Annotated in this window: 216 protein-coding genes, 2 tRNA genes, 1 other RNA gene, 3 pseudogenes and 1 riboswitch (2 of these 223 only partly in view); of the genes and pseudogenes, 118 read left to right on the top strand and 104 right to left on the bottom strand. The window is 56.5% G+C overall.

The window, feature by feature from the left end; all coding sequences use genetic code 11:
• The 7 genes from BFV65_RS17515 to BFV65_RS17545 form a co-directional block, all read right to left on the bottom strand.
• Positions 1–15, bottom strand: the 5' portion of a protein-coding gene (locus BFV65_RS17515) for an NAD(P)/FAD-dependent oxidoreductase (RefSeq protein WP_069596939.1). 1,173 nt of this gene lie to the left of the window's left edge; only the first 15 of its 1,188 coding nucleotides appear in the window; it begins with the start codon at positions 13–15; its stop codon lies off the left edge, out of view.
• Positions 12–938, bottom strand: coding sequence for a VOC family protein (locus BFV65_RS17520; RefSeq protein ID WP_038416706.1), 927 nt, complete (start codon positions 936–938; stop codon positions 12–14). Before BFV65_RS17520 ends, BFV65_RS17515 begins: the two co-directional genes overlap by 4 nt.
• A gap of 78 nt (positions 939–1,016) precedes the next feature.
• Complete coding sequence (locus tag BFV65_RS17525; protein ID WP_032671673.1) at positions 1,017–1,805, bottom strand: IclR family transcriptional regulator; 789 nt, start codon at positions 1,803–1,805, stop codon at positions 1,017–1,019.
• Between the two features lie 12 nt (positions 1,806–1,817).
• Positions 1,818–2,567 carry an SDR family oxidoreductase gene (locus BFV65_RS17530; RefSeq protein ID WP_069596940.1) on the bottom strand — a complete coding sequence of 250 codons (750 nt, stop codon included), beginning with the start codon at positions 2,565–2,567 and terminating at the stop codon, positions 1,818–1,820.
• Positions 2,567–3,589 carry a Rieske 2Fe-2S domain-containing protein gene (locus BFV65_RS17535; RefSeq protein WP_003860047.1) on the bottom strand — a complete coding sequence of 341 codons (1,023 nt, stop codon included), beginning with the start codon at positions 3,587–3,589 and terminating at the stop codon, positions 2,567–2,569. Before BFV65_RS17535 ends, BFV65_RS17530 begins: the two co-directional genes overlap by 1 nt.
• Before the next feature lie 10 nt (positions 3,590–3,599).
• On the bottom strand, positions 3,600–3,908 hold the full coding sequence (locus BFV65_RS17540; RefSeq protein WP_022649346.1) for a recombinase-like helix-turn-helix domain-containing protein: 309 nt from the start codon (positions 3,906–3,908) through the stop codon (positions 3,600–3,602).
• Entirely contained in the window at positions 3,905–4,228 is a 324-nt protein-coding gene (locus BFV65_RS17545; protein ID WP_003860044.1) for a Rieske (2Fe-2S) protein, read from the bottom strand. Before BFV65_RS17545 ends, BFV65_RS17540 begins: the two co-directional genes overlap by 4 nt.
• Positions 4,229–4,643: 415 nt before the next feature.
• Between BFV65_RS17545 and BFV65_RS22635 the strand changes: the two are divergent.
• Positions 4,644–4,975, top strand: a pseudogene (locus BFV65_RS22635) (MFS transporter); the annotation flags it as partial.
• Positions 4,976–5,051: 76 nt separating this feature from the next.
• Here BFV65_RS22635 and speB read toward each other — a convergent pair.
• From speB to BFV65_RS23600, 4 genes are all read right to left on the bottom strand, one after another.
• Complete coding sequence (speB, locus tag BFV65_RS17555) at positions 5,052–5,972, bottom strand: agmatinase (protein ID WP_017382921.1); 921 nt, start codon at positions 5,970–5,972, stop codon at positions 5,052–5,054.
• Between the two features lie 210 nt (positions 5,973–6,182).
• Positions 6,183–8,159: a biosynthetic arginine decarboxylase gene (gene speA / locus BFV65_RS17560; RefSeq protein ID WP_022649348.1), complete on the bottom strand. Its 1,977-nt coding sequence runs from the start codon at positions 8,157–8,159 to the stop codon at positions 6,183–6,185.
• An 8-nt stretch (positions 8,160–8,167) separates the two neighbouring features.
• Positions 8,168–8,299: an acid stress response protein YqgB gene (gene yqgB / locus BFV65_RS22645; RefSeq protein WP_157886695.1), complete on the bottom strand. Its 132-nt coding sequence runs from the start codon at positions 8,297–8,299 to the stop codon at positions 8,168–8,170.
• Positions 8,300–8,393: 94 nt separating this feature from the next.
• Positions 8,394–8,534: a small protein YqgG gene (locus BFV65_RS23600; RefSeq protein ID WP_418251239.1), complete on the bottom strand. Its 141-nt coding sequence runs from the start codon at positions 8,532–8,534 to the stop codon at positions 8,394–8,396.
• A 425-nt stretch (positions 8,535–8,959) separates the two neighbouring features.
• Here BFV65_RS23600 and metK point away from each other — a divergent pair, with 425 nt between their 5' ends.
• The 8 genes from metK to ruvX all read left to right on the top strand — a co-directional run bounded on the left by metK (position 8,960) and on the right by ruvX (position 16,096).
• On the top strand, positions 8,960–10,114 hold the full coding sequence (metK, locus tag BFV65_RS17570) for a methionine adenosyltransferase (protein ID WP_003860037.1): 1,155 nt from the start codon (positions 8,960–8,962) through the stop codon (positions 10,112–10,114).
• A gap of 416 nt (positions 10,115–10,530) precedes the next feature.
• The gene (gene galP / locus BFV65_RS17575; protein WP_023306911.1) at positions 10,531–11,928 is read left to right on the top strand and encodes a galactose/proton symporter; all 1,398 of its coding nucleotides are present in this window, start codon (positions 10,531–10,533) and stop codon (positions 11,926–11,928) included.
• A gap of 59 nt (positions 11,929–11,987) precedes the next feature.
• On the top strand, positions 11,988–12,485 hold the full coding sequence (locus BFV65_RS17580) for a SprT family zinc-dependent metalloprotease (RefSeq protein ID WP_032626162.1): 498 nt from the start codon (positions 11,988–11,990) through the stop codon (positions 12,483–12,485).
• Positions 12,486–12,579: 94 nt separating this feature from the next.
• The gene (gene endA, locus BFV65_RS17585; protein WP_022649352.1) at positions 12,580–13,287 is read left to right on the top strand and encodes a deoxyribonuclease I; all 708 of its coding nucleotides are present in this window, start codon (positions 12,580–12,582) and stop codon (positions 13,285–13,287) included.
• 51 nt (positions 13,288–13,338) lie between these two features.
• The gene (gene rsmE / locus BFV65_RS17590; protein ID WP_069596942.1) at positions 13,339–14,070 is read left to right on the top strand and encodes a 16S rRNA (uracil(1498)-N(3))-methyltransferase; all 732 of its coding nucleotides are present in this window, start codon (positions 13,339–13,341) and stop codon (positions 14,068–14,070) included.
• 27 nt (positions 14,071–14,097) lie between these two features.
• Entirely contained in the window at positions 14,098–15,045 is a 948-nt protein-coding gene (gshB, locus tag BFV65_RS17595; protein WP_003860032.1) for a glutathione synthase, read from the top strand.
• Positions 15,046–15,119: 74 nt separating this feature from the next.
• Positions 15,120–15,680: a YqgE/AlgH family protein gene (locus tag BFV65_RS17600; RefSeq protein WP_022649353.1), complete on the top strand. Its 561-nt coding sequence runs from the start codon at positions 15,120–15,122 to the stop codon at positions 15,678–15,680.
• Entirely contained in the window at positions 15,680–16,096 is a 417-nt protein-coding gene (ruvX, locus tag BFV65_RS17605) for a Holliday junction resolvase RuvX (RefSeq protein WP_006811925.1), read from the top strand. The genes BFV65_RS17600 and ruvX overlap by 1 nt, the downstream gene beginning before the upstream one ends.
• Before the next feature lie 10 nt (positions 16,097–16,106).
• On the opposite strand, the gene BFV65_RS17610 is transcribed toward ruvX, so the two are convergent.
• Positions 16,107–17,087, bottom strand: a complete 981-nt coding sequence (locus BFV65_RS17610) for a type IV pilus twitching motility protein PilT (RefSeq protein ID WP_022649354.1) — start codon at positions 17,085–17,087, stop codon at positions 16,107–16,109.
• Between the two features lie 17 nt (positions 17,088–17,104).
• Here BFV65_RS17610 and BFV65_RS17615 point away from each other — a divergent pair, with 17 nt between their 5' ends.
• The 6 genes from BFV65_RS17615 to BFV65_RS17640 are packed head-to-tail and all read left to right on the top strand — an operon-like array spanning position 17,105 to position 20,844.
• Positions 17,105–17,806, top strand: coding sequence for a YggS family pyridoxal phosphate-dependent enzyme (locus tag BFV65_RS17615; RefSeq protein WP_069596943.1), 702 nt, complete (start codon positions 17,105–17,107; stop codon positions 17,804–17,806).
• 21 nt (positions 17,807–17,827) lie between these two features.
• Entirely contained in the window at positions 17,828–18,394 is a 567-nt protein-coding gene (locus tag BFV65_RS17620) for a YggT family protein (protein WP_003860024.1), read from the top strand.
• A complete protein-coding gene (gene yggU / locus BFV65_RS17625) occupies positions 18,391–18,687 on the top strand; it encodes a DUF167 family protein YggU (RefSeq protein WP_022649356.1) in 297 nt (98 codons plus the stop codon). Before BFV65_RS17620 ends, yggU begins: the two co-directional genes overlap by 4 nt.
• Positions 18,688–18,690: 3 nt before the next feature.
• Positions 18,691–19,284: an XTP/dITP diphosphatase gene (locus tag BFV65_RS17630; RefSeq protein ID WP_022649357.1), complete on the top strand. Its 594-nt coding sequence runs from the start codon at positions 18,691–18,693 to the stop codon at positions 19,282–19,284.
• Positions 19,277–20,425 carry a radical SAM family heme chaperone HemW gene (gene hemW, locus BFV65_RS17635; protein WP_038416710.1) on the top strand — a complete coding sequence of 383 codons (1,149 nt, stop codon included), beginning with the start codon at positions 19,277–19,279 and terminating at the stop codon, positions 20,423–20,425. Before BFV65_RS17630 ends, hemW begins: the two co-directional genes overlap by 8 nt.
• Positions 20,426–20,481: 56 nt before the next feature.
• Positions 20,482–20,844: an endonuclease domain-containing protein gene (locus tag BFV65_RS17640; RefSeq protein WP_023306916.1), complete on the top strand. Its 363-nt coding sequence runs from the start codon at positions 20,482–20,484 to the stop codon at positions 20,842–20,844.
• A 67-nt stretch (positions 20,845–20,911) separates the two neighbouring features.
• On the opposite strand, the gene BFV65_RS17645 is transcribed toward BFV65_RS17640, so the two are convergent.
• From BFV65_RS17645 to trmB, 3 genes are read right to left on the bottom strand one after another with little or no spacing between them, the layout of a single operon-like run.
• A complete protein-coding gene (locus tag BFV65_RS17645) occupies positions 20,912–21,628 on the bottom strand; it encodes a YggN family protein (RefSeq protein ID WP_022649360.1) in 717 nt (238 codons plus the stop codon).
• 57 nt (positions 21,629–21,685) lie between these two features.
• Positions 21,686–22,012, bottom strand: a complete 327-nt coding sequence (locus BFV65_RS17650; RefSeq protein ID WP_003862421.1) for a YggL family protein — start codon at positions 22,010–22,012, stop codon at positions 21,686–21,688.
• Positions 22,012–22,731 carry a tRNA (guanosine(46)-N7)-methyltransferase TrmB gene (trmB, locus tag BFV65_RS17655; RefSeq protein ID WP_022649361.1) on the bottom strand — a complete coding sequence of 240 codons (720 nt, stop codon included), beginning with the start codon at positions 22,729–22,731 and terminating at the stop codon, positions 22,012–22,014. The genes BFV65_RS17650 and trmB overlap by 1 nt, the downstream gene beginning before the upstream one ends.
• Before the next feature lie 144 nt (positions 22,732–22,875).
• Between trmB and mutY the strand changes: the two genes are divergently transcribed.
• The 4 genes from mutY (at position 22,876) to BFV65_RS17675 (ending at position 26,977) form a co-directional block, all read left to right on the top strand.
• Positions 22,876–23,928 carry an A/G-specific adenine glycosylase gene (gene mutY, locus BFV65_RS17660; RefSeq protein WP_023306917.1) on the top strand — a complete coding sequence of 351 codons (1,053 nt, stop codon included), beginning with the start codon at positions 22,876–22,878 and terminating at the stop codon, positions 23,926–23,928.
• Positions 23,929–23,954: 26 nt separating this feature from the next.
• Positions 23,955–24,227 carry an oxidative damage protection protein gene (locus tag BFV65_RS17665; RefSeq protein WP_003862425.1) on the top strand — a complete coding sequence of 91 codons (273 nt, stop codon included), beginning with the start codon at positions 23,955–23,957 and terminating at the stop codon, positions 24,225–24,227.
• Positions 24,228–24,351: 124 nt separating this feature from the next.
• Complete coding sequence (mltC, locus tag BFV65_RS17670) at positions 24,352–25,428, top strand: membrane-bound lytic murein transglycosylase MltC (protein WP_032621902.1); 1,077 nt, start codon at positions 24,352–24,354, stop codon at positions 25,426–25,428.
• Positions 25,429–25,720: 292 nt separating this feature from the next.
• Entirely contained in the window at positions 25,721–26,977 is a 1,257-nt protein-coding gene (locus BFV65_RS17675) for a nucleoside permease (protein ID WP_069596944.1), read from the top strand.
• An 81-nt stretch (positions 26,978–27,058) separates the two neighbouring features.
• Here the strand turns inward: BFV65_RS17675 and citG are convergent, their stop codons facing one another.
• The 8 genes from citG to BFV65_RS17715 are packed head-to-tail and all read right to left on the bottom strand — an operon-like array spanning position 27,059 to position 34,370.
• Positions 27,059–27,862, bottom strand: a complete 804-nt coding sequence (citG, locus tag BFV65_RS17680; protein ID WP_069596945.1) for a triphosphoribosyl-dephospho-CoA synthase CitG — start codon at positions 27,860–27,862, stop codon at positions 27,059–27,061.
• Positions 27,840–28,379, bottom strand: a complete 540-nt coding sequence (gene citX, locus BFV65_RS17685) for a citrate lyase holo-[acyl-carrier protein] synthase (protein ID WP_022649366.1) — start codon at positions 28,377–28,379, stop codon at positions 27,840–27,842. The genes citG and citX overlap by 23 nt, the downstream gene beginning before the upstream one ends.
• A 2-nt stretch (positions 28,380–28,381) precedes the next feature.
• Complete coding sequence (gene citF, locus BFV65_RS17690; protein WP_045308348.1) at positions 28,382–29,899, bottom strand: citrate lyase subunit alpha; 1,518 nt, start codon at positions 29,897–29,899, stop codon at positions 28,382–28,384.
• Positions 29,900–29,909: 10 nt separating this feature from the next.
• Complete coding sequence (gene citE, locus BFV65_RS17695) at positions 29,910–30,785, bottom strand: citrate (pro-3S)-lyase subunit beta (protein WP_032626185.1); 876 nt, start codon at positions 30,783–30,785, stop codon at positions 29,910–29,912.
• Entirely contained in the window at positions 30,782–31,075 is a 294-nt protein-coding gene (gene citD, locus BFV65_RS17700; RefSeq protein WP_017382935.1) for a citrate lyase acyl carrier protein, read from the bottom strand. The genes citE and citD overlap by 4 nt, the downstream gene beginning before the upstream one ends.
• Before the next feature lie 16 nt (positions 31,076–31,091).
• Positions 31,092–32,114: a [citrate (pro-3S)-lyase] ligase gene (gene citC / locus BFV65_RS17705; protein ID WP_069596946.1), complete on the bottom strand. Its 1,023-nt coding sequence runs from the start codon at positions 32,112–32,114 to the stop codon at positions 31,092–31,094.
• Between the two features lie 13 nt (positions 32,115–32,127).
• Entirely contained in the window at positions 32,128–32,991 is an 864-nt protein-coding gene (locus BFV65_RS17710) for a fumarylacetoacetate hydrolase family protein (RefSeq protein ID WP_069596947.1), read from the bottom strand.
• 17 nt (positions 32,992–33,008) lie between these two features.
• The gene (locus BFV65_RS17715; protein WP_022649371.1) at positions 33,009–34,370 is read right to left on the bottom strand and encodes a 2-hydroxycarboxylate transporter family protein; all 1,362 of its coding nucleotides are present in this window, start codon (positions 34,368–34,370) and stop codon (positions 33,009–33,011) included.
• A 345-nt stretch (positions 34,371–34,715) separates the two neighbouring features.
• On the opposite strand from BFV65_RS17715, the gene BFV65_RS17720 reads away from it, so the two are divergent.
• Both BFV65_RS17720 and BFV65_RS17725 read left to right on the top strand, forming a co-directional pair.
• Positions 34,716–36,353, top strand: coding sequence for an ATP-binding protein (locus tag BFV65_RS17720; protein WP_022649372.1), 1,638 nt, complete (start codon positions 34,716–34,718; stop codon positions 36,351–36,353).
• Entirely contained in the window at positions 36,343–37,035 is a 693-nt protein-coding gene (locus tag BFV65_RS17725) for a response regulator (protein ID WP_022649373.1), read from the top strand. The genes BFV65_RS17720 and BFV65_RS17725 overlap by 11 nt, the downstream gene beginning before the upstream one ends.
• Positions 37,036–37,134: 99 nt before the next feature.
• Here BFV65_RS17725 and BFV65_RS17730 read toward each other — a convergent pair whose 3' ends face one another.
• On the bottom strand, positions 37,135–39,270 hold the full coding sequence (locus BFV65_RS17730) for an ornithine decarboxylase (protein WP_058677023.1): 2,136 nt from the start codon (positions 39,268–39,270) through the stop codon (positions 37,135–37,137).
• Between the two features lie 181 nt (positions 39,271–39,451).
• Here BFV65_RS17730 and BFV65_RS17735 point away from each other — a divergent pair, with 181 nt between their 5' ends.
• From BFV65_RS17735 to BFV65_RS17750, 3 genes and pseudogenes are all read left to right on the top strand, one after another.
• Positions 39,452–40,165 carry a DUF554 domain-containing protein gene (locus tag BFV65_RS17735; RefSeq protein ID WP_063959394.1) on the top strand — a complete coding sequence of 238 codons (714 nt, stop codon included), beginning with the start codon at positions 39,452–39,454 and terminating at the stop codon, positions 40,163–40,165.
• A 95-nt stretch (positions 40,166–40,260) separates the two neighbouring features.
• Positions 40,261–40,336 (top strand) — tRNA-Phe (locus tag BFV65_RS17740).
• 521 nt (positions 40,337–40,857) lie between these two features.
• Positions 40,858–41,676, top strand: a pseudogene (locus tag BFV65_RS17750) (DUF4225 domain-containing protein).
• On the opposite strand, the gene BFV65_RS17755 reads toward BFV65_RS17750, so the two are convergent.
• The 3 genes from BFV65_RS17755 to BFV65_RS17765 all read right to left on the bottom strand — a co-directional run bounded on the left by BFV65_RS17755 (position 41,654) and on the right by BFV65_RS17765 (position 44,798).
• Positions 41,654–41,980 (bottom strand): hypothetical protein, encoded by a 327-nt coding sequence (locus BFV65_RS17755; RefSeq protein ID WP_069596948.1) that lies wholly within the window; start codon positions 41,978–41,980, stop codon positions 41,654–41,656. The pseudogene BFV65_RS17750 and the gene BFV65_RS17755 sit on opposite strands and share 23 nt — an antisense overlap.
• A 401-nt stretch (positions 41,981–42,381) precedes the next feature.
• Positions 42,382–44,169: a hybrid sensor histidine kinase/response regulator gene (locus BFV65_RS17760; protein WP_069596949.1), complete on the bottom strand. Its 1,788-nt coding sequence runs from the start codon at positions 44,167–44,169 to the stop codon at positions 42,382–42,384.
• A complete protein-coding gene (locus BFV65_RS17765) occupies positions 44,166–44,798 on the bottom strand; it encodes a response regulator transcription factor (protein ID WP_003862456.1) in 633 nt (210 codons plus the stop codon). Before BFV65_RS17765 ends, BFV65_RS17760 begins: the two co-directional genes overlap by 4 nt.
• Positions 44,799–44,973: 175 nt before the next feature.
• On the opposite strand from BFV65_RS17765, the gene BFV65_RS17770 reads away from it, so the two are divergent.
• Positions 44,974–45,288 (top strand): lipoprotein, encoded by a 315-nt coding sequence (locus BFV65_RS17770; RefSeq protein WP_003862457.1) that lies wholly within the window; start codon positions 44,974–44,976, stop codon positions 45,286–45,288.
• Between the two features lie 114 nt (positions 45,289–45,402).
• On the top strand, positions 45,403–48,480 hold the full coding sequence (locus tag BFV65_RS17775; protein WP_069596950.1) for an autotransporter outer membrane beta-barrel domain-containing protein: 3,078 nt from the start codon (positions 45,403–45,405) through the stop codon (positions 48,478–48,480).
• Between the two features lie 61 nt (positions 48,481–48,541).
• Here BFV65_RS17775 and BFV65_RS17780 read toward each other — a convergent pair whose 3' ends face one another.
• Entirely contained in the window at positions 48,542–49,069 is a 528-nt protein-coding gene (locus BFV65_RS17780) for a helix-turn-helix transcriptional regulator (protein ID WP_045308383.1), read from the bottom strand.
• A gap of 668 nt (positions 49,070–49,737) precedes the next feature.
• Here BFV65_RS17780 and pgaA point away from each other — a divergent pair.
• The 4 genes from pgaA to pgaD are packed head-to-tail and all read left to right on the top strand — an operon-like array spanning position 49,738 to position 55,877.
• Positions 49,738–52,176 carry a poly-beta-1,6 N-acetyl-D-glucosamine export porin PgaA gene (gene pgaA, locus BFV65_RS17785; protein WP_069596951.1) on the top strand — a complete coding sequence of 813 codons (2,439 nt, stop codon included), beginning with the start codon at positions 49,738–49,740 and terminating at the stop codon, positions 52,174–52,176.
• Positions 52,177–52,184: 8 nt separating this feature from the next.
• Entirely contained in the window at positions 52,185–54,122 is a 1,938-nt protein-coding gene (pgaB, locus tag BFV65_RS17790; RefSeq protein ID WP_069596952.1) for a poly-beta-1,6-N-acetyl-D-glucosamine N-deacetylase PgaB, read from the top strand.
• Positions 54,115–55,446 carry a poly-beta-1,6-N-acetyl-D-glucosamine synthase gene (pgaC, locus tag BFV65_RS17795; protein WP_023298589.1) on the top strand — a complete coding sequence of 444 codons (1,332 nt, stop codon included), beginning with the start codon at positions 54,115–54,117 and terminating at the stop codon, positions 55,444–55,446. The genes pgaB and pgaC overlap by 8 nt, the downstream gene beginning before the upstream one ends.
• Complete coding sequence (gene pgaD, locus BFV65_RS17800; protein WP_063163591.1) at positions 55,443–55,877, top strand: poly-beta-1,6-N-acetyl-D-glucosamine biosynthesis protein PgaD; 435 nt, start codon at positions 55,443–55,445, stop codon at positions 55,875–55,877. The genes pgaC and pgaD overlap by 4 nt, the downstream gene beginning before the upstream one ends.
• 52 nt (positions 55,878–55,929) lie before the next feature.
• Here the strand turns inward: pgaD and gss are convergent, their stop codons facing one another.
• Positions 55,930–57,792, bottom strand: a complete 1,863-nt coding sequence (gene gss / locus BFV65_RS17805; protein ID WP_038416724.1) for a bifunctional glutathionylspermidine amidase/synthase — start codon at positions 57,790–57,792, stop codon at positions 55,930–55,932.
• A 183-nt stretch (positions 57,793–57,975) separates the two neighbouring features.
• Between gss and yghU the strand changes: the two genes are divergently transcribed.
• Together yghU and fucR are read left to right on the top strand one after the other, a co-directional pair.
• The gene (gene yghU / locus BFV65_RS17810) at positions 57,976–58,842 is read left to right on the top strand and encodes a glutathione-dependent disulfide-bond oxidoreductase (protein ID WP_023298592.1); all 867 of its coding nucleotides are present in this window, start codon (positions 57,976–57,978) and stop codon (positions 58,840–58,842) included.
• A 76-nt stretch (positions 58,843–58,918) separates the two neighbouring features.
• Positions 58,919–59,668 carry an L-fucose operon activator gene (fucR, locus tag BFV65_RS17815; protein WP_023298593.1) on the top strand — a complete coding sequence of 250 codons (750 nt, stop codon included), beginning with the start codon at positions 58,919–58,921 and terminating at the stop codon, positions 59,666–59,668.
• Between the two features lie 2 nt (positions 59,669–59,670).
• On the opposite strand, the gene BFV65_RS17820 is transcribed toward fucR, so the two are convergent.
• Complete coding sequence (locus BFV65_RS17820) at positions 59,671–61,218, bottom strand: methyl-accepting chemotaxis protein (RefSeq protein ID WP_069596953.1); 1,548 nt, start codon at positions 61,216–61,218, stop codon at positions 59,671–59,673.
• Positions 61,219–61,328: 110 nt separating this feature from the next.
• On the bottom strand, positions 61,329–62,219 hold the full coding sequence (yghX, locus tag BFV65_RS17825) for a YghX family hydrolase (protein WP_069596954.1): 891 nt from the start codon (positions 62,217–62,219) through the stop codon (positions 61,329–61,331).
• Between the two features lie 82 nt (positions 62,220–62,301).
• Here yghX and BFV65_RS17830 point away from each other — a divergent pair, with 82 nt between their 5' ends.
• Positions 62,302–63,342 carry an aldo/keto reductase gene (locus BFV65_RS17830; RefSeq protein ID WP_063147393.1) on the top strand — a complete coding sequence of 347 codons (1,041 nt, stop codon included), beginning with the start codon at positions 62,302–62,304 and terminating at the stop codon, positions 63,340–63,342.
• A gap of 109 nt (positions 63,343–63,451) precedes the next feature.
• Here BFV65_RS17830 and BFV65_RS17835 read toward each other — a convergent pair whose 3' ends face one another.
• Positions 63,452–63,940, bottom strand: a complete 489-nt coding sequence (locus BFV65_RS17835) for a TIGR00645 family protein (RefSeq protein ID WP_006811956.1) — start codon at positions 63,938–63,940, stop codon at positions 63,452–63,454.
• Between the two features lie 43 nt (positions 63,941–63,983).
• Positions 63,984–64,487 (bottom strand): ESA_00282 family adhesion-associated protein, encoded by a 504-nt coding sequence (locus BFV65_RS17840; protein ID WP_023298598.1) that lies wholly within the window; start codon positions 64,485–64,487, stop codon positions 63,984–63,986.
• 102 nt (positions 64,488–64,589) lie between these two features.
• Between BFV65_RS17840 and BFV65_RS17845 the strand changes: the two genes are divergently transcribed.
• The gene (locus BFV65_RS17845; protein ID WP_023330187.1) at positions 64,590–64,994 is read left to right on the top strand and encodes a hypothetical protein; all 405 of its coding nucleotides are present in this window, start codon (positions 64,590–64,592) and stop codon (positions 64,992–64,994) included.
• A complete protein-coding gene (locus tag BFV65_RS17850) occupies positions 64,987–65,424 on the top strand; it encodes a hypothetical protein (protein WP_023298600.1) in 438 nt (145 codons plus the stop codon). The genes BFV65_RS17845 and BFV65_RS17850 overlap by 8 nt, the downstream gene beginning before the upstream one ends.
• 91 nt (positions 65,425–65,515) lie before the next feature.
• Here the strand turns inward: BFV65_RS17850 and exbD are convergent, their stop codons facing one another.
• Together exbD and exbB are read right to left on the bottom strand one after the other, a co-directional pair.
• The gene (gene exbD, locus BFV65_RS17855) at positions 65,516–65,941 is read right to left on the bottom strand and encodes a TonB system transport protein ExbD (RefSeq protein WP_023298601.1); all 426 of its coding nucleotides are present in this window, start codon (positions 65,939–65,941) and stop codon (positions 65,516–65,518) included.
• 4 nt (positions 65,942–65,945) lie between these two features.
• Positions 65,946–66,677, bottom strand: a complete 732-nt coding sequence (gene exbB, locus BFV65_RS17860; RefSeq protein ID WP_023298602.1) for a tol-pal system-associated acyl-CoA thioesterase — start codon at positions 66,675–66,677, stop codon at positions 65,946–65,948.
• Positions 66,678–66,928: 251 nt separating this feature from the next.
• Here exbB and metC point away from each other — a divergent pair, with 251 nt between their 5' ends.
• Together metC and yghB are read left to right on the top strand one after the other, a co-directional pair.
• Complete coding sequence (gene metC, locus BFV65_RS17865; RefSeq protein ID WP_023330189.1) at positions 66,929–68,116, top strand: cystathionine beta-lyase; 1,188 nt, start codon at positions 66,929–66,931, stop codon at positions 68,114–68,116.
• A 142-nt stretch (positions 68,117–68,258) separates the two neighbouring features.
• Complete coding sequence (gene yghB / locus BFV65_RS17870; RefSeq protein ID WP_015571869.1) at positions 68,259–68,918, top strand: DedA family general envelope maintenance protein YghB; 660 nt, start codon at positions 68,259–68,261, stop codon at positions 68,916–68,918.
• Between the two features lie 45 nt (positions 68,919–68,963).
• Here the strand turns inward: yghB and BFV65_RS17875 are convergent, their stop codons facing one another.
• Positions 68,964–69,863, bottom strand: coding sequence for an AraC family transcriptional regulator (locus BFV65_RS17875; RefSeq protein ID WP_017382749.1), 900 nt, complete (start codon positions 69,861–69,863; stop codon positions 68,964–68,966).
• A 195-nt stretch (positions 69,864–70,058) separates the two neighbouring features.
• Between BFV65_RS17875 and yqhD the strand changes: the two genes are divergently transcribed.
• Together yqhD and dkgA are read left to right on the top strand one after the other, a co-directional pair.
• Positions 70,059–71,222, top strand: coding sequence for an alcohol dehydrogenase (gene yqhD, locus BFV65_RS17880; RefSeq protein ID WP_023298604.1), 1,164 nt, complete (start codon positions 70,059–70,061; stop codon positions 71,220–71,222).
• A 105-nt stretch (positions 71,223–71,327) separates the two neighbouring features.
• Positions 71,328–72,155: a 2,5-didehydrogluconate reductase DkgA gene (gene dkgA, locus BFV65_RS17885; RefSeq protein ID WP_023306942.1), complete on the top strand. Its 828-nt coding sequence runs from the start codon at positions 71,328–71,330 to the stop codon at positions 72,153–72,155.
• Between the two features lie 89 nt (positions 72,156–72,244).
• Here dkgA and BFV65_RS17890 read toward each other — a convergent pair whose 3' ends face one another.
• From BFV65_RS17890 to BFV65_RS17910, 5 genes are all read right to left on the bottom strand, one after another.
• Positions 72,245–74,422, bottom strand: a complete 2,178-nt coding sequence (locus BFV65_RS17890) for a YgiQ family radical SAM protein (RefSeq protein ID WP_069596955.1) — start codon at positions 74,420–74,422, stop codon at positions 72,245–72,247.
• Between the two features lie 151 nt (positions 74,423–74,573).
• A complete protein-coding gene (gene ftsP, locus BFV65_RS17895) occupies positions 74,574–75,986 on the bottom strand; it encodes a cell division protein FtsP (protein WP_023298607.1) in 1,413 nt (470 codons plus the stop codon).
• Positions 75,987–76,047: 61 nt separating this feature from the next.
• Positions 76,048–76,785, bottom strand: a complete 738-nt coding sequence (gene plsC, locus BFV65_RS17900) for a 1-acylglycerol-3-phosphate O-acyltransferase (RefSeq protein ID WP_022649406.1) — start codon at positions 76,783–76,785, stop codon at positions 76,048–76,050.
• A gap of 163 nt (positions 76,786–76,948) precedes the next feature.
• Positions 76,949–79,207, bottom strand: coding sequence for a DNA topoisomerase IV subunit A (gene parC, locus BFV65_RS17905; protein ID WP_045622728.1), 2,259 nt, complete (start codon positions 79,205–79,207; stop codon positions 76,949–76,951).
• Between the two features lie 118 nt (positions 79,208–79,325).
• Complete coding sequence (locus BFV65_RS17910) at positions 79,326–79,727, bottom strand: YgiW/YdeI family stress tolerance OB fold protein (protein WP_022649408.1); 402 nt, start codon at positions 79,725–79,727, stop codon at positions 79,326–79,328.
• Positions 79,728–79,866: 139 nt separating this feature from the next.
• On the opposite strand from BFV65_RS17910, the gene qseB reads away from it, so the two are divergent.
• The 6 genes from qseB (at position 79,867) to BFV65_RS17940 (ending at position 84,062) form a co-directional block, all read left to right on the top strand.
• Positions 79,867–80,526 carry a quorum sensing response regulator transcription factor QseB gene (gene qseB, locus BFV65_RS17915; RefSeq protein WP_022649409.1) on the top strand — a complete coding sequence of 220 codons (660 nt, stop codon included), beginning with the start codon at positions 79,867–79,869 and terminating at the stop codon, positions 80,524–80,526.
• The gene (gene qseC, locus BFV65_RS17920; RefSeq protein WP_069596956.1) at positions 80,523–81,872 is read left to right on the top strand and encodes a quorum sensing histidine kinase QseC; all 1,350 of its coding nucleotides are present in this window, start codon (positions 80,523–80,525) and stop codon (positions 81,870–81,872) included. The genes qseB and qseC overlap by 4 nt, the downstream gene beginning before the upstream one ends.
• A 104-nt stretch (positions 81,873–81,976) precedes the next feature.
• A complete protein-coding gene (locus BFV65_RS17925) occupies positions 81,977–82,558 on the top strand; it encodes an NAD(P)H-dependent oxidoreductase (RefSeq protein ID WP_022649411.1) in 582 nt (193 codons plus the stop codon).
• A gap of 30 nt (positions 82,559–82,588) precedes the next feature.
• Entirely contained in the window at positions 82,589–82,903 is a 315-nt protein-coding gene (locus tag BFV65_RS17930) for a putative quinol monooxygenase (protein WP_003862506.1), read from the top strand.
• 151 nt (positions 82,904–83,054) lie between these two features.
• Positions 83,055–83,495 carry a peptidoglycan-binding protein LysM gene (gene lysM, locus BFV65_RS17935; RefSeq protein ID WP_069596957.1) on the top strand — a complete coding sequence of 147 codons (441 nt, stop codon included), beginning with the start codon at positions 83,055–83,057 and terminating at the stop codon, positions 83,493–83,495.
• A 39-nt stretch (positions 83,496–83,534) separates the two neighbouring features.
• Positions 83,535–84,062 carry a hypothetical protein gene (locus BFV65_RS17940; protein WP_069596958.1) on the top strand — a complete coding sequence of 176 codons (528 nt, stop codon included), beginning with the start codon at positions 83,535–83,537 and terminating at the stop codon, positions 84,060–84,062.
• Positions 84,063–84,074: 12 nt separating this feature from the next.
• Here the strand turns inward: BFV65_RS17940 and BFV65_RS17945 are convergent, their stop codons facing one another.
• Genes BFV65_RS17945 through BFV65_RS17955 form a run of 3 tightly spaced genes read right to left on the bottom strand, consistent with a single transcriptional unit; the run spans position 84,075 to position 88,402 of the window.
• On the bottom strand, positions 84,075–85,262 hold the full coding sequence (locus BFV65_RS17945; protein ID WP_069596959.1) for a glycoside hydrolase family 88 protein: 1,188 nt from the start codon (positions 85,260–85,262) through the stop codon (positions 84,075–84,077).
• A 28-nt stretch (positions 85,263–85,290) separates the two neighbouring features.
• Positions 85,291–86,556, bottom strand: a complete 1,266-nt coding sequence (locus BFV65_RS17950; RefSeq protein ID WP_022649415.1) for an oligosaccharide MFS transporter — start codon at positions 86,554–86,556, stop codon at positions 85,291–85,293.
• Between the two features lie 31 nt (positions 86,557–86,587).
• Positions 86,588–88,402 (bottom strand): DUF2264 domain-containing protein, encoded by a 1,815-nt coding sequence (locus BFV65_RS17955; RefSeq protein ID WP_069596960.1) that lies wholly within the window; start codon positions 88,400–88,402, stop codon positions 86,588–86,590.
• A gap of 166 nt (positions 88,403–88,568) precedes the next feature.
• Between BFV65_RS17955 and BFV65_RS17960 the strand changes: the two genes are divergently transcribed.
• Entirely contained in the window at positions 88,569–89,408 is an 840-nt protein-coding gene (locus BFV65_RS17960) for an AraC family transcriptional regulator (RefSeq protein ID WP_069596961.1), read from the top strand.
• A gap of 467 nt (positions 89,409–89,875) precedes the next feature.
• Here BFV65_RS17960 and BFV65_RS17965 read toward each other — a convergent pair whose 3' ends face one another.
• The 5 genes from BFV65_RS17965 to BFV65_RS17985 are packed head-to-tail and all read right to left on the bottom strand — an operon-like array spanning position 89,876 to position 94,537.
• Positions 89,876–90,751, bottom strand: a complete 876-nt coding sequence (locus BFV65_RS17965; RefSeq protein WP_015571883.1) for a MurR/RpiR family transcriptional regulator — start codon at positions 90,749–90,751, stop codon at positions 89,876–89,878.
• On the bottom strand, positions 90,748–91,698 hold the full coding sequence (locus BFV65_RS17970) for an iron-siderophore ABC transporter substrate-binding protein (RefSeq protein WP_023306962.1): 951 nt from the start codon (positions 91,696–91,698) through the stop codon (positions 90,748–90,750). Before BFV65_RS17970 ends, BFV65_RS17965 begins: the two co-directional genes overlap by 4 nt.
• 9 nt (positions 91,699–91,707) lie before the next feature.
• Positions 91,708–92,748, bottom strand: a complete 1,041-nt coding sequence (locus tag BFV65_RS17975) for a FecCD family ABC transporter permease (protein WP_069596962.1) — start codon at positions 92,746–92,748, stop codon at positions 91,708–91,710.
• On the bottom strand, positions 92,745–93,728 hold the full coding sequence (locus tag BFV65_RS17980) for a FecCD family ABC transporter permease (RefSeq protein ID WP_022649420.1): 984 nt from the start codon (positions 93,726–93,728) through the stop codon (positions 92,745–92,747). Before BFV65_RS17980 ends, BFV65_RS17975 begins: the two co-directional genes overlap by 4 nt.
• A complete protein-coding gene (locus BFV65_RS17985) occupies positions 93,725–94,537 on the bottom strand; it encodes an ABC transporter ATP-binding protein (RefSeq protein WP_023306964.1) in 813 nt (270 codons plus the stop codon). Before BFV65_RS17985 ends, BFV65_RS17980 begins: the two co-directional genes overlap by 4 nt.
• A 384-nt stretch (positions 94,538–94,921) precedes the next feature.
• Here BFV65_RS17985 and BFV65_RS17990 point away from each other — a divergent pair, with 384 nt between their 5' ends.
• A complete protein-coding gene (locus BFV65_RS17990) occupies positions 94,922–97,051 on the top strand; it encodes a TonB-dependent siderophore receptor (protein ID WP_069596963.1) in 2,130 nt (709 codons plus the stop codon).
• A 126-nt stretch (positions 97,052–97,177) separates the two neighbouring features.
• On the opposite strand, the gene parE is transcribed toward BFV65_RS17990, so the two are convergent.
• The 5 genes from parE to nudF are packed head-to-tail and all read right to left on the bottom strand — an operon-like array spanning position 97,178 to position 101,586.
• Complete coding sequence (gene parE, locus BFV65_RS17995) at positions 97,178–99,070, bottom strand: DNA topoisomerase IV subunit B (RefSeq protein ID WP_023306966.1); 1,893 nt, start codon at positions 99,068–99,070, stop codon at positions 97,178–97,180.
• A 28-nt stretch (positions 99,071–99,098) separates the two neighbouring features.
• Positions 99,099–99,680 carry an esterase YqiA gene (gene yqiA, locus BFV65_RS18000; protein ID WP_069596964.1) on the bottom strand — a complete coding sequence of 194 codons (582 nt, stop codon included), beginning with the start codon at positions 99,678–99,680 and terminating at the stop codon, positions 99,099–99,101.
• The gene (gene cpdA / locus BFV65_RS18005) at positions 99,680–100,507 is read right to left on the bottom strand and encodes a 3',5'-cyclic-AMP phosphodiesterase (protein WP_023298619.1); all 828 of its coding nucleotides are present in this window, start codon (positions 100,505–100,507) and stop codon (positions 99,680–99,682) included. The genes yqiA and cpdA overlap by 1 nt, the downstream gene beginning before the upstream one ends.
• A 27-nt stretch (positions 100,508–100,534) precedes the next feature.
• Complete coding sequence (locus BFV65_RS18010; RefSeq protein ID WP_003862516.1) at positions 100,535–100,957, bottom strand: DUF1249 family protein; 423 nt, start codon at positions 100,955–100,957, stop codon at positions 100,535–100,537.
• The gene (gene nudF / locus BFV65_RS18015; protein ID WP_069596965.1) at positions 100,954–101,586 is read right to left on the bottom strand and encodes an ADP-ribose diphosphatase; all 633 of its coding nucleotides are present in this window, start codon (positions 101,584–101,586) and stop codon (positions 100,954–100,956) included. The genes BFV65_RS18010 and nudF overlap by 4 nt, the downstream gene beginning before the upstream one ends.
• 203 nt (positions 101,587–101,789) lie before the next feature.
• Here nudF and tolC point away from each other — a divergent pair, with 203 nt between their 5' ends.
• From tolC to BFV65_RS18030, 3 genes are all read left to right on the top strand, one after another.
• A complete protein-coding gene (tolC, locus tag BFV65_RS18020; RefSeq protein WP_023306968.1) occupies positions 101,790–103,268 on the top strand; it encodes an outer membrane channel protein TolC in 1,479 nt (492 codons plus the stop codon).
• 626 nt (positions 103,269–103,894) lie between these two features.
• Positions 103,895–104,560: a DUF1190 family protein gene (locus BFV65_RS18025; protein WP_006811983.1), complete on the top strand. Its 666-nt coding sequence runs from the start codon at positions 103,895–103,897 to the stop codon at positions 104,558–104,560.
• 2 nt (positions 104,561–104,562) lie between these two features.
• Positions 104,563–105,723 (top strand): glutathionylspermidine synthase family protein, encoded by a 1,161-nt coding sequence (locus BFV65_RS18030; RefSeq protein ID WP_022649428.1) that lies wholly within the window; start codon positions 104,563–104,565, stop codon positions 105,721–105,723.
• Between the two features lie 81 nt (positions 105,724–105,804).
• Here the strand turns inward: BFV65_RS18030 and ygiD are convergent, their stop codons facing one another.
• Entirely contained in the window at positions 105,805–106,593 is a 789-nt protein-coding gene (gene ygiD, locus BFV65_RS18035) for a 4,5-DOPA-extradiol-dioxygenase (protein ID WP_069596966.1), read from the bottom strand.
• A 130-nt stretch (positions 106,594–106,723) separates the two neighbouring features.
• Here ygiD and zupT point away from each other — a divergent pair, with 130 nt between their 5' ends.
• The 5 genes from zupT to BFV65_RS18060 all read left to right on the top strand — a co-directional run bounded on the left by zupT (position 106,724) and on the right by BFV65_RS18060 (position 112,661).
• Positions 106,724–107,497, top strand: coding sequence for a zinc transporter ZupT (gene zupT / locus BFV65_RS18040; protein WP_022649430.1), 774 nt, complete (start codon positions 106,724–106,726; stop codon positions 107,495–107,497).
• A 266-nt stretch (positions 107,498–107,763) separates the two neighbouring features.
• Positions 107,764–108,324, top strand: a complete 561-nt coding sequence (locus BFV65_RS18045; RefSeq protein WP_022649431.1) for a fimbrial protein — start codon at positions 107,764–107,766, stop codon at positions 108,322–108,324.
• A 76-nt stretch (positions 108,325–108,400) separates the two neighbouring features.
• Complete coding sequence (locus BFV65_RS18050) at positions 108,401–110,845, top strand: fimbria/pilus outer membrane usher protein (RefSeq protein ID WP_069596967.1); 2,445 nt, start codon at positions 108,401–108,403, stop codon at positions 110,843–110,845.
• 9 nt (positions 110,846–110,854) lie between these two features.
• The gene (locus BFV65_RS18055) at positions 110,855–111,616 is read left to right on the top strand and encodes a fimbrial biogenesis chaperone (RefSeq protein ID WP_022649433.1); all 762 of its coding nucleotides are present in this window, start codon (positions 110,855–110,857) and stop codon (positions 111,614–111,616) included.
• The gene (locus BFV65_RS18060; protein WP_058646834.1) at positions 111,600–112,661 is read left to right on the top strand and encodes a type 1 fimbrial protein; all 1,062 of its coding nucleotides are present in this window, start codon (positions 111,600–111,602) and stop codon (positions 112,659–112,661) included. The genes BFV65_RS18055 and BFV65_RS18060 overlap by 17 nt, the downstream gene beginning before the upstream one ends.
• Before the next feature lie 44 nt (positions 112,662–112,705).
• Here the strand turns inward: BFV65_RS18060 and ribB are convergent, their stop codons facing one another.
• Complete coding sequence (ribB, locus tag BFV65_RS18065) at positions 112,706–113,359, bottom strand: 3,4-dihydroxy-2-butanone-4-phosphate synthase (RefSeq protein WP_003862538.1); 654 nt, start codon at positions 113,357–113,359, stop codon at positions 112,706–112,708.
• 105 nt (positions 113,360–113,464) lie between these two features.
• Positions 113,465–113,615, bottom strand: a riboswitch (FMN riboswitch).
• 120 nt (positions 113,616–113,735) lie between these two features.
• Between ribB and ubiK the strand changes: the two genes are divergently transcribed.
• Positions 113,736–114,032 carry a ubiquinone biosynthesis accessory factor UbiK gene (ubiK, locus tag BFV65_RS18070; RefSeq protein ID WP_000566823.1) on the top strand — a complete coding sequence of 99 codons (297 nt, stop codon included), beginning with the start codon at positions 113,736–113,738 and terminating at the stop codon, positions 114,030–114,032.
• Positions 114,033–114,146: 114 nt separating this feature from the next.
• Here ubiK and hldE read toward each other — a convergent pair whose 3' ends face one another.
• The 3 genes from hldE to BFV65_RS18085 are packed head-to-tail and all read right to left on the bottom strand — an operon-like array spanning position 114,147 to position 119,796.
• Positions 114,147–115,577: a bifunctional D-glycero-beta-D-manno-heptose-7-phosphate kinase/D-glycero-beta-D-manno-heptose 1-phosphate adenylyltransferase HldE gene (gene hldE, locus BFV65_RS18075; RefSeq protein ID WP_015571898.1), complete on the bottom strand. Its 1,431-nt coding sequence runs from the start codon at positions 115,575–115,577 to the stop codon at positions 114,147–114,149.
• Positions 115,578–115,617: 40 nt separating this feature from the next.
• Positions 115,618–118,473: a bifunctional [glutamate--ammonia ligase]-adenylyl-L-tyrosine phosphorylase/[glutamate--ammonia-ligase] adenylyltransferase gene (gene glnE, locus BFV65_RS18080; protein ID WP_069596968.1), complete on the bottom strand. Its 2,856-nt coding sequence runs from the start codon at positions 118,471–118,473 to the stop codon at positions 115,618–115,620.
• Between the two features lie 21 nt (positions 118,474–118,494).
• On the bottom strand, positions 118,495–119,796 hold the full coding sequence (locus BFV65_RS18085) for a CYTH domain-containing protein (protein ID WP_048965605.1): 1,302 nt from the start codon (positions 119,794–119,796) through the stop codon (positions 118,495–118,497).
• 237 nt (positions 119,797–120,033) lie between these two features.
• On the opposite strand from BFV65_RS18085, the gene BFV65_RS18090 reads away from it, so the two are divergent.
• Positions 120,034–120,654 (top strand): TIGR04211 family SH3 domain-containing protein, encoded by a 621-nt coding sequence (locus tag BFV65_RS18090; RefSeq protein WP_001303390.1) that lies wholly within the window; start codon positions 120,034–120,036, stop codon positions 120,652–120,654.
• Positions 120,655–120,714: 60 nt separating this feature from the next.
• Positions 120,715–121,956 carry a multifunctional CCA addition/repair protein gene (locus BFV65_RS18095; protein WP_069596969.1) on the top strand — a complete coding sequence of 414 codons (1,242 nt, stop codon included), beginning with the start codon at positions 120,715–120,717 and terminating at the stop codon, positions 121,954–121,956.
• Positions 121,957–121,969: 13 nt separating this feature from the next.
• Here BFV65_RS18095 and bacA read toward each other — a convergent pair whose 3' ends face one another.
• Together bacA and folB are read right to left on the bottom strand one after the other, a co-directional pair.
• Complete coding sequence (gene bacA, locus BFV65_RS18100) at positions 121,970–122,791, bottom strand: undecaprenyl-diphosphate phosphatase (protein ID WP_003862545.1); 822 nt, start codon at positions 122,789–122,791, stop codon at positions 121,970–121,972.
• A 106-nt stretch (positions 122,792–122,897) separates the two neighbouring features.
• Complete coding sequence (gene folB, locus BFV65_RS18105) at positions 122,898–123,266, bottom strand: bifunctional dihydroneopterin aldolase/7,8-dihydroneopterin epimerase (protein ID WP_063149085.1); 369 nt, start codon at positions 123,264–123,266, stop codon at positions 122,898–122,900.
• A gap of 107 nt (positions 123,267–123,373) precedes the next feature.
• On the opposite strand from folB, the gene plsY reads away from it, so the two are divergent.
• From plsY to BFV65_RS18160, 11 genes are all read left to right on the top strand, one after another.
• Entirely contained in the window at positions 123,374–123,988 is a 615-nt protein-coding gene (gene plsY, locus BFV65_RS18110; protein ID WP_022649440.1) for a glycerol-3-phosphate 1-O-acyltransferase PlsY, read from the top strand.
• 91 nt (positions 123,989–124,079) lie between these two features.
• A complete protein-coding gene (locus tag BFV65_RS18115; protein ID WP_023306976.1) occupies positions 124,080–125,546 on the top strand; it encodes an MFS transporter in 1,467 nt (488 codons plus the stop codon).
• A 155-nt stretch (positions 125,547–125,701) separates the two neighbouring features.
• Positions 125,702–126,529, top strand: a complete 828-nt coding sequence (locus BFV65_RS18120) for an urease accessory protein UreD (RefSeq protein WP_063149084.1) — start codon at positions 125,702–125,704, stop codon at positions 126,527–126,529.
• A gap of 10 nt (positions 126,530–126,539) precedes the next feature.
• Positions 126,540–126,842: an urease subunit gamma gene (locus BFV65_RS18125; RefSeq protein ID WP_003862556.1), complete on the top strand. Its 303-nt coding sequence runs from the start codon at positions 126,540–126,542 to the stop codon at positions 126,840–126,842.
• Positions 126,843–126,852: 10 nt separating this feature from the next.
• The gene (locus BFV65_RS18130) at positions 126,853–127,167 is read left to right on the top strand and encodes an urease subunit beta (RefSeq protein WP_015571906.1); all 315 of its coding nucleotides are present in this window, start codon (positions 126,853–126,855) and stop codon (positions 127,165–127,167) included.
• Positions 127,160–128,863 (top strand): urease subunit alpha, encoded by a 1,704-nt coding sequence (gene ureC, locus BFV65_RS18135; protein WP_058646839.1) that lies wholly within the window; start codon positions 127,160–127,162, stop codon positions 128,861–128,863. Before BFV65_RS18130 ends, ureC begins: the two co-directional genes overlap by 8 nt.
• A gap of 9 nt (positions 128,864–128,872) precedes the next feature.
• Positions 128,873–129,337 carry an urease accessory protein UreE gene (gene ureE / locus BFV65_RS18140; protein WP_023298632.1) on the top strand — a complete coding sequence of 155 codons (465 nt, stop codon included), beginning with the start codon at positions 128,873–128,875 and terminating at the stop codon, positions 129,335–129,337.
• Positions 129,338–129,346: 9 nt separating this feature from the next.
• Entirely contained in the window at positions 129,347–129,886 is a 540-nt protein-coding gene (locus tag BFV65_RS18145; RefSeq protein ID WP_023298633.1) for a HupE/UreJ family protein, read from the top strand.
• Positions 129,886–130,560 (top strand): urease accessory protein UreF, encoded by a 675-nt coding sequence (locus tag BFV65_RS18150; RefSeq protein ID WP_023298634.1) that lies wholly within the window; start codon positions 129,886–129,888, stop codon positions 130,558–130,560. Before BFV65_RS18145 ends, BFV65_RS18150 begins: the two co-directional genes overlap by 1 nt.
• 9 nt (positions 130,561–130,569) lie before the next feature.
• On the top strand, positions 130,570–131,187 hold the full coding sequence (gene ureG, locus BFV65_RS18155; RefSeq protein ID WP_023298635.1) for an urease accessory protein UreG: 618 nt from the start codon (positions 130,570–130,572) through the stop codon (positions 131,185–131,187).
• Positions 131,188–131,338: 151 nt separating this feature from the next.
• The gene (locus tag BFV65_RS18160) at positions 131,339–132,496 is read left to right on the top strand and encodes a DDE-type integrase/transposase/recombinase (protein WP_069596970.1); all 1,158 of its coding nucleotides are present in this window, start codon (positions 131,339–131,341) and stop codon (positions 132,494–132,496) included.
• 76 nt (positions 132,497–132,572) lie between these two features.
• On the opposite strand, the gene tsaD is transcribed toward BFV65_RS18160, so the two are convergent.
• Positions 132,573–133,586, bottom strand: a complete 1,014-nt coding sequence (gene tsaD, locus BFV65_RS18165; protein ID WP_048966111.1) for a tRNA (adenosine(37)-N6)-threonylcarbamoyltransferase complex transferase subunit TsaD — start codon at positions 133,584–133,586, stop codon at positions 132,573–132,575.
• Positions 133,587–133,822: 236 nt separating this feature from the next.
• On the opposite strand from tsaD, the gene rpsU reads away from it, so the two are divergent.
• The 3 genes from rpsU to rpoD all read left to right on the top strand — a co-directional run bounded on the left by rpsU (position 133,823) and on the right by rpoD (position 137,897).
• A complete protein-coding gene (gene rpsU, locus BFV65_RS18170; protein ID WP_001144069.1) occupies positions 133,823–134,038 on the top strand; it encodes a 30S ribosomal protein S21 in 216 nt (71 codons plus the stop codon).
• A 115-nt stretch (positions 134,039–134,153) separates the two neighbouring features.
• Entirely contained in the window at positions 134,154–135,899 is a 1,746-nt protein-coding gene (gene dnaG / locus BFV65_RS18175; RefSeq protein ID WP_003862574.1) for a DNA primase, read from the top strand.
• Between the two features lie 153 nt (positions 135,900–136,052).
• Positions 136,053–137,897, top strand: coding sequence for an RNA polymerase sigma factor RpoD (gene rpoD, locus BFV65_RS18180; protein WP_069596971.1), 1,845 nt, complete (start codon positions 136,053–136,055; stop codon positions 137,895–137,897).
• Between the two features lie 106 nt (positions 137,898–138,003).
• Here rpoD and mug read toward each other — a convergent pair whose 3' ends face one another.
• Entirely contained in the window at positions 138,004–138,510 is a 507-nt protein-coding gene (gene mug / locus BFV65_RS18185) for a G/U mismatch-specific DNA glycosylase (RefSeq protein ID WP_023298636.1), read from the bottom strand.
• A gap of 124 nt (positions 138,511–138,634) precedes the next feature.
• Between mug and BFV65_RS18190 the strand changes: the two genes are divergently transcribed.
• Positions 138,635–138,710, top strand: a tRNA-Ile gene (locus tag BFV65_RS18190).
• 448 nt (positions 138,711–139,158) lie between these two features.
• On the opposite strand, the gene BFV65_RS18195 is transcribed toward BFV65_RS18190, so the two are convergent.
• Positions 139,159–139,623, bottom strand: coding sequence for a hypothetical protein (locus tag BFV65_RS18195; protein ID WP_023307019.1), 465 nt, complete (start codon positions 139,621–139,623; stop codon positions 139,159–139,161).
• On the bottom strand, positions 139,601–139,993 hold the full coding sequence (locus tag BFV65_RS18200) for a polymorphic toxin type 44 domain-containing protein (protein WP_017692645.1): 393 nt from the start codon (positions 139,991–139,993) through the stop codon (positions 139,601–139,603). The genes BFV65_RS18195 and BFV65_RS18200 overlap by 23 nt, the downstream gene beginning before the upstream one ends.
• 205 nt (positions 139,994–140,198) lie before the next feature.
• Here BFV65_RS18200 and BFV65_RS18205 point away from each other — a divergent pair, with 205 nt between their 5' ends.
• Both BFV65_RS18205 and BFV65_RS18210 read left to right on the top strand, forming a co-directional pair.
• On the top strand, positions 140,199–140,690 hold the full coding sequence (locus BFV65_RS18205) for an Hcp family type VI secretion system effector (protein WP_045327447.1): 492 nt from the start codon (positions 140,199–140,201) through the stop codon (positions 140,688–140,690).
• A gap of 455 nt (positions 140,691–141,145) precedes the next feature.
• Positions 141,146–142,315, top strand: coding sequence for a coiled-coil domain-containing protein (locus BFV65_RS18210; protein WP_022649453.1), 1,170 nt, complete (start codon positions 141,146–141,148; stop codon positions 142,313–142,315).
• Here BFV65_RS18210 and BFV65_RS18215 read toward each other — a convergent pair whose 3' ends face one another.
• Positions 142,316–143,080, bottom strand: a complete 765-nt coding sequence (locus BFV65_RS18215) for a siderophore-interacting protein (RefSeq protein ID WP_032626343.1) — start codon at positions 143,078–143,080, stop codon at positions 142,316–142,318.
• Between the two features lie 145 nt (positions 143,081–143,225).
• On the opposite strand from BFV65_RS18215, the gene BFV65_RS18220 reads away from it, so the two are divergent.
• Positions 143,226–143,720 (top strand): PadR family transcriptional regulator, encoded by a 495-nt coding sequence (locus tag BFV65_RS18220; RefSeq protein ID WP_017382401.1) that lies wholly within the window; start codon positions 143,226–143,228, stop codon positions 143,718–143,720.
• Here BFV65_RS18220 and BFV65_RS18225 read toward each other — a convergent pair.
• Positions 143,717–145,276 (bottom strand): methyl-accepting chemotaxis protein, encoded by a 1,560-nt coding sequence (locus BFV65_RS18225; protein ID WP_069596972.1) that lies wholly within the window; start codon positions 145,274–145,276, stop codon positions 143,717–143,719. The genes BFV65_RS18220 and BFV65_RS18225 overlap by 4 nt on opposite strands.
• A gap of 239 nt (positions 145,277–145,515) precedes the next feature.
• Positions 145,516–147,036 carry a methyl-accepting chemotaxis protein gene (locus BFV65_RS18230; protein ID WP_022649456.1) on the bottom strand — a complete coding sequence of 507 codons (1,521 nt, stop codon included), beginning with the start codon at positions 147,034–147,036 and terminating at the stop codon, positions 145,516–145,518.
• A 422-nt stretch (positions 147,037–147,458) separates the two neighbouring features.
• Between BFV65_RS18230 and ygjG the strand changes: the two genes are divergently transcribed.
• Positions 147,459–148,838: a putrescine aminotransferase gene (gene ygjG / locus BFV65_RS18235; protein WP_022649457.1), complete on the top strand. Its 1,380-nt coding sequence runs from the start codon at positions 147,459–147,461 to the stop codon at positions 148,836–148,838.
• 85 nt (positions 148,839–148,923) lie between these two features.
• On the opposite strand, the gene BFV65_RS18240 is transcribed toward ygjG, so the two are convergent.
• Positions 148,924–149,526: a helix-turn-helix domain-containing protein gene (locus BFV65_RS18240; RefSeq protein WP_063841066.1), complete on the bottom strand. Its 603-nt coding sequence runs from the start codon at positions 149,524–149,526 to the stop codon at positions 148,924–148,926.
• Positions 149,527–149,568: 42 nt separating this feature from the next.
• Between BFV65_RS18240 and BFV65_RS18245 the strand changes: the two genes are divergently transcribed.
• A complete protein-coding gene (locus BFV65_RS18245; RefSeq protein ID WP_063150231.1) occupies positions 149,569–150,258 on the top strand; it encodes a B3/B4 domain-containing protein in 690 nt (229 codons plus the stop codon).
• Positions 150,259–150,401: 143 nt separating this feature from the next.
• Here the strand turns inward: BFV65_RS18245 and lsrG are convergent, their stop codons facing one another.
• From lsrG to lsrA, 6 genes are read right to left on the bottom strand one after another with little or no spacing between them, the layout of a single operon-like run.
• Positions 150,402–150,695 (bottom strand): (4S)-4-hydroxy-5-phosphonooxypentane-2,3-dione isomerase, encoded by a 294-nt coding sequence (gene lsrG / locus BFV65_RS18250; protein WP_063841064.1) that lies wholly within the window; start codon positions 150,693–150,695, stop codon positions 150,402–150,404.
• On the bottom strand, positions 150,692–151,579 hold the full coding sequence (lsrF, locus tag BFV65_RS18255; RefSeq protein WP_022649459.1) for a 3-hydroxy-5-phosphonooxypentane-2,4-dione thiolase: 888 nt from the start codon (positions 151,577–151,579) through the stop codon (positions 150,692–150,694). Before lsrF ends, lsrG begins: the two co-directional genes overlap by 4 nt.
• 11 nt (positions 151,580–151,590) lie before the next feature.
• The gene (gene lsrB / locus BFV65_RS18260; RefSeq protein ID WP_063146539.1) at positions 151,591–152,592 is read right to left on the bottom strand and encodes an autoinducer 2 ABC transporter substrate-binding protein LsrB; all 1,002 of its coding nucleotides are present in this window, start codon (positions 152,590–152,592) and stop codon (positions 151,591–151,593) included.
• Between the two features lies 1 nt (position 152,593).
• Entirely contained in the window at positions 152,594–153,571 is a 978-nt protein-coding gene (lsrD, locus tag BFV65_RS18265; protein WP_023298683.1) for an autoinducer 2 ABC transporter permease LsrD, read from the bottom strand.
• A complete protein-coding gene (lsrC, locus tag BFV65_RS18270) occupies positions 153,572–154,603 on the bottom strand; it encodes an autoinducer 2 ABC transporter permease LsrC (protein WP_069596973.1) in 1,032 nt (343 codons plus the stop codon).
• The gene (gene lsrA, locus BFV65_RS18275; protein ID WP_069596974.1) at positions 154,600–156,087 is read right to left on the bottom strand and encodes an autoinducer 2 ABC transporter ATP-binding protein LsrA; all 1,488 of its coding nucleotides are present in this window, start codon (positions 156,085–156,087) and stop codon (positions 154,600–154,602) included. The genes lsrC and lsrA overlap by 4 nt, the downstream gene beginning before the upstream one ends.
• Positions 156,088–156,302: 215 nt before the next feature.
• On the opposite strand from lsrA, the pseudogene lsrR reads away from it, so the two are divergent.
• The 3 genes and pseudogenes from lsrR to BFV65_RS18290 all read left to right on the top strand — a co-directional run bounded on the left by lsrR (position 156,303) and on the right by BFV65_RS18290 (position 161,157).
• Positions 156,303–157,273: pseudogene (gene lsrR, locus BFV65_RS18280) on the top strand (transcriptional regulator LsrR).
• 33 nt (positions 157,274–157,306) lie between these two features.
• The gene (lsrK, locus tag BFV65_RS18285) at positions 157,307–158,893 is read left to right on the top strand and encodes an autoinducer-2 kinase (RefSeq protein ID WP_069596975.1); all 1,587 of its coding nucleotides are present in this window, start codon (positions 157,307–157,309) and stop codon (positions 158,891–158,893) included.
• A 242-nt stretch (positions 158,894–159,135) separates the two neighbouring features.
• Positions 159,136–161,157 carry an NADPH-dependent 2,4-dienoyl-CoA reductase gene (locus BFV65_RS18290; protein ID WP_069596976.1) on the top strand — a complete coding sequence of 674 codons (2,022 nt, stop codon included), beginning with the start codon at positions 159,136–159,138 and terminating at the stop codon, positions 161,155–161,157.
• 76 nt (positions 161,158–161,233) lie between these two features.
• On the opposite strand, the gene BFV65_RS18295 is transcribed toward BFV65_RS18290, so the two are convergent.
• A complete protein-coding gene (locus BFV65_RS18295; RefSeq protein ID WP_069596970.1) occupies positions 161,234–162,391 on the bottom strand; it encodes a DDE-type integrase/transposase/recombinase in 1,158 nt (385 codons plus the stop codon).
• A 196-nt stretch (positions 162,392–162,587) separates the two neighbouring features.
• On the bottom strand, positions 162,588–163,724 hold the full coding sequence (gene rlmG, locus BFV65_RS18300) for a 23S rRNA (guanine(1835)-N(2))-methyltransferase RlmG (RefSeq protein ID WP_023298689.1): 1,137 nt from the start codon (positions 163,722–163,724) through the stop codon (positions 162,588–162,590).
• 83 nt (positions 163,725–163,807) lie between these two features.
• Here rlmG and BFV65_RS18305 point away from each other — a divergent pair, with 83 nt between their 5' ends.
• The 4 genes from BFV65_RS18305 to sstT all read left to right on the top strand — a co-directional run bounded on the left by BFV65_RS18305 (position 163,808) and on the right by sstT (position 168,115).
• Positions 163,808–164,311 (top strand): M48 metallopeptidase family protein, encoded by a 504-nt coding sequence (locus tag BFV65_RS18305; RefSeq protein WP_063147861.1) that lies wholly within the window; start codon positions 163,808–163,810, stop codon positions 164,309–164,311.
• 70 nt (positions 164,312–164,381) lie between these two features.
• Positions 164,382–165,380, top strand: coding sequence for a Gfo/Idh/MocA family protein (locus BFV65_RS18310; RefSeq protein WP_022649469.1), 999 nt, complete (start codon positions 164,382–164,384; stop codon positions 165,378–165,380).
• A gap of 252 nt (positions 165,381–165,632) precedes the next feature.
• Positions 165,633–166,598 carry a TerC family protein gene (locus BFV65_RS18315; protein WP_022649470.1) on the top strand — a complete coding sequence of 322 codons (966 nt, stop codon included), beginning with the start codon at positions 165,633–165,635 and terminating at the stop codon, positions 166,596–166,598.
• A 275-nt stretch (positions 166,599–166,873) separates the two neighbouring features.
• Positions 166,874–168,115, top strand: a complete 1,242-nt coding sequence (gene sstT / locus BFV65_RS18320; RefSeq protein ID WP_023298692.1) for a serine/threonine transporter SstT — start codon at positions 166,874–166,876, stop codon at positions 168,113–168,115.
• Positions 168,116–168,254: 139 nt separating this feature from the next.
• Here the strand turns inward: sstT and BFV65_RS18325 are convergent, their stop codons facing one another.
• Entirely contained in the window at positions 168,255–169,742 is a 1,488-nt protein-coding gene (locus BFV65_RS18325) for a UxaA family hydrolase (protein ID WP_023307033.1), read from the bottom strand.
• 17 nt (positions 169,743–169,759) lie between these two features.
• The gene (gene uxaC / locus BFV65_RS18330; protein ID WP_063137981.1) at positions 169,760–171,172 is read right to left on the bottom strand and encodes a glucuronate isomerase; all 1,413 of its coding nucleotides are present in this window, start codon (positions 171,170–171,172) and stop codon (positions 169,760–169,762) included.
• Positions 171,173–171,647: 475 nt separating this feature from the next.
• Between uxaC and BFV65_RS18335 the strand changes: the two genes are divergently transcribed.
• From BFV65_RS18335 to BFV65_RS18385, 11 genes are all read left to right on the top strand, one after another.
• A complete protein-coding gene (locus tag BFV65_RS18335) occupies positions 171,648–172,946 on the top strand; it encodes an MFS transporter (RefSeq protein ID WP_022649474.1) in 1,299 nt (432 codons plus the stop codon).
• Between the two features lie 196 nt (positions 172,947–173,142).
• Positions 173,143–173,919: a transcriptional regulator ExuR gene (gene exuR, locus BFV65_RS18340; protein ID WP_023298695.1), complete on the top strand. Its 777-nt coding sequence runs from the start codon at positions 173,143–173,145 to the stop codon at positions 173,917–173,919.
• A gap of 341 nt (positions 173,920–174,260) precedes the next feature.
• Positions 174,261–174,923, top strand: a complete 663-nt coding sequence (gene yqjA, locus BFV65_RS18345) for a DedA family general envelope maintenance protein YqjA (protein ID WP_022649475.1) — start codon at positions 174,261–174,263, stop codon at positions 174,921–174,923.
• Between the two features lie 2 nt (positions 174,924–174,925).
• Positions 174,926–175,309 (top strand): EnvZ/OmpR regulon moderator MzrA, encoded by a 384-nt coding sequence (gene mzrA / locus BFV65_RS18350; protein ID WP_022649476.1) that lies wholly within the window; start codon positions 174,926–174,928, stop codon positions 175,307–175,309.
• Between the two features lie 143 nt (positions 175,310–175,452).
• Positions 175,453–175,821 (top strand): DUF1090 domain-containing protein, encoded by a 369-nt coding sequence (locus BFV65_RS18355; protein ID WP_017382428.1) that lies wholly within the window; start codon positions 175,453–175,455, stop codon positions 175,819–175,821.
• 29 nt (positions 175,822–175,850) lie between these two features.
• Complete coding sequence (locus tag BFV65_RS18360; RefSeq protein ID WP_008503141.1) at positions 175,851–176,156, top strand: ElaB/YgaM/YqjD family protein; 306 nt, start codon at positions 175,851–175,853, stop codon at positions 176,154–176,156.
• Positions 176,157–176,158: 2 nt separating this feature from the next.
• Positions 176,159–176,557 (top strand): phage holin family protein, encoded by a 399-nt coding sequence (locus BFV65_RS18365; protein WP_003862647.1) that lies wholly within the window; start codon positions 176,159–176,161, stop codon positions 176,555–176,557.
• Positions 176,554–176,850 carry a YqjK-like family protein gene (locus BFV65_RS18370; protein WP_022649477.1) on the top strand — a complete coding sequence of 99 codons (297 nt, stop codon included), beginning with the start codon at positions 176,554–176,556 and terminating at the stop codon, positions 176,848–176,850. Before BFV65_RS18365 ends, BFV65_RS18370 begins: the two co-directional genes overlap by 4 nt.
• A gap of 254 nt (positions 176,851–177,104) precedes the next feature.
• Positions 177,105–177,497 (top strand): DoxX family protein, encoded by a 393-nt coding sequence (locus BFV65_RS18375; protein ID WP_032626373.1) that lies wholly within the window; start codon positions 177,105–177,107, stop codon positions 177,495–177,497.
• Positions 177,498–177,569: 72 nt separating this feature from the next.
• On the top strand, positions 177,570–178,556 hold the full coding sequence (locus BFV65_RS18380; RefSeq protein ID WP_023298697.1) for a glutathione S-transferase family protein: 987 nt from the start codon (positions 177,570–177,572) through the stop codon (positions 178,554–178,556).
• A gap of 106 nt (positions 178,557–178,662) precedes the next feature.
• Positions 178,663–179,028, top strand: coding sequence for a DUF805 domain-containing protein (locus BFV65_RS18385; protein WP_022649479.1), 366 nt, complete (start codon positions 178,663–178,665; stop codon positions 179,026–179,028).
• Between the two features lie 47 nt (positions 179,029–179,075).
• Here BFV65_RS18385 and yhaJ read toward each other — a convergent pair whose 3' ends face one another.
• Positions 179,076–179,978 (bottom strand): DNA-binding transcriptional regulator YhaJ, encoded by a 903-nt coding sequence (yhaJ, locus tag BFV65_RS18390; protein ID WP_022649480.1) that lies wholly within the window; start codon positions 179,976–179,978, stop codon positions 179,076–179,078.
• 104 nt (positions 179,979–180,082) lie between these two features.
• On the opposite strand from yhaJ, the gene BFV65_RS18395 reads away from it, so the two are divergent.
• A complete protein-coding gene (locus BFV65_RS18395; protein ID WP_022649481.1) occupies positions 180,083–180,784 on the top strand; it encodes a pirin family protein in 702 nt (233 codons plus the stop codon).
• A 94-nt stretch (positions 180,785–180,878) separates the two neighbouring features.
• Here BFV65_RS18395 and BFV65_RS18400 read toward each other — a convergent pair whose 3' ends face one another.
• The 11 genes from BFV65_RS18400 to garL all read right to left on the bottom strand — a co-directional run bounded on the left by BFV65_RS18400 (position 180,879) and on the right by garL (position 194,670).
• Entirely contained in the window at positions 180,879–182,180 is a 1,302-nt protein-coding gene (locus tag BFV65_RS18400; protein WP_069596977.1) for an L-cysteine desulfidase family protein, read from the bottom strand.
• A gap of 20 nt (positions 182,181–182,200) precedes the next feature.
• Positions 182,201–183,532 (bottom strand): SLC5/6 family protein, encoded by a 1,332-nt coding sequence (locus tag BFV65_RS18405; protein WP_022649483.1) that lies wholly within the window; start codon positions 183,530–183,532, stop codon positions 182,201–182,203.
• A gap of 274 nt (positions 183,533–183,806) precedes the next feature.
• Positions 183,807–186,101 carry a formate C-acetyltransferase gene (pflB, locus tag BFV65_RS18410; RefSeq protein WP_032626378.1) on the bottom strand — a complete coding sequence of 765 codons (2,295 nt, stop codon included), beginning with the start codon at positions 186,099–186,101 and terminating at the stop codon, positions 183,807–183,809.
• A 15-nt stretch (positions 186,102–186,116) separates the two neighbouring features.
• Positions 186,117–187,325 (bottom strand): propionate kinase, encoded by a 1,209-nt coding sequence (gene tdcD / locus BFV65_RS18415; RefSeq protein WP_069596978.1) that lies wholly within the window; start codon positions 187,323–187,325, stop codon positions 186,117–186,119.
• Between the two features lie 30 nt (positions 187,326–187,355).
• Entirely contained in the window at positions 187,356–188,687 is a 1,332-nt protein-coding gene (tdcC, locus tag BFV65_RS18420; protein WP_023307044.1) for a threonine/serine transporter TdcC, read from the bottom strand.
• 10 nt (positions 188,688–188,697) lie between these two features.
• Positions 188,698–189,687, bottom strand: a complete 990-nt coding sequence (tdcB, locus tag BFV65_RS18425; protein ID WP_063146547.1) for a bifunctional threonine ammonia-lyase/L-serine ammonia-lyase TdcB — start codon at positions 189,685–189,687, stop codon at positions 188,698–188,700.
• A 96-nt stretch (positions 189,688–189,783) separates the two neighbouring features.
• Positions 189,784–190,704 carry a transcriptional regulator TdcA gene (tdcA, locus tag BFV65_RS18430; protein ID WP_023298702.1) on the bottom strand — a complete coding sequence of 307 codons (921 nt, stop codon included), beginning with the start codon at positions 190,702–190,704 and terminating at the stop codon, positions 189,784–189,786.
• Between the two features lie 672 nt (positions 190,705–191,376).
• Positions 191,377–191,753: RNase P RNA component class A (gene rnpB / locus BFV65_RS18435), an RNA gene on the bottom strand.
• 32 nt (positions 191,754–191,785) lie between these two features.
• Positions 191,786–192,931 (bottom strand): glycerate 2-kinase, encoded by a 1,146-nt coding sequence (gene garK, locus BFV65_RS18440; protein ID WP_069596979.1) that lies wholly within the window; start codon positions 192,929–192,931, stop codon positions 191,786–191,788.
• Between the two features lie 56 nt (positions 192,932–192,987).
• Positions 192,988–193,878, bottom strand: a complete 891-nt coding sequence (gene garR / locus BFV65_RS18445; RefSeq protein WP_069596980.1) for a 2-hydroxy-3-oxopropionate reductase — start codon at positions 193,876–193,878, stop codon at positions 192,988–192,990.
• A gap of 21 nt (positions 193,879–193,899) precedes the next feature.
• Complete coding sequence (gene garL / locus BFV65_RS18450; RefSeq protein WP_003862676.1) at positions 193,900–194,670, bottom strand: 2-dehydro-3-deoxyglucarate aldolase; 771 nt, start codon at positions 194,668–194,670, stop codon at positions 193,900–193,902.
• A gap of 366 nt (positions 194,671–195,036) precedes the next feature.
• On the opposite strand from garL, the gene garD reads away from it, so the two are divergent.
• Positions 195,037–196,608 (top strand): galactarate dehydratase, encoded by a 1,572-nt coding sequence (gene garD, locus BFV65_RS18455; protein ID WP_023307046.1) that lies wholly within the window; start codon positions 195,037–195,039, stop codon positions 196,606–196,608.
• 107 nt (positions 196,609–196,715) lie between these two features.
• On the opposite strand, the gene BFV65_RS18460 is transcribed toward garD, so the two are convergent.
• Entirely contained in the window at positions 196,716–197,519 is an 804-nt protein-coding gene (locus BFV65_RS18460; RefSeq protein WP_015571958.1) for a DeoR family transcriptional regulator, read from the bottom strand.
• Between the two features lie 239 nt (positions 197,520–197,758).
• Here BFV65_RS18460 and kbaZ point away from each other — a divergent pair, with 239 nt between their 5' ends.
• The 11 genes from kbaZ (at position 197,759) to BFV65_RS18515 (ending at position 209,854) form a co-directional block, all read left to right on the top strand.
• Positions 197,759–199,066, top strand: a complete 1,308-nt coding sequence (gene kbaZ / locus BFV65_RS18465; RefSeq protein WP_069596981.1) for a tagatose-bisphosphate aldolase subunit KbaZ — start codon at positions 197,759–197,761, stop codon at positions 199,064–199,066.
• A gap of 19 nt (positions 199,067–199,085) precedes the next feature.
• The gene (gene agaV, locus BFV65_RS18470) at positions 199,086–199,559 is read left to right on the top strand and encodes a PTS N-acetylgalactosamine transporter subunit IIB (RefSeq protein ID WP_003861728.1); all 474 of its coding nucleotides are present in this window, start codon (positions 199,086–199,088) and stop codon (positions 199,557–199,559) included.
• A gap of 10 nt (positions 199,560–199,569) precedes the next feature.
• Positions 199,570–200,349, top strand: coding sequence for a PTS N-acetylgalactosamine transporter subunit IIC (gene agaW, locus BFV65_RS18475; protein ID WP_003861730.1), 780 nt, complete (start codon positions 199,570–199,572; stop codon positions 200,347–200,349).
• A complete protein-coding gene (gene agaE / locus BFV65_RS18480; RefSeq protein WP_022649494.1) occupies positions 200,339–201,217 on the top strand; it encodes a PTS N-acetylgalactosamine transporter subunit IID in 879 nt (292 codons plus the stop codon). The genes agaW and agaE overlap by 11 nt, the downstream gene beginning before the upstream one ends.
• A 16-nt stretch (positions 201,218–201,233) precedes the next feature.
• A complete protein-coding gene (gene agaF, locus BFV65_RS18485) occupies positions 201,234–201,668 on the top strand; it encodes a PTS galactosamine/N-acetylgalactosamine transporter subunit IIA (protein WP_022649495.1) in 435 nt (144 codons plus the stop codon).
• Positions 201,665–202,798, top strand: a complete 1,134-nt coding sequence (gene nagA, locus BFV65_RS18490; RefSeq protein WP_069596982.1) for an N-acetylglucosamine-6-phosphate deacetylase — start codon at positions 201,665–201,667, stop codon at positions 202,796–202,798. The genes agaF and nagA overlap by 4 nt, the downstream gene beginning before the upstream one ends.
• Before the next feature lie 246 nt (positions 202,799–203,044).
• Entirely contained in the window at positions 203,045–204,190 is a 1,146-nt protein-coding gene (locus BFV65_RS18495; protein WP_069596983.1) for an SIS domain-containing protein, read from the top strand.
• A gap of 12 nt (positions 204,191–204,202) precedes the next feature.
• Positions 204,203–205,075: a tagatose-bisphosphate aldolase subunit KbaY gene (gene kbaY / locus BFV65_RS18500; RefSeq protein ID WP_003861740.1), complete on the top strand. Its 873-nt coding sequence runs from the start codon at positions 204,203–204,205 to the stop codon at positions 205,073–205,075.
• 116 nt (positions 205,076–205,191) lie between these two features.
• Positions 205,192–206,763: a maltose/glucose-specific PTS transporter subunit IIBC gene (gene malX / locus BFV65_RS18505; protein WP_022649499.1), complete on the top strand. Its 1,572-nt coding sequence runs from the start codon at positions 205,192–205,194 to the stop codon at positions 206,761–206,763.
• Positions 206,764–206,775: 12 nt separating this feature from the next.
• Positions 206,776–207,948, top strand: coding sequence for a MalY/PatB family protein (locus BFV65_RS18510; RefSeq protein WP_069596984.1), 1,173 nt, complete (start codon positions 206,776–206,778; stop codon positions 207,946–207,948).
• 16 nt (positions 207,949–207,964) lie between these two features.
• Positions 207,965–209,854 (top strand): alpha-galactosidase, encoded by a 1,890-nt coding sequence (locus tag BFV65_RS18515; protein ID WP_069596985.1) that lies wholly within the window; start codon positions 207,965–207,967, stop codon positions 209,852–209,854.
• Between the two features lie 67 nt (positions 209,855–209,921).
• Here the strand turns inward: BFV65_RS18515 and rsmI are convergent, their stop codons facing one another.
• A complete protein-coding gene (gene rsmI, locus BFV65_RS18520) occupies positions 209,922–210,785 on the bottom strand; it encodes a 16S rRNA (cytidine(1402)-2'-O)-methyltransferase (protein ID WP_069596986.1) in 864 nt (287 codons plus the stop codon).
• 61 nt (positions 210,786–210,846) lie between these two features.
• On the opposite strand from rsmI, the gene BFV65_RS18525 reads away from it, so the two are divergent.
• Genes BFV65_RS18525 through dolP form a run of 4 tightly spaced genes read left to right on the top strand, consistent with a single transcriptional unit; the run spans position 210,847 to position 214,535 of the window.
• Positions 210,847–212,985 (top strand): penicillin-binding protein activator, encoded by a 2,139-nt coding sequence (locus tag BFV65_RS18525; RefSeq protein ID WP_069596987.1) that lies wholly within the window; start codon positions 210,847–210,849, stop codon positions 212,983–212,985.
• The gene (locus BFV65_RS18530; protein WP_003861751.1) at positions 212,943–213,338 is read left to right on the top strand and encodes a YraN family protein; all 396 of its coding nucleotides are present in this window, start codon (positions 212,943–212,945) and stop codon (positions 213,336–213,338) included. Before BFV65_RS18525 ends, BFV65_RS18530 begins: the two co-directional genes overlap by 43 nt.
• A 21-nt stretch (positions 213,339–213,359) precedes the next feature.
• On the top strand, positions 213,360–213,950 hold the full coding sequence (diaA, locus tag BFV65_RS18535; RefSeq protein WP_003861754.1) for a DnaA initiator-associating protein DiaA: 591 nt from the start codon (positions 213,360–213,362) through the stop codon (positions 213,948–213,950).
• 9 nt (positions 213,951–213,959) lie between these two features.
• Complete coding sequence (gene dolP / locus BFV65_RS18540; RefSeq protein ID WP_022649505.1) at positions 213,960–214,535, top strand: division/outer membrane stress-associated lipid-binding lipoprotein; 576 nt, start codon at positions 213,960–213,962, stop codon at positions 214,533–214,535.
• Positions 214,536–214,585: 50 nt separating this feature from the next.
• On the opposite strand, the gene BFV65_RS18545 is transcribed toward dolP, so the two are convergent.
• Both BFV65_RS18545 and BFV65_RS18550 read right to left on the bottom strand, forming a co-directional pair.
• Complete coding sequence (locus BFV65_RS18545; protein ID WP_022649506.1) at positions 214,586–215,623, bottom strand: permease; 1,038 nt, start codon at positions 215,621–215,623, stop codon at positions 214,586–214,588.
• Positions 215,624–215,663: 40 nt separating this feature from the next.
• The gene (locus tag BFV65_RS18550) at positions 215,664–216,308 is read right to left on the bottom strand and encodes an NAD(P)H-binding protein (protein WP_022649507.1); all 645 of its coding nucleotides are present in this window, start codon (positions 216,306–216,308) and stop codon (positions 215,664–215,666) included.
• Positions 216,309–216,436: 128 nt separating this feature from the next.
• Here BFV65_RS18550 and BFV65_RS18555 point away from each other — a divergent pair, with 128 nt between their 5' ends.
• Positions 216,437–216,955: a type 1 glutamine amidotransferase domain-containing protein gene (locus BFV65_RS18555; RefSeq protein ID WP_015571965.1), complete on the top strand. Its 519-nt coding sequence runs from the start codon at positions 216,437–216,439 to the stop codon at positions 216,953–216,955.
• Here BFV65_RS18555 and BFV65_RS18560 read toward each other — a convergent pair.
• Positions 216,935–217,369 carry a YhbP family protein gene (locus tag BFV65_RS18560; protein WP_022649508.1) on the bottom strand — a complete coding sequence of 145 codons (435 nt, stop codon included), beginning with the start codon at positions 217,367–217,369 and terminating at the stop codon, positions 216,935–216,937. The genes BFV65_RS18555 and BFV65_RS18560 overlap by 21 nt on opposite strands.
• A gap of 14 nt (positions 217,370–217,383) precedes the next feature.
• Between BFV65_RS18560 and BFV65_RS18565 the strand changes: the two genes are divergently transcribed.
• Positions 217,384–217,713: a GIY-YIG nuclease family protein gene (locus tag BFV65_RS18565; protein WP_003861768.1), complete on the top strand. Its 330-nt coding sequence runs from the start codon at positions 217,384–217,386 to the stop codon at positions 217,711–217,713.
• Here BFV65_RS18565 and BFV65_RS18570 read toward each other — a convergent pair.
• Both BFV65_RS18570 and ubiT read right to left on the bottom strand, forming a co-directional pair.
• Positions 217,700–218,203 (bottom strand): GNAT family N-acetyltransferase, encoded by a 504-nt coding sequence (locus BFV65_RS18570; RefSeq protein WP_069596988.1) that lies wholly within the window; start codon positions 218,201–218,203, stop codon positions 217,700–217,702. The genes BFV65_RS18565 and BFV65_RS18570 overlap by 14 nt on opposite strands.
• Positions 218,197–218,721, bottom strand: a complete 525-nt coding sequence (ubiT, locus tag BFV65_RS18575; RefSeq protein WP_003861771.1) for a ubiquinone anaerobic biosynthesis accessory factor UbiT — start codon at positions 218,719–218,721, stop codon at positions 218,197–218,199. The genes BFV65_RS18570 and ubiT overlap by 7 nt, the downstream gene beginning before the upstream one ends.
• Positions 218,722–218,942: 221 nt before the next feature.
• Between ubiT and ubiU the strand changes: the two genes are divergently transcribed.
• The 3 genes from ubiU (at position 218,943) to BFV65_RS18590 (ending at position 221,909) form a co-directional block, all read left to right on the top strand.
• Positions 218,943–219,938 carry a ubiquinone anaerobic biosynthesis protein UbiU gene (gene ubiU / locus BFV65_RS18580; RefSeq protein ID WP_022649510.1) on the top strand — a complete coding sequence of 332 codons (996 nt, stop codon included), beginning with the start codon at positions 218,943–218,945 and terminating at the stop codon, positions 219,936–219,938.
• Positions 219,939–219,945: 7 nt separating this feature from the next.
• Positions 219,946–220,824 carry a U32 family peptidase gene (locus BFV65_RS18585; protein WP_069596989.1) on the top strand — a complete coding sequence of 293 codons (879 nt, stop codon included), beginning with the start codon at positions 219,946–219,948 and terminating at the stop codon, positions 220,822–220,824.
• Positions 220,825–220,901: 77 nt separating this feature from the next.
• A complete protein-coding gene (locus tag BFV65_RS18590; RefSeq protein WP_022649512.1) occupies positions 220,902–221,909 on the top strand; it encodes a luciferase-like monooxygenase in 1,008 nt (335 codons plus the stop codon).
• 84 nt (positions 221,910–221,993) lie between these two features.
• Here BFV65_RS18590 and mtr read toward each other — a convergent pair whose 3' ends face one another.
• The 6 genes from mtr to rpsO all read right to left on the bottom strand — a co-directional run.
• Entirely contained in the window at positions 221,994–223,238 is a 1,245-nt protein-coding gene (mtr, locus tag BFV65_RS18595) for a tryptophan permease (protein ID WP_046620869.1), read from the bottom strand.
• A gap of 142 nt (positions 223,239–223,380) precedes the next feature.
• The gene (locus tag BFV65_RS18600) at positions 223,381–225,276 is read right to left on the bottom strand and encodes a DEAD/DEAH family ATP-dependent RNA helicase (RefSeq protein WP_022649514.1); all 1,896 of its coding nucleotides are present in this window, start codon (positions 225,274–225,276) and stop codon (positions 223,381–223,383) included.
• Positions 225,269–225,349 carry a protein YrbN gene (gene yrbN, locus BFV65_RS23225; protein ID WP_097397692.1) on the bottom strand — a complete coding sequence of 27 codons (81 nt, stop codon included), beginning with the start codon at positions 225,347–225,349 and terminating at the stop codon, positions 225,269–225,271. The genes BFV65_RS18600 and yrbN overlap by 8 nt, the downstream gene beginning before the upstream one ends.
• 107 nt (positions 225,350–225,456) lie before the next feature.
• Complete coding sequence (gene nlpI, locus BFV65_RS18605; RefSeq protein ID WP_003861782.1) at positions 225,457–226,341, bottom strand: lipoprotein NlpI; 885 nt, start codon at positions 226,339–226,341, stop codon at positions 225,457–225,459.
• A 110-nt stretch (positions 226,342–226,451) separates the two neighbouring features.
• Positions 226,452–228,590, bottom strand: coding sequence for a polyribonucleotide nucleotidyltransferase (gene pnp / locus BFV65_RS18610; RefSeq protein ID WP_022649515.1), 2,139 nt, complete (start codon positions 228,588–228,590; stop codon positions 226,452–226,454).
• A 242-nt stretch (positions 228,591–228,832) separates the two neighbouring features.
• Positions 228,833–229,041 carry the 3' portion of a 30S ribosomal protein S15 gene (gene rpsO / locus BFV65_RS18615; RefSeq protein ID WP_003861789.1) on the bottom strand. Its footprint extends 61 nt past the window's final position, so only the last 209 of its 270 coding nucleotides appear in the window; its start codon lies beyond the right edge, outside the window; its stop codon occupies positions 228,833–228,835.

Raw genomic sequence — 229,041 nt, forward strand, 5'->3', positions numbered from 1 at the left:
AATGCGCGATGTCATACCGCCTCCGGCTTTTTCTGCTGACGGCGCGTGTCGTGGTCAATCCCGCCCTCCACCGCCCATTCGGTAAAGGAGACCAGGGAGTGCTCCAGCTCACGCGGCTGCCAGTTTTCGGTCAGGTAGTCGTCGTTGGTGTAATACTCAAACGCGCCGCCGGTCGGGCTGTTGACGTACCAGAAGTACGCCGACGACACCGGATGACGGCCCGGCCCGATAAAAGTGCTCCAGTCATGTTTATTCATCGCGATACCGCCGCCGATCACCTCGTGGATGTCGCGCACGGTGAAGGCCACATGGTTGAGGCCGCGCTTGCGGTTCGGCAGTTGCAGCAAGAACAGGTTGTGATGGCCGCCACGCGCCCCGCAGCGCAGGAACACGGCGCGGTTGATATAGCGATCCGAGACCTGGAAGCCGAGCACCTCGCGGTAGAATTTCTCCACTGCCGCCAGCTCTTCCACGAAGAACACCACATGCCCCACGTTGATCGGCTGGGCGCGATCGTAAACCGGGCTGGGCGTGTCGATACGGCGGGCGTCGCCCCACTGGTTTATTGGCTCGACGTTAAGCTCCACGTCGGTCTGCTGGGTCACCTGCACGCGCAGCGTCATGCCGTTCGGATCCAGGCATTCCAGCGCGTCGCCCACTTCACGAAAACCTGGCTGTTGCGCCAGCTTCGGGCGCAGCGCATCCAGCTCAGACTGGCTGGCAACCGCCCAGGTCATGCGGCGCAGAGTGTTGCCCGCTTCAAACGCGGGCGGCAGGTCGGGGCTGTCGATCGGGTTAAGCTCCACGCGCGCGCCGCTCAGGGTGGTGAAACGCTGGCCGCTGGCATCGCCCGTCAGGCCAAAATCACGCATAAATTTGGCGCAGTGCGTCAGGTCTTCCACACCAAATTCCAGCTTTTCAATTCCGGTTATACTCATCGTTCGTTGCCTCATCTGGCCCAGATTGGGCGTAAAACATGCCCGACGCAGTCAAGCGCCTGACGTTAACTCACTGATTTAACTGGCCTGTGACAGATACCCTAAGAAGCCAGAAATTTTATCCGCCGCGAGGCGAACCTCGTTTTGCAGGCGCTCGCGGTCGCTCAGTGGGATCTCCTCCGACGGCACCAGAATGCTGACCACCGCCGCCACGCGGCCGCTTCGGTCATACACCGGGTAGACGATGGAAGAGATGCCGTGGCGGAAGAAGGATTCGCCGATGACATACCCGCGGGCTTTGTCCTGCTGCACCATCTGCCACAGGGCTTCACGGTCGTGAAGCTGCCCCGGCGTGTTGCCCGGCAGGCGCTCATGCGGGAACAGCTGTTCGAAATCAGCGCGGGAAATATCGGTCAACAGCATGCGGCCCAGCGAGGTGCAGTGCACCGGCAGACGGGTACCAATGCTGACCTGGTTGATACGCGACCCGGCGGCGCTGACGCGGGCGATATAGATAATGTCGCGCCCGTCGCGGATCGCCAGATGGCTGCTGCACTGGCTCACGTCGCGCAATTGCTCGATCACCGGCTGGCCGACCTGCGCCACGTCCAGCGAGGCGATGTACTCAAAGCCAAGACGCAGCACGTTCATGCCCAGCGAAAAGGTATTGGTGCGCGTGTTGCGCTCCAGAAATCCCATGTACTCCAGCGTCTGTACCACGCGATAGGCGGTGGCCTTCGGCATATCCACCAGCCGATGCAGTTCGGCAAAGGTCAGATCGCGATGCTGCTCGCCAAAGGCCAACAGCAGCTGTAAACCGCGCTCCAGCCCCGGCACCAGATACTTCACTTCCTGATCGTTTGCCATCATCGCCCTACCTTAGTTAAAGACAAAACCGCCGTTGACCGGGATCAGCTGTCCGGTGATGAACCGCGACAGATCGCTTAACAGCCAGACCACGCTGCCGGTGACGTCTTCCGGCTGCTGCGCGCCCGTTAACGCGCGGCCGTTTTCGTAGAGCTGATGCCGTTCGGCGGGGACATATTCCGTCGCCTCGACGCGGGTTAGCCCCGGCGCGATGGCGTTAATGCGTATACGCTTTTCACCCAGTTCGCGCGCCATTGACCGGGTCATGGCAATCACGGCGCCCTTGCTGGCGACGTAGGCCATCAGGCGCGGCGCGCCCCACAGCGCGGTGTCGGACGCGACGTTCACGATGCCCGCCCCCTCGCGTAGCAGCGGTACGGCGGCGCGCGTTACCAGCCAGGTGCCTTTGACGTTGACGCTCATCACCCGATCCCAGAGATCCGGATCGTAATCGAGCATATTTTTGCCGCCGACGCCCGTCGCCATCGCCGCGTTGTTCACCAGACCGTCAATCTGCCCCTGCTCGCCAATCGCGCTGAACACCTGCTCAATGGACTGCGGATCGGCCAGATCGATAACGTGCGATTCGATCGCATAGCCTTGCTCACACAGCCGGTGGGCGCTCTCGGCCAGCTCGCCTTTGAGGATGTCGCACATCACCACCGCCGCGCCCTGCTCCGCGCAGGTCTGGGAAAAGTGAAAGCCCAGCCCGCGCGCGGCGCCGGTTATGACGATGCGCTTACCGCTCAGCAGCCCGTTCATCAGGCGGCCCCCTGCTGTGCTTCACGCATCGCCAGCTGCTCTTTGGCGGCCTTTTGCATCATGCGACGCAGGCGCGAGAGGCCAACGTCGTGCTGATACAGGTATTCATGATCGCGGGCGTTTGGCGCCAGGCTCTCCAGCACCACGCGGTCCTGCTCCAGCACTTCCCAGTGCAGTTTTTCCAGCCGGTTGCGGTACATGAAGCGCCACATATCGCGCTGCCAGCCCTGCACGCGGCGGATGCGCCAGAAGAAGACGCGGCAGTTGTCGTTATCTTCCGGCACCACCATGCCGACGATAAAGAAGTGGCCGCCCGGCCCGAAACGCTTCTTGTACGGAATGGAGAGACGCATCCAGCAGGTGCCGCTGTTGCCCAGCTCCACCCAGTCGAAGTTGACGCCGCTCTGCCCTTTCTTCTCAAAGATAAAGCCGGTTTTGGTCGGCTGGAGCACCATGTCGGCCTTGCGATCCCCTTCCGCCATCGAGTGCGAGGAGGAGTGCAGATAGGTGCCGTGCATCGGGTCCATCACGTTTTCCAGCGCGTACTGGTAATTGCATTTCCACGCGGCGGTGCAGAGGAAGTTGCTGAAGCTGTCCGTGTCGGCGAGTTCATCCGGGAAGGTCAGTTCGTCCGGCTGCTGATCCGCGGTGACGCCAAACCAGAGGAAGATGGCGCCGTGCGCCTCCTGCACGTTATAGCTGCGCACGCACTGCTGGCCGACCAGCGGACATTTATCCACAGCGGGCACGTCTTTCACCTCGCCGTTGCCCGCCACCTCTACGCCGTGATACCAGCAGGCGATGCGGTCGCCGAGGTTCCAGCCCATCGACAGGCGCGCGCCGCGGTGCGGACAGCGGTCCTCCAGCGCCTGCACCTGGCCGTCTTTGTTGCGCCAGACCACAATCTGCTCGCCCAGGCGGGTGATGCCCACCGGCGCAGACTGCACTTCCCAGCTCGCCAGCACCGGATACCAGAGGCCGCGCAGGCCTTTATCCAGATAGTGTTGTACGGTCGTCGTCATCGCGTTGCCCTCAGTAGCCGTTAACCTGTAAGAATGCCTGGAAGCTGGCGTCGCTCCACGGCTCACCCTGCTGGTCGTGCATGCGCACCGCGTTCAGCCCGTTTACCAGCTCCGGTAAGGTTTCAACGCCCTGTTCGAAGAGCTCTTCCAGCGTCGCAATCAGCTTCACCTCCCAGCTTTCCGGCTCACGGCTGCGGGTCTGCCAGATCAGGTTCTGGTACTCGCCCGGCTTGTGAATGGCGCCATTACCGCCCTCTGCCGGCGGGGTAAACTGGCGGCTTTCCGGCAGCGCCGGGTTGTAGTTCAGCGTGTCGCTCATGCCACGGTCTCCTCAACAAAGGTAATCTGAATCTGATTTTCAAAGACCCGAACCGGGTAACGGTTGAGGTTGCGTCCTCCGGGGCCGTGCAGACACTGGCCGGTTTTGACGTCGAACACCGCCTCGTGCAGCGGGCATTCCACCTTGCCGTCTTCTACGAAGCCCTGACTCAGCAGGGCATAGGCGTGGGGGCATACGTCTTCCAGCGCGTAATATTCACCGTCGATCAGGTAAACGCCGATCTCTTTCCCGTCGACGTTGCCGCTAAAAGGGAAATCTTCCTGTACTTGTTCTGCGTCACATACGCCTATCCAGCTCATCACGATCCTCCAGGCTTTTGTTTCATATATGAAACTCTGTTTCTTATTTAATACGGTCAATATAAAAGCGATGAATGTTTCGTCAAGCGACAATGTGACGAATTTGTTAATCGATCGGCAATTAATTAACTAAGTGTGCAAGGGATCACGAAAAAATGCAGCGATATGAAATTTTCATTATTACAGCGTGAGAAATACGTTTTTTTAATGGCCTCTTATTTTGAATAAAAGATATTGACTTCCTTTCTTTTTACTCTTTAAAAATAAATTAACGTCACCTCTTTCGCGTTTCACCGGTGAAACTGATTTTTAATTTATCTTTAATAAACAATGAGTTTCACAGGTGAATCATTTTAGCTCCGTGACAATCACATTGATGAAAAATATAAGTCACAAAAAACGTAAGGCGGACATGATGACGGCAAGATGGCAAGGCACGATTGCGCTTTTATTACTCATTATTATTTCGTACGTCGATCGGGTAAATATCTCGGTAATGATTTTAAACCCGGAATTTGCCGAACATTTTCAGTTAAATGAAAAAAGAATGTTACAGGACCTACTCATGACTGTTTTCTTCTGGGTTATGGTTTTTCCGCTCTATTATTAACGCCGGTTATTGAAAGCAAACTTCATTATCGGCAGGGATTATTAAGCAGCATTGCGATTTGGGCCGCGGTCTGCGCGGTTTCGCCTTTGTTAGGCTCGCTGACGGGAATGGTCATCGCCCGCGAAATAACCGGGATTTGTCCACACCTTCACGCTGGCCTGGGGAATGTTGCTGCTGCGCATGCGGCGCGCAGCAGCAATCAGCGCGTAAGGCTTATTCGCCTTTTTTCGCTGCCTGGATGTAGAGCATTTCCAGCGCCAGGGTCGCCGCGGCCAGCGCGGTGATCTCGGACTGGTCATAGGCCGGAGCCACTTCCACCACGTCCATCCCGACAATGTTCAGATCCTTCAGGCCGCGCACCAGCTTGATGGCGCGATCTGACGTCAGGCCGCCGATCACCGGCGTACCGGTACCCGGTGCGAATGCCGGATCCAGGCAGTCGATGTCGAAGGTCAGGTAGACAGGCATATCGCCGACGATCTGCTTAACCTGAGCCAGAATATCGTCCACGCCGCGATCGTTCACCTGGCCCGCGTCGAGTACGGTGAAGCCGTTGTCTTTGTCGAACTCGGTGCGGATGCCGATCTGCACGGAGTGGTTCGGATCGATCAGGCCTTCTTTCGGCGCGGTGTAGAACATGGTGCCGTGGTCGAATTCGCAGCCGTTCGCGTAGGTGTCGGTATGCGCGTCAAAGTGCACCAGCGCCATTTTACCGAAGTGCTTCGCGTGGGCGCGCAGCAGCGGCAGGGTCACGAAGTGGTCACCGCCGAAGGAGAGCATGCGTTTACCGGCCGCCAGCAGCTTCTCGGCGTGCGCCTGCAATTTTTCGCTCATTTCGCGCGCGTCACCGAAGGCGTACACCAGATCACCGCAGTCCACCACGTTCAGGCGCTCGCGCATGTCGAAGTTCCACGGGAAGCGGTTGTGCTCCCAGGCCAGGTTGGTGGAAACCTGACGGATTGCCGCCGGGCCATGACGTCCACCCGCACGACCGGACGTTGCCATATCGAACGGTACGCCGGTGATCACCCAGTCAGCATCGCTGTCGTAAGGCTGGAAGTTCATCGGAAGGCGTAAAAAACCAAACGCGTTAGATACCAGAGAATTATCGTACTGATGACCTAAAGTGCTCATGTCCTGACCTCTTATAAAGTCGATACATTAAAAACAGATGAAAAAAAATCCCCTCCGCGTCGTTAAACCCGACGAGGAAGGGATTGATTCGTAAATCGCATAGTGGGGCGAATTATCGCCGTTAATTCATACGGGTTCAAGTGAGTATAGGGCATCGTGCGGTCTGATGCCCTCACCCCAACCCTCTCCCACCGGGAGAGGGAGGTTTTACTACTCGTCTTCCAGATACGTATACCCGTACAGACCCGCTTCAAACTCTTCCAGGAACTGCTGCTGCAAGGCATCGTCCAGACCGGTGTTTTTGACCTGATCGCGGAACTGGGTGAGCAGTTTTTTCGGATCCAGCTGAACGTATTCGAGCATATCCGCCACGGTGTCCCCTTCGTCGGACAGCTCAACCTCCACGCTGCCGTCAGGGAAGACAAACACGTCAACCGCTTCGGTATCACCGAACAGGTTGTGCATGTTGCCGAGGATCTCCTGATACGCACCCACCATAAAGAAGCCCAGCATTGGCGGGTTCTCCGGATCGTACTCCGGCATTGGCATGGTCGTTGCGATACCGTCACCGTCGACGTAGTGGTCAATCGCGCCGTCTGAGTCACAGGTAATGTCCAGCAGCACCGCGCGGCGTTCAGGCGCATGATTCAACCCTTCCAGCGGCAGAACCGGGAACAGCTGGTCGATACCCCAGGCATCCGGCATCGACTGGAACAGGGAGAAGTTGACGTACATTTTGTCCGCCATACGTTCCTGCAACTCGTCGATAATCGGACGGTGCGCGCGGTTGCTCGGATCGAGCTGCTTCTGCACTTCATGGCACATGTTCAGATAGAGCTGCTCCGCCCACGCGCGTTCCTGCAGGCTAAAGGTGCCTGAAGAATAACCGACGTGAATGTCGTGCAGATCCATCTGGCTGTCGTGCAGCCATTCGCGCAGAGAACGACGCGTGCCCGGCTCGTGCATCTCCTGCCAGGTTTCCCACATGCTTTGCAGGGAACGTGGGGCATCGTCTGCCGGAGGCGTGGCTTCAGTGATTTCGCTGCGCTCAACGCCGATGATGTTAGAGACCAGCACCGTATGGTGCGCAGTGACCGCGCGGCCGGATTCGGTGATCACCGTCGGGTGCGGCAGGCCGTGCTCTTCGCAGGCATCGCCAATCGCCCAGATAATGTTGTTGGCGTATTCGTTCAGGCCGTAGTTGACCGAGCAGTCAGACTGCGAGCGTGTCCCTTCGTAATCCACGCCCAGGCCACCGCCCACGTCAAAGCACTGAATATTTACGCCAAGCTTGTGCAGCTCAACGTAGAAACGTGCCGATTCACGCACGCCGGTGGCGATGTCGCGAATGTTGGCCATCTGCGAGCCAAGGTGGAAGTGCAGCAGCTGAATGCTGTCCAGACGACCGCGCTCGCGCAGTATTTCCACCAGCTGAAGCACCTGGTTCGCCGCGAGGCCGAACTTGGATTTTTCACCGCCGGAAGACTGCCATTTACCGGAACCCTGCGACGCCAGTCGCGCACGCACGCCAAGGCGTGGGATCACGTTCAGACGCTCGGCCTCTTCCAGCACGATCGCGATTTCGGTCATCTTCTCGATCACCAGATAGACCTTGTGGCCCATCTTCTCGCCAATCAGCGCCAGACGAATGTATTCGCGGTCTTTATAGCCGTTACAGACGATCACCGACCGGGTCATGCCCGCGTGCGCCAGAACCGCCATCAGCTCCGCTTTGGAGCCAGCTTCCAGGCCCAGCGGTTCGCCGGAGTGGATCAGGGACTCAATCACGCGACGGTGCTGGTTTACCTTGATCGGGTAAACGAGGAAATAGTCGCCGTTATAACCATACGATTCCCGCGCGCGTTTGAACGCGGCGTTAATAGAACGCAGGCGATGTTGCAGGATCTGCGGGAAGCAGAACAGTGCAGGCAAGCGCTGACCCTGGGCTTCACGGGCTTTCACCAGCTTAGCGAGATCCACGCGCGCTTCCGGGACGTCCGGATCCGGGCAGACACTGATGTGGCCCAGCTCGTTAACGTCGTAGTAGTTATTGCCCCACCAGGCAATATTGTAAGTGCGCAGCATCTTGCTGGCTTCCTGGGAGCTCATCGCAACCTCCTGCATAGAACGTAGTACACCCTGTTCGCCTGCTGACGAAGGCGAAAGCGAAGACATGTCGTCAGACATAGCGAACCTCAACTCTTTGTATTAAGTGTAAAACAGTTGACTACTATCGCAGCGTTATACGGCGATAACAACCCATTAACGGCTCCATTTCTCAGCAGAGTATGCTGAAATCCAGACCGTGCGACCGGTTTCTTATTCATATCATTGTAAAACACGTATCCGAACTCTGTATGACAAGGTTCGGCGAAACCACGAGAAAACTCCTGTATTAACAAGAGCGCCCTTGTTCAGTTTTCACAAAGCGTGACCGGCTCTGGAATCCTGAGAAGCACCGAGATGGGTATAACATCGGCAGGTGTTTAGACCAGAAGTGCGGGTGGGAATCAAATGCGCGCCAGAACGGCTGCGCTGAATGAGCGGAAAACAATGGTTCATTATCTCGTATCACCTCCACGGCCGCCTCTGCTGAAACGGACCACAAGCCAAAGCTAAAAGTTCACTGCTTAACCCGGCTGGAAGTGGCGACACGATGTGTTCATCGAGCGCTTATTTTATATGAGCCGCGCGCCGCGTTTTATACCGAGAAGGTCGCTAAAAAGCAAAACAAAAATGCGCAGGTTGCCAGCGCCGTCAGGAAAAATTTCCAGCCGTGTTTTCAACGCAGTGAGAGGTGAGTCAAAAAAAACTGGAAATCGGGTGAAGAAGTGACCTAAAATAGACGTCCAGATGTTAATCCATCCATACCGATTAACACTCAGACTGCCAGTGTCAAAATCCTGCAGGCCTTGGTAGAATTATCTCCTTTGGCTATTCCACACAGCAGTTCGAGCTAACCAAATTCCTTTTAGGTGAAATAAAACATGGCAAAACACCTGTTTACGTCCGAGTCCGTATCAGAAGGACATCCTGATAAAATTGCTGACCAAATCTCCGATGCGGTGCTGGATGCGATCCTCGCGCAGGATCCAAAGGCGCGCGTAGCGTGTGAAACCTATGTCAAAACCGGCATGGTTCTGGTTGGCGGTGAGATCACCACCAGCGCATGGGTTGATATCGAAGAGATCACCCGTAACACGGTGCGTGAGATCGGTTATGTACATTCTGATATGGGCTTTGATGCCAACTCCTGCGCCGTACTGAGCGCTATCGGCAAACAGTCCCCGGACATCAACCAGGGCGTTGACCGTGCCGATCCGCTGGAACAGGGCGCGGGCGACCAGGGCCTGATGTTCGGCTACGCGACCAACGAAACCGACGTGCTGATGCCAGCGCCGGTGACTTACGCACACCGTCTGGTGCAGCGTCAGGCTGAAGTGCGTAAAAACGGCACCCTGCCGTGGCTGCGTCCGGATGCGAAAAGCCAGGTGACCTTCCAGTATGACGACGGGAAAATCGTCGGCATTGATGCCGTGGTTCTTTCCACGCAGCATGCTGAAGAGATTGACCAGAAATCCCTGCAGGAAGCGGTGATGGAAGAGATCATCAAGCCGGTTCTGCCAACTGAATGGCTGAGCTCTGCGACCAAATTCTTCATCAACCCAACCGGACGCTTCGTTATCGGCGGCCCAATGGGTGACTGCGGTCTGACCGGTCGTAAAATCATCGTAGATACCTACGGCGGCATGGCGCGCCACGGTGGCGGCGCGTTCTCCGGTAAAGACCCGTCTAAAGTGGACCGTTCTGCGGCGTACGCTGCACGTTATGTGGCGAAAAACATCGTTGCTGCGGGCCTGGCTGACCGCTGTGAAATTCAGGTTTCCTACGCCATCGGCGTGGCTGAGCCAACCTCCATCATGGTGGAAACCTTCGGTACTGAAAAAGTGCCTTCTGAACAGCTGACCCTGCTGGTGCGTGAGTTCTTCGACCTGCGTCCATACGGTCTGATTCAGATGCTGGATCTGCTGCACCCAATCTACCAGGAAACCGCAGCGTACGGTCACTTTGGTCGCGAACATTTCCCTTGGGAAAAAACCGACAAAGCCGCCCTGCTGCGTGATGCTGCCGGTCTGAAATAATCGACTGCCAGCAGCTTAAACAGGCCAACCTTTGTGCTGGCCTTTTTTATGTCGGGTGGCGGCTATGCCTTACCTGACCTACGGGTAGTGAATTTTTGTAGGCCGGGTAAGGCGCAGCCGCCACCCGGCAATGTTTGGAACCGTTTACACCTCACTCTCTATACCCCGCTTTCAGAATATTCTCTTTGCATGATCGCATTTCTTCTGCTGTTACATTCCCTTTCAGTTAAGTCTGAAATTTGTGCAAACGCGATGCATATCAATTAATTTACCTCTATATTTTCAAAGCTTTAATTATTTTTACGGTTACAAACTAGTGTAACCGATTACACCGTTGTGATTTGACTCACATATTTTTATGAGCCGCTCACCTACTCTTAATATCGTAAAAACTGATAACCCAACTGGAGGGCATAATGCCTGACAATAATAAACAGGGGCGTACGTCCAATAAGGCAATGACGTTCTTCGTCTGCTTCCTCGCCGCTCTGGCAGGATTACTCTTTGGCCTGGATATTGGCGTAATTGCCGGTGCATTACCTTTCATCACCGATGAGTTCCAGATTAGCGCACACACTCAGGAATGGGTGGTCAGCTCCATGATGTTCGGTGCCGCCGTCGGCGCGGTCGGCAGCGGCTGGCTCTCCTTTAAGCTCGGGCGTAAAAAGAGCCTGATGATCGGCGCGATCCTGTTCGTTGCCGGCTCACTGTTCTCTGCCGCTGCGCCTAACGTTGAAGTGCTGATCCTCTCCCGCGTGCTGCTCGGTCTGGCAGTGGGCGTGGCGTCTTATACTGCCCCGCTGTACCTGTCTGAAATCGCACCGGAAAAAATCCGCGGCAGCATGATTTCCATGTACCAGCTGATGATCACCATCGGTATTCTGGGGGCTTATCTTTCCGATACCGCCTTCAGCTACAGCGGCGCATGGCGCTGGATGCTGGGCGTCATCATCATTCCGGCCATTCTGCTGCTGATTGGTGTCTTCTTCCTGCCGGACAGCCCGCGCTGGTTCGCCGCCAAACGCCGCTTCCACGATGCCGAACGCGTGCTCTTACGCCTGCGTGATACCAGCGCCGAAGCCAAAAACGAGCTGGAAGAGATCCGCGAAAGCCTGAAGGTCAAACAGTCCGGCTGGGCGCTGTTCAAAGAGAACAGCAACTTCCGCCGCGCGGTGTTCCTCGGTGTGCTGTTACAGATCATGCAACAGTTCACCGGGATGAACGTCATCATGTATTACGCGCCGAAAATCTTCGAACTGGCGGGCTACACCAACACCACCGAACAGATGTGGGGCACCGTGATCGTCGGCCTGACCAACGTGCTGGCGACCTTTATCGCTATCGGTCTGGTGGACCGCTGGGGGCGTAAACCAACCCTGACGCTGGGCTTCCTGGTGATGGCCATCGGGATGGGCGTGCTGGGTACCATGATGCACATGGGCATTCACTCCCCAACGGCACAGTACTTCGCCGTGGCGATGCTGCTGATGTTTATCATTGGGTTTGCGATGAGCGCCGGTCCGCTGATTTGGGTACTGTGTTCTGAGATCCAGCCGCTGAAAGGGCGTGATTTTGGTATCACCTGCTCTACCGCAACCAACTGGATTGCCAACATGATCGTCGGCGCAACGTTCCTGACCATGCTCAATACCCTGGGTAATGCCAATACCTTCTGGGTCTACGCCGGTCTGAACCTGTTCTTTATTGTTCTCACGATCTGGCTGGTTCCTGAAACCAAACATGTTTCACTGGAACACATTGAACGTAACCTGATGAAAGGTCGTCCTCTGCGCGAAATCGGCGCACACGACTGATCCTCCTGCGGGGAGGCGCCTCTTGCGCCTCCCCGCTTCCCGCTTTATGCTCTGCCCCTATGAAATCTCCCCGTCTCCCCATCGCCATTCAGCAAGCCGTTATGCGCAGCCTGCGGGAAAAACTCGCCCAGGCCAACCTGAAGCTCGGCCGCAATTATCCTGAACCGAAGCTGGTCTATCAGCAGCGTGGCACCGCGGCGGGCACCGCCTGGCTGGAATCGTATGAGATCCGCCTGAATCCGGTGTTGATGATGGAAAATCAGCAGGCGTTTATCGAAGAAGTGGTGCCGCACGAGCTGGCCCACCTTCTGGTGTGGAAACACTTTGGCCGCGTCGCGCCGCACGGCAAAGAGTGGAAATGGATGATGGAGGCGGTGCTCGGCGTTCCGGCTCGCCGCACCCACCAGTTCGAGCTGGAATCGGTACGCCGCAATACGTTTCCCTACCGCTGCCAGTGCCAGCAGCACCAGCTTACCGTCCGCCGTCACAACCGCGTGGTGCGCGGCGAGGCTACCTATCGCTGCGTAAAGTGCGGCGAACCACTGGTGGCGGAATAATCGCTCGAACTTTCAGGAACTTTCCTGATCTGACTGATTGCATACGGGAACAACATTCGTTACGTTGCGGGCTCGTTTTGACACGGAGTGTAAGATGTCCCGTAATGTTTCTCTCGCAGTCGCTTTTCTGGCGACGGCGCTCTCCGGCCATGCTCTGGCCGACGGTATTCACAGTTTCTCACAGGCAAAAACCGCAGGCGTAAAGATTAACGCCGACGTACCGGGTGATTTCTACTGCGGCTGTAAAATTAACTGGCAGGGTAAGAAAGGGGTCGTGGATCTGGGATCCTGCGGCTATAAGGTGCGCAAGAACGAGAACCGCGCCAGCCGAATCGAATGGGAACACGTTGTTCCGGCCTGGCAGTTTGGCCACCAGCGCCAGTGCTGGCAGGACGGTGGACGTAAAAATTGCGCAAAAGATCCGGTCTACCGCCAGATGGAAAGCGATATGCACAACCTGCAACCCGCAGTGGGTGAAGTCAATGGCGACCGCGGAAACTTCATGTACAGCCAGTGGAACGGTGGCGAAGGCCAGTACGGTCAGTGCGCCATGAAGGTCGATTTCAAAGAGAAACTCGCCGAACCGCCTGCCCGCGCGCGCGGCAGCATCGCCCGCACTTACTTCTATATGCGTGACCGCTACGATCTCAACCTTTCCCGCCAGCAGACGCAACTCTTCAATGCCTGGGACAAGCTCTACCCGGTGACGGACTGGGAATGCCAGCGCGACGAACGTATCGCCAAAGTCCAGGGGAATCACAACCCTTACGTCCAGCGGGCTTGCCAGGCGCAAAAGAGCTAACCTACACTACGGCAATTCGCTTATATCGCATGACACATGGAATTTCTGACTATGCGCATCCCTCGCATCTATCACCCTGAACTGATTACCCTAGGCGGCGAAATCGCCCTGTCTGATGATGCCGCAAACCACGTAGGCCGCGTGCTGCGCATGGGCGCAGGCCAGGCGATTCAGCTCTTTGACGGCTCTAATCAGATTTTTGACGCTGAAATTACGCGCGCCGATAAAAAAAGCGTGCACGTGAAGGTGCTGCGTGGCGACGTGGACGACCGGGAATCCCCGCTGCACATTCACCTTGGCCAGGTGATGTCGCGCGGGGAAAAGATGGAGTTCACCATTCAGAAATCCATTGAACTGGGTGTAAGCCTCATTACGCCACTTTTTTCTGAGCGCTGCGGCGTTAAACTGGATGCGGAACGTCTGAACAAAAAGATCCAGCAGTGGCAGAAAATTGCCATTGCAGCCTGTGAACAGAGTGGCCGCAACCGCATCCCGGAGATCCGCCCGGCGATGGATCTGGAGGACTGGTGTGCAGAAGAGGAAAGCGGGCTTAAGCTTAATCTTCATCCGCGCGCCAGCGCCAGCATCAATACGCTGCCGCTGCCCGTTGAGCGCGTACGCCTGCTGATTGGCCCGGAAGGCGGCCTGTCGGCTGACGAAATTGCCATGACGGCGCGTTACCAGTTTACTGATATTCTGTTGGGACCTCGCGTTCTGCGCACTGAGACAACGGCACTCACCGCCATTACCGCGCTACAGGTGCGATTTGGCGATCTGGGTTGAAGCAAAGACCCATAACCGGAGAAGAAGATGATTAAGCTCGGCATCGTGATGGACCCCATCGCAAACATTAACATTAAGAAAGATTCCAGCTTCGCTATGCTGCTGGAAGCGCAGCGTCGCGGCTATGAACTCCACTATATGGAGATGAACGATCTGTACCTGATCAACGGTGAAGCCCGCGCACGTACCCGCATCGTTAACGTCGAGCAGAACTACGAAAAATGGTACGAATTCGGCACCGAGCAGGATATTGCCCTGGCCGACCTTAACGTCATCCTGATGCGTAAAGATCCGCCGTTCGACACCGAATACATTTACTCCACCTATATCCTTGAACGTGCCGAAGAGAAAGGCACGCTGATCGTCAACAAGCCGCAGAGCCTGCGCGACTGCAACGAGAAGCTCTATACCGCATGGTTCTCTGACCTGACGCCGGAAACGCTGGTCACCCGCAGCAAAACGCAGCTGAAAGAATTCTGGCAGAAGCACGGCGACATCATCATGAAGCCGCTGGACGGCATGGGCGGCGCATCGATCTTCCGCGTGAAAGAGGGCGACCCGAACATTGGCGTGATTGCCGAAACGCTGACCGAGCTGGGGACCCGCTACTGCATGGCGCAAAACTATCTGCCGGCCATTAAAGACGGCGACAAGCGTGTGCTGGTTGTAGACGGCGAGCCGGTGCCTTACTGCCTGGCGCGTATCCCGCAGGGTGGTGAAACCCGTGGCAACCTGGCGGCCGGAGGTCGTGGCGAACCGCGTCCGTTAAGCGAAAGCGACTGGGAAATTGCCCGCCGCGTCGGCCCTACGCTGAAAGCCAAAGGCCTGATCTTCGTTGGCCTCGATATCATCGGCGATCGTCTGACCGAAGTGAACGTCACCAGCCCGACCTGCATTCGTGAGATCGAAGCGGAATTCCCGATCTCGATCACCGGAATGCTGATGGACGCTATCGAAAAACGTTTACAGAAATAACCTGTGACAGCGCCTGTGTTTATCCCCATACTGGGCGCTGTCGCTTTTTAAACCAGGAAACAGTACCTCTGACAATGAATTTACAGCATCACTTTCTTATTGCCATGCCTGCTCTCCAGGATCCGATTTTCCGCCGCGCCGTGGTCTATATTTGCGAATACAACGAAGACGGCGCAATGGGGATTATCATCAATAAGCCGCTGGAAAACCTTCAGGTCGAAGGCATTCTGGACAAGCTGAAAATCCCTGCTGAAGCGCGGCTGCCGGAAATCCGTCTTGATAAACCGGTGATGCTCGGCGGACCGCTTGCAGAAGATCGTGGCTTTATCCTGCATACCCCGCCGGTTTTCTCGTCCAGCATTCGTATCTCCGATAACACCGTCGTCACCACCTCTCGCGATGTGCTCGAAACACTGGGCACGGCAAATCAGCCTTCTGAGGTGCTGGTTGCGCTCGGCTACGCTTCCTGGGAAAAAGGGCAGCTGGAACAAGAAATTCTGGACAACGCCTGGCTGACGGCCCCTGCGGATATGAATATCCTGTTTAAAACCCCTATCGCCGATCGCTGGCGTGACGCGGCAAAACTGATTGGCATTGATATTCTGACCATGCCTGGCGTTGCGGGGCACGCGTAATGAGCGGCACCCTTCTCGCCTTTGACTTCGGCACCAAAAGCATCGGCGTCGCTGTGGGTCAACGGATCACCGGCACCGCCCGCCCGCTCACAGCGCTGAAAGCTAACGACGGCACGCCGGACTGGAACCTTATTGAGCGCTTGCTCAAAGAGTGGCAGCCGGACGACGTGATTGTCGGTCTGCCGCTGAACATGGACGGCACCGAGCAGCCGCTTACCGCCCGCGCACGCAAGTTCGCGAACAAAATCCATGGCCGCTTTGGCGTCTCCGTTAAGCTGCACGATGAACGTTTGAGCACCGTCGAGGCACGCGCTGGCCTGTTCGAGCACGGTGGCTTCCGGGCGTTGAACAAAGGCAGCGTGGATTCAGCTTCAGCCGTCATTATCCTCGAAAGCTATTTCGAACAGGGTTACTGAGCGCCGGGGCCTACAGCCGCCCCTGCGCCCGTCGCTCCGCCAGACTCTGCTCAAAGTTCTGCATCCCCGCCTGCTGCCCCGTTTGAATAATGCCCGGCAGTTGCCAGGTTTTGCCTTCGCGGATCAGGTTTGCCGCCGCCGACGTATTCACCAGTAGCTCATACAGCGCCACGCGCCCGCCCTGGACATCCTGACGCAGCTTCTGCGCCAGTACCGCACGCAGGCTTCCCGCCAGCTGATTACGAACCGGATCTTTCTCCTGCGCCGGGAAGGTATCGACCAGGCGCTCGATCGCCTGCGCCGCGCCGCGCGTGTGCAGCGTGGCCAACACCAGATGGCCAGTCTCAGCCGCCGTCAGCGCCAGGCGTATCGTCTCGCTGTCGCGCAGCTCACCAAGCAGAATCACATCCGGATCTTCACGCAGCGCACTGCGCAGGGCCTCGGCAAAGGACGGGCTATGCTGGCCTATCTCCCGCTGCCGGATGAGGCAACGTTCACTCTGGTACATAAACTCCACCGGATCTTCCAGGGTCAGAATGTGCCCGTCCGTATGGTGATTGAGAAAATCGACCATCGCGGCCAGGGTGGTCGATTTCCCGCTGCCGGTGGCGCCGGTGACCAGAATCAGGCCATTGTCATTGGACAAAAGCTCCGGGATCGCGCGCGGCACGCCTAGCGCAGAGAGCTGCGGACACGTCAGCGGCAACAGGCGTAGCGCGATCGAAACGCCGTGCATATGCTTAAACGCACTGCCGCGCAGCCGCTGACCGCCTGTGAGGGTAACGGCAAAATCTACCTGCCCGTTTGCCCACCAGGCACCCTGCTGCTCGTCGTTGAGCCACGCTTTTAATAACGCCTCCACATCGGGGGGCGGAAACGGCGCAGGTTCAAGACGGCCTGACCTGCGCCAGCGCGGTGGTGAATCACTGCACAGGTGTAGATCGGAGACGTTATGCTTTACACTAAGGGCCACAATTTCTTCCACATCCATAGACAACTCCTCGGAAAATGAACGACATTGCGCATAACCTGGCACAGGTCCGGGACAAAATCTCAGCCGCGGCAACGCGTTGCGGCCGTGCTTCAGAAGAAATTACGTTGCTTGCAGTCAGCAAAACCAAGCCTGCGAGCGCCATCGCAGAAGCGATAGCCGCCGGTCATCGTGCCTTTGGTGAAAACTATGTGCAGGAAGGCGTAGATAAGATTCGCGCTTTCCGGGAGCGGGAAAATACAGACCTGCAGTGGCACTTTATCGGTCCGCTACAGTCGAACAAAAGCCGTCTGGTAGCAGAGCACTTCGACTGGTGTCACACCATCGATCGTCTGCGTATCGCTACCCGTTTGAGCGACCAGCGCCCTATGGAGATGCCAGCGCTTAACGTGCTGATTCAAATCAACATCAGTGATGAAAACAGCAAGTCCGGCATTACGCTGAGCGAACTGGATGCGCTGGCGACGGACGTGGCGGCGCTGCCGCGCTTAACCCTGCGCGGACTGATGGCCATTCCGGCACCAGAGTCAAGTTATGAAAGGCAGTTTGCCGTAGCACAGCAAATGGCTGTAGCATTTGAGGCGCTTAAAGCGCGCTATGACACGGTAGACACGCTTTCTCTGGGCATGTCGGACGATATGGAAGCCGCCATCGCGGCAGGCAGCACCATGGTGCGCATCGGCACAGCAATTTTCGGTGCGCGCGATTACACCCAATAATAAGGAAACCTGAGGAACGCCATGAAGACGTTGACTTTCCTGCTTTCAACGGTCATTGAACTGTATACGATGGCGCTGCTACTGCGCGTCTGGATGCAGTGGGCCCGTTGTGATTTTTACAATCCATTCTCACAATTTATCGTGAAAATCACGCAGCCCATTGTGGGGCCGCTTCGCCGCATCATTCCGGCAATGGGGCCGATTGACAGTTCATCTCTGCTGATGGCGTTTATTCTGAGCGTTATCAAAGCGATCGTGCTGTTTATGGTCATCACTTTCCAGCCGATTATCTGGATTTCAGCCGTTCTGATCCTGGTTAAAACCGTCGGCTCGCTGATCTTCTGGGTCCTGCTGGTGATGGCGATTATGAGCTGGGTAAGCCGGGGCCGTAGCCCGGTGGAGTACGCGTTGATTCAGCTGACTGAACCATTGCTGCGTCCGATCCGTAGCCTGCTGCCTGCGATGGGCGGAATCGACTTCTCCCCGATGCTTCTCGTTTTGCTGCTGTACGTGCTGAATATGGGTATCGCGGAACTGTTACAGGCGACGGGTAATATGCTGCTGCCGGGGCTGTGGATGGCGTTATGAGTGCAGTTAGCCCCTGCGCCGACGGGCTGGTTTTACGGCTGTACATTCAGCCGAAAGCCAGCCGCGACAGCATTGTTGGGCTGCATGGCGACGAGCTAAAAGTCGCCATCACTGCCCCGCCCGTTGACGGCCAGGCGAATGCGCATCTGACTAAATATCTGGCAAAACAGTTTCGCGTCGCTAAAAGCCAGGTCATCATTGAGAAAGGTGAACTTGGCCGGCATAAACAGGTAAAAATCCTTAACCCGCAATCTATCCCGACGGAAGTCGCGGCTCTGACAAAACAGGACTAAACCATGCAGAAAGTTGTTCTCGCCACCGGTAACGCCGGTAAAGTGCGCGAGCTGGCCTCGCTATTACATGATTTTGGGCTGGACGTGGTGGCTCAGACCGAGCTGGGCGTGGACTCCGCCGAAGAAACCGGCCTGACGTTTATCGAAAACGCCATTCTGAAAGCGCGCCATGCGGCGCAGATCACCGGGCTGCCCGCGATTGCCGATGACTCCGGTCTGGCCGTGGATTTTCTGGGCGGTGCGCCGGGGATTTACTCCGCCCGCTATTCCGGGGTGGACGCCACCGACCAGCAGAACCTGGAAAAGCTGCTTGTGGCCCTGAACGACGTCCCTGACGAACAGCGTACCGCGCAGTTCCACTGCGTGCTGGTCTACATGCGTCACGCGGAAGATCCCACGCCGATTGTCTGTCACGGCAGCTGGCCGGGCGTGATCACCCGTGAAGCGGCGGGCAACGGCGGCTTTGGTTACGACCCGATTTTCTTTGTCCCGACCGAGGGCAAAACCGCTGCGGAACTCACCCGCGAAGAGAAAAGCGCGATCTCCCACCGTGGACGCGCCCTGAAACTGTTACTGGAAGCACTGCGTAATGGCTAATTTGCCACCTCTGAGTCTTTATATTCACATCCCATGGTGCGTGCAGAAATGCCCGTACTGCGATTTCAACTCGCACGCGCTGAAGGGCGAAGTGCCGCACGATGATTACGTCGCGCATCTGCTGGCCGATCTGGATGCCGATGTACCGTACGCACAGGGACGTGAAGTGAAGACCATTTTTATTGGTGGCGGTACGCCGAGCCTGCTTTCAGGCCCGGCGATGCAGACGCTGCTGGACGGTGTGCGCGCACGCCTGAACCTGGCAGCGGATGCTGAAATTACGATGGAAGCCAACCCGGGCACCGTTGAGGCCGACCGTTTTGTCGAGTATCAGCGCGCGGGCGTGAACCGTATCTCCATCGGCGTGCAGAGCTTTAGCGAGCCAAAGCTGAAGCGTCTGGGGCGCATTCACGGCCCGGAAGAGGCAAAGCGCGCGGCAAACCTGGCAACGGGGCTTGGGCTGCGCAGTTTTAACCTTGATTTGATGCACGGCCTGCCGGATCAGTCCCTCGAAGAAGCGCTGGACGATTTGCGTCAGGCAATTGAACTGAACCCGCCGCATCTGTCGTGGTATCAGTTGACCATTGAACCGAACACCCTGTTTGGTTCCCGTCCTCCGGTGCTGCCGGACGATGACGCGCTGTGGGATATCTTCGAGCAGGGCCACCAGCTTTTGACCGCGGCGGGGTATCAGCAATACGAAACCTCGGCGTATGCGAAGCCGGGCTATCAGTGTCAGCACAACCTGAACTACTGGCGCTTTGGTGATTATCTGGGGATTGGCTGCGGGGCACACGGCAAAGTGACCTTCCCGGACGGGCGCATTCTGCGCACTGCAAAAACGCGTCATCCGCGCGGGTTTATGGAAGGCCGCTACCTGGAGCGTCAGCATGACGTCGAGGCGGTGGATAAGCCGTTTGAGTTCTTTATGAACCGCTTCCGTCTGCTGGAAGCCGCACCGCGCGCGGAGTTTGCGCTCTACACCGGGTTGTCAGAGTCGGTGATTCGTCCGCAGATTGACGAGGCGTTGGCGCAGGGGTATCTGACCGAGTGTAATGAGTACTGGCAGATCACCGAGCACGGTAAGCTGTTCCTAAACTCCCTTCTTGAGCTGTTCCTCGCTGAAAATCCTGAAGGCTGATTCAGGATTTTACATCCCGTTCTGCTGGTTGAGGGAAAGGCTGGCAGAGTGTGGGGATGGAAATTACTCGTTCTTATGCAAAACAGCTCAGACGTGAGCTGACAAAAGAAGAAAGGCGGCTTTGGTATCTACTGCGCAGCCGCCGTTTCGAAAATTATAAATTTCGTCGACAGCATCCGGTAGGTAATTACATTCTGGATTTCGCCTGCTGCGCGGCTCGTCTGGCTGTTGAGCTGGATGGCGGGCAACATGATGAGAATCAGGAATACGATCGTCAAAGGACGCTCTGGCTAAATCGAAAGGGCTGGTACGTCATTCGTTTCTGGAACAACGAACTCTGGGATAACGAAGAGGTGGTGTTAGAAAAGATCCTTGAAACACTGCAAATGCTGCAACCCTCACCCCGGCCCTCTCCCTGAAAGGGAGAGGGAGCAAACCATCCCCTCGCCCCTTTGGGGAGAGGGTTAGGGTGAGGGGTGAAGTAAATTACTTCAGCGTCCCCACCAGCGCCTTCCGGCTGTCTTCCAGGGACACCACGCGTTTACACACGTCTTTGCCGAACTGCTGGAAATCGGCTTCCTGATTCTTCCACTCGTTCTGAATCGAGGTTTGCAGTCCGCCCAGGCTACCCAGTACACCCTGCAACGGATTACCGCCGCCTTTCAGCACCGCTTTGGCGCCCATCTCGTTGATACTGTCCTGGAGAATGCCGCCCATCGCCTGGTTCACCAGCTGCTGACCGTCGGCTCGCACCTGATCGATCGCCTTATAGTGGAACGTCAGGCCATCAGAGCGCGTCTCAATAATGCGGTTCATCTGTTCTTTCAGCTGTTTATCCAGCTTCGTCAGGCGGGTGCGCATATTGCTGCTCTCCCCCACCTCTTTGGTGATGATTTTATCCAGCGCCACGCGGCCCTTCTCAACGCGGGTCAGCGCGCCATCGTTTATCCATGGCAGCGCGGTACGCAACTCGGCCTGGTAGTCCATCGCCTGCTCGCGCTGGGCGGCCGTCAGGTTTTGCTGTTTGCCGTTAAACGTCACGTTGCCATCCGGCGTGATCACCAGATTGCCATTCTCGCCCTTAACCTGCACGGTTTGCGGGCTTAATACCACGTCGTCACGCGGGGTGACGCTACATTTATACTCCGCATGGGCGGTGGTTCCGATTGCCAGTAAAGCAACCGCCAGCAACGTTTTACGCATCTTCAACACTCCCTCAGACAAAATGGGCCAGCTAATGCTGGCCCCGTTCTTGCTTTATTAGTCCCACCAAACGTCGAAAAGTTCGCTGACGCGGACATCTTCCAGTTTGTGGTCTTCAAGCCATTTGCGTACCAGCGCCTGATGTTCTTCGGTGCATTTCCCCACTTCCTGGGTGCAAATCAGACCTTCCCACGCCAGATAGCCGCTACCGTCGAAGGCCAGCTTGTTGGGTTCGATCACCTCGTTGATGAACGCATCAACGTCCTGATCGATCTGCTCAACGCTGGTGCCTTCCGGGAAACGCCAGGCAACGGAGAAACCCACTTCCTGGAATTCTTCGATGTGCATCTTTTTACGCAGACGACGGCTACGATTCTTTGCCATTATTTCACCCTCTCGAACATTAAGTCCCATACGCCGTGACCAAGACGATGGCCACGCTGTTCAAATTTTGTCACCGGACGTGAATCCGGACGCGGTACGTAGTCGTTGCTTTCAGACTGGTTTTTATACCCGTCCAGCGACGACATCACTTCCAGCATGTGTTCCGCATAAGGTTCCCAGTCGGTCGCCATGTGGAAGACGCCGCCCAGCTTAAGCTTACTTTTCACCAGCTCGGCAAACGGCGCCTGAACGATACGGCGTTTATTATGACGCGCTTTGTGCCACGGGTCAGGGAAAAAGAGCTGAACCATGTTCAAAGAATTGTCAGGAATCATTTTATGCAGCACTTCCACCGCGTCGTGACACATAACGCGCAGGTTCTCAACGCCCTCTTCATGGGCCGTTGCCAGACACGCACCGACGCCTGGCGAGTGCACTTCAATACCGAGGAAGTTCTGCTCCGGTCGCGCTTTCGCCATAGTGACCAGCGAGGTGCCCATGCCAAAACCGATCTCCAGCGTCACTGGCGCATCGCGACCAAACAGCTCGGTAAAGTCGAGCGGCTGCTCGCTGAACTCAACGCCCATCACCGGCCAGTAGTTGTCCAGCGCGTGTTGCTGCCCTTTTGTCAGGCGGCCCTGACGGCGGACAAAGCTGCGAATACGGCGCAGCGGGCGACCGTTTTCATCAAATTCCGGTGAAATGACGTCGTTTTTCATAAAAGAGTTGTCTGCTTGTGAGAGTGTACGGGAAACGGGCATTATCCAAAGTTAAGGCTTCTATGCAAGCATGGGAAAGATCCGGTTTACAGCAGATTGACGCTGTGCTGCAATCTGCCTCCCTGATTAAGCGAATCGATGACCATGCAAGCCTCTCAATTTTCAGCCCAGGTGCTGGACTGGTACGACAAATACGGGCGAAAAACCCTGCCCTGGCAAATTGAAAAAACGCCTTACAAAGTATGGCTCTCCGAGGTGATGTTGCAACAAACGCAGGTCGCGACGGTCATTCCTTACTTCGAGCGTTTTATGGCGCGCTTCCCGACAATCACCGATCTGGCCAACGCGCCGTTAGACGAGGTACTGCACCTGTGGACAGGCCTCGGCTATTACGCCCGCGCGCGCAACCTGCACAAAGCCGCACAGCAGGTCGCCACCCGCCACAACGGTAAATTCCCGGAGACCTTTGACGAGGTGGCGGATTTGCCCGGCGTCGGGCGTTCAACCGCAGGCGCAATCCTTTCCCTGTCTTTAGGCAAGCATTTCCCTATTCTCGACGGCAACGTCAAGCGCGTGCTGGCACGCTGCTACGCCGTAGAAGGCTGGCCGGGCAAGAAAGAGGTTGAGAAGCGCCTGTGGGAGATCAGTGAAGCGGTCACTCCGGCGAAAGGGGTGGAGCGTTTTAACCAGGCGATGATGGATCTGGGCGCGATGGTCTGCACCCGTTCAAAACCGAAGTGCGAACTCTGCCCGGTAAATAACCTCTGCGTGGCCTATGCGAACCACTCCTGGGCGCAGTATCCGGGGAAAAAACCGAAGCAGACGCTGCCTGAACGCACCGGGTACATGCTGCTGATGCAGCATGGCGACGAGGTGTTTCTCGCCCAGCGCCCGCCGAGTGGCCTGTGGGGTGGTCTATACTGCTTCCCACAGTTTGAGGATGAAGCTTCGCTTCGGGCATGGCTTGAACAGCGCGGCATTGCGGCCGATACCCTGACGCAACTCAACGCGTTCCGTCATACCTTCAGCCATTTCCATCTGGATATTGTGCCTATGTGGCTTCCCGTGTCCTCATTCACCTCCTGCATGGATGAAGGCACCGCTCTCTGGTATAACTTAGCGCAACCGCCATCAGTCGGGCTGGCGGCTCCCGTGGAGCGCCTGTTACAGCAATTACGTGTCGGTGCAATGGTTTAGTATCGGCAAGACAAAGAGGAATGAGTATGGCCAGAACCATTTTTTGTACTTTCCTGCAGCGCGACGCTGAAGGCCAGGATTTCCAGCTCTACCCGGGCGACCTGGGTAAACGCATTTACAACGAGATCTCCAAAGAAGCCTGGGGACAGTGGCAGAAAAAACAGACCATGCTGATCAACGAGAAAAAGCTCAGCATGATGAACCCGGAACACCGCAAGCTGCTGGAGCAGGAGATGGTGAACTTCCTGTTCGAGGGTAAAGACGTCCACATCGAAGGCTATACGCCACCGGAAAAATAATACTCTGCGGCTGCTGCCCGGCGGCGCTGCGCTTGCACGGGCCTACGGTTATGTAGGCCGGGTAAGCGCAGCGCCACCCGGCAACAGCAACCTCAAAGCAAACACAACACGCACTCCCGGAATGATGAAAAAACTATTAGCGCTAGCACTTGTTGCGCCGTTGCTTGTGTCTTGTTCTTCCAAAAAGGGCGATAGCTATAACGAAGCCTGGGTTAAGGACACCAACGGTTTTGACATTTTGATGGGGCAGTTTGCCCATAACATCGAGAACATATGGGGATTTAACGAAGTTCTTATTGCCGGACCGAAGGACTACGTTAAGTATACCGACGCCTATCAGACCCGTAGCCACATCAACTTCGATGACGGTACGATTACGATTGAAACCATCGCGGGGACTGAACCTGCGGCGCATTTACGTCAGGCCATCATCAAAACCCTGCTGATGGGCGACGATCCGGGATCTATCGATCTCTACTCTGATGCCGATGACATCACTATCTCCAAAGAGCCATTCCTGTATGGGCAGGTCGTTGACCAGACCGGTCAGCCGATTCGCTGGGAAGGTCGCGCGACGAACTTCGCAGACTATTTGCTGCAAACGCGCCTGAAAAGCCGCACCAATGGCCTGAAGGTGATCTATAGCGTTACGATAAACCTGGTGCCGAACCACCTCGACAAGCGTGCGCATAAGTATCTGGGCATGGTGCGTCAGGCGTCGCGTAAGTATGGCGTGGATGAGTCGCTGATCCTGGCGATTATGCAGACCGAATCCTCGTTCAACCCGTATGCGGTGAGCCGTTCCGACGCGCTGGGGCTGATGCAGGTTGTGCAGCACAGCGCCGGTAAAGACGTGTTCCGCGCGCAGGGGAAATCCGGTACGCCGAGCCGCAGCTACCTGTTTGACCCGCAAAGCAACATTGATACCGGTACCGCATATCTGGCGATGCTGAACAATGTTTATCTCGGCGGGATTGATAACCCGACTTCACGTCGCTATGCGGTGATCACCGCCTACAACGGCGGCGCGGGCAGCGTCCTGCGCGTCTTCTCGAACGATAAAGTTCAGGCCGCGAACATCATCAACAGCATGGCGCCGGGGGATGTCTACTCAACCCTCACCACTCGCCACCCGTCTGCGGAATCCCGCCGCTATCTGTATAAGGTGAATACGGCGCAGAAGAACTATCGTCGTCGCTAGAAACCACCCCCCCCCCTCACCCTGCCCTCTCCCCAAAGGGGAGAGGGTGTTCAAGTTCCCTCTCCCCTTTGGGGAGAGGGTTAGGGTGAGGGGGCATCAGACCGCACCCATCTCATCCCACCCATACAAAAATGCTATTTGCATCACAATCCAAACTGCAAATTAATGTGGATTGCATTTTTTTGCGGGAGGTAACAAAACATATCGTTGCCAACTGATAGAATTGCATCAAATAACAACCCTGAATGTTCCTATAACAACATATCTCCCGCTCACTTGTGAGGAAAGTAACATGAACCTTAAGCTGCAGCTTAAAATCTTGTCGTTTCTGCAGTTCTGCCTGTGGGGTAGCTGGCTGACTACACTCGGCTCCTATATGTTTGTGACGCTCAAGTTCGATGGTGCGTCAATCGGTGCCGTCTACAGCTCGCTGGGTATTGCGGCTGTTTTCATGCCAACGCTGCTCGGTATCGTGGCGGATAAATGGTTAAGTGCGAAATGGCTGTATATGCTTTGCCATCTGGTGGGTGCGGGGACGCTGTTTATGGCGGCCGAAGTGACCACGCCGGGGGCGATGTTTATGGTGATCCTGCTTAACTCGCTGGCGTATATGCCAACGCTTGGCCTGATCAACACCATCTCCTACTACCGCCTGAAATCTGCCGGTCTGGATATCGTCACCGACTTCCCGCCAATCCGTATCTGGGGCACCATCGGCTTTATCATGGCAATGTGGGGCGTGAGCTTCGCGGGCTTCGAGCTGAGCCACATGCAGCTGTATATTGGTGCCGCGCTCTCCGTGCTGCTGGCGCTGTTCACCCTGACGCTGCCCACCATTCCGGTTTCTAACCAGCAGAAAAACCAGAGCTGGAGCACCATGCTTGGCCTGGACGCCTTCGCCCTGTTCAAAAACAAGCGCATGGCGATCTTCTTTATTTTCTCCATGCTGCTGGGTGCGGAACTGCAAATCACCAACATGTTCGGTAATACCTTCCTGCACAGCTTCGATAAAGATCCGCTGTTTGCCGGGAGCTTTATCGTTGAACACGCGTCGGTGATGATGTCCATCTCGCAGATCTCTGAGACGCTGTTCATCCTGACCATCCCGTTCTTCCTGAGCCGCTACGGCATCAAGAACGTCATGCTGATCAGTATCGCTGCCTGGATGTTGCGCTTCGGTCTGTTCGCCTACGGCGACCCAAGCGCGTTCGGTACCGTGCTGCTGGTTCTGTCGATGATTGTTTACGGCTGCGCCTTCGACTTCTTCAACATCTCCGGCTCGGTGTTTGTAGAAAAAGAGGTGAAACCTGAAATTCGCGCCAGCGCGCAGGGCATGTTCCTGATGATGACCAACGGCTTCGGCTGTATTCTGGGCGGCGTGGTGAGCGGTAAAGTGGTTGAGATGTATACCACCAACGGCATCACCAACTGGCAGCCAGTGTGGCTGATCTTCGCCGGGTACTCATTGGTGCTGTTCTTCGCGTTCATCGTGCTGTTCAAGTACAAGCACGTACGCGAACCACACGGTGCGCAGCCGATCGCGCATTGATTGTTGTGCCCGGTGGCGGCTTCGCCTTACCGGGCCTACAAACCGCAAACCGTAGGCCGGGTAAGCGTTAGCGCCACCCGGCTATTTTATTCCAGACAGCACCCACCCCACCGACAGCAAATCCGCGCTGCCGCCCGGACTCAGGTTTCGTTCAATCAACGCGTTATCCATCCTAAGTAACGCATCCTGATCCCAGCCGTTCGCCAGCAGCTCCTGTGCATAATCCTGGACGTAGCGCAGCCCTTCAGTGCCGCCGCGCGAAACGAGATTACTGTCCTGGTTGATGGCCATCAGGCGCAATAACAGGTCATGAAGGGTGTTTCCCTTCCACTGAGCCAGCGCCTTACGCACCGTGCTGAAGCCGCTTTCTGCCTCACCGCGCGCGCCGGTTAAACCGTACTGCTGAAACTGTCGCTCTCCCGCCGTTGCCTGCCCGCTGCGCCCGCCCAGTTCCCGCGCCACCAGCCCACGACAGATGTTACTTACCTCACAACAGAGGCTATCCGCAGAGATATTTTTTACACGTCCGGCGGCGAAGCAGAGCAAACCAAGGGCAAAAATCCCGCCCTTGTGCGTGTTCACCCCGCCCGTGGCGGCGTACATTGCCTGCTCACAGGCCATTCCCATCGGGCGGATAATCCGCAACTGCTGATCGGCAGGTTTGGCCGCATGTGCTTCACCCAGTTCCGCAAAACGGGCAAACCACGGCGTAATCGCCGCAATGCTGCGGAGGAATAAGGTATGGTCCATATCGCGATGGGAGCCGTTATTGAGCCTGTCCACCAGCCCCGGTTTGGGGGTCAGCTCCAGCTCCTGCCACAGCGCCTCTGCGGCAAGCGCAGGAACATCAACCGGGCGCGGTTTAGTCGCGAGCAAACCAGTCATCTATCATCTTCTCCACGCGGGAAACCACCTGCTCAACGGGATGGTGCCGAGAACGGGAACAGGCGTGGGCAGGCTCGTCGCAAATCAGACAGCGCCTGAGGTGTGAACCCAACGACTGACGGCCAACGTGGCCATTTTCAGGGCAGATCACATCCAGATCCCACAGTCTGCCGAGCGGGTGCGTCTGCTCCAGTTCAGCACAGTGCGCTTTAATTTCCGCCGCCGGATGCGCGACGCACCACAGCGCTTCAGGTCCGGTGGGTAGCCAGAGCACCTGGCGGTCCAGCACCTGCCAGCGGTTTTCCCACAGCAGCTGGTCACACATCTGTAACGCCACGCCCATGGTGTTGCGATAGCGCAGGCTGTCTTTAATTTGCCCGGGCGTGACCAGCGTTAGGGAGATCACCGGTTGTTGATGGTGCGTAAGCCAGTCAGCCTGACGGGCTGCGCGGCGCTCTTTCGCCGCCAGCAGCGCGTCCAGGCTGACACCCGTCCGCACAGGTGTCGCAATAGTCATATTCACTCCTTTACCTGTCGAACGGTGTCGATCACGCTGCCGTCGCGGTAGCGGATCACCCCGACAATTTTGTCGGTGAACTCAATCGGTTTCGGTACGCCGGTCAGGGAAATCGCCCGCTCATAGAGCGCGTTGATATCTACAACCTTCAGGCCTGCTTCCATGAGTCGTTCGCGGATCTCCGGGCGCGCCGGGTTGACCGCAATACCGTGGTCGGTGACCAGCACGTCAATGCTCTCCCCCGGCGTGAGGCGCGTGGTAACGCGCTTCACAACGGTCGGGATGCGGCTTCGCAGCAGCGGCGCGACCACAATGGTCAGGTTGGCTGCCGACGCCACGTCGCAGTGCCCGCCGGATGCGCCGCGCATCACGCCGTCGGATCCGGTGATGACGTTGACGTTAAAATCGACGTCGATTTCCAGCGCACTGAGGATCACCACGTCGAGCTGGTCGCAGCTTGCCGCCTTGCTGCCGGGGTTGGCGTAGACGTTGGTGGAGATCTCCACGTGGTTCGGGTTGCGCGCCAGCGAGGCCGCCGCCTGGCCGTCAAAGCACTGGGTGTCGAGCAGCTTTTCGATGAGCCCCTTCTCGTGCAAATCCACCAGGCTGCCGGTGATACCGCCAAGGGCGAAGCGCGCCTTCACGCCGCTGCGCTCCATCTTCTCTTCCATAAAGCGGGTGCAGGCGGTCGCCGCCGCGCCGGAGCCGGTCTGCATCGAGAAGCCCGGTTTAAAGTAACCAGAGTGTTCAATCACGTCCGCCGCATAGCGGGCAATCATCAGCTCGCGCGGGTTGCTGGTGACGCGCGCCGCACCGACGCTGATTTTCGCCGGGTCGCCCACGCTCTCCACCTGCACGATGTAGTCCACCTGATCCTGCACCAGGCTGGCGGGCATATTCGGGAACGGCACCAGTTCTTCGGTCAGCAGCACCACCTTACGGGCAAAGTGTGCGTCCACCATGGCGTAGCCCAGCGAACCGCAACACGATTTGCCCTGCGTGCCGTTGGCGTTGCCAAACTCATCGCTGCACGGCACGCCAAGAAATGCCACGTCGATATTCAGCTCGCCATCCTGGAGCAGCTTCACGCGCCCGCCGTGGGAGTGAATTTGTACCGGCTCGTCCATCAGCCCGTGGGAGATGGCCTCCGCCAGCCTGCCGCGCATACCGGAGGTGTAAATTCGGGCGATCACGCCGCTTTGAATATGCTCGATCAGCGCGTCGTTGCAGGTCATCAGCGAGCTGGAGGCCAGGGTCAAATTTTTAAAACCCATCCGCGCCAGCAGCGCCACAACGGTGTTGATCACCCGGTCGCCTTCGCGAAAGGCATGGTGGAAAGAGATGGTCATCCCGTCCTGCAAGCCGCTGCGCATGACGGCTTCTTCGAGGGAGGCGCAAAGCTTACGGTTGTGTTTCGCCTCGCTGTCCGCCAGCCACGGCGTCGCGCTGTGGGCGGTATCAAAGGGCTTCAGATCCCGCAGATGGGGGAAATTCACATGGAGAAGTTCTGTCTGATTCATTATGTCATCCTTACCGACGCACGCCGGAGGCCGCCGCGCGCTCCAGCACCACCTGCGCGTGGTTAATAATCGGTGCATCCACCATTTTGCCGTTGAGCGAGACCACGCCCAGGCCGTTACGCTCGCCCTCTTCTGCCGCCTCAATCACCCGTTTGGCGTGCTCCACCTCTTCCCGTGTCGGGGCGTAGGCGTTGTGCAGCAGGTCAATCTGGCGCGGGTTAATCAGCGATTTGCCGTTAAAGCCCATCTTGCGGATCAGATCGACCTCGCGCAGGAACCCGGCTTCGTCGTTAACGTCTGACCACACCACGTCGAAGGCGTCGATGCCTGCCGCGCGGGCGGCGTGCAGCACGGCGCAGCGGGCGTAGAACAGCTCGGTGCCGTCGCCGCGCTCGGTCTGCATGTCCATTACGTAGTCAAAGGCGGCCAGCGCGATGCCGATAAGTCGCGGGGAGCTGCGGGCAATCGCCACGGCGTTGATGACGCCAATGGCCGATTCAATCGCCGCCATCACGCGGGTGGAACCCACTTCACGCCCGCACTCCTGCTCAATGCGCTCGAGGTGGCCTTCCAGCTCGTAGATATCGTCCGGGGTGTCGGTTTTTGGCAGGCGAATCACGTCTACGCCCGCGCGCACGGCGGCCTCCAGATCCAGCAGGCCAAACGGCGTGCTCAGCGGGTTAATACGCACCACGGTTTCGATATCCTGATACATCGGGTGCTGCAACGCGTGGAACACCAGCATGCGTGCGGTGTCTTTCTCGCGCAGGGCCACGGCGTCCTCAAGGTCAAACATGATGGAGTCGGGGCGGTAGATAAAGGCGGTGGAGAGCATGGCGGCATTGGCGCCCGGCAGGAACAGCATACTGCGGCGGAGTTTGCTCATTTCAGCGCCCCCCAGTTGATGGCCTGTTCATCGGCGGCACGCAGAAGCGCGCTTTGCAGGCGGGCGCGGATCACACAGTCCAGCGCCCCTTTGTCTTCAATAATGATTAATCCCTGGTGCACGTTCATGGCGCGCAATGTGTCGTTGACCACCTGGCGTATTTGCTCGCCAAACTGCTTAATCACTTCACTGTGGATGACAATCTCCAGCTCACCGTGAGCGGGGGCGATTTTCACCATCAGGTCGCTGGACTCCTGCGTTCCGGCCAGCGCCTCCCTTACAATATTCATGATAAATTCCTGATAGTTATGCGACTTCCGCACTCGCACGATAATGTGCTTCGAGGTGCGCGAAGGTGGAGTCCGGGACAATCTCCCGGATCCGGGAAAACTGCTGTGTCTTGAGTAAACGGCGCACTTCCGAGGCCGAAATGGCGTTGCCGGTGGCTTTGATGCGCGGCATTTCCACCACGTCGATGTGCGAGGCCAGCAGATCGTGCAGCGTCTGGTTGTACTGGCGGGTGATATCGCAGAACGGTTCCGAACCAATAAAACGGTGCGTGATGCCCAGCGCCGGGGCGATAAAGTCCCGGAAGATCAGCACGTCGATCTCGCTCCACGCCTGCTGCACTTTGCCGGTCTCCTTCAGGAAGTAGGCCGGAAACGTGGCGCGGGAGATGATGTACTGCGAGCCTTCATGCACCACCACGTTCGACAGATGCGCCACGCCCGCGCGCACCATCTCAATGCGCGCGCTGAACGGGAAGAACGAGGCGTCTTCACGCACCACGAACAGATGCAGAGCATCGCACTGCGCCGCCGCCTGCTCCACCAGATGACGGTGACCGAGGGTGAATGGGTTGGCGTTCATCACGATGGCACCAATCTTCTCCCCACACTTGCGGCTAGCGCGCAGGGATCGGCAGTAGCGCACGATCCCTTGCGGAGTGTTCTCCATTAGCACCGCGTTGTTCCCGCTCTGGGCAACCGGCCAGAAACCGCTGCGGCCAAAGCGTTCCTTATTGCAAGGACGGGTGCAGAGGAAGAGGTGAAAATGGCCGCGCTCCAGCGCCGCATTTTCCACCTCTGCCAGCAGACGCGCGCTGAAGTTTTCCCCACGAAGCTGCTCGTTGACCGCCACGCACTTGATGACGTTGGCAGCAAGTCCGGCGCAACCCACCAGCTGCGCGCCGGACCAGGCTTCAACAAACAGCGTGATGTCGTTGTCCAGGCCAAGGCCGCTGTCTGCCAGCAGGTATCGGATCTGGCTTAAGCGTTCCGGGTGTTTCGCCACAACGGTGTGGCGAAAATCAATGGGTTGCGATTGCATGCTGCCGCCTTACTCAGTGCGCTGCCGCGAGCCCGACGGCTGGCGCTTCCACGATCACGTTGCTCAGATGACCGATATGTTCGATCTCCACCTCAATGCGATCCCCCTCCTTCATAAACAGTGGCGGGTTGCGCTTTTTACCCACCCCGCCAGGCGAGCCGGTGATGATCACGTCGCCCGGGCTGAGACGGGTGAAGGTGCTGATGTACTCGATCAGCTCCGCCACCTTGTGGATCATGCTGCTGGTGTTGTCCTCCTGCACCATGCGGCCGTTCAGCCAGGTGCGGATCGCCAGGCTGTGCGGGTCCGGGATCTCATCCGCCGTCGCCATCCACGGGCCGAACGCCCCGGTCTGCCGCCAGTTTTTCCCGGCGGTGAACCAGGTGTGCTGCCAGTCGCGGGCGGAGCCGTCCATGTAGCAGCTGTAGCCCGCCACATGACGCAGGGCGTCGTCGCGGCTGATGTTCTCCCCGCCTTTGCCGATGATCACCGCCAGCTCGCCTTCGTAGTCGAACTCGCTGGAGTGGCGCGGCTTCAGCACCGGCTCGTTGTGGCCGGTCTGTGAATCCGGGAAGCGGACAAACAGGGTCGGGGCCGGGTTATGCTGATCAAACTCCTTGCGCTTGTCGGCATAGTTCATGCCCACGCAGAGAATTTTTTCCGGCTGGACAATCACCGGTAAGAAGGTGATGGCGTTCAGCGGTACATCCACCGCGTCGTTCAGAAAAAGGGTGGCCTGCGCCAGCCCGTTCCCCTGCAACAGCGCTTTAAGGTCGCCATAGCGGTCGCCCAGGCGGCGGCCTAAATCAATCACGCCCTCGGCCTGAACGATGCCGTAGCTGCGTTTACCCTGGTATAAAAAGCTTGCGAGTTTCATTGTTCTTTCCTGAAAACTTAAACGAGGAAGTTGCCCAGAATCAGCAGTGAGACAGAGACGTTAATCGCCCCGCCGATACGGGTAGCAATCTGGGCGAATGGCATCAGGCTCATGCGGTTGCCTGCGGTCAGGATCGCCACGTCACCGGTACCACCCTGCCCGCTCTGACAGCAGGAGACGATGGCGACATCAATCGGGTGCATACCAATCTTTTTGCCAACGAAGAATCCGGTTGCCACCAGCGCGGAAACGGTGCTGATAATCACCAGCAGGTTGCTGACGGTGAACGCCGCCACCAGTTCATGCCATGGGGTAATCGCCACGCCAACGGCGAATAGAATCGGGTAGGTCACGGAGGTCTGGAAGAATTTGTACACCACCTGAGAACCCTCCAGCAGACGCGGAGAGGCGCCATTGCAGAGCTTCACCAGCACCGCCATAAACAGCATACCGACCGGCGCTGGCAGACCAATCAGCTTGTGGCCGAGCATGCCCAGCATGTACAGCAGCACCGCCAGCAGCGCGCCGGAGGCGATGGTGGTCACATCCGCTTTGCCGGAGAACGCGGGTTGAGAGACGGTGGCATCGGCGTTGGCGCGGTTAGGCATCAGCTGGCCTTCACCGGTCAGGTGCGGGTAGCGTTTCCCGAGCTGGTTGAGGCAACCGGAGATGATGATCGCCGTCAGGCCGCCGAGCATTACCATCGGCAGCACGCGGCCGAGCGCCACGCCCTGATCCATGTGCAGCAGGGTGGCATAGCCGATAGAGAGCGGGATCGCCCCTTCCCCGACGCCGCCCGCCATGATCGGCAGAATGATAAAGAAGAAGATCTGGAACGGCTCGAGGCCCAGCGCCAGCCCAACGCCCATGCCGACAATCATGCCGACGATTTCACCGCACAGCATCGGGAAGAAGATGCGCAGGAAGCCCTGGATCAGCACGGTGCGGTTCATGCTCATGATGCTGCCGACAATAATGCAGCAGATATAGAGGTAGAGAATGTTGGTGGATTTATAGAATTTGGTCGTGGACTCGACCACCACGTCCGGCAGCAGGCCGTAATAGACCAACGCGGAAGGGATAAAGGTGGCGCAAATTGCCGCCGCGCCGAGCTTGCCGACAATCGGCAGGCGTTTGCCGAACTCGCCGCAGGCAAAGCCGAAGAAGGCCAGCGTGGCCACCATGACCACGATGTCGCTCGGCAGTTTTCCGCCCAGGCAATCTATCGCAATCAGCGCGCCCGCCAGAACGAACAGTGGCAGAGGAATAATGCCGATTTTCCAGGTATCCATAATATGCCACCAGCGCTCTTTGAGCGATGGCCGCTGAATATCAATCGGGTCGTGGGTAACAGAGAATGAATCGTCAGTTGTGCTCATAATAAGCCCCTTAGTTATTTTGTGCGTTCAGCTTAGAGTCACAAAGGCTTACTTTATGTGAGGAATGGCATATTAAAAGCGAAGTTTTAATGGCCGCTATGGTTTTAATGGTTTCTTTTATTTAATGTGATTTATGCCTTATTTATTGCCGTGGTTTTTATGGTTTCTTTTCTAAACTGAACAAAGAAATAACATTTATTCATTTAACCTTAAGAGGATGAGACTTTCGGAAAAATCTTTTACAGGCTGCGCTGTGCAAGGGATCACAAGTTTTCGGCAAAGCGGGCATCCTGGCCTTAAAAGATGATATATTCAGCCGACCTGTTGATATCTCGCGTGATAGTTATGAAAGTATCGTTTCAGATCAAGCTGTTTATTTCGCTGGTCGCCTTTTTCTCAGTGCTGTTCGCATTACTGGGCGGATATTATTATGTCGATGTCGGCAGGCAGCTTTATCAGGAAATGAGCGCGCGCGCAAAAATACAGGCAGAAGAAATTGCGCTTATTCCTTCTTTGCGAAAAGAAGTCGAACAAAAGGATATCCAGGGCATCCATGACTTTATGCAGAAAATAGCCGCCCGCAGCGACGCCAGTTTTATTGTGATTGGTGACAATAAAGGGCTGCATCTTTTCCATTCCGTGTTTGCCGACCGGGTAGGCAAAACGCTGGTTGGCGGAGACAACGACGAGGTATTACACGGCAAAAGCACCATCACCATCCGCAAGGGCGGGTTAGGCATTTCGCTGCGCAGCAAAGCGCCCATTTTTAATGATGCCGGGCAGGTGGTGGGGATTGTTTCGGTAGGCTATCTCACAAGCTATCTGGACACCATCACCGTCAGCAAGGTGGTTAATATCCTGATTGCCGCCGTGCTGCTGCTTATCGCCCTGTTTATTTTCTCCTGGTTCTTCACCCGCAGCATCAAGAAGCAGATATTCTCTCTGGAGCCGCGCGAAATCGGCCTGCTGGTGCGTCAGCAAAAGGCGATGATGGAATCCATTTATGAAGGGGTGATTGCCATCGACGACGATCTCCGCATTGAGGTGATTAACCAGGCGGCGCGTAAATTATTAGGCTTACGCCAGCCCGCCCGCGAACTGCGGGGTCAACTCATCAGCCAGGTGATCGCGCCCGTCCCGTTCTTTAACGCGCAAACCATGCTTGCGAAAGACACCCACGATGAGATCTGTCGCTTTAACGATCTCACGGTCATTGCCAGCCGGGTGCGGATCATGCTGGAAGATGCGTTGCAGGGTTGGGTGATCACCTTTCGCGATCGCAACGAGATCGACTCGCTCAGCGCCCAGCTCAGCCAGGTGAAGCGCTATGTTGATAACCTGCGCATCATGCGCCATGAACAGCTGAACCGCATGACCACGCTGTCCGGCCTGCTGCATATGGGCCGTTATGACGAGGCGATCCGCTACATACAGGCGCAGTCGGAACACGCTCAGGAGCTGCTGGACTTTATCTCGTCCCGCTTTAGCTCCCCGACGCTGTGCGGTTTGCTGCTTGGAAAGGCCGCCCGCGCGCGTGAAAAAGGCGTTGAGCTGAGCTTCGATCCGGCCTGCCGGGTGGACAAACCCTTCCTGCCGCTGCTCGAATCGGAACTAGTCTCGATCATCGGGAACTTGCTGGATAACGCCATCGAAGCGACCCAGCGCGCCCCGCTCCCGCATGCCCCGGTAGACGTCCTAATAAAGTTGAACGAGCAGGAACTGATTATTGAAGTCGCCGACCAGGGCGTCGGCATCACACCGGAGATCCGCGACCGGATCTTTGAGCGCGGCATCACTACCAAAACGCGCGGCGATCACGGTATTGGCCTGTATCTGATTGAAAGCTACGTCACGCAGGCTGGCGGTGCAATTGAAGTTGCCGATAACACCCCACGCGGTGCCATTTTCTCACTGTTTATTCCCGCCACGGGAACGGTCCGGCACCCCGTACAGGAACTGGAAGATACCGACTATGCAACATGAACTTATCGACGTACTGATTGTTGAAGACGAGAACGAACTGGCGCAACTGCACGCGGAGCTTATCGGTAAACATCCGCGCCTGAGGCTGGTGGGGATTGCCGCGTCACTGGCCGACGCGCAGGTACAACTGGAGAGCAAACAGCCGAAGCTGATGCTGCTGGATAACTATCTGCCGGACGGCAAAGGCATCACCCTTATCAGCAACCCGATGCTCACCCGCGCCAACTGCTCGGTGATTTTCATCACCGCCGCCAGCGATATGGACACCTGTAGCCAGGCCATTCGTAACGGCGCGTTCGACTACATCCTCAAGCCAGTTTCCTGGAAACGCCTGAGCCAGTCGCTGGAACGTTTTGTGCAGTTTGCCGAACAGCAGCGCGTCTGGAAGATTGTCGACCAGCAGAACGTGGATTCACTCTATCAGCTACAGGCGAAAAATTATCGACTGGACAACGGCAGCAAAGGGATAGAGGAGAACACGCTGGCGCGGGTGCAAACGCTGTTTAACAACAAGGCGGCGCACTGCTTTACGGTGGATGAGGTGGTGAGCGAGACGGGACTGAGTAAAACCACCACCCGGCGCTATCTGGAACACTGCGTGGAGGTGGGTTTTCTGACGGTGGAGATGCTGTACGGGAAGATTGGGCATCCGAGAAGGATGTACCGGCGTAGTGCGACTTAACTCCCCTCACCCCGGCCCTCTCCCCAAAGGGGCGAGGGTGAAAAGACGGCTCCGTGCAATCCCCTCTCCCCTTTGGGGAGAGGGTTAGGGTGAGGGGCCCTACTTTAACACGTACCCATACAGTCGCTTGATCCCGTCGGCATCCTTCTCGCTGTAAACGCCCTGCAACTCTGGCGAGAAACCCGGCAGCATATTAATGCCCTCTTCCAGCGCCAGGAAGTAGCGCTGTACTGCTCCACCCCAGACTTCCCCCGGTACCACGCACAGCACGCCCGGCGGGTATGGCAGCGCACCTTCGGCGGCAATGCGTCCTTCGGCGTCACGAATACGCACCAGTTCGACATTCCCGCGAATGTACTCCTGGTTGGCATCCTGCGGGTTCATCACCACGGCAGGCAGGCTCTCCTGGCGGAACATCGCCTTCTGTAAATCCTTCACGTTAAAGCTGACGTAGAGATCGTGCATCTCCTGGCACAGCTGACGGATCGTATAGTCGCGGTAACGCACCGGGTATTTCTGATAGATGGTCGGCAGCACATCCACGAGCGGCGTATCGTCTTCAATATGCTGTTCAAACTGCCCCAGCATCGCCACCAGCTGCATTAGCTTCTCCGCGCTCTCGGCTGGCGTCAGCAGGAACAGGATGGAGTTGAGATCGCACTTCTCCGGCACAATGCCGTTTTCGCGGAGGTAGTGGGCGAGAATGGTCGCCGGAATGCCGAAATCGGTATAGTGCCCTGTTTCCGCATCAATGCCCGGCGTGGTCAGCAGCAGCTTGCACGGATCGACGAAATACTGTTCACGGGCATAGCCTTCAAAACCGTGCCATTTTGCACCCGGTTCAAAACTAAAGAAGCGACGCTCGCTGGCGATGGCATGCGTGGGGTGATCCTGCCATGGCCGCCCCGCCACCACCGGTGGGATAAAGGGTTTGATCATATGGCAGTTGGCGATGATGGCCTTGCGCGCTTCAATGCCCAGCTCGACGCATTCAGCCCACAACCTGCGTCCGCTCTCACCCTCGTGGATCTTGGCGTTCACGTCCAGCGCCGCAAACAGCGGGTAAAACGGGCTGGTGGAGGCATGCAGCATGAACGCATTGTTCAGCCGCTTGTGCGGGCAGAAGCGCGACTGACCGCGAATATGGTTATCCTTTTTATGGATCTGTGAGGTTTGCGAGAACCCGGCCTGCTGTTTGTGGACCGACTGGGTCACGAAAATTCCCGGATCGTTCTCGTTCAGTTCCAGCAGAAGCGGAGACGTTTCCGCCATCATCGGGATAAATTGCTCGTAGCCGACCCAGGCGGAGTCAAAGAGGATGTAGTCGCAAAGGTGACCGATCTTGTCGATCACCTGACGGGCGTTGTAGATCGTGCCGTCGTAGGTGCCGAGCTGAATGATCGCCAGACGGAACGGGCGCGCCTCGGCGGCTTTCTGCGGCGCGACGTCACGGATCAGTTCCCGCAGCCAGGCCTCATCAAAGCAGTGTTCATCGATCCCGCCGATAAAACCAAACGGATTACGGGCTGCCTCAAGATAGACAGGCGTTGCCCCGGCCTGGATCAGCGCCCCATGATGGTTGGACTTATGGTTGTTACGATCGAACAGCACCAGATCGCCACGGGTCAGCAGCGCATTGGTCACCACTTTATTGGCCGCCGACGTGCCGTTCAGCACGAAGTAGGTTTTATCCGCGTTGAACACTTTCGCCGCGAACTTTTGCGCGTGCTTGGCAGAACCTTCGTGGATCAGCAAATCACCGAGCTTCACGTCGGCATTGCACATATCGGCACGAAACACGTTTTCACCGAAGAAGTCGTAAAACTGCCGCCCGGCGGGATGTTTTTTAAAAAAGGCGCCGTGCTGGTGACCCGGACAGGCAAAGGTGCTGTTTCCCATCGCCACATACTGGCTCAGGGTGTCAAAAAAGGGTGGCAGCAGGTTCTCTTCATACCGGCAGGCGGCAGATTCCAGTTCCAGCAATTCTTGTGCTTTACCCGAGATGATCGCCGTGACACCCTCTGGCACCTCTCCTGGCTCTGTTGAGAACATAAATACCGGTAACTGAAAGCCCGTACGCTTCAGCAACGCAAGAATGCCGCTGTAGCTTTCAACAACCGTAATGACGACTGCCGCCACATCGGTGAAATCGGTGTTATCCAGCATAACCTTTTCGCGATGCGTAGAAACTTTGGATACCAGCTCACGGCTGACGGCAATTTTCATGGTTTTCATAAGCGCAAATACCCTCACCGAACGGTGAGACAGGAAGGAGAAAATTCGCGCAATCATGTCACCTTTTATTTTCAGGTGCAAGAAGGAATCAGTATGCGTTACGCCTCCCAAAGCTAAGCATAATCAGGGACGGACGTGCCATAATCATGCAATGCCAGTGCTTAAATAACAGGAGTTAAACGTGGTGATTGGACCCTTTATCAATGCGGGAGCCGTATTGCTGGGCGGTGTACTTGGGGCAGTATTAAGTCAGCGGTTGCCGGAGCGTATTCGCGTCTCCATGCCCTCCATTTTTGGCCTGGCGTCGTTAGGGATTGGTATCCTTTTAGTGGTGAAATGCGCCAACCTGCCGGTGATGGTACTGGCGACACTGCTCGGCGCGCTGATCGGCGAGTTTTGCTATCTGGAAAAAGGCATTAATCACGCGGTAGGCAAAGCCAAAAATCTGATTGCCCGACAGGGCAAGGCAAAGCACGGCACGCACGAGTCGTTTATTCAGAACTACGTTGCGATCATTATTCTGTTCTGCGCCAGCGGCACGGGGATATTCGGTTCGATGCAGGAAGGGATGACCGGCGATCCCAGCATATTGATTGCGAAAGCGTTTCTGGATTTCTTTACTGCCACCATCTTTGCCACCACCCTCGGCATCGCCGTGGCGGCGATTTGTGTACCGATGCTGCTTATTCAGCTGGCGCTGGCCACCTGCGCCACGCTGATCCTGCCGCTGACGACGCCTGCGATGATGGCGGACTTTACCGCCGTCGGCGGCCTGCTGCTGCTGGCGACAGGGCTGCGCATCTGTGGCATCAAGATGTTTGCAGTGGTGAACATGCTCCCTGCCCTGCTGCTCGCGATGCCGCTTTCCGCGCTCTGGACGCACTTTTTCGCTTAAGTTTGCGACGAAATGGTGAGAGAGTGTGCAGTCTGCAACGAAAACAACAAATTTCGTTGACGTCGGAGGGCGGATCGGGTTTAATGCGCCCCGTTGCCCGGATAGCTCAGTCGGTAGAGCAGGGGATTGAAAATCCCCGTGTCCTTGGTTCGATTCCGAGTCCGGGCACCACTTATTTATAACCCTCGCTTCGGCGGGGGTTTTTGCTTTCTGAGTCAGCAACTCGTTGTTTGAACAGTAATTACCGCCCTTATCTCTCCTCCGGCCCCGCTTCCCGGTGGTACAACTGGCGTTGTTTACCGCCTTTACCGCCACACAGAAGCAGAAAAACCTGACCTTCACCGATCTATTTGAGCATTACAAATGCACATATCAATTGGACAGAGCCCGACAGAGCGGCATCACGTATCCGTGATTACCCCCCATCGGCTAACTGTTTTATTAGATTCATCGGTGGTAAATCCATCCGGGACATCCTGAAAAGTGACCTTTCGGCGTTCCGTACACTGCTGGAACAGGCCCTGGCTAACCGCAGTAAAGTAGGCCGAGGAACGAAGCTGTAAAAAGCGACTTCTACTTCAGACACCGTAACCACATTGCTACTATATTGTGTGTGCGTTGGCACGCATGGCTGTCATGGGGGCGTTTATCAGTCTAAGCAGAGGCCGGTAAAGCAATTGAGAGGAACTACAATGGATGCAGCATTACTTAACATGATGCGCTCAGATGGAAGAAATAAAGCCTGGGCGGAAACTATGGTGAATATGGAAGCCAGGAAACTGGTAAATACAGCCAACACTCTGTCGGCTTTTCATCTCAGCGATAGTTTGACTCGAATGAAGTTTGTTCAGGAAATTCGGGACCTCATAGAACATCAGTTTACGTTAGCTCGTCGGGCTAAATCAGATGAAGAATGCATGTAATGCGTTAAAATTCTCAGAGAAGAAAACAGTAACCTGCTGGAACAAGCGCGTTTATTAAGAACGAAGGCAGCGAAGCTTTACGCTAAAGTCGAGTTTATCCGAGAGAATAACAAAATTGTTGGGTATGTGATCTCGGCTGTTAGTGTTGTCCTGGCCGGTGCTGAAATAGCCGCAGGATTTACCCTCATAGGCACTATGACCCCTCTCGGGGTTCTTGCTGGTGCGATTCTGGTTACTGACGGGACAAACAGCATCAGTAAAGAAGTGGCTCGCTACGCAACTAACAACACTACCAGTGAAGGGCTGGTCGCGAATGCCGCGATGTCTACAGCTGAGTTTATGGGCTTTAGTCGTGAGAATGGGTTAGGTGTCTACAAATCAATTTCACTGGCCGCTAATGCGTACACCATTTTTGGCTTGTTACGGCGACCTGGTACCTGGCGACTGTTTCGTTATCTCCCTGCTGACTATTACCGAAAGGTGAGCACACTGAGCCGCCCGCAGCTTACAATGAAAATAGCGGGTTATGGCGTGAAAGCTAAGATTATTTTTGATCTGTTGTCCGTCAGCGACCCGTCCCAGAATTAGTCAGCATTTTACGATAACGCCAGGATTTGTAGCCAAGTTTTGCTGGCGTTATATACCAGATGAAAGGTAGTACAATCAATAATGTGAGCGCAAGTGTCAGGCTTATATCCTTGGATGCAAGTAAAAGAGTTAAAGCCAGTATGATGAAGGCAATAATAGTTATCCACTTCATAGCCTTAAAACGATTGGCCAGATCATGAGTTACGCTATCAAACGAACCACCGTAATTTTCAATATTGTTTTTTAACTTTTGAAGATCTCGTTTGCTAAAACCTGATTTTAAAAGTGCCTCTTCGCTGGTCATTCTGTTATCCGTCCCATAACTCACTGAAACCTGTGACGAAGTTTAACTTAATTTGGCGGATAAATCGCTACCTGACGATATTCGTCAAATTTATATATATCAACGAGTTGAAGATATCTTAGAGTATACGCTCGAAAACTGACATTATTGCCCACTGCGGAACTTCGCTGGTAGCAACTCTAATGACTCCTTCGGGGCCGTTTCCAACATCTCCCGCCCTGCCCGGTAGAAGCAACATGCAGATCACCACAGGAGGCTGAATCATGCACGATGAAATCATTAATCAGGCCCGCGAAATCCTCCCTCAGCGGCTCAACCATACCGACACATTGGCGTCACAGCAGGACACCGCGTACTATCTGGCCCTACAGTGAAGCGCAATGCTGCTATTATCTATTCCCCTATCCACGACACCCCGACCACTGCGTCAGCAGCGCATGCAGTTTAGCCGGCTCCAGAGGCTTGCGAAGCACCAGGTACCCCTCCTGCTCCGCCTCCAGCAGAACCGGTGAATTAAATTCGCCGCTGACTATCGCGCCGCTCATATCCGGCAGACGGTCAAAAAGCGCTTTCAGGATATCGAAGCCGCTTTCGCCGGATCGCAGGCGCTGGTCGCACAGCACGGCGAACGGCGTAAAGCCGTCGTCGATGATGGCAAACGCTTCTTCAGCGGAGGCCGCACAGCGTACATCGATTCCCCAGACGCTCATCAGGCTCTCCCAGGCAGACGTCACCAGCGGGTCATCATCGACGACCAGGCAGGAACCGTGCAGCGGTGCATAGCGTACCGGCGTGGCGGTGTTATCAGCGGCGGGCGGGGTGTCCAGCGCGCTATCTTCGCCAGCATATTGGGTAAAGCGCATCCAGAAGCGGGAGCCTTTCCCTTCAATGGATTGCATCCCGTATTTCACCTTCATCAGCTTGGCACAGCGGGCGACTACGGCCAGTCCCAGCACGTGTCCGGCGCTGTCGATCTTCCATGCCAGCTCGGGGCGGTAGTAAGGTGAGAAGATTTTGCCCTTCTCTTCATCGGCGATACCGACTCCCGTGTCCCACACCTCCACCATACACTCGTCACCGCGCGGTCGGATGGCGACCAGCACCCCGCCCTGGAGCGTGTAACGAAGGGCGTTTTGAATCAGGTTAATCAGGGACTGTCGTACCAGCAGCGAATCGCCCATCACGTAGATACGGCGTTTAGGCCGCCGGATGCACAGCCTAAGCGCGCGGCTGTTGGCCTCTTCGCGAAACAGCGTGATGACCGAGTCGAGCAGAGCACCGATATCCACTTTGGTCGGGACAGAGAGGACATTCCCGGATTCTATTTTGCTCAGATCGAGCAGAGAATTGAGCATTAAATGCACCGAGCGCACGCTCTGCTGAAGGTCAAGGAGTTGCGGCGTCAGGCTGTCGTCCCGGTTTCGGTGGAGGATGGCTTCGATCAGAAAGCCCATTGCGTGTACGGGCTGGCGCAGATCGTGGCTGGCGGTTGTCAGAAACTGATTTTTATCCAGCAGTGCCTGCTCCGCGTCCTCTTTGGCCTGACGAAACTGTTCCGCCAGGCGTGAGCTTTTTTCCTCAAGCAGTGCCTGCTGAATAAAGAACGCATGGGAAGTTAACGCATGGCGGTAAATTGCGAAGCCGTAAAGCAGATTCAGCATGAGCACGATGAACATCAACTCATCCAGCCGCCAGATAATACCGAGGTTCAGCACCCCCCAGGAGGCGAAGAAAAAGCGCGTAAAGGTGCTGATGACCGGCGTCAGATGCGTCGCATTGGCGGCGACGATAGCGGCGATGCTGATATTAAGTAACAGGAAAAAGTCAAAATTCTGCGTCTGTGGCGTAATTAAATAGAGTGAAGAAATGCCCAGCCCGTGAATAAAGGCGATATTATTAATACGCGGAAGCCAGCGTTGCAGGACGTCCCTCTCACCGTTTTCTTTCGCTTCACGCTGATAGCGTCGGTGCAATAGTCGTATCGCCACGGCACATAGCAGATAAATAATTATCCAGATAATCGTTGGGCCGAGGTCGTCCCCAAGCATATAAATCCAGATGGCGAAAGGAATACCCACAAAGGGCACAGCACTAAAGCTAAATACCAGCCGCAGAAAGGTGTTGTTTAGCAAACGGATCTGCGCCGGAGCAGAGATACCTTCGTTTTGTAAGCTCTGGAAAAACCTCATTCCGACGGTTCCTGCTTGCCGTGCAGAAGCGTGATGGCTTCGACCCGGCTGTTAACACCTATCTTTTTCAATATATTGCTGATGTGTTCTTTGACCGTGGGCTCAGAAATTGAAAGCTGCGCGGCGATTCGTTTATTTGGCAGGCCGCGCATAATCATATTTAATACGTCTATTTGTCGCGGCGTTAAGTTAAATTTACTTAACTTCTCATTATTTGCCTTAACGGAAATTTCGTTTCCCTCAGGAAACCAGGTCTGATTATCAGTGAGTGCGAAAACGGCCCGCGAGAACATCTCAGGTGGCTCGCTTTTCAATACAAAACCGTGTCCCCCGGCGGCATTAACTTTGCGCCAGATGTCATTATTGTCATCCCCGCTGACCACCAGGAGTCGTACCTGTGGGTAAAGTTGTTTTACTTCTTTGAGTAATTTCAGGGCCGTTCCGGAAGAGAGCCAAAAATCGATTACCAGCAAACGTGGCGGGCCATGATCCCTAATTTGGCGGTAGCAATCATCCTCATTCGTCACCACACACGCCTGTTTAAACTGGCAATGTGTAATCAGAAAATTGGCGATGCCGCTTGCTACCAATGGATGGTCATCAACGACTAACGCATAATTCTGTCCCAAAGGAGCCTCCTTTTACCTTCGCATATCTTAGAGTACAGATGAATTATTATCTACCCACCCTACTTTAGGAGGGTTTTTTCGATTAGGAAAGAGAAATATATTATTCGCTGATTTGGGTAAAAGAAAACATAAATACAATCAGTGAAATTAACTGGTTGGATATCAAGGATAATTTATGAAAAAACCACTAATCGTTTTAACCGTTACGTTGATGCTAGCCGGTTGTTCCACGTTGAAAACCGATCAGGCTATTCCACTCCTGCAAGCGGAGACCGCTAAAATGCTGGGACTGGGCTCATCGGATGAAATAACCGTGACCAACGTTAATGGCGCCCAGCCGGACGCACTGGGAGGACAAAAACTGTCTTATCGCGCCACGACAGAAAAAGGGCGTATTTTCGATTGTTCATCAATGATGATGCCGGGGATTTTAGGATCCGCACCGACGCTAAGCGCGCCAACCTGTACACCTGTTGTCACACATAAATAATTAACGCCGCATCAAAAGGCGTACATAAATAACGCCTTTTACATTTTCTGACGTATCTGAGTTTTCATAAAAACGATTTTCCAGACATCACGCTAATGAGTACGGAGATAGCCCGTGAATAACTCTACATCGCATGCTTTAGCGGTTAAGACGCCGCTTTCCAGACTTTACCTCGCTCTATTTTCCGCGCCGCTGTTACTGTTTTTACCTGCCGATATCGCGCGTGCAGCCGATGCCTTTTTTGATGGCGACTCGCGTATTACCGAAACGCTGGGTTACACCGGAGATGTTTATGTTGGACGTAATCAACGCGGAAACCTGCTGATCGATAATGGCAAAATCACCGCCTATAACATCAATATCGGTCGGCTGTTCGATGGCAAAATTTATGAAAGCGTGGTCACGGTCCGTGGGCCAGACGCTGAGCTTAACGCGGTGAACGATCGGTACGTCCTGCGCGGCGACCTGAATCTTGGCCTCGGCACCCTGCGAGTCGAAGAGGGCGCGCTGGCGAGCGCAAAGGAGATCGTTGTCGGCACCACCCGGGGCTACGACAGCCACCTTATCGCCACGGGTGCCGGCTCTCGTGTGACCAGTAATTTTCTCAGCGTAGGCACCGATCTGGGCGCACGCTCCACGCTGGCAATTGAGGACGGCGCGGCGCTCAATACCGCCTACGATGCGCGCATCGGGAATGGTACCGGACCGGGTGAAACCGACACGCTGAGCCCGAAAGCCACCGTCACCGGGAGCGGCTCACAGTGGAACGTTGGCCGTACGTTAACGCTTAATGGCGACCTGGACGTACTGGACGGCGGAGCGGTTAACGTTGGCGGCGTGCAGGTGGCGGGCGTCTCCGGCGCAGGGAAAACCGCCGAATTGGTTATTGCGGGCAAGGACTCGCGCTTTACCAGCGGCAGCAGCGTGAGCGTGGGCGATTACGGCAATGGCGTGCTGTCTGTGATTGACGGCGGTTCATTTTCCGCTGGCAGCAATGCGCTGATCGTGGGGACATCGGGTTCCGGCTCGAACCGGGGTGCGCTCATCATCGGCAGCCGCGGCAATATGGACACCGGCACGGGTTTAACTGAGCCAACGCCTGGCACGGCGGGCGGCGCAGGTACCCTCGATGCGAAGACGGCAATCAGCCTGCGTGGCGGACTGTTCGGCAGCTATGTCTACTTCAACCATACCGACGGAAATTACATCTTCAGCAACACGATGAGCGGTGAAGGTGATGTGATCAACACCTCCGGGCAAACGACGCTGAACGGCGATCTTTCCGCACTCAAGGCGAACGTAACCGCGCGGGGCGGTAAAGTCATCATTGCCAGCAATATTAATACCCAGCCAGAAGATGATATTTTTGATGTTCAGACCCTTAGCGCCGAGAACGGCGGTACGCTGATCCTCAACGCGACGGCGGGTTCAGACGTCAGCGACGGGGTCGGTTACAGCAGCGCCGCGTCAATCAAGTCCGGCGGCACGCTGGGCGGCAACGGCACGCTGGGCCAGACCGAGATCCTGTCTGGCGGGCATATCTCGCCTGGCGACGGCAATATCGGTACGTTGACGCTAAAACGCTATCTGAACTTTATCGGCGAATCCTTCTATGACGTGGATATCGCGGGCGATGGCAGCAGCGACCAGCTACTGGTATCGGGCAAAACCACCATCAGCGATCGGGCTAAGGTACAGGTCACCGCGCTGGATCCGCAAACCAGCTATAAAACGGGCCAAAGCTACCGCATTTTGACCTCCGACGGGGGAATTGACGGTGAGTTCGCCGGAGCGATTTCCAAATCCGCCTTCCTGGACGTGGCGCTTGAGCAAAGCACCAACGCCGTCGATCTGACCATCGCGCAGAAAGAGACCGGAGGTGAAAATCCTGGGGGCGAGAACCCGGGCGGTGAAAATCCCGGAGGCGAGAACCCGGGCGGTGAAAACCCCGGAGGTGAAAACCCGGGCGGTGAAAACCCCGGAGGTGAAAACCCGGGCGGTGAAAACCCCGGAGGTGAAAACCCGGGCGGTGAGAATCCTGGCGGCGAAAACCCGGGCAGCGGCAAGCCGGGCATTTTCCAGACCGTGGCCCAAAGCAGCAACCAGTGGAATACCGCTGGCGCGCTCTCCACGCTGACGCAAAGCGGCCCGTCGCTGGCGCTGTATAACTCGCTGCTGGTGCTGAGCGCGCCGGAAGCGCGCGAGGCGTTCAACCAGCTGTCTGGCGAAGTTTATCCATCAATGCAGTCCAACCTGATCGCTGGCAGCACGCAGGTGTTTAACGTGTTAAACCAGCGTATGCAGCGCGCGTTTGATAACGACAGCCTGCCGATCCCACCGTTAGCCATGTCGCTGGTGCAACAGCCGGAGCCGCAAAACAATGGCGTCTGGGGCCAGACCTTCAGCTCCTGGAGCCGAAACAGCGGCGACGGTAACGTGGGCAAGCTGGACGGCAACACCACCGGCTTCCTGCTGGGGGCAGATCGCAAGCTGGCGGACCATAACGTGCGTGTCGGCGGCTACTTCGGCTACAGCCGGGGTGATTACGACGTCGACAGCCGTCGCTCCTCAACGGATACCGACAACTATCACCTTGGCCTGTATGCGGCGGGTCAACAGGATGCGTTCTCCCTTCGCGGCGCGCTGGGTTACACCTGGCACAAGATCGAGGGCGAGCGCAATGTTGATTTCAGCGGCTTCTCGGATCGGCTGAAGTCAGATTACGACGCTAACTCGCTGCTGGCGTTTACCGAAGCGGGCTACCGTTTCGGCCAGCCAGACAGGAATATTGAGCCGTTCGTCAATTTATCGTACATCCGGCTGCATACCGACAGCTTCAGGGAAGACGGCGGTGCCGCTGCGCTGAGCGTCCGTAACGAAACGATGAACACCTTCTATTCCACACTCGGGGTGCGCGGTGTGACCGAGCTGCCGAAGAACGTTAACCTCTACGGTTCGCTGGGATGGCAGCACGCTTATGGCGATAAGAATACCTCTTCGCGCATGGCGTTTGCGGGCAGCGACGCGTTCATTACTCAGGGGCAAGCCGTGGATGAGGACGTAATGGTGGGTGATATCGGCGTGAGCGTACAGCTGTCGCGTGCTGCGACGCTGGATGTGGGTTATCAGGGACAATATGGTGCGGATACCCGCGTCAACTCTGTTAACGCCAATCTGCGCTGGTCGTTCTGAATTATTTCCATTAAAAGAACCCGCCCTCGTGGCGGGTTTGTGCTTTTGGCTTCTGACGAAGCTAGGGATCGTTCCCAGCCGCGTCCAGCAGTTTGTTTTTGAAGATAAACAAACACGCCTCGTTGAAGTTCCCTGCCCCTAACCGCTCCGATAGCGCCGTTCGCTTGCGATAGAGGCTTTTAACCGACATATTCAGCTTATCTGCAATCTCTTCCATTGACCTCCCTGCCTTCAGCAACCGGAGCATTATCGCTTCATGTCTACTCAGCCGTAAGTTAAGCAGCCATTTGGTTGTCAGACGCCAGCCTTTCATATCAAGCACCAGATTGAATAACGACGCCATATCCGGAGGCGTAAGCGACGTGTTCATAAACAGCTTCATACTGTGCAGATCCTCCTCTCGAGGGCGCATATCCAGCATAACGCAGCAGATGGTTTTTCTCGTTCTGGCCGGATGGCGTATCAGGTAATCATATAAACGGAGCGGCGTACGGCTATCAATCAGTACAGTATATTCATTTGCGTCGGTATCAAATATGTTTCTGTCTATCGAACAGAGGCAAATTATATCCGGGAAAAATAGCCGCATCCCCCTGACAAGGAAACAATCCTGAGTCACTAACACTATTGAAGTCGCCACTAATCATCCCTTTTAGATTAAAGCAAGCCCGCCTCTTAAGAAACAAGGACGCTTTCGTTTATAGCGCTTTACATTAACGGCAAATGTTTTCTGGCTTTGATCATCCCTCAATATGACATTGGTGAGCTAGACTTTTTGTAGACTATCACTCAATGCCTGGCGTTAATTATAAATAAAAAAGAATTTCAGAAAAGTCACTTCTCTGAACATTAAGAATTTTTGTCATGAAACTTCCCAAACATGCACCGGAAAGTACTTTAATTAACTCAGCAGAACTTCATTTCAAATATAAAAAAACCGCAAACAGCAAAAGAAAAAACATTTAATATCAATCATTTAAAAAGAACAATCCTGCACTGAATTATCTAAAAAACTTACTTCTTCCAGAATTATCTCAAAACCTCCCAGCCGCTTTTCAACTTATTTATCCCCCAACACATCGGGTGTACATTAAGCCCAATCAGACCACTGAGATGAGGGCGCATAATTACCTTTAAGTAAGTACCCCATAACGTAGCATCATTCAGATTTAATGTTCTCCTTTATGCCCTTTAACGCAGAGTTAAAAGGCGGCCGTGTTATGCAATGGATTCACGATAAACAAATGGCAAATAGATATGGAAAGATCGCTTAGCTTCACTACGTTATTCTTTTATCGCACCACAATATTATTGCTCCTGCTTTTACTCTTTCCTGTTCTGGTTCAGGCTGATGAATCCGTTTATGAGCATCAGATACAACAGGCACGTAACGGTAATTATGCTCTGTTTCTTGATTACCTACAGCGCTATGAGCAACAGCATGCTTTAACACCTGGACAGGTTGCGGACTGGTTACAGGTAGCCTCCTGGGCAGGACGCGATGATGAGGTTATTCGAGTCTGGCAGCGTTATGGTATTTATATGCCGCTTCCCGCTCGCGCCATCGCTGCTGTCGCCCAGTCCAGAAGAAACCAAAAAGCCTGGCCATCCGCCTTATCGCTGTGGAAAGAGGCGCTCAGCCTTGCGCCGGATAACGACGATTACCGCATCGGCTATGTTAAGACCCTGGCCGATGCCCGCAGAGATCGCCTCGCGCTTTCGAAAGCCCGGCAGTTGGTTAAGGACGATCCTTCTCCCGCGCACCTTGAGACGCTCTCCTATGTCTGGATGCGCCAGGGAAAAAACGCGGACCGGCTGCTGGCGGACATGCGCGCGCTAAACGCCGCACCAGGGAATAACGCCCTTCTTCGCGAGACGATCGATGCGTTAACGGATAACCGGGTAAGCACGCCCGCACTCTGGCTGTCGCAAAGCGCAGCAATGTCTCCCGCGGAGCGTCGCCGCCTTGAGCGTAACGCCGCGGCTGAAAAGGTACGCCTGGCGGATGTGCCTGGCAGAACGGAGAAAGAGCGGCTGCGGCTGGCACAAAACGCATTAGATCGCTATCACGTCCTGCTTTCCCGCTGGCAAAACGAACCGCAGGCGGCTGAAGACGTCATCCTTGCCCGTATCGATCGGCTTGGCGCGCTGTATGCGCAGGGTGATTACCGGCAGGTTATTAGCGAATATGAGGCGCTGACGACCGCACAGCATCCGGTGCCGGACTGGGCCATCGGCTGGGTGATCTCTGCATATTTGCAGGAGAAAAACACCGTCGCCGCCTTCTCGCTTGTACAACGCTATCCACACTACGCCTCCGATCCGCAGGATGAGGAGCATGCGCTTTTCTACGCCTGGCTGGATACGGGGCAGTATCAAACCGCCCGCCGCTACGTTGAGCGCGAGACCCGCAGCGTTCCCTGGACCCGCTACGATTTCGGATCCCCGACCGCTCAGCCGAACGATAGGTGGCTCACCGGACAGTCACTCAAACTTAACTATTTGCTGGCGACCAACGCCCTGCCCGAGGCCGAAAAGCTGTCGTATCGTCTGGCGTCAACGGCGCCGGGAAATCAGGGATTACAAATTGATTATGCCGCCCTGCTTCAGGCCAGGGGCCTGCCGCGCGCGGCCGAGCAAAAGCTTAAACGAGCAGAGGCGCTCGAACCCACGAATCTGGAGCTTGAAAAACAGCAGGCTTACGTCGCAATGGACCTTCAGGAGTGGCGCCAGATGGATTTACTGGCTGATGACGTAATTGCTCGCGCCCCCGCCGATCGCAGCGCCCGTCGCCTGGACAGGCTCAGAGCGGTCCACCATATGTCAGAGCTGCGTCTGAACGCGGGTAAAGGATTGCATTCAGATAACCCCGTCAGCGGTAGCCACGACATGAGCTGGGACGCCACGCTCTATGGCCCACCCGTGGCGGATAACTGGCGGCTATTTGCTGGCGCCCGCTATGCACAGGGGAATTTCGACGAAGGTAAAGGCATCAGCCGCCACCTGTTGGGCGGCGTTGAGTGGCGCCCACGTGACCTCACGCTCGAAGCCGAGCTCTCCAGCAACCGCTATCACGGCACAAACAGGCCGGGTGCACGGCTCTCAACAACCTACAGCCTGAGTGATAACTGGCAGGTCAGCGGTAGCCTCGAGCGCTTATCACGCGCGACACCCTTACGGGCATTACGCAATGGGATCAGCGCCAACCGGGGTGAAGGTGGGGTGCGCTGGTATCAAAACGAGCGACGTGAATACCAGTTCAACGCCGCCGTCAGCCGCTTCTCAGACCACAACCGCCGTCAGGAATACACCCTCTCTGGGAAAGAGCGTCTCTGGCAGACCCCGACCCTGACGCTGGATCTCGAACCGGGGATCGCCGCCAGTAAAAACAGCCTGCGGAATACGCTCTATTACAACCCGGCACGGGATCTGTCCGTGACGGCAGCCCTGTCCGTTGACCATGAGATGTACCGCCACTACGACACCCTCTGGAACCAGCAGTTCGTGGCAGGCGGCGGCAGCTACTGGCAGAAAAATCAGTCGCCTGGCGCCATTACCCTGCTGGGTTACGGGCAACGCATTCAGTGGAACAACGTTGTCGATACTGGCGTGATGCTGAACTGGGATAAACGCCCTTACGACGGCAAACGCGAGAGTAATCTCTCCGTCACGTTAGATGCGACTTTACGCTTTTAAGGATGAATATGCTGAATACACGTTTTTCTGTAAGCCTGATCGTCATCGGCTGGCTCTGCCTCAGCGCGAGTCTCTGCGCGCAGCCGCTCTCCTTTATGGCTCCTGAAGAGAGGCCGCAGCTGGAGGCCAGCAAACCCTGGCCGGAGAATCAGTTTCTGGTCCTGGCCTACCACGACGTCGAAGATGATGCTGCCGATCAGCGCTACCTCTCCGTTCGCACCAGCGCGTTAAACGAGCAGATAAGCTGGCTTTTGCACAACGGCTATCACGCCATCAGCGTGCAGGACATTCTGGATGCGCATGAAGGAAAAAAAACGCTGCCGCCGAAAGCCGTTTTGCTCAGCTTCGACGACGGCTACAGCAGCTTTTACACCCGCGTTTGGCCCCTGCTTCAGGCCTGGAACGTTCCTGCGCTGTGGGCGCCGGTGGGCAGCTGGGTGGATACGCCGGCAAATCAAAAAGTTAACTTCGGCGGTCTGATGACGCCCCGCGATCGGTTCGCGACATGGGACATGGTGCGCGAGTTAAGCCGCTCCCCGCTGGTTGAAATTGGCTCGCATACCTGGGCCTCGCATTACGGCATCCCGGCCAACCCGCAGGGAAGCCGTGAACCCGCTATCGCCAACCGTTTTTTCGATAACGCGACGGGGCATTACGAAACCGATGAACACTTCAACCAGCGGATCGCCGCAGACGTACGGAAAGTCACCGAAAAAATCACCCAGGTGACGGGAAAAGCGCCGCGTGCCTGGGTGTGGCCCTATGGGGCTGCCAACGGTACATCGCTCGCTATCGCCCAGAAACAGGGCTATCAGCTGGCCTTTACCCTGGAGGACGGGCTGGCAAACGTGCGCGACCTCGGCAACATCCCGCGCCTGCTGATTGCCGGAAATCCGTCGATAAAAACCTTTGCCAACACGGTTAGCCGCGTTCAGGAGTTTGACCCGGTGCGCGTCATGCATGTTGATCTCGATTATGTCTACGATCCCGATCCGGCCCAGCAGACGAAAAACATCAACAAACTCGTCCAGCGGGTCTACGACATGAAAATCAGCCATGTGTTTCTCCAGGCGTTTTCGGATCCGCGGGGCGACGGCAGGATCGGCGCGCTCTATTTCCCCAACCGCCGGCTTCCGGTCCGGGCCGATCTTTTTAATTTTGTCGCCTGGCAGCTACAAACCCGCGCGGGAGTGAAAGTCTTTGCGTGGATGCCGGTCCTCTCTTTCGATCTCAGTCCAGCCTTGCCGCGCGTGCAGCGCCGGGATCGTCAAACGGGAGCGTTGACCGTGGCCGCCGAGCCCTATATCAGGCTCTCCCCCTGGAGTCCACAGGTTCGCCAACAGGTGACGGAGATCTATGAAGATCTGGCCCGCTATGCCAGCTTCAACGGGATCTTGTTCCATGACGACGCGGTGCTGACGGACGTTGACGATGCCGGGCAGGAGACGACGCGCCAGAAAAGCCAGCAGCTTATCGGGTTTACCCAGGCCCTTAGCCAGACGGTGAAGGACATCCGTGGCCCGCAGATCAAGACCGCGCGCAATATGTTCGCCCTCCCCATTCTGCAGCCCGAAAGCGAAGCGTGGTTTGCGCAAAATCTGGATGATTTTCTATCGGCCTACGACTGGACGGTGCCGATGGCAATGCCACTGATGGAGTCCGTCCCGGCAGAAGAGAGCAATGCCTGGCTGACGCGTTTAGTCAACGCCGTCGCCGCACGCCCCGGCGCGCTGAATAAAACGATTTTTGAGCTACAGGCCAGGGACTGGGCGCAGAAACCGCAGCGTGCCGTAGCCGATGAACGTCTGGTGGAGTGGATGCAGGTGCTCCAGCTGAACGGCATCAAAAATTACGGTTATTACCCCGACGACTTCCTCAACAACCAACCTGATATTTCGCGTATCAGGCCTGAATTTTCTTCGTACTGGTATCCTGACAATGACTGATCGCATTATCGCCTTCTCTATTTTGTGTCTGGTATTCGGGTTGCCGTTAGGCGTAGCCGCGCTGTTTACCGGCGAACTGATTCTGGACTTTGTCTTTTTCTGGCCGCTGTTTATGTCCGTGCTCTGGGTAACCGGCGGCCTCTATTTCTGGTTTCAGCTTGAACGGCACTGGTCGTGGGATAACGCAACACCCGCGCCTGCCTTAGCCGGTGAACCGTTAATCTCGATTCTTATTCCCTGCTTTAATGAGGAACGCAACGCACGGGAGACCATTAGCGCCGCGCTGGGTCAGCGGTACTGGAATGTTGAGGTTATCGCCATCAACGACGGCTCTTCGGACAATACCGCGCAGGTGCTGCATCAACTGGCGCAGGAGCAGCCGCGCCTGCGGGTGATTAATCTCGCGGAGAATCAGGGGAAAGCCGTGGCGCTCAAGGCTGGTGCGGCGGCGGCCCGGGGCGATCTGCTGGTCTGCATTGACGGCGACGCCCTGCTCGATCGCGATACGGCCGCGTATCTGGTGGCCCCGCTGATTCAGTATCCCCACGTTGGGGCCGTCACCGGAAATCCGCGTATTCGCACGCGCTCAACGCTGATTGGTCGTATTCAGGTGGGCGAGTTTTCTTCCATTATTGGTCTTATCAAGCGAACGCAGCGGATCTATGGCCGGGTCTTTACGGTCTCCGGCGTCATCGCCGCCTTTCGCCGACAGGCGCTGGCGGATGTCGGGTACTGGAGCCCGGATATGATCACAGAGGACATTGACATAAGCTGGAAGCTTCAGCTGCGCCACTGGGATATCTTTTTCGAGCCGCGGGCGCTGTGCTGGATCCTGATGCCGGAGACGCTCAAGGGGCTGTGGAAACAGCGTCTGCGCTGGGCTCAGGGCGGTGCAGAGGTGTTTCTGGTTAACCTGCGCAAAATGGCCCGCTGGGAGCATCATCGGATGTGGCCCCTGTTTCTCGAGTACGCGCTATCAACGCTGTGGGCGTTTGCCTATGGAGCGACCGTGGTGATGTTCATTCTTAGCCATATTATCCCTCTTCCCGCGAACCTGGCCGTTGCGAGTCTGTTTCCCCCGGCGTTTACCGGGCTGCTGCTGGGGGTGATGTGCCTGCTGCAATTCCTCGTCAGTTTGTATATCGAGCGGCGCTACGAGCGGAAAGTGGCAGGCTCGCTGTTCTGGGTGATTTGGTTCCCGATGGTGTACTGGATGATTGGCCTGTTTACCACCCTCGTGGCATTTCCGAAAGTCATGCTTAAACGTAAACGCGCCCGCGCGCGCTGGATCAGTCCGGACCGGGGAAAAGGGAGCATTCAATGAACGAGAATACGTTAATTTTGACTGAACATCGGCTGGCACCGCGTCTTTTCGATGCCGCATTAACGCTGATAGCCTGGGGAGGATTCCTGTTTTTCCTGTATGCCAGGCTGTGGATGCAGTTAACCGAGGAGAGCGATCACCGCTGGAGCGTGATTATCGCCTCTTTTAATACAGTGCTGGTTTATCTGCTGATTGCCGCGTTCAACGGCTGGCTGCTGATCCTGTGGTATCAGTACAATCGCCGCCGCGCGCATGTGAGGCGGCGTCATCCGCAAATGTTGCGCCATGACGAGCTTGCCCAAAGTTTTAACGTCACGCCGCAAATTATGTCCGAGATGAGCCAGTACAACCTGCTGACGGTCTATCATGACCAGATCGGCCGGATCATTGATCTGAAGATCAGCGAGCAGCAGGTCGAGGAAGAAGAGTAATAAAAAGCCCCCGCAGCATACCCTGCGGGGGCTTTTTTATAACAGGGAGACGTTATTTATCCTTCACCACAATCAGCGGTTCAATATCGCTCTCTTTCTTCACCACCAGCGAGTCATCCCCACGCAGACAGGTTCCGCCATAGTTTCCGCCCACGGTAAAGGTGCAGACCTGTATGTATCTGCCGTCAACCTTTGGCAGGCACCATAGCTGCTGGTAGATATTTTTGCGGTCAACAAACTTGCCGCTGGACTGGTCCAGCAGTTGATCCTGGGCGCCGATCAGATCGATATTGCTCCCGCAGCGTCCGGCTATCGGTTTAACGGCATAGCCTGTCCGTTTCAGCAGCGCATTCACCTCAAAATCGGTATCCAGCAGGTAACGGTGGTTCGGGAACAGCTGCCACAGCACCGGCAGGATCGCCTTGTTACCTGGGATCACCGTCCACAGCGGTTCAAAGACCAGCACTTCCGGGCGCAGCAGGACGTCAATCAGGCGCACTTCACCTTGCGGGTGACCGGTACGGATGGGCACGGCGGCGTACTCGGTTTCGCTCACCTCGCGGATCTGCTCGATCGCCGTTTCCCACGCCCAGGTTTTCCATACGCAGTTGACGTGACGGCCTTCATCATCAATCAGTTGCCCGGCGGCATCCCAGCTCAGCGCGCCCAGTCCATGCAGGATTTTGGTTTCAAACCCGGCCTGGATCAGCGAGCGCTGAATAAAGAGCGCGTGGTAATCCTCTTCGATATCGTTGTCCTGCATGATATGGACGAACGGCCGCGCGTGGCTGTGCTTCCAGGCGCCGGTCAGCTCTTCCAGCAGCCCTTCCGCCGGATTGTGGCCGGTGCCGCGATAGCCGTTTTTCACCCACTCTTCAAGAATCAGCCCGCCCTCGGTATGGCAGGAGGCGGAATCCGCGTTGTACTCGTAAACCTTAATGCCGCGCTCATCCATGCAGAAATCCATACGACCGGTGATCATATGGTGACGACGCCACTGCCAGGAGAGGCGCAGACGCGGCCAGAGAATTTTCGGGATGTCGAAAAGCGCGAGTAAGCTGTCGTCTTTCAGCACCTTGTCGGTGGCATGAAGGTACATCAGGTGCAGTTCGTTGGTGGCTTTGATAAGCTCCTGCTCGGCACTTTCGGTAATGGTGAAGTACTGGCAGGGATCGTTGTTAATAACGTGGCCGTTCGCGCGAACGTACGCCTGTTGCAGGGCGTCGTTTTCATTGAGCCATTTTCCGTCGAACTGACGGTTGTTCTTCAACCGCGCGCCGCTGATTTTCAGCAGCTCACCGTCGATCTCCGGCTGAGGAATACTGTGTTCCGTCTCCTCCGTCTGGATCATCCAGCCGAGGATCTCGGTATCGCTGAACGTATCATGAAGCGTATAGCAACCGTTCTCAACGCTCAGACGCAACTCGCGCGTCCACTGCTGCCCCATCGGCAGCGGAGAGTGAATAACGTTCTGCTCGGCAATGCGCACTCTGTCGTCCAGCAACTGGGTGATGACGGCGACGTGGCCGGTCTCTTGAAACTCACCGCCCTTTTGCCAGATGAGCAGCGCACCGGCCTGCGGCGCGCGTTTTGAGCCATTAGCAAAGGCCTGTAGCGGCAGGATGTTGTCATTCACCACCTGGCGTAAAAAACGCAGGGAGAAGATCTCCCACGCCATCCCGACGTCGGTAAAGACAAACCCGTGGTTGAGAAACAGGAAACGGCGCGCAAACTCAACGCACTGCCATTTATGGCCCATGTATTCGTTGCCAATATAGCTGCGGAATTCCGCGTCTTCCGGGTAGTGCCGCGGATCGAGACTGCCGTAATTTGAAGAGTAAATCGCCACGCCACCCGGCGCATAACCTAATAACGTCCCGAAGGGTGCGTCACTGCTTAACGTTCCTTTACGCATGTGTCCAACCTAAAACAGGCAGGCGGCAATTTTTTTGTGGGGTTGTCGTCGTCTGCACGTTGTAATTAACTGACAGAGGTGGCGTTATCATACACCCGCCCTGCCCATTACGCTCGCATCGTTAAACGGTTCCCCTATCTCCTGCTACACTGCCTCAACACAACACCAAAAAGGCAGGCCAACATGTCAGATAACACCTATCAGCCACCGAAAGTGTGGGAATGGAAACAGAATAACGGCGGCGCGTTCGCCAATATCAACCGTCCCGTCTCGGGCGCTACGCACGAGAAAGAGCTGCCTGTGGGCGAGCACCCGCTCCAGCTGTACTCTCTGGGTACGCCGAATGGACAGAAAGTTACCATCATGCTGGAAGAGCTGCTGGCGCTGGGCGTGACGGGCGCGGAATACGACGCATGGTTAATCCGCATCGGTGAGGGCGATCAGTTCTCCAGCGGTTTTGTCGACGTGAACCCGAACTCGAAGATCCCGGCACTGCGTGACCACTCTACCACCCCGCCGACGCGCGTCTTTGAATCCGGCAATATCCTGCTCTATCTGGCCGAGAAATTTGGTCACTTCCTGCCAAAAGATCCGGCTGGACGTACGGAAACCCTGAACTGGCTGTTCTGGTTACAGGGCGCGGCCCCGTTCCTCGGCGGCGGTTTTGGCCACTTCTATAACTACGCGCCGGTGAAGATTGAGTACGCTATCGATCGCTTCACCATGGAAGCTAAACGCCTGTTCGACGTGCTGGACAAGCAGCTGGGGCGCGGTCGTTATGTAGCGGGTGAGGAATATACCATCGCCGATATGGCGATCTGGCCGTGGTTTGGCTGCGTGGCGCTGGGCAGCGTCTACAACGCCGCCGAATTCCTCGACGCCGGGAAGTACACCAACGTGCAGCGCTGGGCAAAAGATGTGGCGAATCGCCCGGCCGTTAAACGCGGGCGCATTGTTAACCGCACCAACGGCGAGCTGAACGAGCAGCTGCATGAGCGCCATTCAGCGAGCGACTTCGATACCCAGACGGAAGATAAACGTCAGGATTGACCCATGACCGGGCGGTTCGCCGCCCCTCTTCTGCGATGAGAAAAATGAGTCAGCACGCGTGAGCAAGGATCCTCGAATGTCAGACCAGACGCTAAAAGCGACCCGACAGCAGAGCATCATCACCCTGCTGAGTAAAAGTGACTGGCTGACCACCGATGCCCTGGCTGAAAAGCTCTCCGTCAGCAAAGAGACGATCCGCCGGGATCTGAAGTCGTTACAGCAGCAGGGGAAACTTCTGCGCCAGCACGGGCGTGCGCGTCTGATTCACCCGGACAGCCGCGACAGCGGTGAACCCTTTGGCGCACGCCTGAAAAGCCATTATGCCGACAAAGCCGATATTGCCCGACACGCGCTGGGCTGGATCAGCGAAGGGATGACCATCGCCCTCGACGCAAGCTCGACCTGCTTTCATCTGGCACGCCAGCTTCCGGATATCGAACTCACCGTGTTTACCAATAGCCTGCCTGTCTGCCACGAGATGGCGAAGCGCGAGCGGATCACGCTTATCTGCTCCGGCGGAACGCTTGAGCGTAAGTATCGCTGCTATGTTAATCCGGCGCTGGTGACGCAGCTTAAAGGGCTGGAGATCGATCTGTTTATCTTCTCGTGTGAAGGGGTTGATGAGCATGGCGTCCTTTGGGATCCGTCCGAGCACAACGCGGGCTTTAAGGCGCTGCTGTTAAACCGGGCCAGCCAGTCGCTGCTGCTGATCGACAAAAGTAAATTTATGCGGGCAAGCGAAGTGAAAATCGGTCAGCTGTCGCAGGTGACACAGATTATTCAGAGCGATAAATGTCAGGCCGCCAGAGACGGCCTGACGCGATGATGTTACGCGGAGAGACGGAACTTCTGCACTGAGCGCTGGAGTTCTTCGGTCTGCCGTTCCAGTGCAGCCGCAGCGGCGGAAACCTGCTCCACCAGCGAGGCATTCTGCTGGGTCACGCCGTCCATCTGCGTGATGGCTACGCCGACCTGAGAAATACCTTTGCTCTGCTCCTCTGACGCGGTGGCGATCTGCTTCATAATGACGGTCACCTCCGTCACGTCGCGCAGGATAGCTTCCATCGTCGTGCCGGTATCGTTCACCAGCTGCGCCCCCTGCTCCACGCGGGCAACGGAATCCGCAATCAGCCCTTCGATCTCTTTTGCCGCATTCGCGCTGCGGCTGGCCAGATTACGCACCTCACCCGCCACGACCGCAAAGCCGCGCCCCTGCTCCCCGGCCCGAGCCGCTTCCACCGCGGCGTTCAGCGCCAGAATATTGGTCTGGAAGGCGATGCTGTTGATAACGGTAGTGATTTCAGCAATTTTCTTCGAGCTGTCCGAAATGCCGCTCATGGTCGTGACCACATCGTCTACCAGCGACCCGCCGCGGCTGGCCGTACTGGAGGCGACATCCGCAAGCTGGCTGGCCTGGCGCGCGCTTTCGGCGTTCAGCTTCACCGTTGCGGTAAGCTGCTCCATGCTGGCCGCGGTCTCTTCCAGCGCAGCGGCCTGCTCTTCGGTACGCGAAGAGAGATCGTTATTCCCGCTGGAGATCTCCGTTGCCCCGCGCCAGATATTCTCGCTGCCGGAACGAATCGTGCTGACCGCCTCCCGCAGGCTGTCCTGCATGGCGCTCAGCAGCGGAACCAGTTGCCCCACGCAGTTGCGGCCAATGGGCTCAATCGGCTGGCTGAGATCGCCCTGCGCAATCTGGCGGAACTGCTGACGGATACGCTCCAGCGGTTTTACCAGCAGCGCCACCAGGTAGCGGTCGGTGAACAGCAGGATCAGCAGACCCACGATCGTGGCGGTGATAATCACCGTCCGGGTCATGCTGGTCAGGCTGTCGACCACAACGCGCGTACTGTCGAGCGCCTTCACCGCAGAATTGTTAAAGTTCTCAACCGCGGCGCCAAACGCGCGGCTTAGCGGCGGCGTAACGTTGTTGGCATGCTGACGATAGCCTTCGAGCATCGCCTGCTTTGCCTGCACCATCTGAGGCGTAACGCCCCGATCGAGCAGCGCCTGCCAGGTGGAAATCACCTGCGCAGAGACCTTTTCATCCATCGGGCCCGGGGAGATAGCTTTCATCTCTGCCAGCTTTTTACTCATGTTATCCAGCGCCTGCTGAGCAGGAGCCAGGTCCGGCGTGCCGCCCGCTGCTTTAGCTTCCATCGCCCGGCTCAGGCGGGTGACGAAACGGAAATACTGATCGTTGCCCTGGCTCAGCACCGTCATTTGCCTGACCAGCTGGCGGTCAACGTCATTACCATCAGAAACACGAGACAGAGACCAGGTGCTGTAAAGCCCCACGCCTGCCCACATGACACAAAAGATCCCCAGTACCGTCAGCATGACGAAACGGATGGTGAAATTACGAAGCATCTTCATTGAGTATTCCTTGCCGTGAGGGTGAATTCGCCCAGAGGCGAGTACTACCCTCGTTATCGGCAGGGACAGGGGAAAAGATAACCCTTTGTGATGATTTATTTAAGCAGGGCTTATAATTCCAGATATTTTTTAAACCAGCTTAACGTTCTCGACCAGGCCAGCTCGGCTGCGGGCTGGTCATAGCGTGGGGTAGAATCGTTGTGAAATCCATGGTTTACGCCGGGGTAGATATACGCTTCATAAACCTTATTATTTGATTTCAGCGCGGCCTCATAGGCAGGCCAGCCCTCGTTAGTATTTTTGTCCAGCTCGGCATAATGAAGCAGGAGCGGCGCGCTAATTGTTGGCACATCCTCCACCCGCGGCTGACGACCATAGAAGGGCACGGCGCAGTCGAGTTCCGGATACGCTACGGCGGCGGCATTCGATACGCCGCCGCCGTAGCAAAAACCGGTAATCCCCACCTTCCCGGTGGCTTCCGGATGATTTTTCATAAACTCTATGGCGGCAAAAAAATCGTTCATCAGCCTTGTCGGGTCGACCTTCTGCTGCAAAACCTTTCCTTCGTCGTCGTTGCCGGGGTATCCCCCCACCGAGCTCAGGCCGTCGGGAGCCAGCGCGATATACCCCGCTTTCGCCACGCGTCGTGCCACGTCTTCAATATACGGATTCAGCCCCCGGTTCTCATGCACGACCACTACCGCGGGCGTTTTCGCGGTAGCTTTGGCCGGCTTCACCAGGTAACCGCGCACTTCGCCGTGACCATTGGGCGAGGGATAAGTGATGTATTCCGGAAGAATATCGGGATCGGTGAATTTAACCTGCTCCGCGAGGGCGTAGTTGGGTTTAAGCATATTAAACAGCATCAGCGCCGTTACGCCGCCTGCGGCATAGCGCGCCGCGAGATTCAGAAATTCGCGTTTGCTGATTTTACCGTGGGCGTAATAGTCATAGTAATCAAGCAGCTCTTGCGGAAAATCTTTGGCAGTCAGGCGCGTCATCGCTTATCTCCATGATTTATGATTTGATAAGCTTAGAATAAAAACGCTGTTTCGAAAATTCACCGATAAGAAAGGAGACATCATGTCCTGGCACCCTTACACCGGCCGATACGAAAACATGCAGTACCGATACTGCGGCAAAAGCGGCCTGCGCTTACCGGCGCTGTCGCTGGGTCTGTGGCACAGCTTTGGCCACGTTCAGGCGCTCGATTCCCAGCGCGCGCTGCTGCGTAAGGCCTTCGATCTCGGCATTACCCATTTTGACCTTGCCAACAACTACGGCCCCCCTCCAGGCAGCGCTGAAGAAAATTTTGGCCGCCTGCTGCGAGAAGATTTTGCCGGGTATCGCGACGAGCTGATCATCTCCACCAAAGCGGGCTACGACATGTGGCCAGGACCGTATGGTTCGGGTGGTTCACGTAAGTATCTGCTCGCCAGCCTCGACCAGAGCCTGAAACGCATGGGCGTGGAGTATGTGGATATTTTCTATTCTCACCGCGTAGACGAAAACACGCCGATGGAAGAGACCGCCGCCGCGTTGGCACACGCGGTGCAGAGCGGAAAAGCGCTGTACGTCGGCATTTCGTCCTACTCCACGGAACGCACGACGGTGATGGCCGAATTGCTGCGCGAGTGGAAGATCCCGCTTTTGATCCACCAGCCCTCTTACAACCTGCTTAACCGCTGGGTCGACAAGACTGGTCTGCTGGACGCGCTGGAGAAAAACGGAACGGGCTGTATCGCCTTTACCCCGCTGGCGCAGGGCCTGCTGACCGGGAAATACCTGAACGGTATTCCGGACGGTTCACGTATGCAGCGCGAAGGGAAAAAAGTACGCGGCCTGACGGAGAAAATGCTGACCGAAGCCAACCTGAGCAGCCTTCGTCTGCTGAACGAGATGGCGCACGCGCGCGGGCAGACGATGGCGCAGATGGCGCTAAGCTGGCTGTTGAAAGATACACGTGTAACGTCAGTGCTCATCGGCGCGAGCCGCCCGGAGCAACTGGAAGAGAACGTTCAGGCGCTGAATAACCTGTGCTTTACCGAAGATGAACTGACGCGGATTGACCAGCACGTGGCGGATGGTGAGCTGAATTTGTGGCAGGCGTCGTCGGATAAATAGTGCGGTCCGATGCTTTCGCCCCTCACCCTAACCCTCTCCCCAGAGGGGAGAGGGAACTTGAACACCCTCTCCCCTCTGGGGAGAGGGCAGGGTGAGGGGCGCTGTAAAATTATTTCTTACTGATCTTATCCAGATATCCCATCACAAACGCCGACAGTACAAACGTCAGGTGGATAATCACATACCACATCAGCTTATTATCCGGGACGTTTTTAGCATCCATAAAGACACGTAACAGGTGAATAGACGAAATCGCCACAATCGACGCCGCGACTTTATTTTTCAGCGATGAGGCGTCCATTTTCCCCAGCCAGTTGAGCTTTTCTTTGTGCTCGGCGATATCAAGCTGAGAGACGAAATTCTCATAACCGGAGAACATCACCATCACCAGTAATCCTCCTACCAGCGTCATATCCACCAGCGACAGCAGAACCAGAATCAAATCGGCTTCTGCCACGGAGAAAATGTTTGGCAGGACGTGGAATATCTCCTGGAAGAACTTGATCGTCAGGGCGACCAGTGCCAGAGAGAGACCAAAATAGACGGGTGCGAGCAGCCAGCGAGAGGCATACATTGCGTTTTCAAAGAAGCGTTCCATAAAATCCTGTCTGCAAACGAAACCAGCGCTCAGTATATCTCAACTATACCTCGTTGGGATCCACATCCGGACGCGCATACTCCGGCCAGACCAGCGCGACCAGTTCCGGGTAGGCTTCCAGGCTAAACTCGCGAAAACACTGGCGCAGATTTAATACGTCTAAATCGGAATACGACACCTTCTCGCCATTCAGACAGCGCTTTTTGATATTGTCGTAATATTTATAGACCGCCGAATTAAGGTCGCTACAGCGGCGCTGCGCGTCGAACAGGCCGGGCGTATCATTAATTTCGGCCATTTTCATTCGCTTAATTGTCGCATGGAGAAAATCGATATATTCGTGATTCACCCGCCAGTACCAGACTGGCGTCACGGCGTTCATCAAGACGGAGAAATGATCTTCCCCCTCCTCTTTGGACATCAATTCAGGCTGCGGTGGTTCACTGGCGTCATTTGACACTTTCGTTTTATTGAACTCTTGCATCAATAAAAGCACGCCAGCGGTCAGTAATAGTAACGTTACGACCGTGAAGAAAATGCTGTTCATGGGTAGGCTCCATTTTTTTTGATTTTAAAATTGCCTCATGATATTGTCAACGAATCTCACCCTTTTTCCAACCCCACCCTTTTGAAATTAAAGGAAATTAAAATGCTGCCCGACAATCTTGTCCCGGCAAAGTACCACATTACGCCTGTGGAACAGCCTTCGACGGAAGCAGATAAAGAGGCGAATTTCACTCAAGGAAAAAGAAAACTCTCCGACTATGAAGCCGATATATTAATTGGTGTTTCACGCACCGGCAAATCCCGTAATATGGTGCTGGAAGAGCACGATCGCCATTTAAAAGAACGGTTATTTCGTGCCATCAAGATTGAAGCCTTAGTTCATCTGCTAAATGATTTACAGGCCGAAGGGGAAATAGATGCCCAGGCTCTAAGTCAAATAATGGCCGAGAAAACACAGCAAATAAATGAAGCTGGCAATGAAATTTGGCTTAACTTAATTACGCGTGAAAAAAGCAATCCCATTTTTTATAACCTGGGGGATGATTAACGTGAATGATGATAGCGGTAATAACGTTTATTTGACTTTAGATGATAAGAAAAGCGATGAATTTATCTTAAAGCAGAATCTCGACGCCCTGAAAAAGATAAAAAATGACGAGATGACGCGAATAACGCAGGACTTGGTTTCGATTCCGGCCACGCTGGTGCGCCTGAAATGGCAGAACCGTCGGGAAATTTATGCCTTGCAGGCCAAAGAGGAGATTTACGGCGCGGTGATGAACGCCATTATTGAGCTGCGCCCTGAGCTTAAAGAGAAGATCCTTGGGCGACTGGAGACGAACTATCAGTACCTGCTGGCACGCGAGACAGCCACCCTGCGCCTGACCCGTAAACTCTCGGAGGGCAACTATCGCACATCAAACGTCACCTGCGTGGCGCTCGATGAAGAGGCGTCAACAACATCTTCTAACTGCTGACAACGTGGTTCGCCCGGCGGCGCTAGCCTGAGATTGTAGGCCGGGTAAGGCGAAGCCGCCACCCGGCACGGAAGGCGGCTTCGCCTTCGTTTTACTTCGCGGCCGCTTTCTCTTCGCCGACCAGACCAATCTTCAGGTATCCCGCCTGATGCAGCGTGTCCATTACCTTCATCATGGTTTCATAATCGACGGTTTTATCCGCGCGGAAGAAGACGGTGGTGTCTTTCTTGCCGCCGGTCAGCTGGTCCAGCGCCGGAATAACCGAGGCATCCGTCACCGGATCGTTGCCCAGGAACATGGACTTATCGGCCTTCACGGACAGGTAGACAGGCTTTTCCGGACGCGGCTGCGGCTGGCTGGAGGACGCTGGCAGATTCACCTTCACGTCCACCGTCGCCAGCGGCGCGGCAACCATAAAGATAATCAGCAGAACCAGCATGACGTCGATAAACGGCGTCACGTTGATCTCATGCATTTCACCGTTATCGTCCAGATTTTCATTAAGACGCATTGCCATACAATCAACCTACGCGCAGTTTGGACGCCGCATGCACCGGTTTAACGGCGCTGGCGTTCAGGTCCAGATCGCGGCTTTGCAGCAGCAGAACCTGCGCGGCAACGTCACCCAGTGTGGCTTTGTAACTGCCAATCATGCGCGCGAAGATGTTATAGATAACTACCGCAGGGATAGCGGCAACCAGACCGATAGCCGTTGCCAGCAGCGCTTCTGCGATACCCGGCGCGACGACCGCAAGGTTAGTGGTCTGCGTCTGGGCGATACCGATAAAGCTGTTCATGATGCCCCAGACGGTACCGAACAGGCCGACGAACGGGGAGATAGCGCCGATAGTCGCCAGGTAGCCGTTACCGCGGCCCATATGACGACCCACGGCCGCAACGCGACGCTCCAGACGGAAGCCGGTACGCTCTTTAATGCCTTCGTTATCTTCACTGCCTGCGGAGAGTTCCAGCTCGTTCTGCGCTTCGTTCACTAACAGGGTAGTCAGGCTTTTCGCATGGAAGGATGAGGTGATATCAGAAGCCTGATCCAGAGAGCGGGCTTCCGCCAGCTGCTTCTGCTCACGCTTGAGGCGGCGTTTTTGTGAAAGAAGTTCGGCGCTCTTGCTGAAGAAGATAGCCCAGGTGATCACGGACGCCAGAATCAGGCCGATCATCACAACCTTAACGACGATGTCAGCATGTTGATACATGCCCCAAACGGAGAGATCCGTCTGCATCAAATTATTACCCACTCTGTATCTCCAGGACGCAAATCACACAATCTGAACGTAATAATATCAAAACGTCGTCGAATTGATAGTAGTTCTCATTAGTATTTACATAGTGCCGTAATTTTCGCTCACTTTCCTTGCGCTTACGCAGTAAAAATTTCTTGTGCGAATATTTGATAATATTTTCTGCTTATTCGATAAGCATCCGGATGCACATTCTGACAATCGTGGTAGTCTGGACGTCCAGACGTATAAAAATAGGGTTAGCGAACATGACTAAAAAGCAGCTTGAGACCACGCTGGTGCAGGCAGGACGCAGTAAAAAATACACCCAGGGCTCGGTCAACAGCGTGATCCAGCGTGCCTCCTCGCTGGTGTTTGATACCGTCGAAGATAAAAAAATCGCCACGCGTAATCGCGCGAAGGGCGGGCTGTTTTACGGTCGCCGTGGCACGTTAACCCATTTCTCGTTGCAGGAAGCCATGTGCGAACTGGAGGGCGGCGCGGGCTGCGCGCTGTTCCCGTGCGGTGCGGCGGCGGTCGCCAATACCATTCTGGCGTTTGTTGAACAGGGTGACCACATCCTGATGACCAATACCGCCTACGAGCCAAGCCAGGACTTCTGCACCAAAATACTCAGCAAGCTCGGCGTCACCACCAGCTGGTTCGATCCGCTGATTGGGGCCGGTATTGCCGGGCTTATTCAGCCCAACACGCGCGTTGTGTTCCTGGAATCTCCCGGCTCCATCACCATGGAAGTGCATGATGTCCCGGCCATCGTGAAGGCGGTGCGCAGCATAGCGCCGGAAGCGATCATCATGATCGACAACACCTGGGCGGCAGGTGTGCTGTTTAAAGCCCTGGAATTTGACATCGATATCTCCATTCAGGCGGCGACCAAATACCTGATTGGCCACTCAGACGGCATGATCGGTACGGCGGTATCTAATGCCCGCTGCTGGGAGCAATTGCGTGAAAACGCCTACCTGATGGGCCAGATGGTGGATGCCGATACCGCCTACATGACCAGCCGGGGCATCCGTACGCTCGGCGTGCGTCTGCGTCAGCATCACGAAAGCAGCATGCAAATTGCACAGTGGCTGGCGCTGCATCCACAGGTGGAGCGCGTTAACCATCCGGCGCTGCCGGGCAGCAAGGGCCACGAATACTGGCAACGTGACTTTACGGGCAGCAGCGGGTTGTTCTCATTTGTTCTTAAGAAGCGCCTGAATGACGCCGAGCTGGCAAGCTATCTGGATAACTTTACCCTCTTCAGCATGGCCTATTCATGGGGTGGGTTTGAATCGTTGATCCTGCCCAATCAGCCGGAGCAGATTGCGGCCCTGCGCCCGGGCGGCGAGGTGGACTTCGAGGGGACCTTAATCCGCCTGCATATCGGGCTGGAAAATGTGGACGATTTAATTGCGGATTTATCGGCAGGATTTGAGCGCATCGTGTAAAGTGCTGGCTGACATGTACTCCCTGGACGCTATTCTGAACACCGCAAGCAGAAAAGTCTGTATGAGATGCGCCTGCGATCAACCCCGACAGGCAAAATTGGGAGTACAATAGCGTTATATCTGCTGTTCCACAGGAAAGTCCATGGCTGTTATTCAAAATATCATCACGGCGCTCTGGCAACACGATTTTGCCGCGCTGGCGGACCCACATGTCGTCGGGATTGTCTATTTCGTGATGTTCGCGACGCTGTTTCTGGAAAATGGATTACTGCCAGCCTCATTTTTACCCGGTGACAGCCTGCTCCTGCTCGCAGGGGCGTTAATCGGCAAGGGCGTGATGGACTTCGCACCAACAATGGTGATCCTCACCTCTGCGGCCAGTCTCGGCTGCTGGCTGAGCTACCTGCAAGGGCGCTGGCTTGGAAACACCCGCGTGGTGAAAGGCTGGCTGGCGCAGCTGCCGCATAAATATCATCAGCGCGCGACCTGCATGTTTGACCGTCACGGCCTGCTGGCGTTGCTTGCCGGGCGTTTTCTGGCGTTCGTTCGCACCCTGTTGCCTACCATGGCGGGTATTTCAGGCCTCTCTAACCGCCGCTTCCAGTTCTTCAACTGGCTGAGCGCTCTGCTCTGGGTGGGCGTGGTCACCACGCTCGGCTACGCGCTGAATATGATCCCCTTTGTTAAGCGCCATGAAGACCAGGTGATGACCTTCCTGATGATCCTGCCGATTTTCCTGCTGGTTGCAGGGCTGGTGGGTACCATTGCGGTGGTGATCAAGAAAAAGTATTGCAGCGCATAAATAAAAGCCGGGTGGCGCTACCGCTTACCCGGCCTCCGTTTCCCCTCACGCTCCCTGCATGGTTCTGATACGTGACGCATCTTCCCCCGGCGTGACGCCGAAGTAACGCTTAAATTCCCGACTAAACTGCGAAGCGCTTTCATACCCGACCCGCATCGCCGCGGCGCTGGCCTTCATGCCATCGTGGATCATCAGCATCCGCGCCTTATGCAGACGGTAAGTTTTGAGGTACTGCAACGGCGACGTGCTGGTGACGGATTTAAAGTTATGGTGAAACGCCGAGACGCTCATATTGGCTTCCGCCGCCAGCTGATCAACGCTGAGGTTTTCCGTGTACTGGCTCTCGATGCGCTTCAGCACGCGGCTAATCAGGCTGAAGTGCGTTTGCCGGCTTACCAGCGCCAGCAGCGCCCCGCCGCCCGGTCCCAGCAGCACATGGTAAAGAATTTCGCGGATAATCTGCTTTCCGAGAATACGCGCGTCCAGAGGCCTTTCCATCACGTCTAACAGGCGTTCAATCGCGCAGAGAATTTCCTCCGATAAGGTCGCGGAGTTGATACCGCTTGCCGCCATCGACGGCCGGAAAAGTTCGTCCTCCCCAATCTCCATCAGCAACTCCTGCAACTGGAGAATGTCGACGTTGACGCGGATCCCGGCCAGCGGTACCTCCTCTGTCGCGAAAGTTTCACATTCGAAGGGTAAAGGTACAGTCAGAAGCAGATATTCATTGGTGTCGTAACGGAACACGCGCTCATTGATATAGCCAATCTTATGGCCAGAAAAGAGAAACACGATGCCGGGCTGATACATCACCGGGGTGCGCGTTCCGGGCTGGGTACCGTAGAGCAATCGGATATCCGGCAACAGCTCAGCCGAATCATTTCCGTTATCTATCAGTCTTTTAATCTGCGACGTTAGCTGGCGGCAGATGGCATCACGGTTCATTTTCAATTACTCCGGGTACGGTTTCCGACGCTGACAGTGTGCGCATTTTCTTACCGTTTCTCCAGCGTGCTGTAGAAATGGGCAAGACATCGGCAGGAATGTGCATTGAGAGGATAGCGCCTGCCCGCCACAATGTGCAGCATCAGGTTGCCTTCTGCGCCACCACGATTTTTTACCCACTACAGGGAACAAGCCATGAACAACTTTAATCTTCACACCCCAACCCGCATTCTGTTTGGTAAAGACGCTATCGCTGACCTGCGCGCGCAAATCCCGACGGACGCCCGCGTCCTGATTACCTACGGCGGCGGCAGCGTGAAAAAAACCGGCGTACTGGATCAGGTTTACAGCGCTCTGGAAGGGCTGGACGTACGCGAGTTCGGCGGTATCGAGCCTAACCCGTCTTATGAAACGCTGATGAACGCGGTAAAAATCGCCCGTGACGAGCAGATCACTTTCCTGCTGGCGGTGGGCGGCGGTTCCGTGCTGGACGGCACCAAATTCATCGCGGCGGCAGCGCATTACGCTGACGGCATCGACCCGTGGCATATTCTGGAAACGGGCGGCAGCGACATCAGCAGTGCGATCCCGATGGGCTCCGTGCTGACGCTGCCGGCCACCGGCTCTGAGTCCAACAAAGGCGCGGTCATCTCCCGTAAAACCACCGGTGACAAGCAGGCCTTTATGAACGAACACGTTCAGCCCGTGTTCGCGATCCTCGATCCGGTTTACACCTATACCCTGCCTGCGCGTCAGGTGGCGAACGGCGTGGTCGACGCCTTTGTTCACACCGTTGAGCAGTACGTCACTTACCCGGTGAACGCCAAAATTCAGGATCGTTTCGCGGAAGGCATTCTGTTGACGCTGATTGAAGAAGGTCCGAAAGCGCTGAAAGAGCCTGAAAACTATGACGTGCGTGCTAACGTGATGTGGGCTGCAACACAGGCACTGAATGGCCTTATCGGTGCAGGCGTGCCACAGGACTGGGCTACCCATATGCTCGGCCACGAGCTGACGGCGATGCACGGCCTGGATCACGCCCAGACGCTGGCGGTGGTTCTGCCTGCGCTGTGGAATGAAAAACGTGACGCTAAACGCGCCAAACTGCTCCAGTACGCCGAACGCGTCTGGAACATCACCGAGGGTTCCGACGATGCGCGTATCGATGCCGCGATTGAAGCCACCCGTCACTTCTTTGAAAGCCTGGGCGTGCCAACGCGTCTCTCTGACTACGGCCTGGACGGCAGCTCCATCCCTGCCCTGCTGGCGAAGCTGGAAGCACACGGTATGACGCAGATCGGCGAGCACGGCGACATCACCCTGGACGTCAGCCGTCGTATTTACGAAGCGGCACGCTAAGCGTTTTTAGGATCCTGACTTTCGTTTTTTGACATTTCGTCCAGACTTAATGCACATCACATCGTCGGAGGTTCCCTCCGGCGATGAGCACCTGAAGGAGGAAAAATGGCAAACCAAACCGTAATCAAGCTACAGGACGGCAACGTGATGCCCCAGCTGGGGCTAGGTGTATGGAAAGCCGGTAACGACGAGGTCGTCTCCGCCATTCATAAAGCCCTGGAAGTCGGCTATCGGTCCATTGATACCGCCGCCGCCTATAAAAACGAGGATGGCGTGGGGACCGCGCTTGCCAGCGCTGGCATTCCCCGCGATGAGTTATTCATCACCACCAAGCTGTGGAACGACGATCAAAAGCGTCCCCGCGAAGCGTTGCAGGAGAGCCTGGAGAAACTCCAGCTCGATTTCGTCGATCTTTATCTCATGCACTGGCCGGTACCGGCTATCGACCATTACGTTGATGCCTGGAAAGGGATGATTGAGCTGCAAAAAGAGGGGCTGATTAAAAGCATCGGCGTCTGTAATTTCCAGGTTCATCACCTGCAACGCCTGATTGATGAAACGGGCGTCGCGCCGGTGATTAACCAGATTGAGCTACACCCGCTGATGCAGCAGCGCCAGCTTCATTCGTGGAACGCCACGCACAAGATCCAGACCGAATCCTGGAGCCCGCTGGCTCAGGGCGGCGAAGGGGTGTTTGACCAGAAAATTATCCGCGAGCTGGCGGATAAGTACGGCAAAACGCCGGCGCAGATCGTCATTCGCTGGCATCTGGATAGCGGTCTGGTGGTGATCCCGAAATCGGTCACGCCATCGCGTATCGCCGAGAACTTCGACGTCTGGGATTTCCGCCTGGATAAAGACGAGCTGGGTGAGATTGCGAAGCTAGATCAGGGCAAGCGGCTTGGGCCGGACCCGGATCAGTTTGGCGGGTAGTTTCCCCTCACCCTAACCCTCTCCCACAGGGAGAGGGAATGCTTTCCACCCTCTCCCTGTGGGAGAGGGCCGAGGTGAGGGCATCATCGTTATCCGATCTTACGTTTTCCCGTTTTTTTCGTCCCCGAAGCCCCACCGTTCGAACGCTGATGCACAATTGGCGTGTGCTTGGTCAGCGCCGGGCGCGTATTGCGGTTCTGGCGGCGCGCTTCGCGCATCTCTTCCAGCGTTGGCGCAGGCACCAGGCAATCACGACGCGAGCCGATCAGGTGCTTTTTCCCCATCTCTTCCAGCGCCTGACGGATCAGCGGCCAGTTTTTCGGGTCGTGATAGCGCAGCAGCGCTTTGTGCAGACGGCGCTGTTTATCCCCTTTCGGCACCACCACGTCTTCACTCTTATAGCCAATCTTACTTAGCGGGTTTTTGCCGGTGTAATACATGGTCGTCGAGTTAGCGAGCGGCGACGGGTAGAAGTTCTGCACCTGATCCAGACGGAATCGACGCTGCTTCAGCCACAGCGCCAGGTTCACCATGTCTTCATCTCGGGTGCCGGGGTGCGCGGAGATGAAGTATGGGATCAGATACTGCTCTTTCCCCGCCTGTTTTGAAAAGGTATCAAACAGCTGTTTAAAGCGGTCATAGCTGCCCATGCCCGGCTTCATCATTTTGGACAGCGGGCCCTCTTCGGTGTGCTCCGGGGCGATCTTCAGATAACCGCCCACGTGGTGCGTCGCCAGCTCTTTGATGTAGCGCGGATCTTCCACCGCAATGTCGTAACGCACGCCGGAGGCGATCAGGATCTTCTTGATGCCTTTCAGGTCACGGGCGCGACGGTAAAGGTTGATCGTCGGCTCGTGGTTGGTGTCCATATGCTCGCAAATGCTCGGATAGACGCAGGAGAGACGACGACAGGTCTGCTCAGCGCGCGGCGATTTGCAGCGCAGCATGTACATGTTAGCCGTTGGACCACCCAGATCGGAGATTACGCCGGTAAAGCCCGGGACCGTGTCGCGAATCGCTTCGATCTCGTTAACAATCGACTCTTCGGAACGGCTCTGAATAATACGACCTTCGTGTTCGGTGATCGAACAGAAGGAGCACCCGCCGAAGCAGCCGCGCATGATGTTGACCGAGAAGCGGATCATCTCGTACGCCGGAATACGGCTGTTGCCATATGACGGATGCGGCACACGCTTGTACGGCAGGGCAAAAACGCTGTCCATCTCTTCGGTAGAGAGCGGGATCGCCGGCGGGTTAACCCAGATATAACGCTCGCCGTGCTTTTGCATCAACGCGCGGGCACAGCCCGGGTTGGTTTCATGGTGCAGAATACGGGAGGCGTGTGCGTAGAGCACCTTGTCAGCTTTGACCTTCTCATATGACGGCAGCAGCACATAGGTCTTTTCCCACGGCTTCGGACGCGGCGGCTGCACCACCACGGCCTTTGCATCCGCTTTCTTCGGCTCAACTGGTTTGTTATCCGCGCACGGCAGATCGTCACCGTACGGGTGCGGGATAGGGTCGATTTTGCCCGGCATATCGATAATGCGGGAATCCACCCCGCTCCAGCCCGGCAGCGCCTCTTTCACCATGATCGCGGTGTTGCGCACGTCGCGGATCTCGCTGACCGCTTCACCCTGCGCCAGGCGATGCGCCACTTCCACCAGCGGACGCTCGCCGTTGCCGAAGATCAGCATGTCGGCTTTCGAATCCACCAGCACCGAACGGCGCACGGTGTCAGACCAGTAGTCGTAGTGCGCGGTGCGGCGCAGGCTCGCCTCGATGCCGCCCAGGATCACCGGCACGTCTTTCCATGCTTCTTTGCATCGCTGGGTGTAGACGAGGGTCGCGCGATCGGGACGTTTACCCGCCACGTTATCTGCCGTATAAGCGTCGTCATGACGCAGCTTACGGTCCGCGGTATAGCGGTTGATCATCGAGTCCATGTTGCCCGCGGTCACGCCAAAGAACAGGTTAGGTTTACCCAGACGCATAAAGTCGTCTTTGCTGTTCCAGTCAGGCTGAGAAATAATCCCCACGCGGAAACCCTGAGCTTCCAGCATACGGCCGCAGATCGCCATGCCAAAGCTCGGGTGATCGACATACGCATCACCCGTCACCAGAATGATATCGCAGCTGTCCCAGCCCAGTTGATCCATCTCTTCCCGGGACATCGGCAGGAACGGCGCCGGTCCAAAGCAGGCTGCCCAGTACTGGGGCCAGGAGAAGAGGTCGCGATCCGGCTGGATCAGGGAAATTGCGCTCATAATGCTTCCGAAGAAAAAATAGACAAAAGGAGCGGGATTATACGCTGGTTTATCGGGGGAAATGAAGGGGTATTTATTGCCCGGTGACGCTACGCTTACCGGGCCTACGGGCCTGTAGGTCGGGTAAGGCGAAGCCGCCACCCGACTCGTTTTACGGTGCCGGATTCACCAGCATCTGCCCTACCGACCCCCTGTCCATCATCTCCAGCGTCTGGCTGTGGAACAGGAACGGGAAGTGCGGCCATGACGGCTGTCCATAGTAGACGAGCAGTTCTACCTGCCCATCCACCCAAACGGTATCTTTCCAGCCCCTGTCTTCCGGGAACGGCATCGCCCCGTTGACGTTGCGGATCAGGAATGACACCCCTTCAATATGGAACGACTGCGGCATCTCCGAGCGGACGGTCCAGCGCTCCCAGGTTCCCTGCTGGGCGGTGATATCAATACGGTTTACGTCCCACAGCGCGCCGTTGATGCCCGGATCGTCGCCAAGGCTGATATCGCGACTGCGTACTGCAGGGCCGGTCACAATTTCCTGCGGCAGCAGGCGCATCGGCAGACTGTCGGTCACCAGCGGCAACAGGCCGGTCGGGCGCAGCGTCAGCACCAGCGTGGAGACCAGAACGCTCGACGGTTCAAAGAAGCCGCGTATGCGGTCAACAATGCTTGCCGCTTCGCCGCAGGTCACGGACACTTCATCCCCGTTGGTCATATCCACGAGGATTTCACGACGTTCGCCCGGCGCAAGCGCCAGCTGTTTCACCGACACCGGCGCAGGTAATAACCCCTGATCGCCTGAAATCACATGCAGGGCACGGCCGTCGCTCATTTGCAGCAGGTAGCGGCGCGAGTTAGAGGCATTCAACAGACGCAGGCGCACCCAGCCACGAGACACTTCGACATACGGGCTTTGCGCGCCGTTAACCAGCAGCGTATCGCCCACAAAGCCACCGCTGCCCGGCTCGCTGTACTCCGGCGTACCGAAGTTATCCAGACGCTTGTCCTGAATAATGATCGGGAAATCATCAACACCGTAGTGATTCGGGATCGGCAGCGTTTTACTGACCTCATCTTCAATCAGCCACATCCCGGCCAGGCCGTTATAGACCTGCTGGGCGGTGCGGTTCGGGGTGTTGGCGTGATACCACAATGTCGCCGCGCTCTGACGAATCGGGAGGACGGGCGCCCAGTCGGCATTCGGCGACATCATGCGCGCCGCGCCGCCCATCAGCGGCCCCGGCACCTGCAACCCACTGACGGTCATTGCGACATTTTCCGTCGTCCGGTTACTGTAGATGAGCTTGACGTCATCCCCATTCCACACGCGAATGGTCGGCCCGAGGTAGCGTCCGTTAATGCCCCATACCTGCGCGCGCGTTCCCTGGGTAAAGGACCAGTGGCTACGCTGAAGCGTGAGGAATAGCGGCTGTCCGCGACGGGATTCAATCAACGGCGGAATAGGCAGCGGCTGTTGCTGCCCGGCGGCGCTGGCTGTCCGCGGCATCGCACCCGCACAAAGGGCGATACCCGAAGCCTGAATAAACTGACGCCGACTGAGTGACATATAAGCTCCATCTGAAACGACTAACAACGCGGGAATTCGTTTTCCCTTGAACGAAACCGGGTTAAATCTTACCGGCGGCTTCTCGCTCTGCAACTTCTTTATCGAGCTGTGCAATGTGCTGAGCCATCAGCTCGCGGCAGTGCGTGGCCAGCTCGCGCACCTGGTCTTTACCGTATTTGGAGGTATCCACCGGCGGTAGCATTTCGACAATGACCAGTCCGTTTTTCAGACGGTTAAGATTAATCTTATTCGATGTATTGGAAACGCACACGGGAATAATTGGAACGCCTGCCGCAATTGCAGCATGAAACGCGCCGGTCTTGAACGGCAGCAGGCCGCGACCGCGGCTGCGCGTCCCTTCCGGGAACATCCAGATTGAGATCCGGCGCTTTTTAAACTGATCCACCACTTCCGCAATGGTGCCATGCGCTTTCGCACGGTTGTTGCGGTCAATCAGCAAGTTACCGGTGAGCCAGTACAGTTGGCCGAAAAGCGGGATCCACAGCAGGCTCTTTTTCCCGACGGTTACGGTCGGCGGAATAACAATATTTGAGGCCGTCACCATATCGTAGTTGTTCTGATGGTTAGCGATATAGATGGCGTTACCGAAATTCTCCGCCCCTTCAGGCAGACGCTTTTCAACCTTCAGGCCGAACAATGGCGCAAGGCGACCAAACATGTGCCCGAACGTCGCGACATGTTTTGGGTTACGCGGGCTGAACAGGCAATAAATCGATCCGAAAATACAGACCAGAATGCAGTAAATAACGGTAAGAATAAGACGAACAATGTATAGCATAGCGACCTCTGAAGCCCTGACAGCTGACAATTATACTTCACCTGTGGCCAGGTAAGGACTTTATTACGAGCGCGTATTGTTAATCGCAACGCACGAATTAACAACGTTTTTACGGGAAATTTTATGGTAATCCCCCTCCGGAAAGAGGGGGGGATGAAACAGGTTACTCTTCGCTGTCGTCCGCTTTGCTGCGCGCCGGCGAGTCGATCTCCACGCGGTCGATGCGCTGCAGGCCACGCATCAGTGAGCCGCGACGTCCGCGCTCGCCAACCACCTTCTGCAACTCTTCCGGACGCAGTTTGATCTTACGTTTGCCGACATGAATGGTCAGCGTGCTCTGCGGCGGCAGCAGGAAGAGATGCGCCAGGCTATCTTCGCCTTTTGCCGCTTCCGCTGACGGGATACTGATGATCTTGTTGCCCTTCCCTTTCGACAGCTCCGGCAGATCGCTGACCGGGAACATCAGCATGCGTCCGGCAGCGGTGATCGCCAGCAGCATATCGCTTTCGTTCTCGATGATCAGCGGCGGCATGACGTGGGCGTTATCCGGCAGGCTGATCAGCGCTTTACCGGCGCGGTTACGCGATACCAGATCGTTAAAGGTGCAGATAAAGCCGTAGCCAGCATCAGACGCCATCAGCAGTTTTTGATTGTCGGCTTCCATCAGCATATGGTCAACCGTGGCGCCCGGCGGCAGCGTCAGCTTGCCGGTCAGCGGTTCGCCCTGCCCGCGCGCGGATGGCAGCGTGATCGGATCAATGGCGTAGCTGCGGCCCGTGGAGTCGATAAACGCCACCGGCTGGTTGCTCTTGCCCTTCACCGCCGCCTTGAAGCTGTCACCGGATTTGTAGCTCAGACCCGGCGCGTCGATATCGTGGCCTTTGGCGCTACGCACCCAGCCGCTCTGGGAAAGCACGATGGTCACCGGCTCGGACGGCAGCATGTCGTGCTCGTTCATCGCCTTCGCTTCTTCGCGCTCATGCAGCGGAGAACGACGGTCGTCGCCAAAGGCGTCGGCATCGGCCTGCAACTCTTTCTTCAGCAGGGTGTTCATCTTGCGCTCGGACGCCAGAATCGCCTGAAGTTGATCGCGCTCTTTTTCCAGCTCGTTCTGCTCGCCGCGGATCTTCATCTCTTCCAGCTTAGCGAGATGGCGCAGCTTCAGTTCGAGGATCGCTTCAGCCTGGGTTTCGCTGATGCCAAAGCGCGACATCAGGGCAGGCTTAGGTTCGTCCTCGGTACGAATGATCTCAATCACTTCGTCAATGTTGAGGAACGCCACCAGCAAACCTTCGAGGATATGCAGGCGCTTAAGCACTTTCTCCAGGCGATGGTTCAGACGGCGGCGCACCGTATCGCGGCGGAAGGCCAGCCATTCGGTGAGGATCTCCAGCAGGTTTTTCACCGCCGGGCGACCGTCCAGACCAATCATGTTCAGGTTGATGCGGTAGCTTTTTTCCAGATCGGTAGTGGCGAACAGGTGGTTCATCACCTGCTCCATATCCACGCGGTTAGAACGCGGCACAATCACCAGACGGGTCGGGTTTTCGTGGTCCGATTCGTCACGCAGGTCGTCCACCATCGGCAGCTTTTTATTGCGCATCTGGGAGGCAATCTGCTCCAGCACCTTCGCGCCGGAGACCTGGTGCGGCAGCGCGGTGATCACCACGGCGCCATCCTCTTTGGTCCATACCGCACGCATGCGCACGGAGCCGCGGCCGTTCTGGTAGATTTTACGGATTTCCGCACGCGAGGTGATGATCTCGGCTTCGGTCGGATAGTCCGGCCCCTGCACGATATCCAGCAGATCGTCCAGCGAGGTTTTTGGCTGCTCAATCAGGGTGATGGCGGCTTTCGCCACTTCACGCAGGTTGTGCGGCGGAATGTCCGTCGCCATTCCCACGGCGATACCGGTCGTGCCGTTCAGCAGGATGTTCGGCAGACGCGCAGGCAGCATTTTCGGCTCCTGCATCGTACCGTCGAAGTTTGGCACCCAGTCGACCGTACCCTGCCCCAGCTCGCCCAACAGCACTTCGGCATATTTAGACAGGCGGGATTCGGTATAACGCATCGCCGCGAAGGATTTCGGATCGTCCGGCGCCCCCCAGTTCCCCTGGCCATCCACCAGCGGATAGCGGTAAGAGAACGGCTGGGCCATCAGCACCATCGCTTCATAGCAGGCGCTGTCACCGTGCGGATGGTATTTCCCCAGCACGTCACCGACGGTACGGGCGGATTTCTTGAACTTGGCGGTCGCATTCAGCCCCAGTTCGGACATCGCATAGACGATGCGGCGCTGAACGGGCTTCAGGCCATCCCCGATAAACGGCAACGCCCTGTCCATGATGACGTACATGGAGTAGTTCAGGTAGGCGTTTTCCGTGAATTCATGTAGCGCGAGGCGCTCTGCCATATCGCTCATTACGTGTGATTCCTCAACTCAGAAACCGATGGGTTTCAGGCAATATTGCCGCAGATACTACCTCATCTGGCGAGTTGAGTCACAAAGAAAAAGGGCCGCATAAGCGGCCCTTTCCGGGTTATTTGTTCAGCTTGATAACCTGCTTCACGTCGATTTCAAACTCGTTCCAGTCTTTATCGATTTTACCCTGGAGTTCGACTTTATCCTGTGGCGTCACCGTCACGCCGTTCCAGCGCTTGTGGTCGATCTCCACCACCACCGTGCCGCTTTCATCGCGGAAGGTGTAACGGTCATCGGACAGGCGCTCGGTAATATTACCGCGCAGCTTCACCCAGCTGTCGTCCTTCATATCTTTGACTTTAGCCGCGGTAGTGAGGTTGGCGTTATTATCGACAAAGCCACCCTGCTGGGTTTGCGTCTGGGTCTGTGTCGCAGATGGGCCAGAGAAGCCACCCTGTGCAGCAAAAACAGGGGCAGTGGTCATCATCATGATGGCAGCAATTGCAGCGTATTTTTTCATCTTAATCTCTCCCTTTAATGTCGTTTCACAATCCATTAAACAGGGTAAACCTTAACAACTTCTTAAGGGGAAAATTTATTTATTTTTACTGTACAGCAGGCGCTTGCAGAAGGTTTACTGACGGCATCAAGGAGGAAATATGCGCATTTTACTGGTAGAAGACGACAAGCTCATCGGCGATGGCATCAAAGCGGGCTTAAGCAAAATGGGCTTTAACGTGGACTGGTTTACCGACGGTAAAACCGGGCAGGCGGCCCTGTACACCGCGCCGTACGATGCCGTGGTGCTGGACCTGACGCTGCCGGAAATCGACGGGCTTGAGATCCTGCGCGCCTGGCGCGAAAGCGGTAAGAGCGAACCGGTGCTGATCCTCACCGCGCGGGATGCGCTGAATCAGCGCGTCGAAGGGTTACGCCTGGGGGCGGATGATTACCTGTGTAAGCCGTTCGCGCTGATTGAAGTGGCAGCCCGCCTCGAAGCGCTGGTGCGCCGCAGCCACGGGCAGGCGCGCAGCGAGCTGCGTCACGGCAAGGTCACGCTCGATCCGGCAAGTCTCGTCGCCACGCTGGAGGGCGAAACGCTGGTGCTCAAACCCAAAGAGTTCGCCCTGCTGGAACTGCTGATGCGCAACGCGGGCCGCGTGCTACCGCGCAAGGCCATCGAAGAGAAACTCTACAACTGGGATGATGACGTCTCCAGCAACGCCGTCGAAGTCCACGTTCATCATTTACGCCGCAAGCTCGGCAGCGAATTTATCCGCACCGTGCACGGCATCGGTTATACCCTGGGTGACGCATGAAACTGACCCAACGCCTGAGCCTGAAGCTGCGCCTGACGCTCCTCTTTTTGCTGCTGTCCCTGGCGGCCTGGTTTGCCGCAAGCGTGGTGGCCTGGCACCAGACGACCGACAAGCTCGATAAGCTGTTCGATACCCAGCAGATGCTGTTTGCCAAACGGCTGCTGACGATGGACGTGGACGAACTCCGCGCCCCGGAACGCATGCGCGAGGTGCCGAAAAAAGCCAAACACGGCCATCTTGACGACGATGCGCTGGCTTTCGCAATCTTCACCGCAGACGGCAGCATGGTGCTTAACGACGGTGAGAACGGGCGCGACATACCTTATCACTACCGCCGGGACGGATTTGATGACGGTCGGTTGCAGGATGACAACGACGAATGGCGTTTCCTGTGGCTGACCTCCCCGGACGGGAAATACCGCGTGGTGGTTGGCCAGGAGTGGGAGTACCGACAGGATATGGCGCTGGATGTGGTCAGCTCACAGCTGACGCCGTGGCTGGTGGCGCTGCCCGTAATGCTGCTGTTGCTGATTGTCCTGCTGAGCCGGGAACTGAAACCACTGAAAAACCTGGCGCAGACCCTGCGTTCACGCTCGCCGGATGCGACCGATACGCTGCCCACCCACGGCGTGCCGACGGAGGTTCGCCCGCTGCTTGATGCGCTTAACCATCTTTTCGCCCGTACGCAGGAGATGATGGCCCGCGAGCGCCGCTTCACCTCGGATGCCGCTCATGAGTTGCGCAGCCCGCTTGCCGCGCTGAAGGTGCAAACCGACGTGGCGCAGCTTTCACTTGACGATCCCGGGGCGCAGTCTAAAGCGCTGGGGCAATTGCATGCGGGCATCGACCGCGCCTCCCGGCTGGTGGATCAGCTTCTCACCCTGTCGCGCCTGGATTCACTGGATAATCTTGATAACGTCGAACCCGTGATGATGGCCGATTTGCTGCAATCCGCGGTGCTGGATATCTGGCATCCGGCGCAGCAGGCGGGCATTGATATTCGGCTCAACGTCAACGCGCCCGAGGTGATGCGTCACGGACAGCCGCTATTGCTGAGCCTGCTGGCGCGTAACCTGCTGGACAACGCCGTTCGTTACAGCCCGCGCGGCAGCGTGGTGGACGTGACGCTGAACACCCAAAGCTTTACCGTGCGCGACAACGGCCCGGGCATTTCAACCGATGCGCTGGCGCGTCTCGGCGAGCGCTTTTATCGTCCACCGGGCCAGGACGCCACCGGCAGCGGTCTGGGGTTGTCTATCGTGAAGCGCATCGCGGCGTTACACGGGATGCGCGTCTCGCTGGGCAATGCGCCTGAAGGGGGCTTTGAGGTGACCGTCAGCTGGTAGCCATTATTGCGCTGAGCGCAAAAGACTTTGCACATTTTGCTTATTTTTCCGCTCCGTCCTCGCGCGTAGAATACCTGGCATACTCTCAGCATCGAGGACAAATAATGAGCAACATTCTGATTATCAACGGCGCGAAAGAATTTGCGCACTCTAAAGGCCAGCTCAATGACACCCTGACCGAGGTCGCGGATGGTTTCCTGCGCGACGCCGGACATGATGTTAAGGTCGTGCGCGCGGACAGCGATTACGACGTGAAGGCCGAAGTGCAGAACTTCCTGTGGGCCGACGTGGTTATCTGGCAGATGCCGGGCTGGTGGATGGGCGCACCGTGGACCGTGAAAAAATACATGGACGATGTGTTTACCGAAGGTCACGGTTCGCTGTATGCCAGCGACGGCCGCACCCGCTCAGACGCGTCTAAAAAATACGGTTCCGGCGGCCTGTTGCAGGGCAAGAAATACATGCTCTCCCTGACCTGGAATGCCCCGCTTGAAGCGTTCACCGAGCAAGATCAGTTCTTTGAAGGCGTAGGCGTAGACGGCGCGTATCTGCCATTCCACAAGGCGAATCAGTTCCTGGCTATGGAGCCGCTGCCGACCTTTATCGTCAATGACGTAATTAAAATGCCGGACGTCCCACGCTATATCGCAGAATATCGCAAGCATCTCGCGGAAATTTTTGCTTAACTGGTAGCCTGGAATTAGAAGGAGTTAATTATGCTTACCGTTATTGCTGAAATCCGTACGCGTCCTGGCCAACATCACCGCCAGGCGGTGCTGGATGAGTTCGCAAAGATCATCCCGACCGTACTGAAAGAAGAAGGCTGCCACGGCTACGCGCCAATGGTGGACGCCGCCACCAGCGCAAGCTTCCAGGCGACCGCGCCAGACTCGATCATCATGGTTGAGCAGTGGGAAACCGTCGCGCACCTTGAAGCGCATTTGCAGACCGCGCATATGAAAGCGTGGAGCGACGCGGTGAAAGGGGACGTTCTGGAAACCCATATTCGTATTCTGGAGCAAGGGGTTTAAGTTCTGTGAAATTTACCGGGTGGCACTGCGTTTACCCGGCCTACAACTTCCCTCCCAGGCCCGGTAAGCGTTAACGCCACCGGGCTTTTTTTATCACCTTAACACTCAACTGCTATGCTTATTCTGACTTCATGTTAAACAGGAGGATGGAATGGGTCTTTTTAATTTCGTGAAAGAAGCAGGCGAAAAGCTGTGGGACAATCTGACCGATCATAAGGGTCAGAGCGACAAAATCACCGAGCACCTCAAGAAACTCAACATTCCCGGTTCCGATAAGGTTCAGGTTGACGTCACCGACGGCAAAGCCAGCGTGACGGGCGACGGGCTGACGCAGGAGCAGAAAGAAAAAATCCAGGTCGCCGTCGGCAACATCGCAGGCGTCAGCGAGGTGGAGAACAACATCACCGCGACAGATGCCAAAGATGAAGCTACTTACTATACGGTGAAATCCGGCGATACCCTGAGAGCGATCTCTAAAACCGTGTACGGCGATGCTAACCAGTACAACAAGATTTTTGAGGCTAACCGCCCTATGCTCTCCAGCCCCGATAAAATCTATCCCGGCCAGACGCTGCGTATTCCTAAAGCATAACGTCTAAAACAGTCGGTTCACGTCGCGCAGAGGAACAGAATGAAAATAGCTTGTCTTGGCTGGGGTTCGTTAATCTGGAAAAGCGGCGCGTTACCGGTAGCCGGTGAGTGGCAGACCGACGGGCCTTCTTTGCCCGTCGAGTTCTGTCGGGTCAGCGATGGCGGTGAACTGGCGACCGCCATCTGTATGAATGCCCCTGCCGTGCCGGTGCTTTGGGCATGGCTGGAGGCCACAACGTTGAGCGTGGCCTGCCGCGCTTTGCGTGAGCGCGAAGCCATTCCCGAGGATCGCTGCGATGGTATTGACTCGCTGCTAATCACCGGACGCGACACGGGTATCCTGACAACATGGGCCAGGGAGAAAGGTATTGAAGCGATCATCTGGACCGGGCTCCCGCCGAGAAGCGCGTCACAGGAAGGCAGGGTTCCTGCCGTGGACGAAGCCATCGCTTATCTCGACGGCCTCAGCGGAGAGACCCGTAGCCATGCGCAGGACTATATTTGCCGCGTGCCTGCCCAGCTTGATACGCCCTACCGGCGCGTCATTAAAGACGTGCTTGGATGGTAATCCCCCGGCCAGTTACCAGTACAGTTTCCAGCTCCGGGTGAAACGCACCAGCGCCTCAACGTAGAAGTAATCTCCCCAGCTTGCGCACTCATCCACGCCTTTGTTGCTCCCGAGGTGGTAAACCGAGTGTTTAAGCAGCCCGTTGCCCTTTTCTTCTCTCCCCATCAGATAGTGTTTCGTCAGTGACGACATAATGCCTTTAGCCCACTCCATATAGCGCTCGCGATCCGGATCCGTGACCGGCAGGTGTTTCACCAGCTCCAGCAGCCCACATACCGCAATCGCCGCCGAGGAAGAGTCACGCAGCGCGTCGGTGCCCACCAGCGCCAGATCCCAGTGGCAGACGTAGTCTTCGGGCAGGCGATTGAGGAAGTAGTTCGCCAGCCGTTTTGACAGGGCGATCATCGTCTCGTCGCCGGTATAGATATAGCTCAGCAGGAAGCCGTAAATTCCCCACGCCTGCCCGCGTGACCAGCAGGAGTCGTCGGCGTAGCCCTGCTGGGTGTTGCCGTAGCGCGGTGCGCCGGTTGTCACATCCATATAGTAGGTGTGGAATGTGGAGGCATCGTCACGAATGAGGTACGTCGCCGCCTGCATGACGTGCGCTTTTGCGGCGTCGGCAAAGCGCGGATCGCCCGTCTGCTCCGTTGCCCAGTAGAGCAGCGGCAGGTTCATGTTGCAGTCGATGATCATCCGCCCGGCCTGGTCCGGATCGGAGAGATCGCCCCACGCCTGGATGATCTTCGCCTTCTCGTGGAAGCGTTCCAGCAGAGCTTCCGCCGCCAGCAGCGAGAAGCCGCGCGCCTCGCGGTTTCCGGTCAGCCGCCACGCGGCTACGCAGGAGAGCGTGTAGAGGAAGCCTAAATCGTGGGTGTTGGTGTCGTTGCGCCCGGCGATGCGCAGGCCAAACGAGCGCACGTGTTTTTCCGCCATCGCGCGGAATTTTTTCTCGCCGCTCATCTCCCATGCCAGCCATAGCTGCCCGGTCCAGAAGCTGGTGGTCCACTCCACGTTGTCAGTCAGCGGATAAAAACCGTTCTGGCAGGTTTCCGCCGGGAATTTGTCGCCGAACTCCGTTAAATGACGGCTAATCAGGTCCAGAACGTGGCTGCGCGCCGAATTCAGTTCATCGCTGAATGCGCGGGAGTCAACGGGCGCAGCGATAACAGGCAGACGTTCTTCTTTGATACGACTTAACATATTTCGGTTCCTTCTTTGACGGCGTAATTTATCGTGTTGACGTTTCTGCTACGTTCAGCGCACGAGCCCCGCGCCATTTGCTCTGACAGGCGGATAACGTAAAAGCAGAAATAAGGGTAAAGGTCAGCGCCGTTGCGCCCATGATGATATAGGTGTGCTCAAAGCCAATACGGTCATACATATAGCCGGCAGGGGAAGAGACCACCACGTTGCCAACGTAGAGCATTGCCTGATAGCCGAGTAAATACATGGTGGCATTGACGCGCTTGTCGAAATGCTCGGCGATATATTTAAATACCGACACCAGCAGGAGACAAATTTCCAGACCGTACAGCGGCTTAAGCACTGAAATTAACAGGTGAGAATCACACATGCCGGAAATAATCAGACGCGCCCCGACCACCAGCCCGACAATTAATAGCCCGCGTTTGGCGCCAATAAAGTTCACAAACAGCGGGACCACCATATACATGACAAATTCCATGCCCGACTGCACGGTCCCGAGATAACCGAATACCGCGTTGCCCTCATGAATATCATCGAAGAAGGTGACGAAATAGCGCGAGAACTGCTGCTCGGCGATAAACATCATCCACGCCACGCCCGCCACGTACAGACAGAAGGCCCAGAATTTGCGGTTTCGCAGCAGGGCGTAAACGTCTGACGGGGCGATTTTCTCTTTCGTCAGCACCTCGCCCGCGTGAATGGAGTTAGTGTTCACTTTCAGGCTCAGCAGGACGATCAGCATCACCACCGATGCCACGCTGCCGAGAATAAAGTTATACGCCGGTGAGAGGTTAAAAAGCAGGCCGGAGAAGGACGATGCCACCGCCCAGCCGAGCGAACCCCACATGCGAATTTGCCCGAACTCCATGCCGTTTAAGCGGCTAAAGCGGTCGGAATACGATTCGCACGCCGCCACACCCGCGTACCAGGCAAAGCTTAAATAGAGCGCGCCGATAATAATCCCCAGCAGGGTATTAGACATTAACAGCGGCTGGTATACGTAAATAAAGAACGGCGCCATCAGGGCCGACATGATCACCACAAAATAGAGCAGGTATTTGCTCATGCCGATCTTATCGAGAATATAGCCGTAGATCGGTTTAAGAATAACGGAGAATATCCCGTTCACCGCAAAAACGGTTCCAATCACCGAGCCGCTGAGATTGGCTTTCTGGCCAAGCCAGATCGCCAGCAGTCCAATACTGGCAGACCAGGTAAAGAAATAGAGAAAGATAAAGCTACTGATTTTGTAATATTCAGTTCTGTTAGTTGTCGATGTGCTTTTCATATCATCCTCGCCGACGTGTAGGGCCAGATTTTTATAATGTGAACGACAGCTTACGTTCGCTTCCGGGTTCGCTAATGACGACCCGGCTATGGGTTATATTCAGCTGCGGCGTCGCCGCAACGGGCTGTTTTCCGCCAGCCAGAACGGCGCAACAGAGCCAGCTTTCCCCTTGCGGGAGGTCGGCCTTTAACAACGGAATGGAAGCGCACTCCGCAAACATAATGCTGCTGTTCGGCGGCGTGACGATGCTGTCTGGCTGGCGGTGAATGACCGGCGAAAGATCGACAATGACGCTGCTGCCGTTTTCAGCCATCAGATAACAACCGCGATCGCGCACCCGGTGGGCGGTTTTCATCACCGCAAAGCCGCCCTCGACGGTTTGCAGAGTGCGCGCGCTGTTGATGCGGTGCAGGCGCAGGTGCCACTCCCCGAACGGGATCTGCCAGGTCGCAATCTGCACGTCGCGCCACGGCGACCAGCGCGAGAAAATGTTATGTTCATCCACCCGAACCTCTTCGCACTCGCGACGACCACGGAAATAGTCATCTCCATCCGCCAGCAGCAGCATGGAATCGCAGGCGGCATGCTTCAGGCCAAATCGTCCACGCTCAATGGTGAATCCGAAGCGGCTGGAGTAGGCAAATTTGGTGTATTTCGCTTCGGTGTTGACGTAGTTATTCAGCTCCAGCTGACCAGCGGTGAGCATGACGACGTGCTGCGAAGCTTTCGAATGCATCAGGATCTGCTGCGCATGCGGGATCACATGTTTTTCAGCAAGCGCGGGCAGCGGCTGCTCGTCGGCCTGCCAGAACGGATGCGCCTCCGGCAGCGCCAGGATCAGGTAGGTTTTCAGCGCCCAGTACGGTGAACCGGGGGAGTTGTAATCCTCGCACATCGCCAGGTTCGGATACGCAAACCCCAGGGTAAGAATACCGTCGCGATCGACAATCGACTGCTGCTGCCACCAGCGCAGATGCCGCAGCACAATGCCCTTCACGATACCCGGGGTGAAGACGTCCAGCTGAGAAAAAGCCACCGCGCTCCAGAAGGCAACCATGGCAAAGCGGTAGGTCAGGCTGCGGCCAAACGGCACCGAGGCACCATCGGCGGCGGACCAGTAGATAAAGTCTTCCGCGAACAGACGCGAGCGCTCGCGCAGCACCTTTGCCCTCGCCTCGTCGTCACTCAGGGTGGCGTAAATCAGGCCGTAAAAATGGAAAGCCATGGAGATGTAATAGTCTTTCGGGCGGCCGGGACCGTCGGAGTACCAGCCGTCGCCGAGATAGTAGGCGTCCATCAGCGCAAAGCGGTGGTCTATGGCGGCCTGATCGTACGGCAGGCCGGCGCGCTTAAAGCCGAGCTGGACCATAATGGCAAAATAGTTCCAGTTGCTGTCCGGCATCTGCGCGTCGGTGATTTGGTTGAGCCACGCGTGCAGGTTCATCACCTCGCGCCCGGTAAAGTGCGCGGTGAGTTTATCTCCCAGCAGAGCGAGCCCCAGACCGTAGGCCGCCATCTCCACCAGACGCTGATCGTACGGGCCGGTTTCACCCCAGTAGCCGGTGCTTTGCGGGTCGGTACCAAGCTTAATGGCAGTAAGGTACTTCTCGCTGAACGGCGTGCTTTCGCCGGATGCCATCAGCGGAAACAGCCCCCACAGCGCGCGGGAAAGTCCCTCCATCTGCGCAATATCCGCTGTGTAATGGGCGCAGGTATCACCCAGCGAGAATCGTGAACGGTTCGCCGGAAATTGCGTGTCCAGCGCCTGTAAAAGTGCATTCAACGACGCCACTACATCCTGGCGTGAAGACAACGGATTTGATTTTTCTTTGTTTGCCGCCCACATCGGTTCGCCCTCGTAATCAACTGCGGCAAAGCATAGTGAATCCGCAAGGGGCAGAAATGTTAGCCGTGTCACAGGCATGAACGATGAATAAACCTCCAGTTGAGAAAATTTAAAAAGGTGGTTTATAAAGACGGTCAGACGGGAAAAAGTTGAGTTTTATTGCACTATGCGCGACACGCCGACATCCGATCTTCTGGAACTGATCGCCCTGAACGATACCGTGGCCTCGTTCAGCCGCCTGTTTGCCAATACCGTGCGCTACCATCACTGGCACCAGTGTCTGGAGATCCTCTATGTGGAAGAGGGCTTTGGGGTGGCGATTGTCGATAATCGTCACTACACCATGCGCCCCGGACGGCTGTTTTTCTTCCCGCCTTTTACGCTGCACAAGGTCATGGTGGACGAACAGGCGGAGGCAATTTACCGCCGCACCATTATTCATCTCGACCAGCACGCGGTGCTGAAGATCCTGCGGAATTTTCCCCAGACCCGGCAGCGTCTGGAGCGGCTGTCACGCCGTGGCGGCGAAGCGTGGGTCGCCGATTTAGCTCACTTCCATCACCATATCGACCATCTGTTTAGCTGCTATAAACCGCCGATGAACAGCGAGAGCATCGCCAGCCTGCTGATAGGCCTGTTCGCGATGCTGCCCGACGATCGCGACGGCGAGCCGGGAAACAGCCAGGGGATCGCCAGCCAGGTGATGTTTTGGCTCGACGAGCATTATCAGGAGAAATTTCGTCTGGATGCGCTGGCCAATGAGCTGGGAAAATCCCGCAGCTACGTATCGCGAAAATTCCATGCGGAAACGGGCGAAAAAATTCACGACTACCTGAATACGCTAAGGTTGCGTAAGGCGTGTGAGTGTTTACTCCACACTGATTCGAGCGTGCGTGACATTGCCGCACAGACGGGTTTTTCCGACGTGACGTGGTTTATCAGCGCGTTTAAAAAAGGGATTGGCGAGACGCCGCTGCAGTACAGGAAGAACCATCGTGCGGTTTGACGCCCTCACCCACGGGGCTGAGGGTTCCCCACAAATTAATGCGAGCACTGAGCAATCCCCTCGCCCCTCCGGGGAGAGGGTTAGGGTGAGGGGAACATACGGCGGTGGTGGTCATTCCGTTCACTTTATGTTCCTTGCTACTCTGTAACGACATGACCGGTGAACGTGCCAGGGTGGCTCAGTCGCCACCACCCTGGCGACCCGGGCTCACGGCGGTAAATCGCCGCTTCGCGGTGCCCTCGGCTCATTCCTTCCGGCTTATCGGGTACGGGCGGAGGCAACGTCCCTGTAAAGCCGCCCTCTCGGCGCATCCCTGCGCCTCGCCCCGGCCGGAAGGCAAACGCCTCAGCGATTTACAGCCGGACCAGGGCATCGCTGACAGCCCTCAGTCATTTAGAAAGCAACTTTATTGCTTCTGCATAAAAAAATTACTGGGGATCCCTCAGCCCACGGGGAGAGGGGGAAAATCAACCGCTCTTCTTGCCCGGCTTTAATCCGCGGTGTAACTCGTTGATGCGCTTCATCGACTTGATGGTGCGCTGCGGCTCGGTGGAGGCGACGGACAGAATAATCATCTCCAGGCACAGCAGCACCGTGCCGTGCAGCGGGATTTTGCCCTTCTCGCCGCCGCGCGGGACGTGGATCACTACGCTTGCCTCTTTGCTAAAGCGCGAGTCCGTGGCGTTGGTCAGCAAAATGGTGGGAATACCCAGGCGCTTCGCTTCGCGCAGCGTGGTCTGTCCCTCCCGGTGCGCGGATTTTTGCGCCATCATTACCAGCACGTCACCGCGCTGTAGGGCAATCAGCTGTTCGGCGAGGCCAATACCGGTGCGGTTGAGCGGGATCGCAGGCAGGCCTATACGGCTAAACAGTCGCGAGGTGTACTCAGCCAGAATGCCGGATGCGCCAATGCCAAAAATAGCGACCTGTCTCGCCTGCGCCAGCAGCGACACCGCCTGCGCCATCGCGTAGCGGTTGCCCGGTTCGGACAACACCGCGCAGGTGTGTTGATGGCCTTCCAGCACAAAATCGATGCTCGCGTCGACGTCGCTGGTAAGCGTGTTTACCGTCGTGGACATCTTCTCGCTGGAGGTGACCACCGGGCCAAACCACTGCTCCAGGGTCTGCTTGAGATCCCGCAGCCCGCCAAACCCAAGCGCCTGAATGGCACGCACCACGGTGGCGTCCGAGGTGTGTAGCACAGCGGCAATCTCCATTGCCGTCTGCTCCATAACCGCTTCACGATTTTCATTGATATAGCTCGCCACCTGCAGCAGGCGCGGCGTCAGCTGGTGCGCCCGCGAGCGGAGGCGGTCGCCGTAGACATCAATTTTTCGGATCATCGTGCGGCCTCCGGCAGCGGACGGCCCGCTATCTGCGACTGCACCTGCGCGGCCATCAGCCCCAGCGAGGCAAATGAATTTGAGATCGCTTCCTCGCGGGAGATGAGCACGTAATGCCCGGTTCGGCAGGCGTTGAGAAACTGACACCAGCCCGGCATTACCGCATCCATCGCCGCCAGCTCGTCCTGCGGTTTTCCGCCGGTGTCCCCGCGCCAGGTTGCAAAGACAAAATCAGCATCCAGCTCCGGCAGACGCTCGGCGCTGACGTCGATGCGCCCGCCCTCCGGGATGCTCTCAATCAGCGGCGGGAACCTGAACCCTGCGTCGCGCAGCACGCGCCCAAGCGAGTGGTAGCTGTGCATGGCGTTGATTTTGCCCTGATTGGCCTGAATCACCGAGACGGTCAGTTTGCTCGTATCGATGGTCGCCTTTAGCGCCTCGATCTGCTCCTGATAGCGACGCTCCAGAATCTTCAGCCGCGCCTCTGTCCCGGTAAGCTGCGCCAGCTTGCGGTAGATCTCCGGCGCGCCGCCGTCGAGGTGATCGATACTCACCGTCGGGGCAATTTTTTCCAGCTGTTCGACCGGCGTGTTGCGGGTCGGCTCGGTGATGATAAGATCCGGCTTCGCCGCGGCGATGGCTTCAATATCGATATCGGCGGTGCCGATGAATGTGATGTCGGAATTATCAAAATCGATGCCCGTCAGCATGCCGCTGGAGCGCAGAAAATGGCTGCCGTCCGGTCGGGTACGGCCATGGCTGGCAACCGGCGGTACGCCAAGCTCGATCAGCGGAATGGTGATATCCAGGTCGTGCAGGGACACAATCCGCTTCGGGTTAACCGGCACCACCACTTTGCGGTTCAGGTCGTCAGTAAACGTCTGCGTTGGCTCTGCGGCTCCTGCAGCAAAACCCACCAGCACCAGCATTGCAAAAAATACGCGCATTTCTATCCCCTAAAATCGATCCCGACGCTGCCAGAGCAGCAGCAGGAAAAACGGTCCGCCAATCAGTGAAATGACAATTCCCGCCGGCAGCTGCAACGGGAGAAATGCCAGCCGCCCGACGTTATCCGCCAGCAGCACCAGCAGCGCGCCCAGTACGGCACTTCCCGTCAGCAGTGCCGTTTGCCCTCCGCGCAGCAGCAGGCGCGCCATGTGCGGGGCAATCAGCCCGACAAAGCCGATACTCCCCACGCAGGAGACGCAGGCCGCGGTGAGCACCACGGGGGGAAACACGCGCAGCAGCGCGAGGTGTGAAGTCCGCACGCCCAGCCCCGTCGCAGTGTGGTTGCCGAGCAAGGCTACGTCTGCGGCGCGCGCGGTAAAGAGCAGCAGCGCAAACGCCGGCACTGTCCAGGCAGCAGCGATGCTGACCAGCGTCCAGCTTGCCGCATGCAGACTCCCCGCCAGCCACAGCATCGCCGTCTGGACGTCGCGCACGTCGGCGGTCGTCATAAAGACCCCCATCGCGGCGGCAAACGCCCATGACACGCCGATGCCGATCAGGATGAATCGCGGGCGCGAGATATCACGCGCCAGCGCCACTACCAGCAGTGCGGTCAGCAGCCCACCGGCCATGCCGATAAGTGGACGCCAGTACGGCCCCAATCCCGGAAACTGAAAAATCAGCAGCAGCACCGCCGCGCTACAGCCCTCTTTCACGCCGATAAGTCCGGGGTCAGCAAGGCCGTTGCGGGTAATGGACTGCATGGCCGCCCCCGCCATGCCGAGCATCGCGCCGCACAGCACCGCCATCAGCAGGCGCGGCAGGCGGATATCCATCACAATGTAATGCGCATCCGCCGTCAGACGTTCAGGATAAAACAGCGCACGTCCGATGGCGGAAGCAGGAATGGGCAGCAAGCCGTGCGTCAGGCCAAAACTTAGCAGCAGTAAAACGGCAAGGGTTAAAACGGTCAGATACAGCAGCGCCCTCGGGCGAACCAGCGCCGAGAAGGAGGAAAATCGTACTGCCCTCAATCCAGCCCGGTTCATTTGAACATCCTTGACGCCATAAGGATAAAGACCGGCGCGCCGACCAGCGCAGTCATCACGCCGGTTGCCAGCTCATACGGCGTAAACAGCGTGCGGGCGGCGATATCCGCCATCAGCAGAACCAGCGCCCCGCAGAGGGCTGAGAGCGGCACCATCACGCGCAGGTCCACCGATACCAGACGGCGAATCAGCTGCGGCACAACGAGTCCGATAAACCCGATCGGTCCGGCAACTGAAACCGCCGCGCCGCACAGCAGGGCGATGGCCAGCAGCGCGAGCAGGCGCGTTTTCAGCAGCGACACGCCAAGCCCCTGCGCCATTCTGTCCCCCAGCGCCAGCATGTTCAGCGACGGCGACAGCCAGAGCGCCAGCGCAAAACCCACGGCAGCGGCCCCCGCGGCGCTAGCGGTCGTCTCGCCGATGACTCCCGCCACATCCCCCGCAAGCCAGGTCCGCATGGCCAGCAGCGTCTGTTCATCCAGAATCAACACCGTGGCGGTTATCGATGAGGCAAATGCCGACATCGCCACGCCGCACAGCGTGACTTTCATCGGCGTGAGACCGGTACGCCCGGATGAGGAGAACGTTAGCACCAGCAAAAAGAGCGCGGCGGCGCCGGCTGCGGCTATCAGAGGGCGGCCAAACGGCAGCGACAGCCCGAGGGCACTCGTCAGCACCACCGCCAGCGCCGCCCCTGCATTTAGCCCCAGGATATGCGGCTCGCCGAGCGGGTTGCGGATCACTGACTGCAGCAGCACGCCCGCGACGCCGAGCGCCGCGCCCGTCACCAGGGCAGCGCACAGTCGCATCAAGCGCAGCCTGACGATCACGCTATGCTCAAAATTGCGCGGGTCGAAGTGGAAAAATGCGTCTACTACCGTCCGGGGGGCGATAACGCGCGCCCCGATGCTCAGGTGCGCAATCGCGCCTGCCAGAAGCAGCAGCGTAAAGAGAATAAAGGCCACAGACGTGCGCATCATGGTTTGTCGACAGCCTGACGGAACGGCATAAAGAACGGCTTGCCGGTCAACGGGTTAACCGACATATGCACGTCGACATCAAACACCGCTTTGATCAGCTCCGGCGTGCAGGCGTCGCCCTCATGCAGTACCCCCTCAACCTTTCCCTGACGTAAAAAGACCAGCGAATCACCGTAGTTCACGGCGAAGTTGAGATCGTGCAGAACCACCACCACGGTGCGCCCGTGCCGGCGCGTCAGCGTGTGCAGCAGTTCGAGGATCTCTACCTGGTAGCGAAGATCGAGGTACGTCGTGGGTTCATCCAGCAGGATGTAGGGCGTTTGCTGCGCCAGCACCATGGCGATCCAGCAGCGCTGGCGCTGGCCGCCGGACAGGCTTTCAACCAGATGATGGGCAAACTCTGCCGTTCCGGTCAGGCGTAACGCCTCCTCCACGGCCCGCTCGTCTTCTTCGCTCCACTGGCGCATCACGTTCTGCCAGGGGAAACGTCCGCGCGAGACCAGCTCAAATACGGTTAACCCTTCTGGAAGCAGCGGAGACTGCGGGAGGATCCCGAGCTGGCGGGCGACCGCTTTGGTTGGCTGCGAGTGGATGGCTTTGCCGTCCAGCACCGCGCTGCCGCCGAGCGGCTGAAGCAGCCGCGCGAGGGTACTTAACAGCGTCGATTTTCCGCAGCCGTTTGCGCCCACCAGAACAGTCATTTTCTGCTGGGGGATCGCAAGGGAGATATCATCAACGATGATTTTTTTCTGGTAACCCGCGGAGAGGTTCTCAAGAACCAGTCCCGGCTTTTTGATGTAGTGAGCCACGTGAACGCCAACGTAAGAAAAAAAACCAACAAATAAAAATAAAACTCATTCTCTTTTGTGAGTTTGCCGCCGCGCCATGTAGTAGTCAAGCGAAGATACACCCTGTAAACCCCAGGGATAACTGAGCATCGCTGCACAAATTAAAATTCATTTTTATCAACTATTTTCAATGCCTTAAACAAGAAACCAACGCGTATTAGCCAGAGAGAAACCTCTGTAGCGAAATTTTTATTTATTCCATTTACTACTACATCCCCTCATGCTTGAATGATTCTCAATTACAAGTCCGATGCCGTAGAGGCTAACGGACAGACCGTAAGGGCAATGACTCACACATTCTTCCGCGAGCATTTCATCGCAGGATATTTTGGGAAAACAGATGTAATGGCTAAGTTCACACCTTCATTCGCCGGGGTAAAAGGGCGCGCGCTCTTTTCACTCCTGTTCATGGCGCCTCTGGTGCACGCAGCAGCAAAAGACGGTGAGACGCTTACCGTCACTGCCGACCCTTACGCTTCCACCGACGCCACCAGCGGCTATCAGCCCCTGAACACCTCCACCGCCACGCTGACCAACATGCCGATGCTGGACATCCCGCAGGTGGTCAATACCGTCAGCGATAAAGTGCTGGAAGACCAAAACGCGACCACACTCGACGAGGCGCTGTATAACGTCAGCAACGTGGTGCAGACCAACACCCTGGGCGGCACGCAGGATGCCTTCGTGCGCCGTGGCTTCGGCGCAAACCGCGATGGCTCGATCATGACCAACGGCCTGCGCACCGTGCTGCCGCGCAGCTTCAATGCCGCAACCGAGCGCGTGGAGGTGCTAAAAGGCCCGGCCTCGACCCTTTACGGTATTCTCGACCCCGGCGGCCTGATTAACGTGGTGACCAAACGCCCGGAGAAAACCTTCGGCGGCTCGATTTCTGCCACATCAACCAGCTTTGGCGGCGGTACCGGACAGTTTGACGTCACCGGTCCGATTGAAGGTACGCGTCTGGCCTATCGCCTGACGGGGGAGTATCAGGACGAGGATTACTGGCGTAATTTCGGCACCGAACGCAGCACCTTTATCGCCCCGTCTTTGACCTGGTTCGGCGATGATGCCACCGTGACCGTGCTCTATTCGCATCGCGACTATAAAACGCCGTTCGATCGCGGAACGATCTTCGATCTCAACACCAAAAAGGCCGTCAACGTCGATCGCAAAACCCGCTTTGATGAGCCATTTAACGTGACCGACGGTCAGTCCGACCTCGCTCAGCTTAACGCGGAGTATCGCCTTAACAGCCAGTGGACCGCGAAGTTCGACTACAGCTACAGCCAGGATAAGTACAGCGATAACCAGGCTCGCGTGATGGCCTACGATTCAAAAACCGGCAACCTGACCCGCCGCGTGGATGCGACCCAGGGTTCGACCCAGCGTATGCACACAACGCGGGCAGATTTGCAGGGGAACGTGGACATCGCGGGCTTTTACAATGAGATCCTGACCGGCGTGTCGTATGAGAATTACGATCTGCTGCGTACGGACATGATCCGTTGTAAGAACGTTAAGGATTTCAATATTTACAACCCGAGCTACGGCAGCCTCGGCAAGTGCACCACCGTCTCGGCATCCGACAGCGATCAAACCATCAAGCAGGAGAGCTACTCCGCCTACGCGCAGGACGCGCTGTACCTGACCGATAAATGGATCGCCGTTGCCGGACTGCGCTACCAGTATTACACCCAGTACGCGGGCAAAGGCCGTCCGTTTAACGTCAACACCGACAGCCGCGACGACCAGTGGACGCCGAAGCTGGGCCTGGTATACAAGCTCACGCCGGCAGTCTCCCTGTTTGCTAACTATTCCCAGACGTTTATGCCGCAGTCGTCCATTGCGAGCTACATCGGCGACCTGCCGCCGGAAACGTCGAACGCGTATGAAATAGGCGCTAAATTCGACCTGTTCGACGGCATTACTGCCAACATCGCGCTGTTTGATATCCACAAGCGCAACGTGCTGTACACCGAGAGCATCGGTGATGAAACCGTCGCCAAAACCGCGGGCCGCGTGCGCTCGCAGGGTGTCGAAGTGGATCTCGCCGGATCGCTGACCGAGAACACCAACATTATCGCCAGCTACGGCTATACCGATGCGAAGGTGCTGGAAGACCCGGACTACGCGGGCAAACCGCTGCCAAACGTGCCGCGCCATACCGGCTCCCTGTTCCTGACGTACGATATTCACAATGCGTTTGCCGGGAATACGCTGACAATTGGCGGCGGCGGGCACGGCGTGAGCCGTCGTTCAGCGACTAACGGTGCGGATTATTATCTGCCGGGCTATTTCGTGGCGGATGCATTTGCGGCGTACAAAATGAAGCTGCAATATCCGGTGACGCTACAGGTGAACGTGAAGAATTTGTTTGATAAGACCTACTACACGTCGTCGATTGCGACCAATAACCTGGCCAACCAGATTGGCGACCCGCGTGAAGTGCAGTTTACGGTGAAGATGGAGTTTTGACGTCAGTGCGAGGCGTTCCCCTCACCCTAACCCTCTCCCCAGAGGGGCGAGGGGAGCGATCGTAGGCCCGGTAAGCGCAGCGCCACCGGGCAAAAAAAAGCCCTGCATCGCAGGGCTTTTTCAGCATCAGGCCTCTATATCCGCCATATCGCCTTTCTCCTGCAGCCAGTTACGTCGGTCTTCCGAACGTTTCTTGGCAAGGAGCATATCCATCATGGCGTTGGTTTGCTGTTCGTCTTCGTCGCTGATCGTCAGCTGCACCAGACGGCGCGTGTTCGGATCCAACGTCGTTTCGCGAAGCTGCATCGGGTTCATCTCGCCCAGCCCTTTAAAGCGCTGCACGTTCGGTTTGCCCTTCTTGCGCTTCAGCTGTTCCAGCACGCCCGCTTTCTCTTCTTCCGTCAGCGCATAGTAGACTTCTTTGCCAAGGTCGATACGGTACAGCGGCGGCAGCGCCACGTGGACGTGACCGTTTTTCACCAGCGTGCGGAAGTGCTTCACGAACAGCGCGCACAGCAGCGTGGCGATGTGCAGACCATCGGAGTCCGCATCCGCGAGAATGCAGATCTTGCCGTAGCGCAGCTGGCTCAGATCGTCGCTGTCCGGATCGATGCCGATCGCCACGGAGATGTCGTGTACTTCCTGCGAGGCCAGCACTTCATCAGACGAGACTTCCCAGGTGTTGAGGATCTTACCCTTGAGCGGCATGATCGCCTGATATTCACGATCGCGCGCCTGCTTGGCCGATCCGCCCGCCGAGTCCCCTTCCACCAGGAAAAGCTCGGTGCGGTTGAGATCCTGCGCGGTACAGTCCGCCAGCTTGCCCGGCAGCGCGGGGCCGCTGGTCAGCTTTTTACGCACCACTTTCTTCGCCGCGCGCAGACGACGCTGGGCGCTGGAGATCGCCATTTCAGCCAGCATTTCTGCGGCCTGAACGTTCTGGTTCAGCCACAGGGTAAACGCATCTTTCACCACGCCGGAAACAAACGCCGCACACTGGCGTGACGACAGGCGCTCTTTAGTCTGACCGGCAAACTGCGGATCCTGCATTTTCACGGAAAGCACGTAGGCGCAGCGGTCCCAGATATCTTCTGCGGAAAGCTTCACTCCGCGCGGCAGAATGTTGCGGTATTCGCAGAACTCGCGCATCGCATCCAGCAGACCCTGACGCAGGCCGTTGACGTGCGTCCCACCGAGCAGCGTTGGGATCAGGTTGACGTAGCTTTCCGTCAGCAGCTCACCGCCTTCAGGTAGCCACAGCAGCGCCCAGTCCACCGCCTCGGTATCACCTTCGAAATTCCCGACGAACGGTTTTTCCGGCAGGGTCGGCAGGCCGTTAACCGCTTCGCACAGGTAGTCGTTCAGACCCTTTTCGTAGCGCCAGCTCTGTTCGGTGTTGTTAACGTGATCTTTAAAGGTGATTTCTACGCCTGGGCACAGCACCGCTTTGGCTTTCAGCAGGTGCGTCAGGCGGGAAACAGAAAAGCGTGGGCTGTCGAAGAAGCTTTCGTCAGGCCAGAAATGGACGCTGGTGCCGGTGTTGCGTTTACCGCACGTCCCGACGACCTGCAAATCCTGCACTTTTTCGCCGTTTTCAAACGCGATGTTATACACCTGGCCGTCGCGACGGACGTTCACTTCCACGCGCTTTGACAGGGCGTTAACCACAGAGATCCCCACGCCGTGCAAGCCGCCAGAGAACTGGTAGTTTTTGTTGGAGAACTTACCGCCCGCATGCAGACGGCAGAGGATCAGCTCAACGGCAGGAACCCCCTCTTCCGGGTGAATATCCACCGGCATGCCGCGGCCATCGTCGATGACTTCCAGCGACTGATCGGCGTGCAGGATAACGTCCACGCGTTTGGCATGACCTGCCAGCGCTTCGTCCACACTGTTATCAATTACTTCCTGGCCCAGGTGGTTTGGGCGCGTCGTATCGGTGTACATCCCCGGGCGGCGGCGAACCGGCTCAAGCCCGGTGAGTACCTCAATGGCATCAGCGTTATAGGTTTGCGTCATGATTTAAGCTAGCAATTCGCATTGATTGTCAGTGGCTGTGCAGTCCAAGAAAATCGACAATCTGGGTGAAATGATCTTCAAAGCCCGTGAAAGCATGGTTTCCGCCCTCTTCTACAGTCTGGCGGCAGGATGCGTAATACGCCACTGCCTGGCGGTAATCCAGCACTTCATCTCCCGTCTGTTGCAGCAGCCAGATAAGATCGGGCGCTTCAAGCGGGTCGACCTGCATAACTTTGAGATCGTAAATATGGCATGACTCTAGCACATATTGTTGGCCGGTGTAGGGGTTCTCGTTTTCGCCAAGAAAGTCCCTTAACAGCTCAAATGGCCGGACCGCCGGGTTAACGACGACAGCGGGCAACATAAAGCATTGCGACAGCCAGGTGGCGTAGTAGCCGCCGAGGGACGAGCCGACAACGCCAAACGATTCGCCGCCGTGTTCAAGCACAATCGATTCCAGCATTTCTGCCGCGTCCGCCGGATAAGGGGGCAGCTGCGGAATAATCATCTCCACGTGCGGATGATGTTCGCTCAGCCACTGGCGAAACTGCGTCGCCTTTGCGGAACGCGGAGAACTGTTGAACCCGTGCAGATAGAGGAGCGTCGACATCAATAGCCTTCTGAAGCGGTATCCGGGCGGAACTGCGCGCCAGCCAGACGGCACACTTCGGTGGTCAGCGAGCCGTCGGCATGCAGGTCCAGCCAGCGCCAGCCCGGTGCGATGGTGTCCAGCGTGAAGTTAGCGCAATGGGGCTTGAACTGCACGCAGGTGGACGGCGTCGCGAGCAGGCGGCGACCGTTCCAGTCGAGATCCTGTTCCTGGTGAATGTGCCCACACAGCAAATTTTTCACGCGCGGGAATTTCGCCAGCACGCTATCCAGCGCCGCAGAGTTGCGTAAGCTGTGCTGATCAAGCCAGCTACAGCCCGCCGGCAGCGGATGATGATGCAGTAACAGCAGCGTATTACGATTCGGTTCGGCGGCCAGTTTTGTCTCCAGCCAGTCAAGCTGATAGTCGCTCAACTCACCGTGCGGAACGCCAAACACCTGACTGTCGAGGAGCAGAATTTGCCACTGGTCCCCCGTAAAGACACATTTTGCCGGCGAAATCCCCGCCTCCTGAAGCGAACTGTACATGGCGGGCTGAAAATCGTGATTGCCCGGTAGCCAGACGCAAGGCACACTAAAGCTCGCAATTCCTTCGGCGAAATGCTGATAGGCTGCGGAGGATTGATCCTGCGCCAGATCGCCTGTCGCGACGATCAGATCGCATGGCCGCTTTTCAGCATGGATCGCGTCAAGAACCGCCTGATAACTCTCCCAGGTGTTCACGCCCAGAAGCGTCTCATGCTTTTCGGCAAAAAGGTGGGTGTCGGTGATTTGTAATATCCTGACTGGCGCCCCACCAGCAACAGTCAGGTTCAACAGGCTTTCCAAATGGTGTCCTTAGGTAGGTTTATGACGCTAACAAACCGGAATCGCCATTGCTCCATGTGCTAAACAATATCTTAGCCAGTCGGCTAAAAACTGGTTAATTTGATGCTTTTCGTCGCGTTGATGCAACTTTTTATTCGGATAATCATACCGCGCTTTGAAGCGAAAGATCTGCTGGCTTGAACACACTTCAGCGACCATCGCATCATGATAAAGACGTACCGTCATTGACGGCAGGCTCCAGTAGCTGATGCTCGGCGCCGTTTGCTCAATCTCCACCAGCGTAGTGTAGCGCGTTGATTCTGTTATCGTTAACCGATACTGCGCGTTGCTCACCTGATAGCTTACCGTTTCGCCGGGCGCGTCGTTTCGCGGCAGCAGGCGGCGCAGCTGGGCGAAATTGGTTTCGCACAGGCGCATCATTTCTGGGAAGTCAGGTGTATAGCGCTTCATTTTTTCCACTCGTTTCGTAAATTCTGATGATGCAGTTGCAGCCATTGCAAGGCGATGACAGACGCTGCGTTGTCGATTAAACCCTCTTCTACCCATTGGTAAGCCTGCTCCCGACTCACCACATGAACCCGAATATCTTCGTTTTCATCTGCCAGACCGTGGATCCCTTTCGCTGTCGTGGCGTCCACTTCGCCCACCATAATAGATGAGCGTTCCGTTGTTCCCCCCGGACTTGCCAGATAGCTCAACACCGGTTTCGTCCGACCGATCGCCAGGCCTGCCTCTTCCAGCGCCTCGCGGCGAGCGACGTCTTCGACCGACTCACCCTCCTCGATCATCCCGGCCACCATCTCCAGCAACCACGGCGTTTCGCTGGTATCATACGCCGCAATACGGACCTGCTCGACCAGCACGACTTCATCACGCACTGGGTCAAAGGGTAGCAAGACTGCCGCATGCCCGCGCTCAAAAATTTCGCGTTTGATTTCACTGCTCATTTCACCGTTAAACAGGCGATGCCTGAAACGGTAAAGTTCCATTGAAAAAAAACCGCTATAAAGCGTTTCTCGTGCAATAATTTCTACATCGTTTTTGGCGAAGGTGACAGGCACGTTTTCTGGTTTTTGCATCGGTCGAGTCCTGGTAGCAATGGTGATGAAATTGTGAATTTCAAGGCTGTTTGGCTGCCGTTTGTATGGCTATATGGTAGATTGGAGCAAATTACCGCCAGATGGCACGTTACGCCAACCTTTTGGTGTGGATGATTCTGTTAGAATCGGCAATTATTTTTAATTAGATCAGCGCTAATACTGCTTCACAACAAGGAATGCAAATGAAGAAATTGCTCCCCATCCTTATCGGCCTGAGCCTGACGGGCTTCAGTGCAATGAGCCAGGCAGAGAACCTGTTACAGGTCTACCAGCAGGCACGTCTGGGCAACCCTGATTTACGTAAATCAGCGGCCGATCGTGATGCTGCGTTTGAAAAGATTAACGAAGCACGTAGTCCACTGCTGCCGCAGTTAGGCTTAGGTGCAGATTATACCTACACTAACGGTTTTCGCGATAACAATGGCATCGACTCGAATGCCACCAGCGCCTCTTTACAGCTTACACAGACCCTGTTCGACATGTCCAAATGGCGTGAACTGAGTTTGCAGGAAAAGAGCGCAGGCATTCAGGATGTCACCTATCAGACCGATCAGCAAACGCTGATCCTGAATACCGCGACCGCCTATTTCCAGGTGCTGAGCGCGATTGACGCGCTCTCCTATACCGAAGCGCAGAAACAGGCGATTTACCGTCAGTTAGATCAAACCACCCAGCGTTTTAATGTGGGTCTGGTTGCGATCACTGACGTGCAGAACGCCCGTTCACAGTACGATACCGTACTGGCTAACGAAGTGACCGCACGTAACAACCTCGACAACGCACTGGAAGCACTGCGTCAGGTCACCGGTAACTACTATCCTGAGCTGGCCTCTCTGAACGTGGACAGTTTCAAAACGGACAAACCGCAGGCGGTTAATGCTCTGCTGAAAGAAGCGGAAAACCGTAACCTGACCTTATTGCAGGCGCGCCTGAGCCAGGATCTGGCACGCGAGCAGATCCGCCTTGCACAGGATGGTCACCTGCCAACCCTGAGCCTGAGCGCCTCTACCGGCGTATCGGATACCAGCTACAGCGGGTCTAAAACGACGTCTCAGGCCTATGACGACAGCAACGTTGGCCAGAACAAAGTGGGCCTCAGCTTCTCTCTGCCGCTGTACCAGGGCGGGATGGTTAACTCTCAGGTGAAACAGGCGCAGTACAACTTTGTGGGCGCCAGCGAGCAGCTGGAAAGCGCGCACCGTAACGTGGTGCAGACCGTGCGTTCTTCCTTTAACAACGTCAATGCCTCTATCAGTAGCATCAACGCTTACAAACAGGCCGTTGTCTCTGCGCAAAGCTCTCTGGACGCGATGGAAGCAGGCTACTCCGTCGGTACGCGTACCATCGTTGACGTGTTAGACGCAACGACCACGCTGTATAACGCGAAACAGCAGCTCTCCAGCGCACGTTACCAGTACCTGATTAACCAGCTGAACATCAAGCAGGCGCTGGGTACGCTGAACGAGCAGGATCTGCAAATGCTGAACAGTACGCTGGGTAAACCGGTATCCACGTCGCCTGACAGCGTGGCGCCGGAAAATCCAGAGCAGGATGCCGCGGTTGATAACTTCAACGCTAACGGCAGCGCCCCGGCTGCACAGCCAGCGGCAGCGCGCAGCACCTCACCTGCGAGCAGCGGCACGAATCCGTTCCGTAACTAAGTGTGTCATCAGGCCCAATGCGGCCTGATGCCCTCACCCCAGCCCTCTCCCACAGGGAGAGGGTTCCCCACAAATTAATGCGAGCACTGAGCAATCCCCTCGCCCCTCCGGGGAGAGGGTTAGGGTGAGGGGAACATACGGCGGTGGTGGTCATTCCGTTCACTTTATGTTCCTTGCTACTCTGTAACGACATGACCGGTGAACGTGCCAGGGTGGCTCAGTCGCCACCACCCTGGCGACCCGGGCTCCCGGCGGTAAATCGCCGCTTCGCGGTGCCCTCGGCTCATTCCTTCCGGCTTATCGGGTACGGGCGGAGGCAACGTCCCTGTAAATCCGCCCTCTCGGCGCATCCCTGCGCCTCGCCCCGGCCGGAAGGCAAACGCCTCAGCGATTTACAGCCGGACCAGGGCATCGCTGACAGCCCTCAGTCATTTAGAAAGCAACTTTATTGCTTCTGCATAAAAAAATTACTGGGGATCCCTCAGCCCACAGGGAGAGGGAGCACATTAATCCCCCCGAACGTAAGCCAACGTAAAGATCCCCCGGATTTCGCCCCTCTTCGCTTCATTTTCAACCACTCATCCTCTATCCTGAGCGTTAATACCCCTGGGTCCTGGAAGACAAATATGAAACGGACAAAAACGATGAATCACGCGTCGTTCCGCAAAAGCTGGAACGCACGCCACCTGACACCTGTCGCGCTGGCGGTCACCGCCGTCTTTATGCTGGCAGGCTGTGAGCAAAGCGACGAAACGGTGTCGCTCTATCAAAACGCTGACGATTGTGCGAGCGCAACCGGTAAAGCCGCCGAGTGTACGACGGCCTATAACAACGCCCTGAAAGAGGCAGAACGTACCGCGCCGAAATATGCCTCACGCGAAGACTGTGTAGCCGAATTCGGCGAAGGCCAGTGCCAGCAGGCTCCTGCTCAGGCAGGTATGGCACCGGAAAACCAGGCGCAGGCACAGTCCAGCGGTAGCTTCTGGATGCCTCTGATGGCGGGTTATATGATGGGCCGTCTGATGAGCGGCGGCGCGGGCTACCAGCAGCAACCACTGTTTAGTTCTAAAAACCCAAACAGCCCGGCGTACGGTAAATACACCGATGCCACCGGCAAGGGTTACGGTGCTGCAACGCCTGGCCGTACGATGACCGTACCGAAAACCGCGATGGCACCGAAACCAGCCACTACCAGCACCATTACCCGTGGCGGCTTCGGTGAGTCTGTGGCGAAACAAACCACCATGCAGCGTAGTGCGACCGGCTCTTCGACTCGCTCAATGGGCGGCTGATCATGGAACGAGTCAGTATTGTCGAGCGCCCGGACTGGCGCGAAAAAGCCACCGAATACGGTTTCAACTTTCACACCATGTACGGCGAGCCGTACTGGTGTGAAGACGCTTACTATAAGCTCACGCTCGCGCAGGTCGAAAAGCTTGAAGAGGTGACCGCAGAACTGCACCAGATGTGCCTGAAGGTGGTAGAGAAAGTCATCGACAGCGATGAGCTGATGACCAAATTCCGCATTCCGAAGCACACCTGGAGCTTTGTTCGTCAGTCCTGGAAAACGAACCAGCCTTCGCTCTACTCTCGCCTCGATTTGGCATGGGATGGCGTGGGTGAACCGAAGCTTTTAGAAAACAACGCAGATACGCCAACCTCCCTGTACGAAGCCGCGTTCTTCCAGTGGATCTGGCTGGAAGATCAGGCGAATGCCGGAAACTTGCCGGAAGGCAGCGACCAGTTCAACAGCCTTCAAGAAAAACTGATTGAGCGTTTCGCCGAACTGCGAGAACAGCACGGTTTTAACCTGTTGCACCTCGCCTGCTGTCGCGATACCGAAGAAGATCGCGGTACGGTTCAGTATTTGCAGGACTGCGCAGCCGAAGCGGAAGTGGCGACGGAATTCCTCTATATCGAAGAGATCGGTTTAGGTGAAAAAGGTCAGTTTACGGACACGCAGGATCAGGTGATCAGCAACCTGTTCAAGCTCTACCCGTGGGAATACATGCTGCGCGAAATGTTTTCTACCAAGCTGGAAGACGCCGGTGTGCGCTGGCTGGAACCAGCCTGGAAGAGCATTATCTCCAATAAAGCCCTGCTGCCAATGCTGTGGGAGATGTTCCCGAACCACCCGAACCTGCTGCCTGCTTACTTTGCCGAAGATGATTTCCCGCCGATGGAGAAATACGTCGTTAAGCCAATCTTCTCCCGTGAAGGCGCGAACGTCTCGATTATCGAAAACGGTAAAACGCTGGAAGCGGTTGAAGGGCCGTACGGTGAGGAAGGGATGATCGTCCAGGCGTTTTATCAACTGCCGAAGTTTGGCGACAGCTATACGCTGATCGGCAGCTGGCTTATTAACGATCAGCCTGCCGGGATTGGTATTCGCGAAGATCGCGCGCTGATTACGCAGGATCTGTCGCGTTTCTACCCGCATATTTTTATTGAATAAGACTTGCCGGGTGGCGGCTTCGCCTTACCCGGCCTACATGTTGAGCGTAGGCCCGGTAAGCGCAGCGCCACCGGGCATGTTTTACCCCACCTGCACCGACAGCATACTTAAGCTCCCCATCTCAATACCGTCGACCGGTGTTGTGATAACCTCCTGACCATCCCATGCGCCTAATACATACAGCAATGGCAAGAAGTGTTCCGGCGTCGGGTTAGAGAGCGAACCGCCGTCGTGATCCAGATAGTTCACCAAAGGGTGCCGTTCGACCGGCCCTTGCCAGGTCAGGTTGTCTTTTACATAGTCATTAAAGGCTGTTGCCCAAGGGTACGGCGTATTTTCACCGTGCCAGCGTACCGTACGCAGGTTATGCACCACGTTGCCACTGGCAATCAGCATGATGCCCTCATCACGAAGCGAAGCCAGCTTACGCCCCATTCCCATGTGCCAGGCAGCCGGTTTGGTGCTGTCGATACTCAGTTGCACCATCGGGATATCCGCATCAGGATACATCTTAATCAGCACGCCCCACGAGCCATGGTCAAAGCCCCAGGCTTCTTTGTCCAGCGCAACCGGAACAGGGGCGAGCAGATCAACCAGCCGCTGCGCCAGCTCAGGCGAACCGGGGGCCGGATAATGCGTATCGTATAGCGCCTGCGGAAAACCGCCAAAATCATGGATCGTTTTTGGCGCTTCCATGGCCGTCACGCCGGTACCCCGGGTAAACCAGTGCGCAGAGACCACCACAATTGCCTTCGGACGCGGTAACGTCTTACCCAGCTGACGCCAGGCGCGGGTATAGACGTTATCTTCCAGAACGTTCATGGGGCTGCCATGGCCTAAAAACAGTGCTGGCATACGAGAAGGAGACATGGTGATATCCTTAGAGGAAGTGACAAAGTGATGGGCCTACATTACGCGCATTCAGGTGAAGATGAACGTAGATAACCGTGAAGATCATCATCAGGAAATTTGAATGCCAGATATCGCTTAAGGAGAATGCATGTCAGTACCTTTGATTTTGACCTTACTTGCGGGCGCCGCGACCTTTATCGGTGCGTTCCTTGGGGTACTCGGTCAAAAACCCTCTAATCGCCTGCTGGCCTTCTCGCTGGGTTTCGCCGCCGGGATTATGCTGCTTATCTCGCTGATGGAGATGCTGCCCGCCGCGCTTCACGCCGAAGGGATGTCGCCTGTTCTGGGCTATGGCATGTTTATCATTGGCCTGCTGGGTTATTTTGCACTCGACCGTATCCTTCCTCACGCGCACCCGCAGGATCTAATGCAAAAAAGCGTTGCCCCCATCCCTGGCAATATCAAACGCACGGCCATTCTGCTGACGCTGGGTATCAGCCTGCATAACTTTCCGGAAGGTATCGCCACCTATGTCACGGCCAGCAGCAACCTGGAAATGGGTTTTGGTGTCGCGCTGGCCGTTGCTTTGCACAATATTCCTGAAGGACTTGCCGTTGCCGGGCCCGTTTATGCCGCCACGGGTTCAAAACGTACAGCTGTCTTTTGGGCGGGTATCTCCGGGATGGCTGAAATTCTCGGCGGCGTGCTGGCGTGGCTGATCCTCGGTAGCCTCGTATCCCCGGTTGTAATGGCTGCAATTATGGCTGCCGTGGCCGGGATTATGGTCGCGCTATCTGTCGATGAGCTGATGCCGCTGGCAAAAGAGATCGATCCCAACAATAACCCAAGCTACGGCGTGCTGTGTGGAATGTCAGTGATGGGGATGAGTCTGGTTCTGCTACAAACGGCAGGTATTGGTTAAGAATTAATGCCTCCGTTTCATACGGAGGCATTATATTATTCAAAATAACAATCCTATATATTTACCCTATAATAACCCACCAAATATAAACCCATTAGAATTTCAAAAAAAGGCGTCTCTTAAGATAGCCTGAAAATATTAATTAAAAGCACCTACAAATATATTTAAGTCACGTTAATCGCGTACTCCCACCCCAATCCGTATACTTTGCAAGTATTCTGAAATTAATATTCACATTATGAATCACTCTGAAAAAGGATATTTCCATGTATATGGGTAAGAAATTACTGTTAGCAGCGGCTATGGCTGGCATTGTGTCGGGTTCTGCTTTTGCTGAAGATCAAGGCTCTGGCAAAATCAAATTCAAAGGTGTTGTTATTGACGCACCGTGCAGCATCGCACCAGACAGCGTTGATAAAGAAGTCGATCTGGGTGAAGTGACTACGGCCGTTATCAACGCCAACAAAAAATCCACGCCGGTTCCGGTCGATATTAATCTGGAAAACTGCCAGCTTGACGATCCGGCAGACGAAACCGACACGCCAATTACCAAAGTGGATGTCACCTTCACCAGCGCAGCGACAGACGCGACAGACACCAGCCTGATGAGTAACACCTATGCAAGTGGTGCGCAGAACGTGGGTGTACGTCTGCTGGATAATGCGGAGGCTGCTATCACGCTGGGAGAATCCAACGAGGTTGAGTTGCTGGCAGGATCAACCACCCAGACGCTGCATTTCAAAGCGGTTATGGAAGTCCCCACGGGTAAAACTGCGACGGCAGGCCAGGTTGAAGCCACGGCTAACTACGTCCTGTTGTACAAATAGTTCTGTTACGTAACAGTATTAGCCGACTGGTAATTCATGCCGGTCGGCATCCTTTATATATTCGAGTAACAGGATGATGACATACAAATTACAATGGATAATCATCATTGCATCCCAGTTAATGACGAGACTTACCTCTGCCACTGAATTTAATATAAATGCCATTGATAAAGATCAGCGCGGCAGCGTCGATTTATCACGTTTTAAAGATCAAATATCGGTTACGCCGGGAAGCTATTTCGTTACCGTTTCAGTTAATGATATTCCGCTGGCAAATGGCTGGCTCCTTCGCTGGAGAGAAATAAATAATGCAGTTCAAGTGTGTATTCCTCCCGAACTGGCCGATACATTTGCGTTACAGGATGAGGTTCGTCACGCTTTGCCAGAAAAAGAGGGATGCGTTGATTTCGCCGCCAGACCAGACATCAGATTTACGTTTGAGCAAGATAGCCAATCCCTGAATGTGACGATCCCCCAGGCATGGCTGCAATACCGTGCGGTGGACTGGATGCCGCCATCCACCTGGGACAACGGCGTGCCGGGCGTACTGCTGGATTACAATCTTTTTGCCAGCCATTATCAGCCCAATAGCGGCAGCAGCAATAACAACGCCAATACCTATGGCACCGTCGGTGCGAACATGGGCGCGTGGCGCCTGCGAAGCGATTACCAGTACACGCGAAGCGATACTGAAGCAGGCTCAGAGCAGGATGGCCGTTTTTCACGCGTATATATGTTCCGCCCTCTGCCCTCAATCGGAGCGAAACTGACGCTGGGTGAAACGGATTTCCAGTCCGCAATTTTTGACGCCTTTACCTATACCGGCGCATCGCTAATCAGCGAAGAACGTATGCTGCCATGGTCGCTGCGCGGCTATGCCCCGCAGATTACCGGGATAGCGCAAACCAACGCCACGGTGACCGTAAGCCTTGCCGATCGCGTGATTTACCAAAGTAAAGTGCCACCAGGCCCGTTTGTTATTCAGGATCTTAACCAGTCGGTTCAGGGCACGCTGGACGTCAAAGTCACGGAAGAGGACGGCCGCGTCAGCACCTTCCAGGTCTCTGCCGAGTCCGTGCCGTTTTTAACGCGCAAGGGTCAGGTTCGCTACAAGTTCGCGGCGGGTAAAGCGCGCCAGGGTGCCTCCCATGACGTTGAAGATAACGCCTTCATGAGCGGCGAATTTTCCTGGGGCATGCTGTCACACACCTCCCTGTATGGCGGCACGCTGACTGATGGCGACGGTTATCGTTCCGTCGCTGCCGGGATCGGCCAGAATATGGCCTGGCTGGGGGCGCTCTCTTTTGACGTCACGCAGGCCACCAGCCAGCTGCCACACCAGCGCAGTCAGACGGGTTACAGCTATCGCATTAACTACAGCAAGCGTTTCGATACCACCGGCAGTCAGCTTACGCTTGCCAGCTACCGCTACTCAGACCCCCAGTTTTTGAGCTACGCCCGCTACCTTGATTATGACGACGGTGACCGCCAGTCGGAGAAACAAACCCTGAGCGTGACGGCAAGCCAGTACATTTCAGCGTTATCCCTGAACCTGTACGTCAACATGCTGCGTCAGACATGGTGGAATGATTCACCTTCCACGACCGGCAGCATCACGGCGGGCTACAACTTTGATATGGGCCGCTGGAAGAACCTCGGCGTAACCCTGTCCTGGAGTAAAACGCATTACGATGAGGAAGACGAAAGTGACGATACTCAGTTCTATCTCTCGCTCAGCGTACCGCTCGATCCCGATCATCGTCTTAACTATGACCTGCGTAACAGCGACACGCTGAGTCATAACGTGTCGTGGTATGACACGTCGGATCGCAATAATACCTGGGGCGTTTCCGCAGGCGCGGAGAGCGGAAAGCCAGATTCCGGCGCGCAGGTCAGCGGGAATTATCAGCATTATTCTACGTACGGCGATCTCAATCTCTCAGGCAGCTATAAAGCTGACGAATATAACTCCCTCAGCGCGAGCTGGAGTGGTTCCTTCACCTCAACGGCGAAAGGCGCCGCGCTGCACCGGCGCAGCTACGGTAATGAACCTCGTGTGATGGTCAGCACCGACGGGGTAGGCAATATCCCGCTGAACATGTCGCGAGATGAGACCAACCGTTTTGGCATCGGCGTTTTACCGTCATTCTCCAGCTATTCCCCCTCCAGCGTGCAGGTCAATCTGAACAACCTCCCTGATGGCGTGGACGTAGACAACCGCGTCGTGACCTCAACCTGGACTGAGGGAGCCATTGGTTATCGTCAGATTGCCACGCGCGCAGGTAAGGACGTGACAGGCGTTCTGCGAATGTCATCAGGAGCGCCACCTCTCGGGGCGATTGTTCGCCTGGAAGCAAGCAATTTGCAGGTTGGGATGGTGGCCGATGAAGGCCGCGTCTGGCTGGCCGCCGTTGAGCCAGAACAGCAGTTTCGCGTGACATGGGGCGACAACCAACAGTGTCGCTTCTCGTTACCTTCTCACTTAGAAAACAGTATGCAGTTGATACTGCCGTGTCAGTAAGAAATCATCATGAAATTAACGCCGTTTAAAAGCCTGTGCCTGATGCTAACCAGCACAGCATTTGCTACCCACGCAGCCATTAATCTGGACCGCACGCGCATTGTTTTTCCAGAAAGCGACAAGGCCAGCAGCCTGAAAGTGGACAATCAGAGCAAGGTGCTGCCTTATCTGGCGCTCTCCTGGATTGAAGATGAAAAGGGACAAAAAGAAGATACGCACTTTATGGCGCTTCCCCCCATTCAACGTATCGAAGCGGGCACCTCGTCGCAGATAAGGATTGTTAAACAAGCCGCTACTCGCCAGCTGCCAGGAGACAGGGAATCGCTGTTTTATTTCAACCTGCGTGAAGTACCGCCAAAAAACACCAGCGCCAGCGAGGAGCGCAGCGTGATGCAGGTAGCAATGCAGAGCCGAATTAAGCTGTTCTGGCGTCCAGAAGCGATTAGCAAAAAATCCGGCGAACTGACTGAAATGCGAATGGAAATTTCCGCCAACGCGGATGGGCTCACGGTCCACAACCCTACGCCGTACTACATCACGCTGGCGTGGCTGAGCAAAAATGCTAAAACCATGCTGCCGGGTTTTGACAGTCTGATGATTGCGCCTTTCGCCACGGCAACCGCGTCTACCGGCGATTACCACGGTAGTTATTACAGCATCGGCTATATCGACGATTACGGTGCCCTGAAAAAAGTCGACGTGCAGTGCACCGGAACGGCGCAATGTAAACTTACCGAACGGAAAATCGATAAAGATGCGAAAGCTCGCTAGTGTCCTGCTTACATTGCTGCTTTCAGCGCTACCTTTGGAAGATGCGATGGCGCTTAACTGTTATCTGGGTGGCTCTGGCGGTTCCGTCGAGGAGACAAAAACGATCTCCCCCTTTGCCATACCCAGCAACGCCCAAATTGGCCAAAAAATATGGGAGTCTGATGACATTAGGATTCCGGTGACGTGTGACAACAACGTCTCGAGCAATTTTAAGCCGGAAGATGTCTTTGCCTGGGTAAATCCTTATCCTACCGCAACCGATCCCTATTATGAGCTGGGCGTCACCTATGAAGGTATAGATTACGATGCTACAGGTCAGCCCAACGGCGTGGATACCCGCCAGTGTCTGGACAACAATAACATCACTATTTACACCCCTGCTCAAATCCGCCAGATGGGTTGGGAGAATCGCATTTGCTCTGGTAATCCGGATGATATCCATATTTCGCGCACGTTCGTCGCCCGATTACGACTTTTCGTGAGAATAAAGGCTGTGCCGCCGCATGGCTATGTCAGTTCGCTCAGCGATTACATCGTTGTGCAATTTGACGGTAAGGGTGGCGTTAATCAGATGGCCGACGCGAAGAACCTGAAGTATCACATCAACGGGCTGCAAAACATTACGGTACTGGATTGCGGGGCGACGTTTAGCATTTACCCTGAGAATCAGGAGATCGACTTCGGCACCTTCAGTGCGCGCGACATTGTGAATCAGCAGAAGCGTATTCGCACGTTTTCAATTCGAACCACCAAAGTGCAGGATGCCCAGTGCTCGGACGGATTTAAGATGGACTCGTCATTTTACACAACCGAAACGCTCAGCGCAGACGACACCGCGGTACTGATAGGGAATGGGTTAAAGCTGCGTATTCTTAACGGAACGGAGCCTTACACATTCAACCAGTACAAGGAATACGCCGATTTTACGGGCGATATGATGAATCTTGAGCAAAACTACACGGCTGAACTTTCGCGGGATGAAGGAAAAGCGATTCAGTCCGGGCCGTTTGAAACCGTGGTACTGTTCAAAATTAACTACCACTAGAAACAAAAAAGCCGGGTTTCCCCGGCTTTTTCACATCAGCATGTTCAGCTGGCTTTACGCTCATGCGCCCGGCGGTATTCAACCAGATCTTCAATCGTCACCACTGGCATATTGTGCAGACGCGCAAAGGTGATGCACTCCGGCGCGCGCGCCATGGTGCCATCATCGTTGGTCAGTTCGCACAGCACGCCTGCGGGTTTGAAGCCAGCCAGCGTCACCAGATCGATGGTCGCTTCGGTATGACCACCACGGGTCAGCACGCCGCCCGGCTGCGCGCGCAGCGGGAAGACATGACCAGGGCGGTGCAGATCGGAGGGTTTTGCACCATCAGCAATCGCTGCACGCACGGTAGTCAGGCGGTCAGCCGCCGACACCCCGGTGGTGACGCCATGTGCCGCTTCAATGGTCACGGTGAAGCCGGTACCAAAGGCGCTTGTGTTGTTTTCAACCATCATCGGCAGATCAAGCTGCTGGCGACGGTCTTCGGTGATGCACAGGCATACGATGCCGCTACCGTGACGGATGGTCAGCGCCATCTGCTCAACGGTCATGTTCTCGGCGGCAAAAATCATGTCGCCTTCGTTTTCACGGTTTTCATCGTCAAGCACCATCACACCGCGGCCTTCGCGCAGTGCATCCAGTGCATGTTCAACACGTTGAGTTGAAGTGCCAAAAGAGGAAAGTAGCGTCTGATTCATGGTAAAAAAACCTCATTAACTTTATGGTTACCAGAATCAGGGCAGTCTTAGGAGCGCCGTACAAGCGGCAAAAAAATAACGTGAGCGGGCCTTGCCCGACTGGATCGTTACTCTCTCCCATCCGGACTCTAACCGTCGGCCCCGGAATTACACCGGATCTGCTGACCTTTGAGAATTCACCCAAAGCGCTCGCGGGCTTTCAGCGTTAAGCTGATTTACCGCCGGTGGGGAATTTCGCCCCGCCCTGAGAATAAGCGAGATAACTATAACGCTATTGATTACCCTGGGCAATGCATAAGCTTCAAACAATTTTGTTTAACCCGCGGCATGACGCGCTACAATAGGCACTAACACCTTTTCATCAAGGGAAACGACAATGATTGACCCAAAAAAAATTGAGCAGATCGCGCGTCAGGTTCATGAGTCCATGCCGAAAGGTATTCGTGAGTTTGGTGATGACGTTGAGAAGAAAATTCGCCAGACGTTGCAGGCACAGTTGGTTCGCCTTGATTTAGTCAGCCGCGAAGAGTTTGACGTGCAGACGCAGGTGCTGCTGCGCACCCGCGAGAAGCTGGCGCTGCTGGAACAGCGTCTGAGCGAGCTGGAGAGCCGCAATGCGCCGGAAGAGGTGAAGCCAGCGCCAGCTATTCCACCGGTGGATGACCAGGCATAGTGCGGTCTGTTGTGCCCGGTGACGGCTACGCCTTACCGGGCCTACATGAACGCGTAGGTCGGGTAAGGCGCAGCCGCCACCCGACATAAAAAAACGGGCCAACTGGCCCGTTTTTTACTGACTGTCTTTCTGGATCTTCTTAATGATGTTGGTGGTTGAACACCCGTCCTCAAAGTTGAGCACCATCACTTCACCGCCATTCGCCCAGACCTCTTCGCTACCTGCGATTTGCTCTGGTTTGTAATCACCGCCCTTCACCAGCAGGTCAGGCAGAATTCCGGCAATCAGGCGCTGCGGAGTGTCTTCTTCAAATGAGACCACCCAGTCCACCGCTTCCAGCGCGCCGAGCACTATCATGCGCTGCTCCAGCGGGTTCACCGGACGCGTTTCACCCTTCAGTCGTTTGGTTGAGGCATCGCTGTTGACCGCCACAATCAGGCGGTCGCCCAGCTTGCGCGCATTCGCCAGATACGAGACATGACCCGCATGCAGGATGTCGAACACGCCGTTCGTCATCACCACTTTTTCACCGCGTTTGCGCGCGGCGGCAACGGCCACTTTCAGCTCGTCTTCGGTCATGACGCCAAAGCCGGTATCCGCACGCCCACGCACCGCATTTTCCAGCTCGATTGGCGAAACGGTGGAGGTTCCGAGTTTACCGACGACCACGCCCGCCGCGGCGTTCGCGAAGTAGCACGCTTCTTCCAGGGAGTTCCCCGCCGCCAGCGTCGCTGCCAGCACGCCGATCACCGTATCACCGGCACCGGTCACGTCGTACACTTCCTGCGCCTGAGTTGGCATATGCAGCGGCGCCTTGCCCGGTTGCAGCAGCGTCATGCCCTGTTCGGAACGGGTCACCAGCAGCGCAGACAGCTCGAAATCAGCGATGATTTTCATGCCGCGCTCAACCAGCTCTTCTTCAGTTTTGCACTTGCCCGCCACCGCTTCGAACTCAGAGAGGTTGGGCGTCAGCAGGGTTGCGCCGCGATAGCGCTCGAAATCGGTGCCTTTCGGGTCGATCAGCACCGGAACGCTGGCTTTGCGCGCCAGCTGGATCATGGTCTGCACGCTCGCCAGCGCACCTTTGGCATAATCAGACAGCACCAGCGCGCCGATATTACCCAGCGCCTGGCTAATACGCTCGTGTAGCGGCTCAGGATCAACGCCTTCGAATCCTTCTTCGAAATCGAGGCGGATCAGCTGCTGGTTACGCGACAGGACGCGAAGCTTGGTGATGGTTGGGTGGGTCGGAACAGAAACGAAGTCGCACTTCACGTTCACGTCCGCCAGCGACTGACTCAGGGCACGCGCCGCATCGTCAATGCCGGTCAGGCCCACCAGACGCGAATGCGCGCCCAGCGAGGCTATGTTCATCGCCACGTTTGCCGCGCCGCCTGGACGCTCTTCAATGGTGTCGACCTTAACTACCGGCACCGGCGCTTCCGGAGAGATACGGCTGGTCGGCCCATACCAGTAGCGATCCAGCATCACATCACCGACAACCATAACTCCAGCACGTTCAAACTCTGGCAGTGTTACTTTCATTCCTGACTCCAGAAAGATTCACAATTTGCGCGCGATAATATCACACTTGTTTTGTTACGCACGGTTCCACCAGCCACTTCTGCCAGCTTGTGGTCACCTGCGCGCGTTCATCGGTGAAACAGTCCAGCGCCACATGGCCCGGCTGTTCCTGTAAGGCCAGATGGTGCAACTCATCACGCAGCGTGGTGTAGGCGCGGGTTAATGCCTGCGCCTCCTGCTCATCCATAATGTCGTTCTGCGCCAGCAGTTCCAGTATGCGCACGTTATCCGACCAGCGGGTCAGCTTCGGCTTATCGTGCGCGTGCAGCAGCACCAGGTACTGAGTGATAAACTCGATATCGGTAATGCCGCCTTCATCGGCTTTAATATCAAAGCGATCGCGATGTTTGTTGCCAAGGTGCGCGCGCATCTTCTCCCGCATTTCCCGCACTTCGGTTTGCAGCGTACTGCCCTCGCGCGGGGTCGTCATGACCGCCTTGCGGATCGCATCGAACTGCGTTTTGAGCTGCGGATCGCCGTATACCACGCGGGCGCGCACCAGCGCCTGATGCTCCCACGTCCAGGCTTCGTTCTTCTGATAGTCGGCGAAAGCCTCCGTCGAGGTGACCAGCATGCCTGCCGCGCCGGACGGGCGCAGACGCGCATCCACTTCATACAGAATGCCGGATGAGGTGCGAGTGCTGAACAGGTGCATGATGCGCTGGGCCAGGCGCAGGTAGAACTGCCGCCCGTCGATTTCACGCTCACCGTCGGTCATCACGTCAACCGGACAGTCGTGGAGGAAAATCAGATCCAGATCGGAGCTGTAGCCCAGCTCCCAGCCGCCCAGCTTGCCGTAACCCACCACCGCAAAACCGCGGCCTTCACGGTCAGCAAGGTGCTTCGGCTGCCCGTAGCGGGCCACCATCTGCACCCACGCCTGGTGGACCACCGCGTCGATGATCGCTTCCGCCAGCCAGGTTAAGTGATCGCTCACTTTCATTACCGGCAGGGTACCGGCGATATCTGCCGCCGCCACGCGCAACATCTGTGCCTGCTTAAACTGACGCAGCGCCTCAAGCTGTTGCTCTTCGTCCTCTTCCGGCACGCGCAGCAGATACTGACGCAGCTCGTCGCGGTAAGCATCCGTCGCCGTCGGCTGATAGAGCGTATTCGGGTCGAGCAGTTCGTCGAGCAGCAGCGGATAACGCGCCAGCTTGTTCGCCACCATCGGGGAGGCGGCGCAAAGGGAAATCAGATGCTTCAGCGCGCCGGGAAACTCACTTAACAGTTCAAGGTAGGTGGTACGCGTGACGATCCCGCTCAGGAGCGGCATCATGCGCGACAGCGGCACCGGCGCATCCTCGCGGGAGCAGACATCGCTCAGCAGATGCGGCATCAGATGATCCAGCACCTGCCGACCGCGCGGGCCAATGGCGCGTTTGTTCAGTTCGAGACGGAAATCAGCAATCAACGCCACCACGCGATGGCGGGCATCGTCGCTTAAGTGCGCCAGCACCGGCGTGGTGTCATCTTCCTGAAGCGCGTCCTGCCACAGTTCGCGCCAGTGCTCGGAGAGCGCATCGTCCTGCGATTCACTTTCGTCGTCGCCGATCAGATCGTTAAAGATGCGGCGCACGCCCGCCATATGCGCTTCCAGCCGTTCCGTCAGCGCTGCCCAGTCATCCACCCGCATCCCCCAGGCCAGACGTGCCCGGTTCAGCTCATCGCCCGGTAACGTCTGGGTCTGTTCGTCGTTGATACTTTGCAGCAGATTTTCCAGACGACGCAGGAAGAGATAAGCGTCACGCAGCGTTTGCGCGTCGCCTTCCGGCAGCAGATGCAGCTGATCGATAGCGCTGAGCGTCGGCAACAGCGAGCGGGATTGCAGAGAAGGTTCGCGCCCGCCGCGTATCAGCTGGAAGACCTGGACGATAAATTCGATCTCACGAATACCGCCCGCGCCGAGCTTGATGTTGTCCTTCAGGCCACGGCGACGCACCTCGCGGGCAATCATCCCTTTCATATTTCGCAGGGACTGGATCACGCTAAAGTCGATGTAGCGGCGGAACACGAACGGGCGCAGCATGGCGCGCAGCTCGTTGGCGTAGGCATCGTCGCTGTCGCCCATGATCCGCGCTTTGACCATCGCGTAACGCTCCCAGTCGCGCCCCTGCTCCTGGTAATAATCTTCCAGCGCGGCAAAGCTCAGCACCAGTGGCCCGCTGTCGCCAAACGGACGCAGACGCATGTCCACGCGGTAGACAAAACCATCCTGGGTGGGCTGATCCAGCGCCTTAATCAGCCGCTGGCCGAGGCGGGTAAAGAACTGGGCGTTGTCCAGCTCGCGACGACCGCCGCGCGTGGTGCCGTTCTCCGGCCAGGCAAAAATCAGGTCGATGTCTGAGGAAAAATTGAGCTCGCAGCCGCCCAGCTTGCCCATCCCCAGAATCAACAGCGGTTGCGGAACCCCGTCTTCGCTGCACGGCGTGCCCCACTCTTTACAGCAGGCGGCGTAGAGCCAGTCCCGCGCGGCGACGATCAGCGTCTGCGCCAGCTCGCTCAACTGCTGCAAGGTGCTCTCTTCACTCACCAGCTCCAGCGCCTGCGCCCAGGCAATGCGTACCATCACCCGGCGGCGGAACTGACGCAGAACGCGCATCAGCGTGGGTTCATCTGCCACCTCTGCCAGCGCGGTTTGCAGCCAGCCAGCATAATGCCGCCACTCGTCAGCCTGCGGCGGCGCGCTTTCCAGCGCTGCCAGCCAGTCCGGGTTAGCGCTGACGCTCTCCTGCACAAAATCACTGAACGTGAGCACGCTTTTCGCCTGCTCGCTTAACGATGACGCGGGTAACGACTCAGGCAGGCGTTCGCAAACGGTCTGCCAGTGCTGCTGTAACTGCGAAGAAAGCGGCATATCAGGGGTTCCTTGCCAGAATTAACGTTTTCCGCTGTGCAGCCAGTACGGATCCTGCGAAATGGCCTCATTGCGGAAATGCTCGATCTCAATCTGCTGACGGGTCTCGATGGCATGCTTAAGCCCCTGCCAGTTCTCCAGCCAGGCCTGCGCCTTCACGCCCTCATACGCACCTGACAGCAGCAACATGCTGTCGATGTTACGCGCCAGGCGGGGAAGCTGATCGCCATACTGGTCGCCCAGCGGATGCGCGAAGGTGGTTCGCAGCTCGGCCGCGTGACGGGAGAGGTGGATATCCGCAAAACGTTTGAAGTTTTCCGCGATTTTAGTCTGCCCTTTCGCATCGAGGAAAATGCGCCAGCCGCGCGTCACCAGAAATTCGGTCAACGCCAGTTTCGCGCTGGCGTTTTGCGGGCTGTAGATCGCCGTTTGTGCCGACACGTCAGAAAGCATCAGCGTTTCGGTTTGAGTGAGCAGATCACGTAAGTGAGCACTGGCTTTACGCGGTACAATACCGCCGAACAGCGCCAGGGTGTGACGCACCAGCCCCATAGCAGCGAGCACCTGTTTTTTGGCATTTTTGACGTTACGCGCCCACAGCTCCTCGTGGTACTGCCACTGAGAGAGCGCCAGCTCCAGCGCCGCTTCCATGCCCTGCTCAACGGAGGCTTTCGGCACAACGCGCAGAATCGGGGTTTCTCGCAGCACGCGCGGCGCATTCCCGGCGGCCAGGTGATAGCCGCGCGCCGCTTTACTCAGGCTGCCCTGACGCAGGCCAGGCTGGTTTACCAGCTTGCGCGCCAGCTTCAGCACGTCGCTCGCGTCGCCTTCCAGCAGTTCGAGTTCCAATTCGCAGATCGGCTCCTGCTCTTCACCAGCCTTAATTTCACCTCGATCAAACGCAATCTCAATGCGGCTCTTGCCTTCCGTCACCAGCCATTTCTCGCGCCAGAAATCGGTGCTGAACAGCGGTTGCGCCTCTGCCGACAGCGTTGCGGGCAGCGTCCCTTCCGGCCACACTTCCGCCGGAAAACGATCCAGCTCAAGTTCTGGCTTACTGATGTCGATATTGTATTCCGGACGCTGGTGCAAACCGCCCACCACGCGACCGGCGATTTTCATCGTCATCTCGTAGCGCCCGTTCGCACCACGGATGCGCAGGCCCATATCGTGGTTGCGCAGCCAGTTGTCCGGCGTTTCGTAATAGATGTTGAGCAGCTGTACGGGTTCATGGTGCTCGCCGGACAGCGTATTCAGATGCTGGCGGAGCGCGTCAGCGCTGTCTTTTTCGACGATAAACTTTAATTCGATCTCTTGTGCCATAGCCTTGTACTTTTGCGTGCGTCACAGACGCGTCGATGAAGGCGAACTTCCTCGCCATTTGTTTGTCAGTACATAGTATTTTGCGCCAAATTGCCACGCAATGAGCAATTTGACGGGCGTAAAAGTTTAAAGCGGTGGAAATCATGACACAGATGATTCCGATTGATGATGAATCCTTTGCGTAGCGACACTGATACCACTACTATCGTTCCACTTTTTATGAAAATAACGACTGATATGCTTAAATTACGCCTGATTGGACTTACTTTACTCGCTTTTAGCGCCGCAACCGCGGTCCACGCTGAAGAGAAACGTTACGTTTCTGATGAACTGAATACCTGGGTACGCAGCGGCCCTGGAGACAATTATCGCCTCGTGGGTACGGTAAATGCCGGCGAGGAAGTGACTCTGCTGCAAACTAACGCAGACACCAATTACGGTCAGGTTCGTGACAGCTCTGGCCGCACCTCATGGATCCCGCTGAAAGAGCTAAGCACAGTGCCAAGCCTGCGCACCCGCGTGCCGGATCTGGAAAATCAGGTGAAAACCCTGACCGATAAGCTGAACAACATTGACGGTACCTGGAACCAGCGCACCGCAGAGATGCAGCAGAAAGTGGCGCAAAGCGACAGCGTGATCGCCGGCCTGAAAGACGAAAATCAGAAGCTGAAAAATGAGCTGATCGTCGCACAGAAGAAAGTAAACGCCGCTAATCTACAGCTGGATGACAAACAACGCACCATCATCATGCAGTGGTTTATGTATGGCGGCGGCGTACTGGGCGTCGGTCTGGTGCTGGGTCTGGTGCTTCCTCACCTTATCCCAAGCCGTAAACGTAAAGACCGCTGGATGAACTAACTCGTCTTCTCTGCCACACTTACGTATCATCTTGCGAAAAGAGAAAACGGGAGTGTTGGCGTGAAGAGTTATCTGGTCGGTGGTGCGGTACGTGATGCGTTATTAGGTCTGCCGGTCAAAGATAAAGATTGGGTCGTGGTCGGTGCCACGCCCGAAGCGATGATTGACGCGGGCTACCAGCAGGTAGGCCGCGATTTTCCTGTGTTCCTCCATCCGAAAAGCCGCGAAGAGTACGCCCTGGCGCGTACCGAACGGAAATCGGGTTCCGGTTATACCGGCTTCACCTGCTATGCCGCGCCGGATGTCACGCTGGAGCAGGACTTAATGCGCCGCGATCTCACCATTAACGCCCTGGCGCAGGACGAAAACGGACATATCATCGACGCCTACGGCGGCCAGAACGATCTGCGCGATCGTCTTTTACGCCATATTTCCCCCGCCTTTTCTGAAGATCCGCTTCGCGTACTGCGCGTGGCGCGTTTTGCCGCCCGTTATGCCCATCTGAGCTTCCGTATCGCCGACGAGACGATGGCGCTGATGACGGCCATGACCGACGCGGGCGAGCTGGAACACCTGACGCCAGAACGCGTCTGGAAAGAGACCGAAAACGCCCTGACTACCCGTAATCCACAGGTCTTTTTCCAGGTTCTGCGCGACTGCGGGGCGCTGAAAGTGCTGTTCCCGGAAATAGACGCGCTGTTTGGCGTGCCCGCCCCGGCGAAATGGCACCCGGAAATTGATACCGGCATTCACACCCTGATGACGCTTAGCATGGCCGCTATGCTCAGCCCTGAAGTGGACGTGCGCTTTTCCACCCTCTGCCATGACCTCGGCAAAGGTTTAACGCCAAAGGAGTTGTGGCCACGCCACCACGGGCACGGTCCGGCTGGCGTAAAGCTGGTTGAAGGGCTTTGCCAGCGCCTGCGCGTGCCGAATGACATTCGCGATCTGGCAAAACTGGTCGCCGAGTTCCACGACCTGATCCACACCTTCCCGATCCTGAAACCCGCCACCATCGTCAGGCTGTTCGATAACATCGACGCCTGGCGCAAGCCGCAGCGCGTGGAGCAAATTGCGCTGACCAGCGAAGCGGACGTGCGCGGCCGTACCGGGTTTGAAGCGTCCGATTATCCGCAGGGTCGTTTGCTGCGCGAGGCGTGGGAAATCGCAAAAGCGGTGCCAACGAAAGAGGTGGTGGAGGCAGGGTTTAAAGGCCCGGAGATCCGCGAAGAGCTGACGAAACGGCGGATTGATGCGGTTGCGGCGTGGAAGGAAAAACGTTGCCCTCAGCCGAAAGACTGAGGGCGGGCGGTCATCAGAAGAAGACCACGTACACGGCAGCCGCGACGATAAAGCGGTAGATCGCGAACGGAATAAACGAGATACGCTTAATCAGTTGCAGGAAGGTTTTGATGGCAATCAGCGCCACGATAAAGGCGGTGATAAAGCCCACGGCGAACATCGGAATGTCGCCTACGGTCAGGAAGCCGATGCTTTTGTAGAGATCCAGTGCGGTGGCGCCCATCATCATCGGTACCGCCAGCAGGAACGAGAACTCAGACGCCGCGTAACGGCTCACGCCCATCAGCATCCCGCCGGAAATGGTTGCCCCTGAACGGGAGAAGCCCGGCCACAGCGCCAGACACTGGAAGCAGCCAATCATAAACGCCTGGCGATACGTCATATCGTCCAGACCTTCTGCACGCGGGGTTTTTGGCTTCAGCACTTCGGCGGCAATCAGCAGGAAGCCGCCGACAACCAGCGCGTACATCACGTTAATCGGGTTGAAAAGCGATTTTATGGTGTCGTGGAACACCAGCCCCAGCACCACCGCCGGGATCATCCCCAGCAGAATATGAATCAGCGTCAGGCGCCCCTTGCCCTCTCCTTCACGCTGCGGTAAACGCCCGAAGTGGATGCCGATCAGACCAAACAGACGACGCCAGAACATGACGACCACCGCCAGAATAGAGCCCAGCTGAATCACCACCTCAAACGTCTTTGCGGTATCGCCTTCAAAGCCCAGGAGATGGCCAACGATAATCATATGGCCCGTACTGGACACCGGCAAAAACTCCGTCAATCCTTCGACCACACCCAGAATTGCCGCCACCAGCAGCGAGTGCATATCGCTCATCTATAAACCCCTAAAAAGATATAAAAAAACGGTGTCCCACGCGGACAACCGTGAAAGATACAGCTTTAAGACCGATATAACCTAAAATGGTTTAGCAATTATGACGTTAAATCTTTCCTTTCAGATTTGTGCCACGCTCGATAATCACGCCCACATTGGCGGCGCGCGCCACCGCGCCCGGCTTGCTTAGTTTGATGCGCACCCACGGGGAGTTAAATTTGCTCAGTAGCAGGTCCGCTACCTCTTCCGCCACGCGTTCCACCAGCGCAAATCGTTGCCCTTCCACGTGGCCGATGACCGCTTCACTGATGTCGGCGTAGCTCAGACAGTCATTCACATCATCGCTTTTTGCTGACTTGCGGTTATCCCAGCCCATTTCGATATCGAACACCAGTTTCTGCTCGATGGTCTGTTCCCAGTCGTAAACACCAATTGTGGTGATTACCGAAAGTTGCTCTATAAATACAATATCCATCACGACCTGCCTGTTTTTTGGCTAAACCGGATACCACTTCCGGCGAATTATGCGTATTATCCACAGATGCTGAGAATACAGATACATTTTCAAAACGGAACAGCGTTATGAGTGCAATCGCGCCTGGAATGATTATCCTCGCCTACCTTTGCGGCTCAATCTCCAGCGCCATTCTGGTCTGCCGCATCGCCGGGTTGCCTGACCCGCGTGAAAGTGGTTCCGGGAATCCCGGGGCGACCAATGTACTACGAATTGGCGGCAAGGGAGCAGCCGTAGCGGTTTTGATTTTTGATGTTCTGAAAGGAATGCTCCCCGTCTGGGGTGCGTATGCGCTGGGCGTCACACCCTTCTGGCTGGGGCTGATTGCTATCGCCGCCTGCGTCGGCCATATCTGGCCCGTTTTCTTTGGTTTTAAAGGCGGTAAAGGCGTTGCAACCGCGTTTGGCGCGATTGCGCCGATCGGCTGGGATCTCACTGGCGTGATGGCGGGCACCTGGCTGCTGACCATCCTGCTGAGCGGCTATTCATCGCTGGGCGCCATCGTCAGCGCGCTGATCGCTCCGTTTTATGTCTGGTGGTTTAAACCGCAGTTTACCTTCCCGGTATCGATGCTCTCGTGCCTGATCCTGCTGCGTCATCATGACAACATTCAGCGCCTGTGGCGTCGCCAGGAGACCAAGATCTGGACGAAGCTCAAGCGTAAAAAGAAAGACGCTCAGTAAACCGTTCGTTATGCCTTATAACCAAATGTGATTTTTGTCCCCTTCTGCCTGTGGTAACTGTTAGGTACACAACACAACCACATAAAAGAAAATGGCAGAAATCACAGACACAACTCCCCTCCCAACGGCAGGAAACACCCCGGATGGCGACATCAAGTGGGTACGCAGCGCATCGGACGTTTCACGTCTCGTTAATGACGGCTCTCAGGGCCGGGCCAATGCCCGCATCGTGGTCGGTATCGCGCTCGGGGGAATTTTTCTCGATGCCTACGATCTCGGCGCACTGGCATTCGGCATCAAAGACATCACCCGCGAATTTAACCTGACGCCCGCTGGTACCGGCATGGTGGCTTCAGCCATTACCTTTGGTGCCATTGTCGGGGCGCTGCTTGGCGGCTATCTTACGGATAAAATCGGGCGCTACCGCGTCTTTATGGCCGACATGGTGTTCTTTGTCGTCGCCGCCATCGCCTGTGCGCTGGCTCCGAACGAATATGTGCTGGCGGGCGCGCGCTTTGTGATGGGTCTTGGCGTCGGGATCGACCTTCCCGTGGCGATGGCGTTTCTCAGCGAGTTCGCCAGGCTGAAAGGCCCGGGGAATAAAGCCTCCAGCGTGGCAATGTGGTGCCCCACCTGGTATGCGGCCATCAGCATCTCTTATCTTCTGGTGCTCTTCTTCTACGCCGTGCTGCCGGAAGGCCACAGCGACTGGCTCTGGCGTCTGATCCTTGGCTTCGGCGCGGTGCCCGCGCTGGTGATTATCGCCATCCGCAGCCGCTATATGAGCGAATCCCCGGTCTGGGCGGCGAATCAGGGCAATCTGAAGGAGGCGGCGTCCATCCTGCGGCAGTCGTACAACATTAATGCCCACGTGCCGCAGGATGCGCTTGACCAGCCCGCGCCGGTGGTCAATAAGGCAAAATGGTCGAACTACCTGAATCTGTTCCGCGGTATCTACCTGCGGCGTACCACGCTCGCCACGCTGCTGTCGGTTGTCTCCTCGTTCGCCTATAACGCCGTAGCCTTTGGCCTGCCGGTGATCATCTCCAGCTTCTTTGTGCAGTCGATGCTGACCACCATTCTGATCTCGCTGGCGCTTAACCTGCTGTTTGCGTTTGTCGGCGGGCTGCTGGCAGTGCGCTATGTTCCGCGCTTCGGCGCGTGGCGGATGTCACTGGCGGGTTACGCCTGCCAGCTGGTGGCGCTGCTCGGTCTGGCGCTGATTGGCCGCCCTGACGGGGCCACGGAAGGCGTGGTCGCCGTCGCGATGCTGGCGCTGTTCCTGTTTGGCCAGGGTTTTGGTCCGGGTGCGCATACCATGACGTTTGCCTCCTTGAGCTACCCGACCTCGCTGCGCGGCGTGGGCGTGGGGCTTAACCAGACGCTGATGCGCAGCAGTTCAACGCTGTCACTGTTTCTGTTCCCGCTACTGGTCGCGTCGCTGGATACCGCCGTGTTCTGGGTGATTGCGCTGGCGCCGTTTATCGGCCTGGTATCGCTGCTGGCGATCCGCTGGGAGCCGTCGGGGTATGATGTGGATGCAGAGGATTATCGTTAACCTTTCTTGCCGGGTGACGCTGCGCTTACCCGGCCTACATTACTGAAACCGGCTCACATGAGCCGGTTTTTTATCCATAAGCGACTCATATGACAGCCTTCATTTCCGCCAGGGCATACTGAAACGTACCCCGATAGTGTGGAAATGGAAGCACCATGTTAGCAACTCAGGTCACTGATAATTCATACAAAGGATGGCAGGCCACGCTTGCCCTCCAGTTTTGTTATACCCCTGAGAAAACCCTCCTCCATTCCGCGCGTCACACCGGGCCGCTCACCGTTCAGCGCCCGTTTTACCCTGAAGGCGAGACCTGCCATCTTTACCTGCTGCATCCACCAGGCGGGATTGTGGGCGGGGATACGCTGGATATTTCCGTGCGGCTCGACGCCAAAAGCCATGCCCTCATCACCATGCCCGGCGCCAGCAAGTTCTATCGCAGCAGCGGCCCGCTGGCCTGTCTGAATCAGCATTTTTACCTCGACGAAGAGGCCACGCTGGAGTGGCTGCCGCAGGACACCATAATTTTCCCCGGCGCTAACGCCGCGCTGCGTTCCGTCTTCCATCTTAAGGCCACCAGCACGCTGCTGGCGTGGGAGCTGTACTGTCTGGGCCGTCCGGTGATAAACGAAACCTTCAGCCACGGCACGCTGGAGAGCCGCCTTGAGGTGTGGGTGGATGGCGAGCCGCGTTTGATTGAGCGACTGCATCTTAACGATGGCGATCTGTCGCCCGTCGCAGGCCATCCGTGGGTCGGCACGCTGCTGTTCTACCCGGCCCGGGAAGCTCATCTTGATACAGTGCGCGAGCGGCTCGCCCCGCTGGAAAACTTTGGCGGGGCGACGCTCACCGACGACCTGCTGTCGGTGCGTTTTCTCTCCCACGACAACCTCATTTGCCAGCGGGTGATGCGCGATATCTGGCAGTCGCTTCGCCCGCTTTTAACCCCCAAAACCGCCTGTTCGCCGCGTATCTGGCAGACATAAGAGAAACGCTATGGAACTGACTCCCAGAGAAAAAGACAAGCTGTTGCTGTTCACCGCCGCGCTGGTTGCCGAACGCCGCCTCGCGCGCGGGGTAAAGCTCAACTACCCGGAATCGGTCGCGCTGATCAGCGCCTTTATTATGGAAGGCGCGCGCGATGGCGAAACCGTCGCCTCGCTGATGGAAGCCGGCCGCCACGTCCTGACGCGCGATCAGGTGATGGAGGGCGTGCCGGAGATGATCCCGGATATCCAGGTGGAAGCCACCTTCCCGGACGGATCCAAGCTCGTCACCGTCCACAACCCGATCGTGTAAGGAGCGCGTGATGATCCCAGGCGAATACCGGATCCAGTCCGGAAACATTGCTCTCAACGTCGGGCGCGAAACCCGAAGTGTGATCGTGGAAAACCACGGCGACAGGCCGATCCAGGTGGGATCGCACTACCACTTTTACGAGGTCAACCCGGCGCTGAAGTTCGATCGCGAAGCCACCCGAGGTTACCGGCTGAACATCCCGGCCGGCACTGCCGTGCGCTTCGAGCCCGGCCAGAAGCGGGAAGTGACGCTGGTGCAGGTGACGGGCGCACAGCGCATTTTCGGCTTTCGCGGCGAGGTCATGGGCGAGGTGAAACATGGCTGAGATTTCACGCCAGGCGTATGCCGATATGTTCGGCCCCACTACCGGGGATAAAGTGCGGCTGGCCGACAGCGAGCTGTGGATCGAAGTGGAGGACGATCTCACGATCTACGGCGAAGAGGTTAAATTCGGCGGCGGAAAAGTGATCCGCGACGGCATGGGACAGGGGCAGATGACCGCCGACGACTGCGTGGATCTGGTGCTCACCAACGCGCTGATTGTCGATCACTGGGGGATTGTGAAAGCGGATATCGGCATAAAAGATGGGCGGATCTTCGCCGTCGGCAAAGCCGGAAACCCGGACATTCAGCCCGGCGTGACGATCCCGATTGGCGCGGCAACGGAAGTGATCGCCGCCGAAGGGAAGATCGTCACCGCTGGCGGGATCGACACCCACATCCACTGGATCTGTCCGCAGCAGGCGGAAGAGGCGCTGGTCTCCGGCGTCACCACCATGATCGGCGGCGGCACCGGCCCTGCGGCAGGTACAAACGCCACCACCTGCACGCCGGGGCCGTGGTATATCGCCCGCATGTTGCAGGCCGCCGATACGCTGCCGGTGAATATTGGCCTGCTGGGCAAAGGGAACGGTTCAAACCCGGACGCGCTGCGCGAGCAGATCGCGGCTGGCGCCATCGGGCTTAAGATCCACGAAGACTGGGGCGCGACGCCTGCGGCAATCAACTGCTCGCTGGAGGTCGCTGAAGAGATGGATATTCAGGTGGCGCTACACAGCGACACGCTGAACGAGTCCGGTTTTGTCGAAGACACGCTGGCCGCCATCGCCGGGCGCACCATCCACACCTTCCACACCGAAGGGGCGGGCGGCGGCCATGCGCCGGATATCATCACCGCCTGCGCGCACCCGAATATTTTGCCCTCCTCCACCAACCCGACGCTGCCCTACACGGTGAATACCATCGACGAGCACCTGGACATGCTGATGGTCTGTCACCATCTCGACCCGGATATCGCCGAGGACGTGGCGTTTGCGGAATCCCGTATTCGTCGGGAAACCATCGCCGCCGAAGACGTGCTGCACGATATCGGCGCGTTCTCGCTCACCTCGTCAGATTCACAGGCCATGGGCCGCGTGGGGGAAGTGATTATCCGCACCTGGCAGGTGGCGCACCGCATGAAGGTGCAGCGCGGCGCACTGCCGGAAGAGACCGGCGAGAACGACAACTTCCGCGTGAAGCGCTATGTCGCCAAATACACCATTAATCCGGCTCTTACCCACGGCATCGCCCATGAGGTCGGTTCTATTGAGGCGGGCAAGCTGGCGGATCTGGTGGTCTGGTCCCCCGCTTTCTTTGGCGTCAAACCGGCCACCATCGTCAAAGGCGGGATGATCGCCTGCGCGCCGATGGGCGACATCAACGCCTCGATCCCCACGCCGCAGCCGGTGCATTACCGCCCGATGTTTGGTGCACTTGGTGCCGCACGCCACGCCACGCGGCTGACGTTTGTCTCGCAGGCCGCTGATGCCAGCGGCATTCCGCAGCGGCTCGGATTGCAAAGCGCCACTGCGGTGGTGAAAGGCTGCCGGACGGTGAAAAAGGCCGACATGATCCACAACGATTTACAGCCGAATATCACCGTTGACTCGCAAACCTATGAGGTTCGCGTCGACGGCGAATTGATCACCAGCGAACCGGCAGAAGTTTTGCCGATGGCGCAACGCTATTTTCTGTTTTGAGGAGTGATGATGATTTATTTAACCCAACGCCTGGACCACGCGCACCCCGTCACCGCCAGCGTTACGCTGCCGATTGACGTGCGGGTAAAAAGCCGCGCCCGCGTGGCGCTGAACGACGGCCGCGAAGCCGGGCTAATGCTGCCGCGCGGCCTGCTGCTGCGCGGGGGCGACCTGCTGACTACCGACGATGGCAGCGAAGTGATCGAAGTGATCGCCGCCCCGGAGTCGGTTTCCGTGGTGCGCTGTGCCGACCCGTTCCTGCTCGCCCGCGCCTGTTATCACCTGGGCAACCGCCACGTACCGCTGCAAATCATGCCCGGCGAAATGCGCTACCACCACGATCACGTTCTCGACGACATGCTACGTCAGTTCGGGCTGGAGGTGACCTTCGCCAGCCTGCCCTTTGAACCAGAAGCGGGCGCTTACACCAGCGATGCCCACAGTCATGGCCACTCCCACGCTCATTCACATTAAGGACTCATCATGCGTAAGTATTTACCGCTGTTTCTGCTGGCCTTTTCCGTTCCGGCGCTTGCCCATCCCGGGCACGGAACCGACAGCTTTCAGGCAGGTTTTCTCCATCCGCTGACCGGGCTGGATCACCTGCTGATGCTGACGGGGGCTGGCGTGCTGTCCGCCCTGAGCGGCCGCAAGCTGCTGCTGCCGTTAGCAACGCTCGGCATGATGCTGGCTGGCGCCGTTACGGGCAGCCTGCTCGGCGGCTTTAGCGGCATGGAGATGCTGATTATCGCCTCACTGGCGGTCTGCGGCGTGATGATGTTTAAGACTGAAAATCGCCTGCTGCTGGCGGTTCCAGCCCTGGCGATGTTCCACGGCTGGGCGCACGGCGTGGAGATGTCCGGCCACAGCTTCTGGCTCTTTACCAGCGGATTTATGTTAGCCAGTGCCACGGTGCTGTGCGCCAGCTTCGCGGCAGGGCTGCTGCTGCGCCGTCACGACGGCCTGCGTAAGACCTTCGGCGGCGGGCTGATCGTCTCTGCCCTGCTGGCGCTGATGAGCTGATGGAGCACGCCCGCCAGCGGCTGCGCCTGATGCAGCTCTCCAGCAGTAGCCTGCCGGTCGGATCGTATACCTGGTCACAGGGGCTGGAGTGGGCTGTCGAGGCCGGGTGGATCACGGACGCTGAGGCCTTCAGGCGCTGGCAGATCCAGCAAATGGAGCAGAGCTTTTTCTGCGTCGACCTGCCGCTGTTTATCCGCCTGTATCATGCCTGCGAGAAGCAGGAGGTCGCGACAGCAAAACGCTGGACGGCATACCTGCTCGCCTGTCGGGAAACGCGCGAACTGCGCGAGGAAGAACGCAACCGCGGCGCGGCCTTTACGCGCCTGGTTAAAAGCTGGGAACCCGCCTGCCCGCCAGAATGGCTGCCGCTGTTGATGCAGAGCCAGCTCGGCGGTATGGCGTGGCTCGGCGTGCGCTGGGGCATTAGCGCGCGCGAGCTGGCGCTGAGCCTCGGCTACAGCTGGATTGAGAGCGCGGTGATGGCGGGCGTCAAGCTGGTGCCGTTTGGGCAGCAGGCCGCACAACAGCTGATTATCGACCTGAGCGACCATTTTGCCGCTGGGTTTGAACAGGCATTTTTACGTGGCGACGACGCGCTGGGGGCAGCTACGCCGCTGTCCGCCATCGCCTCCGCACGCCACGAAACCCAATATTCACGACTATTCCGTTCCTGAGGAGTCAATATGGCTGATTACAAACATCCCCTGCGCGTTGGCGTGGGCGGCCCGGTAGGGTCGGGCAAAACCGCCCTGCTGGAAGCGCTCTGCAAGGCGATGCGCGACACCTATCATCTTGCGGTGGTGACTAACGATATCTACACCAAAGAGGATCAGCGCATCCTGACCGAGGCGGGTGCGCTTGAGCCAGAGCGCATCGTAGGGGTGGAAACGGGCGGCTGTCCGCACACCGCCATCCGCGAAGATGCCTCAATGAACCTGGCAGCGGTGGAAGCCTTGAGCGAGAAGTTCGGCAATCTGGATCTGATCTTCGTCGAAAGCGGCGGGGATAACCTGAGCGCGACCTTCAGCCCGGAGCTGGCGGACCTCACCATCTACGTGATCGACGTGGCCGAGGGGGAAAAAATCCCGCGCAAAGGCGGGCCGGGGATCACCAAATCCGATTTTCTGGTGATCAATAAAACCGACCTCGCGCCGTACGTGGGGGCGTCGCTGGAGGTAATGGAGCGAGACACTAATCGCATGCGCGGCGAGCGTCCGTGGACCTTTACCAACCTGAAGGCGGGTGACGGGCTGGCGACGATTATTGCGTTTCTGGAAGAGAAAGGGATGCTGCGGATGTAGTGCGGTTTATTGCCGGGTGGCGGCTTCGCCTGACCCGGCCTACGATTTTTGCAGACCCGGTAAGCCCAGGGTATGAACCGGGAACATGGGTAACACTTTAGACCGGATACATGGGTAACAGTTATAACTGGCATAGAAGAGGAGACTCGCTATGCCCTGGACTGAGACCCGACCTATGCAACGCCTTGATTTCATCCGTGCCTGCCATGCAGGTACGGATTCTTTTTCTGCCCTCTGCCGTCTCTTCGGCATCAGTCGAAAAACCGGTTACAAATGGCTTCAGCGTTTTGACCCCTCTGACCTGTCATCTCTCTCTGACCGGTCACGTGCTCCGCACTCCCACTCCCGGACAGTTCCTGATGATATCGCCGGGCAGCTTACGGCCCTGAGGCAAAAACACCCTGACTGGGGCCCCAAAAAACTGCGGATGTGGCTGCTCAATCATCACGTCGATTTTACCGTCCCCGCTGCCAGTACTATCGGCGATATCCTCAAGCGTGAAGGCCTGGTTCCGGATAAAAAGCGAAAACGCAGAACCCCGGGCAATCGCCAGCCCCTGACCATCATCAGTGAGAACAATCAGGTCTGGAGCGCTGATTTTAAAGGCAAGTTCAGGCTGCTGAGCCGGAAATACTGTCATCCCTTCACCCTCACCGACAATCACAGCCGGTATCTTCTGAGCTGCCGGGGAGCAGACCGGGAGAGCGAGCCCTTCGTCAGGCAGTGCCTGACGGATGCGTTCCTGGAGTACGGTCTGCCGGAAGTCCTGAGAACGGATAATGGTCAGCCTTTCGCAGGAACAGGTATCGTCGGGTTAAGTCGCCTTGCAGTCTGGCTGATAAAGCTGGGCATCAGACCGGAACGCATCAGAAAGGGGCATCCGGAAGAAAACGGCCGTCATGAGCGAATGCATCGTTCGCTGAAAAGTGCAGTAAAACAGGGCAACATATTTATGACGATGGAAGAACAACAGCGGTGGTTCAGTGGCTACCGGGAAGAGTTTAACTATGAAAGGCCACATGAAGCCCTGGCGGGTGCAACGCCCGGAACGGTATGGCAACCCTCAGGCCGGCACTGGGATGGCAGGGTTCCTGAATATGCTTATCCGGAAGGAGGTACGGTCTACAGGGTGAAATCAAGGGGGACACTCTATATGGGGAAAAAGGGGACGGTGTTCCTGAGTGAAGCGCTGACTGATGAGTACATCATGCTGGAAGAACAAGATGATGGCCTGGAGGCCATCATCTTTAATGGAATAACGCTTGCGTACTACGACCGAAAAACCCAGAGTGTGCTCCGGATAGACTGAAAAGTGTTACCTATGTTCCCGGTCTGATCTGTTACCTATGTATACGGTCATACACCAGCGCCACCGGGCAAAAGACTTACGCCTCAGGCAGCTCCGCCAGCGGCCAGCGCGGACGCACGGACACGCTCAGGTCAGCCGTGGCGCCAGCGTTCAGGCGCACCATCCCGGCGTAGGCGATCATCGCCCCGTTATCGGTACAAAATTCCGGACGCGCGTAGAACACTTCCCCACGACGCTTTTGCATCATTTCGGCAAGCTTCGCGCGCAGCGTACGGTTGGCGCTCACGCCACCGGCCATCACCAGGCGCTTAAAGCCCGTCTGATCCAGCGCACGCTTGCACTTGATCATCAGCGTATCCACCACCGCATCTTCGAACGCGCGGGCGATGTCGGCACGCGTCTGCTCGCTGTCGTCGTTATTGCGAATGGTGTTCGCCGCGAAGGTTTTCAGACCGGAGAAACTAAAATCCAGCCCCGGACGATCGGTCATCGGACGCGGGAAGACAAAGCGCCCTTCCGTTCCCTGCGCGGCCATTTTCGACAGCATCGGGCCGCCAGGATAATCCAGGCCAAGCAGCTTGGCAGTTTTGTCGAAGGCTTCACCGGCCGCGTCGTCGATCGATTCGCCCAGCAGCTCATACTTGCCAATGCCCGTTACGCTAATCAGCTGCGTATGACCGCCGGAGACCAGCAGCGCCACAAACGGGAACGCTGGCGGATTGGCTTCCAGCATCGGAGCCAGAAGATGTCCTTCCATATGGTGAACCGGAATGGCCGGAACGTCCCACGCGAAGGCCAGCGAACGCCCTACCGTTGCGCCGACCAGCAGCGCGCCAACCAGGCCCGGTCCTGCAGTATAGGCCACGGCATCAATATCTTTTGCACTTAACCCGGCCTCTTTCAGTGCCGCCTTAATCAGGGGAACCGTTTTACGCACGTGGTCACGAGAGGCCAGTTCAGGCACGACGCCGCCGTAGTCAGCGTGCAATTTCACCTGACTATACAGTTGGTTGGCCAGAAGCCCTTTTTCGTCGTCGTAAATCGCGATGCCGGTTTCATCGCAGGATGTTTCAATACCCAGTACACGCATGACTTGTTTTACCTCGTTTCAATACCGCGCAGTGTAGAGCCTGGGCGGGTTGATGTAAAACTTTGTTCGCCCCAGGAAGAAGCCTCGTGTATACTCTTCCCCCTTATAAAAGTCCCTTTCAAAATCGCATCGGTGCTTTACAAAGCAGCAGCATTTGCAGTAAAATTCCGCACCATTTTGAAATAAGCTGGCGTTGATGCCAGCGGCAAACCGAATTTATTAAAGGTGAGAGTTACATGCCGGTAATTAAAGTACGTGAAAACGAGCCGTTCGACGTAGCACTGCGTCGCTTCAAACGTTCATGCGAGAAAGCAGGTGTTCTGGCTGAAGTTCGTCGTCGTGAGTTTTATGAAAAACCAACGACCGAACGTAAGCGCGCTAAAGCTTCCGCTGTGAAACGTCACGCGAAGAAACTGGCTCGCGAAAACGCACGCCGTACTCGTCTGTACTAATCTGTTGAGGGCCACAGCCCTCAATTGACAGACAGAGTTGTAGTCGTAAGGCCGTGCTTCCGGAAGGAATGCGCGGCTTGTTTTCGTTTATAAGTCGCTTAAATTTTTGGGGCATATGGCCGGAAGAATCCCACGCGTTTTCATCAATGACCTGCTTGCCAGAACCGACATCGTCGATCTCATCGACGCGCGGGTGAAGCTAAAAAAGCAGGGCAAGAACTACCATGCGTGCTGTCCGTTCCATAACGAAAAAACCCCCTCTTTCACCGTAAACGGTGAAAAGCAGTTCTACCATTGCTTCGGCTGTGGCGCACACGGTAATGCCGTCGATTTTTTGATGAACTACGACAAGCTCGAGTTCGTTGAAACCGTCGAAGAGCTGGCGGCGATGCATAACCTTGAAGTGCCGTATGAAGCAGGCAGTGGGCCAAGTCAGATCGAGCGCCATCAGCGGCAAACGCTATATCAGTTGATGGATGGCCTGAATTCGTTTTACCAACAGTCTCTTAAGCACTCTGCGGCTGAGCCTGCGCGTCAGTATCTGAACAAGCGCGGACTGAGCGACGATGTGATTGCGCGTTTCGCTATTGGTTACGCCCCGCCCGGCTGGGACAACGTGTTAAAGCGTTTTGGCGGCAATAGCGAAGATCGTAAATCCCTCATCGACGCAGGCATGCTGGTCACCAACGACCAGGGACGAAGCTACGACCGCTTCCGTGAACGGGTGATGTTCCCGATCCGCGACAAGCGTGGCCGGGTGATAGGTTTTGGTGGTCGCGTGCTGGGTGATGCCCTGCCGAAATACCTTAACTCCCCGGAAACCGATATTTTCCATAAGGGCCGCCAGCTTTACGGTCTTTATGAGGCACAGCAGGATAATGCGGAACCTCCGCGTCTTCTGGTCGTCGAAGGCTATATGGATGTTGTTGCGCTGGCGCAGTACGACATTAACTATGCCGTTGCGTCGCTGGGAACGTCCACCACGGCGGACCATATCCAGTTGCTGTTCCGCGTCACCAACAACGTGATTTGCTGTTACGACGGTGACCGCGCAGGACGCGACGCCGCCTGGCGAGCGCTGGAAACCGCGTTGCCGTATATGACCGACGGGCGTCAGCTACGCTTTATGTTCCTGCCCGACGGTGAAGACCCGGATACGCTGGTGCGTAAAGAGGGCAAAGCGGCATTTGAAGCGCGGATGGAGCAGGCACAGCCGCTCTCCACGTTTCTGTTTAACAGCCTGATGCCGCAGGTGGATTTGAGTACCCCTGACGGGCGCGCGCAGCTCAGCACGCTGGCGCTGCCGTTAATCAGCCAGGTGCCCGGCGAAACGCTGCGCATCTATCTGCGTCAGGAGTTAGGCAACAAGCTCGGCATTCTGGATGACAGCCAGCTTGAACGTTTAATGCCTAAACAGGCTGAAAACGGCACGGTACGCCCCGCGCCTCAGCTAAAACGCACAACCATGCGTATACTGATAGGGTTGCTGGTGCAAAACCCCGAACTTGCTCCGCAAGTGCCGTCACTGGCGGGTTTGAACCACGAAAAATTGCCCGGACTTGGCTTATTTTCAGAATTGGTCAACACTTGTTTGTCGCAGCCAGGTCTGACCACCGGACAACTTTTAGAGCATTATCGCGGCACAAAAGAGGCCGCTACCCTTGAAAAACTGTCGATGTGGGACGATATAGCAGATAAGGATATCGCAGAAAAAACGTTCACCGACTCACTCAACCATATGTTTGATTCGATGCTTGAGTTGCGCCAGGAAGAGTTGATAGCTCGCGAGCGCACCCATGGCTTAAGCAGCGAAGAACGCCGGGAGCTCTGGATGATTAACCAGGAACTGGCGAAGAAATAAAAAATTTAACGGCTTAAGTGCCGAATATCGATCGGGAAGCCCCCGGCAGCCGCACTGAGAGGCAGCGGCAAAAATATAAGTACGCCCTCGCTTTAAAGGTTGGCAGCCCTATCGCCGACACCAATCAAACGAATTAAGTGTGGATACCGTCTTATGGAGCAAAACCCGCAGTCACAGCTGAAACTTCTTGTCCAACGCGGTAAGGAGCAAGGCTATCTGACCTATGCCGAGGTCAATGACCATCTGCCGGAAGATATCGTCGATTCAGATCAGATCGAAGATATCATCCAAATGATCAATGACATGGGCATTCAGGTGATGGAAGAAGCACCGGATGCCGATGATCTGTTGCTGGCTGAAACCTCCAACAACACTGACGAAGATGCGGAAGAAGCTGCTGCACAGGTACTGTCCAGCGTGGAATCTGAAATCGGGCGTACCACTGACCCGGTCCGCATGTACATGCGTGAAATGGGTACCGTTGAACTGTTGACCCGCGAAGGCGAAATTGACATCGCAAAACGCATCGAAGACGGGATCAACCAGGTTCAGTGCTCTGTTGCCGAATACCCGGAAGCGATTACCTATCTGCTGGAGCAGTACGATCGCGTTGAAGCGGAAGAAGCGCGTCTGTCCGATCTGATCACTGGCTTTGTCGACCCGAACGCTGAAGAAGATATGGCGCCAACCGCCACTCACGTCGGTTCTGAGCTGTCTCAGGAAGAGATGGATGACGACGAAGACGAAGATGAAGAAGAAGACGACGACAGCAGCGACGACGACAACAGCATCGACCCTGAACTGGCGCGCGAGAAGTTTGCCGAGCTGCGTACTCAGTACGAAGTGACGCGTAACACCATCAAAGCGAAAGGCCGCAGCCATGCTGCCGCTCAGGAAGAGATCCTGAAGCTGTCGGAAGTGTTCAAACAGTTCCGCCTGGTGCCAAAACAGTTCGACTACCTGGTGAACAGCATGCGCGTGATGATGGATCGCGTACGTACCCAGGAACGTATCATCATGAAGCTGTGTGTTGAACAGTGCAAAATGCCGAAGAAGAATTTCATCACCCTCTTCACCGGCAATGAAACCAGCGAAACCTGGTTCAACGCCGCTATCGCGATGAACAAGCCGTGGTCTGAAAAGCTGCACGACGTGAAAGAAGACGTACAGCGCGGCCTGCAAAAGCTGCATCAGATTGAAGAAGAGACCGGCCTGACCATCGAGCAGGTGAAAGACATCAACCGTCGTATGTCTATCGGTGAAGCGAAAGCCCGCCGTGCTAAGAAAGAGATGGTTGAAGCGAACTTACGTCTGGTTATCTCTATCGCCAAGAAATACACCAACCGTGGCCTGCAGTTCCTGGATCTGATTCAGGAAGGCAACATCGGTCTGATGAAAGCGGTAGATAAGTTTGAATACCGTCGTGGTTACAAGTTCTCCACCTATGCTACCTGGTGGATCCGTCAGGCGATCACCCGCTCTATCGCAGACCAGGCGCGCACCATCCGTATTCCGGTGCATATGATTGAGACCATCAACAAACTCAACCGTATCTCTCGCCAGATGTTGCAGGAGATGGGCCGCGAGCCGACGCCGGAAGAGCTGGCTGAACGCATGCTGATGCCGGAAGACAAGATCCGTAAAGTGCTGAAAATCGCTAAAGAGCCAATCTCCATGGAAACACCAATTGGTGATGATGAAGATTCGCATCTGGGTGATTTCATCGAGGATACTACCCTCGAGCTGCCGCTGGACTCTGCCACCACCGAGAGCCTGCGTGCCGCTACGCACGACGTGCTGGCTGGCCTGACCGCCCGTGAAGCGAAAGTGCTGCGTATGCGTTTCGGTATCGATATGAACACCGACCACACGCTGGAAGAAGTGGGTAAACAGTTTGACGTGACCCGCGAACGTATCCGTCAGATCGAAGCGAAGGCGCTGCGTAAGCTGCGCCATCCGAGCCGCTCTGAAGTGCTGCGTAGCTTCCTGGACGATTAATCGGTCCTGAAATGAAAAAGCTCCCAATCGGGAGCTTTTTTTGTTTATTCCCTCTCCCTGTGGGAGAGGGTCAGGGTGAGGGTGAGGGCATCAGGCCGCAGAGGAGCTAAAGCCCCCTCACCACCAGCGCCTCATCAAGTTCCCGATACGCCTCCACCAGCTTGTCCAGCGTCGCCCTGTTCAGCCCGCTCGGATTCGGCAACACCCACACCTGCGTTACGCCAATGGTAATGTTCTGCTTACCCCACTTTGCACCGCGCTGGCTGAACGCCTGCTCGTACGCCTGTTTGCCGAGGATCGCCAGCGCCGCGGGCTGGTAGTCTTCAATCTTCTTCACCAGTTCCCGCCCGCCAGTACGCAGCTCATGCAGATTTACTTCGCTCGCCTGCACCGTTGGACGCTCGACCAGCATGGTGATGCCACAGCGCGTATCCAGCAGCTGCTGCTCTTCTTCCGGCTTAAGCTGTTTGTCGGTAAAACCGGCCTGGTGGATCACCTTCCAGAAGCGATTTCCCGGATGAGCAAAGTGAAAACCGGTGTGCGCCGAGGACTTGCCCGGGTTGATTCCGCAGAACACCACCCGCAGGCCAGGGGCCAGAATATCGTTGATCATCTCTACTCCTGTCTATGCATCTTAAGATAAGTATAAAGGATTGATTATGCGTTGTTTATAAAAACAGCAGGCAGGTGTGAATGGCTGGATTGATGAGGGGAGTTACTTTATAATTCACCGCCACGGCCCCTTAGCTCAGTGGTTAGAGCAGGCGACTCATAATCGCTTGGTCGCTGGTTCAAGTCCAGCAGGGGCCACCAAATACAGCAAGGGCTGGCGGGGAGTTACCCACCAGCCTCTTTTTTCCAGGGATATGCCGGGGATATTCCAAAAAATTAACCATAGTGTTTTATAGTTAATTTATGACCGTTCATACACTCCTGGATCTAATCAGCTTCATGCAGTAACCACTATTGCAAGGGGTATGAATGAAACGGATCTTCATCACTGCTTCGGTTCTGCTTGTCCCCCTCAATGATGCTTATGCTGGCTGTTCTGCTGCCAGCTTTGCGGCGTGTTCTTCCCTGGCAATATCAACCGGGTCACGTCCCAGCCACTGACCGGGCGGGGCAATCACCCTGTTCGAACCCGGTTGACAACCACAATGTACTTCTGACCCATGAACGGCTACGGGTACGCCGTGAAAACTTACACGCTGCTCATCGGGTCATTGACCCGACCGCAAGGGATTTTTAAATAAATATTTATCTATCGACTAAATTTCCCCTTGTCCCAGCTCTCGCCGCGGGCCGTTAAGTCAATTGACGGCACGGCCGCTATTCCCTCAGCATCATAAAAAAATGCGGACGTTGTAAAGCTGTACACTGTGCCGTGAACAGTAAATGAGATATTGTTGCCTATGCCTTCAACTTTTGCGCGGGCGGTATTCGCTGTAAGCGTGGGCGCGATATGTTGTTTTTCGAGAGCCACCAGCGGATCACCGTCAATCTTACTCGCTAAAAAATAACGATACACTTCCCCGGTGGTCATGTTCGAGCCGTCATACTCAGTAATGTATAACCAGGTCCGGGGCGTGAGCTGGCGAACTTGATATAGCCGATCACTAACAGTTAAACGCTGTATATGTTGGAAATAACAGTACCCCGCGACCGCCAGGGCCATAAGAATAGTGGCGATCCAGTGCAGCGTCCTAAAAGTGATGCTGTTTAACATAGTCGATGCCTTGCTTTATCCAAAATTGGTCAATCGGATCATCACCAAACGGCGGGGTCCCCGTGAAATTACCCCATTCGGGTCTTGATGTGCCGGCTTTCCACTGCGCTGCGCCGGCAGCAATAAGCAAAATCTTTGCAGGGATGCACGCTGCATAACCCACAGCGCCGTAATGGAAATTCCCGAAGTCAGCATAAGCCCGTTTATGTTGTTTGTAATCCCACGGCCCGCCGTTTCTTACTCGCTCATAAAACCACGTATACGTAAGCGGGGCGGCCATATTCTGGACTTCGTGACGCGCCCGCGCGAGCCTTATGTGTTCGCGCAATATCTCCAGCCCGCGGGGTGGATAAATCGGTATACATGCCATCGTTCTTCCTTTCTGCCAGGCAAAAAGGGCAACATAAGAGCAATAACGGTAATGCGTACTGCTGAAGATCAATTTATTAATTTTATTTGCAACATCAATAAGTAACGAAATTAAATAACACGAACCTATAACACAATTTGTATCACCTGCGATCCGTATTTAGTCATTAATGAGGGTTTACCCTAATGGAAATGGAGTTTTAAAAATGGCTATTCCTGCTTATCTATGGCTTAAGGATGATGGCGGCAACCCGATTAAGGGATCTGTGGATGTTCAAAATAGAGAAGGTAGTATAGAGATACTCTCTTTTAGTCACGGCTTGTTAGTTCCGACCGATAACAACACAGGCAAGATCACCGGCACGCGCTTACATGCGCCGCTCGTAATTGAAAAAGAGTTTGATAGCTCCAGCCCTTATCTCTACAAAGCGGTAGCCACCGGCCAAACGCTGAAAAGCGCAGAGATCAAGTGGTATAAAATCAACGATGCGGGCCAGGAGGTTGAATATTTCAATATGCTGCTTGAAAACGTCCGGGTAGTCAGCATTAACCCCGTCATGCATAACTGTAAAGAGCCAGCGTTACAGATACACAATCATAATGAGGGAATACAGCTCCGCTATGAGCGGATCACCTGGAAGTATTGCGATGGGAACATCCAATACTCGGACGCGTGGAACGAGCGGGTTACAGCGTAAAAAAAGGGCGGTTAATCCGCCCTGTATTGTTTTTAGTGCCAATTCTTTCGCCCCCTCGGTTTGCCAGCACGAGCCTCCCCTCAATGGCAACATCCCGCGCGATCTCCTGGTGTCAGCTCTCCGCACTTCTTATACATTTGGGGTATTTTAATCATGCTTAATGCTGTTAAGCATTCTCTGGCAGTTATTGCGGCGTACCGCTACCGCTGCATGCCTCCAGAACCCCAAATTTTCGAGTTTCTCGGCTCACGCATTCAAAAGTGAACTCTAAGGTCACATTTAACCCCGTGCTCCCCGTTCCAGAAGGAAGATTCAATAACTCTCACTCTTTCACAAACCCTAAAAACTAAAGAAATCCCCCATCGCGCCGATCATCATCCGTGTGTATTATTTCCTTTAGCTTTTACAACAACTAACCTTAACTCAAATACTTAAGCGCCAGAGCGAAAGGCATCATGAGCACACCGATCAAACGGCTAGAAATCATTAAAAATGCCATTGAGCTGGAAGATGACGACATCATCCGGAGCCAGTTGAAACGTCTCAAAGAGGAAGCCTTTGACGATAATCTCCTGTCCATCGTCGCGGCGCTTGAGCAGAAAAATTACACCGCAGCCCTTCGCGCTATCACCGCCTGGCTGCAAAGCCAGCGCGCCGTTACCCCGTGGCGTGACCCGCAACTGGCGGCCAGCAAGCTGGAGCTGAAAGCTCTGGAAGAGCGCTTGCGCGATCTGATTGATCGCCGTAACGCCCGGGTACAGCAGCTTGATGAATTCAACGATCTCTATTTCTCCCGCCTCGGGCCGTTGATGCAGCAGATCCTCGCCCTGCGTAAAACGCTGGCGGAGCTTAACCTGCGTCGTCAGCAGGCGGAGACGCGTCGTCGGGAAGAGGATTACCGCCGCTGCCAGGGCTATATGGCGCAGGCCGTAGAGGTTCTGACAACGCTCACCCGGCGCTGGCGAGATCTGCCTGCGGATTCCGTTCAGGCGGCAGAGGCGCGCAAGCATCTTCAGCAGCAAAGTAATCTGATTGCCAACCTGCTGGCCGAAGCGATGGAGCTGGAGACCGGTTTAACGCGTGAAGAAGAGCCAGCACGTCAGGCGCGCGATGAGGCCAACGAAGAGTACAAAAAGTATCGAGAACAGCATCATGATGCCGAGGTGCGCCTGCGTAAAGGCAAGGATCTCTCTGAAGAGGATCGGAACGAGCTGAAGCGGCTCTGGCGTCAGGCGAGCAAGCTATGCCACCCGGATCTGGTTGCCGATGATTTAAAAGAGGAAGCCAACAGGATGATGGTGCAACTCAACCAGGCCAAACAGCGCGGCGACGTGAAGGCCATTCGCTCGCTGGTCGCCCGTCTGCAACAAGGGTTTGAACCGATGATGGCGAGCGACAGGCTGAACGACCTGGAACGTATTCGCAAAAAAATGGCGCAGGTGCGTGAGCAAATCGACACCCTGGTGAACGAGCTGGCAGAGCTGGAGAAGGAAGAGTCCTGGCTGCTCGTCTCGTCGCTCAGCAATATGGAAGCCTACTTTGCCCAGCAGGAGAAAGCGCTGAGAGAGGTATGCGCCTCGCTCGAACATCAGGTGAGCGAAGCGCAGCTGGATCCCGCAGCCTGATTATTTGGCGTGCCAGTACGCACTGGCACGTACCAGCTGTGGGTCAATTGCGTCGGTTTCAAACTGACGGCTCAGGCGTTTCACCACCTTCCCCTCTCCGGTCAGCCAGATAAAGTAATCCTCTTCCGGCACGGCCAGCGCTGCAAGATGGTCGGCTACCGCCTGCTCGTTGTGGCCGATAACCCAGGTGATGTTGAACCCGCTCAGGTGCGCCAGATAGTCCTGGTACGCCGCATCGCCCACGGTGACGATGGCGTGGATCGCAGGGGGAACAGGCAGTTTTGCGATGCTTTCTAAACGGCGGCGCAGCGCGGGCATACCCGACTCGTCGCACACGTACAACTGCCAGGCGTAATCTTCCGGCACCACCAGCGAACCACGCGGACCGCCGATGGTCAGCTTGTCGCCCACCTTCGCCTCTACCGCCCAGTTGCTGGCAATGCCGCCATCATGCACGAAAAAATCGAGCGCCAGCTCGTGTTTTTCGTCATCGTACAGCGGGGTGTAGTCACGCGCCTGCGGACGCACCCCGTCGCCCCAGTCGATGCCTTCATCGGTCACCACAGGCGGCACGAAAGGGGTGCCCGGTGCCGGGAAAAAGACTTTGGTATGGTCGTCAAAGCCGCGAGAGCTAAAGCCCTCCAGCGCCTCGCCGCCTAGTACAATGCGCTGAAATCCTGCGCTGACTCGCTCAGTGCGCATCACGTTCAGCTCACGAAAACGCAGGTCATTGCGGACACGTTGAGGGTAACGGGTAGATGCCATGTTGATGCCCTTCTCAGGTGAATACGATATATCGGAATGAATTTTTAATGATAATGATTGCTATTAACTCAGAAATCAAGATCTTTTAGATTGCATCTGAATATATCTTAGATATAGTTTAGATATATCAAATTGAGGAAGAAACATGCGACACGAACACGACGGCGGCGGACGCCGGCCACGATTTTTTGGCCATGGTGATTTGCGGCTGGTGATCCTGGATATCCTGACCCGCAACGCGAGCCATGGTTATGAGCTGATTAAAGAGATCGAGAACCTGACGCAGGGACATTACACGCCAAGCCCTGGCGTGATCTACCCGACGCTGGATTACTTGCAGGATCAGGCGCTGATCACCATTACCGAAGAAGAGAACGGCCGTAAGCGGATTGCGATTAACGCCGCCGGGCAGCAATGGCTGGATGACAATCGGGAACAGCTGGAGCAGATCCAGACGCGTATCAAGGCGCGCTCCGTCGGGTTCCAGCTGCGCAAAAACCCACAGATGAAGCGGGCGCTGGATAACTTCAAAGCGGTTCTGGATCTGAAGGTTAATCAGGGAGAACTCAGCGACGCGCAGTTAAAACAGATTATCGGCGTGATTGACCGCGCGGCACTGGAGATCTCCCAGCTGGATTAAGCCAGCACGCCGTCGCTCACGCGGAACACGCGGACCAGCTCTTTCAGGTGCATCGCCTGTTCGTTAAGGGATGCCGCCGCCGCAACGGACTCCTCCACCAGCGCGGAGTTCTGCTGGGTGGTGGCGTCTATCAGGCCAATCGCGCTGTTGATCTGCGAGATACCTTCCGTCTGTTCATGGCTGGCCTGGCGAATTTCACGCAGGATGACGTCCATCTCTTCCACGTTGCCGACCATGCCGTTGATAAGCCCGCTGGCTTTCTCCACAAGGTTCATGCCGTCCTGCGTCTGGCTTGTGGAGCTTTCAATCAGCTGGCGGATCTCACTCGCTGATGTTGCACTTTTCTGCGCGAGCTGGCGTACCTCGCCCGCCACCACCGCAAAGCCGCGACCATGCTCACCTGCGCGCGCCGCTTCGACCGCCGCGTTCAGCGCCAGAATGTTGGTCTGGAAGGCAATGGCGTCGATCAGGTCGATAATGTCGGACATCCTGTTCGATGTTTCGTTAATCAGGCGCATTTTGCTGGTGACCTGCTTCATCATCTCGCCGTTGTTTTTTACCACGGCAGCCGCATCGGTAGACAGGTTCGTCGCTTCTCCGGTGTGGGACGCGGTGTTCTTCACCGTGGCGGTAATCTGCTCCATCGACGCGGCCGTCTGCTCAACGGAACTGGCCTGCTCCTCCGTGCGGGCAGCCAGATCCTGGTTGCCTGCGACAATCTGCGCGGCGGCGCTGGAGATGTTTTCCGATCCGGTTTGCACCTGCTGCACAATCTCCAGCAGGCGCGTTTTCATCTCCATCAATGCGGTGAGGAGCAGTCCGGTTTCATCTTTACCGTGCGAGGTAATGCTGCCGGTGAGATCGCCATCGGCGATGGCCTCCGCAAAATTCACCGCGTCGTTCAGCGGGCGGGTAATGGATCGCACAATGAACCAGCCAGTCAGGCTGGCTGCCGCGACGCTGAAAAGCGTAATCAGGATCAGCAGCAGACGATTAGTGCGGAAATCGCCTTCCACCTGCTCGCCCGCACTCTGCATTTCATGATCCTGGATCGCAATCAGCGCCTGCACTTTCGCTTTATAAGACTGTTGCAGGTCCAGGGTGTTGGTCATCATCTCGTTTATCGCGCCCGCACGGTCGTTATTCTGCACGGCCTGCAAAATGCGGTAGCGCGAGTCAAGATATTGCTGGCGTACGCCGTGGATGTCCGCCAGCACCTGTTGGGATTTTTTATCCTTGAGAGCGTTGTCCAGCTCGCTCAGGATTGCGGTGATGCGCTCGCTTATCGCCTTCAGACGCTGTTCTGATTGCGTCGTGTACATTCCCTGTTCGTCCAGCAGCATGAGCTGCTGCGTGCTGATAAATTCCTGGAAGTTGTCGATTAACTGGTTCGCTTTTACCGTAGTTGGATAGTCGCTGGTAATAATGGTTTGCATTCCATTGTTTGCCCGATTCAGGCTCATCAGAGACAAGCTTGCGCTGACGACCATCAGGACAATAAATAATCCAAACGCCAGAAATAATTTCGTGCCGATCTTTACGTCATGTATGAACATATTTACCCCATCGATGTGATTATTTCTCAGACGATCGCTGTTATCGGTAGGAAACGCGCTAACTTTATGACTTTGATCGTTTTTTTATTTCTCACTTTCAATGAATCCGGGGCATAGCAATTAAAAATCGGGTACTTTTTTTAGTTACTTAATATTTCATTAACAACATAACTTATTCTGAAAAACAAAAAAGCCGTTTACCCCGGAGGAATAAACGGCTTTATCGAAGCATGCATTTCTTAATGCAGCACGGTAACCGCATCTTCAAGACGTCCGGCCCGGTGCTTAACCATCGCGGAAATCTGCGCGCTCTCTTCGACCAGGTCAGCATTTTTCTGCGTAATGCTGTCCAGTTCTGCCACGGCACGGGTCAGCTCTGTCAGGCCTGTCGCCTGCTCGGAGGTGGAGTGGCTGATCTGCGCGATAAGCTGCGTGACGTTTTTCACCTGCTCGACAATATCATCCATGGTACGTCCCGCGGCGTGGACCTGATCGGCGCCCGACTGCACTTTGCTGGCGCTGGCGTCGATCAGCTTGCGAATATCGTTAGCCGCGTTCGCGCTGCGGCTGGCAAGATGACGCACTTCGCCCGCCACCACCGCAAAGCCTTTCCCCTGTTCGCCCGCGCGTGCCGCCTCAACCGCGGCGTTCAGCGCCAGAATATTGGTCTGGAAGGCGATGTCATTGATAAGCGAGGTAATAGAGCCAATGCGCTGGGTACTGTCGGCAATGTCATCCATGGTTTTCACCACGGTCTGCATCACGGTGCCGCCCTGCGTGGCCGCGCTGCTGGCAGCCATCGACAGCTTGTCGACTTCGGCTGCGGTCTCAGAGTTACTCTGCACCGACGCCGCCATCTGGTTCATTGTTGCCACGGTCTGCTGCACGTTAGCCACGGTCTGGCGCGTGCGGTCGTTGAGATCTTCATTACCCTGCGCCAGCCTGTCGCTGCCGTCGCGCACGCTCACCACCTGGCTGGAGACGTCGTTGATAAGCCAGCGGCACATCAGCCCCAGTTGTCCGACGGCCCGCAGCATCAGCCCCAGTTCATCGCTGCGGTTAAGATGCTGCACGCTGTTACGCTCGCCGGTAGCGACCCTGAGCGCCTGCCTTGCGACGTTTTCCACCGGGCGGACAATCTGTTGCTCAAACACCAGGGTGCCAAGCAGCATCACCACGGCTGCCGCCACCAGCGAAGCCCAGCCTGCGGCACTGGCAACCAGCGTTGCGGCCATCACCGCAAAAAGTACCGCCATTACGCTACGCACTCGCCAGCGCAGCGGCATCGCCGGTAATTTGCCGAGCCAGCCTTTGCGCACCACCAGCCCTTTATGAATGCGTTTTTTGCTACGTCCTTCATTGAGCGCCTTATAAAGCGGCTCCACCGCGGCGACCTCGTCCTCGGTGGCGCGGGTACGAATGGACATATAGCCCGTCATCTGACCGTTACGCACCATTGGTACCGCATTGGCGCGTACCCAATAGTGATCGCCATTTTTACGTCGGTTTTTGACAATCCCGCTCCAGGGCTCGCCCTTTTGCAGCGTGTACCACATGTCGGCAAAAGCCGCTTTCGGCATATCGGGGTGGCGCACAATGTTGTGCGGCTGCCCGAGCAACTCCTGAAGCGTAAAGCCACTCACTTGCACAAAGGTGTCGTTAGTGTGGGTCATGTAGCTGTGGAGGTCGGTGGTCGACATAAGCGTGGTGTCATCGTCCAGCGGATATTCATTCTGGGTGACATAGTCAGGAGAGGACATAGTGAGCATCCCTTGCAGGTTATTTGAATGTTAATTTTGTGGCTTATGTTTTTTCGGCGATAAAAAATTTATCTTTAGTTGTTAAATATGATTGAGATCGCAAATCTCGGTTAAACCGCACTTTTCGTACGCTTTTCTAATTAATTGATTTAAAATACTTTCGACACGAAACTACCTACAAAGCATGATCCCCCGGCGCACACTTAAGGCGCATTTCCTGCCCTGGAGCAGTGCAATTGACGAAACCCCATCCCCGGCTCGTTATCCCTTATCCCGTGCGGCGCGCGATGGCATGATTAAATATTGTGCAACTTTGATTTCACCTGGCGTTTATCCCGATTTTTGTTAAGGCATCTGAGGTGGCGTAATCCCTGCAATACTTAACTCAGTATCATGTGATACGCGATCCCCGGGAGCATATTTTGAACAGGTTACCTTCCAGCGCCTCGGCTCTTGCCTGTACCGCGCACGCACTGAATCTCATTGAAAAGCGAACGCTTGATCATGAGGAGATGAAACAACTTAACCGTGAGGTCATTGATTACTTTAAAGAGCATGTGAATCCTGGTTTTCTGGAGTATCGCAAATCTGTTACCGCCGGCGGGGATTACGGAGCCGTAGAGTGGCAAGCGGGGAGTCTGAATACGCTTGTCGACACCCAGGGACAGGAGTTTATCGATTGCCTGGGTGGTTTTGGTATTTTCAACGTGGGGCACCGTAATCCAGTTGTGGTTTCCGCCGTACAGAATCAACTTGCGAAACAACCTCTCCATAGCCAGGAACTGCTCGATCCGCTTCGCGCTATGCTCGCGAAAACGCTGGCAGCCTTAACGCCCGGTAAGCTGAAATACAGCTTCTTCAGCAACAGCGGCACCGAATCGGTCGAAGCGGCGATTAAACTCGCCAAAGCGTACCAGTCGCCGCGCGGGAAATTCACCTTTATCGCCACCAGCGGCGCGTTCCACGGGAAATCCCTAGGCGCACTGTCGGCGACCGCCAAATCCACCTTCCGCAAACCGTTTATGCCGCTGCTGCCGGGCTTCCGCCACGTACCGTTCGGCGACATCAACGCCATGCGCACCATGCTGAGTGAATGCCGTAAAACCGGCGACGACGTGGCGGCGGTGATCCTGGAGCCGATTCAGGGCGAAGGAGGCGTGATCCTCCCGCCGCAGGGCTATCTGCCCGCCGTGCGTCAGCTGTGCGATGAGTTTGGCGCGCTGCTGATCTTCGACGAAGTGCAGACCGGGATGGGGCGTACCGGCAGGATGTTCGCCTGCGAGCATGAGAACGTTCAGCCAGACATTTTATGCCTGGCGAAAGCGCTCGGCGGCGGCGTGATGCCGATTGGCGCAACGGTCGCCACTGAGGAGGTCTTCTCGGTTCTATTCGACAACCCGTTCTTACATACCACCACCTTTGGCGGTAACCCGCTGGCCTGTGCGGCAGCGCTGGCCACCATCAACGTGCTGCTGGAGCAAAACCTGCCTGCGCAGGCGGAGCAAAAAGGCGACATGCTACTGGACGGCTTCCGTCAGCTGGGCCGGGAATACCCGGATTTGGTACAGGATGCGCGCGGGAAAGGGATGCTGATGGCGATTGAGTTCGTTGATAACGAAACCGGTTATAGCTTCGCAAGCGAGATGTTCCGCCAGCGGGTACTGGTGGCGGGAACGCTCAACAACTCGAAAACCATCCGCATTGAGCCACCGTTGACGCTCACCATTGAGCAGTGTGAGCAGGTGCTGAAGGCGGCGCGTAAGGCGCTGGCGGCGCTGCGGGTGAGCGTGGAAGAGGCATAAAAAACGCCGGGTGGCGCTACGCTTACCCGGCCTACAACATACTGCAGATGTCGGCCCGGTAATCGCAGCGCCACCGGGCTGCTTTTTATCGGTGAAACTCTGCCACCGTCATGGTGAAGCGAAGCACGGTATCGCTTTCATTGGCATAGCCGTGCGCCGCTTCCGTTTTCGCCACCGCCGACGCGCCAGCATTAACCTGTGCCACCGTCTCGTCCACCGTCAGGGTTAATACGCCTTCGTTCACGTGCAGCAGCTCAAACGTTCCCGCCGGATGTCCCGGAGAGGTGAACGTTTCTCCCGGATGCATCTCCCACTGCCACAGCTCAATCATGTCCGGGCCTGCGGTGCCTGCCAGCAATCTGGCGTAACCGCCCTGTGCGCCCCGCCACAGAACTGGGATCGCCTCTTCCTGAATAATGTGTACCTGCGGCTCGCTGGAGACATTAACGATATCTGCGACCGAAACGCCAAGCGCGGCGGCCAGTTTACACAGAATGGCAATGCTGGGGTTGGCAGCCCCTTTTTCGATCTCCACCAGCATGCCTTTGCTGACGCTGGCGCGGCGAGAAAGCTCGTCCAGCGACAGTTTTTTCTCTTTCCGCCAGCTGCGGATACGGTTCGCGACGGCCAGGCTTACCTGAGCAACATCGGCGCCCGCGTAGGTCATTATATTGACTTTATCAGTCATTGGTCACTACCATGGTATAAAACAGTCAATACAGGATTATTTATGTCTCTTGTAGCACCGTCAATAGATTCGCGACTTGTCGGGATCGCGCCCGGCTTTCGGGCGTTGAGCATTCAGGTTGAAGCCGCCCCGATCACCCAACCGGAGGTTGCTCCCGCCGCGCTGGCGCAGGTCTGCCAGCAGATGCTCAATGATGATGTGCCCTGGGCAGAAAATCATCTCGCCGCCTGGGATGAGGTGTTTAAAGCCTTTGGTGCAAAACCCAAACGTACGCCCTGCTCGGCCTCGGCTCTGCGTAAGCGCGTGATGAGAGATGGTTCGCTGCCGCCGCTCGACCCGGTGGTGGATATCTATAATGCCATCAGCATCCGCTACGCTATTCCGGTGGGGGGAGAAAATCTGGCGGCTTACGCGGGTGAGCCGCGCCTGACGCTGGCCGACGGCAGCGAGCCGTTTGATACCTTTAAAGAGGGTGAGCCGGTAGTCGAAAACCCGGAACCAGGCGAAGTTATCTGGCGTGACGATCTTGGCGTCACCTGCCGCCGCTGGAACTGGCGACAGGGGATACGCACGCGTCTGGACAGCCAGGCGCAGTCCATGTGGTTTATTCTCGAAAGCCTGCCGTCGATGCCGCTGGCGGCATTACAGGAAGCTGGCGATGAGCTGGTGAGCAATCTGCAAAAGCTGATGCCGGGCGCGACGGCGCGTGTTCAGTTGCTGGAGCTGGCGTGAACAACGCCGGGTGGCGCTTCGCTTACCCGGCCTACAAAATCAACCCCCCCGTACCCGTAGGCCCGGTAAGCGTTAGCGCCACCGGGCAAACACCGCACCATCCCCCCGTAGGCCCGGTAAGCGCAGCGCCACCGGGCAAAACGCTACTCCGGCAACAACCCCACAAAGCAGCGTTTTTTGCGCGGCTCTGACATCAACTCTTCAAGCTTGCCCACGCACGCCAGATAGTGTGGCGTTTGCTTATGCGCCAACACCGCCTCTTCGTCTTTATAGGCCTCATAGATAAAGAACCGGGTTTTCACCCTCGGGTCCTGCAAGACGTCAAAGCGCAGGTTTCCCGGCTCCTGGATCGCCCCCTCGTGGTTGGCGCGAAATACCTCCAGAAACTCATCCACCCGCTCGGGTTTGATGTTGATTTCCACCAGCGTCACGTTCATTTTGCTTCTCCCTGTTTCTCTTCCTGCCAGAACTGGAACGCCTCCCGGGCGCTCATGTTCTCGTGAACCACTTTCTTCACCGCCTTCAGCATGGCGAGCGGCGCGCTGGACTGGAAGATGTTGCGCCCCATATCCACGCCGGACGCGCCCTGGTCAATCGCCCGCCAGCACATCTCAAGCGCCTCATGCTCCGGCAGCTTTTTGCCGCCCGCGATAACAATCGGCACCGGACAGCTGGCGGTCACTTTTTCAAAGCCCTCGTCCACGTAGTAGGTTTTGACGAACTGGGCCCCCATTTCGGCAGCGATGCGGCTGGCGAGCGAGAAATAGCGCGCGTCGCGCGCCATCTCTTTACCCACGCCCGTCACCGCCAGCGTCGGCATGCCGTAACGCGCCCCCGCATCCACCAGCTTGATGATGTTGTTGATCGACTGATGTTCAAACGGGCTTCCGATATAGACCTGCGCCGCCACCGCGCAGACGTTCAGGCGCAGCGCGTCTTCCATCGCCACCGCCACGCACTCGTTAGACAGCTCGCCCAGAATCGAGTTACCGCCGGAGGCGCGCAGCACCACCGGTTTGTTCGTCGCGGCAGGTACCTGGCTCCTGAGGATGCCGCGGGTACACATCAGCACGTCGGTTTCGCCAAACAGCGGCGCGATGGAGAGATCGATACGCTCAAGGCCGGTGGTCGGTCCCTGAAAGTAACCGTGGTCAAAGGCCAGCATCACCGTGCGGTTGCTCTGCGGGTTGAAGATGCGCGAAAGCCGGGACTGCATGCCCCAGTCGAGCGAACCGCAGCCCTTCAGGGTGTACGGCACATTCTGCTGCGGCGTACCGATGCCAAAATCCTTGCCGTCTTTGATGTCGTCTAAATCAGCCATTTGCTCCCCCGTCAGAAATCGTATTTGCTGATGTTCTCTTTGGTGAACACCACCCGCTCCGGCAGCAGCACGATGCCGTTGCCCTTCGCCTCATACTGGTAGCCCTGCACGCTGTTCGGCTCGACCTTCAGCGTCCCGATATCTTTCACCTCCACGCTGTCGCCAGGGTTAAGATCGCCCTTTTTCAGCAAACGATCGGCGACATTGACCGCAATTTTGCCCTGCTGCACCACGTCCCACAGGCCGAAGGCTTTCACTGTGCCGCGCTCAACGTACGGACGCATCACGTTTGGCGTGCTGAAGCCGACAATCGCCACCCCTTCCCGCTTCAGGTTTTCCGCCGCCTGTGCCGCCGCCGGCAGGGCGTTGGCGTCCGGGGCGATGATCGCATCCAGATCCGGATAGGCTTTTAAGATCCCCTCGGCGGTTTGCAGGGATTTAGTGGCGTCGTTATAGCCAAACTGCGTGGTGACGACCTGCCACTGGGGATGGTCTTTCTCGATTTTGGCCTTCGCCTCTTTCACCCACTGGTTCTGGTCGGTGACGGTGGGGCTGGAGTAGAAGAACGCCACTTTCGCGTTCGGTTTGGTGACCTGTTTGCCTGCCATCTCCACCAGCAGGCCGCCCAGCTGTTCCGGCGTGCCCTGGTTGATGTAAATGCTGCGGCACTCCGGTTTGGTGTCGGAATCCCAGGTCAGGACCTTCACGCCGCGCTGCATCGCGCGCTTCAGCGCCGGGCAGAGACCGTCCGGCGACACGGCAGAGACGATGATGGCGTTATAGCCCTGGTTGACGAAGTTATTGATCAGCTGCACCTGGCCGGAGACGCTCGGCTCGGTCGGGCCGTCGTAAGTCACGTCCACGCCAAGATCTTTCCCCGCCTCTTTCGCGCCGTTGCCGCCGCTGGTGAAGAATCCCACACCCACCAGTTTCGGGATAAAGGCAATGCGGTCCGCCGCCTGCGCCGAAGCGAAGCTGAGGGCCATTGCCAGGACGAGCAGTTTTGTTTTCATCTTACGCTCCGGATAGTTTTCTGAAGAGAGAACGCACCCATTCACGGTGCAGACTCAGCGAACGCCCCATCACCACCACAACCAGCAGCGCCCCTGACAGCGCGCTCGACACCTGGTTGGGGATACCAACCATCTGTAAACCCTGTTGCAGGTACCCCACCAGCAGCGCCGCCAGCGCCGTACCGACAACCGAACCTGAGCCGCCGTAGATATTCGCTCCGCCGAGCACGGCGGCGGTGAGCGCAGGCATCAGTAAATCGCGCCCCAGATCCGAACGCGCGGAGCCGAAATAGGAGACCATCACCAGCGCGGCAATCGCCGAGGCCACGCCCACCAGGCCGTACAGCGCATACGGCATACCGTTCACCGACAGCGCCGCATAGCGCGCCGCGCGCGGATTCTGGCCAATTAAAAACAGATGCCGACCAAAGCGCCCGCGATGGGTAATCAGCCAGAAGAAAGCGGTAATCACCGCGAACAGCACCAGCGGGATCGGCAGGCCCAACACCGTGAGGTTAGCGAACGCCGTGAAGCTGTCCGGAAAGCCGCCGATCCCCTCGTAGCCCGTCGCGCCCGCCATGCCGGAGAGCAGCAGCGCCCCGCCGCCGTAGAGGTAGAGCGTGCCGAGGGTGATCACTAAAGGGCTGATACCGGTGTAGTGGATCAGCGCCGCATTCAACAGTCCGCACAGCAGGCCGAGCAGCAGCGTCAGCGGGATGGCGACCGCCATCGGCCACCCTGCCTGCATCATCACCCCCAGCGCGATAGCGCACAGGCCGATGGTTGAGCCGAGGGAGATGTCGATCCCGCCGCTGATAATCACCAGCGTGAGCGGTAGCGCCACGATACCAATGCAGATAAAGTCGCTGGTGCTGAACAGCAGCATATTGATGTCGAGCATGCGCGGGTTGATGGCGCCGAAGAGCAGGATCTCCAGCACCAGTAAAATCAGCAGCGCGCTTTCCCAGTTAAGCCTCATTTACGCCACCTCTTTGTTGCGTTTGGGAAACGGGGTGACGTGCTTTCCCCCTCTGTTACCCGGCTGGAAACGGCTGTATTTCAGCGCCCGCTGATGTCGTGAGAGCGCCTGACGCAGCCGCCCGTCGAGCACCAGCACGCCCAGCAGCACCAGCCCGGCGATAAAGTCATTCCACCAGGCCGGCAGCCTGAACAGCACCAGCACGGTGTCGATTTGGGTGAGGAAGAACGCGCCGAGGAAGGCGCCGATCAGCGTGCCGGTGCCGCCCAGCAGCGAGATGCCGCCGAGCACGCAGGCGGCGATGGCCTTCATCTCCAGCCCGCTGCCGGTCTGGTTGGGCACAAAGCCAATCTGCGCGGCAAAGACGATCCCGGCGCAGGCCGCGAGCATGCCGTTGAGGGTAAAAGCGATCATGCGGGTGCGGTTCACCGCCACGCCCAGCTGACGTGCGGCGGCGAGGTTATCCCCCACGGCGTAGAAATCACGGCCAAAGGCGGTGCGCGACAGTATCCACGCGCCTGTGACCACGATTATCAACACCACAATGCCGAGCGGCGAAATGCCGACGGCGGCAGGCTCAGAGAGGGATTTCAGCCCCGGCGGCAGCCCTTCAATCCACTTCCCGCCGGTCCAGAGCAGCATCGCTCCGCGGTACAGCCCCAGCGTGCCGAGGGTGGCGACAATCGCTGGAATGCGCAGCCCCACCACCAGAAAACCGTTGAACGCCCCCGCCAGCGCGCCAATCGACAGCGCGAAGAGAATGGAAACGGGCAGACTGTAGCCGCTGTTGAGCGCCACGCCGACGGCAATGGCGGACAGCCCGACGGTGGAGCCGACGGAGACGTCGATATTACGGGTCAGCATCACCAGCGCCGCGCCGATGGCCAGCAAAATCAGGATCTGCGAGCTGGCGAAGATCATCCCCAGCGTCTGTAAGCTCAGGTAGGACGGGTTCAGCGCCACCAGCACGGCGAACAGAGCCAGAATGGCGAGAAACGCGCTCAGCTCGCGGTTTTTCAGTAAGATCTTCATGATTGCCCTCCAAACGCCAGCGCCATCATCCGGTCGAGACTGACGGCGTGGCGCGGCAGCTCGCCGCTGATCACGCCCTGATGCATTACCAGCACCCGATCCGCGAGGCCGGGAAACTCATCAAGATCGCTTGAGATCATCAGCACTGCCACGTTCTGCGCCGCCACGCTTTTCAGCAGCTGGTAGATATCGGCGCGCGCCGATACGTCCACGCCGCGCGTCGGTTCATCGACGATCAGCAGCAGCGGATTGGCCTCAAGACAGCGCGCCAGCAGCACCTTCTGCTGATTACCACCGGAGAGCGTGCGCACGGTTTGATCCGCATGGTTGAGCTTGATCCCCAGCGCCCGGTGGTAACGCTCCACTACCGCAGACTCCCGCTTTCGCTGCTGCCAGAGCGACGGCTCGTTCAGCGCCACCGTGTTCCAGCGGACAGGCGCGTCGAGAAACAGGCCGGACACCTGCCTGTCTTCCGGCAGATAAACCAGCCCTTTTTCCAGACGGGAACTGACCGGAACGGCGGTGATCTCCTGGTTCTCCAGCCACACCCGCCCGCCGCGTACCGGACGCAGGCCGTAAAGCGTTTCGGCAAACTCGGTACGCCCGGACCCCACCAGCCCGGCCAGACCGACGATCTCCCCGGCGTAAATCTCAAGGCTGAGATCGATAAACCCTTCCCCGGTGAGATCCTCCACCCGCAGCACCGGGAAATCCTGCGCCTGGGTTCGGCGGTTGCCCGGCAGCGCCAGCCACAGCTTTTGCGTATCGCTTAGCGACTTTTCCCGGCTGACCGGCGTCATGGCGGCGATCAGGGCGTTATCGTCAAACTGCACGGTTTCGCCGCTCAGCACCACCGCGCCGTCGCGCATCACCGAGACGTGGCTCGAAAGCATGCGAATTTCCGGCAGCTTGTGCGAGATAAAAACAATGCCAACGCCGAGATCCTGCAGCGCGCGGATCTGGCGAAACAGGCGTTCGGTCTCGCCCGGCGTGAGCGATGCCGTGGGTTCGTCGAGGATCAGAATTCTGGCGTTGCGCATCAGCCCGCGCAGGATCTCCACCATCTGCTGATCCGCGACTTCCAGAGTGCTGGCAGCGGCATCAAGATTAAGCTGACATTGCAGCTGCTGGAGTTTCTCCGCCAGCCGCTTTTCCCGATCTCGTTCGCGCGGCAGACGAAACAGGATGTTTTCCCGCACCGTCAGGTTGGGGAAAAGCAGCGGCTCCTGTGGCACCAGATAAATGCCTAACCGGTGCGCCTGCGACGGGGTAAGCCGTGCAAAAGACTCGCCCGCAACCGAAAGCTCACCGCGATCCGGCGTTTCAACCCCGGCGATGATTTTCATCAACGTCGATTTTCCCGCGCCGTTACCGCCCATCAGCGCATGCACCTGCCCAGCAAGCAGCGTGAAATCAATGCCTTTTAACACAGGCACGCCAGAGAACTGTTTGCAGATGTCACGTGCCTCGAGAAGTGGTGTCATCATCGCTCCGCTATTGAACAAATGATTTTTAGATTTAATAATGTTCAAAAGCGTAGACGGTGAACTATATTTACAACCGTGCAGGGATCACAGTTTTATCGATTGAGATTCAGATAAACCGGAAAGGATCGAAAAGATCCATTTTGTCGCGTGGCTCACATTTTCACGCCGCACCATCACGAACATATGATCTAAATTTTTATAAGAGTTCAACTATGAGCGATAAACGCACTGCGGAAGAAGGACGGTTTGCCGGGCTGGCACTGGCGGAAGAGGAGCTGGTGGCGCGCGTGGCCTGGTGCTACTACCACGACGGGCTGACCCAGAACGACATCGGCGAGCGGCTCGGGCTGCCGCGCCTGAAGATCTCCCGCCTGCTGGAGAAAGGCCGTCAGTCCGGGGTGATCCGCGTGCAGATAAACTCCCGCTACGAGGGGTGCCTGGCGCTGGAAACCGAGTTGCAACAACGATTTGGCCTGAAGCTGGTGCGCGTGATGCCCGCCCTGAATACGCCGCCGATGAACGTGCGGTTAGGCATTGGCGCGGCCCAGTCGCTGATGGGCGTACTGGAGCCCGGCCAGCTGTTAGCGGTGGGCTTCGGTGAAACCACCATGAGCAGCCTGCAACACCTGAGCGGCTTTATCAGCTCACAGCAGATCCGCCTGGTGACGCTCTCCGGCGGCGTGGGGCCGTATATGACCGGTATCGGCCAGCTGGATGCGGCCTGTAGCGTCAGCATGATCCCTGCCCCGCTTCGCGTGTCATCCGCTGAAGTCGCCGGGATCTTAAAGCGCGAAACCAGCGTGCGGGACGTGATCCTCGCCGCCACCGCCGCTGACGTGGCGGTGGTCGGCATTGGCTCGGTGAACCAGCGCCGTGACGCGACGATACTGCGCTCCGGCTATATCAGCGAAGGTGAACAGTTGATGTACGCCCGCAAGGGCGCGGTCGGCGATATCCTTGGCTATTTCCTCAATGCCGAAGGGGAATGCGTCGAGGAGCTGGAGATCCACAAAGAACTACTGGGCGTCACGCTCGATGAACTGGCACAGCTGCCCACCATCGTAGGCGTGGCCGGGGGGAAGAGAAAGCCGATGCGATTTATGCCGCACTTAAGGGCCGCCGTATTAATGGCCTGGTGACGGAAGAGACGACAGCCCGCGCGGTGCTGGCTCTGGCCATTTAAGAGCCCTCCCTGCGCTAACAATGAGGCATGCTCATGAGTTACCTTTTAGCGTTAGATGCAGGGACAGGCAGCGTTCGCGCCGTTATTTTCGATTTGAAGGGCAACCAGATTGCCGTTGGCCAGGCCGAGTGGAAACACCTGAGCGTCGAGAATGTGCCGGGCTCGATGGAGTTCGACCTCGACACCAACTGGCAGCTGGCCTGCCGGTGTATTCATCAGGCGCTGGAGCGCGCGCGCCTGAGCGCGGCGGATATTCAGTCCGTCGCCTGCTGTTCGATGCGCGAAGGGATTGTGCTGTACGACCGCAACGGCGAGGCTATTTGGGCCTGCGCCAACGTCGACGCCCGCGCCAGCCGAGAGGTAGCTGAACTCAAAGAGATCCACGATTACCGGTTTGAATCCGAAGTGTATGACGTTTCCGGCCAGACGCTTGCCCTCAGCGCCATGCCGCGCCTGCTGTGGCTGGCGCACCATCGTCCGGATATTTATCGTAAAGCCGCCACCATCACCATGATCAGCGACTGGCTGGCGGCGAAGCTCTCCGGCGAGCTGGCGGTGGACCCGTCCAATGCGGGCACGACGGGCATGCTGGATCTCTTCTCCCGCGACTGGCGTCCGGCGCTGCTCGACATGGCCGGGCTACGCGCCGATATCCTCTCCCCGGTAAAAGAGACCGGCACCGTGTTGGGGGCCATCACCAAAGCAGCCGCACAACAGAGCAGTCTGCGCGAGGGCACCCCGGTGGTGATGGGCGGCGGCGACGTGCAGCTGGGCTGTCTGGGGCTGGGCGTGGTGCGCGCCGGACAAACGGCGGTGCTGGGCGGCACCTTCTGGCAACAGGTGGTGAACCTGCCGCAGGTGCGCACCGACCCTGAGATGAACATCCGCGTAAACCCGCACGTTATCCCCGGCATGGCGCAGGCAGAGTCGATCAGCTTCTTTACCGGGCTGACCATGCGCTGGTTCCGCGACGCCTTCTGCGCCGAAGAGAAGCTGATTGCCGAACGCATGGGAATGGACCCCTACTCCCTGCTCGAAGAGATGGCGAGCCGCGTCCCGCCGGGCTCCCACGGGGTGATGCCGATCTTCTCCGACGCGATGCATTTCAAACAGTGGTACCACGCCGCGCCGTCGTTTATTAACCTCTCCATCGACCCGGAAAAGTGCAACAAAGCGACGCTGTTCCGCGCGCTGGAGGAGAACGCGGCGATCGTCTCGGCCTGCAACCTGGCGCAGATTTCGCGCTTCTCCGGCGTGACGTTTGAGAGCCTGGTGTTTGCCGGCGGCGGCGCAAAGGGCGCCCTGTGGAGCCAGATTTTAAGCGACGTCACCGGCCTGCCGGTGCGCGTGCCAGAAGTCAAAGAGGCAACGGCGCTCGGCTGCGCCATTGCCGCAGGAGCTGGCGCGGGGCTGTTCGCGGATATGGCCTCGACGGGCGAGCGGCTGGTGAAGTGGAGCCGCGAGTTCACGCCAAACCCGGCGCACCGCGAGCTGTACGACGGCATGATGCAGAAATGGCAGGCGGTATACGCGGACCAGCTCGGGCTGGTGGACAGCGGGCTGACAACCTCGATGTGGCAGGCGCCGGGCCTGATGCGCGACACACGCCCCTCACCCTAACCCTCTCCCCAGAGGGGAGAGGGGACTGTTCCGTGCGGCCTTTCACCCTCTCCCCTCTGGGGAGATGGGACTGCTCCGTGCGGCCTTTCACCCTCTCCCCTCTGGGGAGAGGGCCGGGGTGAGGGGTGAAGTTCTTTGAGATCTATCACAATCATTCGATCCCGCTTTTACCTTTCTGCCGCCGCTGGCTAAATTAGTAACTCATCCGACCACATAACAATAATTTTACACTGGAAGAGACTATGAGCCGCTACCCGTCGTTATTCGCCCCTCTCGATCTGGGGTTCACTACCCTCAAAAACCGCGTGTTAATGGGCTCAATGCACACCGGGCTGGAGGAGCGTCCGGACGGGGCTGAACGTCTGGCAGCCTTCTATGCCGAGCGCGCGCGCCACGGGGTGGCGCTGATTGTCACTGGCGGCGTAGCCCCTGCCCCTTCCGGGGTGACGATGGAGGGCGGCGCGGTGTTGAATGATGCGTCACAACTGCCGCACCACCGCATGGTGACCGACGCGGTTCACAACGAGGGCGGCAAAATCGCCCTGCAAATTCTGCATACCGGGCGCTACAGCTATCAGCCGAACCTGGTTGCCCCCTCGGCTATTCAGGCGCCGATTAACCGCTTTACTCCCCATGCCCTCAGCCATGACGAGATCCTGGCGCTGATAGAGGACTTCGCCCGCTGCGCCGCGCTGGCGCGGGAAGCGGGCTACGACGGCGTGGAGGTGATGGGCTCAGAAGGCTACCTGATCAACGAATTCCTCGCCGCACGTACCAACCAGCGCGACGACGAATGGGGTGGTGACTATGCCCGCCGCATGCGTTTTGCCGTGGAGGTGGTGCGCGCGGTGCGTGAACGTGCCGGTGCGGATTTTATTATCATCTTCCGCCTGTCGATGCTCGACCTGGTGGAAGGCGGCGGCACCTTCGACGAAACCGTGCAGCTGGCGCAGGCGATTGAAGCCGCCGGTGCCACCATTATCAACACCGGGATTGGCTGGCACGAAGCGCGCATCCCCACCATCGCCACGCCGGTGCCGCGTGCGGCGTTCAGCTGGGTTACGCGCAAGCTGAAAGGCAAAGTCTCCGTTCCGCTGGTGACCACTAACCGCATTAACGATCCGCAGGTGGCGGACGATGTGATCTCCCGCGGCGACGCCGATATGGTGTCGATGGCGCGTCCGTTCCTCGCGGATGCCGAACTGCTCTCCAAAGCGCAAAGCGGCCGTGCGGATGAGATCAACACCTGTATCGGCTGTAACCAGGCGTGTCTGGATCAGATCTTCGTCGGCAAGGTCACCTCCTGCCTGGTGAATCCCCGCGCCTGCCATGAAACCAAAATGCCGATCGTTCCTGCGACCAACAAGAAGCGTCTGGCCGTGGTGGGCGCAGGACCCGCTGGCCTGGCGTTTGCGGTCAATGCCGCCTCGCGTGGGCACAGCGTGACGCTGTTTGATGCGCTGGCGGAAATCGGCGGGCAGTTTACTATCGCCAGACAGATCCCCGGCAAAGAGGAGTTCTATGAAACGCTGCGCTATTACCGCCGGATGATCGAGGTGACGGGCGTCGATCTGCGGCTCAATCAGGTTGTCAGCGCGGCGGATCTGATCGGTTTCGACGAGGTGATCCTCGCGAGTGGGATCGCCCCGCGCACCCCTGCGATCGAAGGCATCGATCATCCGAAGGTATTGAGCTATCTGGACGTGCTGCGCGACAAAGCGCCGGTTGGCGTGAAGGTGGCGATCATCGGCTGCGGCGGGATCGGTTTTGATACTGCGATGTATTTAAGCCAGCCGGGCGAAGCCACCAGCCAGAACATCGCTGAGTTCTGCGTGGAATGGGGCATTGATACCAGTCTCAGTCAGTCCGGCGGTTTACGCCCGGAAGGTCCGCAGCTGCCGAAAAGCCCGCGTCAGATCGTGATGCTCCAGCGTAAAGCCAGCAAGCCGGGTGAAGGGCTGGGGAAAACCACAGGCTGGATCCACCGCGCCACCCTGCTCTCGCGCGGGGTGAAGATGATCCCGGGGGCGAGCTACCAGAAGATCGACGACGACGGGCTACACGTTCTGATCGGCGGTGAGCCGCAGCTGCTGGACGTGGATCATGTGATTTTGTGCGCCGGGCAGGAGCCGAAGCGCGATCTGGCCGATCCGCTGCGCGAAGCGGGTAAAACGGTGCATTTGATCGGCGGGTGCGACGTGGCGATGGAACTGGATGCGCGGCGGGCGATTGCGCAGGGGACAAAACTGGCGCTGAGTATTTAACGGCATCGCCCGGTGGCGCTTCTGTATGACCGTATACATAGGTAACAGATCAGACCGGGAACATAGGTAACACTTTTCAGTCTATCCGGAGCACACTCTGGGTTTTTCGGTCGTAGTACGCAAGCGTTATTCCATTAAAGATGATGGCCTCCAGGCCATCATCTTGTTCTTCCAGCATGATGTACTCATCAGTCAGCGCTTCACTCAGGAACACCGTCCCCTTTTTCCCCATATAGAGTGTCCCCCTTGATTTCACCCTGTAGACCGTACCTCCTTCCGGATAAGCATATTCAGGAACCCTGCCATCCCAGTGCCGGCCTGAGGGTTGCCATACCGTTCCGGGCGTTGCACCCGCCAGGGCTTCATGTGGCCTTTCATAGTTAAACTCTTCCCGGTAGCCACTGAACCACCGCTGTTGTTCTTCCATCGTCATAAATATGTTGCCCTGTTTTACTGCACTTTTCAGCGAACGATGCATTCGCTCATGACGGCCGTTTTCTTCCGGATGCCCCTTTCTGATGCGTTCCGGTCTGATGCCCAGCTTTATCAGCCAGACTGCAAGGCGACTTAACCCGACGATACCTGTTCCTGCGAAAGGCTGACCATTATCCGTTCTCAGGACTTCCGGCAGACCGTACTCCAGGAACGCATCCGTCAGGCACTGCCTGACGAAGGGCTCGCTCTCCCGGTCTGCTCCCCGGCAGCTCAGAAGATACCGGCTGTGATTGTCGGTGAGGGTGAAGGGATGACAGTATTTCCGGCTCAGCAGCCTGAACTTGCCTTTAAAATCAGCGCTCCAGACCTGATTGTTCTCACTGATGATGGTCAGGGGCTGGCGATTGCCCGGGGTTCTGCGTTTTCGCTTTTTATCCGGAACCAGGCCTTCACGCTTGAGGATATCGCCGATAGTACTGGCAGCGGGGACGGTAAAATCGACGTGATGATTGAGCAGCCACATCCGCAGTTTTTTGGGGCCCCAGTCAGGGTGTTTTTGCCTCAGGGCCGTAAGCTGCCCGGCGATATCATCAGGAACTGTCCGGGAGTGGGAGTGCGGAGCACGTGACCGGTCAGAGAGAGATGACAGGTCAGAGGGGTCAAAACGCTGAAGCCATTTGTAACCGGTTTTTCGACTGATGCCGAAGAGACGGCAGAGGGCAGAAAAAGAATCCGTACCTGCATGGCAGGCACGGATGAAATCAAGGCGTTGCATAGGTCGGGTCTCAGTCCAGGGCATAGCGAGTCTCCTCTTCTATGCCAGTTATAACTGTTACCCATGTATCCGGTCTAAAGTGTTACCCATGTTCCCGGTTCATACCCTTCGCTTACCGGGCCTACGGGTCCGAGGCCATTGTAGGCCCGGTAAGCGAAGCGCCACCGGGCATTTGAAACCGTAGGCCTGTGCAAGCGAAACGCCGCCAGGCAAAACGATCTTATCGACGACGCCCCAGCTTCACCGACTTCAGCACCACAAACTTGTTGTTTGTCGCAATGGTGACGCAGTTACCGAAAATCTTCTTCAGCTTGTGGAAGTAGTCCAGATGGCGGTTCGCCACGATGTACAGTTCGCCGTTGATTTTCAGGCAGCGGCGCGCGTGGTGGAACATCTCCCACGCGACGTTATCCGTCAGGGCGTGCTTCTGGTGGAACGGAGGATTGCAAAACACCGCGTTGAAGCGGAAAGGCTCTACGCCGGACAGCGCGTTATTGATCATAAACTCGCAGCGATCCAGCGCCTCCGGCAGATTGGTTTCCACGTTCAGACGGCTTGAAGCCACCGCCATTGGCGATTCGTCGCTGAACACCACGCTGGCCTCCGGGTTCTTCGCCAGCAGCGTCAGGCCAATCACGCCGTTACCGCAGCCGAGATCGACAATCTCCCCTTCCAGGTTTTCCGGCAGATGTTCCATAAAGAAGCGTGCGCCGATATCCAGACCGGTACGGGAGAAGACGTTCGCGTGGTTGTGGATGGTCCAGTCGGTCCCTTCCAGCTTCCAGCTCAGGGTCTCTGGCGCGTCGGCCAGTTCCGGCGCGCTGAAGGTACAGTTGATCAGGCGCGCTTTTTTCCAGGCCAGCGTCGTAGTGGTCGGGCCGAGCACTTTCTCGAACAGTTCCAGCGTCGAGGTGTGAATATCACGCGCCTTGGCGCCCGCGATGATGCGGGTTTCTGGCGTCACGACTTTACGCAGCGCGCGCAGTTGCTGCTCCAGCAGCGCCATGGTTTTGGGCACTTTAATCAGCACCACCCCTGGCGCCTGCGGGTAGTCCGCGGTGCTGTCGAGGAACTTCACGCTGGATTCGTCGATATCGTTGTGACGCAGGTTTTCACGCGTCGCCAGCTCGCTTAAGTAAGAATCGCCGATACTGTAAGGCGCATGTTCCGCCAGCGCACAGCCCAGCGCGCCAAACGCGTCATTCAGGATCAGAACCGGGCCGCGGATTTCAGTCTCATCCAACTGCTGCAGCAGATATTCATCCGCCGCTTCCCACGCCTGAAGCGGGTTCACGTCGTCCGTTTCCGGGAAACGTTTAAGGTTGAGTGAACGGAAACCGTTGTCTAAGTGGCTCATCGGCCCTCCTGAATGGTAAAATTTGGCGTATCCCTGAAAAGGGTGCGTGAGTATACCCGTTTTCACACTATTTTGGGGTTTTGATGAACCAGCTGACTTATCTCCAGGGCTACCCGGAGCAATTACTATCCCAGGTTCGCGGCCTGATCGCCGGGGGAAAGCTCGGCGCGGTGCTGGAAAAACGCTACCCGGGCACGCATGATTTCGCGACTGACAAAGCCCTCTGGCAGTATACGCAGGATCTGAAAAGCCAGTATCTGAAGAGCGCCCCGCCGATCAACAAGGTGATGTACGACAACAAGATCCACGTGCTGAAAAACGCGCTCGGCCTGCATACCGCCATCTCCCGCGTGCAGGGCGGCAAGCTGAAGGCTAAGGCGGAGATCCGCGTCGCGACCGTCTTTCGCAATGCGCCGGAAGCCTTTCTGCGGATGATCGTGGTGCACGAGCTGGCGCACCTGAAAGAGAAAGATCACGACAAAGCGTTCTATTCCCTGTGCTGCCATATGGAGCCGCAGTACCACCAGCTGGAGTTTGATACCCGTTTGTGGCTGACGCATTTATCGTTAAAGAGTAATGCGCAGTAGCGCACGCGAAATGTCATGAGGACGTGCTACAGTGGCTTTAGGTTCCCTGCTACGGAGTACGTAAACGTTTATGATACGTTTCGCAGTCATCGGTACGAACTGGATCACGCGCCAGTTCGTCGACGCCGCCCACGAAACCGGCAAATATAAGCTCACCGCAGTCTATTCCCGCAGCCTTGAGCAGGCGCAAAGTTTTGCGAATGACTACCTGGTTGAACATCTGTTCACCTCACTCGATGAGATGGCGCAAAGCGACGCCATTGACGCGGTCTATATCGCCAGCCCGAATGCTCTGCACTTCCCGCAAACGAAGCTGTTCCTCAGCCATAAAAAGCATGTGATCTGCGAGAAGCCGCTGGCGTCGAATATCCACGAAGTGGAAGCCGCCATTGCGCTTGCCCGCGAAAACCAGGTGGTGCTGTTTGAAGCGTTCAAAACCGCCAGCCTGCCCAACTTCCTGCTGTTGCAGCAGTCCCTGCCGAAAATTGGCAAAGTGCGTAAAGCCTTTATCAACTACTGCCAGTATTCCTCGCGCTACCAGCGCTATCTGGACGGCGAAAACCCGAACACCTTTAACCCGGCCTTCTCGAATGGCTCGATTATGGATATCGGTTTTTACTGCCTGGCCTCTGCGGTTGCGCTGTGGGGGGAACCACACGGCGTGACGGCCACCGCCAGCCTGCTGGAGAGCGGCGTGGATGCACACGGCGTTGTGGTGCTGGACTACGGCGATTTCAGCGTGACGTTGCAGCACTCGAAGGTCAGCGACTCCGTGCTGCCAAGCGAAATTCAGGGCGAAGACGGCTCGCTGGTGATCGAAAAAATCTCCGAATGCCAGAAGCTCAGCATCGTTCCGCGCGGCGGAAAAGCGCAGGAGCTGACGCAGCCTCAGCATATTAACACTATGCTTTATGAGGCAGAGGTCTTCGCCCGTCTGGTAGAAGACAACGAAGTGAACCACCCGGGACTGGCGATCAGCCGCACCACGGCGAAGCTGCAAACGGAGATCCGCCGACAGACCGGCGTAATCTTCCCCGCAGACGGCGTGAATGTGGAAGCCGTCGCGTAAAGCTGTGTAATGAAATCGTGCAGCCCATTGACGAAATCGATGGTCTGACATAATTTGTTACCTGCAAAGGGGAGTAACTTCTTCGCCGGTGGATCGTCATTACGATGCGTGCAAAACCGCATCCGGTCGCCGGGCAACCTTCGTGGTTGTAAGTGAGACCTTGCCGGAAGGCGAGGTCTATGCATAAAAAGCTAACGGCTATCGTCTTCTGACCATAGCCGTTTTTGTTTTTTTATGTGTAAGGAAAATAGTATGCATTCTGTCGGCACTCCAATGCTGTGGGGCGGATTCGCGGTTGTCGTGCTCATCATGCTGGCGATCGACCTCTTTTTGCAGGGTCGTCGCGGCGAACACGGCATGAGCGTTAAGCAAGCCGCCGTCTGGTCGCTGGTATGGGTTACCCTCTCACTTCTTTTCTGCGCCGCCTTCTGGTGGTATCTGGCCTCAACCGAAGGTCGCGCGGTGGCCGATCCTCAGGCACTCGCCTTCCTCACCGGCTATCTGATTGAAAAAGCGCTGGCGGTTGATAACGTCTTCGTCTGGCTGATGCTGTTCAGTTACTTCGCCGTGCCTGCGGCCCTGCAACGCCGCGTGCTGGTATACGGCGTGCTGGGCGCCATCATTTTGCGTACCATCATGATCTTCGCCGGTAGCTGGCTGATTACCCAGTTCGAATGGCTGCTGTACGTGTTTGGTGCGTTCCTGCTGTTCACCGGGGTCAAAATGGCGCTGGCGAAAGAAGACGATACCGGTATCGGTGATAAGCCGCTGGTGAAGTGGATCCGGGGTCATCTGCGCATGACGGACAAGATCGAGAGCGAGCATTTCTTCGTGCGTAAGAACGGCCTGCTGTTCGCCACCCCGCTGCTGCTGGTGCTGATTCTGGTCGAGCTGAGCGACGTGATTTTCGCGGTGGACAGTATCCCGGCTATCTTCGCGGTTACCACCGACCCGTTCATCGTGCTGACCTCGAACCTGTTCGCGATCCTCGGCCTGCGTGCGATGTACTTCCTGCTGGCGGGCGCGGCAGAGCGCTTCTCAATGCTGAAGTACGGTCTGTCGGTGATTCTGGTCTTTATCGGTATCAAGATGCTGATCGTTGATTTCTACCATATCCCGATCGCCATTTCGCTCGGCGTGGTGTTTGGCATTCTGCTGGTGACGCTGATTATCAATACCTGGGTTAACCGCCAGCACGATAAGAAGCAGCAGGCTTAGTGCAACGTTCGGTGCGGGCTGATGCCCTCACCCCACCCCTCTCCCACGGGGAGAGGGGGAAATGCAATGCAGGCCGGGTAAGCGCAGCGCCACCCGGCACTTTCGTTAACCAATAGTTAAAAAACATGACGCAACACGTAAAATCCAGCATTTTACGCTTCCGCCTTTCGCTGCTTTCCCTGATACTCAACCAGGCAAACAAATACTTACATCCGGATACAAATGTGACTTAGAGCACATCCAGGATGGAACGCAATTTCACTCAGGAATAACGTATGAGCACACAATCTAAGGGCCTGCTTGCGCGCCTGGCGCAGGGCAGTCTTGTAAAACAAATTCTGGTCGGGTTGGTACTGGGTATTCTGCTGGCGATGGTGTCAAAACCTGCCGCGGAAGCGACGGGACTGCTCGGCACCCTTTTCGTTGGCGCACTGAAGGCCGTCGCCCCGGTACTGGTGCTGATGCTGGTGATGGCGTCGATTGCCAACCACCAGCACGGACAAAAAACCAACATTCGCCCTATTCTGTTCCTGTATCTGCTGGGAACCTTCTCTGCTGCCTTAACGGCCGTTGTGTTTAGCTTCCTGTTCCCGTCCACGCTGCACCTGACCAGCGCGGCCGGTGATATCACCCCGCCGTCCGGGATTGTGGAAGTCCTTCGCGGCCTGCTGATGAGCATGGTCTCTAACCCCATCACCGCACTGATGAACGGAAACTACATTGGCATCCTGGTCTGGGCGATTGGTCTGGGCTTCGCGCTGCGTCATGGCAACGAGACCACGAAAAACCTGGTTAACGATTTGTCCAATGCAGTGACCTTCATGGTGAAGCTGGTGATTCGCTTTGCACCAGTCGGTATCTTTGGTCTGGTTTCTTCGACGCTGGCCACCACCGGTTTCGACGCACTGTGGGGCTACGCGCAGCTGCTGGTCGTCCTGGTCGGCTGTATGCTGCTGGTGGCGCTGGTGATCAACCCGCTGCTGGTGTTCTGGCAGATCCGCCGCAACCCGTATCCGCTGGTGCTGACCTGCCTGCGCGAGAGCGGCGTGTATGCCTTCTTCACCCGCAGCTCAGCGGCGAACATACCGGTGAACATGGCGCTGGCGGAGAAGCTGAACCTGGACCGCGATACCTATTCGGTGTCGATTCCCCTGGGTGCAACCGTGAACATGGCCGGTGCGGCGATTACCATCACCGTGCTGACGCTGGCGGCGGTGCATACGCTGGGTATTCCGGTAGATCTGCCAACCGCGCTGCTGCTGAGCGTCGTTGCATCACTGTGTGCCTGTGGCGCATCCGGCGTGGCGGGCGGCTCTCTGCTGCTGATCCCGCTGGCCTGTAACATGTTCGGTATTCCGAACGAGATTGCCATGCAGGTTGTCGCGGTCGGTTTCATTATCGGCGTATTGCAGGATTCCTGCGAAACCGCGCTGAACTCCTCTACCGACGTGCTGTTTACCGCCGCAGCCTGTCAGGCGGAAGATGCGCGTTTAGCGAAGAACGCCCTGCGCAGTTAAAAAGAAAAGCCCGGTGGCGGCTACGCCTTACCGGGCCTACAAGGTAAATGCAAAACGGCAACATGTGTTGCCGTTTTTAGTGTTTGCACCCTCTCGCTGTGGGAGAGGGCCGGGGTGAGGGCACCAGCCCGCACCCGACTTATAGCGTCACACCACTCTTAAAGATCGCCAGCTCGCGGAAGTCGTTCTTCTCGTTGCAGGTCTGCCTGCCGCTGGCAAATTCCACAATCGTGTCCACGAATTCGCTCAGCAGCTGCGGCATCGCTTTGCCGTGGATCAGTTGGCCCGCATCAAAGTCGATCCAGTGCTTTTTCTTCGCCGCCAGTTCGCTGTTAGTGGCGATTTTCACCGTCGGCACAAACCCGCCGTACGGCGTACCGCGACCGGTACTGAACAGCACCATATGACAGCCCGCTCCCGCCAGCGCGCTGGTGGCGACCGCATCGTTGCCCGGTGCGCTGAGCAGGTTCAGGCCGTGCGTTTTCAGCCGCTCACCGTAGCGCAGCACGTCCACCACCTGGCTGGCGCCCGCTTTTTGAGTGCAGCCCAGGGATTTCTCTTCAAGCGTGGTGATCCCGCCCGCTTTGTTACCCGGCGAGGGGTTCTCGTATATCGGCTGGTTATGGGCGATGAAGTACTGTTTGAAGTCGTTGACCATGGTGACGGTCTTCTCAAAGGTCTCTTCGTCGCGGCAGTGGCTCATCAGAATGCGCTCTGCGCCGAACATCTCCGGCACTTCGGTCAGCACCGTAGTGCCGCCGTTGGCAATCACGTAATCCGAGAAGCGACCCAGCATTGGGTTAGCGGTAATGCCGGAAAGGCCATCAGATCCGCCGCACTCCAGGCCAAACTTCAGTTCGCTCAGCTTGCCCGGCTCGCGCTTGTCGTGACGCATCACCTCGTACAGCTGATGCAGCTGTTCAACGCCCGCTTCCACTTCGTCGTCCTGGTGCTGACACACCATAAAGTGCACGCGCTCAGGGTCAAATTCGCCCAGCGTGTCGCGGAAGGCGTCGACCTGATTGTTCTCGCAGCCGAGGCCGATCACCAGCACCGCGCCCGCGTTCGGGTGGCGCACCATGTTTTGCAGCATGGTACGGGTATTGATGTGGTCGTCACCCAGCTGGGAGCATCCATAGGTGTGACTGAATAGATGCACACCGTCGGTGCCTTCAGCATCATTAGTCTCTTTCAGGAAACGCGTCTGAATTTGACGCGCGATCCCGTTCACGCAGCCGACAGTCGGGAGGATCCACAGCTCATTGCGGATCCCCACCTCGCCGCTGGCGCGGCGGTAAATCTGTACCTCACGATCGGCCGCCTGTCCTTCTTCTGGCTGGAAGTCAGGTTGATAGCTGTACTCGTCCAGATCGCTGAGGTTGGTGCGGGTATTGTGGGAATGAATGTATTCACCCGGCGCAATATCCGCCAGCGCATGACCGATGGGCAAACCGTACTTCACCACGTTCTCCCCTTTCGCGATGGGGATCAGGGCAAACTTATGTCCACGTCCAATGGCCTGGCGTAACGTCACCGACTGGTTGTCGAAGGTCACTTCCATCCCTTCGGCTAAATCTGCCAGCGCGACGGCAACGTTATCCAGCGAATGGATTTTGATGTATTGCATATCAACCTCAAACGGCCTTAGTTCAGTTCAATGGCGAAGTAGTCACGCGCATTGTTAAAGCAGATGTTTCTCACCATTTCGCCCAGCAGCTGGATATCCGCTGGCGCTTCGCCCGCGTGCACCCAGCGGCCAATCATCTGGCACAGAATGCGGCGGAAATATTCATGGCGGGTATAGGAGAGGAAACTGCGGCTGTCGGTCAGCATGCCAACGAAGCGGCTCAACAGGCCGAGCTGCGCCAGCTGCGTCATCTGACGCTCCATGCCGTCTTTTTGATCGTTAAACCACCAGCCGGAACCGAACTGCATCTTGCCCGGCATCCCTTCGCCCTGGAAGTTGCCGATCATGGTGCCCAGCACTTCGTTATCGCGCGGATTCAGGCAGTAGAGAATGGTTTTCGGCAGCAGGTTTTGCTCGTTCTGTTTGCTCAGCAGTTTTGACAGCTCTTCCGCCAGAGGGCGGTCGTTGATGGAGTCAAAGCCTACGTCCGCGCCCAGCAGTTTAAACTGACGCTGGTTGTTATTACGCAGCGCGCCGATATGGTACTGCTGAACCCAGCCGCGACGGGCATATTCCGCACCGAGGAACACCAGCACCGCGGTTTTGAACTGGGCGACTTCATGCTCGCTCAGGGCTTCGCCGGAGAGACGACGCGCCAGGATGCTGTCCAGCTCGGCTTCGCTGGAATCCGCGAACAGCACCACGTCCAGCGCGTGGTCAGACACTTTACAGCCGTGTGCGGCAAAGTGATCCAGACGTTTGGTCAGCGCGGATTGCAGATCGGCGAAACGACGGATATCGGTATCCGATACTTCCGCCAGCTTCGTCATGTAGTCATTAAAGGTCGGCAGCTCAATGTTGAAGGCTTTATCCGGACGCCAGCTTGGCAGCACTTTGATGTCAAAGGTGCTGTCCTTCGCGACAACCGCGTGGTGCTCCAGGGAGTCGATCGGATCGTCGGTTGTGCCCACCATCTTCACGTTCATCTGCTGCATGATGCCGCGCGCCGAGAAGCTTTCCTGCGCCAGCAGTTCGTTGCACTGATCCCAGATCTCATCCGCCGTGGCGGGAGAGAGCAGCTTGCCGGTGATACCAAAAGGACGACGCAGTTCGAGGTGCGTCCAGTGGTATAACGGGTTACCGATGGTGTGGGGAACGGTAGCGGCCCAGGCGTCAAACTTCTCGCGATCGGTCGCGTCGCCGGTACACAGGCGCTCGGCCACGCCGTTGGTGCGCATCGCGCGCCATTTATAATGGTCACCCTTCAGCCAGATATCATACAGGTTTTTGAAACGGTAATTTTCGGCAACCTGTTGCGGCGGTAAATGGCAGTGGTAGTCGAAAATCGGCTGATCTTTTGCGTAGTCGTGGTACAGGCGGCGAGCAAATTCGGTATCTAACAGGAAATCTTCGGTCATAAACGGTGTCATTATCGTCTTCCTCATTACGGGAGCGTCAGAAAGCTTATGTTCAGATGCTGCAAAGTTATCACACCAATTTCCAGAGTCCGACGTTTTTTTCGTGAGTTAGATCAATAAACGTCGACAAATAAATTACCCTCAAAGGGGTAAACCTTCTTGCAGGCCGCGCCAGATCTGGCTTTGCGCACGCCGCATAATATCCCTACAAAGATTCACTCTTTTGTGATGTCACTCACCTTTTAAAGTTGTATGACAAGTTATCTTTTCGCCGTCGCAAACTATAAGCCGACGGAATGCATTACCGGTGTTTGTTACATCGGATTTAACGGTACGGAAGCCGACTTAGCACGATGACTTATGGCAAGGTTCGGGCCGTTCCGGGACAGGTTCCCGGTTACGCCCCTCCCGTTACAGAACAGCTCCCGGCAACGGTTGAGTTGTTGCCGTGTCCCGACACGGAAATAACATAACGATGAGGTTTTACATGCGTAAAATTAAAGGGTTACGTTGGTACATGATCGCACTGGTGACGCTCGGCACCGTGCTGGGCTACCTGACACGTAACACCGTGGCAGCAGCGGCGCCAACGTTGATGGAAGAGTTACATATCTCCACACAACAATACTCTTACATCATTGCGGCGTATTCTGCCGCTTACACCGTAATGCAGCCTGTTGCAGGTTATGTTCTTGATATTCTGGGTACAAAAATTGGTTATGCCTTCTTCGCTGTAGCATGGGCCGTCTTCTGCGGGGCGACGGCGCTGGCTGGCAGCTGGGGCGGGCTGGCGCTGGCGCGTGGTGCGGTAGGTGCTGCCGAAGCGGCGATGATCCCTGCGGGTCTGAAAGCCAGCTCTGAATGGTTCCCGGCAAAAGAACGTTCAATCGCTGTCGGTTACTTCAACGTGGGTTCCTCCATCGGGGCGATGATTGCTCCGCCACTGGTGGTGTGGGCGATTGTGATGCACAGCTGGCAAATGGCGTTCATCATCTCCGGTGTGCTGAGCTTTGCCTGGGCCATGGCGTGGCTGATCTTCTATAAACACCCGCGCGATCAGAAAAAGCTGTCTACCGAAGAACGTGACTACATTATCAATGGTCAGGAATCTCATCATCAGACCGACAACGGTAAAAAAATGTCCGTCTGGCAGATCCTGGGTACCCGTCAGTTCTGGGGTATCGCCCTGCCACGCTTCCTGGCGGAACCGGCCTGGGGTACGTTCAACGCCTGGATCCCGCTGTTCATGTTCAAAGTCTACGGCTTTAACCTGAAAGAGATCGCGATGTTCGCCTGGATGCCAATGCTGTTTGCAGACCTGGGCTGTATCGTCGGCGGCTACCTGCCACCGCTGTTCCAGCGCTGGTTTGGCGTGAACCTGATTGTGTCCCGTAAGATGGTGGTCACCATGGGCGCCCTGCTGATGATTGGCCCTGGCATGATTGGCCTGTTCACCAGTCCTTACGTGGCTATCGCCCTGCTGTGTATCGGGGGCTTTGCTCACCAGTCTCTGTCTGGCGCGCTGATTACGCTCTCGTCCGACGTGTTTGGTCGTAACGAAGTTGCCACCGCCAACGGTCTGACCGGGATGGCCGCCTGGACCGCAAGTACCCTGTTTGCGCTGGTGGTCGGCGCGCTGGCAGACACCATCGGTTTCAGCCCGCTGTTCGCGGTACTGGCCATCTTCGACCTGCTGGGTGCAGTGGTTATCTGGACGGTGCTGAAGAGTAAATCCGCCGAGGAACTGGCGAAAGAGTCCCTTGGGGGACCGGCGACGCAGAGTTAGCTTGTTGTGCCGGGTGGCGGCTCCGCCTTACCCGGCCTACAACACCCGATAAAACCGTAGGCCGGGTAAGCGTAGCGCCACCCGGCAAAAACGTCGCAAAAGCCGCCTCCGGGCGGCTTTTTTAATGGCGAAATCTGGAGAGTGGCACGCAAAAGTGGTATAACAAATCATTCGCCGTACCCTGCCTGGAGCGCATATGGAAATCACCGAATCACGTCGTTTATATCAACAACTTGCCGCCGAGCTGAAAGATCGGATCGAGCAAGGGGTCTATCTTGTCGGTGATAAACTTCCCGCTGAGCGTTTTATTGCGGATGAAAAAAGCGTCAGCCGTACGGTGGTCCGCGAAGCCATCATCATGCTGGAAGTTGAAGGGTATGTTGAGGTACGCAAAGGTTCCGGTATTCACGTGATTTCCAGCCAGGCGAAACACTCCCCCACGCCGGACGAAAGTCTGGAATTTGCCAGCTACGGTCCGTTTGAGCTTCTCCAGGCTCGCCAGCTGATTGAAAGCAATATCGCAGAATTCGCAGCGACGCAGGTCACCAAGCAGGACATCATGAAGCTGATGGAAATCCAGGATCATGCGCGTAAAGAAAAATGTTTCCGCGATTCCGAATGGGACCTGCAATTCCACGTTCAGGTCGCCCTTGCGACTCAGAACACAGCGCTGGCGGCAATCGTTGAAAAAATGTGGACTCAGCGCGTTCACAACCCGTACTGGAAGAAACTGCACGATCACATTGATTCCCGCACGGTAGATAACTGGTGTGACGACCACGACCAGATTCTTAAGGCCCTGATTCGTAAAGATCCGCATGCGGCGAAACTGGCAATGTGGCAGCATCTGGAGAACACTAAACAGATGCTTTTTAATGAAACGAGTGATGACTTTGAATTTAACGCTGACCGCTATCTTTTTGCTGATAATCCGGTGGTTCACCTCGATACCGCGACCAATGTCGCAAAATAACCTCCTGAACTGCTGGCAGGCGCACCGCCGCGCCTTCCGGCCAGACAGGGTAAGAAAACCTCTATAGTGTCAGCCTTTGTAAAATCTCTCGCTCCCCTCCGTGGCTTACGCCAAAATCGTGTTTCCCCTCAAATTCTGTGACGCAGAACGTCGGGCTTTGTTACAATTGGATTCACTTCGTTATTTTGTAAGTTAGTGCTTGCTAACCAGCCAATTAACAGGGAACAGTGTTGGCCACACATCATTGTGTCCGCGAGCGACCATAATGAAATCATAACAATGTCGCCGTGCTGTTTTCCCGAATGACAGGCGTGACGTTAACCGATTTCCAGGAACACTGAATGGAACTTTTGACCCAACTACTGAACGCCCTCTGGGCTCAGGATTTCGAAACGCTGGCCAACCCGTCCATGATTGGCATGCTCTACTTTGTGTTATTTATGATCCTGTTCCTTGAGAACGGTCTGCTGCCTGCTGCCTTTTTACCGGGCGACAGCCTGCTGGTGCTGGTTGGGGTGCTCTGTGCAAAAGGGGCGATGGCTTTCCCACAAACGGTTCTGCTGTTGACCATTGCCGCCAGCCTGGGTTGCTGGGTGAGTTATATTCAGGGGCGATGGCTGGGCAACACGCGAATCGTTCAGAACTGGCTTTCGCATCTTCCGGCACATTATCACCAGCGAGCGCACCACCTTTTCCATAAGCACGGGCTCTCCGCCTTGCTGATTGGCCGCTTTATCGCATTCGTACGCACCCTGCTGCCGACCATTGCGGGCTTGTCCGGCCTGAGCAGCGCGCGCTTCCAGTTCTTTAACTGGATGAGCGGCCTGCTGTGGGTTCTGATCCTGACCACGCTCGGCTACGCGCTCGGTAAAACGCCGGTCTTTATGAAATATGAAGACCAGCTGATGTCTTGCCTGATGCTGCTGCCCGTCGTCCTGCTGGTGTTTGGCCTGGTCGGTTCACTGGTCGTACTGTGGAAAAAGAAATACGGAGCCAGGGGTTAACGATGGTTATCTCCCCGCTCGCGCTGCGCCGCTTCTCTTACGCCATCGTCGCGCTAATGATGTTCAGCGCTCTCATCCTGCTATGGTCTGCCCTACAGCACCAGGAGTCGACGCTGACTATCCGTCCTGTGAGTCAAGGAACCAGCGTGCCGGATGGTTTTTCCATCTGGCATCATCTGGACGCTAACGGGATCCGCTTTAAGAGCATCACGCCGCAAGACGATGTGCTGCTGATAAAATTTGACTCCAGTGCGCAAAGCGCCGCGGCGAAAGCGGTGCTGGACCGCACGTTGCCGCAGGGTTACATCATCGCGCAACAGGATGATGACAGCCACGTAGCCTCCTGGATGTCACGGTTACGCGACACGTCGCATCGATTTGGCTAACGACTAATATTCCGAATATTTTCACCCACTTTGGTGAAACTCCCGTTTACTTACTATGCTTAAGTACGCGGAGCACCCCTCAGATGTTCTCCGCATAGTTCTGGAACACGGCTTACGCCGTAACACAATGGAAGGTTTCTATAATGAAATACCGCATCACCCTGGCTCTGGCCCTTTTTTCTTTAAGCACAGCTTCCTTCGCTATGTCTCTTTGTCAGGAGAAAGAACAGGATATTCAACGCGAAATCAGTTATGCCGAAAAGCATAACAATCAGCACCGGATCGACGGACTGAAAAAAGCGCTGAGCGAAGTGAAAGACAATTGTACGGACAGCAAGCTGCGTGCCGATCATCAGGAAAAAATCGCTGAACAGAAGGACGAGATAGCCGAGCGCCGTCAAGACCTGCAAGAAGCGAAAGAGAAAGGTGATGCGGAAAAAATTGCCAAGCGCGAGAGGAAGTTGCAAGAGGCGCAGGACGAACTGAAAGCGCTGGAAGCTCGCGATTATTGAGTTAACGGAAATCTCAACAGGAGAGAATCATGTCAAAAGATACAACTTCAGAACATCTGCGCGCTGAGCTGAAATCCCTGGCGGACACCCTGGAAGAGGTGCTGAACTCTTCTGCCGATAAATCGAAAGAAGAAGTCAGCAAACTGCGCAGCAAAGCGGAGCAGGCACTGAAAGAAAGCCGCTACCGTCTGGGTGAAACCGGTGATGCACTGGCGAAACAGACCCGCGAAGCGGCTGCGCGCGCAGACGAATATGTACGTGACAATCCATGGACAGGCGTTGGTATTGGTGCCGCAGTGGGTGTGGTGCTGGGTGTCCTGCTGACGCGTCGTTGATTATGGAAGATCCACGTCACGCACAAGGGCCTGCTAAAAACGTCCTCGGCATCGGCCAGCGTATTCTTACGACGCTGGTCGGGATTGCCGAAACGCGCGTCCGGCTTGCGGTAGTGGAACTGGAAGAGGAGAAAGCCAATCTCTTCCAGATGCTGCTCATGCTTGGGCTTACGATGCTCTTTGCCGCGTTTGGTCTGATGAGCCTGATGGTGTTAATCATCTGGGCTATCGATCCACAGTATCGGCTGAACGCGATGATTGCGACTACCGTGGTTCTGCTGGTGGCGGCGCTGATAGGCGGTATCTGGACCCTGCATAAAGCGCGCACGTCGACCTTCCTGCGCCATACGCGCCAGGAGCTGGCCAACGACCGCGCCCTGCTGGAGGATGATAAGTCGTGAGCGACAAAGCCGAACGTCAAAAGCGGAAAGCGTATCTGCTGAGCCAGATCCAGCAGCAGCGGCTGGACCTGTCCGCCAGCCGTCGCGACTGGCTGGAGCTGACCCAGCGTTACGATCGCGGCTGGAATACTCTTCTAAGCCTGCGATCGTGGGCGCTGGTGGGTAGCAGCGTGATGGCGATCTGGACGATTCGTCATCCAAACATGCTGATTCGCTGGGCACGCCGTGGCTTTGGTGTCTGGAGCGCATGGCGTCTGGTGAAAGCAACGATTCGTCAGCAGCAGCTGCGCTAGCCTTCTCGCCGGGTGGCACTGCGCTTACCCGGCCTACGGTAAAAAAGTAGGCCGGGTAAGGCGTAGCCGTCACCAGGCAAAATCTCTTCATGCTCCCTTACTCAATATCTTTGAAAAAGATTGACAGTTTTCCTTGCTAACAATTGCCATCCGCCCCGTTTACACTCCTCTCCATCGACAGCAAAGACGCGGTATCTACCCGAATTTGCACGCAAATAACGTTTAGCCGCTGATGTGGTTTCCTGGAGAGTAAAATGAAAAAATTAGATGATGTTGGTGTATTGGTAGCGCGTATTCTGATGCCTGTGCTGTTCATCACCGCAGGCTGGGGCAAAATTACCGGCTATGCGGGCACTCAGCAGTATATGGAAGCGATGGGCGTACCGGGTTTCCTGCTGCCACTGACCATCCTGCTTGAGTTCGGCGGCGGCCTGGCAGTGCTGTTCGGTTTCCTGACCCGCACCACGGCGCTGTTCACCGCAGGCTTTACCCTGCTGACCGCGTTCATCTTCCACAGCAACTTTGCGGAAGGCGTGAACTCCCTGATGTTCATGAAAAACCTGACCATCGCGGGTGGCTTCCTGCTGCTGGCTATCACGGGTCCGGGCGCCTACAGCATCGACCGTCTTCTGAATAAGAAGTGGTAAGCACGCTATACTGATTAAATTCAAAGCGAGGAGACATCTCCTCGCTTTTGCTATCTGACGGAGGAGTAAAAAATGGGACAACTCGTAGACGGCGTCTGGCAGGATGTCTGGTATGACACCAAATCCACCGGTGGACGCTTTAAGCGCTCTGTTTCGGCCTTCCGTAACTGGCTGACCGCCGACGGCGCACCCGGCCCGAGTGGCGAAGGGGGCTTTGCGGCGGAGAAAGATCGTTATCATCTGTATGTTTCTCTCGCCTGTCCGTGGGCGCACCGCACGCTGATTGTGCGCAAACTTAAAGGTCTCGAATCGCTAATTCCGGTTTCGGTGGTCAACCCGCTGATGCTGGAAAACGGCTGGACGTTCGACAGTGACTTCCCGGCCGCGACGGGTGATGAGCTTTATCATCACGATTTCCTGTATCAGCTTTATCTGCGCGCCGATCCGCACTACACCGGACGCGTAACGGTGCCTGTGCTGTGGGACAAGAAAAACCAGACGATCGTCAGCAATGAATCCGCTGAAATCATTCGCATGTTCAATACCGCGTTTGACGCGCACGGCGCCCGCGCCGGGGATTACTATCCGGTTGAGCTGCGCGAGAAAATTGACGAGCTGAACGGCTGGATCTACGACAACGTCAACAACGGCGTCTATAAAGCCGGTTTTGCCACCAGTCAGGAAGCGTACGACGAAGCGGTCGGCAACGTGTTTGGATCCCTGGAACGTCTGGAGCAGATCCTCGGCCAGCATCGTTATTTAGCGGGCGATCGCCTCACCGAAGCAGACATCCGCCTGTGGACGACGCTGATCCGCTTCGATCCGGTGTATGTCACCCACTTCAAGTGCGACAAGCATCGCATCAGCGATTATCTGAACCTGCACGGTTTCCTGCGCGACATCTATCAGATGCCGGGTATTGCGGAGACGGTCAATTTTGACCATATTCGCACCCATTATTTCCGCAGTCATAAGACCATCAACCCAACGGGCATTATCTCCATTGGTCCGTGGCAGGATCTGGATGAACCACACGGGCGCGACGTGCGTTTCGGATAATTATTTAGGGAATCAATTGATTCCCTTTTTTAATTCACGGCATACATCTATCCTTACCTCGATCGCTTAGAAAACAAGTGATTGACTGACTAAGAGGCAAGGAAAAATGGACTGGTATTTAAAAGTACTGCGCAACTACGTTGGATTTGGTGGCCGTGCCCGCCGTAAAGAGTACTGGATGTTCGTTCTGGTGAACTTCGTCCTGATTATGGTGCTGGGTATTGTGGACAAAATCCTCGGCTGGGAACGCGAGGGGGGCGAAGGCATTCTCACCACCATTTATGGTGTGTTGGTTCTGCTGCCTTCATGGGCCGTACTGTTTCGTCGTCTTCACGACACCGATCGTTCGGCGTGGTGGCTGCTGTTGCTGTTGATCCCGCTTATCGGCTGGATCGTGATTTTGATTTTCAACTGTCAGAGCGGAACGCCGGGAGAAAACCGCTTTGGTCCGGATCCGAAGATCTGCGCATAAAAAAAAGCCCGGTGGCGCTTCGCTTACCGGGCCTACAAATTACGATTTTATTTATTATATTGCGTGAAAAGCTTCGGAATTTCGCGTAAACACCACGATTTGGCTTCGCCCATGCTGTCACGACGCCACGCCATAATAATATCCACTTCGCTGGTGTATTCCGGGCTGACAACGCGCAGCCGTCCCTCTGCAATGTCCTTTTCGACGAACGGATACGGCATGGTCGCCACGCCCAGCCCCGCCAGCAGCGCCTGACGCTTATCTTCCAGCGACGTCACCGTCAGACGCGGCTGTTTATCCAGCAACTGCACCGTTAACACCGGGCGCTCGCGCGCGGTATCCGCCACCGCCACGCCGCGGTATTTCACGCGCGTGACCTCAGAGAGCGGTTCCGGCTCCTGATGGATCGGGTGACCCGGCGCAGCGACGTAGACGTTCATCACGCTGTACAGTTTGCGCGAGTTAATTTCTGACGATGAGCGGAAATGCATATCCGGCGCAATGACGATATCCGCCCTGCCCGTCTCAAGACGCTCCCACGCCCCGGCCAGTACCTCGGTGATGATCGACAGCTGGGTATTGGCTTTCGCGGCCAGTCTGTCCACCAGCGGGAACAGCGCCTCGGTGGGCACCAGCGCTTCGGTCACTAACGTCAGATGGGTTTCCCAGCCGCGGGCCAGCGCTTCGGCATCGGTCGTCAGTTTATCCGCCGCTTCCAGCAATACGCGGCCGCGCTCCAGCAGCATCCGCCCAACGTTGGTGAATTTTGTTCGATGGCCGGAGCGATCGAAGAGCACAACATCCAGCTCCTCCTCCAGCTTTTGCATGGTATAGCTCAGCGCAGACGGAACGCGCCCCAGTTCATCTGCCGCCGCGGCAAAACTGCCGCGCCTGTCAATCGCGTCCATGACGCGAAGCGCCTCAAGCGTCAATGCTCTCTCTTTAGCCATCTCGTTCTCATTCAGGAAATTTGAACATACCGGGCAGAATATCTGGCTAACAATGCAGCGTCCATACCTTTACCATTGATTTAGTGTAAAGAGAGGTCAAGTTTATGATTACGACAAGAACAGCGAAACAGTGCGGACAAGCCGATTTCGGTTGGTTGCAGGCCCGCTACACCTTTTCCTTTGGACACTACTTTGACCCTAAACTTCTCGGTTACGCTTCACTGCGCGTATTGAACCAGGAAGTGCTCGCCCCGGGCGCGTCCTTCCAGCCGCGCACGTACCCGAAAGTCGATATCCTGAACCTGATCCTGGAAGGCGAGGCAGAATACCGCGATAGCGAGGGCAATCATGTCCAGGCGAAGGCTGGCGAGGCGCTGTTAATTTCCACGCAGCCGGGTATTAGCTATAGCGAGCATAACCTCAGCAAAGACAAAACGCTGACCCGCATGCAGCTGTGGCTGGATGCCTGTCCGGAGCGGGAAAATCCGCTGGTGCAAAAAATCGATCTGAAGGGCGATAAACAGCAGCTGATTGCCTCGCCAGACGGCAGCAAAGGCAGCCTGCAGTTACGCCAGCAGGTGTGGCTGCACCATATCGAACTGAAAAAAGGTGAACAGGCAAGCTTCCAGCTTCATGGCCCGCGCGCCTATCTGCAGTCCATTCACGGTACGGTGCATGCGGTGACGCACGCGGAAGAGAAAGAGGCGCTCACCTGCGGCGACGGCGCGTTTATTCGTGATGAAGCGAATATCACCCTGGTGGCGGATACGCCGCTGCGCGCGCTGCTGATTGATTTGCCGGTTTAACCCCCCCCTCACCCTAGCCCTCTCCCCAAAGGGGAGAGGGAACGAGCGAGCCCCTCGCCCCTATGGGGAGAGGGGTTGGGGTGAGGGGAAATTTTTACACCTTACTCGCCATAATCTCAATAATCTGCCGGTCCGTTGCCTGCATCGAGCGGCACGCCAGCGCGCACAGGTTCGCGATCGACTGCTCCACGTCGTGCGCCACAATCCCCTCATTACCCGTCACGGCAGTATCATCCAACGCCATCATCACGGCTTTCCAGGCGCTGGTGACGCTGGTCGAGACCTTCATTGCGCAACTGTTAGACGCCCCGTCACAGATCATCCCGCTGACGTCGCCGATCATACTGCCGATCGCCATGGAAATTGTCTGGTAAGAACCGCCCATCAGCCACGCCATCCCCGCCGCAGCCCCCATTCCGGCCGTTGTCGCCGCACACAGCGCGGACAAGCGCGGAAGCTGGTAATGGATATAGATCGCCGACAGGTGCGAGAGCATCAGCGCCCGCGCCAGCCGTTCGTCATCGGCCTGAACGTGCTCAGCCACCACCACCACCGGCATGGTGGCGGTGATGCCCTGATTCCCGGAACCCGAGTTGCTCATCGCCGGCAGCGTCGCGCCCCCCATGCGGGCATCCGAGGCTGCGCTGGTGCGGATAACAATGTCTGAACCCAGATCCTGCGCCATCCATCCGCGTGTGCGCTGTTTATTGAGCGTCGCACCAATATGCAACCCCCAGTTGCCACGTAAACCTTCCCGGGAGAGCGCATCGTTCAGCCGTCCCGCATCGAGGATAAAGCGGATCGCGTCGAACGGCACCAGCTCTACAAACTCAAGGATCTGCGACAGCGTGGTGGTCGAGAGCACCTCCAGCGGATCGTCGCTGTTCTGGCTCTGATTATCGTCAAGCCTGAAGCGCGTTTCGCCCTGACAAACAACCTCCACCACGCGAGTGTGCCCGCCAGCGATGGTCACCATCGCCGAGGATTCACCGACGTAAACGCAGGCACGTGAATAGAGGATCTCATCGCACGGCTCCTGCAATTTTACCTGCACCAGACCCGCGTTCAGCAGTGCTTTGGCGCGCGTTAGCGCCTCGGACGACGCGTCTTTCAACACCTCCAGTCCGGCATGCGCGTTACCGCCTGTCGCGCCCAGCGCGGCCGCGATGGGTAAACCGACCATACCGGTACCGGGCACCGTTACGCCAAGCCCGTTTTTCATCAGGTTCGGCGATACCCACGCCTCGATACGCGTCACCTCACCGTCAAGCTGTCCGGCAGCCATCGCGCACGCCAGCGCCAGCGAGACGGGTTCGGTACAGCCCAGCGCAGGCTTTACCTCTTCCTGCACCGCGCGAATAAAATGGTTCCATAAAGGATTAATTTGCTCAGACATCGTTACGACCTTATTTAACCTCATGAGAAGGCGAGGAAAGGAGAAACACAAAGCAGCAGCCCGGTAATCACAATAATCACCAGCGATACGCCTTTATATTTATGAAGTGCGGGCACTTTGTAGACCAGCCACGCCGGAATTAAGCAGCCCACCATCCCGAAAATAGGGCTACAGATGGAAGTGAAGCTCAGCACCGGCGCGTTTAACACAATCGCGCTCCAGGCCAGCAGGATGGCGAACAGCATAATCCCGCGCTGGACGGCATTTTCATTGATTTTCTCCGCCGGCATTTTGCGGCGCAGGATGTTCATCACAATGCCCTGCGTCGCCTCACGAAAGCCGAGATAGACGCCAAAGAACGCGGTCATCACAGCGAAAATATTGAGGATTACGCTGACAATTTTGACCCAGCCCGCGCCGTCACCGCTGATAAACTGTGCTGCGATTGCCAGGGCGGAAATATTCTGCTCGTAGGCTTTTACCGCCTCGTCGTGCCCCATCGCCAGGGTGAAGGAGACAGCGTAGAAAAAGACCGTCACAAACAGCACGCCAAAGGCGATATTCATTGCCCGCAGCGCTTTATGCCGCGCCACCTCAACGGATTTTTCCCTTGAACGATAGGAAATCACCATCGGGCTTAATGTCTGAATAAACAGAATGGAGGTTAAGGTGAAAGGCAGCGTAATAATGGCGTTTTTAATCAGCAGCCCCATTGGCGGCAGCATGCCGACGTTGGCTAAATGCCAGAGGCCAATCATCGAAAGCCCCAGCGCCGCCACCACAAATAATTTGGTCAGCACCATCAGGCTGGAGACTTTAAACAGCAGCTTTTCACCGCGCGACGAAATGGCGACCAGAATGCAGATCAGGAATAAGCCGTAGAACGGATTTTCCGACAGCAAACCGTCGGTTACGCCGAAGGTGTGTAAATAGGATGCGCTGTCGTTGGTAATGGCCGTCGAATAGACAAACATCCAGATCACCAGCATCACGAAATAAAGTGCACCCAATAAGATGCCCCAGTTTTTGCCTAAATATCCGCTAATAACGCTCGGATAGTCTTTACATTCCGGTGATTCCGCCAGCGTATTAATAAACAGGCGCTGGAACAGGTACATGGCCGGATAACCAATTATCGACGAGAGTAAAAATACCCATAGCCCCATTAATCCAACCTGCACCGGAAGAAAAACAATGCCCGCGCCGATAGCCATCCCAATACTCATGATGACCCAGCCCGTATCGGTGCTGTCGAATTTAATCGCCTCTCGCCATTCGCTTTCGCTCATTCCCGCCCGCCTTGCCGCAGGGGAATCACTCACAATCACACTGCTGTTTGTTGCCATATTCATTGGGCACTCGCTTATTTTGTAGGGTAACGATTTGTTTTTATAAGGTTCCGATCGCCAGCGATTGCGAGTCAGAGGGTGCAGGTGTGAGTTATTGGTATGGGGAGATCATATCCGGAGCGCGGGAGAAAAAAGTCACAACTTTAATAGGGATTTCCTTAGGCGAGAGGAAAATATTACTTCGGGATAGCAGAAAAGAGAGCGAGTTTTCTAAAATTGACGGTGTTCACAAAATTAAAAGCCTCCTCATCTGAGGAGGCTGAAGATGGGGCCTGTGTTAGATCGCCTGCGTAAACGTCCTCGAAATCACGTCCTGCTGCTGCTCGCGGGTCAGAGCGTTAAACCGCACCGCATAGCCTGAAACGCGGATCGTCAGGTTCGGATAGTTCTCCGGATGGGCGATGGCATCCAGCAGCATCTCCCGGTTCATCACGTTGACGTTCAGGTGCTGCCCGCCCTCAATGGTCGCTTCGTGGTGGAAGTACCCGTCCAGCAGCCCGACAAGGTTGGTTTTGCGCACCAGCTCGTCCTTGCCCAGTGCCTGCGGCACGATGGAGAAGGTGTAGGAGATCCCGTCTTTGGCATAGGTGAACGGCAGCTTGGCGACCGAGGTCAACGACGCCACCGCCCCTTTTCTGTCGCGCCCGTGCATCGGGTTGGCGCCAGGCGCAAACGGTGTACCGCCGCGACGTCCGTCCGGCGTGTTGCCGGTCTTCTGCCCGTAAACCACATTGGAGGTGATGGTCAGGATCGACTGTGTCGGCACGGCGTTGCGGTACGTCGGCAGCGCCTGGATTTTCTTCATAAAGCGCTCAACCAGATCGCAGGCGATACTGTCCACGCGATCGTCGTTGTTGCCGTATTGCGGATAGTCGCCTTCGATGACGAAATCGACCGCCAGACCGGTGTGGTCGCGCACCGGTTTTACCGTGGCGTACTTGATGGCCGACAGGGAATCCGCCGCCACCGACAGCCCGGCAATGCCACAGGCCATGGTGCGGTAAACGTCCCGGTCGTGCAACGCCATCAGCGAGGCTTCGTAGCTGTATTTATCATGCATGTAGTGAATGAGATTCAGCGCACTGATGTACTGCACTGCCAGCCAGTCCATGAAGTGATCGAGGCTCGCCATTACGGTGTCGTAATCCAGTACCTCATCCAGCAGCGGCTCGGTTTTCGGCCCCACCTGGATCTTCAGCTTCTCATCCACCCCGCCGTTAATCGCGTACAGCAGCGTTTTCGCCAGGTTGGCGCGTGCGCCGAAGAACTGCATCTGCTTGCCGATCACCATCGGACTGACGCAGCAGGCAATGGCGTAGTCGTCGCTGTTGAAGTCGGCACGCATCAGATCGTCGTTCTCGTATTGCAGCGAGGAGGTGACGATCGAGACCTGCGCGGCGTATTTCTTGAACGCGATCGGCAGCTGTTCGGACCAGAGGATCGTCAGGTTTGGCTCCGGCGCAGGCCCCATGGTGTGCAGGGTATGCAGATAGCGGAAGCTGTTTTTGGTCACCAGCGTACGGCCATCCAGCCCCATGCCGCCAATCACTTCCGTGGCCCAGATCGGATCGCCGGAGAAGAGCGTGTCGAACTCCGGCGTGCGCAGGAAGCGCACCATGCGGATCTTCATGATGAAGTGGTCGATCAGCTCCTGGGCCTGCACCTCGTTCAGCCTTCCTGCCTGCATGTCGCGTTCAATGTAGATATCGAGGAACGAGGCCGTGCGCCCCAGCGACATCGCCCCGCCGTTCTGGGATTTCACTGCGGCAAGGTAGGCAAAGTAGACCCACTGCACCGCTTCCTGCGCATTCATCGCCGGACGTGAAATATCAAAGCCATAGTTCGCCGCCATCTGCTGGATCTGGAGCAACGCACGTTTATGCTCCGCCAGCTCCTCGCGCAGGCGGATCGTGGCCTCCAGATCGTCTCCGCGCTCCAGTTTCCCCTGGAGATCGGCGAACTGAAGTTCCCGCTCGCGCACCAGATAGCTGATGCCGTACAGCGCCACGCGGCGGTAGTCGCCGATGATGCGTCCACGCCCGTAGCCGTCCGGCAGACCGGTGAGCACGCCGGATTTTCGGCAGCGCATCATCTCCGGGGAATAAACGTCAAATACGCCCTGGTTGTGGGTTTTGCGCAGGTCGGTGAAGAGATATTCAAACTGCGGATCCATCTCGCGACCGTAGGCTTCGAATGAGCTGCGGATCATATTGATTCCGCCGTACGGATGCAGGGCCCGCTTGAGCGGCTTGTCGGTTTGCAGGCCGACGATCGTCTCCAGCTCCTGGTCAATATAGCCCGGCCCGTGCGCGGTAATGGTGGTGGCGATGTTGGTGTCAAAATCCACCGGAGCGTGAGTAGCATTCTCCTGGCGAATGCCGACCATCACCTTCTGCCACAGCGCCGTCGTTGCTGGCGTCGCCTGCGCGAGGAAAGCTTCATCGCCTTCATAAGGGGTGTAGTTATGCTGAATAAAATCGCGCACGTTAACGGCGTTTTTCCATTCTTCACCGCGAAACCCGGCCCATGCGTCGCTGTAAGGCGCGACGCCCGTATCGATTGTTACTTTCATCAGATTCTCGCTTTATCAGGCGTAAGCCGCAGCCGGGGTGACCTTCCCAAGACGGAGGGCATCCAGCGCGATCATTTTTTCTTCATTGGTAGGGATCACCGCGCAGGCCGCGCGGGACGACTCGGTGGAGATCACGCGCTCACCCGCGCTGCCCGGCAGGGCATTTTTGGACTCATCGAGGATGATGCCAAACACCTTCAGGTGCTCCACCACCAGCGCGCGTATGAGCACGGAGTTCTCACCGATCCCGCCGGTAAACACCACGCCATCCAGACGGTGCAGGGATGCGGCATGACCGGCGATATGCCGCGCTATGCGGTGGACAAAGGTCTTTATCGCCAGCCGCGCCCGCTCGTTGCCGTCATGCCAGGCTTTCTCCAGCACGCGCAAATCGGAGGAGATGCCGGAGATCCCCAGCAGCCCGGACTCTTTGTTGACCACGCGCTCCAGATCCTCGAACGACTGGCCGGTCTGCCGGGCAATCCACGCCATCGCGCCAAAATCTACGTCGCCACAGCGCGTGCCCATCACCAGTCCTTCAAGCGGCGTCATCCCCATGGACGTGTCCACGCTTACGCCGTTACGCACCGCGCAAATGGACGCCCCGTTGCCGAGATGGGCAATCACCAGGCCGCTGTCTTCGGCGGAGAGCCCGAGAAGCGCGTGCGCCTGCGCCGCCACGTAGCGGTGAGAGGTGCCGTGGAAGCCGTAGCGGCGCACGCCCAGCTCTTCAAAATAGCGGTACGGCAAGCCGTACAGATACGCCTGCGGCGCCATGGTCTGGTGGAAGCTGGTATCAAATACCGCCACCTGCTGCACGCCGGGGAACAGGCGCCCGGCGGCTTCCACGCCGCTCAGGTTGGCGTAGTTATGCAGCGGCGCCAGCGGGGAGACCTGGCGGATCTGCGTCATCACCTCTTCCGTGATCAGGGTTGACTCGCTGAAGAGATCGCCGCCGTGGGCAATGCGATGGCCAATCAAGGCCACGCTGCCCATCAGGTCGCGCTTCTCCAGCTCCAGGGCGATGGCGGCCAGCGCCCCTTCGTAGTCCTGATGAGCCAGTCTGACTGGCTCACCCCCATTCACGGAAATAAAGGCTTTTTCTGTGTTGATGCCGTCCGCAATGCCCGTCAGCAGGGCATCGCAGCCTGCGGCGTCCAGCACCGAAAACTTAACAGAGGACGATCCGCAGTTAATGACCAGTACTACCGGAAACTCAATCATGGTATGGCTCCGCTCTTCCTGAGCTTTGGTTTAAAACAGTTTGTACACGATGTTCAGAATGGTCAGCAGGCCGACCACGGTGACGAAGATGTTCTCGGTCCGGCCTTTGTATTTCGCCAGCGCCGGTGCTTTGCGGATGGCGTACATCGGCAGCAGGCACAGCAGAGAGGCGATAATTGGCGCGCCCATGGCTTCAATAAGGTCCAGAATGTTCGGGTTGGCATAGGCCACAATCCAGGTGGAGCCCATGATGAAGACCATGCTGATGGTGTTCAGCTTGCCCACGGAGACGTTCTTCTTGTCGCCCTTGTAGCCGAACTTAACGATCAGGCCGTTCAGCCCCTCCAGCGTGCCCAGGTAGTGACCGAAGAAGGATTTAAAGATAGCGACCAGCGCGATGATGGACGCGCCGTACTCCAGCACCGTGGCGAACGTGGATTTACTGCCTGACATCGACGCAAAGTGGTTCGCCAGGTAAGAGAGCACCGGAATGTTCTGCGCTTTGGCGTCCGCCATGTTCTGCGGAGAGAGCGTAAACAGGCAGCTAAAGGCGAAGAACATCACCACCGCCACCATCAGCAGGCTGGCGCGACCGATGATTTTGGAACATTTCTGCTCGGTGAATTCTTTACCAAACTCCGGCTCGTACTCTTCGCGCTTGGAGACCACAAACGAGGAGACGATAGGCGAGAAGTTGAAGGAGAAGACCATGATGGAGATCCCCAGCCACACCGTGACCAGAATGCCGTCATGACCGGTGAAGGCGATATCGCTCAGGTTAACCTGGTCGATCACCGCCGAGTTCCAGTACGGGATCAGCGAGAGAGAAATCAACACCAGGCTGGCGATGAACGGGAACACAAGGTAGCTCATCACTTTCACCATCAGGTCTTTACCGAACCAGATAACAAAAGCCATCAGCAGCAGCAGGAATAGCGCCACCACGCCGCGGTTCAGGGCGGGCATCTGGAGCTGGTTTTCCCAGAAGGTCATAAAGGTGTTGGTAATGGTGACGCCGTAAATCCACAGCAGCGGGCAAATGGCAAAGAAGTAGAGGAAGGTGATCACCACCCCGCCGGTCTTACCAAAATGCTCCTCCACCGTTTCGGTGATGTTGCCGGAGACGTTACTGCCGGACAAACACAGACGCGCCAGCGCGCGGTGGCAGTAAAAGGCAATCGGGAACGCGAGTACCAGCATCAGCAGGATAGGGATCAGGCCGCCAAAGCCTGCACGGATGGGGAAGAACAGCACGCCTGCGCCAATGGCGGTACCAAACAGGCCGAGCGTCCAGGTGGTATCCGATTTACGCCAGGTGGACGTTTTAGTCTGGCCAACGATAATGCTTTCTGTGTTGCTCATAAGTCATCCTTTATGCGTCAACGAAGCCGGTAATTTGGGAAACACGGGAGAGATCAATATTGCCACCGGAAATAATGCAGACGGTTTTACGGCCCTGAATATAGTGGTCCAGCTTGCCGCTTAATAACGCCGCGCACGCCAGCGCGCCAGCACCTTCCGTAACCACTTTATTTCGCTGAATAAGCGCGATCATGCTGTTGCGAATCTCGTCTTCGCTGACCAGCACAATGTCGTCAACCAGTTCACGAACGATTTCGAAGGTTAAATTACCCGGGCGAGACACATCGCAACCGTCTGCTAATGTGCCGGTAATGCGGTGGTTCGTTATTTCTCCGGCCTGATACGATGCCGCCATTCCGTGCACATTTTCAGACTGCACTCCGATAATATTGATAGTTGGGTTGATGGATTTAATTGCTGTCGCAATACCGGCAATTAAACCGCCGCCGCCGATGGGGACAATCACGTTATCCACGTCATATAAATCTTCGAGGATTTCCAGGCCGATGGTGCCCTGGCCGGCAATGACTTTCGGATCGTCGTAAGGCGGGATAAAAATGCGCCCTTCCATCTCGACGATTTCGCTCACTTTGGCGATAGTGTCGTTAAAGTTCTCGCCGTGCAGCACTACTTCGGCGGAGTAGTCGCGCGTGGCGGCCACCTTGGATTTCGGCGCGCCCATAGGCATTACCACTTTGCCGTCGATGCCGAGCATGGCGCAGGAGAGCGACACCCCCTGCGCGTGGTTCCCTGCGGAACAGGCAACCACGCCCTTGCGTTTTTCCGCATCGGTCAGCGAGCTTAATTTATTAAACGCCCCACGTATTTTAAACGAACCGGTACGCTGCATATTTTCAAATTTCAGGAATATCTCACCCTTACACCGTTCGCTCAGATAATTTGAGCGCGGCATACCGGTTTTATAGATCTTTCCCGCCAGTCTTTTTCTGGCGTCCTGAATATCGTCAATGGTCACCGGGAGATCGTAAGTAATGTGCATAATATCCTCGTTATAATAATTCATTATTTTCAGGCAAAGTCAGGGTATCAGAGCGTTAAAAAGCGTCGCTCCGGGTGTTTTAAATCATCATTATTTCTATCGTCGTTTTTCGATATTCATCGACGAATATTGTTTTGCCAGTTCAACTAATACTGACGCCGATTTTTTAATACTGTAATTTTTTGACCACACGGCGGCATAACGCGCCACGGGTAATGCATCTTCCACCGGCAGGACAATAAACTGGTCCGAGCCGAATGGCGCAATCATGTCACGGGGGATCACCGTCAGGTAATCGGCATTGAGAACAAGGTTATAGATGGTGACGACGGAATCGGTCTGGACGATGTTTTCAATGCTGATGTGGTTATCTTGCAGGGTGGTCAGGAGTTCGTTGTAGTAGCCCATATCGGTTTGCGGCATCACCCACTGCTCGTGCGTGAGCGACGCCAGTCTGGTCGGGCCGGTGCACGTTCGTGATTTACTCGCCACCAGCACAAACTCAGATTCAAAGAGTGGCTCAACGTGAAGATCCTGGAGCAACATCCCGTCGCTCAGCGTGCCGATGGCGAAATCCAGCCGGCCATCGCGAATGGCGGGCAGGAATGAAGAGAGCTGCGCTTCATACATTGAGACGCGCGCCTTCGGGAACACTTCCTTGAATTTTTTGATCATCCCGGACAGGAAGGTGAAGCCAATCAGCGACGGATAGCCAAAAGAGACGTCCATGACGGTACTGAAACTGAGGCTGTTGATCTCGCTCACCATGTTTTTCATTTCGCGGGTGATCGACTCAGCGTAGGACAGCAGCACCTGACCGGCGGCAGTGAGTTTTACGCCGGTGTTTTTACGCACCATCACTTCCACCCCAAAGTAAGATTCGATGTCGCTGATGATTTTGCTGACGGCAGGTTGCGTCAGCCCCAGTTGTCTTGCAGCAGAACCTATAGAGCCACTTTTGATGACTTCCTGAAATACCACGAGGTGCTGTGTTTTCGGTAGAATAATAGTATTCATAATATTCTGCGCTTATTTCCATATGACGCAGCGGATTCTACCCAATATTGTTTCAGGGGGTATGTGCTGTTACTCACAATTTGCCAGGATGCCCTTTTTACAACCACATTTAAAATCGATTTATAATCTTATTATTCAATCAGTTAGATAGCTAAAAATACGCAATTACGCTGATATTGATCAACAAAATCCGCGGTAATAAATTTATTTTATGGCAATAACCAGCATGAATTTTTTTGCCTTAACAATATTAATAAAGACTATCTTTCAGGCAATTAAAGGTTAATAAACCATCATTATTCTTTTAAAACATTTTTGTGGTTTATCAACTTTATCAGGAATATTTTCTCAGCTTCCGGTTAAAGAGTGGGATATATCACACATTCACCAGAAGAATGTTTTTAGATTCAATATTAAATTATCAAATGAATAACATTCAGCATCACTGAGTCAACATTCACAACATCTGTTCAACACTAAAATTTTCTAATTTTATAGCGTTAAATTTTGTGATTACGATCATGCGCAGCAGATGAAAGGAACGCATAATCGGTAAAGCAGTGAAATGTGCTTGGCGTCGCAAAATTGAGAATTGATGTCGTTTGGCGCTTCGCTTACCCGGCCTGCAACCTTCAGAAAACAAAAACCCCGCCGAAGCGGGGTTTCGTAAGAAGTTGAAGCTGACCGATAAGCCGGGTTCTGTCGTGGACAGTCATTCATCTAGGCCAGCAATCGCTCACTGGCTCAAGCAGCCTACCCGGGTTCAGTACGGGCCGTACCATGTGAACCCCTATTTGGCCTTGCTCCGGGTGGAGTTTACCGTGCCACGGACTGTTACCAGCCGCGCGGTGCGCTCTTACCGCACCCTTTCACCCTTACCTGATCCCGCTTGCGCGGGCCATCGGCGGTTTGCTCTCTGTTGCACTGGTCGTGGGTTTCCCCCCCAGGCGTTACCTGGCACCCTGCCCTGTGGAGCCCGGACTTTCCTCCCCTCCGCCCGTCTCCCCCGAAAGGGACGACGACGAAGCGGCGACTGTCTGGTCAGCTTCGGCGCGCAGTATAGAGGGTTTGCGCGCCGCTGTCACCCCTGGCTACGCATGCCTACCTGCAATGTGGCCGCGATATTCCGCGAGGCGCGGTAAATGTTGTCATATGCTCCCTGGAACGCCTCTTCCAGTGAACCGATGCGGGTCAGTACGCTGAACACCGCGTCGATGCCGTACTGATGCACCACACCCACATCCTGCGTCAGACTTCCGGCAATCCCGATCACCGGCTTATGGTATTTTTTGGCGACGCTCGCCACGCCGACGGGCACTTTGCCATTAATGCTCTGGCTGTCGATGCGCCCTTCCCCGGTCAGCACCCACGTGCAATCGTGAATATGTTCTTCAAGATTGAGCGCCTGAGTGACAATCTCGATGCCGCTTTTCAGCTCAGCGCCCAGGAAGGCCATCAGCGCCGCGCCCATGCCGCCCGCGGCGCCAGCCCCCGGAACCCGGTTGACGTCAATGCGCAGTGATTTTTTGATCACCCCGGCGTAGTGGCTAAGATTGGCGTCGAGTTCGAGGATCATCTCCTCCGTGGCGCCTTTTTGCGGGCCAAAGATACGCGACGCGCCGCTTTCACCGACCAGCGGATTCGTCACGTCACAGGCGACGCGGATTGCGCACCCCTGAAGACGCGGATCAAGATCAGAAATATCAATACGGTTCAGCGCCATCAGGCTGCCGCCGCCGTAGCCGATCTCCGTCCCGTTCGCATCCGTAAACCTCGCGCCCAGCGCCTGCATCATACCCGCGCCCCCATCGTTGGTTGCGCTCCCGCCGATACCTATAATGATGTTGCGCGCGCCTTTATCCAGCGCGCGGAGGATCAGCTCCCCCGTCCCGCGCGACGTCGTGACCAGCGGGTTACGCTGCGCGGGAGGAACAAGTACCAGGCCGCTGGCGGCGGCCATCTCGATAAACGCGGTGGTACCGTCGCCCGAGATCCCCCAGCTGGCCTTCACCTTTTCCCCTAACGGGCCGGTGACGACAGCCTGCTGCCAGGTGCCCTGCGTCGCGGCGATCATCGCTTCAACCGTACCTTCTCCGCCGTCAGCAACGGGAACAGACACGTAATGAGCGTCGGGGAAAATTTCCCGAAATCCTTTTTCTATCGCCTGCGCCACCTCAGTGGCAGACAGGCTTTCTTTATAAGAGTCTGGCGCGATTACGATTTTCATAGTTGTATGCCTGAGCCGTAGGCCCGGTAAGCGTAACGCCACCGGGCGGGACGTCATTAGCGAGCAATTTCAACCTTCGCCAGCTTTTCGTAATAGCACGCTAACGCGCTGTGATCGGCGGTGCCCAGACCGTCCGCACGCAGCGCCTGCATCATCTCCATGACGGCGGCAGTCAGCGGCAACTGTGCGCCCACGCCGTGGGAGGTATCCAGCGCATTCGCCAGATCCTTAATGTGCAGATCGATGCGGAAGCCCGGCCTGAAGTTACGATCCATCACCATCGGCGCCTTGGCATCCAGCACGGTGCTGCCCGCCAGACCACCGCGAATGGCCTGATAGACCAGATCCGGATTAACGCCCGCTTTGGTGGCCAGCGTCAGCGCTTCGGACATGGCCGCGATGTTTAACGCCACAATCACCTGGTTTGCCAGCTTGGTGACGTTGCCTGCGCCAATTTCACCGGTGTGCACCACGGAGCCAGCCATGGCTTTCATCAGGTCGTAGTATTTGTCAAACACGGCTTTATCGCCCCCCACCATCACCGACAAGGTGCCGTCGATGGCTTTCGGTTCGCCGCCGCTGACCGGCGCATCCAGCATCTCCACGCCTTTCGCTTTCAGCGCCTCGCTAATTTCGCGGCTCGCCAGCGGTGCGATAGAACTCATGTCGATCACCACCAGGCCCGGCTTCGCGCCGTCGATAATGCCGTTCTCACCCAGCGCCACCTCTTTCACGTGCGGGGAGTTTGGCAGCATGGTGATAATGACATCGCACTGCTCGGCGAGCGCTTTTGCAGTTGTCGCCGTTTCTGCGCCAGCCGCAATCACTTCTGACACCGCGTCTGAATTACGATCTAAAACCACCAGTGAGTAACCTGCTTTGATGAGGTTTTTGCTCATTGGTTTGCCCATGATACCCAGGCCAATAAAACCCACTTTCAGCGTCATAATCTGTTTCCTCAATGATGGTTATTTTTTAAAAGCGTCTGCTAATTTCTGCGTGGCGGCGCGGAATACGCCGAGGTCGCTGCCGACGGCGACAAACGTTGCGCCCCACTCCAGGTAGCGGCGGGCATCGGCTTCCACCGGCGCCAGAATGCCGCACGGTTTACCGTGCGCTTTGGCACGGGCAAAAATGTGCTGGATTGCCCGCTGCACGTCCGGGTGGCTGGCGTTGCCCAGATGACCAAAGGCGGCCGCCAGATCGCTCGGGCCGACGAAAATACCGTCGACACCTTCGGTCGCGGCAATGGCGTCGACGTTATCGACCCCCTGCTGGCTCTCGATCTGAACCAGAATGGTGATGTTCTTGTTGGACTGGGCGAAATAGTCCGGCACGGTGCCAAACATGTTGGCGCGGTGCGAGACAGACACGCCGCGGATCCCTTCCGGCGGATAGCGGGTGGCAGCTACGGCCAGCACCGCTTCTTCTTCCGTTTCAACAAACGGGATCAGGAAGTTGTAGAAGCCGATATCCAGCAGACGCTTGATGATCACCGGCTCGTTGGTAGGTACACGCACCACCGGCGCGCTGTGGCTGCCTTTCAGCGCCATCAGCTGCGGAATAAACGTGTTGATATCGTTTGGCGCATGTTCGCCGTCCAGCACCAGCCAGTCGAATCCGGCCAGGCCCAGCACTTCGGTGCTGATGGGGTTGGCCAGCGCAGACCAGCAGCCAATCTGAATCTGATGCGCCGCAAGGGCCGCTTTAAATTTATTCGGGAAGATGTCGTTACTCATTACGTATACCTTTTTTAATTCCGCAGTTTTAGCCAGTAGCTTTTCTTATTTATTCCGACTCAGCGTCAGCGTTATATTTATTTACTGACTGAATTTTGGCGTTATAAAATCGTCATTCAGTATAATCGTCACCACCCGGCAGCACATTGTCTCAATGCTCAATTATCCAACGGGGTTAGCACGCTATTTTGAGCATTTGCCCAATGCAGTGGGCGCTGATGCACAGAATCAACGATTAGTGTGTCGGGAGCGATCGCGATCACATTCTCACTTTTCCTCTCCTGACATTCTTTATTTCCTCAATAAGAAACGATTAACCATCTGGCTATATTTAGTATCAGATATTTTGCTGGAGATGAGTGAACAATGGCCGATATTGAAATTCGACAGGCGTCGCCGACGGCGTTCTATATAAAAGTGCACGATACCGATAACGTGGCGATTATTGTCAACGACAATGGCTTAAAAGCGGGTACCCGGTTCCCGGACGGGCTGGAGCTGATTGAGCACATTCCGCAGGGGCATAAAGTCGCACTGGTCGATATCCCGGCGCAGGGCGAAATCGTGCGCTACGGCGAAGTCATCGGCTATGCGGTGCGCGCTATCCCGCAGGGTAGCTGGATTGAGGAGTCGCTGGTTGAGCTGCCCACCGCCCCGCCGCTGGAGACGTTGCCGCTGGCTACCCGCGTCCCTGAGCCGTTACCTCCGCTGGAGGGTTATACCTTCGAAGGTTACCGCAACGCGGATGGCAGCGTGGGAACCAAAAACTTGCTTGGCATCACCACCAGCGTGCATTGCGTGGCGGGTGTCGTGGATTACGTGGTGAAAATTATTGAGCGCGATCTGCTGCCGAAATACCCCAACGTTGACGGCGTGGTGGGTCTTAACCACCTGTACGGCTGCGGCGTGGCGATCAACGCGCCCGCAGCGGTCGTGCCGATCCGCACGATCCACAATATCGCCCTTAACCCGAACTTTGGCGGCGAGGTGATGGTGATTGGCCTCGGCTGTGAAAAATTGCAGCCAGAACGCCTGTTGCAGGGTACTGAGGATGTGAAAGCCATTCCGGTTGACGAGGCCAGTATTGTGCGTCTTCAGGATGAACACCATGTCGGCTTCAGATCGATGGTCGACGACATTTTACAGGTGGCAGAGCGCCATCTGGAGAAGCTGAACAAACGTCAGCGTGAAACCTGCCCGGCCTCTGAACTGGTGGTTGGGACACAGTGTGGCGGCAGCGATGCGTTTTCCGGCGTCACCGCTAACCCGGCGGTAGGTTATGCCTCCGATCTGTTCGTGCGCTGCGGCGCCACGGTGATGTTCTCTGAAGTCACCGAGGTGCGTGATGCTATCCACCTGCTCACGCCGCGCGCCGTTAACGAAGAGGTGGGCAAACGCCTGCTGGAGGAGATGGCCTGGTACGATAACTATCTCGACATGGGCAAAACCGACCGCAGCGCCAACCCGTCGCCGGGTAACAAGAAAGGCGGCCTGGCGAACGTGGTGGAAAAGGCCCTCGGGTCGATTGCCAAATCCGGCCAGAGCGCGATTGTGGAAGTGCTCTCACCTGGCCAGCGACCAACCAAACGCGGTCTGATCTACGCGGCAACGCCTGCCAGTGATTTCGTGTGCGGCACCCAGCAGGTAGCATCCGGCATTACGGTACAGGTCTTTACCACCGGACGCGGCACGCCGTACGGCCTGATGGCGGTACCGGTGATCAAAATGGCGACCCGCACCGAGCTGGCAAACCGCTGGTATGACTTAATGGATATCAACGCGGGCACCATCGCCACCGGGGAAGAGAGTATTGAAGAGGTGGGCTGGAAGCTGTTCCACTTCATTCTGGATGTGGCAAGCGGACGGAAGAAAACCTTCTCCGATCAATGGGGATTGCATAACTCGCTGGCGGTGTTTAACCCGGCACCGGTGACGTGATGGCCCCTCACCCTGCCCTCTCCCCACCGGGGAGAGGGTAAAAAAACCGCACCGAGCAGTCCCCTCTCCCCTATGGGGAGAGGGTTAGGGTGAGGGGAAAAGCCTCTTTAGACCAGCACCACATCGATCCCGCTTTTGCGTAACCCTTCCAGGCTTTCCGCCGGAATACCTTCATCAACGATAATCATGTCGATCCGCTGAGTATCAATGATTTTATGCAGGCTTGAACGGTTAAACTTGCTGGAATCAGTGACAACGATAATACGCTCCGCCACCTCGCACATTTTCCGGTTCAGACGGGCTTCATCCTCGTTGTGCGTACTCACCCCCCGATCGAGATCGATGGCATCGACGCCCAGGAACAGCAGGTCAAAATGGTAATTCTGTAAGGACTGCTCCGCCTGGTCACCATAGAAGGACTGCGACTGACGGCGCAAGTGCCCGCCGGTCATCAGCAGCTCCACTCCCTCCGCTTCCAGCAGCGCGTTTGCCACGTTCATCCCGTTGGTCATGGCAATGACATCGGTATGCTGGCGCAGCATGCGGGCAATTTCAAAGGTTGTGGTGCCGGAGTCCAGAATAATGCGATGACCCGGCTTCACCAGTTCAGCCGCCGCCTGCGCGATGCTGCGCTTCACAGCCGTATTAAGGGAACTTTTGTCCTCAACGGACGGCTCCACGCCGGGGGCATTGCCTTCGCAAATCAGCGCGCCGCCGTAAGCGCGAACGGCAATCCCCTGCTTTTCCAGAAAGGCCAGATCGTTACGGATCGTCACCGTCGACACGCCGTATAAAAGAGAAAGATCGTTAACCTGCACGCTTCCCTGCGCCCGCAACCGCTGAATGATCTGCTCTCGCCTTTCACTGGTGCCGGTGATGCGCTTCTCTGCGGATGAATCGGTGCTGCTCATACGAGCTCCTTAGTAAATAAACTTTCGTTTCATTTCGTTTTGCTTATTAACGCCTTTCTTTTGAGGGAATGCAAGCCCTGTATGGTGAGCAGACGCAAGCTTAACCGCCGCTGAAACCTTTCATTATGTTTCTTTTGTGAAACAGATCGGAAAACTATTATCTTTCGTTTTATTTTTACCCCACCATAATGCAGTATCAAATGAAACAAAACGAAAGATGAATACCAACACCATCCGAAATGGAGAGGAAAGTGAAACATCTGACAGAAATGGTGGAACAACATAAACGGGGGAATACAAACGGGATTTACGCCGTCTGTTCCGCACATCCATTGGTACTTGAAGCTGCAATTCGTTACGCCCATTCACAACAGACGCCTCTGCTGATTGAAGCCACCTCAAACCAGGTGGATCAGTTTGGCGGCTATACCGGTATGACGCCCGCCGATTTTTATGGGTTTGTCTGCAATCTGGCGGGATCCCTCGGTTTCCCCACCTCACAGCTGATCCTTGGCGGCGATCATTTAGGTCCAAACCGCTGGCAAAACCTGCCAGCTTTGCAGGCGATGGCGAACGCCGACGATCTGATCAGAAGCTACGTGGCGGCCGGATTTAAAAAAATTCACCTCGATTGCAGCATGTCCTGCGAAGACGATCCGGTTCCTTTAACCGATGCAATCGTTGCCGGGCGTGCCGCTCGGCTGGCTAAAATTGCCGAAACCACCTGTCTCGAGCAATTTGGCGTAGCGGATCTGGTCTACGTTATCGGCACGGAAGTTCCGGTTCCCGGTGGGGCACACGAAACGCTGACCGAGCTTGAGGTCACCACACCAGAGGCGGCACGTGCCACGCTTGAGGCACACCGCCACGCATTCGAGAAGGAAGGGTTAAGCGACATCTGGCCGCGCATTATTGGCCTGGTGGTTCAGCCTGGCGTTGAGTTTGACCATGCGCACGTTTGTGACTATCAACCGCATAAAGCCGTCGCACTGAGCAAGATGGTTGAAGCCTACGACACGCTCGTATTTGAAGCACACTCTACCGATTACCAGACGCCGCAGGCGCTGCGCCAGTTGGTGAAAGATCACTTCGCCATTCTGAAAGTCGGCCCTGCGCTAACCTTCGCGCTGCGCGAAGCGCTGTTCTCACTGGCTGCAATTGAAGAAGAGCTTTTACCGGCAAAAGCCTGCTCAGGACTGCGTCACGTCCTGGAAAACGTGATGCTCGATCGCCCGGAATACTGGCAAAGCCACTATCACGGCGACGGCAATGCCCGTCGCCTGGCCCGCGGTTACAGCTATTCCGACCGCGTGCGCTATTACTGGCCAGACAGCCAGATTGACGAGGCTTTTGAGCGACTGGTACGCAACCTGGCGGATGAACCGATCCCGCTGCCGCTGATCAGCCAGTATCTGCCGTTGCAGTACAGCAAAGTTCGCGAGGGTGCTCTCAGGTCCATACCACGGGAGCTCATTCTCGACCACATTCAGGACATACTCCAGCAGTACCATGCCGCCTGCGAAGGCGTAACGACTCAACACGCATAATTAAAAAGAGGAAAACGCTATGCCAAACATTGTCTTATGCCGCATTGATGAACGCCTTATCCACGGTCAGGTGGGCGTACAGTGGGTGGGGTTTGCGGGGGCGAACCTGGTGCTGGTGGCAAATGACGAGGTTGCAGACGATCCGGTTCAGCAAAACCTGATGGAGATGGTGCTTGCGGAAGGCATCGCCGTGCGTTTCTGGTCCCTGCAAAAAGTGATCGACAACATTCATCGCGCCGCCGATCGGCAGAAAATTCTGCTGGTCTGTAAAACACCGGCTGATTTTTTAACGCTGGTCGAGGGCGGCGTGCCCATCACCCGTATCAACGTCGGAAATATGCATTACGCCAGTGGCAAACAGCAAATTGCCAAAACGGTATCTGTAGACGCGAACGATATCGCCGCGTTTAACGGCCTGAAGGCGGCCGGAGTGGAATGCTTCGTTCAGGGCGTTCCAACAGAGACTGCTTTGGATCTCTTTAAACTGCTCTGAGGGATTCACAATGGAAATCAGTCTGTTGCAGGCTTTCGCGCTGGGGCTTCTCGCCTTTATAGCGGGCCTGGATATGTTTAACGGCTTAACACACATGCACCGTCCGGTGGTACTCGGGCCACTGGTTGGCCTGATTCTGGGCGATTTGCACACCGGAATTCTGACCGGCGGTACGTTAGAACTGGTCTGGATGGGACTCGCGCCGCTGGCGGGCGCGCAGCCGCCAAACGTGATTATCGGCACCATCGTTGGCACCACATTTGCCATTACCACAGGCGTGAAACCGGATGTCGCGGTTGGGGTCGCCGTGCCGTTTGCCGTGGCGGTTCAGATGGGGATCACTTTCCTCTTCTCGGTGATGTCCGGCGTGATGTCCCGCTGCGATCGCATGGCGGCTAACGCAGACACCCGTGGTATTGAACGGGTCAACTATCTGGCACTGCTGGCGCTCGGCGTCTTCTACTTCCTGTGTGCGTTTCTGCCCATCTACTTCGGGGCTGAACACGCGAAAACCGCCATTGATGTCCTGCCGGAACGTCTGATCGACGGTCTGGGCGTCGCGGGCGGCATCATGCCAGCGATCGGCTTCGCCGTGCTGCTGAAGATCATGATGAAAAACGTCTACATCCCTTACTTCATTATCGGCTTTGTCGCCGCGGCCTGGCTGAAACTGCCGGTGCTGGCGATTGCCGCGGCTGCGCTGGCGATGGCGCTGATCGACCTGCTGCGCAAATCGCCTGAACCGACGGCGCCTGCGGCCCAGAAAGAGGAATTTGAAGATGGCATCTAATCCAACCACCCTGCCGGGCGTGTCTGAAAGTGAAGAGACGCTGCTGACCGGCGTGAATGAAAACGTCTACGAAGACCAGAGTATTGGCGCTGAGCTAACGAAAAAGGATATTAACCGTGTCGCCTGGCGTTCCATGCTGCTACAGGCCTCGTTCAACTACGAGCGAATGCAGGCCTCCGGCTGGCTGTATGGGCTACTGCCCGCGCTGAAAAAGATCCACACCAATAAGCGGGACCTGGCGCGCGCCATGAAAGGCCATATGGGCTTCTTTAACACCCACCCGTTCCTGGTGACCTTCGTCATCGGCATTATTCTGGCAATGGAGCGTTCCAAGCAGGATGTGAACAGCATCCAGAGCACTAAAATTGCCGTCGGTGCACCGCTCGGTGGCATTGGTGACGCCATGTTCTGGCTAACCCTGCTGCCTATTTGCGGGGGGATTGGCGCCAGCCTGGCGCTACAGGGATCCATTCTTGGCGCCGTGGTCTTTATCGTGCTGTTTAACGTGGTACATCTCGGCCTGCGTTTTGGTCTGGCGCACTACGCCTACCGGATGGGGGTCGCCGCGATCCCGCTGATCAAGGCCAATACCAAAAAGGTTGGTCATGCTGCGTCCATTGTCGGGATGACGGTGATTGGTGCGCTGGTGGCAACCTATGTGCGCCTGAATACCACACTTGAGATTAAAGCCGGGGATGCGGTCGTCAAACTGCAAACCGACGTGATCGACAAACTGATGCCCGCCTTTCTGCCGCTGGTCTACACCCTGACCATGTTCTGGCTGGTACGCCGTGGCTGGAGCCCGCTGCGCCTGATTGGTATCACCGTGGTGCTGGGCGTTGTCGGTAAATTCTGTCACTTCCTGTAAAAGCAAAGAGGTTGCGATGTTAGGCATTATTTTGACGGGTCATGGCGGTTTTGCCAGCGGGCTGGAACAGGCGATGAAGCAAATCCTCGGCGAACAGCCGCAGTTTATCGCCATCGATTTTCCGGAAAGCTCCACCACTGCGCAGCTGACCGCGCAGCTTGAGAAGGCAGTGAATGATTTGGATGCAGAGCACGATATCGTGTTTCTCACCGATCTTCTCGGCGGTACGCCGTTTCGTGTGGCCTCTACCCTCGCGATGCAACACCCCGGCAGCGAGGTGATCACCGGCACCAATCTCCAGCTTTTGCTGGAGATGGTTCTGGAGCGCGAAGGGTTAAGCAGTGAAGCATTTCGTTTGCAGGCGCTGGAGTGCGGCCATCGCGGCCTGACCAGCCTGGTGGATGAGCTTGCACGCTGTCGCGAGGAAGCGCCCGCCGAGGAAGGGATATGAGCCAGCTGCTGCGCGCGCGTCGTCTGCTTACCGGGCAGGGCTGGCTGGATGACCATCAGCTGCGCATGGATAGAGGCGTCATCACCGCCATCGAGCCGATTCCGGCAGGGGTTAACACCCGCGAGGCAGACCTGCTTTGCCCGGCATACATTGATATCCACGTCCACGGCGGCGCGGGTGTGGATGTGATGGATGATGCCCCCGACGTGCTGGACCGGTTAGCCATGCATAAAGCGCGTGAAGGCGTGGGGGCGTTTCTGCCTACCACCGTCACCGCTCCGCTGGAGGCGATCCATAGCGCGTTACGGCGCATTGCCCGACGCTGTCATGTCGGTGGCCCCGGTGCGCAGGTCCTGGGCAGCTATCTGGAAGGCCCGTACTTTACGCCGCAGAACAAAGGGGCACATCCGCAAGAACTGTTACGCGAACTGGATCTCGCGGAACTTGATGATCTGATTGCGGTTTCGCAGAACACGCTGCGGGTAGTGGCGCTTGCTCCGGAAAAAGCGGAAGCCCTGAAGGCGATCCATCACCTCAAGCAAAAAGGGATACGCGTCATGCTGGGCCACAGCGCCGCTACATACGCGCAAACCCTGGCCGCATTTGATACAGGCGCAGCCGGGCTGGTGCACTGCTACAACGGCATGACGGGGTTACACCACCGGGAGCCCGGCATGGTTGGCGCTGGCCTTACGGACCCACGCGCGTGGCTGGAGCTTATTGCCGACGGGCATCACGTTCATCCTGGAGCCATGCGGCTGTGTTGTTGCTGCGCGAAGGATCGTACGGTGCTGATTACCGATGCCATGCAGGCGGCGGGTATGCCTGATGGACGCTATACGTTGTGTGGTGAAAGTGTCGAGATGCAGGGCGGCGTTGTCCGCACGGCCTCAGGTGGGCTGGCGGGCAGCACGCTCGCGCTGGATGCCGCCGTGCGAAATATGGTGGAGCATACGGGGGTCGCCCCAGAGCAAGCTATCCATATGGCTTCACTGCATCCCGCCCGTCTGCTCGGTATGGATCACTTGCTGGGATCGTTAGCGCCTGGCAAACGCGCCAATATTATTGCGCTGGATGCGGGTTTACACCTCCGGCAGATTTGGATCCAGGGTCAGGTTCTTTCCCTGTAGCCCTTTCACAGTGTGCCCTGTTGGCCTTACGGAAGACGATCGTAAGGCCTTTCTTTTCCTTTCCTTGATTTTCTCCTTTCCTTTCGCGATCACACTTTTCGTTTTATTTCTTTTACGCCATTGAACTTTCGATTTCTTTTCTATAGATTTTATTTAACTGCTAAAGTGAACAAGTGAAACGAAACGAAAGATAGCGACACGTTTGCCAGCGTCTGATGTGGAATTCACACGACTAAGGACTGAGTTATGCCACAAACCACTACCGCCACCACCGGCACCTGGACCGAAAAAGAGATCCGCCAGCAGCCAGCGAGCTGGCTTCGCTCGCTCAACAATATTGATAATCTGCGCGCGTTGATCGACAGTTTTCTGACACCACTGTTGCGCAAGCCCGATCTGCGGATCGTTCTGACCGGCGCGGGTACGTCCGCTTTTATCGGCGACATCATTGCGCCATGGCTTGCCAGCCACACGGGGAAAAACATCACCGCGATACCTACGACCGATCTGGTCACCAACCCGATGGATTATTTCAGCCCTGCGCACCCGCTGCTTCTGGTCTCTTTCGCCCGTTCTGGCAATAGCCCGGAGAGCGTCGCCGCCGTTGAGCTGGCGAATCAGTTCGTACCGGAGTGCTACCACCTGTCGATCACCTGTAATGAAGCGGGCAGCCTGTACCAGAATGCCGTCGACAGCGATAACGCCTGCGCTCTGCTCATGCCAGCCGAAACGCACGATCGCGGGTTCGCGATGACAAGCAGCATCACCACCATGATGGCGAGCTGCCTGGCGGTATTCGCACCGGAAACGATCAACAGCAAAACGTTCCGGAACGTGTCCGATCGCTGTCAGGCGATCCTCACTTCGCTTGGCGATTTCAGCCCCGGCGTCTTTGGTAACGAACCGTGGAAACGCATTGTTTATCTGGGCAGCGGTGGATTACAGGGCGCCGCACGGGAGTCTGCGCTGAAAGTGCTGGAGCTGACCGCCGGCAAGCTGGCGGCATTCTACGATTCGCCAACGGGTTTCCGTCACGGGCCTAAGTCGCTGGTGGACAGCGAAACGCTGGTCGTCGTGTTTGTCTCCAGCCATCCGTACACGCGTCAGTACGATCTGGATCTGCTCGCCGAGCTGCGTCGCGATCGTCAGGCTATGCGGGTAGTAGCCATTGCAGCCGAAACGGATCCGGTCATTGAAGCTGGCCCGCATATCCTGCTGCCGCCTTCTCGTTCATTTAACGATATGGAGCAGGCGTTCTGCTTCCTGATGTACGCCCAGGTCTTCGCACTGACCCAGTCTCTGCACGTTGGCAATACGCCAGATACGCCATCCGCCAGCGGTACGGTTAACCGTGTGGTCCAGGGCGTCGTTATTCATCCGTGGCAGGCTTAAGAGGACAGGCTCATGAGTATTATTTCCACCAAATATCTTTTGCAGGACGCACAGGCAAAGGGCTATGCCGTTCCGGCCTTTAACATTCATAACGCCGAGACGATCCAGGCGATCCTCGAAGTCTGTAGCGAAATGCGATCCCCGGTGATCCTCGCGGGTACGCCGGGGACGTTTAAACATATTGCGCTGGAAGAGATCTACGCCTTGTGCAGCGCATATTCCCTTACTTATGACATGCCGCTGGCGCTACACCTCGATCACCACGAATCGCTGGATGACATTCGCCGCAAAGTCCATGCCGGCGTACGTAGCGCAATGATCGACGGTAGCCATTACCCCTTCGAACAAAACGTCAAGCTGGTGAAATCGGTCGTCGATTTCTGTCACCTCAACGACTGTAGCGTCGAGGCCGAACTGGGCCGACTGGGTGGAGTGGAAGATGACATGAGCGTCGACGCCGAAAGCGCGTTCCTGACCGACCCGCAGGAAGCAAAACGCTTTGTCGAACTGACAGGCGTGGACAGCCTCGCCGTTGCCATCGGAACCGCGCACGGCCTCTATACCAAACGCCCAAAAATCGACTTCCAGCGGCTGGCCGAGATCCGCGAGGTAGTGACAGTGCCGCTGGTACTGCACGGTGCGAGCGATGTTCCGGATGAGGATGTGCGCCGCACCATTGAGCTGGGCGTCTGCAAAGTTAACGTCGCAACAGAGCTGAAAATCGCCTTCTCTGACGCAGTCAAAGCCTGGTTTGCCGAGAACCCACAGGGCAACGATCCGCGCTTCTACATGCGCGTCGGCATGGATGCCATGAAAGAGGTGGTCAGAAGCAAAATCACCGTTTGCGGCTCGGCGAACCGGCTGCTGCTTCCGGCTGAAGCCTGAACCCATCGCGCATAACGTTAGTACCTAAAAAATAACTATAAGCCTCGCAAATATGAAGGCGCGTCCTTAAGCCGGACAGCGCCTTCCATTATCCTAAAAATCCGAGGAGTCCCTACATGACACAGGAAAAGTCGTTTAAATCGAAAGCGTGGGAGTTTTTCCAGAGCCTGGGAAAGACGTTTATGTTCCCGGTTTCGCTATTGGCCTTTATGGGGTTGTTGTTAGGTATCGGTAGTTCTGTCACCAGCCCTTCCACCATCAAAAGTTTTCCCTTTCTGGGCGGCGAGTTAACGCAGCTCACCTTTGGTTTTATCGCCATGGTCGGTGGCTTTGCTTTTACCTATCTGCCGCTGATGTTTGCCATGGCGATCCCAATGGGCCTTGCCAGGCGTAATAAAGCGGTGGGCGCTTTTGCCGGATTCGTTGGCTACATGCTGATGAACATGAGCATCAACTACTACCTGACCGCCACCCACCAGCTTGCGGATGCCGCCACCATGAGACAGGTGGGACAATCCATCGTGCTTGGCATTCAAACGCTGGAGATGGGCGTGCTCGGCGGCATTGTGGTAGGGGTGATCACCTACTTCCTGCACGAACGCTTCCAGGACACGGTGCTGCACGACGCATTTGCCTTCTTTAGCGGCATTCGTTTTGTTCCGATTGTTACCGCCCTCACCCTGTCGCTGGTCGGCCTGGTCATCCCCCTGCTGTGGGAATATGTGGCAATGGGCATTGCCGGGATTGGTCATATCATCCAGAGCACCAGCGTCTTTGGACCGTTCCTGTATGGCGTGGGCGTGCTGCTACTCAAACCTTTTGGCCTGCATCACATACTGCTGGCGATGGTGCGCTTCACCCCGGCGGGCGGCATTGAGATGGTTAACGGCCAGGAAGTGGCCGGTGCGCTGAACATTTTCTACGCCGAGCTGAAAGCGGGTCTGCCGTTTAGCCCGCACGTTACGGCATTTTTATCGCAAGGGTTTATGCCGACCTTTATCTTCGGCCTGCCTGCCGTGGCTTACGCTATCTACCGCACCGCGCGCCCGGAAAACCGTCCGGTGATTAAAGGGCTGCTGCTTTCAGGCGTGCTGGTTTCAGTTGTCACGGGTATTTCAGAGCCGATTGAGTTCCTGTTCCTGTTTATTGCCCCTGTGCTTTACGCGTTTCATATCGTTATGTCTGGCCTGGCGCTGATGGTGATGGCGCTGCTCGGCGTCACCATCGGCAACACTGACGGCGGTATTCTGGATCTGCTGATCTTCGGCGTCATGCAGGGGATGTCGACCAAATGGTATCTGCTGTTCCCGGTGGGTATTGCCTGGTTTGCTATCTACTTCTTCGTCTTCCGCTGGTACATCCTCAAGCACGATATAAAAACGCCAGGCCGTGAGGTTGACGCGCAGGGTGCGCTCCAGGCGGTGGAAGCCAATACCCGGGCACGTGGAAAATCAAAATACGATCATGGGCTTATTCTTCGCGCGCTTGGCGGTAAAGAGAATATTGAGTCGCTCGACAACTGCATTACCCGCTTACGTCTGGTGGTGAAAGATATGGGGCTTATCGACCAGCAGGCGCTGAAGGCCGCTGGCGCCTTGTCAGTCGTGGTGCTTGATGCCCACAGCGTTCAGGTGATCATCGGCCCGCAGGTGCAGAGCGTCAAATCCGGCATTGAAGCCTTAATTTAACAGGGGGTCGTTGTGTTTGATTTCGACAGAATCATTGAGCGTAAAAGCGATAAATGCCGTAAATGGGATCATGCGTTTGTGTGTTCGCGTTTCGGTGATGTCCCGGAGGGATTTATCCCGCTGTGGATAGCAGACATGGATTTCACCTCGCCACCCGCCGTGATTGAAGGCTTCCAGCGCATCGTGGAGCATGGCACCTTCGGTTACACCTGGTGCTTCGACGAATTCTACGATGCGGTCATCGCCTTCCAGCGCACCCGTCATCAGGTTGAGGTGCATAAGTCATGGATCACCCTGACCTACGGCACCGTTTCTACGCTGCACTATACGGTTCAGGCGTTCTGCAATCCCGGCGACTGCGTGATGATGAACACCCCGGTGTATGACCCGTTTGCGATGGCGACACAGCGACAGGGCGTGCGGGTGCTTGCAAATCCGCTGAGCGTGAAGGAAAACCGCTATCAGCTGGATTTTAATCTGATTGAAGTTCAGCTCAAAACTCACCGTCCAAAACTGTGGTTCTTCTGCTCGCCGCATAACCCCTCGGGCCGCATCTGGCGCGCGGATGAGATACGCCAGGTGTCCGATCTCTGTAAGCGCTACGGCACGATTCTGGTGGTTGATGAGGTTCACGCCGAGCACATTCTGGACGGTACATTCGTCAGCTGTCTGACTTCGGGCTGTGCCGCCCAGGACAACCTGATTGTGCTGACCTCCCCCAATAAAGCCTTCAACCTTGGCGGGCTAAAAACATCCTACTCAATGATTCCAGACGATTCGCTGCGCCAGCGTTTCCGCCAGCAGTTGGAGAAGAACTCCATTACCTCGCCGAATATCTTCGGCGTGTGGGGGATTATTCTGGCCTATCAGCAAGGTCTGCCATGGCTCGACGCGCTGAATGGTTATCTGCGCGGCAATGCCCGCTACCTTGCGGATGCCATCCAGACCCACTTCCCTGCATGGAAGATGATGAACCCGGAGTCGTCGTATCTCGCCTGGATAGACGTCAGTGCGGACGATCGCAGTGCGATGGCGCTAACCCAACATTTCGCCAAACAGGCTGGCGTGGTCATCGAAGATGGCAGCCACTACGTACAAAACGGCGAAAACTACCTGCGTATTAACTTCGGCACCCAGCGCTACTGGCTGGAACAGTCCATCAACCGAATGCTGAAGCATTACTGATAAGGATCTTACCCCGATGAAAAAAAGGCTCACTCTCTCGCTGCTGGCTCTCTGTGTTTCTCATGGCGCGGCGGCAGCAAACTACGCGCTCAGTAACAACAATATTGCCCTTTCGTTTGATGATGCAAATGCAACGGTAGTAGTAACGGACAGCAAGGCTAACCATCCGCTCACGCCCCAGGAGTTGTTCTTTCTGACGCTGCCGGATGAAACAAAAATCCACACCGCTGATTTCAAAATCAAGCACGTCGAAAAGCAGGACAACGCGATAGTCATCGACTTTACGCATCCGGATTTTAACGTAACGGTGAAACTGAACCTGGTGAAGGGAAAATACGCCAGCATCGGCTACACCATCGCCGCCGTCGGGCAGCCGCGGGACGTAGCGAAAATGACCTTCTTCCCGACGAAGAAGCAGTCTCAGGCACCTTACGTTGACGGGGCGATTAACAGCTCGCCAATCGTGGCCGACTCGTTCTTCATCCTGCCAGACAAACCGATTGTGAATACTTACGCTTATGAAGCCACCACGAACCTCAACGTGGAGCTGAAAACGCCAATTCTGCCTGAGACACCGGTCAGTTTTACCACCTGGTTCGGCACTTTCCCGGAAACTAATCAGCTGCGGCGAAGCGTAAACCAGTTTATCGATGCCGTGCGCCCGCGGCCTTATAAGCCTTATCTGCACTACAACAGCTGGATGGACATCGGCTTCTTTACTCCTTACTCCGAGCAGGATGTCATTGGGCGGATGGACGAATGGAATAAAGAATTTATTGCCGGACGCGGGGTGGCGCTGGACGCGTTCCTGCTGGACGATGGCTGGGACGATCGCACCGGACGCTGGCTGTTTGGCCCGGCATTCAGCAACGGTTTTGGCAAAGTCAGGGAAAAAGCCGATAGCCTGCATAGCTCGGTTGGGCTGTGGCTTTCACCGTGGGGCGGTTACAACAAGCCGCGCGATATTCGCGTCTCGCATGCAAAAGAGTATGGTTTCGAAACCGTAGACGGCAAGCTGGCGCTGTCGGGGCCGAACTACTTTAAAAACTTTAACGATCAGATCATTAAGCTGATCAAAAACGAGCACATTACCTCGTTCAAACTCGACGGAATGGGTAACGCCAATTCGCATATCAAGGGCAGCCCATTTGCATCGGATTTTGACGCGTCCATTGCCCTGCTGCACAACATGCGCAGCGCAAACCCGAACCTGTTTATCAACCTGACCACCGGGACCGACGCGAGCCCGTCCTGGCTGTTCTATGCTGATTCAATCTGGCGTCAGGGCGATGATATCAACCTGTACGGTCCCGGCACGCCAGTGCAGCAGTGGATGACCTACCGGGATGCCGAAACTTATCGCTCCATCGTACGCAAAGGCCCGCTGTTCCCGCTGAACTCCCTGATGTACCACGGGATCGTCAGTGCAGAGAACGCTTACTATGGACTGGAGAAAGTACAAACGGACGGTGATTTTGCCGATCAGGTCTGGAGCTACTTCGCGACCGGAACTCAACTTCAGGAGCTGTACATCACGCCGTCCATGCTTAACAAGGCGAAGTGGGACACCCTGGCACAGGCGGCGAAGTGGTCGCGTGAGAATGCCAGCGTGCTGGTGGATACGCACTGGATTGGCGGTGACCCAACTTCGCTTGAGGTTTACGGCTGGGCCTCATGGAGTAAAGACAAAGCGATTTTTGGTTTACGCAACCCGTCGGATAAGCCGCAACGTTACTACCTGGATTTAACCAAAGATTTTGAAATCCCGGCAGGAGAGCGTTCGCAGTTTGCCCTGAAAGCCGTGTACGGCAGTAATTCAACCGTACCAGAGGAGTATAAAAACGCTGTGGTGATTACGCTGCAACCGCTGGAAACGCTGGTGTTTGAGGCGATGCCGGGAAAATAGTGAGGCTTTGACACGGTGTAGGCCGGGTAAGGCGAAGCCGTCACCCGGCAAAACAGGCGGCAGGGGCTTACTCCCCGTGCTGCTCCAGCGCATATTTATACAGCGCATTTTTCTTCACGCCGTGGATCTCCGCCGCCAGCGCCGCCGCTTTTTTCAGGGGCAGTTCAGCCTGTAGCAGGGTCAGCGTACGCAGCGCATCGGCAGGCAGGGCGTCTTCCTGCGCTTTATGCCCTTCGACAATCAGCACCATTTCGCCCTTGCGGCGGTTCTCATCCTCTTTCACCCACGCCAGCAGTTCGCCAACCGGCGCGCCGTGAATGGTTTCCCAGGTTTTGGTCAGCTCGCGCGCCAGCACCACGTAGCGGGTTTCGCCCCAGACGGTAACCATATCCTCCAGGCTTTCCAGCAGGCGGTGGGTTGATTCGTAAAAAATCAGGGTACGCGGCTCTGCTTCCAGATCCTTTAACACGTCGCGACGGCCTTTGGATTTAGCAGGCAGGAAACCTTCGTAGCAGAAACGATCGGACGGCAGGCCCGCCGCACTTAATGCGGCAATAGCAGCACACGGCCCCGGCAGCGGCACAACACGGATCCCTGCTTCACGGCAGGTGCGCACCAGATGGTAACCCGGATCGTTGATAAGCGGCGTACCCGCATCGGAGACCAGCGCGATGTTCTGCCCTTCTTTCAGCTTCGCCACCAGCGTTTCGGCTTTTTGTTGCTCATTGTGATCGTGCAGGGCAAACAAACGGGCGTTAATGGCAAAGTGCTGCAGCAGTAAACCGGTATGACGGGTGTCTTCAGCAGCAATTAAATCAACAGCTTGCAATACAGTGAGTGCACGTTGGGTAATATCAGACAAATTCCCGATAGGAGTAGGTACAATATAAAGCTGGCCTTGAGAATTATCTGCCGTTTCGTGTTGTTTCATTGTTTCGTCCGTATTGCCGATTTAATATTGAGCATTGCGTAAAAAAATCACTGGATACAGTATGGTACCGTTAACGTTTCTTCGTAAAAAAGCCGCGCACAGCGTGCCCCTCCTGCTGGCAGCTCTGATCTTTACAGGCTGCGGCACTCAGGCACCCGACCAGAGCACTGCTCATATGCAGGGATCCGCTCAGGCTGATTCTGGCTTTTATCTGCAACAAATGTCGCAGAGTTCAAATGATACCAGGATCAACTGGCAATTACTCGCCATTCGTGCACTGCTGAAGGAAGGAAAAACCCAGCAGGCCGCCGAGCTGTTCAGCCAGCTGCCGCAGGATCTTAACGACGATCAGCACCATGAGCAGACGCTGCTGTCGGCAGAACTGAAGGTCGCGCTGAAAGATTTCGACGGCGCGAAGAAGATCCTCGGCACTATCGAACTGAGCGCGCTGGATAAGAATCAGCAGGCCCGTTTCTGGCAGGCCGGTATCACCGCTGAGCAGGGTCGCCCCTCCCTGACGCTTCTCCGCGCGCTGATTGCCCAGGAGCCTCTGCTCGCGGGTGCGGACAAGCAGAAAAATATTGACGCAACCTGGCAGGCACTCGCCTCCATGACCCAGGATCAGGCCAGAGCGCTGGTGATCAACGCCGATGAAAATGTCCTGCAAGGCTGGCTGGATCTGCAACAGATGTGGTTCAACAACCGCAGCGATCCGAACATGCTGAAAGCCGGCATTACCGACTGGCAAAAGCGCTACCCGCAAAACCCGGGAGCAAAAATGCTGCCAACGCAGCTGGTGAACGTGCAAAACTTTAAGCCCGCCTCCACCAGCAAAATCGCCCTGCTGCTGCCGTTAAACGGCCAGGCAGCGGTGTTTGGCCGCGCCATTCAGCAAGGTTTTGAAGCCGCGAAAAACGGCACTACCGCCGTCACCGGCAGCGCCGTTCCGGCGCAGGCAGCACAGGCGGCGAATGTGAATGACGTCGTCAGTCCGTCAGCCGCCGAAACCAGCGACCTGACCACCGCGCAAACCCCTGCCCAGGGCACCATGCAGAATCCGGTTACCGCCCCAACGACGCAACCCGCTACCTCAGCGCCTGCGGCAACACAGGCCCCGGCTGAAACTCCGGCGCCCGCGACGGCAGAACAACCTCAGCCGCAAACCGCGCAGCCGGAACAGCAGCCAGTAGCCCAGCCGCAGGCTGTGGCCACCACCAGCGCTAACCCTGGTGCAGAGTTGAAAATCTACGACACCAGCGCCCAGCCGCTTGACCAGGTGCTGGCGCAGGTTCAGCAGGACGGGGCCAGCATCGTTGTCGGCCCGCTGTTGAAAAACAACGTGGAAGCGCTGATGAAGAGCAACACCGCGCTGAACGTGCTGGCGCTTAACCAGCCTGAGCAGGTTCAGAACCGCGCCAATATCTGTTACTTCGCCCTCTCTCCGGAGGATGAAGCCCGCGATGCGGCCCGTCATATTCACGAGCAGGGCAAGCAGGCGCCGCTGCTGCTGATCCCACGCAGCACGCTGGGCGACCGCGTTGCCAACGCCTTTGCGCAAGAGTGGCAGACCCTTGGCGGTGGCGTGGTGTTGCAGCAGAAATTTGGCTCAGCTTCCGAACTGAGAGCGGGCGTGAACGGCGGGGCAGGTATTGCCCTCAACGGTAGCCCGGTATCCGCCAGCCTGCCGCAGCAGCAGAGCGTCACCATCGGCGGTCTGACGATCCCAGCCCCCCCTACCGACGCGCAAATCAGCGGCGGCGGTAAAGTGGATTCGGCATACATCGTCGCTACGCCGGAAGAGATCGCCTTTATCAAACCAATGATCGCCATGCGTAACGGCAGCCAGAGCGGCGCAACGCTCTACGCCAGCTCCCGCAGCGCACAGGGTACCGCAGGCCCGGATTTCCGTCTGGAAATGGAAGGACTGCAATACAGCGAGATCCCTATGCTGGCAGGCAGCAACCCGCAGTTGATGCAGCAGGCGCTGGGCGCGGTGCGCAATGATTATTCCCTGGCGCGTCTGTACGCGATGGGCGTCGATGCCTGGGCGCTGGCAAACCACTTTACCCAGATGCGCCAGGTACCGGGCTTTGAGCTTAACGGGAATACCGGCGATCTGACCGCCGATCAGGATTGTGTGATTAACAGGAAGTTATCATGGCTCAAATACCAGCAGGGGCAGATTGTCCCGGCCAGTTAAGCCGTAAACAGACCGGCGACGCGTGGGAGCTAAAAGCGCGCCGCTGGCTTGAAGGCAAAGGACTGCGCTTTGTCGCCGCCAACGTTCGCGGGCGCGGCGGCGAGATTGACCTGATTATGAAAGACGGTCAAACCATCGTGTTTGTTGAAGTACGCTACCGACAGTCGTCCCGTTTTGGCGGTGCTGCCGCCAGCGTGACGCTCGCCAAACAACAAAAATTATTACAGACTGCCCACTTGTGGCTTGCCCGCCATAATGGGAGTTTTGATACTGTGGATTGCCGTTTCGATGTGGTAGCCTTCACCGGAAATGCGATCGACTGGCTTAAAAACGCGTTTGGCGAAGACGCATAAATAAGATTTTAAAGGGATACCGTGCTCGAACGAATAAAAGTGTGCTTCACAGAAAGCATTCAAACGCAGATTGCCGCAGCGGAAGCCCTTCCGGACGCGATCTCGCGTGCAGCGATGACGCTGGTTCAGTCGCTGCTCAACGGCAACAAAATCCTCTGTTGTGGCAATGGCACGTCCGCCGCCAACGCACAGCATTTTGCTGCCAGCATGATCAATCGCTTCGAAACCGAGCGACCGAGTTTACCAGCCATTGCACTAAACACCGATAACGTGGTCTTAACTGCGATTGCCAACGATCGTCTGCATGACGAAATTTACGCCAAGCAGGTGCGCGCCTTAGGCCATGCCGGAGACGTGCTGCTGGCGATCTCCACGCGCGGTAACAGCCGGGATATCGTTAAGGCGGTTGAAGCGGCAGTAACCCGGGACATGACGATTGTCGCCCTGACCGGTTACGACGGCGGTGAGCTGGCTGGCCTGCTGGGGCCGCAGGATGTGGAGATCCGCATTCCTTCGCACCGTAGCGCCCGCATCCAGGAGATGCATATGCTTACGGTGAACTGCTTATGCGATCTGATCGATAACACGCTTTTCCCTCACCAGGATGATTAAGGAGTTCTCATGAAGGTTTTATCGGCCCTTGCAGTCGTGATGTCTGCATTACTGCTTCAGGGGTGCATCGCTGCCGCTGTAGTCGGTACCGCAGCGGTCGGCACCAAAGCAGCGACCGATCCGCGTACCGTTGGGACGCAGGTGGATGACGGTACGCTTGAACTGCGCGTAAACAGTGCGCTGTCGAAAGACGAACAGATCAAGAAGGAAGCACGCATTAACGTGACGGCTTATCAGGGCAAAGTTCTGCTGGCAGGCCAGGCGCCAACCCCTGAACTCGCCTCGCGCGCCAAACAGATCGCGATGGGCGTAGAAGGTACGGCGGAAGTGTTTAACGAGATCCGTCAGGGCCAGCCGATTGGTCTCGGCACCGCGTCATCTGATACCTGGATCACCACCAAAGTGCGTTCCCAGCTGCTGGGTACCGACCAGGTGAAATCCTCAAACGTGAAAGTAACCACGGAGAACGGCGAAGTGTTCCTGCTGGGCCTGGTGACAGAACGTGAAGGGAAAGCGGCGGCGGATATCGCCAGCCGGGTGAGCGGCGTGAAGCACGTCACCACCGCCTTTACTTATATCAAGTAATTCACACCTGACTGTAAGCCCGGTAAGCGCCAGCGCCACCGGGCTTTCTTTCACACCAGCGCCATACTCCCCACAATCACTCCGCTCAACGCCACCAGCCCCGCCGTCAGCCACAGCGCTTTCGCCGGGAATGACTTACGCAGCATGATCAGCGACGGCAGGCTCACCGCCGGCAGCGTGATGAGCAGCGCCAGCGCCGGTGCGGTACCCATGCCAGCCATCATCATGGTCTGAATAATCGGGATCTCCGCCGCGGTTGGGATCACAAACAGGCAACCGGCCACCGCCATCGCAATCACCCACATCAGCGTGTTGTCGATAGCGCCATCCGCATGCGGGAACAGCCAGACGCGCGCCGCCCCGAGCACCAGTACGGCCAGGATATAGACCGGGATTGTGCTCCAGAAAAGCTGCCACAGCGCTTTGCCCCAGCGAGATAAGAAACTGCCCTGCGGATCGCTGAGGTCCAGCTCAACGGAGGCAGGCCCGGCCTCGTTGTCTTTCACCAGGTGCTGCACCAGCGTAGCGACAAGCACCACCGTCAGCAGGCCAGCCGCCAGACGGATAAACGCGAAATGCCAGCCGAGAACGAAGCCCATAAACACCAGCGTTGCCGGGTTCAGCAGGGGGTTACCCATCCAGAAGGCAAGCGCGCCGCCCATCGACACGCGCTGTCGGCGCATACCCGCCGCCACCGGTGCAGCGCAGCAGGAGCACATCATGCCCGGCAGGGAGAAAATCGTTCCCAGCAGCGTGCCCTGCAGGCGCGGTTGTCCCAGGGTTTTTATCAGCCAATTACGCGGGATAAGTACCTGAATCAGCGAGCCCAGCAATACGCCCAATACCGCCGCTTTCCAGACGGCAAGAAAATAGACCATTGCGTAATCCCACGCCGCGCGAAGCGGGCTGGAATCGGCCTGCGCGAGAATCGATTTACCGATGCTGTGGGTGTCGGCGGCGGTGAAGGCTTTACCGTAGTACGGCTGCCATTTCACATACCAGAGGCCAATGATGACCACGAGAAAGAAGAGTGCGGGCTTCCACCACTGAACAGGTGTTGCCGCCTGAGATGAAGACTGACCAGTCATACCATTCCCCGGAAGGTGTTATTTAATAAGCCGGGGAAGTTTACGCCTCGCCCTGCGCGATTTCACGCAGTTTTGCCGAAGGGATAATATTAACCCCCTCTTGCGACGGAGCCAGTGCCTCTTTCAGCATCGCCTGCGCGACATCCCGCGCCTCGATGGACTTCCAGTTACCGGGCAGGATGCGAAACAGCGGAGCGAAAAAAGACTCGTTAAAACGCCGTTCGTCGCGGTGGCCCATCAGCATGGAAGGCCGTACGATGGTCAGGCGCTCCCATTGCTGCGCGATTAACGCCTCTTCCATTTTGCCCTTCACCTGGTTGTAAAAAAACGGCGAGCCTGCGTTCGCGCCGTGCGCGCTGACCACCAGGAAATGCTTAGCACCCAGCTTCTTGGCCGTCAGGGCGGTATCTACCACCAGCGTGTAATCTGCATGGACAAAGGCTTCTTTACTGCCCGCTTCCCGTCGGGTGGTGCCAAGGCAGCAAAAGGCGATATCAATGGGATCCTGCACCTGCGCCAGCGCGTCGGTAAGCTGGGGATCGTGCGGGTTATAGACGCCGGTGATATCCAACAGCGGGCGACGCGTCGGGGCGGCGATATAGTTGATATGCCGATCCTGGATCAGCAGCCGCAGCAGATGTCCACCCACCAGCCCGGTTGCGCCGGTAATCAGTACCTGACTCATCTTGTCCCCTTTACAGAATTGTCCGTTTGCGATCTGGGCCTGCTCTACCACACTTAAAAGTCTGTTACCGGTAAGTATTTACCACAAACGGGAAAAAAACAGTCTGAAGCGAAAACAACGGAGGAAGCATGGGTAAAAAAATCGCAGTCTTGATTACCGACGAGTTTGAAGATTCAGAATTTACGTCGCCAGCAGAGGCATTCCGCAAGGCGGGCCACGAGGTGGTCACCATCGAAAAAGAAGCGGGTAAAACCGTGAAGGGCCACAAGGGTGAAGCCAGCGTGACCATTGACGAATCCATTGATAACGTCAGCCCGTCGGATTTCGACGCCCTGCTGTTACCGGGCGGCCATTCACCGGATTCCCTGCGCGGGGACGAGCGTTTCGTCACCTTTACCCGTGACTTCGTCGGCACCGGTAAACCGGTGTTTGCCATTTGCCACGGTCCACAGCTGCTCATCAGCGCCGAGGTGGTACGCGGGCGTAAGCTCACCGCGGTGAAACCGATCGTTATCGATCTGAAAAACGCCGGTGCCGAGTTCTACGATCAGGAAGTGGTGAACGATAACGATCAGCTGATCACCAGCCGTACGCCGGACGATCTTCCAGCGTTTAACCGCGAAGCGCTACGCCTGCTCGGTGCGTAACCAGTGCAGCTTCTTGCCAAAGCCCAGGGTGTTGTCGGTAAATTTCAGCTCATCGAGGCGGATTTCCCACACCGGGGCTTTTAGCGCTGCGGCCACCGGGAAGCGGCGCGTATAGCGTTTACGCTGGGCGTCGCTTTCCTCACCTTCCAGGCGACGAATTTCGCCTTTGAACTGGACCCCGCGGATCAGCGCAACGGTTTTAGGCTGTCCATTTACCGTGCCCGCCACTTTTGCCTGTTGGCCCGTCATCTGCGCATGCCGCGTTTTGTCTTCGCTCATCACGTAAAAGGCCACGCGCTCGGGATCGTAGTAATAAAAGGCATTTGCGCACCACATCTCCTCGTCTTTACAGACGCACCAGGTCACAACATGCTGCTTTGCCAGCCAGCGGTTAATGGCGGCCAGTGTTTCCATTTTCGCTCTCTCTCATGCTATGGTGCGTTCACCTTAACATACTGAATCTGTTTACCGTGTGCTGGTTTCTCTATCTTGTCCGAACCGCTGATAACGCACTCTACACCGGGATCACTACCGATGTGGCACGGCGTTTTTTACAACATCAAACGGGAAAAGGGGCGAAAGCACTGCGGGGGAAAGGTGAACTTCAGCTGGCGTTTTCAGCCGCCGTGGGCGACAGATCCCTGGCGCTCAGGCTGGAATACCGCATCAAGCAGCTGACGAAGCGCCAGAAAGAGCGTCTCGTCAACGGGGACGGCTCTTTCGAGGCGCTACGCGAAAGCCTGCTTAAAAACGATTGAAATGATCGTGGTACTCCACCAGACCGGTAACGCCGTCGAGCGAATCGTCCGCCAGAGGATGTACCAGGAAAGATGTTTCCGTGCCTGGCCAGTGGCAGCGCAGATCGTATCTGGACGCTGGCTCAAAGCCTAAACGCTCGTAGAACGCCGGATCGCCCAGAACGACGACAGCGGCATAGCCAAATTCATTCAGGGAATCCAGCCCTTCATAGACCAGCTGGCGTGCCAGGCCCTGTCCACGGTAGTTTTCTTCCACCGCCAGCGGCGCCATGCCGACCCACTGCAACTCTTCACCCTGCACAATCACCGGGCTGAACGCCACGTAGCCGACTACCTGCCCTTCATCGTCGGTGGCAACCAGGCCCAGCGTAATCAGGCCATCTTCGCGAAGATCGTGAACCAGTTGAGCTTCGGCGTCGCCTGCAAAAGAGCGGCGTAACAACGCATCGATACCCGGCGCATCAATCCCAATTTCGACTCGAATCAGCATGGTTCACCTACTGAAGTGTGTTTACTGTCCGGCGGGGTTTTTAGCCCGGCCTCAACGAAATCTGCCATTTGCATCAACATCATACGCAGCGCTTTCGGCATCTGCTCCAGCTCAATGGCATCCATTAAATTTTTGACGTACAGACCGAGCTCCGTGTCGCCTTCAATCACCAGACGACGCTGGAAGAAAAGGGTGTCCGGATCCTGTTTGCGCGCGGCGATCATCAGCAGATCGCTGGCATCCGCGCTAAAGCTGACATCCGCCTCGGCGGTTTCACGGACGATAAGCCGATCGTTCTCTACGGAAGTAAACCAGCGCAACCCGATATCGCGTACTTCAATCTTTAACCAGCGGCCTTCCAGAAACTCAAGCTCACCGTCCTGTAGCGCCTGGCGGAACTGCCAGCTCAGTACCTGTTCCAGCACCTGGCGTTTAAGCGCGAACGGCGCCAGTTTTACCGGCACGCTCAGCATTGATGGGCCAAATTGTACGAGACGTGAACGCAGTTTATCCAGCACGAGCTTTACTCCCTGATAGCTATAGTCCTGCTATTTTGCCATATCCCGACAAGAAGATAGCGGCGTAAATCAACAAACCGTTGTCCGGTATACCTCATTATTGGTGCCATCAATACGCCATTAGCTGCCTTAAATCAAAAATTGTCGCGTATGGGTTAATTAAAATCCCAGCTCGTTAACATTTTTTACGATCCCTGCGATCGACAACATCGGGATAAATTATGGAGCTGCTCTGCCCTGCCGGAAACCTTCCGGCGCTTAAGGCGGCCATCGAAAATGGGGCCGATGCGGTCTATATCGGGCTGAAAGATGATACCAATGCCCGCCATTTTGCGGGTCTTAACTTTACGGAGAAAAAGCTTCAGGAAGCCGTTAACTTCGTTCACCAGCACCGGCGAAAACTGCACATCGCCATCAATACCTTTGCCCATCCTGATGGCTACGCCCGCTGGCAGCGCGCCGTGGATATGGCGGCCCAGCTGGGCGCCGATGCGTTGATCCTGGCCGACCTCGCTATGCTTGAGTATGCGGCAGAACGTTATCCGCATATTGAGCGCCACGTCTCTGTTCAGGCATCGGCCACCAATGAAGAGGCCGTGCGTTTTTATCATCGACACTTTGACGTGGCTCGCGTGGTGCTGCCGCGCGTGCTCTCTATTCATCAGGTTAAGCAACTGGCGCGCGTCACGCCAGTGCCGCTGGAGGTTTTTGCCTTCGGCAGCCTGTGCATCATGGCCGAAGGCCGCTGCTATCTTTCTTCCTATCTTACCGGGGAATCGCCAAATACCGTCGGTGCCTGCTCGCCTGCCCGCTTCGTTCGCTGGCAGCAAACGCCGCAGGGGCTGGAGTCGCGCCTGAATAACGTGTTAATCGACCGCTATCAGGACGGTGAAAACGCGGGCTACCCGACACTGTGCAAAGGCCGCTATCTGGTGGACGGCGAGCGCTACCACGCGCTGGAGGAGCCCACCAGCCTCAACACGCTGGAGCTGCTGCCGGAACTGCTGGCCGCCAACATTGCCTCGGTGAAAATCGAAGGCCGCCAGCGTAGCCCGGCCTACGTGAGCCAGGTGGCGAAGGTGTGGCGTCAGGCCATCGACCGCTGCATGGCGGACCCGCAAAACTACGCCCCGCAGGCGGCCTGGATGGAGACGCTCGGCGCGATGTCCGAAGGCACGCAAACCACGCTCGGCGCGTATCACCGTAAATGGCAGTGAGATAATCATGAAATATTCATTAGGGCCGGTGCTTTACTACTGGCCAAAAGAGACGCTGGAAGATTTTTACCAGCAGGCGGCTAACAGCAGCGCCGATGTGATTTACCTCGGCGAAGCGGTGTGCAGCAAGCGCCGCGCCACCAAAGTGGGCGACTGGCTGGATATGGCGAAAAGCCTGGCCGGCAGCGGCAAGCAGGTGGTGCTCTCGACGCTGGCGCTGGTGCAGGCGTCCTCTGAACTGGGCGAGCTGAAGCGCTACGTCGAAAACGGTGAGTTCCTGCTGGAGGCGAGCGACCTGGGCGTGGTGAACATGTGCGCCGAGCGTAAGCTGCCGTTTGTCGCCGGACATGCGCTGAACGGCTATAACGCGATGACCTTGCGCCTGCTGCTCAAACAGGGGATGACACGCTGGTGCATGCCGGTTGAGCTCTCCCGCGACTGGCTGGTCAACCTGCTAAATCAGTGTGACGAGCTGGGCATTCGCAATCAGTTTGAAGTCGAAGTGCTGAGCTACGGCCATCTGCCGCTGGCCTACTCTGCCCGCTGCTTCACCGCGCGTTCCGAAGATCGCCCGAAAGACGAGTGTGAAACCTGCTGCATTAAGTACCCGAACGGACGCAGCATGCTGTCGCAGGAGAATCAGCAGGTGTTTGTCCTCAACGGCATTCAGACTATGAGCGGTTACGTCTATAACCTCGGCAACGAGCTGGCGTCAATGCATGGGCTGGTGGATATGGTGCGTCTTTCGCCGCTCGATACCGGCGTGTTCGCCATGCTGGACGCCTTCCGCGCCAACGAAAACGGCGCCTCGCCGCTGCCGCTGACGGCAAACAGCGACTGCAACGGTTACTGGAAACGTCTCGCCGGGCTGGAATTGCAGGGGTAAAAAAGCTCACTTTGTTAACAACGGTTATCATTTTTTAATGCAGTATTAAAGATTGACCGTCGACAAAGTGAGCTGTTATGACTGACAAAACCATTCCGTTTTCGGTGCTGGATCTGGCACCGATTCCACAAGGCTCCTCGGCAAGAGAAGCCTTTTCGCACTCTCTGGATCTGGCTCAGCTTGCCGAAAAACGTGGCTATCACCGCTACTGGCTGGCGGAGCACCATAATATGGTGGGCATCGCCAGCGCCGCCACCTCAGTACTGATTGGCTATCTGGCGGCGAATACCACTACTTTGCACCTTGGCTCCGGTGGCGTGATGCTGCCGAACCATGCCCCGCTGGTGATTGCCGAGCAGTTTGGCACCCTGAATACACTCTACCCCGGTCGCATTGATTTGGGTCTTGGCCGCGCGCCGGGCAGCGACCAGCCGACCATGCGCGCCCTGCGTCGCCATATGAGCGGCGATATCGACAACTTCCCGCGTGATGTAGCGGAGCTGGTAGACTGGTTCGATGCGAGCGATCCTAACCCGCACGTGCGCCCGGTGCCGGGCTACGGCGAGAAAATCCCGGTGTGGCTGTTAGGCTCAAGTCTGTACAGCGCACAGCTTGCCGCACAGCTGGGGCTGCCGTTCGCGTTCGCTTCCCACTTCGCACCGGATATGCTGCATCAGGCTCTGCATCTCTACCGCACAAACTTCAAGCCTTCCGAGCGTCTTGAGAAGCCGTATGCGATGGTGTGCATCAATATCATTGCCGCCGACAGCAACCGCGACGCGGAATTCCTGTTTACCTCCATGCAGCAGGCGTTTGTGAAGCTGCGTCGCGGCGAGACGGGCCAGTTGCCACCACCGGTAGAAAATATGCATCAGCTGTGGTCGGCCTCCGAGCAGTATGGCGTGCAGCAGGCCCTGAGCATGTCGCTGGTGGGTGATAAGGCGAAGGTGCGTCACGGTCTGGAGGCAGTGCTACGAGAAACGCAGGCGGATGAAATTATGGTCAACGGCCAGATTTTCGATCATCAGGCGCGTTTGCATTCATTTGATCTGGCGATGCAGGTGAAAGAGGAGTTGGTGGGGTAGTTTTTTGCCGGATGGCGGCTTCGCCTTATCCGGCCTACGCGATCCCTGTAGGCCCGGTAAGCGTAGCGCCACCGGGCTTTCTGTTTACTGATACACAGGCAACAGATTAAAACTCGACAGCATGTGCACCACCGCGTTACCGATACCAAATACCAGGATCAGCGCAATCATCGGTTTTCCGCCCCAGACGCGGAATTTCGGGCTGCCGAAGCGCTTACGTGATTTACGCGCCAGCAGCGCCGGTACAATCGCCGCCCAGATGGTAGCCGCCAGTCCTGCATAGCCGATGGCGTACAGGAAACCGTTCGGCCACAGCAGGCCGCCCACAATCGGCGGCAGGAAGGTTAACAGCGCCGTTTTGAAGCGCCCCATCGCAGAGTCATCAAAACCAAACAGATCTGCCAGGTAGTCAAACAGGCCCAGCGTCACACCGAGAAATGAGCTCGCCACCGCAAAGTTAGAGAAGACCACCAGAAGCAGATCCAGACTGCGGCTGTTCAGCACGCCACTCAGCGCCTGTACCAGCACATCAATGTTGCCGCCCTTCTGCGCAATGCCGATAAATTCCGGACGCGGGATGTTACCCATCGTCCCCAGCAGCCAGATCACATACAGCCCCAGCGCCAGCAGCGTGCCGTAAATCAGGCATTTCACGATGGTGCGTGGATCCTTGCCGTAGTACTTCATCAGGCTCGGTACGTTGCCGTGGTAGCCGAACGACGCCAGACAGAATGGCAACGTCATAAGCAGGTATGGCGTGTAGGAGGTGTTCACTTCCGCAACGTTAAACAGCGTGGCCGGCGTGACGTGCCCCAGCAGGCTGCCGAAGGTCAGGAAGAAGGTGATGACCTTGGCGCCCAACACGATCGCCGTCATGCGGCTGACCGCTTTGGTGCTCATCCAGACGATAAACGCCACGCCCAGCGCGAAGCAGAGACCCGCCAGACGCGCCGGAACGTTCAGCGACATCTCGGAGAAGGTGTGATGCAGAATCGACCCGCTCGCTGAAATGTACGCGTAGGTCAGGATATAGAGTACAAACGCGATGGACAACCCGTTCACCAGGTTCCAGCCTTTGCCCAGCAGATCTCGGGTGATGGTGTCGAAGCTGGAGCCAATGCGGTAGTTCAGGTTTGCTTCAAGGATCATCAGCCCGGAATGGAGCATGCAGAACCAGGTGAAAACCAGCGCCGCCAGCGACCAGAAGAACCACGCACCGGACATAACCACTGGCAGGGAGAACATCCCGGCACCAATAATGGTTCCGCCGATGATCACCACGCCGCCAAGCAGCGAAGGTGACGTTTGGGTGGTGGTTAGTGTTGCCATGCGGCCTTATCTCCAGTCAAAAATGTGGTGTGCATTTTAATGTGATGCACTGTACCAGTACAAGAGTACAAAAGGAATAAAAAAAGCCCCGATAACAACTATCGGGGCTGTATATTTTACTTTACGTCAAAAGCGAAAAGGCTTACGCGTCACCGAAACGACGACGGCTGGTGCCTTCTTCGCGGCGTGGGCCACGATTTTCACGGCGCTCGCCGGAGAAACGACGAGGTTCGCCAGTGCGACCTTCGCTACGACCGCCTTCACGACGCTCGCCACCGAAGCTGCGACCACCGCCACGGCGTTCGCCACCGCGGTCAGAGCGAGGCTGTGCATCACCCATCAGTTGCATGTTCATTGGCTTGTTCAGAATGCGGGTGCGCGTAAAGTGCTGCAGTACTTCGCCCGGCATGCCTTTTGGCAGCTCGATCGTTGAGTGTGAACCGAACAGCTTGATGTTACCGATGTAACGGCTGCTGATGTCGCCTTCATTAGCGATCGCGCCAACGATGTGACGAACTTCAACACCATCATCACGGCCCACTTCAATGCGATACAGTTCCATTTCGCCAGCGTCACGACGCTCGCGACGTGGACGGTCTTCACCACCACGCTCTGGACGGTCACCGCGTGGACCACGGTCGTTACGGTCGCCACGACGTTCGAAACGATCGTCACGGTCACGGAACTCACGCTTAGGACGCATCGGTGCATCAGGTGGCACGATCAGGCTACGTTCGCCCTGCGCCATTTTCAGCAGTGCTGCGGCCAGGGTTTCCATGTCCAGCTCTTCGCCTTCAGCGACAGGCTGGATCTGGGACAGCAGCGCACGGTACTGATCCAGATCGCTGCTTTCCAGCTGCTGCTGTACTTTCGCGGCGAATTTTTCCAGACGGCGTTTGCCCAGCAGTTCTGCGTTTGGCAGCTCAGCTTCTGGAATGGTCAGCTTCATGGTGCGTTCAATGTTACGCAGCAGACGACGCTCGCGGTTCTCAACGAACAGCAGCGCACGGCCCGCACGACCCGCACGACCGGTACGGCCGATACGGTGAACGTAAGACTCGGAGTCCATTGGGATATCGTAGTTTACAACCAGGCTGATACGCTCAACGTCCAGACCACGTGCTGCCACGTCGGTTGCAATCAGGATATCCAGACGACCGTCTTTCAGACGCTCCAGAGTCTGCTCACGCAGCGCCTGGTTCATGTCGCCGTTCAGCGCTGCGCTGTTATAGCCGCTACGCTCCAGCGCTTCAGCCACTTCCAGGGTCGCGTTTTTGGTACGTACGAAGATAATCGCCGCATCAAAATCTTCCGCTTCCAGGAAACGGACCAGCGCTTCGTTTTTGCGCATGCCGTATACAGACCAGTAGCTCTGGCTGATGTCCGGGCGAGTGGTCACGCTAGACTGAATACGCACTTCCTGCGGCTCTTTCATGAAGCGGCGGGTAATGCGACGGATCGCTTCTGGCATGGTTGCAGAGAACAGAGCGGTCTGATGACCTTCCGGGATCTGCGCCATGATGGTTTCAACGTCTTCGATGAAGCCCATACGCAGCATTTCATCTGCTTCATCCAGTACCAGGCCGCTCAGCTTAGAGAGGTCCAGGGTACCGCGCTTCAGGTGATCCAGCAGACGGCCCGGCGTACCGACAACAATCTGTGGGCCCTGGCGCAGGGCGCGTAACTGCACGTCATAACGCTGGCCGCCGTACAGGGCTACCACGTTTACGCCGCGCATATGTTTAGAGAATTCCGTCATTGCTTCAGCAACCTGAACAGCCAGTTCACGGGTTGGAGCCAGGACGAGGATCTGCGGCGCACGCAGGTCCGGATCAATGTTGTTCAGCAGCGGCAGCGAGAATGCTGCGGTTTTACCGCTACCGGTCTGGGCCATGCCCAGCACGTCACGACCAGAAAGCAGGTGTGGGATACACTCAGCCTGGATCGGAGATGGTTTTTCGTAACCCAGATCGTTAAGGGCTTCAAGGATAGGAGCCTTCAGGCCCAGATCTGCAAAAGTGGTTTCGAATTCAGCCATGTAGTACAAGTGCCTCGATATTAATGGCGGCCAGTCTACTTAGCTCATCGTGAAAATGATTAGCAATTTTCATTGAAAAGTGTGAACCGGCTCAAATTAGGTGTATTGACGAACAACAACGCCCTCACCAGTGAAGGTGATGGCAATCAAAAGATTACGGGCTGATGTTTATGTCGTCAGCTATTGCTGGTCCGATTCTGCCAGGTCGTCTTGCTCCTGGCCCAAGAGCGATAATTCCAACAATGCATAACGGTGCTCAACGAAGTTATGTACGTTGTTAGCAACCGCTAATTTGAACAGTGCCGTAGCGCTGTCCATATCCCCCAGACTTAGGTAGTACTTACCTAAATAGAAGTTGGTTTCACTGAGATGCTCAGCGAGCGAGGTGTTATCCGTTGCGTCCGCCTTGAGGCGTTCCATCAGCGTTGCTTCGCTAATGTTGCCCAGGTAGAACTCGACAATGTTCCATCCCCACTGTTCCTTGTCCGATTTCTCGAAGCGCTGTTTCAGTGCTTCTTTGGCCTGCTTCTCATCGAGCTTCTGCTCAACGATGTAAAGCCACAGGCTGCGGAAAGGATCATTAGGATCGTCTTGATAAAACGCCAGCAGATCATCTTGCGCTAACTTATCACGACCGCCGTAATACAATGCGATACCGCGATTCAAGTGCGCGTAGTTGTAAGTTGGATCAAGCTCAAGTACAGAATCAAACGCTTCATAGGCAGCATCAAAATTGCCTGCCTGCGTTAAATAAATGCCTAAGTAATTGAATACTTCAGGCATATCAGGTCGAATTGCCAGCGCTTGTGAAAAATCATTTCGCGCTAATGCCCTCAGACCGAGACTATCATACAACACTCCGCGCTCATATAAAAGCTGTGCGCGTTCGTCATCGGTTAAAGCCCGACTGGCAAGTATTTGTTCCATGCGTGCCAGAATCACTTCCTGCTGCAAAGTCGGTTGCAATGGCACTGCGAGGACTTCGCTCTTACGCCAGGCAGAGTTGCTGCATCCTGCCAGCGTTAAAGCTGTCGCAACGAAACACCAGCGCAAAAAAGGCTTCATTTCCCACTCCCGAAGACAACTATTGGATGAACGTCCTGTCCCCCGGCGGCTTAACAAGGCGTCCTGCCTGATAATAAGCCCTCCGCCTGCGCGGAGGGCAAATGGCAACCTTACTCGCCTTGCTGTTCAGCAGCCGGGGCTTCCGGCGCCGCAGCAGGCTGAGACTGCTCGGTTGCTTCTTTAATGCTCAGACGGATACGGCCCTGGCGGTCAACTTCCAGAACTTTCACCGGTACTTCCTGACCCATTTGCAGGTAATCGGTCACTTTCTCAACGCGCTTGTCAGCGATCTGAGAGATATGTACCAGACCTTCTTTACCGCCACCGATGGCAACGAATGCGCCAAAGTCAACGATACGGGTCACTTTACCATTGTAGATACGGCCCACTTCGATTTCTGCTGTAATCTCTTCGATACGGCGGATAGCATATTTCGCTTTCTCACCGTCGGTTGCTGCGATTTTCACAGTACCGTCATCTTCGATTTCGATGGTGGTGCCCGTTTCTTCGGTCAGTGCACGGATAACAGAACCGCCCTTACCGATAACATCTTTGATCTTGTCTGGATTGATCTTGATGGTGTGAATACGCGGAGCGAATTCAGAGATATCACCGCGTGGTGCGTTGATAGCCTGTTCCATCACGCCCAGAATGTGCAGACGCGCACCTTTAGCCTGGTTCAGAGCAACCTGCATGATCTCTTTGGTGATACCTTCAATTTTGATATCCATCTGCAGGGCAGAGATACCGTCGCGGGAACCCGCCACTTTGAAGTCCATATCACCCAGGTGGTCTTCGTCACCCAGAATGTCAGACAGAACAACGAAGTTGTCGCCTTCTTTCACCAGACCCATTGCGATACCCGCAACGGCGGCTTTGATCGGCACGCCTGCATCCATCAGCGCCAGAGAGGCACCACACACGGAAGCCATGGAAGAAGAACCGTTGGATTCAGTGATTTCAGACACGACACGTACGGTGTACGGGAATTTGTCTGCTTCTGGCATTACTGCCAGCACGCCGCGCTTCGCCAGACGACCGTGACCAATTTCACGACGCTTCGGTGAGCCAACCATACCGGTCTCGCCCACAGAGTACGGAGGGAAGTTGTAGTGGAACAGGAAGCTGTCAGTGCGCTCGCCCATCAGTTCATCGATGTTCTGTGCGTCACGTGCAGTACCCAGGGTAGCGGTAACCAGCGCCTGGGTTTCACCACGGGTGAACAGCGCGGAACCGTGAGTACGTGGCAGCACGCCAGTACGCACATCCAGACCACGGATCATGTCCTTTTCACGGCCATCAATACGCGGCTCGCCTGCCAGTACGCGACTACGAACAACGTTTTTCTCGATAGCGTGCAGGATTTCGCTCAGCTCGTTAGCGTCCAGCGTTTCGTCTTCCGCGATCAGGGTTGCGATGGTTTCATCTTTGATCACGTCAACCTGAGCATAACGCTCCTGTTTGTCTGTAATGCGATATGCATCGCTCAGACGAGATTCTGCCAGTGCAGCTACGCGTGCGTTCAGCGCGTCGTTTACCGCTTCTGGCTGCCAGTCCCAACGTGGTTTACCGGCTTCTTTCACCAGGTCGTTGATGTTCTGGATAACAATCTGCTGCTGGTCGTGGCCGAAGACCACTGCGCCCAGCATCTGGTCTTCACTCAGCAGTTCTGCTTCAGATTCAACCATCAGAACCGCTGCTTCAGTACCGGCAACAACCAGGTCCAGCTTACTCTCTTTCAGCTCTTCCTGAGTTGGGTTCAGCACGTACTGGTCGTTGATGTAACCGACGCGCGCGGCACCGATTGGGCCATTGAATGGGATACCAGACAGTGACAGGGCAGCAGACGCACCGATCATCGCTACGATGTCCGGGTTAACCTGTGGATTAACGGAAACAACGGTTGCGATAACCTGCACTTCATTCACGAAACCTTCCGGGAACAGCGGACGAACCGGGCGGTCAATCAGACGCGCGATCAGGGTTTCGCCTTCGCTTGGACGGCCTTCACGACGGAAGAAGCCACCCGGGATTTTACCGGCAGCGTAGGTACGCTCCTGGTAGTTAACGGTCAGTGGGAAGAAGTCCTGACCTGGTTTAGCTTTTTTCTGGCCAACTACGGTAACGAATACAGCAGTGTCATCCATGCTTACCATTACGGCAGCAGTAGCCTGACGAGCCATCATGCCGGTTTCCAGCGTGACGGTATGCTGACCATACTGGAATTTACGAACGATCGGATTCAGCAAAATTCTGTCCTTTCTTAAATGTTTGAAAGCACACCTCAGGTGTGCTGACGATTTAACCCGACCTTCTTCGCATCCTCGCGACTAATGACAACCGACACCCCCATGGGTGAAGCCTCTCATTAGCCGCGCGAACCTCTGCAATGAAGATCATTTATAGCAACAATACAATAGTTTCCCCTGAATTGCTGCCGTCTGGTTGAAAAAAGGGGCCATCAGGCCCCCTTTTCTGAAACTCGCAAGAATTAGCGACGCAGACCCAGACGCTCGATCAGCGCGGTGTAGCGTGCAACATCTTTACGCTTCAGGTAGTCGAGCAGTTTACGACGCTGAGAAACCATACGCAGCAGACCACGACGGCTGTGGTGATCTTTTTTGTGCTCTGCAAAGTGACCCTGCAGGTGGTTAATCTGTGCAGTCAGCAGTGCAACCTGAACTTCGGTAGAACCGCTGT

Source organism: Enterobacter hormaechei subsp. hoffmannii (genome assembly GCF_001729745.1).
Taxonomy (GTDB): Bacteria; Pseudomonadota; Gammaproteobacteria; order Enterobacterales; family Enterobacteriaceae; genus Enterobacter; species Enterobacter intestinihominis.

Excerpts from the sequence above, each read along its gene's own strand:
- pgaC (WP_023298589.1), top strand. The coding sequence starts at position 54,115 with ATGACTGATCGCATTATCGCCTTCTCTATTTTGTGTCTGGTATTCGGG.
- BFV65_RS18310 (WP_022649469.1), top strand. The coding sequence starts at position 164,382 with ATGATACGTTTCGCAGTCATCGGTACGAACTGGATCACGCGCCAGTTC.
- lsrG (WP_063841064.1), bottom strand. The coding sequence starts at position 150,695 with ATGAACGTGACGCTGGTGGAAATCAACATCAAACCCGAGCGGGTGGAT.
- yrbN (WP_097397692.1), bottom strand. The coding sequence starts at position 225,349 with ATGAAAATTGCTAATCATTTTCACGATGAGCTAAGTAGACTGGCCGCC.
- BFV65_RS18030 (WP_022649428.1), top strand. The coding sequence starts at position 104,563 with ATGGAACGAGTCAGTATTGTCGAGCGCCCGGACTGGCGCGAAAAAGCC.
- ubiK (WP_000566823.1), top strand. The coding sequence starts at position 113,736 with ATGATTGACCCAAAAAAAATTGAGCAGATCGCGCGTCAGGTTCATGAG.
- yghB (WP_015571869.1), top strand. The coding sequence starts at position 68,259 with ATGGCTGTTATTCAAAATATCATCACGGCGCTCTGGCAACACGATTTT.
- BFV65_RS18305 (WP_063147861.1), top strand. The coding sequence starts at position 163,808 with ATGAACCAGCTGACTTATCTCCAGGGCTACCCGGAGCAATTACTATCC.
- lsrB (WP_063146539.1), bottom strand. The coding sequence starts at position 152,592 with ATGAAAACAAAACTGCTCGTCCTGGCAATGGCCCTCAGCTTCGCTTCG.
- lsrK (WP_069596975.1), top strand. The coding sequence starts at position 157,307 with ATGAGTTACCTTTTAGCGTTAGATGCAGGGACAGGCAGCGTTCGCGCC.
- lysM (WP_069596957.1), top strand. The coding sequence starts at position 83,055 with ATGGGTCTTTTTAATTTCGTGAAAGAAGCAGGCGAAAAGCTGTGGGAC.
- ureG (WP_023298635.1), top strand. The coding sequence starts at position 130,570 with ATGGCTGATTACAAACATCCCCTGCGCGTTGGCGTGGGCGGCCCGGTA.
- bacA (WP_003862545.1), bottom strand. The coding sequence starts at position 122,791 with ATGAGCGATATGCACTCGCTGCTGGTGGCGGCAATTCTGGGTGTGGTC.
- BFV65_RS18245 (WP_063150231.1), top strand. The coding sequence starts at position 149,569 with ATGTCTCTTGTAGCACCGTCAATAGATTCGCGACTTGTCGGGATCGCG.
- agaV (WP_003861728.1), top strand. The coding sequence starts at position 199,086 with ATGCCAAACATTGTCTTATGCCGCATTGATGAACGCCTTATCCACGGT.
- yqiA (WP_069596964.1), bottom strand. The coding sequence starts at position 99,680 with ATGTCGACGCTCCTCTATCTGCACGGGTTCAACAGTTCTCCGCGTTCC.
- BFV65_RS17910 (WP_022649408.1), bottom strand. The coding sequence starts at position 79,727 with ATGAAAAAATACGCTGCAATTGCTGCCATCATGATGATGACCACTGCC.
- BFV65_RS18385 (WP_022649479.1), top strand. The coding sequence starts at position 178,663 with ATGGACTGGTATTTAAAAGTACTGCGCAACTACGTTGGATTTGGTGGC.
- dkgA (WP_023306942.1), top strand. The coding sequence starts at position 71,328 with ATGGCAAACCAAACCGTAATCAAGCTACAGGACGGCAACGTGATGCCC.
- BFV65_RS18130 (WP_015571906.1), top strand. The coding sequence starts at position 126,853 with ATGATCCCAGGCGAATACCGGATCCAGTCCGGAAACATTGCTCTCAAC.
- BFV65_RS18215 (WP_032626343.1), bottom strand. The coding sequence starts at position 143,080 with ATGGCATCTACCCGTTACCCTCAACGTGTCCGCAATGACCTGCGTTTT.
- plsY (WP_022649440.1), top strand. The coding sequence starts at position 123,374 with ATGAGTGCAATCGCGCCTGGAATGATTATCCTCGCCTACCTTTGCGGC.
- BFV65_RS18060 (WP_058646834.1), top strand. The coding sequence starts at position 111,600 with ATGCGAAAGCTCGCTAGTGTCCTGCTTACATTGCTGCTTTCAGCGCTA.
- BFV65_RS17725 (WP_022649373.1), top strand. The coding sequence starts at position 36,343 with ATGCAACATGAACTTATCGACGTACTGATTGTTGAAGACGAGAACGAA.
- BFV65_RS18600 (WP_022649514.1), bottom strand. The coding sequence starts at position 225,276 with ATGGCTGAATTCGAAACCACTTTTGCAGATCTGGGCCTGAAGGCTCCT.
- citF (WP_045308348.1), bottom strand. The coding sequence starts at position 29,899 with ATGAATCAGACAGAACTTCTCCATGTGAATTTCCCCCATCTGCGGGAT.
- rpoD (WP_069596971.1), top strand. The coding sequence starts at position 136,053 with ATGGAGCAAAACCCGCAGTCACAGCTGAAACTTCTTGTCCAACGCGGT.
- BFV65_RS18590 (WP_022649512.1), top strand. The coding sequence starts at position 220,902 with ATGACTGACAAAACCATTCCGTTTTCGGTGCTGGATCTGGCACCGATT.
- BFV65_RS17715 (WP_022649371.1), bottom strand. The coding sequence starts at position 34,370 with ATGAGCACAACTGACGATTCATTCTCTGTTACCCACGACCCGATTGAT.
- garL (WP_003862676.1), bottom strand. The coding sequence starts at position 194,670 with ATGAGTAACGACATCTTCCCGAATAAATTTAAAGCGGCCCTTGCGGCG.
- BFV65_RS17730 (WP_058677023.1), bottom strand. The coding sequence starts at position 39,270 with ATGAAAACCATGAAAATTGCCGTCAGCCGTGAGCTGGTATCCAAAGTT.
- nagA (WP_069596982.1), top strand. The coding sequence starts at position 201,665 with ATGAGCCAGCTGCTGCGCGCGCGTCGTCTGCTTACCGGGCAGGGCTGG.
- BFV65_RS17950 (WP_022649415.1), bottom strand. The coding sequence starts at position 86,556 with ATGAAAAGCACATCGACAACTAACAGAACTGAATATTACAAAATCAGT.
- citD (WP_017382935.1), bottom strand. The coding sequence starts at position 31,075 with ATGAATATTGTAAGGGAGGCGCTGGCCGGAACGCAGGAGTCCAGCGAC.
- BFV65_RS18145 (WP_023298633.1), top strand. The coding sequence starts at position 129,347 with ATGCGTAAGTATTTACCGCTGTTTCTGCTGGCCTTTTCCGTTCCGGCG.
- BFV65_RS17945 (WP_069596959.1), bottom strand. The coding sequence starts at position 85,262 with ATGTTAAGTCGTATCAAAGAAGAACGTCTGCCTGTTATCGCTGCGCCC.
- BFV65_RS17830 (WP_063147393.1), top strand. The coding sequence starts at position 62,302 with ATGTCCTGGCACCCTTACACCGGCCGATACGAAAACATGCAGTACCGA.
- ruvX (WP_006811925.1), top strand. The coding sequence starts at position 15,680 with ATGAGCGGCACCCTTCTCGCCTTTGACTTCGGCACCAAAAGCATCGGC.
- BFV65_RS17645 (WP_022649360.1), bottom strand. The coding sequence starts at position 21,628 with ATGCGTAAAACGTTGCTGGCGGTTGCTTTACTGGCAATCGGAACCACC.
- trmB (WP_022649361.1), bottom strand. The coding sequence starts at position 22,731 with ATGAAAAACGACGTCATTTCACCGGAATTTGATGAAAACGGTCGCCCG.
- BFV65_RS17965 (WP_015571883.1), bottom strand. The coding sequence starts at position 90,751 with ATGATCCGAAAAATTGATGTCTACGGCGACCGCCTCCGCTCGCGGGCG.
- kbaZ (WP_069596981.1), top strand. The coding sequence starts at position 197,759 with ATGGAGAGGAAAGTGAAACATCTGACAGAAATGGTGGAACAACATAAA.
- exuR (WP_023298695.1), top strand. The coding sequence starts at position 173,143 with ATGGAAATCACCGAATCACGTCGTTTATATCAACAACTTGCCGCCGAG.
- kbaY (WP_003861740.1), top strand. The coding sequence starts at position 204,203 with ATGAGTATTATTTCCACCAAATATCTTTTGCAGGACGCACAGGCAAAG.
- gshB (WP_003860032.1), top strand. The coding sequence starts at position 14,098 with ATGATTAAGCTCGGCATCGTGATGGACCCCATCGCAAACATTAACATT.
- ftsP (WP_023298607.1), bottom strand. The coding sequence starts at position 75,986 with ATGTCACTCAGTCGGCGTCAGTTTATTCAGGCTTCGGGTATCGCCCTT.
- pgaD (WP_063163591.1), top strand. The coding sequence starts at position 55,443 with ATGAACGAGAATACGTTAATTTTGACTGAACATCGGCTGGCACCGCGT.
- BFV65_RS17975 (WP_069596962.1), bottom strand. The coding sequence starts at position 92,748 with ATGAACCGGGCTGGATTGAGGGCAGTACGATTTTCCTCCTTCTCGGCG.
- BFV65_RS17940 (WP_069596958.1), top strand. The coding sequence starts at position 83,535 with ATGAAAATAGCTTGTCTTGGCTGGGGTTCGTTAATCTGGAAAAGCGGC.
- mzrA (WP_022649476.1), top strand. The coding sequence starts at position 174,926 with ATGGTTATCTCCCCGCTCGCGCTGCGCCGCTTCTCTTACGCCATCGTC.
- galP (WP_023306911.1), top strand. The coding sequence starts at position 10,531 with ATGCCTGACAATAATAAACAGGGGCGTACGTCCAATAAGGCAATGACG.
- BFV65_RS17640 (WP_023306916.1), top strand. The coding sequence starts at position 20,482 with ATGGAAATTACTCGTTCTTATGCAAAACAGCTCAGACGTGAGCTGACA.
- BFV65_RS18460 (WP_015571958.1), bottom strand. The coding sequence starts at position 197,519 with ATGAGCAGCACCGATTCATCCGCAGAGAAGCGCATCACCGGCACCAGT.
- BFV65_RS18325 (WP_023307033.1), bottom strand. The coding sequence starts at position 169,742 with ATGCAATACATCAAAATCCATTCGCTGGATAACGTTGCCGTCGCGCTG.
- ureC (WP_058646839.1), top strand. The coding sequence starts at position 127,160 with ATGGCTGAGATTTCACGCCAGGCGTATGCCGATATGTTCGGCCCCACT.
- BFV65_RS18160 (WP_069596970.1), top strand. The coding sequence starts at position 131,339 with ATGCCCTGGACTGAGACCCGACCTATGCAACGCCTTGATTTCATCCGT.
- citG (WP_069596945.1), bottom strand. The coding sequence starts at position 27,862 with ATGACTGGTTTGCTCGCGACTAAACCGCGCCCGGTTGATGTTCCTGCG.
- BFV65_RS17850 (WP_023298600.1), top strand. The coding sequence starts at position 64,987 with ATGATTAACGTGAATGATGATAGCGGTAATAACGTTTATTTGACTTTA.
- BFV65_RS18195 (WP_023307019.1), bottom strand. The coding sequence starts at position 139,623 with ATGTTAAACAGCATCACTTTTAGGACGCTGCACTGGATCGCCACTATT.
- BFV65_RS17955 (WP_069596960.1), bottom strand. The coding sequence starts at position 88,402 with ATGTGGGCGGCAAACAAAGAAAAATCAAATCCGTTGTCTTCACGCCAG.
- BFV65_RS17540 (WP_022649346.1), bottom strand. The coding sequence starts at position 3,908 with ATGAGCGACACGCTGAACTACAACCCGGCGCTGCCGGAAAGCCGCCAG.
- BFV65_RS18240 (WP_063841066.1), bottom strand. The coding sequence starts at position 149,526 with ATGACTGATAAAGTCAATATAATGACCTACGCGGGCGCCGATGTTGCT.
- BFV65_RS18025 (WP_006811983.1), top strand. The coding sequence starts at position 103,895 with ATGAAACGGACAAAAACGATGAATCACGCGTCGTTCCGCAAAAGCTGG.
- tolC (WP_023306968.1), top strand. The coding sequence starts at position 101,790 with ATGAAGAAATTGCTCCCCATCCTTATCGGCCTGAGCCTGACGGGCTTC.
- nlpI (WP_003861782.1), bottom strand. The coding sequence starts at position 226,341 with ATGAAGCCTTTTTTGCGCTGGTGTTTCGTTGCGACAGCTTTAACGCTG.
- lsrC (WP_069596973.1), bottom strand. The coding sequence starts at position 154,603 with ATGAAGATCTTACTGAAAAACCGCGAGCTGAGCGCGTTTCTCGCCATT.
- BFV65_RS18545 (WP_022649506.1), bottom strand. The coding sequence starts at position 215,623 with ATGACTGGTCAGTCTTCATCTCAGGCGGCAACACCTGTTCAGTGGTGG.
- speB (WP_017382921.1), bottom strand. The coding sequence starts at position 5,972 with ATGAGCACTTTAGGTCATCAGTACGATAATTCTCTGGTATCTAACGCG.
- BFV65_RS18210 (WP_022649453.1), top strand. The coding sequence starts at position 141,146 with ATGAGCACACCGATCAAACGGCTAGAAATCATTAAAAATGCCATTGAG.
- BFV65_RS18515 (WP_069596985.1), top strand. The coding sequence starts at position 207,965 with ATGAAAAAAAGGCTCACTCTCTCGCTGCTGGCTCTCTGTGTTTCTCAT.
- BFV65_RS18570 (WP_069596988.1), bottom strand. The coding sequence starts at position 218,203 with ATGCTGATTCGAGTCGAAATTGGGATTGATGCGCCGGGTATCGATGCG.
- BFV65_RS17525 (WP_032671673.1), bottom strand. The coding sequence starts at position 1,805 with ATGGCAAACGATCAGGAAGTGAAGTATCTGGTGCCGGGGCTGGAGCGC.
- BFV65_RS18555 (WP_015571965.1), top strand. The coding sequence starts at position 216,437 with ATGGGTAAAAAAATCGCAGTCTTGATTACCGACGAGTTTGAAGATTCA.
- ygiD (WP_069596966.1), bottom strand. The coding sequence starts at position 106,593 with ATGTCTCCTTCTCGTATGCCAGCACTGTTTTTAGGCCATGGCAGCCCC.
- gss (WP_038416724.1), bottom strand. The coding sequence starts at position 57,792 with ATGCGTAAAGGAACGTTAAGCAGTGACGCACCCTTCGGGACGTTATTA.
- BFV65_RS18550 (WP_022649507.1), bottom strand. The coding sequence starts at position 216,308 with ATGAGTCAGGTACTGATTACCGGCGCAACCGGGCTGGTGGGTGGACAT.
- mug (WP_023298636.1), bottom strand. The coding sequence starts at position 138,510 with ATGATCAACGATATTCTGGCCCCTGGCCTGCGGGTGGTGTTCTGCGGA.
- BFV65_RS17780 (WP_045308383.1), bottom strand. The coding sequence starts at position 49,069 with ATGCGGCTATTTTTCCCGGATATAATTTGCCTCTGTTCGATAGACAGA.
- BFV65_RS17930 (WP_003862506.1), top strand. The coding sequence starts at position 82,589 with ATGCTTACCGTTATTGCTGAAATCCGTACGCGTCCTGGCCAACATCAC.
- BFV65_RS18400 (WP_069596977.1), bottom strand. The coding sequence starts at position 182,180 with ATGTCTGAGCAAATTAATCCTTTATGGAACCATTTTATTCGCGCGGTG.
- BFV65_RS17520 (WP_038416706.1), bottom strand. The coding sequence starts at position 938 with ATGAGTATAACCGGAATTGAAAAGCTGGAATTTGGTGTGGAAGACCTG.
- tdcA (WP_023298702.1), bottom strand. The coding sequence starts at position 190,704 with ATGAATACTATTATTCTACCGAAAACACAGCACCTCGTGGTATTTCAG.
- parC (WP_045622728.1), bottom strand. The coding sequence starts at position 79,207 with ATGAGCGATATGGCAGAGCGCCTCGCGCTACATGAATTCACGGAAAAC.
- lsrF (WP_022649459.1), bottom strand. The coding sequence starts at position 151,579 with ATGGCTGATTTAGACGACATCAAAGACGGCAAGGATTTTGGCATCGGT.
- hemW (WP_038416710.1), top strand. The coding sequence starts at position 19,277 with ATGGCTAATTTGCCACCTCTGAGTCTTTATATTCACATCCCATGGTGC.
- BFV65_RS18050 (WP_069596967.1), top strand. The coding sequence starts at position 108,401 with ATGACATACAAATTACAATGGATAATCATCATTGCATCCCAGTTAATG.
- BFV65_RS18045 (WP_022649431.1), top strand. The coding sequence starts at position 107,764 with ATGTATATGGGTAAGAAATTACTGTTAGCAGCGGCTATGGCTGGCATT.
- ureE (WP_023298632.1), top strand. The coding sequence starts at position 128,873 with ATGATTTATTTAACCCAACGCCTGGACCACGCGCACCCCGTCACCGCC.
- BFV65_RS18055 (WP_022649433.1), top strand. The coding sequence starts at position 110,855 with ATGAAATTAACGCCGTTTAAAAGCCTGTGCCTGATGCTAACCAGCACA.
- BFV65_RS18120 (WP_063149084.1), top strand. The coding sequence starts at position 125,702 with ATGTTAGCAACTCAGGTCACTGATAATTCATACAAAGGATGGCAGGCC.
- tdcB (WP_063146547.1), bottom strand. The coding sequence starts at position 189,687 with ATGCACATTACTTACGATCTCCCGGTGACCATTGACGATATTCAGGAC.
- BFV65_RS18205 (WP_045327447.1), top strand. The coding sequence starts at position 140,199 with ATGGCTATTCCTGCTTATCTATGGCTTAAGGATGATGGCGGCAACCCG.
- nudF (WP_069596965.1), bottom strand. The coding sequence starts at position 101,586 with ATGCAAAAACCAGAAAACGTGCCTGTCACCTTCGCCAAAAACGATGTA.
- BFV65_RS18360 (WP_008503141.1), top strand. The coding sequence starts at position 175,851 with ATGTCAAAAGATACAACTTCAGAACATCTGCGCGCTGAGCTGAAATCC.
- BFV65_RS17960 (WP_069596961.1), top strand. The coding sequence starts at position 88,569 with ATGCGCGACACGCCGACATCCGATCTTCTGGAACTGATCGCCCTGAAC.
- uxaC (WP_063137981.1), bottom strand. The coding sequence starts at position 171,172 with ATGACACCGTTTATGACCGAAGATTTCCTGTTAGATACCGAATTTGCT.
- BFV65_RS18530 (WP_003861751.1), top strand. The coding sequence starts at position 212,943 with ATGGCTCAAATACCAGCAGGGGCAGATTGTCCCGGCCAGTTAAGCCGT.
- BFV65_RS18295 (WP_069596970.1), bottom strand. The coding sequence starts at position 162,391 with ATGCCCTGGACTGAGACCCGACCTATGCAACGCCTTGATTTCATCCGT.
- BFV65_RS17710 (WP_069596947.1), bottom strand. The coding sequence starts at position 32,991 with ATGAAACTCGCAAGCTTTTTATACCAGGGTAAACGCAGCTACGGCATC.
- ribB (WP_003862538.1), bottom strand. The coding sequence starts at position 113,359 with ATGAATCAGACGCTACTTTCCTCTTTTGGCACTTCAACTCAACGTGTT.
- BFV65_RS17755 (WP_069596948.1), bottom strand. The coding sequence starts at position 41,980 with ATGACCAGCGAAGAGGCACTTTTAAAATCAGGTTTTAGCAAACGAGAT.
- fucR (WP_023298593.1), top strand. The coding sequence starts at position 58,919 with ATGTCAGACCAGACGCTAAAAGCGACCCGACAGCAGAGCATCATCACC.
- yqhD (WP_023298604.1), top strand. The coding sequence starts at position 70,059 with ATGAACAACTTTAATCTTCACACCCCAACCCGCATTCTGTTTGGTAAA.
- parE (WP_023306966.1), bottom strand. The coding sequence starts at position 99,070 with ATGACGCAAACCTATAACGCTGATGCCATTGAGGTACTCACCGGGCTT.
- BFV65_RS17925 (WP_022649411.1), top strand. The coding sequence starts at position 81,977 with ATGAGCAACATTCTGATTATCAACGGCGCGAAAGAATTTGCGCACTCT.
- BFV65_RS17770 (WP_003862457.1), top strand. The coding sequence starts at position 44,974 with ATGAAAAAACCACTAATCGTTTTAACCGTTACGTTGATGCTAGCCGGT.
- citX (WP_022649366.1), bottom strand. The coding sequence starts at position 28,379 with ATGACTATTGCGACACCTGTGCGGACGGGTGTCAGCCTGGACGCGCTG.
- ubiU (WP_022649510.1), top strand. The coding sequence starts at position 218,943 with ATGGAGCTGCTCTGCCCTGCCGGAAACCTTCCGGCGCTTAAGGCGGCC.
- pflB (WP_032626378.1), bottom strand. The coding sequence starts at position 186,101 with ATGAAAGTAACAATCGATACGGGCGTCGCGCCTTACAGCGACGCATGG.
- BFV65_RS18395 (WP_022649481.1), top strand. The coding sequence starts at position 180,083 with ATGATTACGACAAGAACAGCGAAACAGTGCGGACAAGCCGATTTCGGT.
- qseB (WP_022649409.1), top strand. The coding sequence starts at position 79,867 with ATGCGCATTTTACTGGTAGAAGACGACAAGCTCATCGGCGATGGCATC.
- garR (WP_069596980.1), bottom strand. The coding sequence starts at position 193,878 with ATGACGCTGAAAGTGGGTTTTATTGGCCTGGGTATCATGGGCAAACCA.
- yhaJ (WP_022649480.1), bottom strand. The coding sequence starts at position 179,978 with ATGGCTAAAGAGAGAGCATTGACGCTTGAGGCGCTTCGCGTCATGGAC.
- yghX (WP_069596954.1), bottom strand. The coding sequence starts at position 62,219 with ATGACGCGCCTGACTGCCAAAGATTTTCCGCAAGAGCTGCTTGATTAC.
- tdcD (WP_069596978.1), bottom strand. The coding sequence starts at position 187,325 with ATGATTGAGTTTCCGGTAGTACTGGTCATTAACTGCGGATCGTCCTCT.
- tdcC (WP_023307044.1), bottom strand. The coding sequence starts at position 188,687 with ATGAGCAACACAGAAAGCATTATCGTTGGCCAGACTAAAACGTCCACC.
- dnaG (WP_003862574.1), top strand. The coding sequence starts at position 134,154 with ATGGCCGGAAGAATCCCACGCGTTTTCATCAATGACCTGCTTGCCAGA.
- BFV65_RS18010 (WP_003862516.1), bottom strand. The coding sequence starts at position 100,957 with ATGAAGCGCTATACACCTGACTTCCCAGAAATGATGCGCCTGTGCGAA.
- mutY (WP_023306917.1), top strand. The coding sequence starts at position 22,876 with ATGCAAGCCTCTCAATTTTCAGCCCAGGTGCTGGACTGGTACGACAAA.
- BFV65_RS17720 (WP_022649372.1), top strand. The coding sequence starts at position 34,716 with ATGAAAGTATCGTTTCAGATCAAGCTGTTTATTTCGCTGGTCGCCTTT.
- yggU (WP_022649356.1), top strand. The coding sequence starts at position 18,391 with ATGAGTGCAGTTAGCCCCTGCGCCGACGGGCTGGTTTTACGGCTGTAC.
- endA (WP_022649352.1), top strand. The coding sequence starts at position 12,580 with ATGTCCCGTAATGTTTCTCTCGCAGTCGCTTTTCTGGCGACGGCGCTC.
- speA (WP_022649348.1), bottom strand. The coding sequence starts at position 8,159 with ATGTCTGACGACATGTCTTCGCTTTCGCCTTCGTCAGCAGGCGAACAG.
- rsmE (WP_069596942.1), top strand. The coding sequence starts at position 13,339 with ATGCGCATCCCTCGCATCTATCACCCTGAACTGATTACCCTAGGCGGC.
- yqgB (WP_157886695.1), bottom strand. The coding sequence starts at position 8,299 with ATGAATAAGAAACCGGTCGCACGGTCTGGATTTCAGCATACTCTGCTG.
- BFV65_RS17820 (WP_069596953.1), bottom strand. The coding sequence starts at position 61,218 with ATGAAGATGCTTCGTAATTTCACCATCCGTTTCGTCATGCTGACGGTA.
- BFV65_RS18365 (WP_003862647.1), top strand. The coding sequence starts at position 176,159 with ATGGAAGATCCACGTCACGCACAAGGGCCTGCTAAAAACGTCCTCGGC.
- BFV65_RS18495 (WP_069596983.1), top strand. The coding sequence starts at position 203,045 with ATGCCACAAACCACTACCGCCACCACCGGCACCTGGACCGAAAAAGAG.
- BFV65_RS17630 (WP_022649357.1), top strand. The coding sequence starts at position 18,691 with ATGCAGAAAGTTGTTCTCGCCACCGGTAACGCCGGTAAAGTGCGCGAG.
- citC (WP_069596946.1), bottom strand. The coding sequence starts at position 32,114 with ATGCAATCGCAACCCATTGATTTTCGCCACACCGTTGTGGCGAAACAC.
- metC (WP_023330189.1), top strand. The coding sequence starts at position 66,929 with ATGACTAAAAAGCAGCTTGAGACCACGCTGGTGCAGGCAGGACGCAGT.
- metK (WP_003860037.1), top strand. The coding sequence starts at position 8,960 with ATGGCAAAACACCTGTTTACGTCCGAGTCCGTATCAGAAGGACATCCT.
- dolP (WP_022649505.1), top strand. The coding sequence starts at position 213,960 with ATGAAGGTTTTATCGGCCCTTGCAGTCGTGATGTCTGCATTACTGCTT.
- BFV65_RS18225 (WP_069596972.1), bottom strand. The coding sequence starts at position 145,276 with ATGTTCATACATGACGTAAAGATCGGCACGAAATTATTTCTGGCGTTT.
- garK (WP_069596979.1), bottom strand. The coding sequence starts at position 192,931 with ATGAAAATCGTAATCGCGCCAGACTCTTATAAAGAAAGCCTGTCTGCC.
- agaW (WP_003861730.1), top strand. The coding sequence starts at position 199,570 with ATGGAAATCAGTCTGTTGCAGGCTTTCGCGCTGGGGCTTCTCGCCTTT.
- lsrD (WP_023298683.1), bottom strand. The coding sequence starts at position 153,571 with ATGAGGCTTAACTGGGAAAGCGCGCTGCTGATTTTACTGGTGCTGGAG.
- qseC (WP_069596956.1), top strand. The coding sequence starts at position 80,523 with ATGAAACTGACCCAACGCCTGAGCCTGAAGCTGCGCCTGACGCTCCTC.
- BFV65_RS18405 (WP_022649483.1), bottom strand. The coding sequence starts at position 183,532 with ATGAATATGGCAACAAACAGCAGTGTGATTGTGAGTGATTCCCCTGCG.
- rpsU (WP_001144069.1), top strand. The coding sequence starts at position 133,823 with ATGCCGGTAATTAAAGTACGTGAAAACGAGCCGTTCGACGTAGCACTG.
- BFV65_RS18380 (WP_023298697.1), top strand. The coding sequence starts at position 177,570 with ATGGGACAACTCGTAGACGGCGTCTGGCAGGATGTCTGGTATGACACC.
- tsaD (WP_048966111.1), bottom strand. The coding sequence starts at position 133,586 with ATGCGTGTACTGGGTATTGAAACATCCTGCGATGAAACCGGCATCGCG.
- mtr (WP_046620869.1), bottom strand. The coding sequence starts at position 223,238 with ATGGCAACACTAACCACCACCCAAACGTCACCTTCGCTGCTTGGCGGC.
- plsC (WP_022649406.1), bottom strand. The coding sequence starts at position 76,785 with ATGCTATACATTGTTCGTCTTATTCTTACCGTTATTTACTGCATTCTG.
- BFV65_RS18125 (WP_003862556.1), top strand. The coding sequence starts at position 126,540 with ATGGAACTGACTCCCAGAGAAAAAGACAAGCTGTTGCTGTTCACCGCC.
- BFV65_RS18565 (WP_003861768.1), top strand. The coding sequence starts at position 217,384 with ATGCTATGGTGCGTTCACCTTAACATACTGAATCTGTTTACCGTGTGC.
- garD (WP_023307046.1), top strand. The coding sequence starts at position 195,037 with ATGGCCGATATTGAAATTCGACAGGCGTCGCCGACGGCGTTCTATATA.
- agaF (WP_022649495.1), top strand. The coding sequence starts at position 201,234 with ATGTTAGGCATTATTTTGACGGGTCATGGCGGTTTTGCCAGCGGGCTG.
- citE (WP_032626185.1), bottom strand. The coding sequence starts at position 30,785 with ATGAGCAAACTCCGCCGCAGTATGCTGTTCCTGCCGGGCGCCAATGCC.
- agaE (WP_022649494.1), top strand. The coding sequence starts at position 200,339 with ATGGCATCTAATCCAACCACCCTGCCGGGCGTGTCTGAAAGTGAAGAG.
- BFV65_RS17665 (WP_003862425.1), top strand. The coding sequence starts at position 23,955 with ATGGCCAGAACCATTTTTTGTACTTTCCTGCAGCGCGACGCTGAAGGC.
- BFV65_RS18115 (WP_023306976.1), top strand. The coding sequence starts at position 124,080 with ATGGCAGAAATCACAGACACAACTCCCCTCCCAACGGCAGGAAACACC.
- lsrA (WP_069596974.1), bottom strand. The coding sequence starts at position 156,087 with ATGACACCACTTCTCGAGGCACGTGACATCTGCAAACAGTTCTCTGGC.
- BFV65_RS17845 (WP_023330187.1), top strand. The coding sequence starts at position 64,590 with ATGCTGCCCGACAATCTTGTCCCGGCAAAGTACCACATTACGCCTGTG.
- BFV65_RS17615 (WP_069596943.1), top strand. The coding sequence starts at position 17,105 with ATGAACGACATTGCGCATAACCTGGCACAGGTCCGGGACAAAATCTCA.
- hldE (WP_015571898.1), bottom strand. The coding sequence starts at position 115,577 with ATGAAAGTAACACTGCCAGAGTTTGAACGTGCTGGAGTTATGGTTGTC.
- yqjA (WP_022649475.1), top strand. The coding sequence starts at position 174,261 with ATGGAACTTTTGACCCAACTACTGAACGCCCTCTGGGCTCAGGATTTC.
- pgaA (WP_069596951.1), top strand. The coding sequence starts at position 49,738 with ATGGAAAGATCGCTTAGCTTCACTACGTTATTCTTTTATCGCACCACA.
- BFV65_RS18525 (WP_069596987.1), top strand. The coding sequence starts at position 210,847 with ATGGTACCGTTAACGTTTCTTCGTAAAAAAGCCGCGCACAGCGTGCCC.
- BFV65_RS18085 (WP_048965605.1), bottom strand. The coding sequence starts at position 119,796 with ATGGCACAAGAGATCGAATTAAAGTTTATCGTCGAAAAAGACAGCGCT.
- BFV65_RS17970 (WP_023306962.1), bottom strand. The coding sequence starts at position 91,698 with ATGCGCGTATTTTTTGCAATGCTGGTGCTGGTGGGTTTTGCTGCAGGA.
- BFV65_RS17610 (WP_022649354.1), bottom strand. The coding sequence starts at position 17,087 with ATGGATGTGGAAGAAATTGTGGCCCTTAGTGTAAAGCATAACGTCTCC.
- mltC (WP_032621902.1), top strand. The coding sequence starts at position 24,352 with ATGAAAAAACTATTAGCGCTAGCACTTGTTGCGCCGTTGCTTGTGTCT.
- glnE (WP_069596968.1), bottom strand. The coding sequence starts at position 118,473 with ATGCCGCTTTCTTCGCAGTTACAGCAGCACTGGCAGACCGTTTGCGAA.
- BFV65_RS18090 (WP_001303390.1), top strand. The coding sequence starts at position 120,034 with ATGCTTAAATTACGCCTGATTGGACTTACTTTACTCGCTTTTAGCGCC.
- BFV65_RS17835 (WP_006811956.1), bottom strand. The coding sequence starts at position 63,940 with ATGGAACGCTTCTTTGAAAACGCAATGTATGCCTCTCGCTGGCTGCTC.
- BFV65_RS18150 (WP_023298634.1), top strand. The coding sequence starts at position 129,886 with ATGGAGCACGCCCGCCAGCGGCTGCGCCTGATGCAGCTCTCCAGCAGT.
- BFV65_RS17650 (WP_003862421.1), bottom strand. The coding sequence starts at position 22,012 with ATGGCAAAGAATCGTAGCCGTCGTCTGCGTAAAAAGATGCACATCGAA.
- BFV65_RS18290 (WP_069596976.1), top strand. The coding sequence starts at position 159,136 with ATGAGCCGCTACCCGTCGTTATTCGCCCCTCTCGATCTGGGGTTCACT.
- BFV65_RS17990 (WP_069596963.1), top strand. The coding sequence starts at position 94,922 with ATGGCTAAGTTCACACCTTCATTCGCCGGGGTAAAAGGGCGCGCGCTC.
- zupT (WP_022649430.1), top strand. The coding sequence starts at position 106,724 with ATGTCAGTACCTTTGATTTTGACCTTACTTGCGGGCGCCGCGACCTTT.
- BFV65_RS17760 (WP_069596949.1), bottom strand. The coding sequence starts at position 44,169 with ATGAGGTTTTTCCAGAGCTTACAAAACGAAGGTATCTCTGCTCCGGCG.
- folB (WP_063149085.1), bottom strand. The coding sequence starts at position 123,266 with ATGGATATTGTATTTATAGAGCAACTTTCGGTAATCACCACAATTGGT.
- BFV65_RS17530 (WP_069596940.1), bottom strand. The coding sequence starts at position 2,567 with ATGAACGGGCTGCTGAGCGGTAAGCGCATCGTCATAACCGGCGCCGCG.
- BFV65_RS23600 (WP_418251239.1), bottom strand. The coding sequence starts at position 8,534 with ATGAACCATTGTTTTCCGCTCATTCAGCGCAGCCGTTCTGGCGCGCAT.
- BFV65_RS18315 (WP_022649470.1), top strand. The coding sequence starts at position 165,633 with ATGCATTCTGTCGGCACTCCAATGCTGTGGGGCGGATTCGCGGTTGTC.
- sstT (WP_023298692.1), top strand. The coding sequence starts at position 166,874 with ATGAGCACACAATCTAAGGGCCTGCTTGCGCGCCTGGCGCAGGGCAGT.
- BFV65_RS17675 (WP_069596944.1), top strand. The coding sequence starts at position 25,721 with ATGAACCTTAAGCTGCAGCTTAAAATCTTGTCGTTTCTGCAGTTCTGC.
- BFV65_RS18585 (WP_069596989.1), top strand. The coding sequence starts at position 219,946 with ATGAAATATTCATTAGGGCCGGTGCTTTACTACTGGCCAAAAGAGACG.
- yghU (WP_023298592.1), top strand. The coding sequence starts at position 57,976 with ATGTCAGATAACACCTATCAGCCACCGAAAGTGTGGGAATGGAAACAG.
- rsmI (WP_069596986.1), bottom strand. The coding sequence starts at position 210,785 with ATGAAACAACACGAAACGGCAGATAATTCTCAAGGCCAGCTTTATATT.
- BFV65_RS17545 (WP_003860044.1), bottom strand. The coding sequence starts at position 4,228 with ATGAGCTGGATAGGCGTATGTGACGCAGAACAAGTACAGGAAGATTTC.
- BFV65_RS18375 (WP_032626373.1), top strand. The coding sequence starts at position 177,105 with ATGAAAAAATTAGATGATGTTGGTGTATTGGTAGCGCGTATTCTGATG.
- BFV65_RS18335 (WP_022649474.1), top strand. The coding sequence starts at position 171,648 with ATGCGTAAAATTAAAGGGTTACGTTGGTACATGATCGCACTGGTGACG.
- BFV65_RS17875 (WP_017382749.1), bottom strand. The coding sequence starts at position 69,863 with ATGAACCGTGATGCCATCTGCCGCCAGCTAACGTCGCAGATTAAAAGA.
- BFV65_RS18355 (WP_017382428.1), top strand. The coding sequence starts at position 175,453 with ATGAAATACCGCATCACCCTGGCTCTGGCCCTTTTTTCTTTAAGCACA.
- exbD (WP_023298601.1), bottom strand. The coding sequence starts at position 65,941 with ATGGCAATGCGTCTTAATGAAAATCTGGACGATAACGGTGAAATGCAT.
- BFV65_RS18200 (WP_017692645.1), bottom strand. The coding sequence starts at position 139,993 with ATGGCATGTATACCGATTTATCCACCCCGCGGGCTGGAGATATTGCGC.
- rlmG (WP_023298689.1), bottom strand. The coding sequence starts at position 163,724 with ATGAGCCACTTAGACAACGGTTTCCGTTCACTCAACCTTAAACGTTTC.
- BFV65_RS17890 (WP_069596955.1), bottom strand. The coding sequence starts at position 74,422 with ATGAGCGCAATTTCCCTGATCCAGCCGGATCGCGACCTCTTCTCCTGG.
- BFV65_RS17840 (WP_023298598.1), bottom strand. The coding sequence starts at position 64,487 with ATGAACAGCATTTTCTTCACGGTCGTAACGTTACTATTACTGACCGCT.
- BFV65_RS18220 (WP_017382401.1), top strand. The coding sequence starts at position 143,226 with ATGCGACACGAACACGACGGCGGCGGACGCCGGCCACGATTTTTTGGC.
- pgaB (WP_069596952.1), top strand. The coding sequence starts at position 52,185 with ATGCTGAATACACGTTTTTCTGTAAGCCTGATCGTCATCGGCTGGCTC.
- BFV65_RS17620 (WP_003860024.1), top strand. The coding sequence starts at position 17,828 with ATGAAGACGTTGACTTTCCTGCTTTCAACGGTCATTGAACTGTATACG.
- BFV65_RS17535 (WP_003860047.1), bottom strand. The coding sequence starts at position 3,589 with ATGACGACGACCGTACAACACTATCTGGATAAAGGCCTGCGCGGCCTC.
- BFV65_RS17600 (WP_022649353.1), top strand. The coding sequence starts at position 15,120 with ATGAATTTACAGCATCACTTTCTTATTGCCATGCCTGCTCTCCAGGAT.
- BFV65_RS18230 (WP_022649456.1), bottom strand. The coding sequence starts at position 147,036 with ATGTCCTCTCCTGACTATGTCACCCAGAATGAATATCCGCTGGACGAT.
- malX (WP_022649499.1), top strand. The coding sequence starts at position 205,192 with ATGACACAGGAAAAGTCGTTTAAATCGAAAGCGTGGGAGTTTTTCCAG.
- BFV65_RS18560 (WP_022649508.1), bottom strand. The coding sequence starts at position 217,369 with ATGGAAACACTGGCCGCCATTAACCGCTGGCTGGCAAAGCAGCATGTT.
- BFV65_RS17980 (WP_022649420.1), bottom strand. The coding sequence starts at position 93,728 with ATGATGCGCACGTCTGTGGCCTTTATTCTCTTTACGCTGCTGCTTCTG.
- BFV65_RS17580 (WP_032626162.1), top strand. The coding sequence starts at position 11,988 with ATGAAATCTCCCCGTCTCCCCATCGCCATTCAGCAAGCCGTTATGCGC.